Origin of the sequence: Burkholderia sp. 28_3 (genome assembly GCF_003253915.1) — a bacterium.
Classification (GTDB): domain Bacteria; phylum Pseudomonadota; class Gammaproteobacteria; order Burkholderiales; family Burkholderiaceae; genus Burkholderia; species Burkholderia cenocepacia.
Genome location: NZ_QKZF01000001.1, coordinates 57,672 through 282,655, shown reverse-complemented (window position 1 = coordinate 282,655; position 224,984 = coordinate 57,672). Strand labels below are relative to the sequence as shown.

Sequence of the window (224,984 nt, the reverse complement as noted above, 5' to 3'; positions counted from 1 at the left end):
GATCATCCCCGCGAACAGCGACGAATGGCACAACAACCCGAACGCGAGCGCGCCGCCGAGAAATTCGGCGAGATCGGTCGCCATCGCGGCGATCTCGGAAGCCATCCACATGCCCCACACGACCGGCACCGGGAAACGGTCGCGGCACAGTTCGGCGAGATTGCGGCCGGTCACGATGCCGAGCTTCGCCGACATCGCCTGGAACAGCATCGCGATCGCGTTCGCGGCCAGCACGACCCACAGCAGCCGGTAGCCGTACGCGGCGCCGGCCTGGATGTTGGTCGCGAAGTTGCCGGGGTCCATGTAGCCGATCGACGCGATCACGGCCGGGCCGACGAACGGCAGCAGCGCGGCGACGCCGGTGCGGCGCCCTTCCAGCGCGGCGCGCGCCGCGCCGTCGGTGTGCTCGGTGGACAGGCCCGGCAGCGCAAGGCCGCCGGCAGGTTTGCTCGGGACGGGAAGCATGGTGGAGTTTCCGTTCGAATGACGCAGACTGATTCGGGAGCGGGCACCGTGGCCGGCATGCCGCCTGCCGGCCGCGGCGCTGTGCGAAGACCGCGTTACAGCGGCACGACGTCGGGACGATTGCGCGGAAACTGCGCGATCACGTCCGGCGCGACGTTCAGGTGCGCTTCGACGAGCTTCGGCGGCGTATGCGCGAGCCAGTCGGACAACGACACCTCCGCATAGCGGTCGGTCTTGAAGATCTCGAGGAACACGAGGTCGGTCTGGCCGGTGTTCTGCACGTAGTGCCCGAGGCTCTTCTTCACATAGCCGACGTCGCCCGCGCGGAAATCGGCCGTCTGCGCCTTCGGCCCCGTGTCGAACACCGTCATCCGCGCCTCGCCCTGCAGGTAGTACTGCCATTCGTCGGCGTTCGGGTGCCAGTGCAGTTCGCGCATGCCGCCCGGATGCACGGTGACGAGTGCCGCCGCGACGGTCGTCGACACGTTGAAGTTGGTGCTGTCCGCGATCCGCACCTCGCCGCCGCGCGTCTTTTTGACCGGCTTCATGTCGCCGAGCGAAAAGATGAACGGATGCGGCGGCGCACCGGCCGATGCGGCGGATGCGCGCTGCGCGTCCGCGAGCGGGCCCGGTTCGTCGCCCTGGAAGATCCACAGGTTGTCGAGCGGCACGTTCCTGAACGCGTCGGCCGGCACGCCGAAGTTGAGCGCGAGCACGTCGGGCGGCGTATGCGCGATCCAGTCGGTCAGCAACAGCGTGTTGAATTCCGAGGCGCGGCCGTTATCGAACGCGAGCAGGAATTCGGCGCCGTCGCTGCCCAGGCCCTGCAGCGAATGCGGCAGACCGGGCGGGAAATACCAGAGATCGCCGGTCTTGACGTCCTGCACCGACGGCCGCCCGAGTTCGTCGAGCACCGTGATCCGGCAACGGCCGTCGAGCATGATGGCCCACTCGGCCTGCTGGTGCCAGTGCATCTCGCGAATGCCGCCGCGCGTCAGCCGCATGTTGACGCCGGAAATGGTTTCGGAAATCGCAAAATCGTCCTGCGTCACTTCGCGCGCCCATCCGCCATTTTGAATGCGTTTATGAGCATTATTGAAAGACGCCCAGAATAACGGCATCCCGTTGATATCAGTGGCCGGCGGATCCTGAAAAGACGGGAATTGATTGGCAATGGCCGGATTTTGTGGCCCCGGGTCGGTCAGGCTCTGGCGGTTACGGGCATTCACCGCGCCTTCCGGCGGACTGTCCGGATTACCGAACGAGGCGGCCTTGGCCGATACCGCGATGCCCGCGGCGGCGATGGCGCCGGCCGTACCGGCCAGCATCTTGCGTCGAGAAAGATTCGTCATGATTTCCTCTTCATCCCTGCAATCGAGAGAATTTCCATTACGGAACACTTGCTATTTCTTCGAATTACCGAAAATCAAACATCCCGTGACGCAAGTTAAATACAAAGCCACCTGAAAATTAAATGAATTATTAACCTGAATTAATGACTTAATCTGATCGGCTTTAATTTTGTAATTATTGCGATGCAGCAGGGGATGAATGGCGAGGAAAAGAAATCGATATGCGCACCGCGCGATGGCGGCCCACTGCCATCGATTCAGGTGGCCTGCGCGCCACCCGGAACGGAAAAATACGGATGCGCCGGCTTTCACCTGCCCGGCCGGGACCGGGCCCGCGTCACTCCCGCGGCATGTCGGCGAGTCGCTGCGCGGCGAAGCGCAATCCGCCGAGAATGCGTTCGGCGATCCTTGCCGGAAACCCGGCCGGCAGCGCCGCGCCGACCGATTCGATCACATGTGGCGTCATTGCAATGAGTCGTTCGACGATCGGTGTCGCGATATCGCCAAGCAGGCAATGCTCCGCCATCGCAGTGAAGTGCCGGCGCGTGATGTCGCGCATCGCATAGTGCTTGCGCTTGCCGTGCACGGCCATCGCGAGCTTCGCCTTGTGCCACGACCACTGGTTCGCGCCATCCCCTTCGACCGGCCAGATCGACATCACGTCGTAGAGCGGCGTCAGACGGAAGCGGCCGCCCGGCAGCAGGCGCAGGCTGAAGTTCTTCGCATGTCCGTCCGGTGCGGCAAGCATCCAGAACACCACCAATGCGGTGAACAGCGTGTCGAGGTCGGCCTGCGCCGTTTCCGACCGGCGCAGGATGCCGGCCAGATCGGGCACGCCGGGGCCGCCCTGCGATTCGTATTTCAGATGCGGCGGCACGCCGAGCGCTTGGCAGAAATCCTCTTGCGGCAAGCGCAACAGCCAGCCGCCGTCACGATGCAGCGCGCGATCGAAGCGCGCGACCGACAGCACCTTGTGTTCGCCGAAACGCACGATGTCGGCATCCGCCGTCGGCAGGCCGAACGCGCGCAGGATCGCGAGGCACAGCCACTCGTTTTCGACGGAAGTCGTCAGATCCGCACGCTTGTTGCCGACCAGCCCGAGCGGCAACTTGAGGATATGCGTGGTCGGCGTCGCGCCATGCGGACGCATCCATCGCCCGTCGTGAAACAGCAGCGCGGTCTTTTCCTGCGCGCCGGCCAGCGACAGGCGGAAGTCGTCGTCGTCCTGCGCACCGCCCGCCGCCCCGCTCGCCTGATCGAGCACATGCGCCACGTCGTCGTCGGACAACGGCATACCGTCGATCCGGTCATGGCCGGCCGGGGTTTCATCCTCGCCGAGCAACTGCACCGCGCCGACGCAGTCCCGGCCAAGCGCGGCGAGCAGATCGAACGGCTCGGTCGTCGCCGTGCCGAACCGCGACGCAAGCCGGCGCCGAATGGCGTCGCTGTCGGGCAGCAGATTATCGAAGTAGTGATTGACGCGCTCGCCGCGCAACGGCGCATCACCGACGCCGAACGGCAGCGACAGCGACAGCGGGCGGCCTGCATCCGACTGTTTCCAGCCGGCGTCGTACAGCAGCTCCATGTCGCCGCGCGCGGGAATCCGCCAGATTCCGACCCGCACGCCATTGGCCCAGATCGATAGCGCGCGGCTGTGCGATTTGCGTCCCACCGATTACCACTCGACGTTGGCAGCGTCGCGCCCGTCCTTCGTGCGGATGCTGAGCTCGAGACCGTACAGCGCGGTCAGTTCGAGCAACTGCTTGAGCGACAGGCTTTCGGTGCGGAGCGTTTCCAGCGACGACAGGCGCGATTGGCCGACGCCGATGCGCGCCGCCGCTTCGGCTTGCGTCAGCCCCTTGGCCTGACGCGCGGACGACAGGATTTCGCCCAGTTGAGCAGGGGTATTGACGATGAGATTCACGGCTGGAGTCCTGTATGCGATCCATGCAGTATATCTCTGACAGGCATAAACGCAAATTATCTCTGATAGAGATAAACGTAAAATATTCCTGTCAGAAATATTTCCACCCGCCAGTGCGTAGCTCCCCCAGTCGTTGCACGCACGCCCAGCCCGCTATCGCTCACCGCCACCTGATAGTTTTTATCCGCTGGCGTGAATGATTTTGGCTTTGTCAGATAGATGACATCAAATCACTAAATGACAACGATCTAACAGCTCGATGACCTGCGCCTTCGCCCATACCGTCGAATCCCGCTTTGCCGAGCTGACGCCGACCGCGAAGCGCATCGCGAGCTACATGCTCGCGAACCTCGATCGGCTCGGGCTCGAAACCGCCGACCAGATCGCGCAGCAGACCGGCACCAGCGGCATTTCGGTCGGACGTTTCCTGCGCAGCGTCGGTTACCGGAATCTCGACGACCTGAAGCGCGAACTGCGCGGCGGCGGCGATCGCCCGTGGATGATCACCGACCGGCTCGACGAATACCGCCGCATCGCCGGCACGCCATCGGCCGAACGCAACGGCGGCAACGGCAGCGCCGGCAGCGCCGGCACGCTGGCGTCGTCGCTCGAACGCGAGCTCGACGCGATCCGCCACGTGTACCGCCTGGCCGAAGGCCCGGTGTTCGCGCAGGTCGCCGACCGGATCGCGCATGCCGACGCGGTGTTCATCCTCGGCATCCAGTCGACCCGCGGCATCAGCAACGCATTCAGCAGCTACCTCGAATACCTGCGCCCGCGCGTGTTCTATTCCGACGGCCAGTCGGGCTCGTACGTCGATTCGCTGAACTCCGAATTCGAGCATCCGTACTGCGTCGTCACCGATACGCGCGCGTATTCGCGCAGCGCGCGCCGCTATTGCCAGGCGGCCGCCGAACGCGGGCAGCCATTCGCGCTGGTGACCGACCTGTCGTGCCCGTGGGCGCGCGAATGGCCGGCCGATCTGCTGCAGGTGAAGACCGACGTCGGCCAGTTCTGGGATTCGCTCGCGCCGCTCACCTGCCTGTTCAACCTGCTGATCACGGCCGTGGTCGATCGCCTCGGCCCCGCGATCGACCGGCGCGTCGCGCGCAACCGCGAACTGCAGCGCACGTTCGACCAGTTTGAATCCTGAGCGAGCCCACCCTGCCGATGAACGATCACCGCCTCGTCGAAATCACGCCCGCCACGCATCGCGTCGAGATCGATCTCGTCTACGCGACCGACCGCAACCTGACCGGCAAGCCGATCTACCGCAACGCGCACTGCCTGCTGCTCGAGCCCGCCGAAGCCGCATTGCGCCGCGCGGTGGAGGTCGCCGCGCAGGCCGGCGTCACGCTGCGCCTCTACGACGCCTACCGGCCGCCGCAGGCGCAGCAGGTGCTGTGGGATTTCCTGCCCGATCCGAACTTCGTCGCCGACCTCGGCCGCGGCTCGAATCACAGCCGCGGCACCGCGCTCGACCTGACGCTCATCGGCGCGAACGGCGCGCCGCTCGACATGGGCACCGGCTTCGACGAGATGGTCGCCGCATCGGGCCACTTTCACGCGGGGCTGCCCGAGCACGTGCAACGCAACCGCCTGCTGCTGCTCGGCGTGATGCATGCGGCCGGCTTCGCGCACATCGACAGCGAATGGTGGCACTACGAACTGCCCGGCTCGCGCGCGTTGCCGCAGATCGACAATGCGGCGAGCGGCCCGTGGCGCCTGATGTAACGACGATCCACGCCTCCTTTTTCATGCACGTCCACGTTCAACGACTCAAACGACAGATGGAGAAGCGCACATGACATTCCCGACCTCCCGGCTCGTCGCGGCGCTGGCCGCCGCGTCCGTATTCGCCGCCGTTCCGCTTGCCGCCGCGCATGCGGAAACGCCGAAGGACATGTTCGTGATGGCCACGCTGCTCGACGAATTCACGACGCTCGATCCGGGCGAGATCTACGAGCTGGTGCCGGAGGAATACGTCGCGAACACGTACGACCGGCTCGTGCGCGTCGACCTGCGCGATCCGTCGAAATTCAACGGCGACGTCGCGCAGTCATGGACCGTGAGCCCCGACGGCCTGACCTATACGTTCAAGCTGCGCACCGGCCTGAAGTTCCACTCGGGCAACCCGCTGACGGCCGACGACGTCGCGTGGTCGATCCAGCGCGCGGTGCTGCTCGACAAGGGGCCGGCCGCCGTGCTGACCGGCATCGGCCTCACGAAGGCGAACGTCGTCGCGAACGTGAAGAAGCTCGACGACGCGACGGTGTCGGTCACGACCGACCGCAAGTACGCGCCGACCTTCGTGCTGAACGTGCTCGGTTCGTGGCCCGCATCGGTGCTCGACAAGAAGTTGCTGCTGTCGCACCAGCAGGGCAACGACTTCGGCAACGGCTGGCTGAAAACCAACGAAGCGGGCTCCGGCGCCTACAGGCTGGTCAAGTGGACGGCCGGCGACAGCGTCGTGCTGCAGCGCTTCGACGGCTACCGGCTGCCGCTCGCGATGAAGCGCATCGTGCTGCGCCACGTGCCCGAAGCCGCGAGCCAGCGCCTGCTGCTGGAGAACGGCGACGTCGACGCGGCACGCGACCTGAGCCCCGACGATCTGGCGTCGGTCGTGAAGTCGGGCAAGGCGAAGGTAGCGGCCTCGCCGCAGGCGACGCTGCTGTATCTCGGCCTGAACACGAAGAACCCGACGCTCGCGAAACCCGACGTGCAGGAAGCGCTGAAATGGCTCGTCGACTATGCGGGGATCCAGGGCAACGTCGTGAAGACGACCTACAAGGTACACCAGACCTTCCTGCCCGAGGGCTTCCTCGGTGCGCTGAACACGAACCCGTACAAGCTCGACATCGCGAAGGCGAAGGCGCTGCTCGCGAAGGCCGGCGTGCCCGGCGGCTTTTCGGTGACGATGGACGTGCGCAACGACTATCCGTACACGGAGATCGCACAGGCCGTGCAGGCGAACTTCGCGCAGGCCGGCATCAAGGTGCAGCTGATCCCCGGCGACAACAAGCAGACGCTCGCGAAATACCGCGCGCGCCAGCACGACATCTACATCGGCGAATGGTCGGCCGACTACATCGATCCGCACAGCAACGCGCAGGGTTTTGCGTGGAATCCGGACAACACCGACAAGTCGAGCTATAAAATGCTGGCCTGGCGCAACAGTTGGGACATCCCGCAACTGACGAAGGAAACCGACACCGCGCTCGCCGAACCGACCGCCGCGAAACGCGCGCAACTGTATCAGGCGATGCAGAAGGAAGTGCTCGCACGCTCGCCGTTCGTGATCATGTTCGAGAAAGTCGCGCAGGTCGCGACGCGGCCCGGCGTGAGCGGGCTCGAAGTCGGGCCGATCAACGATCTGGTGTCGTACCGCAACCTGAAGAAGCAATAGGATTCGCCTCATGTCGACTCCCGCCTCCTCCCTCGAAGCACTGCGCACGCTGCCCGCGCGGCGCCCGGCCGTGCGCTGGGCACTGCGCGTGCTGCGCTGGGCGCTCACGCTCGCCGTCACGTTCGCGGGGCTGCTCGCGCTGACGTTCGTGATCGGCCGCAAGGTGCCGATCGATCCCGTGCTCGCGATCCTCGGCGATCGCGCGTCGGCCGAGGCGTACGCGGCCGAGCGCATCGCGCTCGGGCTCGACAAGCCGCTCGTCACGCAATTCCTGATCTATGCGCGCGACGTGCTGCACGGCAATCTCGGCGTGTCGCTGCTGACCGCGAACCCGGTGCTCGACGACATCAAGCGCGTGTTCCCGGCCACGCTCGAACTGGCGACCATCGCGACGCTGATCGGCATCGCGATCGGCGTGCCGCTCGGCGTCGCGGCCGCCGTGAAGCACAACCGCCCGATCGATCACATCGCGCGCTTCGTCGGGCTGATCGGCAATTCGGTCCCGGTGTTCTGGCTCGGGCTGATGGGGCTGCTGCTGTTCTATGCGCGGCTGCACTGGGTCGGCGGCCCCGGCCGGCTCGATCCCGTCTACGACGGCATGGTCGACCCGCGCACCGGCAGCCTGCTGCTCGACGCGGCGCTCGCGGGCGAGTGGGACGTCTTCCGCAACGCGGTGTCGCACATCGCGCTGCCGGCCGCGATCCTCGGCTACTACTCGGTCGCGTATCTCAGCCGCATGACGCGCTCGTTCATGCTCGACCAGCTGAACCAGGAATACATCGTCACCGCGCGCGCGAAGGGCCTGTCCGAGCGACGCGTGATCTGGCGGCATGCGTTCGGCAACATCGCGGTGCCGCTCCTGACCGTTATCGCGCTCACGTACAGCAACCTGCTGGAAGGCTCGGTGCTGACCGAGATCGTGTTCGCGTGGCCGGGGCTCGGCTCGTACCTGACCGGCGCGCTGCTGAACGCCGACATGAACGCGGTGCTCGGCGCGACGCTCGTGATCGGCGCGATGTTCATCACCGTCAACCTGCTGACCGACGCGCTGTACCGCGTGTTCGATCCGCGTGCGCGCTGAGGGCCGCTCCGACATGACCGCTTCCCCCCTGCTTCTTTCATCGTCCATGCCGAAGGTCGTCCAACCATGAGCGCCGAGCGTCTCTCCCTGCACGCGTGGCTGCTGTCCGACGCGCCCGCGTCGCGCTCGCAGGCCGCATTCGGCCTCGCGTACCGGCGCTGGCGCCGGTTCGCCACGAATCCGCTCAACCTGTTCGGGCTCGCGATCCTGGTCGCGCTGATCGCGGTCGCGATCGTCGGCCCGCTGATCATGCCGCACGATCCGCTGCGCCAGGTGCTGTCCGACCGGCTGCTGCCGCCCGGCTCGCCGTCGCACTGGTTCGGCACCGACCAGCTCGGCCGCGACATCCTCTCGCGGCTGATCGCCGGGTCGCGCCTGACGCTCGGCATCGCGCTGCTGGTCGTCGTGATCGTCGTGCCGATCGGCCTGCTGATCGGCACGACGGCCGGCTATTGCGGCGGCTTCGTCGACAGCGTGCTGATGCGCATCACCGACATCGCGCTCGCGTTTCCGAAGATCGTGCTCGCGCTCGCGTTCGCGGCCGCGCTCGGCCCCGGCGTGATCAACGCGGTCGTCGCGATCTCGATCACCGCGTGGCCCGCGTATGCGCGGCTCGCGCGCGCCGAAACGATCCGCATCGCGCAGGCCGACTACATCCACGCGGCGCGGCTGCAAGGCGCGTCGGGCCCGCGCATCCTGCTGCGCTACATCATGCCGCTGTGCATGTCGTCGGTGATCGTGCGCGCAACGCTCGACATGGCCGGCATCATCCTGACCGTCGCGGGCCTCGGCTTTCTCGGCCTCGGCGCGCAGCCGCCGAGCCCCGAGTGGGGCTTCATGGTCGCGTCGGGCCGCAACGTACTGCTCGACGCGTGGTGGGTCGCGACGCTGCCCGGCATCGCGATCCTGCTCGTGAGCCTCGCGTTCAACCTGCTCGGCGACGGGCTGCGCGACGTCTTCGATCCCCGCCATGGAGCGTGACATGCCGATGCATTCCACCGCCGCGCCGGCACCGCTCTGCGAGATCGACGGGCTGAAGATCGGTTTCCGCGGGCACGACGGCAGCGTCACCGACGCCGTGCGCGACCTGTCGCTGACGCTCGCGCCGGGCGAGCGGCTCGGCATCGTCGGCGAATCGGGCTCCGGCAAGTCGTTGACCGGCCGCGCGCTGCTCGGCCTGCTGCCCGACGCCGCGCGCTGGTCGGCGCGCACGATGCGCTTCGCGGGCCACGACCTGCTCGCGATGTCGCCGCGCGAGCGCCGGCGGCTGTGCGGCAGCCAGATGGGCATGATCCTGCAGGACCCGAAATATTCGCTGAACCCGGTGATGACGGTCGCGAAGCAGATGGGCGAGGCGTTCCGGCTGCACGAGCCGGGCCTGCGCGGCCGTGCGCTGCGCGAGCGGATCGTCGACGCGCTCGCGGCCGTGCAGATCCGCGACCCGGCGCGCGTCGCCGATGCGTATCCGCACGAGTTGTCGGGCGGCATGGGCCAGCGCGTGATGATCGCGATGATGGTGTCGACCGGCCCGCGCCTCTTGATCGCCGACGAGCCGACCTCCGCGCTCGACGTCGCGGTGTCGATGCAGGTGCTCGCGGTGCTCGACGCGATGATCGCGCGGCACGGCACGGGCCTGATGTTCATCAGCCACGACCTGCCGCTCGTGATGTCGTTCTGCGACCGCGTCGCGGTGATGTATGCGGGCCGCGTGGTCGAGACCTGCGCCGCGCGCGACCTGCGCGACGCCACGCATCCCTACACGCGCGGGCTGCTCGCGGCGAACCCGCCGCTCGCGGACCCGCCCGACGAACTGCCGGTGCTGCGGCGTGACCCGGCATGGCTCGAGCCCGCGCCGCCGGCCGCCGCGAGAACCGATCGACAGGAGGCCGCACGATGATCGACGTCGATCATGCATCGATCCGTTTCCCGACCCGCACGGGTCACGTCGACGCCGTGCGCGACGCGAGCTTCGCGGTGCGCGACGGCGAAGTGTTCGGGCTGGTCGGCGAATCGGGCTCCGGCAAGTCGACGCTGCTGCGGGCGCTGACGGGCCTCGTGCCGCTCGCGTCCGGCGGCCTGTCGATCGACGGCCGCCCGGTGGGCGGCACGCCCGATCGCGCGTTCCGCCGCCACGTGCAGATGGTGTTCCAGGATCCGTATGCATCGCTGCATCCGCGCTTCACCGTCGACCAGACGCTGCGCGAGCCGCTGTCGATCCACGCGATCGGCGATGCCGATGCGCGGATCGCCCACGCGCTGTCCGAAGTCGGCCTCGGCCCGGCGTTCCGCTTCCGCTATCCGCACCAGTTGTCCGGCGGCCAGCGGCAGCGCGTCGCGATCGCCCGCGCGCTGATCGTCGAGCCGCGCGTGCTGCTGCTCGACGAGCCGACGTCCGCGCTCGACGTGTCGGTGCAGGCCGAGATCCTGAACCTGTTGCGCCGCCTGCATCGCGAACGCAACCTGACGATGATCCTCGTCAGCCACAACCTCGCGGTGATCGGCTTCCTGTGCCAGCGCGTCGCGGTGATGCAGCACGGCGAGATCGTCGAGCAGCTGCGGATCGAGGACGTGCGCGCCGGACGGGTCGCTCGCGACTACACGCGCACGCTGCTGAATGCGACCGAAGGCTACCGCCGTCTCGACCCGGTGGTCGACGCGCCTGCCTCGTGACATCCGCCGGACGCGAACGCATGCGATACTGCGCACGCCACGCGCCGGCTTGCCGCCGCATGGAACCCTTGCGTACCGCACGGGTCAACTTCCTTTCGTCAACAGCTCAATCGCAATAGGGAGGCATTCATGCTGCAATTCATCGAAACCCTGGTCGTCGGGCTCATCGTCGGCCTCCTCGCCCGCGCGTTCAAGCCGGGCGACGACAAGATGGGCATCCTGATGACCATCGTGCTCGGCGTCGTCGGCTCACTGGTGGCCGGCTATGTCGGCCGCGCCGCCGGCTGGTATGCGCCGGGCCAGGGCGCCGGCTGGATCGCGTCGATCATCGGTGCGATCGTGCTGCTCGTCGTCGTGGGTGCGATCCGCAAGCGCACGAGCTGAACACCGCGCGCCCCGCACCAGCGCAAAACGGCCGCTCGATCACGAGCGGCCGTTTTGCTTTCCGGACGACGCTAACCGTTGCCGGCGCAACGGTTACCGCGATCGTTCGTCATGCGATCTTGTCCCATCCGGCGTTTCCCCACCTTGCGGATGCGCAGATCCGGCCTACATTGGTTGAAGCACTGCGCGGTCATTTGCTTATAACCTATATTTTCGTTTTTTGATTCAAGAGGTCCGATGGTTTTGCCGTTTACGCAGATAGCATCGCAGCGTTGACGGACTGCCACCCGAGCGGCCCCGCTGCGACGCGCTTCCTCTCTGGAGCCTGTCATGAAGCATCGCGTGTTCGCCTCGTTCGCCCTGGCTGCCTCGCTTCTGGCCTCGTCCTCGTCATTCGCCGCCGGCGCGTCCGGCATCATCTACTTTTCCGGCATGATCGTCGAGCCGCCCTGCTCGTTCGCGCTCGACACGGCCAACGCGGCCCGGGCACACGTGCGCCCCGACTGCCCGCGTCCGGCCGCCGGCCAGATCGCGTTCATCGACGCGGCGACCCAGCGCTCGCTGAAGACCGCGCTCTTTACGCAAGCCTCCCGCGCAATCGTTTTACCTGACCGTCCGGGCAACGACCATGCACCGATGATCGCCGTCGTGACCTACCAGTAAAGCCCGCCGCGGCGCCGCGCGTCAGTCGCGGTGACGCGCGATCCAGTCGCTGAACGCGCGGATCTTCTGCTGGCTGCCGAGGTTCTCGGGGTAGACGAAGAAGTAGCGTGCGCCCGTTTCGAGCACGATGTCGAACGGCCGTTCGAGCCGGCGTGCGCTCACGTCGTCGTCGACGAGCGTCACGTCGCCGATCGCGACGCCGAAGCCCTGCATCGCCGCGTTCGTCGCAAGATCGAGCGTGTCGAACGTCGGCCCGCGCGCGGGATCGACGCCGCGCTCGCCCGCATGGTCGAGCCATGCACGCCAGTCGCGGTGGTCACGCGTCGGGTGCAGCAGCGTGTGATGCGCGAGATCGCCGACCGCGCCGAGCGGCGACGTCTGCCGCAACTCGGGCGCGCAAACGGGTGTCAGCCGCTCGTCGAACAGCGGCAGCGCGACGACGCCCGGGCCCGGCGACGTCCCGTAGACGATCGCCGCGTCGAACGGCTCGCTCGAGAAATCGACGACGTGCTGCCACGTGGTCGTGATCTGCACGTGGAGATCGGGATGTTCGCCCTGGAAGCGCATGATGCGCGGCAGCATCCAGCGCATCACGCAGGTCGGCACCTTCAGCGCGAGATCGGTGCGCTGCCGCGTGAGCTTCATCGAGATGTCCTCGATCCGCGCGAAGCTCTCGTCGACCACCGGCAGCAACTGCTCGCCTTCGGCCGTCAGCGTGAGGCCCTTCGCATGCCGCCTGAACAGCGGAAAACCGTAATGCGCCTCGAGCGTCTGGATCTGGCGGCTCACCGCACCCTGCGTGATGCACAGCTGCTCGGCCGCGCGCGTGAAGCTGCGGTGGCGGGCCACCGTCGAGAAGATCTGCAGCGCGTGCAGGGGCGGAAGTCGGCGCATGGCGAACGGGAAACGGAAAACAGCGCGGAAGGACCGCGCGCCGACGCCGGCGCGCGCTGACCGACACGATAAGCCAAACGCCGGCTTTGCGCGAGACGCCGGGTACTCAGGCCGTCGCGGTGAGCGCGCCCGCCGCGATGCGCGCCGCCGAGGCGACGACGTCCGCGCGCGCCGCGGCATCGGCCTGCGGCTGCGTGAACGACACGGCCATCACGATCGGTGCGCGCGCCGGCGGCCACAGCACCGCGACGTCGGTCGTCGTGCCGAAGCCGCCGGTCCCGGCCTTGTCCGCGACGCGCCAGCCGGGCGGCACGCCCGCCGCGATGCCGGTCGCGCCGCGCGCGCCGCCGACCATCCACTCCGTCAGTTGCGCGCGCTGCGGTTCGCGCAGCGCGTCGCCGAGCAACAGCCGCTGCAGCGTGTCGACCATCGCGACCGGCGTCGACGTGTCGCGCTCGTCGCCGGGCGCGGCCTTGTTCAGTTCGGGTTCCCAGTGATCGAGGCGGAAGGTGGTGTCGCCGCTTTCGCGCGCGAACGCGGTGACGGCCTGCGGGCCGCCGAGCACGCCCATCAGCAGGTTGCCCGCGCCCTTGTCGCCCGACTGCAGCATTGCGGCGCACAGCTGCGCGATCGTCATGCCGGTGTCGACGTGGCTCTCCGTAATCGGCGAGCCGGACACGATTTCATAGCGGCGATACAGGATGCGACGCGGCGGCAGCGATGCGTCGAGCGAACCGCGCGCGAGCATCGCAGCGGCCGCCATCACCGCATACGTACCGCACAGCGGGAAGCGTTCGCGTGCGTGATGCGCGATGCGTACGCCGTTCGACGTATCGAGCGCGGCGACGCCGAGCCGCCCGTTCGAGGCCTTTTCGAGCGCGGCGAGTTCGGCTTGTGCGGTGTGGGCGCGCCCCTGGTCGGCGACCGGCGCGGACGTGCACGCGGCAACGAACGGCGCGGCAACGGCGGCAAGCAACAGCGAGCGGCGTGTCGGAGAGTGTTCCATGAATGAGGTCTGTTCTGTCGGAAACGGTGGCTCGAAGCAACGCGGCCGCGCATCCGCGACGCGCGACCGTTCACGCCGACGGCCGGCCCGCGACGGCATTCGCCGCGCATCCCCGAAAGACGCCCGTCGGCCCCGCGCGATGGCGGGATTCGCATGAACAGACCCTAGCGTAGCAGCGACCGCCGTCGCGTTCCAGCGAAACGGCCCCGCCTCACCCTTGCGACGAAGGCAGGTACGGCATCGGATTCACCGGCTTGCCGTCGCGTCGCACCTCGAACAGCAGCGCGACGCGCGAGTTGTCGAGATCGCCCATCTCGGCGATCGCATCGCCCTGATGCACGATGTCGCCCGTCTTCACGAGCAGCTTGCGGTTGTGCGCATAGGCGGTCAGGAAATCCGCGTTGTGCTGGACGATGATCAGGCTGCCGTAATCGTTCAGGCCGGTGCCCGCGTACATCACGCGGCCGTCGGCCGCGGCGCGAACCGGGTCGCCCGGCCGGCCGGCGATCTGGATGCCGCGGTTCTGGCCGGGCCGGAACCCGTCGACGATCTTGCCGGTTGCCGGCCACTTGAGCGCGACGCCGCCCGCATGGCGACGGGTTTCCTTGACGACCTGACGGTCGCTCGCGCTCGATGCGCCGGCCTGCGAAGTGGCTTGCGCGGTTGTCTGCGAATTGCCCTGACTACCCGCCGCGCCATTGCTCGCGACGGCCTGCGTGGCGGCCGCTCCCGCGGGCGGCAACGGCTGCTGCCTGACGATGCGCAGCACTTGCCCCCTGCGCAGCCTGCCGTTCGCGGAAGCGATGCCCGTCAGCGTGTCGCCGCGTTTCACGACGTACTTCTGCGCGACGAGAATCGGCGCGGGCGGCATCGCGGCGGCCGACGGTGCGGCAGGCGGGCTCGAATCAGCGGGCTTTACCGCCAGCGTGTCGCTCGGCGGAACGGACTGCGGACTTGCACAACCGGCCATGACGAGCACGGCGGCCAGGCCCGACAGCCACGCCGCCTTGCGGTGAATCTCGCGCGTTTTCATGGACGATCCGACTCCGGTTTGACAATTTTTCAAGCATCTCAAAAACGGAACGGCCGACGTGTAACCGGATGCAAACAATGATGACAAACGATCACGGACCGGATGCCGGCCGGCATTCGCTACCGGTAATACGGTCCGATCCGGAAAAACTTGATGGTGTTTTCGCAGAAAAACGGAAGAATTTTCGTCGCAAAAAACTATGGCTTATTTATTTCAATAGACGCGCACCGCGACGTTCATCGCCACCACGCGGCAAATTCGGCACCGGCCCACGCGACGCCGATGCACAGGAACAGCAGATGCAGCGCGATCTTGAACGACACGCCCCATGACGAATCGATCTGCATGACAGGCTCCCCGGTTGATGTGCGTCCATGATCGACCATCGATCGCGCCCCGAAAATGCGGAAGCGGCGAACCGGGTCTCAGGCCAGCCCTGAGACCGGCGCCGCGGTTCCTGCTAACTTATCGGCCATTCCCCACCCATCGCTCCGCCCATCATGCGCTTCGACCTGACCGACCTGCGGCTCTTCCTGAACATCTGCGAAGCCGGCACGATCACGAGCGGCGCCGAGCGGACACACATCACGCTGCAGGCCGCGAGCGAGCGCATTCGCGGAATGGAGGACGAGCTCGGCGTGCCGCTGCTGCACCGGACCAAGTCGGGCGCACAGGCCACCGATGCGGGCCGTGCGCTCGAACACCACGCGCGCACCGTGCTGCAGCAGATCGATCACATGCGCGGCGAACTGCAGCAATACGGCCAGGGACTGCGCGGCCATATCCGGCTGCTGTGCAACACCGCGTCGCTGAGCGAATACCTGCCCGACGCGCTGGCCGATTACCTGCCGCGCCATCCGAAGCTGTCGATCAGCGTCGAGGAGCGCTCGAGTCAGGAGATCGTCCATGCGATCCGCAACAAGACGGCCGAGGTCGGCATCGTCGCCGATTCGGTCGGACTCGGCGGGCTCGAGCAGAAGCCGTTCCGCGAAGACTGGCTGATCGTCGTCGTGCCGGTCGCGCATCCGCTCGCGTCGCGCGACAAGGTCGCGTTCGACGACATCGCCGGCGAGGACTTCATCGGCCTCACCGACGGCAGCGCGCTGCAGGTGCATCTCGCCGACCAGGCGCGTGCGCTCGGCAGGCGGATCCGCTATCGCGTGCAGTTGAAGAGCTTCGACGCGATCTGCCGCGTGATCGCGAGCGGCGTGGGCATCGGCATCGTGTCGCGGCATGCGGCCGAGCGCGCGATGCAGACGATGGACGTGCGGCTCGTCGAGTTGTCCGATCCGTGGAGCCACCGGAAACTGACGCTCTGCGCGCGATCGTTCGACGCGCTGCCGAAGTACACGCGCGAGTTCGTCGCGTTCCTGTCCGGCGACGCCCCGCCGCAATGACGCGCGTCGCGTTCGACCTGCCCCATCGACTGACGGAGACATGACCATGACCGACACCGATCTCGCCACCCGCTATCGCGCGTATATCGACTGCCTGAACCGGCAGGACTGGCCGTCGCTCGGCGAGTACGTGTCCGACGACGTGATCCACAACGACCGGCCGCTCGGCCTCGCCGGTTACCGCGCGATGCTGGAACAGGACTTCCGCGACATTCCCGATCTCCGCTTCGACATCCGGCTGCTCGCGTGCGAGCCGCCGCACGTCGCGTGCCGCCTTCGCTTCGCGTGTACGCCGACGGGAACGTTCATGGGGCTCGCCATCGACGGCCGCAAGGTCACGTTCGCCGAGAACGTGTTCTACGAATTTCACGAAGGCAAGATCCGCCAGGTGTGGTCGGTGATCGACAAGGCGGCGATCGAGCAGCAGCTGTAGCGCGGTCGAAACGGCGGGTCGGCGCGCACGGCGGGCGGTGGCTGACAGCCCGCCGTGGCAGGTCGAACGTACTTCGATTCTTATGGATAACGTTTTCTTTCAGAAGGCGTCGGAGACCCGCCTCCATCCGATGCGCTCGCCCGCCGCTTCAAAGCCCTTCGCGCGTGCAATGACAGCCCATACACGAAGAAAAATCCCCGATATTTTCGCGTAATTCCGATCTACCCTCCGCACCACTCCCTCCCGCCATTCGGGTTTCTACCGGCGCATCCGATGTGAAAGTTCATTGACATCGCGTCGATCGATGCCTAAATTTGGAAAACGTTTTCCATTACTGGAGCGCGACGCCGGTGACGGCCCGCGCAGGGGGAACGCTCGCGCGCTCGATTTGTGATTCAGGCCGTCCGTCTTCAGGGATCAGGGTTGCAAGGCGGAGGCCGGGTACGGGCATCGTGCGCCGCATCGGCTACATGTGCCCGGCCTTCACCACTATTCAAAACTGGAGACACCATGCATCCGCGCAGCAGATTCACGCTCGGCGCCGCGCTCGGCGCCCTTTCCGTCGTGTTCGTCAGCGCCTGCGGCGGCAACGACGTGACCGATACGCCGCAGCCACCTCCTTCGTCCAGCACGCCCGCGCTCGCGGCGAACTCGCTGCAGGCGCTCGTCTACGGCGCGCCCGACACCAGCGTGCCGGCCGGCACGAACATCCCGGTCACGATGATGGGCCAGATGCGCGCGCTGTTCGACCTGATCCGGAAATCGCCCGATTTCACGCAGGTCGTGATGGATCTCGGCGACGGCACGCCCGTCCACGTGCTCGACACGAATACCGGCGACAAATTCCTGCCCGGCAAGCTCGCGCTCGGCCTGTCGTACATCCTGATCGACATGAAGTCGAAGAACGACCCGCAATACGCAAGCTACCTCGCGACGTACCAGGCGATCACGACCGCGATGATGGCGCAGTCGGGCGGCAACTACACGTATGCGAACACGTCGTGGGGCGAGTACTACTACCTCGTCGCGCTGAACAACCTGAAGGCGCACGGGATGCTCAACGAAGTCTTCAGCGACGCGATGCTCGCGACGCTGCAGCAGCGGCTCACCTTCTGCGACATGTTCGGCCCCGATGCAAGCGGCAAGACCAGCACGTGCCCGGCCGCCGGCACGCCGATCGACATCGCGTCGCTCAACACCGCGCAGAACTACTATGCGGTGTCCTACGGCATTGCCGGGCTGCGCCAGAAGCTCGGCTGGAGCAGCCCGTCGTTCGCATCGAAGACCGACCCGGCGGTCGCGACGATGAACGCGCGCGACGCACTGCTGTACACGCTGACGAACCACATTCGCAACGACTCGTCGGGCGGGTTCTCCGACGAAGCATCGAACACGCACACGACCTACTACGACCAGGCGCGCTTCGACCGCTACAGCACGCTGCTGATCGGCGAAGTGGTCGAGCGCACGTTCGAGATGGGCAACGAAGCGAACCTCACGCCGGAGCTGAAGGGCTATCTGCGCAAATCGGTCGACCTGATCCTGCCGCAGCTGAACCCCGCCGGCCAGGGCTTCAACTACGGCCGCTCGATCGGCCCGTACGGCGATTCCGCGTTCATGGAGGTGCTGACGGCCGCGGCCAATGCCGGCGTGCTGACCGACCGGGAGAAACAGGTTGCGTACGCATTCATCTACCAGGCCGCGCATCGTTTCGACACGTACTGGTACGACCCGTCGCTGCCGACGCCGTCGGTGAACATGTGGGTCAAGGGTCGCGGCACCGACACGTATCGCGGCAAGCCGCGCGTGATGGGCGAGAACTTCAGCCTGTTGCACCAGTACCTGTACGTGAACGCGTGGTGGAACAAGCTCGGCTTCGGCGGCCAGGCGCCGATGGCCGATGCCGACTACCGCGCGTGGCTCGACGCGCTGCCGCGCTACACGCTCACCTGGTACAACCAGCCGGGCGATGCCGCGCATCCGTACAGCGCCGCGCTGCTCACAGTGCGCGACGGCCGTCGCGTGATCAACCTGAATCTCAGCCAGGCGCCCGACTACAACTCGTACACGCCGTATTACCCGGTGCCGTTCTCCGACAAGCTGATCTACGGCACGACCGACCTCGGCTATGCGCTGCTGGTGCCGCAGGTGGCGTACAACGCGAAGACCTACATTCCGGTCACGTACTACAGGAACCTGAACGTGCAGGAAAGCAACGGCCAGGTGATCGTGTCGTTCGATACGACGAAGTTCCGGCTCGCGTCGAAGAACGCCGCGTACACGACGGATCTCGACCTGCAGGTGCACACGGTGCTGACCTTCGCGCACGGCTCGGTCTCGCGCAGCGATACGCTGAGCTCGGGCACGCTCGCGGGCAACCTCGCGGTCGAGACGGATTTCACGTCGTTCGCGGATTTCGCGTCGACGCAGGCCAATGGCGACGGCGTGTCGGTGACGTACGCGAACAGCGCCGCGACCGGCTATGCGGCATCCGGGTTCGACACCTGCGCGCTGTCCGCCTTCGACACGGTGAACGGCGCGACGAATCCGTTGTCGACGACGCCGATCGGGCAACTGCATTCGAACTTCGCGTGCACGACGAAGCCGTTCGCACTCGGCGCAGGCGCGACCCGCACGGTCGGATGGACGCTGAAGTACGCCGATCCGGCGTGAGCGGGGCAAGCACCATCCCGTGACCGTTCCCGAAGCCGGTTGCCGAAACCGGCTTCGGGATCATTCAGCATCCGGGCGCGCGCTCACCACCACCCCGACCCCGCCATATACGCGCCGAGCGCGATCAGCCCGACGAAGAAGCAGCGCTTGAACGTCTTCTCGCTCATCACGCGCCGCGCATATTGCCCGCCGGCCATCCCCGCCAGCGCGGGCACGAGCGCGAGCGCCGACACGCCGAGATCGACCGTCTGCAGTGCGCCCGTCACGCGCAATTGCAGGCCGAGCACGATCGTCGACGCGGTAAACGACAGCCCGAGCGCCTGGATCAGATCGTCCTTCGACAACCGCAGCGCCTGCAGGTACGGCACCGCCGGTACGACGAACACGCCGGTCGCGGCCGTCACGACGCCCGTCAGGTAGCCGACCACGGCCGACAGCCATTTTTCGTGGCGCCCCGGCGCAGGCAGCCGCGCGGCCGCCAGCCCCCACAGCCCGTAAAGCACCAGCACCACGCCGAGCGCCGCGTGCGTCCACGTGCTGCCGGCCGCGAGCGCCGGCAACCCGCCCGTCAGCGTGCCGACCGTCAGGCCCGCGAGCAGCGGCCACAGCCGGCGCAGCAGCGCGCCGAACGACGGACCGAGCCACAACTGCCACACGTTGGTGATAAACGACGGCACGAGCAGCAGGCTCGCCGCGGCCGACGGCGGCATCGCGAGCGTCAGCAGCCCCATCGCGATCGTCGGCAGCCCGAGCCCGATCATGCCCTTCACCGCGCCGGCCAGCAGGAAGACCAGTACGATGATCGTCAGCGTATGAATTTGCATGGCAGGCATTCCGTCCGTCGAGTACGGCGCCGATGGTGCCTGCCCGCCATGCCGCCCGCCATCTGGTTTTGCCTGAGGCTGGCTCGGGCCCGCCCGCCGGGCCCCCCAGCCCGGCGATTCGACCCCGTGGATCACCCGCGGCCCTGCTCGCTGTCGAGGTGGGCCATCTGAGCGGCCGGATAACGCTCGCCGGCAGCCGCCCCGGCGGGAACCGCCGCTTCGATGCGGATGAGATCATTGACCGTTAGTTGCAATTCAGTCGCCAGCAAACCGTCCTGCAGTTGCGTGCGCTTGCGGGCGCCGACCAGCGGCACGATGTCGGTTCCGCGCGACAGCGCCCACGCGATCGCGACCTGCGCCGGATTGCTGCCTTTCTCGTCGGCGATCGCGCGTAGCGCGTCGACGAGCGCGAGGTTGTGCGCGAGGTTTTCGCCCTGGAAACGCGGGCTCGCCGCGCGGAAGTCGCGCTCGCCCTGCCGCGCCGCGGTCCAGCGGCCGCCCAGCAGCCCGCGCGACAGCACGCCGTAGGCCGTCACGCCAATGCCGAGCTCGCGGCATACGGGCAGGATCTCGGCCTCGATCCCGCGCGACAACAACGAGTATTCGATCTGCAGGTCGGCAATCGGCGCGACGGCCGCCGCGCGGCGGATCGTGTCCGCGCCGGCTTCCGACAGCCCGATATGGCGCACGTAGCCGGCCTTCACGAGATCGGCGATCGCGCCGACCGTTTCCTCGATCGGCACCGCCGGATCGACGCGGGCCGGGCGATAGATGTCGAGGTAGTCGGTGCCGAGCCGCTTCAGCGAGTACGCGACGAAGTTCCGGATTGCCGCGGGCCGCGCGTCGTAGCCGGCAAACCCGCCGGCCGGATCGCGCAATGCGCCGAATTTCACGCTGATCCGCACCTGGTCGCGCGTGCGGCCGCGCAGCGCGTCGCGAATCAGCATCTCGTTGTCGCCCATGCCGTAGAAGTCGCCGGTATCGAGCATCGTGATCCCGTGGTCGAGCGCCGCGTGCAGCGTCGCGATGCTTTCGTCGCGGTCGGCCGGCCCGTAGAAATCCGACATCCCCATGCAGCCGAGTGCGATCGCCGATACCTGCGGGCCCGTGCGGCCCAGTTGACGCCTGTCCATGTCCGTTTCCTTCAAATGGTGAGTGGATGAAACGGATTCTGGACGCGCGACGCCGCGCGATAAACGCGAAACGCTCCACCAAACCATTCGACGCTGATTAACAATGGAGCCTGGTTTCCTCCCGCCAAGGTTCTCGCCCGCATGGATCATCTGCAAGCAATGCGCATCTTCGCGCGCGTCGCCCATCTCGGCAGCTTCACGAAGGCGGCCGAGCAGCTCCAGTTGCCGCGCCCGACGGTCAGCAACGCCGTCCAGTATCTGGAAAAACACCTGAAGATCCGGCTGCTGCAACGCACGACGCGACGCGTCGCGCTGACCGCCGAGGGCGCGACCTACTACGAACGCTGCGTGCGGTTGCTGGCCGATCTCGACGACGCCGAAACGCTGTTCGAGGATGCCGGCGCGTCGCCGCGCGGCGTGATCCGCGTCGACCTGCCCGAACGGTTCGCGCTGAACCAGGTGATTCCGGCGCTGCCGGATTTCCACGCGCGCTACCCCGACCTGCGCGTCGCGATCAGCACGACCGACCGCTTCGTCGATCTCGTCGCGGACGGCATCGACTGCGCGGTGCGGGTCGGCGCGCTGTCCGACACGTCGCTCGTCGCGCGGCGCGTCGGCGAGATGGCCCAGATCAATTGCGCGTCGCCCGCCTATCTCGCGCGCCACGGCACGCCGCGCTCGCCGGACGATCTGCCGGACCACGTCGCGGTCGGCTATTTCTCGAGCCGCACGGGCCGCGAGCTGGACTGGGAATATGCGGACATGGATTCAGGCGAGATGCATACGGTGAAGATGCACAGCGTCGTGTCGGTCAACAGTTCGCAAGCGTATCTCGCGTGCTGCCTCGCGGGCCTCGGGCTGATCCAGGCGCCGCGCGACGGGCTCGCGCCGCTGCTCGCCGACGGCTCGCTGGTCGAGGTGCTGCCGGAATGGCGTGCCGGGCCGCTGCCCGTATCGGTGGTGTTTCCGACCGGCCGGCATCTCGCTCCGCGCGTGCGGATCTTCGTCGACTGGCTCGCGGAAACGCTCAGCGGCCTGCGCCGGGCGGACTGACGACGGTCGTGCCGGGAGCCGTGCGCCCCGGCACGACACCCGGTCAGAATTTGTGACGGATCGCGGCGCGCACCGAGAACTGGTTCGCCGATGCCGACGGGCCATCCGTCCCGACGACATAGCCGCCGTCGGCCGCCGTGCCCGTCTTGTCGCCGGCCACCTTCTGCCAAGCACCCTGCAGGTACACGTCGGTGCGCTTCGACAGGCTGTAGTCGGCCATCAGGCCGACCGTGTGGTACTTCGGCTTGAACGAGCCGGCCGCCGCATCGTACTTGCCGTCCGTGTACACGTACTGCGCGCCGAGATAGAAATCGGGCGTGAGCTGGTACTTGCCGTTGACCTCGAAATTCTGGAACTTCGTCGCGGTCAGCCCGAGGCCGGCGAACGTCGACGCCGGCAGGTAAACCGTCGATACCGGGTTCTTCACGTCGGTCTTCGTGTAGACGAAGCCGACCGTGGCCGGGCCGAACGTGTAGTTGACGCCGCCGCCGAAGATGCGCAGCCGGTCGGCGACGAAGTTCGCGTCGTCGGCCGCGATCGCGCCCGCGCTGCCGATGCCCGGGTTGTTCGCCTGCAGGTACGCGGCCGCGACCTGCAGCCCGGCCAGCGAATACTGCGCGCCGATGCTGTACTGGCGGTTGTTCGAGAAGCCCGTGCTGTTGCTGAAGCTGTACGTGCCGCCGAACGTCAGGCCGTTCCAGTCGGCGCTCGCGTACTTGACCGTGTTGTTGACGCGGAACGAGTTGTCCGTGTTGTCGTTGTCGAACGGGTGCGAGAACAGCGTGCCGCCCCAGTTGCCGTTCGCGGTCAGCGGTGCGAGATAGTCGACGACGGAATCGTACTGGCGGCCGAACGTCAGCGTACCGAAGCGCGATTCGGACAGCCCGACGAACGCCTGACGGCCGAACATGCGGCCGCCCTGGCCGAGCCGGCCGTTGTTCACGTCGAACCCGTTTTCCAGCGTGAAGATCGCCTTCAGCCCGCCGCCGAGATCCTCGCTGCCCTTCAGGCCCCACCGGCTGCCCTGCGCATACCCGCTCGCGAGCTGGTAATTCGTCTTTCCGACCCCATTGACGTTGACGTTGTTCGTGTAATTGAAGCCTTCGTCGATCAGGCCGTACAGCGTCACGCTGGTCTCGGCAAAGGCCGGCGCGGCGAAGGCAGCGAGCGCGGCGGCAAAAATGACGTGCTTCTTCATGACGGATCTCCGGAGCCGAGGGCCGGGCAGGCCGAGCGCCCGGCGAATGTTGGTCTGTTGTATGTGTGGCCCGCAGGGCGGACGACGCGGTGTGCGGCCGCGTGAGGACAAAATGGTGTCACGTCGGAAACCGTCCGTCCATCGGGTGCGGGTCGTCGCATGCAAAGCGTTGCGCTCGCCCAACTGCACCGTTGCGCGGACAGCCTGACCGGGCTTATCGGCAGCGGCAGGCCGGACCGCCATCCGCGTAAACCCGGCAGGCGTCGCTTCGATGGCACAATGCGCATCCGTTCGCCATTTCTTCACGAAGTCATGCTTCACCCCGATTCATGCGCGGCGCGTGCCGGCCGTGCACGCGGCCCGCGCCGGAAGGCGCTCCGATGACCGCGCCGGCCCGGGCCGGCCGCTACGCCGAGCTCGATTTCTTCCGCGGCCTCGTGCTGCTCGTCATCGTCGTCGACCACATCGGCGGCAGCATCCTGTCGCGCGTCACGTTGCACGCGTACGCGCTGTGCGACGCGGCCGAGGTGTTCGTGTTTCTCGGCGGCTTCGCGACCGCCATTGCGTACAACTCGCTCGCCGAGCGGCACGACGAGGCCGCCGCACGGCAGCGCTTCATCCGGCGGGCGTTCGAGATCTACCGCGCGTTCCTCGTGACGGCCGGCCTGATGCTGCTGATTACCGCCGCGCTGAATGCGTTCGCGATCGACGGCCCGAACATGCCGACCAACGATCTCGACGGGCTGCTGCACAAGCCGCTCGCCGCGCTGCGCGACATCCTGCTGTTCCGCCGCCAGCCGTACCTCGCGTCGGTGCTGCCGATGTACGCGTTCTTCGCGCTGCTCGTCCCGCTCGCGCTGCCGCTCGCCCGCACGCAGCCGTGGCTGATGCTCGCGTTCAGCGGATCGCTGTGGTACGCGGCGCCGCACGTCGCGCGCTTCTTGCCGACCGTCGAAGGCGCGCCGTGGGACTTCAACCCGTTCGCGTGGCAGTTCCTGTTCGTGCTCGGCGTGATCGCGCGCTGCCAGCCGGTCTACCAGACGCTCGCGCCCCGGCCGCAGGGCTGGCTGCTGACGGCCGCGTCGCTCGCGATCGTCGCGGCCGGCGCGTACTACCGGCTGCGCATCGAGCCGTTCCCGACCGATCCGTCGATCAAGCAGAACCTCGGCGCGCTGCGGCTCGTGAACTTCCTCGCGATCGCGTGGCTCGCCGCCAAGCTCGTGCACCTCGGCTGGATGAAGAAGGTCGCGCACGCGATGCCGTGGATCGGCACGATCGGCCGGCAGGGGCTGCTGTGCTTCGTCGCGGGCACCGGCATCTCGCTCGCGGTCGATTCGCTGCTCTACCAGGCGACCGAAGGCTATCTCGACGTGCCGCTCGGCCTGACCGCCGACGCCGTCGCGATGGGGCTGCTGTATCTCGTCGCCAAGCTCTACGGTCCGCTCGTCGCGCGGCTGCCGTTCCGTTCGCGGCCATGACGCGCCGCGCCGTCATGCGCCGCTGCTACGATAGCCGGCGCCTCTCCTGAAACGATTCGCCATGCGCCGACTCGCCCTTCCGTTCGCCCTCGCCCTGATCGCCGGCGCGATCGCCACCGCCCATGCCACGCCGCCGGCACCGGCGCCCGCGGCATCGCCCGCGCAGCCGCCGGCCGTCCAGACCGCGACGACCCCATCGACCGCGCAGGAGCCGTCCGTCAATCCGGGCAGCAGCGTCGTGCTGCGCACGTTCCGCTCGGCGTCGCTGAAGCGCGACTGGTCGTACACGGTCTACCTGCCGCCCGGCTACAACCCGGAAGGCGCGCGCTACCCGGTGATGTACCTGCTGCACGGCAACGCGGGCAACGCGAACGACTGGGTCACGCAGGGCCGGCTGCAGGCCACCGCCGACACGCTGATCGAGCGCCACGACATCCCGCCCGTCGTGATCGTGATGCCGCAGGGCGGCACCGACTGGTACGTCGACCGCAAGGAGAAGATGCAAAGCGCGTTCCTCAACGACCTGCTGCCGGAAGTCGAAGCGCACTTCGCGGTGTCGAACCAGCGCGCGGGCCGCGCGATCGGCGGCGTGTCGATGGGCGGCTTCGGCGCGCTGCGCTTCTCGCTGCTCGAACCGGGGCTGTTCTGCGGCGCGATGCTGCTGAGCCCCGCGATCTATGCGAACGAGCCGCCGCTCAATTCCGCCGCGCGCTACGTCGGCGTGTTCGGCGATCGGCAGTTCGATTCACGCGTGTGGCACGAGTTGAACTACCCGGCGCTGCTGCGCGGCTATTTCGCGCGCAGCTGGCGCGTGCCGATGTTCATCGCGGCCGGCGACGACGACCTGACGATCCAGGCGGAGTCGAGCGTGCTGTATACGCATTTGCGCCGCGCGCAGAATCCGGCCGAACTGCGCATCGTCGACGGCGGGCATACGTGGGACGTGTGGCGCGGGTTGCTCGGGCAGGGGTTGAGGTATGCGTTGGAGTGTGTGAAGTAAAACGGGGCTGAACGCGCCCGGGCACGGCGCCAGCACGTGCGCGATGCCGGCCGCCCCGCGTGCGTCACACCTCCGCCCCAATCGTCTTCGCCATCCTGAGCGCCAGCGCATACCCGGTCAGCGTCGGATTGACCACCGACGAACTCGGGTGCACCGCCGTGCTCGCGATGAACAGGTTCGGATGATCGTGCGTCCGGCAATCGCGGTCGACGACCGAATCGGCCGGATCGTTGCCCATGATCGTCGTGCCCATGATGTGAGAACTCGGCACCCACGCATGGATGTCGTTCACGATCTCCGTCGCACCGAACACCTGCTGGAAATCGCGGTAATCGTCGAGCACTTGCGACGCCGCACGCAACGAATAGTCGTACACGTCGTAGTCGGTGCGCGGCGTCGGCAGCCCGAGCGCATCCTTGCGATCGCCGAGCGTCACGCGGTTGCGCGGGTCGGGCAGGATCTCGACGTAGCTCGCGATCTTCAGATAGCGCGCCGCGTCGTGGCGAATCCGTGCATCGAGCGCGTCGCCGACGACACCTTGCGCGATCAGCCGCCGCGTGACGATCTCGTTCGGCACCGTGTTGTCGAGAAAATGCCGGATCGCGCCGTGTTCGCGACGAAACGCGCCGTCGCGCCGCGTGTTGATGCTGCCTTGCTGCGTCGGACCACGCCCGGCCCACAACGGTTCGCGCGCGAGCATCGCAATCGCGCGGCCGGTGTGTCCCATCATGTTGCGGCCCACCTGGCCCGACGTGTTCGCGACATCCGACATCAGCAGCAGCTTCGGAATCTCGACACCGTGCGCCGCGAGCACGAAGGTCCGCGCGGTCAGGCGCGTGCTGTTGCCATCCGGCGTCATGTAGTGGATCGCGGCGATCTTGCGATTCTCGCCGCGCTCGATCTTGTAGACGACCGCATTCGTCAGCAGCCGCGCGCCCTGCGCGACGGCGCGCAGCACCGGACGATCGCCGGAGAATTGCGCGCCGATCGGGCAGATCGGCGCGCAGTTGTTGTTGCCGGCGCAGGTCGGCCGGCCCTCGTAGGGCCGCGTCGCGCGCGCGTTGGGCTCGTCGACGAAACGATGACCGATCGTCGCGACCTTTTCCGCGACCTGCTGCGTCAGGTACGACCATGGCTGCTGACGCATCGGGTAAGGCTTCGAGCGCGGCGGGAACGGCGCGCCGCCCTGCCCGCTCTGGTCGTCGGTGTCCGAGCCCGACACGCCGATCTGTTCTTCCGCGAGCTGGTACCACGGCTCGAGCTCGTCATAACCGATCGGCCAGTCGCGCCCCTGCCCGTACAGGCTGTGCAGCCGGAAATCGTTCGGCAGCATGCGCCACGTCGCGCCACCCCAGTGCCACGTCGTACCGCCGACGAGCCGCAGGAACGACGGCTTCTGCAACACCGGGCCGACACTGTCGATGTAGCGATCCGAATAGCGGCCGGTGGACGACTTCGGCGCCCACGGCAGATCCGGATACGGGCCGTTGTAGTCCGACTTGTTGCCGTAGTTGCGGAACGCGCGAACGAGCTCGGCCCGCTTCACGTCCGGCCCCGCCTCGATCACGATGACGGACTTGCGCTGCTGCGTCAGCGACTGCGCCACGGCGCCGCCCAGGATGCCCGCGCCGATGACGATGACGTCCGCGTCATAGGAACTGCTCATGATTTCGATCCTCGTTCGAAGGCGGCTCAGCCGGCGTCGGTGGCCGGGCGTGCGGTCCAGTACTCGGGGCGCGCGCGGATGTAGGTTGGAATGACCGTGACGTCGGAGGTCGGCTCGAACATCAGCGCGGTTTCGTAGCCGACCATGCGCGCCTGCCCGCCGTGACCGACGCTGCCGGTGTAGAAGGCTTCGATGATGGCCAGCGCCGTCGCGCGCAATTCGGGGGCGGCGACGCCCAACGTGCGCACGAACGTATCGACCGGCTGCGTGCCCGTGCCGATCGCGACGGCCAGCGCGCGCAGCCGTGCGGGGAATTCGCGGTCCTGCTCGACGAGGCCGTCGTAGACCGACTGCACGTAGCGCGACGGCAGCGCCGAGCGGCGCGTCAGGTACGCGGCCACTCCGGCAAAGTCCCGCAGCGGCACGGCCTGCGGCGCGGTGGCCGCGCGCGCGATCAGCATGCCGGCCGGCAACGCGGCGGCAAGCGCCGCACCGGCCGACAGCTTCACGAGCCGGCGGCGCTGCGCATCCGGTGCGCCGCTCACATCGAAATCGTTCATCGCGTGCCTCTCCTGTCAGTGGGCGGGCGCCGTGCGAATCTTCGCGACCTCGGCCGCGCTCACGCGGGCCCGGCCGTTGCCGAATCGTTCGCTCAGGTAGTTCACCAGCGTCACCACTTCGTCATCGTCGAGTTCGGTCTGGAACGCCGGCATGAAATAGTGCGTGGCGCCGTTGTTCACGCTCGCGCCGTGCATGACGACCTGCAGCAGGTTCGACGCGGTGGCGGTGCCGACCGCGCTATTGGCGAACAGCGACGGGAAGAAGCCGTCCGTCGTGCCGGCGCCCGTCATCCCGTGGCAGCTCGCGCAATGATCGAGGTAGAGCGACGCACCGGCCGGCGTCTGCCCGCCCGCGGCGGCCGCGGCGCGGATCGCGAGGTAGTCGTCGGCGGGACGCCCCTGGGTCGAACGCGGTGCGGTATCGGCGCCCTTCGCGGCGGGCACGGTCGACAGATACACGGCGATCGCGTTCAGATCGCGTGCGCTCATCCGGCTGAAGCTGTGCTCGACCGCCTCCGCCATCGGGCCCGCGGCCTGCGCCTTGCCCGGGACGTTGCCGGTACGCAGGTACTGGACGATTTGCGCGGTCGTCCACGTGCCGATGCCCGCGTCGCGATCGCGCGTGATGTTGAACGCCTGCCAGCCGGCGAGCGGCGCGCCGGCGAGATAACCGACGCCGGTTTCGTCGTACGCCAGCTCCTGCATCCCGATCCCGCGCGGCGTATGGCAGGTGCCGCAGTGCGCGGCGCCCTGCACGAGGTAGGCGCCGCGATTCCACTCGGCGTCCCGCCCGGGTTTCGGCACGTACGCGCCTTCGCGCAGATACAGCGCGTTCCAGATCTTCAGCGGCCAGCGTACGGTCAGCGGCCACGGGAAATCCGGCGCGCGATTCGGCTGACGCACCGGCGAGACGCCCTGCATGAAATACGCGTACAGGTTCGCGATGTCGTCGTCGCTGAACTTCGTGTACGACGGGTACGGCATCGCCGGGTACAGGTTGCCGCCGTCGCGCCGCAGCCCCTTGCGCAGCACGTTCGCGAAGTCCTGCTCCGAGTAGCGGCCGATCCCCGTTTGCCGGTCCGGCGTGATGTTGGTCGAGTAGATGTTGCCCATCGGCAGCGGCATCGCGAGACCGCCCGCGAACGGCTGACCGCCCTGCACCGTATGGCACGCGACACAGTCGGCCGCGACGGCCAGCGCCTTGCCCGCGGCGACGCGATCGGCCGCCTGCCCGGCCGCCGACGCGGAGGTCGCGATGAGGAAAAGCACGACAAGGGCGGAAAGGCCGGGCAAACGCATGGAAATCGTTCCTGGAGGAATCCGGTGGAAAAAGCGGTTTCGGGCGCTTTTGCGATGCGGCCCTCTATTCATTCGAAGGCACCGACCGCTTGGCGTGGCCGCACTATATCATCTTCTGTATCGATACACTAAATCGATACAGACTTGCCATTCGGGTAATAATCAGCGAGTGCTCGACCAGCGCCGCAGGATCGATCGCGCTTTGCAAGCGTGCGCGAACCGGCGCGGCGGCGCATTTCGACTACATTGCCGAAGTGGCGATGACATCGGTCATCGCCGGCCTCCCCTTACTCGACCCGCAGGAAACCCAGCCATGTCTGTCTCGAAGAAATTCGCCGCCGTCACGGGCGCCGGCTCCGGCATCGGCCGCGCCGCGGCCCTCGCGCTTGCCCAGGCCGGCTTCACCGTTGCGCTGCTCGGGCGCACGGAGGCGTCGTTACGCGAAACGCAGCAGGACGCGATCCGCGCCGCCGGCGGCGACGCGCAGGTGTTTCCGGTCGACGTCACCGACGAAGCGTCGGTCGACCACGCGTTTGCACGGATCGCGCAACAATTCGGCCGGCTCGATGTCCTGTTCAACAATGCCGGCCGCAACGCCCCGGTCGTTTCCCTCGATGAATACGAGCTCGACGTGTGGAACAGCGTCGTCGCGACGAACCTGACCGGGGTGTTTCTGTGCGCGCGGGCCGCATGGCAGATGATGAAAGCGCAGACGCCGCAGGGCGGCCGAATCATCAACAACGGCTCGATCTCGGCGCACGCGCCGCGCCCCGACACGATCGCGTACACGGCCACCAAGCACGCGGTGACCGGGATCACGAAGTCGCTGGCGCTGGACGGCCGCCGGTACAACATCGCATGCGGCCAGATCGACATCGGCAACGCCGCGACGTCGCTCACGGAACGGATGACGCAAGGCGTCCCGCAAGCGGACGGCAGCCTGGCGCCCGAAGCGCGGATGGACGTCGCGCATGTCGCGAACGCGATCGTGCAGATGGCGAATCTGCCGCTCGACACCAACATCCTCAACATGACGATCATGGCGACGGCGATGCCGTTCGTCGGTCGCGGATAGCGGGCGCCGAGGTTGTACCGGGAGGCCTCGTCCACGAACGGATGCAATGCCTCCCGTCGCTCGATGCGCGTCACCGGTCGGGCCGGTGCAGCACGCCGCGCCGCGCGTGTTCCGTCAACGTATCTTCTTTTTCTCGCCGGTCGACGGCGGCTTACATACGACGAACCGACGACGGTCCTGCCCCTGAACGACATAGGCACGGCGCGGGTACGAAAGGATTGAGCGGCCCCGCAATAGAGCCGGATGGAATGCGAACGCGCGGCGTTACGCCCGCAGGATATCCTCGGCGACATGCTCGAACGGCACGCGCCCGTGGCGAAGTTCCACCGTTGCGTCGCTTTCGAAGCCGATATGGCCGTTGTTCAGCCCGCGATTCAGTTCGATGAAACCATCGATCGCGGCAGTCGAGAACGGGTTCATCGCGAGCACCCCGGCCCATGCGGACGGCTCGAGCGCCACCGGTCGCACCGGCCGATTCAGCACGCGCGCAAAGGCATCCGCGATGTCGGCCGGTGAATACGCGCTCGGCCCCGCCAGCCCGACCTTCCGGACACCGCTCCAGTCTTCCTGCAGCATTTCCGCCGCAACGCGGCCGATGTCTTCGGTCGCGACCATCGGGATCGCCCGTTCGACCGGCCCGAGCAGACTCGGCAGGATACCCTGCACGCGGACCGGCTCGACGACGCGCGCCCAGTTCTCCATGAAGTAGGCGGCCCGCAAGAACGCGACCGGTATGCCCAGTTCGGCCAACCGCTGCTCGGCCGTCCGGTTGGTCGCAATCACGCCGGTGCCGGCCGACCGGTCCGCGCCGACCGACGACAGCAACACGAGTTTCGGCAAGCCCGTCGCGCGAACCGCCGCGGCGACGGCACGCGCCGTCACGTCCGCGTGCTCGAACAGATTTTCCAGCGCATAGTTGGGCGGCTTGACCAGATATGCACCGCGCGCGCCGGCGAACGCCTGCATCAACGCAGCGGAATCGGCCAGATCGGCAACCACCACTTCCGCACCCAGCTCCGTCCAGCGCACCGCCTTCGCTCGATCGCGCACGACCACGCGAACCGGAACCCCTGCATCGATCAGCACCCGGGCGGCGACGGCCCCCGTGCGTCCTGTGACACCCGTGACAACGTACATGTGTTCTCCCAATAGCCGCTCCACCGGTTGGAGCGATGGTTTCGATGATGTACGCTGACCTCACATAACTCAAATGCATACCGATCATGTCAAACATGCACGAAGCGGATTTACGGTCCGTCGATCTCAACCTGCTCAAGCTGCTCGACGCATTGCTCAAGGAACGCAGCGTCACGCGTGCCGGCATGCGGCTCGGCCTGACCCAGCCCGCTGCGAGCCGCGCGTTGGGCCGGCTGCGCACGCTGCTTCACGATCGTGTCGTCGTGCGCACGCCGAAGGGGCTGGAATTCACGCCGCGCGCGGCATCGCTTGCGCAGCGCGTGTCGCGTGTACTGACGGAAGCGGCAGGCATCGTCGCGCCTGCGGTGTTCGACCCGGCCACCGCGCGCGGACTGTTCTCGATCGCGAGCCTCGATCACATGGCGTTGACGCTGATTCCGGATGTGAATGCGCGGCTGGAACGAAGCGCGCCGGGACTGGATCTCGATGTTCCGCCGTCACGCAGCAATAACGTCGAACTCGTGACGGATGGCACCGCAGGTATCGCGCTCGGCGTATTCGACGACGATACGTTGCCCGCCGGCATCTATCGTCGAAAGCTCTATGACGATAATCTGGTCTGCATCGTGCGGAACGGGCATCCAGCACTGTCGGCGCGGCTGACACCGAAGCGTTTCGCCGCGCTGTCGCACGTGCTGGTGACGATCGGCGGCCGGGGTGGAGAACTCGTCGACGCAGCGCTCGCGCGGCAAGGGCTGCACCGGCGGATTGCAATGCGGCTACCGCATTTCCTGGTGGCGCCGATGGTGGTCGCGAAGAGCGACATGACGCTAGTGCTGCCGCAACGGTTGGCGCGGCATGTCGCGTTGTCGATGCCGGTCACACTCGTGAAGTTGCCGGTCGAGGTGCCGTCTTTCTCGCCGTCGATGATCTGGCACGAACGCACACACGACGATCCCGCGCATGGTTGGCTGCGGCAGCAGATCGTGGAAGTTGCGCGGGAGATGGGGCGCTAGGTATGGCCAGCAGGCGTATGCGACGCATCGCGCTCGGCGCAACCCGCTTCTCTGTCACACATCCGGATCCGGAATCCGCGCCGACTGAATCACCACCAGCGTATCGCCCGCCTCGATCCGGCACGGCGGATCCTCGTAAAACGAATGAATCTTCCCGCAGCGGTCGAGCCCGACCACGATCGCGCCCGGCACGACGTTCGTCAGGCAGCCGATTTCATGCGGCAACGCCTCGCGCTCCAGCAGCGTCGCGCGCCCGCGCGTCGACAGCATGTCGTTCACGAACGGCACGATGTAGCGGCTATGGACCGCGTCCGCCAGCAACAGCGCGCCGATCTTCGTCGACGACACGATCACGTCCGCGCCGGCCTGCCGCAGTTGCCGCTGGTACAGGTTCTCCTGGATCCGCACGACGATCTTCGTATCGGGCGCGATGCTGCGCACCGACAGCGTCAACAGGATCGCGGTCGGATCGTCCGTCACCGAAATGATCACGGCCTTCGCCGCGCGCACCTGCGCCTGCTGCAGCAGATCCTCGTGCGCCGGATCGCCGAGCAATCCCGTCACGCCGAGCGACGTCGCCGCCTCGAGAGCCTGCTGCTGCGAATCGATCACGATGATCGTCGCCGGATCGACGCCGCTCTCCAGCAACTCGCGCACCGCGATCGACCCCGACAGGCCATAACCACACACGACGATGTGGTCGGACAGTTGCTTCTGCAGGCGTTTCATGCGGAATTCCTCGATGACGCGCTGGATCACGAACTGATACGCCGTGCCCAGGAAAATGAACCAGATGCCGATGCGGATCGGCACGATGAAGAACGCATCGAGCAGGCGCGCCCGCGCCGTGACGGGCACGATATCGCCATAGCCGACCGTCGCGACCGTAACCATCGTGAAGTACACGAGATCGGCCACGGTCATCGGCGTGCTCTTGGTCGAATCGCGCAGGCCGTCGCGATCGAGATACAGCACGAGGAACGCGAGCGTGCACAACAGCACGACCGCACCGAGGCGGAACAGCAGCGTGCGCCGCGGCGAGGTCGCCGGGCGCGTGAACAGCGTGCGCGCACGCGGCGCCTGCCACGGATTGCGGGCGCGGCGCAGGCGCATGCGCAAGGAGCGGCGCTGATCGGATGGCGTGGCCAACGGGGAATCTCCTGAAGGATGCGGGCTCGATTCTACGACGGGAACGCGTGCGCCCGGCCGTCACAGCATGCTGCGCGGCCGCACCATCGTGCCGTCGACGAAACGCCGTGCACGAAACGCCGAGAGGTCGAGCGACGGCGCGCCCGTGTCGATCCATTCGGCGAGCAGCCGGCCGACGATCGGCCCCATCGCGAAACCGTGACCGCAGAACCCCGTCGCGATCGCGAGCCCCGACGGCGTGCCGGGCGCATCGATCACCGGAATGCCGTCGGGCAGCACGTCGATCAGGCCGGCCCACGCCTCGACGATCTGCGCATCCTTCAACGCGGGAAAGATCGCCTTGAGCTTCGCGAGCGCACGCGGCGCATGCGCGCGATTCGGTTGCGGTTGCGGATCGCGCGGCTCGATCGCCCCGGTCGTGCCGTGGATGCGGGCGAGCACGTCGCGCCATGCGGATGCATTCAGGTGCAGCCGGAATTTGTCGCGCTGCGACCAGAACTCCGGCCAGAAGAGGCTCAATCCGCGCAGGTGGCCGAGCGTCAGATCGACGTCGACCTGCATGTCGTCGGCGAGATTGATCGCGCCGTTCTTGCGCTGCCGGATGCCGAGACCATGGCCCCACACGGTCGCCGCGGACACCGGCGCGACCACGTTGGTGCGCATGCAGGTGCCGCGCACGGCCTGCTGCGGCAGCCGGATGCCGACGCCGTCGAGCAGCCGGAAACTGGTCGCGCCGGCCGCGCAGATCACGCGCCGCGTGCGGATCGTGCCGCGTTCGGTCGCGACGCCGACGACCGCGCCGCCGGCCGTCTCGATCGCGGTGACGCCGCAGCCTTCGAAGAAACGCGCGCCGGCCTCGGTCGCGCGCGCCGCGAACGCGGCGGCCAGGCGGCGCGGCTCGGCCTGCCCGTCAGTCGCCGTATACAAGCCGCCGAGGGTACGCGCCTGCGTCGACAGCCCGTTCACGCGTTCGTCGATCTGGGCGCGCGTCAGCGTGCGCGTGTCGAGCCCGTGCTCGCGCGCGACGGCGAGCCATGCCTGGAACGACGCCCAGTCGTCTTCGTTGTCGGCCAGGTACAGGCAGCCGCCTTGCCGCCATTCGAGATCGAAGCCGAGTTGTTGCTCCAGGCCTTCCCAGATTCGCATGCCTGCCATCATCAGCGGCACTTCGGCGGATTCGCGCCCCTGCTGGCGCACGAAGCCCCACGCGCGCGTCGATTGCTGGCCGGCGATGCGCGACTTGTCGAGCACGACGGCTTTCAGGCCACGCAGGCCGAGGTAGTAAGCGGCCGCGCAGCCCATGATGCCGGCGCCGGCGATCACGACGTCGGCCTCGACCGGAAACGCCGTATCGGCGTGGCTCAATGCGTCGTGCAGCGGATAAGTGGTGGTCATTGTTTTCTGTCGGGTATCAATGCATGGCCGGCCAAGCTTATCGCGGCAACGTCGTCACATGAAGCGGGCGGCACGATCCGGACCCCGCCCCATCCCCACATCCAGGCCCGCCCGCCGACCGGCCCCGTTTTTTCGGCTTGACGATCCCGGTTCGGCACGAGATAAACTGTATATCCATACAGTGTCATCGCAGTAAAAATGATCCTTCCCCCATTCGATCCTCCCAAGCTGAACGACCTCACCGAATGGTGGACGCACTGCACCTACGCGGACGTGCAGCGCCTGATACTCGAAGTGCAGCACCTCCGCCTGACGCTGTGGGAATTGAAAGCCCACGTCGCGGACGCATCGCGCCGCATCCGCGTGCTCGATCCGGACATGCTCGCGCATGGGTCCGCGCTTCGGCGGCTCGGCTACCTGCTCGAAAAGGAAATCGAGCGCGCGAATCCGATCGGCCGCACGCGCGACGTGTATGCGCCGTTTTCGGACGAATGGCGTGCCCGCGCGGCACTGCGCAGCGCGTTGCGCGCGCAGCCCGAGCCGGCCGAGGCCGGCACGCTGCCGTGCACGATTCCGGAATTTCAGCGCATCACGTGGGCCGAGCTTCGCGATCGCTGGCGTCACCTGAGCGACAGGAAATCGAATCGGCAGAACGTCGAGCAACGGATGGTGCTCGAGATTGCGCGGCAGCGATCCGTGATCCTGGCGCGGGCGCGCAAGCTGGTCGACGCCGCGATCGCCGAAGCGGCGGCGGACGGCAAGCAACTGTTCGCGCTGGATCAGCTCAAACGGCTGCTGTCCGTCGAGCGGGAAGACGGCGAGCCGTTCCTGTACATGCCGGCGTAGCGCGAACGCGCGACCGATGCATGCCGGCTCGACGACGACATGTCGAACGCTCGATCAGCCACGCGGCGATTCAGCCGGAACTGCGGTCTGCGCGGGAGCAGCCGCTGCCCAAGCGCCGTCAGTGCGAATAGCGCGTTTGAGTGCCTGCCGCGCGGTCGAACGGCTGCAGCCTCGCAAGCTGCTCGATCGACATCGTGACGACTTCGAGCACATGCCGCGCGATTTCGTCGTCGGCCATGCCGGCGTCGACGTACTGCTCGATGCTCATCGTGCGGGGCGGATAGCTGCCGGTTTCGTCATCGACGATGTCGATCCGGGCCGTACGCCGCTCCGGCGACAGCACGACCTGGACAGTTTTGCCGTGAACGACGGTCTGCATGCACAAAGTGGACATTCGCAGTCTCCAATTGCGTTGCCTTCGGACGATCGATACCTCACAACAGGAGTCGTCAATCTACAAATTTCCGGACGCATTCGCAATATTCAGGCAGGAATTCCAGCCGTTCGGGGCGCCGCGCCGCCGGTCAACCGGAGGCCCGCATTGCACGGGCACACGCGGCACTACCTACGCATAGCGGCTCAACCACTCTTCGGAGAATTGTCTCGCGTACGCGACCGCTTCGGCTTCGGTATCGAATTCACCCAGCTTGCGGAACGCAGCCTCACGGCTGAAACCCACCTTCGTGACCTCGACCTGCGCGGCGTATTTGCCGGTCTCCGTCACGCGCGGCTCGCAGTTCATTTCGTATCCGCGCATCAAGAATTTCTTCTGCATCGGTTCAACACTTTTTTGAGACGGCGAAATCGTAGCATGCAGCTTCGTCGACTTCGCAAATGTATCCACGCCGGTTTCACTAGAAGAAACCGTCGATCGATCGCCCTGCCAGCGCCTCCGCCGGCCGTCGCGCGATATCCTGCAAAACGGGTCCGATACCTCGGTTCGGGCGAGCATGCGCCCTGCGTTGGTGCATCGCGCGGCGATTACCTGCCGCCTTGGGTGGAATCGCATCCCGGCCCACCGGAATCCGGACCGACCGGTGTCGAACGCACCGTCGCGCCCGCGCGCTCGGGCCGGTCGAGCGTAACTTCATGACACACCTTTCACACAAACGCACCTTTCACAACACTGAATGACGACCATTTTGCGGTAAAGTTATCTTTTCCGTGCGTGGCCGGTCGGCTCGCCATTGGACGTCATGAAGACTGTCCGCCGAGACTGCCGCAAGGCGTCGTTCTGAACGTCACGATCCGTTCCCGTAGCATGACCACTGAAGCAATCACCACGGATTCCCTCGCGGTTGCCGAGCGCGTGCGCGAGCTGATGACCCGCAACGGCATCGGCAAGCGCCAGCAGACCACCGAGCTGTGCCGCATCCTCGATCTGAGTTTCTCGCAAGGCCACCGCAAACTGCGCGGCAGCAGCCCCTGGACGCTCGCGCAGATCAAGAAAGTCGCCGAAGCGTACGGCGAACCCGCCGCCCAGTTGTTCGGCGCGCAAACGCTCGACCCCGGCATGGTCGGTGCCTATTCCCAGGAAGCCGTCCTGTATGCGGGCGTCGCCGAGATTCCGTGCACCGCCTGGATCGGCGCGCCGCTCGAAGCCGGCGCGCGCCCCGAGTTCGTCGCGTACGAACAGAACGGCCGCTGGCGCGTGCTGCGCCATACCGGTGTGCTGTACCAGAACGCATACGACGTGCACAAGATCGAGATCTACCCGCGCCGCGCGGAGAGCGACAAGCTCGTCGTCGCGGTGATCGACCCGGATCGCGTCAGCGCGACCGAGCTGTGCCGCTATCTCGAACGGCAAGGTTTCGCGACGGCCGCATTCGACGGTCTCGCGCCGTTCGTCGACGCGCTGCAGGGCCAGGCCTTCGACGCGGTCCTGACCGAATGGCTGTTCGACGACAGCACGGCCGCCACCGCGATCAAGGCCGTGCGCACGTCCGACAACCCGGGCGCGCCGATTTTCGTGCTGACGGGCGACCTGCTCACCGGCCGCGCGAGCGAAGCCGACATCAGCGAAGTGATCCGCGCATTCGACGTGGTGTGCTACGAAAAACCCGCGCGCATGGCGATCCTCAGCGCCGATCTCGCGAAGCGGCTCGCGCGCGGCTGACGTCCGCCGGGCCGGCCGCCCGTCGAATGGCCACCGCCCGCGCGGCACCGCGGGCATGAGCGGGTTCCTCAGTACAATAGCCGCACCCGTTCACGCCCACGCCGGCATCCGCCGCCCGACGCCATGGCCCGCCTCATCCCCGACGACTGGAAAAGCCTCGCCGCGACCGGCGCGGCCGAACGCGAGCGCGAAACGCTCGCCGCGCTCGAACACGCGCTGCCCGACGGCTACACCGTGTATCACGGCGTCCACTGGACGCGCGCCGACCAGGCGTTCTCGGTGTTCGGCGAAGCCGCGTTCGTCGTCGTGAGCCCGGCCGGCCGCGTGCTGCTGATCGAGCAGAAAGCCGGCTTCCTGCGCGAAACGCCGAAAGGGCTCGTGAAGGTCTACCTGCAGAAGGAGCGCAATGTCCCGATCCAGCTCGCGCGCACGCAGGAGACGCTGCACCGGCGCCTGACGGCCGCGCTCGGCGCGGGCGTCTACGGCGTCGAGGCGCTGCTGTACTGCCCCGACTACGCGATCCGAGACGCGTCGATCGCCGGCGTCGCGCCCGAGCGCATCGTCGATGCGTCGCGCAAGGCGCAGCTCGGGCAGGTGATCCTGCAGATCCTGCCCGAGGCCGACGAACCCTTTCCGAACGCGCCGAAGCTCCACCATTTCCTCGCGGACGAGCTCGCGCTCACGCCCGACACGAGCGCACTCGTCGGCCAGGCCGGCACGCTCGTCACCCGGCTGTCGGGCGGGCTCGCCGCCTGGGCGCGCCAGCTCGAATTCGCGCCGTTCCGGCTGCGCGTCACCGGCACCGCCGGCTCGGGCAAGACGCAGCTCGCGGTGCAGGTGATGCGCGATGCCGTCGCGGCCGGCAAACGGGTGCTGTACGTCTGCTTCAACCGGCCGCTCGCCGACTACATCACGCGCATCGCGCCGCCCGGCGCGAAGATCGCGAATTACCACCAGCTGTGCGACTGGGTCGCGCGCGACGGCGGCTACACGCCCGACTTCCAGGTGCCCGGCGAATTCGAACGACTTGAAGCGCGGTTCGCGGACGCGCCGATTCCCGAGTGCTGGCGCTTCGACGTGCTGATCGTCGACGAAGGGCAGGATTTCCATGCGCCGTGGGCCGCCGCGCTCGAGCGCCTGCTGGCGCCGGACGCCGCATGGTGGTGGCTGGAAGATCCGCTGCAGAACCTGTACATGCGCGAACCCGTCGCACTGCCCGGCTGGGTCACGCTGAAGGCACTCACGAATTACCGCAGCCCGCGCGACCTGCTCGAATTCGTGCGCGACGTCGTCGGCCGGGTCGAGCCGCTCGCGGCCGAACTGCGCTCGGGCAGCCCGTTCGACGGCTCCGATCCGTCGGTGTCGGCCTACGGGGACGATGGCGCGTCGGGCGACGCCTCGGCGCAAGCCTGCATCGACGCGACCAAGCGTGCGATCACGCACGCGTTGTCGCTCGGCTTCCGCAAGCAGGACATCGCGGTGCTGTCGTACCGCGGCCGCGAAGGCTCGGTGCTCGCGCCGCTCGACCAGCTCGGCCCGCACCGGATCAAGCGCTTCACCGGCAAGTACGACCTGTTCGGCAACCCCGAGTATCGCGACGGCGATGTGCTGCTCGATTCGATCTACCGTTTCAAGGGTCAGTCGGCGCCGTGCGTGATCCTCACCGAAGTCGACTTCGACACGCTCGACGCGCGTGCCGCGCGCAAGCTGTTCGTCGGTGCGACGCGCGCGACGATGAAGCTGCTGATCGTCGCGTCGTCGCGCGCGGCCGCGCAACTCGCAACGGGTTGACGCCGCGGGTCGACGCGGCCGGCGAGCGCCGGCCCGTCATCGCGCCGCCGTCATTTCGGTTCAGGCGACGCGGAACGCGCCGACCGCGCGACGCAGCCCATCCGCCTGTTCCTCGAGCGACGCGGCGGCCGCGGCCGCCTGCTCGACGAGCGCCGCGTTCTGCTGCGACACCTGATCCATCTGCGACACCGCGCGGTTCACCTGCTCGATCCCGTCGCGCTGCTCGCTCGACGCGGCCGCGATCTCCGTCATGATGCCCGTCACGCGGCCGATCGCCTGCTGGATGTCCTGCATCGTCGTGCCGGCCATGCCGACGAGCCGCGAGCCGGTCGCGACCCGTTCGACCGATTCGCCGATCAGCGTGCGGATTTCCTTCGCCGCGGACGCCGAGCGTTGCGCCAGCGTGCGCACCTCGCCCGCGACCACCGCGAAGCCGCGGCCCTGCTCGCCCGCGCGCGCGGCTTCCACCGCCGCATTCAGCGCGAGGATGTTGGTCTGGAACGCGATGCCTTCGATCGTGCCGATGATGTCGGCGACCTTCTGCGAGCTCTGGTCGATCTCGTTCATCGTGCCGATCACCTCGCCGACGACCGTCGCGCCGCGCGTCGCGATCTCGCTCGCGCTGTCCGCGCAGGCCTGCGCCTCGAGCGCGTGGTCGGCATTCTGCTTCACGGTCGCCGTCAGTTGCTCCATGCTCGCGGCCGTTTCCTGCAGCGCCGATGCTTGCTCTTCGGTGCGCTGCGACAGGTCGGTGTTGCCGGCCGCGATCTGGTGCGTCGCCGTCGAGATCGCTTCCGAACCCTGGCTGACCTGGCGCACCGTATCCGCGAGGCTGCGCTGCATGCCGGTCACGCCCTTGACCAGCTCGGCCATCTCGTCGCGCGACGACCAGCGCACTTCCGACGTGAGGTCGCCCTCCGACAGGCGGCGGAAATGCGACAGCAGACGATTCACCGGCTGCGTGATCGCGAAATGCAGGCCGATCGCGCAGCCGAGGCACGCGGCCAGCCCGAATGCGATCCCCGCGATCGCGCCCATCCGCATCCAGCCGTAATAGGTCTGCGCGGTGTCGTACACGTCCTTGCCGCGCGCGGCCTGGTACGCATCGAGCGCGTCGGTCGCCTGCGTGAGCGCGACCGACAACGGCGGCGCGACGGTCATCAGCAAGCGGTCGGCTTCGTCGCGCCGTCCTTCGCGGATCGCATCGATCATCGGCTTCAGCGCCTGCCCGATCAGCGCCTGGCGCGCGGCATCGAGGCGGCTCGCGAGCGGGCCTTCGTCGTCGCCGTGCGGCATCGCCGCGTAGCTGCGCCACGCCGTGTCAGCCTTCGCGAGATAGCCCTCGGCCTTCTTCACGAGTTCCGATACGTCCGGCGCTTCCGGATGCAGCAGCGCACGGTCGAGCGTGGTGCGCACGATCGTCAGGTTCAGGCTCGCCGCGGACAGCGCGGTCTTCGCGGCCAGTTGCCGCGTATAGGCCTCGTCGAGCGCACGATTCGAGCTCTGCATGCCCGCGAGGCCGATCAGCCCCGATACGACGAGCAGCACGGCGACGAGGCCGAGCGTGGAGAAAATCCGCGTACGGATCGAGAAACGGGAAAACAGGGCGTTCAGGTTCATGACGGCACGTGAGCGATGAAAAGTGCCGCGGCAATCGGTCCGCGGCACTCTGGATTACGGTTTGCCTGCAAGAAACTTGAGTCCGTCCCCGCTTTCCGGCTGACCGTGGTCAATTTTTCTTTCGGGCGGGCAATCTCCTGTTACGACTGCAACATATCGAGGCTGAGCAGAAATTGACTAGTCAATCATCCGTGGCTATATTTCGGTCCAGCTTTCCTGCCATGGCAGATATCTCGATGACAACCGACACCCTCCTCACTCCGCCGGCCGCCGACGCGGCCCGCCGCGACGCGCCGACCGGGCTGATCGTCGCCGCGCTGCTGCTCGTCATGCTGCTGTCCGCGCTCGACCAGACGATCGTGTCGACCGCGCTGCCGACGATCGTCGGCGAACTCGGCGGGCTCGACCAGTTGTCGTGGGTCGTCACCGCGTACCTGCTGTCGTCCACCGTCGTGCTGCCGCTGTACGGCAAGCTCGGCGACCTGTACGGCCGCAAGATCGTGCTGCAGGCCGCGATCGTGCTGTTTCTCGCCGGCTCGGCGCTGTGCGGCGTCGCGCAGGACATGACGCAACTGATCGGGCTGCGCGCGCTGCAGGGGCTCGGCGGCGGCGGCCTGATGGTCGTCACGATGGCCGCGATCGGCGATCTGGTCCCGCCCGATCGCCGGGCGCGCTACCAGGGGATGTTCGGCGGCGTCTACGGCCTCGCGACGATCGTCGGCCCGCTGCTCGGCGGCTTCCTGGTCGAGCACCTGTCATGGCGCTGGATCTTCACGATCAACCTGCCGCTCGGCCTGCTCGCGCTCGCGGTGATCGGCATGGCGTTCCGGCCGCACACCGCGCACGTGAAGCACCGGATCGACTACCTGGGCGCCACGTTCCTCGCGACCGCCCTCACCTGCGTGATCCTGTTCACGAGCGAAGGCGGCTCGCTGCTGCCGTGGACGTCGCCGCAGCTATGGATGACGCTCGTGCTCGGGCTCGTCGCGATCGGCGGCTTCATTTATGAAGAGCGCCTGGCGGCCGAGCCGATCATGCCGCTCGACCTGTTCCGTCACCGCACCTTCGTGCTGGTCAGCCTGATCGGCTTCGTGGTCGGCATCGCGCTGTTCGGCTCGGTCACGTTCATCCCGCTCTACCTGCAGGTCGTGAAGGGCTCGACGCCGTCGCAGGCCGGCATGCAGTTGCTGCCGATGATGGGCGGGATGCTCGTGACGTCGATCGTCAGCGGGCGGCTGATCTCGCGGCTCGGCTCGTACCGGATGTTCCCGATCGCCGGGACGCTGATCGGCGGCGTCGCGATGGCGCTGCTGTCGACGCTGACGCTCGATACGCCGCTGCACACGATGTACGCGTACATGGCGCTGCTCGGAATCGGGCTCGGGATGGTGATGCCCGTGCTGACGCTCGCCGTGCAGAACACGGTCGAATTCCGGCACATGGGGGTGGCGACGTCGGGTGCAACGCTGTTCCGCTCGATCGGCGGCTCGCTCGGCGTCGCCGCATTCGGCGCGCTGTTCTCGCATGGGCTGCAAGCGCGGATGAGGCACGCGCTGCCGGCCGGCATCGAGCTGCCGCCCGCGCTCGGCCCGGCCGCCGTGCACCAGCTGCCGAGCGCCGTGCGCGACGCGTATCTGCACGCGTTCGCCGGCTCGCTGCACGTCGTGTACCTGTCGGCCGCGACGGTGATCGCGATCGCGTTCGTGCTCGCGTGGTTCGTCGAAGATGCGCCGCTGCGCACGCACAACTGAGCGAGCGGCGGCTCGCGACACGACCGTCGGGTCGAGCCGCGTCGCGAGTCGCCCGCCCCGTCATCACGCCAACAGCACGACACCGCCCGTCGTCGCGCGCGACTCCAGCAACCGGTGCGCATCGGCCGCCTGTTCGAGCGGCAGGCGCGCGCCGATCTCGACGTGCATGCCGCCTGCCAGCCGGTCGAGTGTCGCCCGCGCGGCGTCCCGATACGCGCCGACGTCCCGCGCGATGAAACCGAGCACGCTCGGCCGCGCGAGCGCGATCGAACGGGCCGGGCCCAGCTCGTCGAGATCGAACGTCTGCCGCGTGCCGATCGCGGCCACCTGCCCGATGCTCGCGACCATCCCGAACGGACGAATCGCGCCGAGCGTGCGGGTCAGCACGTCGCCGCCGATTCCGTCGATCGCGTAATCGACGCCCGCACCGCCGCCGAAGGCACGCGCGGCCGCGACGAAATCCGCCTCGCGATAATCGACCACCGCTTCCGCGCCGTGCGCGCGCACCAGCGCGGCTTTCGCGGCCGATCCGACCGTGCCGATCACCCGTGCGCCGAACGCGCGCGCCCACTGCGTCGCCAGCAGCCCGACGCCGCCGGCCGCCGCATGCACGAGCACCGTGTCGCCGGCGCCGACCTGCCGCACGCGATGCAGCAGCATGTAGACGGTGATCCCCTTCAGCAGCCCGGCGGCGGCGGCTTCGTCGCTCAGCCCGTCTGGAATCGGCAGCACGCGCTCGGCCGGCATCGTGCGCAGGCTCGCATAGCTGCCGGTCGGCATGCCGGCATACGCGACGCGCTGACCGGGCACGAGCTCCGTCACGCCCGGCCCGACCGCGTCGATCACGCCGGCCGCCTCGACGCCGAGCGCGTCCGGCAGCGCGGGCAATGCATGCGCGCCGGTCCTGAAGTAGATATCGACGAAATTCACGCCGATCGCGGTCTGGCGAATCCGTACTTCGCCGGCGCCGGGCGGCGCGACGGGCGCATCGACGCGGCGCAGCACGCCGGCATCGCCGTAACGGTCGATCCCGATCCGGATGGCATTGGCGGTTTGGGTCATGACGTTCCTCGTTATCGAATGAAGTGACACGATCATCCCATCGTGCATAATCGAACGGAATTCACGTTGAACGCCCATCTACTGTGCAAAATTCGACCGATCGCGATCCTGTCCCCTCACCCGCACTGCCGATGAGCTGGGACGACATCCGCTACTTCCTGGCGGTGATGCGCGGCGGCAGCCTGTCGGCCGCCGCGCGGGCGCTGCAGGTCCAGCATTCGACGGTCGCGCGGCGCATCGACGCGCTGGAGTCGGCGCTCGGGATCCGGCTGTTCGACCGGCTGCCGCGCGGCTGGCCGCCAACCGACGAAGGGCTGCACCTCGCCGAGCACGCCGCGCGCCTCGAAGCCGACGCGCATGCGTTCGCGCGCGCCGCGCAAGGCGCGGCGGCGCTCGACGGCGTGGTGCGCGTATCGGCGTCGCCGGTGTTCGCGAGCCATTTCCTCGCGCCGCGCCTGGCTCGCGCGCAGCGCGCGTGGCCGGCGCTGCGGATCGACCTGATGGGCGAGATGCATGCGGCGAACCTGTATGCGCGCGAAGCCGACCTCGCGGTGCGGCTGTCGCGGCCGAGCAAGCCGGGGCTCGCCGCGCGCCGGCTCGGCACGATGCGCTTCGCGCTGTGCGCGGCGCCGGAATGGGCCGATGCGCCGCCCGACACCTGGCCCTTCATCGGCTACGACGACGCGCTCGCGCAAACGCCGCAGCAGCAATGGCTCGAACGCTTCGCGGCCGGGCGCCGCTTTGCGTTCATCGCCAACGACCTCGCCGCGCAGCATCGCGCGTGCGCGGCCGGGGCCGGCGTCGCGCTGCTGCCGCGGTTTCTCGTCGACGATCCGGCCGCGCATGCCGGCGCGCCGCTCGTCGAGCTGACGGCCGCGCCGCGTTGCGACATCGAGCGCGAAATCTGGCTCGTCGTTCACCCGGACGTGCGCCGGTCGCCGCGCGTGCAGCGCGTCGCCGACGCGATCGCCGATGCGGTGCATGCGGCGGACGGCCGGTTGTAAGCCGCCGAACTCGCAAACGGCTTTACCACGCGCGGCGGCGGCCGGCATAGTAGCGTTTTGATTCCGACCGCCCTGCCGCCATGTCCAACGCTCCCGCCTGCGTCGTGCGCGACGCGACCGATGCCGACCTCGAGGCGATCCACGCGATCTATGCGCATCACGTTCACCACAGCGTCGCGTCGTTCGAGGAAACGCCGCCCGACGTCGCCGAATTGCGCGCACGCCGCGACGCGGTGCTGAACCACGGGCTGCCGTATCTCGTCGCCGAATGCGACGGCCGCGTGGCCGGCTACGCGTACGCGACGCCGTACCGCACGCGCAGCGCGTACCGCTTCGCGATCGAGGATTCGATCTACATCGACGACGCGCAGCGCGGCCGCGGAATCGGCCGCGCGTTGCTCGCCGCGCTGATCGCGCGCTGCGAAGACGGCCCGTGGCGGCAGATGATCGCGGTGATCGCCGACGGCGGCACCGGCGGCTCGACGTCGCTGCATCGCGCGTTCGGCTTCGAACCGGCCGGCCAGCTGAAAGCGGTCGGCTTCAAGCACGGCCGCTGGATCGATACGGCGCTGCTGCAGCGCCCGCTCGGCGAAGGCGCGAACACGCGCCCCGCCTCGCCCGAGCCTGCCCCGGCGCGCTAGAATGGCCGCATGTCAAAACAGACTCATTCCACGCCCGACGAGGCCACGCCGGATTCCCGCAACGAGTACACGGTCGACGAGCTCGCGCGCGTGTCCGATACCACCGTGCGCAACGTCCGCGCCTACCAGGATCGCGGGCTGCTCGCGCCGCCGGAGAAACGCGGGCGCGTCGGCATCTACGACGACACGCACGTCGCGCGCCTGAAGCTGATCAACCATCTGCTCGCGCGCGGCTACACGCTGTCGAACATCCAGGACCTGATCAAGGCGATCGACGAAGGCCACGACCTGCGCTCGATCCTCGGCCTCGAAAACGCGATCGGCGGCCGCTGGTCGCACGAGTTGCCGAAAACCTACTCGCTCGCGCAACTCGCGCAGATGTTCGGCCCGCAGGCAACCACGCAACTGTCGCGCGTGACCGAGCTCGGGCTGCTCGAACGGCGCGGCCTGTCGTTCGTCGCGAAAAGCCCCGCGCTGCTCGAGGCCGCCGCCGCGATGACGAAGGAAGGGATTCCGCCGCGCGAACTGCTCGACGTGATCAGCGTCGCGCGGCCGCATTTCGACGCGATCGCGCGGCTGCTCGTCGATCTCGTCGTGAAGCGGCTCGACCGCTATGACGAAGGCACGCTGCCGCCCGCCACCGACGTGCCGGCGCTCGTCGACGCGATCTGGCGGCTGCGCCCGCTCGCGGCCGTGTTCGTCGAAGGCGAGACGAACCGCGCGCTCGAGAATGCGGCAAGTGCGTATCTGGGCGGCCGCGTCGCGACGATTCTCGACAAGAAACTCAGCGACGAAGCCGCGCGGCAGTCCGGTACGAGCGATACGCAGGGCGACGGCGACACCGCATAAGGCCTTCGCCGTCATGCATGCGTGGGCTTTTCGCGACAACGCGCGCGTGTCCGGCTGGAGGAAAGGCCAACGTCCATTGCAGGTGACGATAGCCGCCAGCATGGGCCGGCAAATGGCCAGCAGCCGCGCCCGCGCGCATTCCAGCCAGACGGCGCCACCGCGCTGCGTCCGTCATCGCAGGCTACGCTGCGAAACAGTTACAAGATAACGGTTGACGCGAGCCCCAGCGACGGTTAGTGTAGGCACCGAAGTCCAAGAAGTCCGATTGCTGTTCATCAATTGCTCGCTCCTCCTCAGCGGTATTCGTTGTCCTCTCCCTCCTTGACGCTTCACGCGCTCTTCCACAGAGCAAATTTCTCTATTTTTTCTCAAGGAATCTTCATGGATACCGGTATCGTCAAGTGGTTCAACGACAGCAAAGGCTTTGGCTTCATCACGCCGGACAACGGCGGCGACGATCTGTTCGCTCACTTCTCGGAAATTCGTGCCGACGGCTTCAAGACGCTGGCTGAAAACCAGAAAGTGAGCTTCGAAACGAAGCAAGGACCGAAGGGTCTGCAAGCGGCGAACATCAAGCCGCTGTAAAGTTTGAAGGGCCCGGCCTCCCACGACGGACGCCGGGTCGCAGCGACATCCCCACGGAGCTTCGTCTCCCCAAGTTGGCGCGATCGGCTTTTTAGCTGCATCTATTCAGTCAGCAGCTCGCCACGCGCTACACGTCTCGTTGCACTTCATCCCCCCTCTGGCCGCAACGCCTTATTTTCGCTTTCCGACTGCGTCTGATTCGGCTCGCAATGGCTTTGAATCGGCGTAACCGTGCGTATTTCGCACGGCACGCGCGCACTCGAACATCATTAAAATTAAAATGGACAACCAACGAATTCAGCAATACAACGGCTATGCCGTCCAACCCTCGGCGCATCGCCTGCCCGACGGGAGTTTTTCCTCCAACCTGCTGCTCGAACGCGCCGATAGCACGCACGGCGAAGGCCGCTACCAGTTCTATTCGCTCGATTACTTCGCGAGCGAGGCACAGGCGCTCGCGCATTCGGCACGCTGGGCGCGCCACTGGGTCGATACGCGCGGTTGAACGCCGCGCTACTTGCGAGATCCGCGCAGACGGTCATAAAAAACGGCGGGCAACTGCCCGCCGGCCTTCCGCATCACATGCCCGCTCACCTGCGTCACCGCGCCGCCACCTTCTTCTGCCGCCACAGACACAGCAGATCGCAAGCCACATGCGCGGCCGCGATCGCCGTGATGTCCGCGTGATCGTACGCCGGCGCCACCTCCACCACATCCGCCCCGACCAGATTCACCGCCCCGAGCCCCCGCACGATCGCCAGCGCCTGCGCGGACGAGAGCCCGCCGGCCACCGGCGTCCCCGTTCCCGGCGCGAACGCCGGATCGAGGCAGTCGATATCGAACGTCAGGTACGCAGGCCGCGCACCGACGATCGCGACGATTCGCTCGACCGCCGCCCGCGCACCCTGGTCATGCACCCACGCGGCATCGAGCCGCTCGATCCCGAGAAAGTCGTCGTTCCACGTGCGGATGCCGACCTGCACCGACGTCGCGGGATCGATCAGCCCTTCCTTCACCGCCTTGTAGAACATCGTCCCGTGATTGAGGCTGTCCGGATCGTCGTCGGCCCACGTATCGCAGTGCGCGTCGAAATGGATCAGCGACAGCGGCTTGCCGTAGCGCTCCGCGTGCGCGACCAGCAGCGGATAGGTGATGTAGTGATCGCCGCCGAGCGTCAGCATCTTCGCGCCCGAACGCAGGATCGCGCGCGCATGCTCGACGATCGCCGGCTTGATCGACAACGGGTTGTGCGCGTTGAACCAGCAGTCGCCGTAGTCGACGGCCGCGAGGTCGTCGAACGGGTTGAAGCCCCACGGATACGGATTGAGCTCCGCGAGCTGCACGCTTGCCGCGCGAATCGCGGCCGGCCCGAGCCGTGCACCGGAACGATAGGTCGTCGCGAGATCGAGCGGCACGCCGGAGATCGCGACGTCGATGCCGTCGAGCACGCGCGAGTAATTGCGGCGCATGAACGACAGCACGCCCGCATAGGTGTTTTCGATCGAGGAACCGTACGGCGTCGTGCGACGGATCGCGCCGTCGCCGTGAAGAAGTTCGGTCATGGTCGGACCTGTTTTCGTGGGGTGCCGGCGCCGGCCCGCGCGCTCTGAGGGCGCGGGCCGGGCACGGCATGGATTCATCGGCACGCACCGGCTCGCGCATCCGGTCGCGCGGCCAGGCGGGACATCGACAGCGACAGCGGCAATACCGCGGCGATCATAGCAAGCCGAATCGACGCCGTTGCCCCGGTTCGGCCGGGGCAACGCGCGGAAAAATCCGGCGGCGGCACCGCCGCCCGTCGCGGTCGTTTCCTAGAAGGATTCGCCGGTTTTCGCGCGCCCGTTCTTCCGGATAATGGCCGACAGCCGCGCCCTCGACGGCGCGGCGTCCACCGCAGACAACTACAAACCGGAGACACCCGCCTTGATCGCCACGCTTCCCGCCCCCTACCGCCGGCTGTGGCCGCTCGCCATCGCCGCGGCGCTGCTGTACGGCCTGTCGCTCGCCGTCGCGCCCTATCCGGGCCAGGCCGCCGCGAAAGCTGCGATGGGCATCCTGCTGCTCACGGCAGGCAGCACCTGCGGCGCGCCGCGCGAACGCGCGTGGCTGTGCGCGGCGCTCGCGACCGCCGTGCTCGGCGACGTGCTGCTCGCGCTGCCCGACTGGCCGTTGTCGTTCGTTCTCGGCCTCGGCGCATTCCTGCTCACGCACGTGTGCTACTGCGCGATCTTCTTCCGGTGGCGCGCGCGGCCGCACGGCTGGCGCATCGTCGCGCTCGTCGGGCTGTGGATGGCCGCGCCGGCGTTCTACGCGGCATTCTTCCCGCACCTCGGCGAGTTGCTGGCGCCGGTCGCCATCTACATGCTCGTGCTGTGCGCGATGGCGAGCTTCGCGCTCGCCGCCCGCACGCGCGGCCCGCTGGTCGCGATCGGCAGCCTGATCTTCGTCGGCTCCGACACGCTGATCGGCGTCGGCCGGTTCCTCGGCGGCTTTCCGGGCATCGACTATCTGATCTGGGGCCTCTATGCGCTCGCGCAGGTCACGATCGTGGCCGGGGTTTTCCATGAGACGGCCACCCGATCGATCCGTCCCTGATACCGTTTCAAACGGACCGTCGCGCGCCGGTGGTCCCGTTTCTTCCCTGTCTCGCCCTGCCGGCGGCCTTTTCCGCTCATCCCGCATTGCGGAAACCCGACCGTTCCAAACCCCGCTCAGCCTTTTCCCGTCTGGCTTCCGGCCCTTAGAGCGCCGCTTCTAGCCTCTTGCGGTTTCCGGGTTCACCCACTATCGTTACATCAAACAATGTAACATTCAAAAATGAGCCAAATCGGAGACACCCGGATGAATGCTCGCACGTTGCCTTTCGGTCCACCCGGCCATGACGGCCCGGACGAAACCATCGACATCGCCATCATCGGCACCGGCTTCGCCGGTCTCGGGATGGCGATCCGCCTGAAACAGACGGGCGTGACCGACTTCGTCGTCCTCGAGAAGGCCGCCTCGGTCGGCGGCACGTGGCGCGACAATCATTACCCCGGGTGTGCATGCGACGTGCAATCGCACGTCTATTCGTTCTCGTTCGCGCCGAACCCGCGCTGGACGCGCATGTTCGCGCCGCAGCCGGAAATCCGCGCGTATCTCGAAGACTGCGTGCAGCGCTTCGGCGTCGGCCCGCACCTGCGGCTGAATCACGAGTTGCAGCGCGCCGAATACGACGAAGCCGCGCAACGCTGGCGCCTCACGTTCGCGAACGGCAAGCGGCTGTCCGCGCGCGTGCTGGTGTCGGGCATGGGCGGCCTGTCGCGCGCCGCGCTGCCGGCGATTCCCGGCGTCGAAACCTTCCAGGGCCGCGCGTTCCATTCGCAGCAGTGGGATCACGACTACCCGCTCGAAGGCAAGCGTGTCGCGGTGATCGGCACCGGCGCGAGCGCGATCCAGTTCGTCCCGCAGATCGCGCCGCGCGTGAAAGCACTCGCGCTGTTCCAGCGCACGCCGCCGTGGATCATGCCGAAGCCGGACCGCAACCTGACCGGCTTCGAGAAATGGCTGTTCCGCACGCTGCCGTTCACGCAGAAGATCGTGCGCAGCGGCATCTACTGGATGCTCGAATCGCGCGTGCTCGGCTTCGCGATCCATCCGTCGCTGATGAAGAACGTGCAGAAGCTCGCGCTGCGGCACATCCGCAAGCAGATTCCCGATCCGGAGTTGCGCAAGACCGTCACGCCGAACTACACGCTCGGCTGCAAGCGCGTGCTGATCTCGAACGACTATTACCCGGCGCTGTCGCGCAAGAACGTCGACGTGATCACGACCGGCATCGACCATATCGAAGCCGACGCGGTCGTGACGATCGACGGCAAGCGTCATGAAGTCGACTGCCTGATCTACGGCACCGGCTTCCAGGTCGCCGATCCGTACCCGCGCGGCGCGATCATCGGCCGCGGCGGCCTCGACATCGTCGACGCGTGGCGCGACGGCGCGCACGCGTACCTCGGCTCGACGCTGCCCGGCTATCCGAACTTCTTCATGATCGTCGGCCCGAACACCGGCCTCGGCCACAACTCGATGGTGTTCATGATCGAGTCGCAGATCGAATACATCCTCGGCGCGCTGCAGGCGATGCGCCGCGAGCGCGCGGACGCGATCGAGGTGCGCCCGCTCGTCGAGGCGCAGTTCAACAGCGACCTGCAGGGCAAGCTGAAGAAGGCGATCTGGTCGACGGGCGGCTGCAAGAGCTGGTATCTCGATCCGCGCACCGGCAAGAACACGACGCTGTGGCCAGGCTTCACGTGGCGCTTCCGCCAGGCGACCGCGCGTTTCTCGATCGCCGATTACCACGCGTATCGCGCGCCGCAACACGACACGACCGCGCGGCCCGCCGCCGCGCCGGCCGCTTCCGCTTCCACGTCCGCCGAAGCGGCCTGAGCCAGACAAGGAGCCAACGACATGAGAGATTTCGCCAACAAGGTGGCCGCGATCACGGGAGCCGGCTCGGGCATGGGCCGCGCGCTCGCGATCCAGCTCGCGCAGGCCGGCTGCCACGTGTCGCTCGCCGACAAGAACGGCGTCGGCCTCGCGGAAACCGAACGGATCGTCCGCGCGATCGCGCCGAACGTGCGCGTGTCGACGCGCGTGCTCGACGTCGGCGATCGCGACGCGATGTTCGCGTGGGCCGACGACACCGCGAAGGAGCACGGCAAGGTCAACCTGATTTTCAACAATGCGGGCGTCGCGCTGTCGAGCACGATCGAAGGGATGGAATACAGCGATCTCGAGTGGATCGTGAACATCAACTTCTGGGGCGTCGTGCACGGCACGAAGGCGTTCCTGCCGCACCTGAAGGCATCGGGCGACGGCCACGTGATCAACACGTCGAGCATCTTCGGGATCTTCGCGCAGCCGGGCATGAGCGGCTACAACGCGACCAAGTTCGCGGTACGCGGCTTCACCGAATCGCTGCGCCAGGAACTCGACATGATGAAGTGCGGCGTGTCGGCCACCTGCGTGCATCCGGGCGGCATCCGCACGAACATCGCGCAGTCGAGCCGCGTCGCGAAGAACATGGTCGGCTTCATCGTCGAGAGCGAACAGCAAGGCAAGGACAGCTTCGAGAAGTTCTTCATCACGACCGCCGACGACGCCGCGCGCACGATCCTCGCCGGCGTGCGCAAGAACAAGCGCCGCGTGCTGATCGGCCGCGACGCGAAGGGCGCGGACTGGATGGCGCGCGTGCTGCCGGCCGCGTACCAGGCGCTCGTCGTACTCGCGACGCGCCGCGAGGCGGCGAAAGCCCGCCGTGCCGCGCGCGGCGCGCCGGCGCCGGCGCCCGCCCCGCTGCACGCGACCTACAACAACGCAGGCAATCAGGGAGGTGAACAATCATGACGACCCCGAACATGATGCCCGTGCGGCGCGACATCCGTTTCGCGCTGCCGCCCGAACGCGCGAAGGACTGGCACGTGCAGGGCGTGCCGGTCACGCACTTCATGAACGCGCTGTCGCTGCTGTTCCCGGCCGGCGAACGCTTCTTCATGGATTCGGTGCGCAACTACCGCGACCGGATCGAGGATCCCGAGTTGAAGAAGCAGGTGCTCGGCTTCATCGGCCAGGAAGCGATGCACACGCGCGAGCACATCGAATACAACGATCTGCTGCAATCGTCGGGGCTGCCCGCGCACAAGCTCGACAAGCGCCTGTGGACCATCCTCGGCTGGTTCAAGAAGGTGCTGCCGCACTCGATGCAGCTGGCGATCACGATCGCGCTCGAGCACTACACGGCGATCCTCGCGAACCAGTTGCTGTCGGGCCACGAGCACCGGATCGACGGCTCGGTCGAGGGCTACCAGCAGATGTGGATGTGGCACGCGATGGAGGAAACCGAGCACAAGGCGGTGTCCTACGACGTGTGGCGCACCGTGATGAAGCCGGGCCTCGGCAGCTACCTGCTGCGCACCGGCACGATGCTGACGACGACGGTGTTCTTCTGGGCCATCGTGTTCGACTTCCACGTACGCCTGATGCGCGCGCACCGTCGCGAACACGGCAAGTTCGGCGGCATGTGGCGCCTCGTGAAGTATCTGTACAGCCCGAAGCACGGCGTGTTTCCGAGCATCGCGCGCGAATGGCTCGACTACTTCCGCCCGGGTTTCCACCCGTGGGATCACGACAACCATCAGTACCTGCAGGAGCTCGACACGCTGCTCGACAACATCGACGCGACCAACGCGCGCTACGCGGCGCAAGCCGCCCCGCGCCGCGTGCCGCTGCACCCGGTGCCGCAGGCATGACGCCATGGCGCGCGCTCACGAGATGCTGACCGTCCAGTCCGGCGACGTGAAACTCGCCGTCTACGTAAGCGGGTCGCGGCGCGCGCCGCCGCTGATCCTCGTGCACGGCTATCCCGACTCGGCGGCCGTGTGGGCGCCGGTCCGCGCGCAGCTCGCGAAGCGCTACCGCGTGATCGCGTACGACGTGCGCGGCGCCGGCGCATCCGATGCGCCGCGCCGCCGGGCCGATTACACGCTCGACCGGCTCGCCGGCGACCTGAAGGCGGTAGCCGACGCGACCTGCGGCGGCCGGCCGTTCCACCTCGTCGGCCACGACTGGGGCTCGATCCAGTGCTGGGAGGCCGTGACCGACCCCGCGTTCCGCGGCCGCATCGCGTCGTACACGTCGATCTCGGGCCCGTGCCTCGATCACGTGTTCCGCGCGAAGCTGCGGCTCAAGCAGAGCCTGAAGTCGTGGTACATCGGGTTCTTCCTTCTGCCGCTCGTGCCATCGCTGGTATGGCGGCTCGGCGGCGCCGCGCTGTGGCCGCGCTGGCTCCAGCTCACCGAACGCGTGCGCGCCGAGCGCGATCCCGTGCAACTGAAGAACGCGCTGAACGGGATGCAGATGTACCGCGCGAACTTCATCGCGCGGGCCCGCCAGCCGCGTGAGCGGTATGCGCAGGCGCCGGTGCAGATCCTGGTGCCGGTGCGCGACCGCTACGTGACGCCCGAGATGTCGGTCGACCTCGACCGCTGGCTCGGCGACCACGTGCGCGAGGAAATCGACGGCACGCACTGGATCGTACTGCGCCATCCGGACCTGATCGCGTCGCGGATCGACCGTTTCGCGTCCGCGCAGGAGCGACCGGCGGCGACGAACGCCGCGGTTCAGCGCGCCGTCGGCGGCGCCGGCAGGCGTTTGAACAGCGTCTCGTAATCGACGACGAGCCCGTCGTCGTCGATGTCCATCTCGGCCGTGAAATTCCGGAAGATCCCTTCGTAGCGGTAGCGCCGGCCCGGTTCGACGCACGCGTAAGCCTGCTTGACCGGCGCGACCGTCAGGTCCGGCGTCGAGATGTACGCGACGTCGATCGGCCGCCGCTCGCCGCGCGCGAGCCCGAGGCGGCCGATCGGCAGCGAATTGGTGAACGGCGTCGCGGCGATGTCGATGTCGATGCAACCGTCGAGCGCCGGCAACGGGCGGCCCGCGCCGTCGCGCCAGTGGCCGGTGCCGTCGCCGCGCAACGCCAGCGTGCCGCCGCCCATCACCTTGAGCACCGCATAAGTCACGCGCCATTGCGCATCGCACTCGACGCGATACGCGAGCCCGTATGCGCGACCGTACCGCTGGCCGACCACCGCGCTTTCGACGACGATCGCGCCGCCGCTGCGGTCGAACGTCAGATGTTCGACCCCGTCGCCTTCGAGCGACGCCCACCGCACCTCGCGCATCGTTCCACCTCCCTGTTTCCCCATTGCGGGGCATCGTCGCACAAATCCTGACTATCCAGAATTCCCTATTCCGGTGCATGGGATTGTGTCCTATGCTCGCGGCTCGTCCTGTTCCGCCGCCATCATGCCTACCGCCCGCCCCGTCCCGCCGTCGATCGACCTGCGCATCCTGCTGCGCGGCATCGGGCAGATCGTGCTGCAGGCGCATGCGCTCACCGGCGCGCTGCTGCTCGCCGCGCTGGCGCTGACCGACCTGCGGCTCGCGTGCGCCGCGCTGGTCGGCTCGGCCGCCGCCAGCATGACGGCCGTGCTGACGGGCGCCGACCGCCGCGACGTCGGACAGGGCCTGCACGGCTTCAACGGCGCGCTGGCCGCGCTGATCGCCGTGCTGTTCGCGCCCCATCCGCTCGCCGCCGTCGCGCTGGCGCCGCTGGTCGCGATCGGCGCGGCGCTCGTGCAACGCGCGATGCGGGTGCCGCTCGCCCGCTGGCGCCAGTGCCCGTATTCGGGCCCGTGCCTGGCCGTCACCGCGCTGTGGCTGCCGCTTGTCGCAGTGCAGCATGCGGACGCCGCGGCCGCCGGCCCGGTGCTGACGCTCGCGTCCGCCGCCGACGCGCTGCTGTCGGGCCTCGCCCAGACCACCTTCGCGCAAGGCGCGTGGGCCGGCGCGCTGATCGTCGCCGGCCTCGCCGTCGCATCGCGCCGCGCGGCCGCGTTCGCGCTCGGCGGCGCGGTCGTGTCGACCGTGCTGCTGGCCGCGCTGGGCGCAAGCGGCGCGCTGTTCGCCGACGGCCTGCTCGGCTTCAACGGCGCCCTCGCCGCGCTCGCGCTGATGCCGCGCGGCCCGCGTGCGGCGCTCGCGGCGGCCGCGCTCGCCGCGCTGATCCAGTGGCTCGCGATGCGCGCGGGCATCCCCGCGTTCACGGCCCCGTTCGCGCTCGCGTCATGGGTGACCGTCGCTGTCGCGCGCCGCTTTACCCTCGGAGAACCCGATGTCGTCATTCGCACACCGTCCTGATGCCGTGAAGCCCGGCGGCCCGATCTCGGACGCCGAACGCAAGCTGCGGGTCGACCTCGCCGCCGCGTACCGGCTCGTCGCGCTGAACGGCTGGGACGACCTGATCTACACGCATCTGTCCGCGACCGTTCCGGGCGAACCCGGCCACTTCCTGATCAACCCGTTCGGCCTCACGTTCGACGAGGTTCGCGCGTCGAACCTCGTGAAGATCGACCTCGCCGGCCACCGGATCGGCGACAGCGAGCACACGGTCAACGTGACCGGCTTCGCGCTGCATGCGGCCGTGCACGCGGCGCGCGCCGACGCCGTCTGCGTGATGCACCTGCACAATACGGCCGGCATCGCCGTATCGATCCAGCGCGACGGGCTGCTGCCCGCATCGCAGCACGCGTTGCGTTTTCATGGCGACCTCGCGTACCACGACTACGAAGCGCTCGCGTTCTCGCCGGCCGAAGGCGCGCGGCTGACCGCGAGCCTCGGCGCGAAATCCGCGATGCTGCTGCGCAATCACGGCACGCTGACGGTCGGCCGCACCGTCGCCGAAGCGTACGTGCTGATGGATACGCTGATCAAGGCGTGCGACATCCAGGTTCGCGCGCAGGCCGGCGGCGGGCCGCTCGTGCTGCCGGAACCGGCCGTCGCCGCGCGCACCGCCGAACAACTGCGCGACGGCGGCGCGATCGAAGGCGAACTGGAATGGCCGGCGCTGCTGCGCCGCCTCGACCGGATCGATCCGTCGTATCGCGACTGACGCCGCATCCGCACCCGACCGAATCGTTCATCGTCAATCGTTCAACCTCAACCGGAGCATTTGCCATGCCGACTTTCAATATCCAGCTGTTCGAAGGCCGCACCGTCGACCAGAAGCGCGCCTTCGTCGAAGCGATCACGCGCGTCACGTGCGAGACGCTCGGCTGCGCGCCGGGCTCGGTCGACATCATCCTGACCGACGTGAAGAAGGAGAACTGGGCGACGGCCGGCAAGCTGTGGAGCGACGAGCGCTGAGCGCCGAAGGCGGCGTCGCGCCGGCGTCGCCCGCCCTGCGCTGAACCCTGCACCGCGGCGTCCGCGACGGGCGCCGCAGGCCCGCTCCACCGCCCGCCGCCGTTGTGCGCCCGCACATCGCTTTGTCACGCAATCGGCGCATAATGCCGGACAGACGCAGCAACCAATGGCCACCCGACGAGGAGACCGCCATGGAAGCGAAGAACGAGGAAGTCGTCGCACACCTGCTCTCCGACGTCGTCGAATTCGCGCGCGCTCGGCTGCCCGAAGCCACGTTCCGGATCGTCGAACCCTTCCTGCGTCATTACTACGATTTCGTCGATGCCGACGATCTGCAGAACCGCAGCATCGCCGACCTGTACGGCGCCGCGATGGCGCACTGGCAGACCGCCCAGAAATTCGTGCCCGGCAGCGAACGCCTGCGCGTGTACAACCCGATCCTCGAACAGCACGGCTGGCATTCCGACCACACGGTGATCGAGATCGTCAACGACGACATGCCGTTCCTCGTCGACTCGGTGACGATGGCCGTCAACCGTCTCGGGCTCGCGCTGCATTCGGCGCTGCATCCGGTGTTCCGCATCTGGCGCGGCGCCGGCGGCGGCATCGAGCGGGTCGACGCGGGCGGCGCGACATCCGGCGACGGCCAGTCGCAACTCGCGTCGTTCATCCATTTCGAAGTCGACCGCTGCGGCGACGCCGCGTTGCTCGACACGCTGCGCGAGGACATCGCGCGCGTGCTCGGCGACGTGCGCGCGTCGGTCGAGGACTGGCCGAAGATCGTCGACATCGTGCGCGCGACCATCAAGGAGATGAAGGCGCGCGAATCGACCGCGGAGGACATCGAGGCGCGCGCGTTCCTTGAATGGATGGCCGCCGATCACTTCACGTTCCTCGGCCAGCGCGACTACGCGCTCGTATCGGACGGCACGGGCTTCGGGCTGCGCGGCATCGAGGGCTCGGGCTTCGGCATCCTGCGCGAAGCGCTGCGCACGTCCGGCGCGCCCGACGTGACGCCGCTGCCGCAGGCCGCCGCCGACATCATCACCGGCGCGTGGCCGATCTTCCTGACCAAGGCGAATTCGCGCGCGACGGTGCACCGGCCCGGCTATCTCGACTACGTCGGCGTGAAACTCGTCGGCGCCGACGGCAAGGTCGTCGGCGAGCGCCGCTTCATCGGGCTCTACACGTCGACCGCGTACATGGTGTCGACGGCCGAGATCCCGATCGTGCGCCGCAAGTGCGCGAACATCCTGCGGCGCGCGGGCTTCCTGCCGAAGGGACATCTCGGCAAATCGCTCGTGACGGTGCTCGAAACCTATCCGCGCGACGAACTGTTCCAGGCCGACGAAGACCAGCTCTACGACATCGCGCTCGGCATCCTGCGCCTGCAGGAACACCAGCGCACGCGCCTGTTCGTGCGCCGCGACCGGTTCGACCGCTTCGTGTCGTGCCTCGTGTTCGTGCCGCGCGACAAGTACAACACCGACCTGCGCCGCCGCATCGCGAAGCTGCTGGTCGACGCGTACAACGGCGTGAACGTCGAATTCACGCCGCTGCTGTCGGAATCGGCGATCGCACGGATTCATTTCGTCGTGCATGCCGAACCCGGCACGATGCCCGACGTCGACACGCGCGAACTCGAAACGCGGCTCGTGCAGGTCACGCGCCGCTGGCAGGACGATCTCGCCGACGCGCTGCTCGACGCATTCGGCGAAGAGCAAGGCAACCGCCTGCTGCAGCGCTATGCCGAGTCGTTCCCGGCCGGCTATCGCGACGACTATCCGGCGCGCACGGCCGTGCGCGACATCGAGCTGATCGAGCGCGTGAAGGATTCGGGCCAGCTCGCGATGAACCTGTACCGGCCGATCGAGGCCGAGCCGCGCGCGTTCCGCTTCAAGGTGTATCGCGCGGGCGACCCGATCGCGCTGTCGCGCAGCCTGCCGATGCTCGAACACCTCGGCGTGCGCGTCGACGAGGAGCGGCCATACCGGATCCAGACGCAGGATGCCGCGCATGCATGGGTACACGATTTCGGCCTCGAGCTCGCCGACGATACCGAGTTCGACATCGAGCGCGTGAAAGGCCTGTTCGAGGATGCGTTCGACCGGATCTGGAGCGGCCGGATCGAGAACGACGACTTCAACCGCCTCGTGCTGCGCGCGCACCTGAGCGCCCGCGAAGTGACGATCCTGCGCGCGTATGCGAAATATCTGCGGCAGGTCGGCTCGACCTTCAGCGACGCGTATATCGAGCGCGCGCTGACCGGCAACCCGGCGATCGCGCGGCAACTCGTCGAGCTGTTCGTGCTGCGCTTCGACCCGCGGATCGGCGACACGCGCGACGTGCAGGCCGAACGGCTGCTGAAGGCGATCGAAGGCGCGCTCGACCAGGTGCCGAACCTCGACGAGGACCGCATCCTGCGCCAGTTCCTCGGCGTGATCAACGCGACCGAACGCACGAACTACTTCCTCGCCGACGCGAACGGCGAATCGAAGCCGTACCTGTCGTTCAAGTTCAACCCGGCGAAGGTGCCCGGCCTGCCCGAACCGAAGCCGATGTTCGAGATCTGGGTGTATTCGCCGCGCGTCGAGGGCGTGCACCTGCGCGGCGGGCGCGTCGCGCGCGGCGGCCTGCGCTGGTCGGATCGCCGCGAGGATTTCCGCACCGAGGTGCTCGGGCTGATGAAGGCACAGATGGTGAAGAACGTCGTGATCGTGCCGGTCGGCTCGAAAGGCGGCTTCGTCGTGAAGAACCCGCCGCCGCAGAGCGATCGCGAGGCATGGATGCGCGAAGGCATCGCGTGCTACCAGACATTCCTGCGCGGGCTGCTCGACCTGACCGACAACCTCGCCGGCACCGCGATCGTGCCGCCGCCCGACGTGGTGCGCCACGACCCCGACGATCCGTATCTCGTCGTCGCCGCCGACAAGGGCACGGCCACCTTCTCCGACTACGCGAACGCGATCTCGCACGAATACGGCTTCTGGCTCGACGACGCGTTCGCGTCCGGCGGCTCGGTCGGCTACGACCACAAGAAGATGGCGATCACCGCGCGCGGCGCGTGGGAATCGGTGAAACGGCACTTCCGCGAGATGGGCATCGACACGCAGACGACCGACTTCACCGTGGTCGGCGTCGGCGACATGTCGGGCGACGTGTTCGGCAACGGGATGCTGCTGTCGCCGCATATCCGGCTCGTCGCCGCGTTCGATCACCGGCACATTTTCCTCGACCCGAACCCCGACCCGGCGACGAGCTTCGCGGAGCGCCAGCGCATGTTCGCGCTCGAGCGCTCGAGCTGGGCCGACTACGATACGTCGGTGATTTCGGCGGGCGGCGGCGTGTATCCGCGCACCGCGAAGACGATCCCGCTGTCGCCGGCGGTACAGGCCGCGCTCGGCATCGACGCGCACGCGCTGCCGCCGACCGAATTGATCCGCGCGATCCTGCAGGCGCCGGTCGACCTGCTGTACAACGGCGGCATCGGCACCTACGTGAAGGCGGCGCGCGAAACCCACGCGCAGGTCGGCGACCGCGCGAACGACGCGGTGCGCGTGAACGGCGCGGACCTGCGCTGCAAGGTCGTCGGCGAAGGTGGCAATCTCGGCTGCACGCAGTTCGGCCGCATCGAGTTCGCGCAGCGCGGCGGCCGCATCAACACTGATGCGATCGACAACTCGGCCGGCGTCGATTGTTCGGATCACGAAGTCAACATCAAGATCCTGCTCGGGCTCGTCGTGTCCGACGGCGAGATGACCGAGAAGCAGCGCAACGCACTGCTCGCCGAGATGACCGACGAAGTCGGACTGCTGGTGCTGCGCGACAACTACTACCAGACGCAGGCGCTGTCGATCGCGGGCCGCTATGCGGTCGAGCTGCTCGACGCCGAGGCGCGCCTGATGCGCTGGCTCGAACGCGCGGGCCGCCTGAATCGCGTGATCGAATTCCTGCCGACCGACGACGAAGTCGCCGAGCGGCAGGCCGCGAAGCTCGGCCTCACGTCGCCGGAGCGCGCGGTGCTGCTCGCGTACAGCAAGATGTGGCTCTACGATGCGCTGCTCGAGTCCGACGTGCCCGAGGATCCGCTGGTGGCCGCGATGCTCGTCGACTACTTCCCGAAGCCGCTGCAACAGCGCTTCAGCGAGCCGATGCGCCGCCATCCGCTGCGCCGCGAGATTCTCGCGACGCATCTGACCAACGCGCTCGTGAACCGTGTCGGCTGCGCATTCGTGCACCGGCTGATGGAGGAAACCGACGCGAAGCCGGGCGACATCGTCCGCGCGTGCATCATGGCGCGCGACGTGTTCGATCTCGATGCGGTATGGCGCGACATCGACGCGCTCGACAACCGCGTCGCCGACGACGTGCAGGCGCGCATGTTCGTCGACGTCGCGCGGCTGCTGGAGCGCGCGGCGCTGTGGTTCCTGCGGCATCTGCAGTCGGGCGCGGTGGCCGACGGCGGCGTCGCCGAGCTGATCGCGCGCTGTCGCGACGCGGCGGCGCGGCTCGCCCCGCAACTGCCGTCGCTGCTGCCGGCCGACGATCTCGATGCGTTGTCCGAGCGGCAGCGCGTGCTGGTCGACGCCGGCGTCGACAGCGCGCTCGCGGTACGCGTCGCGAGCGGCGACATCTCGGCCGCGCTGCTCGACATCGCCGAAGTGGCGGCGACCTGCAACCGCAGCCTCGAACTCGTCGCCGGTGTCTATTTCTCGCTCGGCACGCTGCTCAATTACGGGTGGATCGGCGAACGCGCGGCGAACCTGCCGACGCCGACGCACTGGGACATGCTCGCGCGCGCCGCCGCACTCGCGGAAGTCGCGCGGCTCAAGCGCACGCTCGCGACGAGCGCGCTCGCGGAGTCGCCGGATTCGACCACGCCGGAGACGATCGTCGGCGCGTGGCGCGCGCGCCGCGAAGCCGCGCTGGTGCGCTACGAACACCTGCTCGCGGATCTGCGCGCGTCCGGCGGCGCGAGCCTCGCGGTGCTGCTCGTGGTCGTGCGGGAGATGGCCGTGCTCGAACGCGCGTGACGAGTGTGACGGACGCGACGGGTCAGACCGTCGCGACCAGCAGCTCTTCCGCGCGGTTCGGCGGCCGCAGACCGTCGGTGCGCTCGGCGAAGTAACGGCGCGTCAGCTCGGCGGCCGACACGTGTTCGGCCTTCGCGAAGCCGGCCTCCCGTGCGAGCGCCTGGATCTGGTCCGGCATGAAGAAGCTGATGAACGGCGTGCCGCTCGCCCGCGCGCCCTTCGCGGCCATTTCCATCCCCGGGCGCACGTCCGGATCCGCGTTCTCCAGCGGCAGCAGGAACGTCATCGCGAACGTCGAGCCCGGCGCGAGCGACGCGACTTCGCGCAGCGCGGCCGCATTCGCTTCGCGCGTCAGGTACATGCTGACGCCGGTGGATACGACGACCGCCGGCTTGCCGGCATCGAAGCCCGCACCGACGAGCGCGTCGCGCCACGACTGCTTCGCCTCGAAATCCACCGGCACGAAGCGCAGCCAGTCGGGCACGCCGAAGCCGAGCTCGACCAGGCGGCGCTGCTTCCAGCGCTGCGGCGCCGGCTGGTCGACTTCGAACACGGTCACGCGCGACGCCATGTCCGGCCGACGCTGCACGAAGCTGTCGAGCCCCGCGCCGAGGATCACGTACTGGCGCACGCCGCGCGCGGCCTGCTCGGCCACGAGATCCTCGATGAAGCGCGCCCGCGCGACGATCGACGCGCGAAACGGCCGCGTGAACTGCGGATCCATGTCGCCGCGCTGCTGCCAGCCGGGTGCCGGCGCGAGCAATTGCAACCCGATTTCGTCCGTGAGCACATGCGGCGGCGCGTCGAGCTCGACGTGCAGCGCGCGCCACAGCGCGACGCGCGCGGCCGTGCTGTCGGGCGCGTCGTCTTCGCGGATAGCCGTCATGTCGACCTCACGCGCCCTGCTTGCCCGGCGCCTGCAGGCGCCACACCCGGCCGTCCGGATCGCACACCGTCATGTCGCGCGTGCCCCAGTGCGTGTCCTCGAACGGCGTGACGACCTCGACGATCGGCTGCGGCTGCACCGCCTGCTCGTCGGCCACCTTGAGCACGACCTGCATGTCGGGCGTTTCGCTCGGTGGCACTTCGGCGATGAACAAGAATGGACCGTCGCCGCTGCGCAACTGGCCCGAATTGTGGTCGGTTTCGAACTCCAGCCTGAAGCCCAGCGCCTGAAAGAACTTCGCCGACTTGCCCCAGTTGTGGGTGGTGAGATACACGGCTTCGATCCGCTCGGATGACATGTCATTCCTCCTTGTTGGACGGTTCCGCGCCGGACGGCGGCGCGGCCAGGTACGCGCGCAACGCGTCGGCCACCAGCGCGGACAGCGATTGCTCCGTTTCGATGGCGCGATGCTTGACCTGCCGGATCAGGCCGAGCGGCAGGTACACGTTGAATTGCTTCACTTCTTCGTCGGTCATGGATACTAGTATGCTAGCAATCTAGCAAAAGTCAACTGAGGGTGATCGCGGGATGGTCGCGGCCCGCGTGCGGGCCGCCGTCGGATGTCGGGTGTTCGCGTTACCGCGCGGGGCGCGCCGCGAGTCGCGCGAACAGCGCGTCGAGATCGAATCCCGCCGTATTGATGCCGATCGTGTCGCGCAGGCACGCGGCCCAGTCGGCAGCATTGTCGAACGTGACCGTGCGCCCGGCCCCCGCCGCGTCGCGCAACGTCAGCGCGGTGTTGAGCAGCGCCGCGCGGCCGTCCGGCAGCACGCGGCAAGCGATCAGGTCGTTCACGAAGATCGATTCGGGATAGGTCGACGTGAACCAGTTCGCGGCGTCGTAATCGATCCATTCGGCCGGCTTCAGCGAGAAGCGGTAGGTCGTCTGCCAGCCGTCGGGGATTTCGAACTGCATGTCGAATTCGCCGTCGACCGGCGCGTCGATCACGCGAAACGCGCCGTGCGGCGTCAGTTGCCGCTCGCCCGGCACGAAGCGCAGCGGCGCGGTCAGCGTCGCGCTGCCGAAGCCGATGTCCGCGAGCCACGCGGCCCCGTCGAGGTCGATGCGCAGCAACATGTGCGTCTGCGCGGTGACGATCTCGGGCGGCCGCATCCAGCGCACGCGCGCGATCAGCGGCGTGACGCGAAAACCGATCGTCGTGAGCGCGGTGTAGAACAGCTTGTTGAGTTCGAAGCAGTAGCCGCCGCGGCGGCGTTCGACCACCTTGTCGACGATCGCGGGCAGGTCGAGCGCGACGCGCGCGCCGGTCAGCGGATTGAGGTTTTCGAACGGAATCTCCTGCGGGTGCAGCAGATGCAGCCGGCGCAGCACGTCCAGCGTCGGCGCGGCCGGGCCGTCGTAGCCGATGCGGGAGAAATAGCGCGAGAGGTCGAACGAGTCAGTCATGAACCGGCACCGATAAAAGGGACCCGCCACGATAGCATCGCGCGCAATCCCCATGTTGTGCGGGGCGATTGTTCGTGGTCGACGCGCGCGATGCGGGCCGCGCATCGCGCGCACATCCGCGCCACGTTGACGTTACGGCAGCAGCTTCAGCGCGGACGACGCGACCGACGGCACCGAAATGCCCTGGCTCGTCGCGAACTGGACGGCCTGGCCGAGCGTCGCGGCCAGCGACTGCAACTGGCCCGGCGCGCTTTGCGCGATATACGACGCGGCCTGCATGTTCTGCGGATTCAGGCCCGACTGCAGCAACGACGCGGCGCTCGTCGAACCGAGATTGCCGAGCCCCGACTGCAGTTGCGAATACTGCGTGAGCCCCTGCCCGAGCGACGCGAGCCCGTTGCTGAACGCCTGCTTGTCGATCGGGCCGTGCGTGGCGCCGCCGCTCGCGAACGCCTGGCCGAGCGCCTGCGACACCGATTGCTGCGCGCCGCCCATCTGCGACAGCGTGGCCGGCGACAGCGCATCGGCACCGGACAACTGACTCGCGGCCTGCTGCGCCTGCCCGGCCGCCCCCGTCAGACCCATCGCCGATGCGAGCGACGACTGGCCGTTCAGCACCTGCTGGTTCGCCCCGACATAGGCCTGCAGCAATTGCGCGACACCGCCCTGCGCAGGCGCCGCCTGCTGCTGCCCGCCGCCGAGCAGCGACGCGCCGAGCGACTGCAGGTCGAGCTGCGCGTGCGCGGCGCCGCTCACCAGGATGCCGAACGCGATGCCTGCCGAGGCCAGATGCCGGCCCGTCGCGCGAATGTGCTTCATGTGTGTTCCTCGTGCCCGAATTGTCGAGGCGATATTGTCGAAGCGCGTCGCGCGCCGCCGCAACGACTGAAACACATCGAAACGAAATCCGGCGGCGGCGCCGCTTGCAATTCGGCGACCGACGGGCCCCGTCACGCAGATTCGCGCGCGTTTGCCGAGCGATGTCGTGCGCGCATCGCGATTCGTTCTCCGGCTGCATCAATGGCGGATGTCGGGTCCGGCGGGCGCCCGCGAACGTCGCGTCGAGCGATGCAAAACGAAACGGGCAGCTCGTCGCCGCCCGCTCCGTCACCCCGGCAACTGGCTACCGGTTGCCCGCCTGCCGCGGCATCACGCGGCCATCCACGCCGGCACGCGCCGGGCCACCCAGTCGGCCGCCCGCTCGTAGCCGCGCGCAAGCTGCAGCACGGCGAGATCGGCGCGCGGACGCCCGATCAGTTGCATCCCCATCGGCAACCCCGCGTCGTTGAAGCCGACCGGCACGTTGATCACCGGGCAGCCGGCCAGCGTCCACGGCACGACCGTTTCCATCCAGCGGTGATAGGTGTCCATCGCGCGGCCCGCGATCTCCTTCGGCCAGCGCTGGTCGACGTCGAACGGGAACACCTGCGCGGTCGGCGCCGCGATGAAGTCGTAGCGATCGAAGAAGCTCAGCACCGCCTGATGCCACGCGGTCCGTTCGACGCTCGCATCGAACACCGCCGCGCCCTGCAGCGCGAGCAGCCCTTCGACCTCGTAGATCGCCTCGGGCTTCAGCAGCGCACGGCGCGCCGGGTCGCGATAGTGCGCGAGCAGCCCGCCGCCCGACAGCAGGTGCCGGTGCGCGAGCCACAGACGCCAGATCCGGTCGGGTGCGAACGCCGGCAGCGCGGCATCGACGTCGCAGCCGATCTCGCGCAGCGTCGCCAGCCCGTGCTCGCACTGCGCGAGCACGCCGGCCTCGGTCGCGAGGTAACCGTTCCAGTCGCCGACCCACGCGATGCGCTTGCCGCGCAGGTCCGCGTCGAGCGGCTGCGCGAACACCGCCGGATCGTCCGCGAGCGACAGCGGATCGTTGCGGTCGTAGCCGGCCTGGATCGCGAGCAGTTGCGCGACGTCGCCGACGGTGCGACCCATCGGCCCTTCGATGCCGAGCTGCTGCATGAACACGTCGACGCCCGGCCAGCGCGGCACGCGGCCCTGCGACGGGCGAAAGCCGTAGATGTTGCAGAACGCGGCCGGGTTGCGCAGCGACCCGCCGAAATCGCTGCCGTCCGCAACCGGCAGCATCCGCGACGCGAGCGCCGCCGCCGTGCCGCCGCTGCTGCCGCCCGCGCTCTTCGTCAGGTCGTACGGGTTGCGCGTCGCGCCGTAGACTTCGTTGAACGTATGCGAACCGAGCCCGAACTCGGGCGTATTGGTCTTGCCGATGAAGATCGCGCCGGCCGCGCGCATCCGCGCGACGCCGACGGAATCGGCCTGCGGTACGTTCTCGCGGAAGATCGGCGAGCCGTAGGTCGTGCGCAGCCCCTTCGTCATCGCCAGATCCTTCGGCGCCTGCGGCATCCCGTGCAGCCAGCCGCGATACTCGCCGCGCGCCAGCTCCGCGTCCTTTTCCGCGGCTTCCGCCAGCAGCGCATCGCGATCGCGCAGCGCGACGATCGCGTTGATCGCGCCGTTCACGCGCTCGATGTGATCGAGATACGCACGCATCGTCTCGACGCACGACACCGCCTTGCTGCGGATCGCCGACGCGAGCTCGCCGGCCGACAGGCGTACGACCGGATCGACGGAAATGGAAGCGGGAGCGAGAAACTTCGGGGCGCCGTGCGGCATGCGGGGTCTCCTGGGAAGCGGTAGCGGATGGCGCGCCGCCGGGCGGCGGCCGACGCTCTACTCTACGCGACGCGCCCCGGGCGACCTCCGATATTTTGCGGCGCAATTCATTGCGGATCCGACTGAATCGCGCTCGCGCGAACGGCCGGCGACGACCGGGCGGAACGGGCGACGCCGCTCGCTGCCGTTTATGCGCATAAACTTAAATTTCTTATATTTTTAATCGGTGCGTCACGGGACCGCGCGCGTTAACGACATTTTTATGCGGCCGGCCGATCTCTTTAGATCGCTTCGTGCGGCCGCACGCTACGCTGGAAGCACTTCGTTTCCGGGTTCATCGTCCATGCTCAAGCTGCTGGTTCCGGTCGGTCATTCACCGCGCTCGCTTCAGGCCGTCCGGCACGCGACGTTTCTGTATCGCGAGCGCTGCGCATCGGAGGTCGTGCTGATCAACGTGCAGGCGCCGCTGGAATCGACGCGGCTCGAGGCCTATCACCCGCTGTCGCGGTTGCGCGCGATCGAGACGCAATTCGCGACCGACGATCTCGCGATGGCCGAGCGGATCCTGCGCGATGCGGACGTGAAGTTCAGCGTCGTGATGAAGGTCGGGCCGGTGGCCGACACGATCGCGGCCACGGCGGCCGAGACCGGGTGCGACGAGATCGTCGTGGCCGGGCCGCGACGCGATCCGCTGCACGCGTTGATGTCGGTGTTTCGGCGCAGCGTGATGGCGCGGCTGGTGCGGATTTCGAATGTGCCGGTGACGGCGGTGCAATGACGGAAACGGCGCGTCATGCGTGCGCATCGTGCGCACGCTGTCGCGCGGCGCTCAATCGATGACCTTGCGCCAGAACACGAAATAGGCGGCCGCGGAAGACGCCAGCAGCAGGATGGCCCACATCGGGGCAAGACTGATCAGGACGGAAGAGACGTTCAACATTTTGGTTTCCTCACTATTTCGACAGCGATATTCGACACCTGCGTGCTTGCCGGACCCGATGCGTCGACCCCGCATCGCATGCCGTCAAATCATGCATTCATGCTATCGCTTCGAACGGCCGTGCGACCGCCGCCGCCCGCCCGCACCCTGACATTCGTCAAACTCCCGCGCATTGGCCGCTCGTCGGACCGCGACCGAAAAACGGGACAGGATCGTCCCGCTCCGCCAGCGCTTTCAGCAGACGTTTACCGGGGGAAGCCCCAAGTGCTTCGTCGAACGTGTCCGCGTTACGCTTGAGCGACGAGGAGACGAACCATGAGACGAGCCGTACATATCGCCGTTTTTGCATTGCTGGCCTATCTCATCGGCGATCGCGCGATCCTGCACGCGCAGGGCCGCGACGCCAGCCCGCTCGCGTGCGAGCAAGGCGCCGCGCAGGTCAAGGCCGACGCGCTCGGTCGCGGCTTCGGCGAAGCCGCCGCCGGTAGCCAGAGCGAGGCGTTCATGTCGGGCTGCCTGGTGACGGGACGCAGCGATCAGGACGTCGCGATGGCGGCCCGCTGACGCGCCGCATCCGGCGGCGAGCGGGCCGCGCCCGAAGTCGCGGGCGCCGGTTCGCGCTGCCTGCCCCACTGTCCCGATACGGACGTTGCCGTCCGCCCTCCCTGCCCCCTTTACGCCCGACATGACCGATCCGAACACCGCGTTGATCCAGCGCTTCTACACGGCCTTCCAGCAGCGCGACATCGACGCGATGCTCGCGTGCTATGCCGACGACATCGTGTTCAGCGATCCCGCGTTCGGCGAGCTGCGTGGCGAGCTCGCACGCGACATGTGGCGGATGCTGGTCGCGCGGGCGCAGGAATTCTCGCTGACGTTCGGCGAAGTCGCCGCGGACGACCAGGCCGGGCGCGCGAAATGGCGCGCGGACTACCGGTTCGCCGCGACCGGACGGAGGGTGGTCAACCGGATCGACGCGCGTTTCCGGTTTCGCGACGGACGCATCGTCGAGCATCGCGACCATTTCGACCTGTGGCGCTGGGCGCGTCAGGCGCTCGGGATGAAGGGCGCGCTGCTCGGCTGGACGCCTTTCATGCAGCGCGAGATCCGCGCGCAGGCACGGAAAAATCTCGACGCGTATCGCGCCAAGCGGAAATAGGCCACGCCCCGCGGCCGCTTCGCTACGGCTTCATCGTCGCGTTGATCAGGTCGTAGGCCATGTCCGGCACCACGCCGTCCGGGTTCGACAGGCCGTTCTGGCGATACCAGCTTTCATCGGCCTCCGGATGCGGGCCGGCAAGGCCGACGCGTCCTTTGCCGTAGCGGTACGTGGCGGCGGCGATGTCCTTGTTCGGGTAGATCGCCAGCACGATCCCGCCGGAGCCGATCGGCGCGACCGGGAGCCTCGCGCCGTCCTGATAATAGATCCAGCGCTTTTTCCCGCGCCAGACGACCGGCGTCACCGTGTCCGCGATGCCGTGAAGCGTCGAGCCCGGCCGGTCGACCTCGGAGTCGATATCGCCGGCAACCAGCCCGAACCCCTGCGCGCCGGCCAGGTAGGCGCCCATGCAGAGCCCCAGGTATCGGCCGCCGTTCGCCACGTAATGCCGCACGGCCCTGATTGCAGGCCGGCCGATGCTGGCGGCCGCGCCGGGAATGTCCTGCCCGCCGCCGGGCTGCACATAGAGCGCCGCACCGGCCAGCGCCGCGGGCGTGATCTTGAGCCGTTCCGCCGGCCCCACGTAGATCACCCGGAACCGGTAGTCCGATTCCCGCAGGCGTCTGGCGATGGTTTCGGGGCACCCGTCGCACGCGGCAGGCCCGCGATAGACCAGCGCGACCGGCCGGCTCGCCGCGTCGCGCGCTTCGTCGCCGGGCGCGGCCGCGTGAACGGCCGGCGACGCGACGAGCGTCGCCATCAGGAAAATCGCGTCTCTGGAGCGCATGTCGTGGATCGCCGGAGTCAAGGAAATCGCCGCCGCCCGGGTCGAATCGACAGGGGCGCGGCGACTTCCGCCTCCAGTTCCGAAACCCGATTGCAAGCTGCGTGACGGCAAGCGTAGCGGCCCGAACGCGCCCGGTGTGTACCGTTTCCTGCGGGCTTGTGCAGATATGTGCGGCACCGGCGGCCTGAGCCGACACCCTGCACTCGCCCGCCCGACCGCGCCCGACAAGGCCGCCTCCCGCCATGCAACCCCGCCTTCCGTGTTTCGCATTGCCAACTCTTATATAAGACATAAGACATTTGACGTTGCACACCATTGAGATTAGAATCCCGCTCAAAGCAGTGCCTGGAATAGCCCCGGAGTGCCGGCAAGGCCTTCCCCTCAAACGCAATATCAGCAGGTCTCCCCATGCTTGAAAACTTTCGTGCTCACGTGGCCGCCCGCGCCGCGCTCGGTATTCCTCCCCTGCCGCTGACGGCTCAGCAGACCGCCGAACTGGTCGAATTGCTGACGAACCCGCCCGCCGGCGAAGAGCAGACGCTGCTCGAGCTGATCACCCATCGCGTGCCCGCCGGCGTCGACGAAGCCGCCCGCGTGAAGGCCGGCTTCCTGGCCGCCGTGGCCAAGGGCGAGACCGCCTGCCCGCTGATCTCGCGTGCGCACGCGACCGAGCTGCTCGGCACGATGCTCGGCGGCTACAACATCCAGCCGCTGATCGAGCTGCTGTCCGACGAGGCCGTCGCCGCGGTCGCCGCCGACGCGCTGAAGAAAACCCTGCTGATGTTCGACCAGTTCCACGACGTGAAGGAACTCGCCGACAAGGGCAACGCGCACGCGAAAGCGGTGCTGCAGAGCTGGGCCGATGCCGAATGGTTCACGAGCCGTCCGGAAGTGCCGGAAAGCCTGACCATCACCGTATTCAAGGTCACGGGCGAAACCAACACCGACGACCTGTCGCCGGCGCCGGACGCCACCACCCGCCCGGACATCCCGATGCACGCGCTCGCGATGCTGAAGAACGCGCGCCCGGGCATCACGCCGGAAGAAGACGGCAAGCGCGGCCCGGTCAAGTTCATCGAATCGCTGAAGGAAAAGGGCCACCTGGTCGCCTACGTCGGCGACGTGGTCGGCACCGGCTCCTCGCGCAAGTCGGCCACCAACTCGGTGCTGTGGTTCACCGGCGAAGACATTCCGTTCGTCCCGAACAAGCGCTTCGGCGGCGTGTGCCTCGGCGGCAAGATCGCCCCGATCTTCTACAACACGATGGAAGACGCCGGCGCGCTGCCGATCGAGCTCGACGTGTCGCAGATGGAAATGGGCGACGTGGTCGAACTGCGCCCGTACGAAGGCAAGGCGCTGAAGGACGGCAAGGTCATCGCCGAATTCCAGGTCAAGTCCGACGTGCTGTTCGACGAAGTGCGCGCCGGCGGCCGCATTCCGCTGATCATCGGCCGCGGCCTGACCGCGAAGGCGCGCGAAGCGCTCGGTCTCGCGCCGTCGACGCTGTTCCGCCTGCCGCACCAGCCGGCCGACAGCGGCAAGGGCTTCTCGCTCGCGCAGAAGATGGTCGGCCGCGCGTGCGGTCTGCCGGAAGGCCAGGGCGTGCGCCCGGGCACGTACTGCGAACCGAAGATGACCTCGGTCGGCTCGCAGGACACCACGGGCCCGATGACCCGCGACGAACTGAAGGACCTCGCGTGCCTCGGCTTCTCGGCCGATCTCGTGATGCAGTCGTTCTGCCACACCGCCGCGTATCCGAAGCCGGTCGACGTGAAGACGCACCAGACGCTGCCGAACTTCATCAGCACGCGCGGCGGCATCGCGCTGCGCCCGGGCGACGGCGTGATCCACTCGTGGCTGAACCGCATGCTGCTGCCCGACACCGTCGGCACCGGCGGCGATTCGCACACGCGCTTCCCGATCGGCATCAGCTTCCCCGCAGGCTCGGGCCTGGTCGCGTTCGCGGCCGCTACCGGCACGATGCCGCTGGACATGCCGGAATCGGTGCTGGTCCGCTTCAAGGGCAAGATGCAGCCGGGCGTCACGCTGCGTGACCTCGTCAACGCGATTCCGCTGTACGCGATCAAGCAAGGCATGCTGACGGTCGCCAAGCAGGGCAAGAAGAACATCTTCTCGGGCCGCATTCTCGAAATCGAAGGCCTGCCCGACCTGAAGGTCGAGCAAGCGTTCGAGCTGTCGGATGCGTCCGCCGAGCGTTCGGCTGCCGGTTGCACGGTGCGCCTGAACAAGGAACCGATCATCGAGTACCTGAACAGCAACATCACGCTGCTCAAGTGGATGATCGCGCAGGGCTACCAGGATCCGCGCAGCCTGCAGCGCCGCATCGCGGCGATGGAACAGTGGCTGGCCGATCCGCAACTGCTGTCGCCGGATGCCGACGCCGAATACGCGGCCGTCATCGAGATCGACCTCGCCGACATCCATGAGCCGATCGTCGCCTGCCCGAACGACCCGGACGACGTGAAGACGCTGTCCGACGTCGCCGGTGCGAAGATCGACGAAGTGTTCATCGGCTCGTGCATGACCAACATCGGTCACTTCCGCGCCGCGTCGAAGCTGCTCGAAGGCAAGCGCGACATTCCGGTCAAGCTGTGGGTCGCGCCGCCGACCAAGATGGACCAGAAGCAATTGACCGAAGAAGGCCACTACGGTGTGTTCGGCACGGCCGGCGCCCGCACCGAAATGCCGGGCTGCTCGCTGTGCATGGGCAACCAGGCACAGGTGCGCGAAGGCGCGACGGTCATGTCGACGTCGACCCGCAACTTCCCGAACCGCCTCGGCAAGAACACGAACGTGTACCTCGGCTCGGCGGAACTGGCGGCGATCTGCTCGCGTCTGGGCAAGATCCCGACCAAGGAAGAGTACATGGCCGACATGGGCGTGCTCACCGCCAACGGCGACAAAATCTACCAGTACATGAACTTCGACCAGATCGAAGACTTCAAGGAAGTGGCCGACACCGTGCAGATGTAAGCACGCAGTCGGGCTGCGACGGGAAGTCGACGTCGCAGCGCACCGAAAGGCGCCGCGGGCCGAATGGCCGCGGCGCTTTTTTTATGCGTCGGCGAACGGACGCGCCCGCGCGGTCAGTCGAGCAGCGCGTGCAGCCGCTCGACCACGTCGAACGGCAGGCCTTCGTCATAGCCGTCCGCTTCGTCGAGATCGACGTACTCGCGGCCGTCGGTCGGCTGCAGCATCAGTGCCGGCACGGGCCGCACGACCGGTACGTCCGGATAATCGTTCGGCCCCGCGCCATCGAAGTCGTGCGGATCGAACCAGATTCCGTGATCGGCGTAATAGCCTTCCGCGTAACGTTGCTCGATCTCGCGCAGCAACCGGAACGTATCCCGTTGATACGACGCGGCGTTTTCGTCCGCATACTGCACGAACCACGCGGCGCCGAGATTCCAGTAGATCGATCAGCAACGCGGTCGCGCGATCGACGTTGCGGTTGTCCAGCAGCCAGCGCAACGCGCGGCCGTTGCCGTCGTAATTGGAGCGTGCGGCGAACCGGTGCCACTGCTCGGGCGTCGCGCCTTCGAGCCAGGTCCGGACGATGTCCCACATTTTCTGTTCGATTTCGGTGTCGTCCATGGAGTGCGTCTTGCGGAATGAGCGGTAACGGGAAGTGCTTCGATGACCGGCGATTCTAGCGCCGCTTCGCGATACTCATGCGGCGTCGCCGCCCGGCTCGCGACGGATCACCAGTTCGTTGAAGCCGGTGCCCGCATCGGGCTCGCGCGAGAAGCGATGCGCGGGCAGCAGCGCGAGCAGGATCTCGGCCGTCGTGCGCACCACGCAACCACTCGCGACATGGCCGCCGGTCACGCGGCCGTCCGCATCCGAGACCGACATGTGCAGATGCGCGCCGTCCGGCGACACCGAACCGGCCAGCGTCAGGATTTCGAGGTCGCCGCGCAGCGCGGTCGGCTGGTCGACGCCGGCGAAGCGCAACTGCGCAACGCTCAGGCTGCCGATACCCTGGATCACGAAGGCCGCGTGCGCTTCATGCTGGTGTAGCGCTGCCTCGATGGCGCCGCGCAGATCGTCGCCGGGGGAAAGACGCAATGGACGGGCTTGCATGGTCGAGAACCTGTGGGTCGATCGTGGTATCGATCAAGCGTACGTTCGCCGCGTGAATCCGGCAAGTCATCCGCTCGCGATACTCCCCGCGCGTCGGTGTCTTCCCGGCGTCGTTTCATCCGCTACCGTTCGGCTCTGCGCCTCCGCATACGGACCCCTGCCGCCTGGTTTCGCACCAGCCGCAGCGCATCGGTTCGTTTCCGTACGAACGCACATGCGTCCGTATGAAAACCGACCCTAACGTATGCAAGAATCGCTTCCTCGAGGCAATCCCTGCTTTATCGCCCTCTTTCACCGAACGCCCCGTCGAATGCCCAAATGCCAGAATACGTATGAGCGGTTCCACACCCCAAGCGACGACATCGCCGCGCGGGAAGTCGCGGCGATGAGCGATGAGGAGCGTGCGCGCGCCAAGTCGGTGGGGAGCGTGCATGTCCGAAGCTGGCTCGCCATTCTGATGATGCCGGTCGCAGTCGGGCCTGCGATCCCGATGCTCGCGTATTTGCTGGGTATGCTTGCATACCGCGGAACGGTCGATCGGGCCTTCGATATGGATCGTGCGGTTGGCGAAACAGCCGTCACCGTCATATGGGTCACGGCGCTCTTCATCGCAGCGTGGATCGGCCTGAACTGGTGCGTCGCGACGTACGGCACCCGACAGCGGTACTGGCGTGAAATGCCGTCCAACGGGCATGTCGAATTGGAGCGCCATACGCTATGCTCGGCAATCGTCGTGTGGTCGGACGACTACGATCCGGAACCCCTCTACGTCGAGGAATGGATCGACGGCAAGCTCAAATCCAGCATGACCCGAGTCAGGCAGTGGATCCTGGCCCGAACGTCCGCCGGTCATTGGCTGGTGCTGGATCATCGAATTGCGGCAGACGGTCGGGGCGCGCCGCCAACGTTCCCCTCGGAGACGAAACGATTGATCCCGCGGCGAGAATTGGCAATAGCATTTGCGCCACGCACCCATATCCGCATCGGATTGAGATGGAGTGGACCCGCGGCGCCATTGACCGTGACGTCCTACCTGCTGTCTCACGCCGAATGTGAGCGCCTGGCTGCGGCGGCTCATCACTATGCTTTTTTTCCGCCGGATCAATATGGCGTCGTCGGTCCCGCCGATGCAGACTGGGTCGGGGAACTCGCCGCCAAGGCACTGGAGCGCGAAGTGCCTGTCGACGTGGCGGCCGGGCGAGCGTTGACGTGATCGTCGCGGGTCGTTTCTACGACGACTGCGGCCGCCACCACGCGAAGGCGGCCGGCGAACAGTCTGGACAGTACGCCAATTGGCGGCGACTGCATAATGACGGGGTTCAGCTCAAGGTCTTGTGCATGGTTTTCCGCCGCCCCAACCCGAATTCCTTTCGATGACACCGATTCCGAACCGACGATCCCGCCTGCGCGGCGGCCTGCTTGGCCTGCTGATCGGCGACGCGCTCGGCGTGCCGTACGAATTCCACGACGCCGCGTCGATTCCGCCTCCCGCCGCGATCGACATGACACCGCCGCCGGGCTTCGCGCGCGCGCACGACGGCGTGCCGCCCGGCACCTGGAGCGACGACGGTGCGCAGGCGCTCGCGCTGCTCGACGCGCTGCTGCGCGAGCACGCCCTGAATCTCGACACGTTCGCCGGCAACCTGCTGGACTGGTTTCATCGCGGCGCGTTCACGCCGGACGGCCGCGTATTCGACGTCGGCCTGCAGACGCAGCGTGCGTTCCACGCGCTGGCGGCCGGCGCCGCGCCCGCGGCAGCCGGGCCCGGCGACGAGCGCGACAACGGCAACGGCTCGCTGATGCGCTGCTTTCCCGTCGTGATGGTCGCGGCGTCGCGCGACGACGCGATCCGGCTCGCGCGCAAGCAGAGCGTCGTCACGCACGGCCACGTGCGTTCGCAGCTTTGCTGCGCGCTCTATTGCCTGACGGCGCTGGGCATCGTCGACGGCCAGTCGGCTCCCGACGCGGTGCGCACGGCCGAGGACGAACTGCTCGCGCGCCACGAAGGCACGGCCGATGAAATCGAACTGAAGATCGTGCTCGACGGCCGCTTCGACGCACCGCAAGGATCGGGCTATGTGGTCGACAGCTTCTGGTCGGCGATCCATTGCCTGCTGTCGACGGACAGCTACGAGGATTGCGTGAAGCGCGCGATCGCGCTCGGCAACGACACGGATACGACCGCGGCAATCGCCGGCAGCCTCGCCGGCGTGGTGTACGGCGAACGGGCGTTGCCCGCTCGATGGGTTGCGACGCTGCGCGGAAAAGACAAGGTCGAGGGCTGGCTCGCGAAGCTGTGAATACCGCTGTCGATCGCCCGTGAATCGAAGATGGCGGGCCGATCCGGGCCGCCCCGAACAACCGCATCAACCTGAGAGGATGCTCCGATGCTGCGTGCCATCAATCCCCCCGGCGCCACGATTCCCGGCATTTCGCAAGCGATACTCGTCGAAGGTGGTCAACCGCTGTATTTGTCCGGCCATGTTCCGTTCGATGCCGAGGGCGCGGTTGTCGGCGCCGATCATGCAACGCAGCTCGATCAGGTGTTCAGGAACATCGCCGATACGCTTCGCACCGCGGGTGTCGGCTTCGAATCCGTCGCGCGTCTGACGATCTATGTCCGCGATTTCGATTCGAGCCTGTTGCCGCAGATTCGCGAGGTGCGCGACCGCTGGGTCAACACCGCGTGCCCGCCCGCAAGCGCGCTCGTCGGCGTGGCATCGTTGTTCCGCCCGGAGGTACTGGTCGAAGTGGACGCGTTCGCGATCGTTCCTGCCGCGAAATAACCGGCCGCCGCATCAGCCTCGGCCGCGATCGCTCGCCAGCAACCCGTACAGCGCACTGTCCGACACTTCGTCGCCGACGATCCAGCGTTCGCGCAGCAGCCCTTCCCGCACGAAACCGAGCCGTTCAAGCAACCCGGCCGACGCGACGTTGCGCGGATCGATATCCGCCTCGATCCGGTTCAGCCGCAGCGCGCCGAAGGCATGATCGATCATCGCCGACGCCGCTTCGCACATGTATCCGCCGCGCCAGAACGCGCGCCGCAGGCTGAAGCCGATCTCGGCTCGCCGGCACTGCTCGTTCGCATGGAACAGCACGCATTCGCCGAGCGCTTCGCCGGTTTCCCGCAGTTCGAGCACGCAGACCAGGCTCTCCCCGCTCGCGGACGTCTGCACGTTGCGCGCGACGCGCGCCTCGGCCTGCTCGATCTGCGTCATCGGCGAGAACGAGAAGTAGCGCATCGCTTCCGGATCGGACCAGATCTCGAAGAAAGTCGGCGCGTCTGCTTCGCGAAGCGGGCGCAGCACGAGTCGAGCGGTATGCAGCGTGACGGGTTCGAACAGGGGCATGGCAATCGTCTGACGAAATCGGGACCGTGAATTAGAACACGCGCGCCACGCGCCAACAATCGCGCGTACGCTCGGCACCCTGCACGCCCCCGCGAGGCGCCCCCGAAACAAAGAGGCCCGGGAGCATCGCCCGGGCCTCTCGGTTCACCTCATCCACCGCTGCGCAATGCGCTTACGCCTCGAGCGCCTCCAGCACCTTCCCCTTCGTCTCGATCCCGACGAAGTGCACGGTCAGCGCCGCGATCAGCGGCACGACGCCGATCAGGTAGAACGCCGGTGCGAGATTCCCGCCGATGATCGCGTGCGGCACGACCATCGGCGCGACGAACGACGCGATCTTCAGCCACGCGCTGCCGAGCCCGCAGCCCGACGCGCGGATGCTCGTCGGATACTGCTCCGGCGTGTAGACGTACGCGGTAATGAAGCCCGACGCCATCAGCCCGAGCGACAGCGAGCAGAAGATCGCGACCACGTACACCGACGACGCGTGATAGATGCCGGCGAGCGCCAGCGACAGCGCGCACAGCACGAACGACCACACGATCACCGGCTTGCGGCCGAGCTTGTCGACCAGCAGCGCGGACGCGAGCGACCCGAGCACGCCCATCACCGAGCCGATCACCGCCAGATTCAGCGCGAGCTGCAGCGGTGCGTGATAGAAGTTCTTGTAGATCGTCGGCAGCCACGTCGACAGCCCGTACTGGATGAATCCGCAGGTCGCCCACAACGTCGCCACCGCGAGCGTGCGCTTGCGATACGCGGCGCTGAACAGGTCGCTCATCCTGCGTTTCGGATGCTGGCGCACCAGTTCGTCGAACGCGGCCACCTGCGTGACGGGCGGCAGCTCGCCGCGCACCGATCCTTCGAACACGCCAACCGCACGCCCGGCTTCCGCGAGCCGCCCGCGCGACGCGAGCCAGCGCGGCGATTCCGGCACGAGGTGCGTGAGCACGAGCGACAGGATCAGCGGCAGCCCGCCGACGAAGTACATGATCTCCCAGCCGAAGCGCGGCACGAGCCACGCGCCGAGCGCCATCGACACGAGCAGGCCGATCGGGAACACGATCTCGTACAGCAGCACGAAGCGGCCGCGGCCATGTGCGCGCGTGATCTCGTTGATGTACGTCGCGGCGACCGGCAACTCGCCGCCGAGCCCGAGCCCCTGCAGGATCCGCAGCAGCACGAACACCTCGAAGGTCGGCGCGAAGCCGCACGCGATACTCGTGATGCCGATCACGGCCGAACTCCACGCGATCGCCTTCACGCGGCCGTGCTTTTCCGCGAGCGCGGGAAACAGGAACGCGCCGATCAGCTGGCCGATCGCGCCGGACGCGATCAGCATGCCGATCTGCGTCGGCGACAGCCCCCATTTGTGAATCAGCAACGGCAGCGTCGCCGCGATCGTGATCACGTCGAAGCCGTCGAAGAACGTCGCGGTGCCGATCAGCACGCGTGCGCGGATCTGCATCGAGTTGGCCGGAAGCCGCTCGAGCCGCGCGATGATCGCGCCGGGCGTGGAGGCGGCAGCTTCCATCGTGGCCCTGCCGGCCACGACGTTGTCGAAAGTGCTCATGCGGGGTGTCTCCTGGATCTCTTTCCGGTGGGCCGGTCAGGCAAGCGCTTGGGTCGTGTCTGCCAGGGCTTCCGTATCCACTGCCCGGCCCTGGTTCATCCACTTGCGCGCGAGTTTCAGCTCACGCGCGTTGTTCACGGCGATGACACCTCTCACATGTCCGTCGCCGACAAAAAACAGCGTCGCACGACGCGCGGCGAGATCGCCGCGCACGACGAGCTGCGCATCGGCCGGCAGATCGCCCAGGATCTGCAGGTTCACGTCGTACTGATCGGACCAGAACCACGGAATCTCCGCGTACGGTGCGCGCACGCCGAGCACGGCCTTCGCCGCCGCGATCGCCTGGTTCTGCGCGTTGGCCCACGATTCGAGCCGCACGCGCCGCTTCAGCCAGCCGTTGTGATGGTTCGCGACGTCGCCGCACGCGAAGATCGCCGGGTCGCTCGTCGCGCCGTATTCGTCGACGACGATGCCGTCGTCGACCGCGAGCCCCGCGTCGCTCGCGAGCGATGCGTTGAGCGCGAGGCCGATGCCGGCCACCGCGAAATCGGCGTCGATCGTCGTACCGTCGGCGAGCGTCGCGCGCACCTTCGACGCGTCGTCCGGCCGCGGGTCGAGCGACGCGAGCGCGGCGCCCGTCCGCACGTCGACGCCGTTCGAACGATGCAGGTCGAGCAGGAAGTCGGACACGATCTGCGGCACCGAGCGGCCACACAGGCGCGGCGCGCCTTCGACGACCACGGCTTCGACGCCGAGCTTGCGCGCGGTCGCCGCGACTTCGAGGCCGATCCAGCCACCGCCGATCACGAGCACGCGCCGGCTCGCGCGCAGCTTCTCGCCGAGTGCGGCCGCTTCGTCGAGCGTGCGCAGGTAATGCAGGTTCGGCGTGTTGACGAGCGCATCGGGCAAGCGACGCGACGTACCGCCGGTCGCGATCACGAGCCGGTCGTATTCGATCTCGCGGCCGCTTTCGGTTTTCACCACGCGGCGTGCACGGTCGATGGAGGCCGCACGTTCCGGCTGCCATGCTTCGACGTTCAGCGCGTCGAATTCGTCGGGACGCACGACGCGCACGGTTTCGATATCCGCGTCGCCGGCCAGCACGGCCTTCGACAGCGGCGGGCGCTCGTACGGCAGATGCGGCTCGTCGGCGATCATCACGAGGCGGCCTGCGTATCCTTCGGCGCGCAACGTCTTCAACACCCAGCCGGCGGCCTGGCCGCCGCCGATCACGACGACCGTGGCCGGCGCGGCCGCTTCCCGCGCGTTCGTTTCGCTCATGATTTGCGCTCCGTCATGAACTTGCCTTCCGGCGCCTTCGCGTTCTTCTGCCGGCGCGTATTGCCGTCGAGGCCGCCGTCGACGGCCCATTCGGCGAACACGGTCGGGCCCGGCTCGAATTCGCGCGGCTGCCATTCGGGCGTCAGCACGTCTTCGTCCGCGTAATACTCGATCAGGCCGCCGGCCGGGTTCTGGAAGTACCAGAAGTACGCGGACGACACCGGATGGCGCCCCGGGCCGAGCTGCGTTTCCCAGCCGCAGCGGTCGATGTGCATGCCGCCGCCGAACACTTCGTGGATGTCGCGCACGGTGAACGCGACGTGGTTCAGGCCGCGTTTTCCGTTCGGCAGCGCGAGCAGGAACAGGTCGTGATGGCCGCCGTGCGGCGCGCAGCGCATGAATGCGCCGCGGCCCGGATAACGGTCCGACGTCTCGAAGCCGAGCAGTTCGTGATAGAACTTTTCCTGCGCGTCGAGGCAGTTCGTGAAGAACACGACGTGCCCGACCTCGACCGGCTCCGCGCGCGCATAGACCGGGCTCGGCTGGTCGACGCGCAGCGTCTGGCCCCACACGTTCGACGGCGAGCCCGCGATGTCGAGTGCGCGCTTGCGCGTGACTTCGACGCGAATCGCCATCCCGTTCGGATCGATGCAGCCGACCGCATCGTCCAGTGCGTAATAGCCGGGTTGGCCGGCGAGCTTCGTGCGCAGCGCGTCGAGTTCGGCCTGCGTCGCGACGCCCCACGTGACTTCGCGCAGCGTCGGACCGGCCTCGAACGCCGGCGGCAGCGCCGGATCGTCGGCCTTGACGGCCAGCACGGTGCAGCCGTTCAGCGTTTCGAAGCGGGCGCGCGTGTCGTCGTGCGCGACTTCCTTCATCCCCCAGTCGGCGAAAAAGCGCCGGCAGGTGGCGAGGTCGTCGACACCGTACGTGATCTGCTCGATTCCCAAGATGCTCATTGCGTCATTCCCCTTCGCTCAGTTCGCCCACGGCAGCGGCGCGTCGTTCAAGCCCCAGTAGAGGCTCTTCTGCTGCATGTATTCGCGGATGCCGAGACGCCCCTTCTCGCGCCCCATCCCGCTCTCCTTCCAGCCCGAGAACGGCGTGGAGATCGAGAACAGCTTGTACGTGTTGATCCAGACGGTGCCCGTCTCGAGCGCCCGCGCGATGCGCCATGCGCGCTTGTAGTCGCGCGTCCAGATGCCGGCCGCGAGGCCGAACACGCTGTCGTTCGCCTGCGCGATCAGCGATGCTTCGTCGTCGAACGGCATCGCGACCAGCACCGGCCCGAAGATTTCCTCCTGGCAGATGCGCGCGCTGTTCGGCAAGCCTTCGAGAATCGTCGGTTGATAGAAGAAGCCGTTCTCGCGCCCGTCGCCCGCCGGCCGCTCGCCGCCGCACAGCAGGCGGCCGCCTTCTTCCAGCCCGAGCGCGACGTAGCGTTCGACCGACTCGCGATGCTTCGCGGTGATCAGCGGGCCCATCTGCGTGTCGGGCCGCGTCGGGTCGCCCACGCGCAGCTTGCGGGCGCCCGCCACCAGGCGCTGCATGAATGCGTCGTACACCGCGCGCTGCACGAACAGCCGCGAACCGGCGATGCAGGCTTCGCCCGACGAGCTGAAGATGCCATACAGCACGCCGTTGACCGCGTGATCGAGATCGGCGTCGTCGCACACGATCGTCGGCGACTTGCCGCCGAGTTCGAGCGACACCGGCATCAGCTTCTCGGCCGCGATGCGCGCGATGCCGCGACCAACCTCGGTGCCGCCGGTAAACGACACCTTCTTCACCAGCGGATGACGCACGAGCACGTCGCCGATCACCGAGCCCTTGCCCGGCAGCACGCTCAGCACGCCCTTCGGCACGCCGGCTTCCTCGCAGATGCGCGCCAGCGCGAGCGATACGAGCGGCGTGACCTCGGCCGGCTTGAGCACCACCGCGTTGCCGCCGGCCAGCGCGGGGGCGAGTTTCTGCGCGTCGGACGCGATCGGCGAATTCCACGGCGTGATCGCGGCGATCACGCCGATCGGCTCGTACACGCTCATCGTCAGGTAGTCGCCGCGCGACGGCGTCAGTTCTTCGTCGAGCGTCTCGAGGCAGGCCGCGAAATAGCGGAACGTGTTCGCGGCGCTGGCCACCAGCACGCGCGTCTCGCCGATCGGCTTGCCGTTGTCGCGGCGCTGCAGGTTCGCGAGCGCTTCGTGGCGCTGCATGATCAGGTCGGCGATGCGGTACAGCACCTGCGCGCGCAGATGCGGCTTCAGCCCGGCCCAGTCGGCGCGACGCCATGCGGCGTCGGCCGCCACGACGGCGTCGGCCGCGTCTTCCGCGTTCGCCGTCGACACCTCCATGTTCACCGACTGGTCGGCCGGATAGATGCTCGTGTAAGGCGCGCCACGGCCGCGCCGCCACTCGCCGCCGATCAGGATGTTGCCGTCGGGTACGAGGCGCGTATCGAAAGGAGTCATGTCACAAGTCCCACAAATCTGTCTCTGCACGTCCGCCCTCGCCGTGGCGCGGGCGGACGCTCGATGGTCCGGTCAGATCACGCAGCGGGCCGCGCGGTTGCGCAGCGCGCGAATCGCGCTGTACGCCGTCAGCGCGGACGTCTTCGGGTTGTCGGGCAGCGGCTTGCCGCTCATTTCCAGCGACATCTCGCCGAACGCGCCGCGTGCGGTGATGCGATGCACGTTGCGCGCCACCGCCGGATCGGCGATCAGGCGCACGTGCGTCGCGTCGAGACCGAGGCCCGCGAGCGCGACCGTCGCCGCGACGTTCGCGTTCTTCGGATACAGCCGCGCGGCGTCGCGTGCAGTGCCTTCGAAGATCACCTTTTCTCCGGTCATCGCGCGCAGGTCGCACAATTCCTCGGCCGGCGTGCCGAGCCAGCCGAGCGGCGGCTTGCGGCCGACGTACAGCACTTCGTCGAGGCCGCCCTGCTTCGCGGACGCCAGCGCGTCGATGCCGCCGATCGCACCCGACAACAGCGTCACCGTCGTGCCGCCTTCGTCGGCGGCCTGCGACAGCACGTCGAGCAGCGCGAGATCGGACAGCGCGCCGATCGATGCGACCGCGCAGTCGGTGCCGGCCTTCAGCAACGGCACGACGTGATCGACGAGCGCGCTGTGGCCCGCGCATTCGAGCGCGAACTCGGGGCGGCGGGCCAGCGCGTCGACCGACGACACGACCTCCACCGCGTCGCCGAGCTCGCCCTGCACCGCCGCGCGCTGGTGTGCCGGCACGATCACGTGCGCGACGCGCAGCGACGCATCGTGCTCGACCGCGTGGTACACGGCCGCGCCGATCGCGCCGAAGCCGATCATCGCGACGTCGACGGGCGCGTGCGCGCGCTTCTGGCCGTTATGCATACTGGCGCTCCGTCGGCGCTTCCGTCTTCACCGGCGGCCCCGCGAAGTTCGACGCGAACGAACCGACCGACAGCATGTCGACCTCGACCATCACCGGCCCTTCCTTCGCCATCCCTTCGCGCACGATCGCTTCGGCCTGGTCGAGCGACGTGATCCGGTAGTGCGTGAGGCCGAAGCTCGCGCAGAACTGCGCGAAATCGGGCTGGTGCAGCTGCACGAAGCAACGGCGGCCGCCGTAGTGCGCGTCCTGGATGTTGCGGATCACGCCGTAGCACTGGTCGTTCATCAGCACGATCATCACGTTCGCGTTTTCCTGCACGGCCGTCACGAGCTCGCCGACGTTGACCATCAGGCCGCCGTCGCCGACGAGGCAGACCGTCTTCGCCGCCGTGCCCGCAAGCGCCGCGCCGATGCCCATCTGGATACCCTGGCCGATGCCGCCGCCGAGCGCATGCACGCCCGAGCGCGGCTCGAAGATCTTCAGCAGGCGGTTGCCCCACGTGCTGTTCGAGATCGTCACGTCGCGCACCCAGTTGTAGTCGCGGCCCACCACGCCCTGCAGCGTGTCGACGAGCTTCTTGTACGGCCCGAGGCCCTTCGACACGTCGGCCACCGCTTCCTCGCGGGCCGCCGCGAGATCGGCCGCGAACCGCGGATCGACCGACAGGCGGCCTTCGAGGCGATCGGCCAGTTCGGCCAGCACGCGCTTCGAATCGCCGTGCACGAACAGCGCGTTGCGATAGCCGCGGTTGTCGGCGAGCGCATCGGCATCGACGCGGAACAGCGGCTGCGGCAGCGCGAGCTTGTACTTCAGCGTTTCGTTGCCGCGCAGGCGCGAGCCGACCACGACGAGCGCGTCGCAGGTCTTGTAGAACGCCTCGACGGACGCATGCACGTTGAACGCGCCGAGCGTCGCCGGATGATCTTCCGGCAGCACGCCGCGGCCCTGCACGCTCGTCACGACGCCGAAGCCGAGCTTCACGAGGCGTTCGACTTCCTCGCGTGCATGGCGTGCCCCGCCGCCGAGCCACAGCAGCGGGCGGCGCTTGGCCGCGAGCGCGTCGGCGAGCTTCGCGACGCGGGCGGTGTCGTGCTCGCGCACCGCGACGTGGGCGGGCGCGAGGTCTTCCGGCCATTCGATTTCGGCCGCCTGGATGTCGATCGGAATCTCGACCGACACGGGGCCCGTCGGCGCGGTCTGCGCGATGCGCACGGCTTCGCGGATCGTCGGCAGCACGGTTTCGACGGTGCGCACGCGGAACGCGGCCTTCGAGATCGAGTCGAGCATCGACAATTGGTCGGGCGCTTCGTGGATGTACGCGAGATCCTGGTCGAGATACGGTGTCTCGATCTGCCCGGTCACGTGCAGCAGCGCGGTGCCGGCCGTCAGCGCCTCGACCATCGCGCCGGCCGCGTTGCCGGCCGCCGTGCCCGTGCTCGTGAATGCGACGCCGAGGCCGCCCGACACGCGGGCCAGCCCGTCGGCCATGTTCAGCGCACCCGCTTCGCCGCGCGCACCGACATACCGGATGTTGCCGCGCGAATTGATCGCGTCGAGGATCGGCATGTTGTGGATCGAGATGACACCGAATGCGGTTTTCACGCCGCACTGCTCGAGAAAGGCGGCAATCAGCTCGCCAACCGTGGTTTTTTTAGACATGGCGTGCAAAGCCTCCAGAAACGTCGATATGGCTGCCCGTCGTGTAGGACGACAGATGCGTTGCGAGATAAAAAAGTGCCCAGGCCGCCTCGTCAGGCTTGCCGAAGCGGTTCAGCGGAATGTTCTTCTTGCGGGCGAGCGCGCCCGTCCAGTCCTCCCAGCTTTCGCCGGGCTGCGCCTGCGTGTCATAGCGGCGGCGCCACTGCCCCGACTCGACGATGCCGATCAGGATCGAGTTCACGCGGATGCGCTGCGGCGCCAGTTCAGTCGCGAGCGACTTCACGAGACTCAGCACGCCGGCACGCGCCGACGACGTCGCGACCATGTGCGGCTCCGGCTGCAGCGCGAGCAGCGAGTTCACGCAGGTGATCGTCGGCGCAGCCGCATCGCGCAGCAGCGGCAGGAATGCGCGCGTCGGGCGGATGATGCTGAAGTACTTCAGTTCGAGTTCTTCGCGCCAAGCGTCGTCGGTCGTGTCGGCAAAGGTCGAGACGCGGCCCTGGCCGGCGTTGTTGACCAGCATGTCGGCGCGGCCGAAACGCGCGGATACCGCTTGCGCGAACGCGGTCACGTCGGCTTCGTCGAGCACGTTGCAGCGCGTGGCCAGCAGTCGTGCATCCGCATACTTGCCGCGCAGCATCGTCTCGGCGCGTGCAAGGCGTTCGTCGTCGCGGCCGCAGATCGCGACCGACGCGCCTGCCTGCAGAAACCGTTCGGCTGTCGCGAGTCCGATGCCGGACGAACCGCCCGTCACCACCGCCACTTGCCCGCTCAGATCGATCTGGATCATCGGAGTCCTAAAGCTTTGAGAAACGTGTGCTCGTCATCCGAGCGGTAATTCAGCCGCCGCGACAGTTCCGCCGCCGCGCGCTGCACCTTGTCGATCAGCCCGTCCGCGATCAGCGCCGCGTCGATCTCCGGACGCGGCACCGTCACCGTGATGCAAGCGACGATCTTCTGCGTCTCGTTGCGCACCGGCGCCGTGACGACCGAGATCCCGCGCTCGAACGACGAATTGCTGACGCCGTAGCCGCGCAGCGCATCCTCGCGGATCACTTCGTACAGCGCGTCGACCGTTTCCGGCGTCGCGCTCGTCATCCGGTTCAGCACGCCTTCCGGATACAGCGCATGCAGTTCCTTCAGCGACAGGTCGCCCATCAGCACGTGGCCGTGCGTCGTCGCATGCGCGGGCAGCCGGGTGCCGACGTTCACGCGGATCGAACTGAACACCGGCGACTGGCTCTGCGCCTTCGCGACGAACACCACGTCGCGGCCGTCGCGGATCACGATGTGCGTCGTGAAGCCGGTCGCATCGCGCAGGCTTTCGATCACCGGCAGGCCGAGATCGGTCAGCTCCAGCGAGCTCAGGTATTCGAAGCCGAGCCGAAGCACGGCGATGCCGAGCTTGTAGTTGCGATCCTTGTCCGCGCGTTCGAGAAAGCCGAGCGATTCGAGCGTCTGCAGCAGACGGAACACCGTCGTGCGCGGAATGCCGAGCCGCTTCGACAGTTCAGGCGCGCCGAGCACGGGCTCGCGCGGCGAGAATTCGGCGAGAATCCGCAACCCGCGTTCGAGGCCCGGCACCACGTAGCTGGCTTCGGCCTTCGCGTTTTCGGATTCGTTTTGTTGCAGCGGTTCGCTCATTTATGCCTCCCGCGAACCAAGGTGAGCGTGGGGGGACTTCATGCCAGCCCCCACTGCGTATCGCACTGCCGGCAGAACGAGTCGATCAGCGCGGAATACGCGGCCGGCGCTTCCACATAGCCGGCGTGCCCTGCCTGCGGAATCACCTGCAGCCCGACGTGCGCGGCCGCGGCGATCCGCTCGCACGCGGCGGGCGGCGTGATCGCGTCGTTCGCGCCGACGGCCACGGCCGTGCGGCCCCGGAAGCCGGCGAGATCGGCCGCGAGATCGGCGTTCGCGAGCAGATGCGTGGCCTGCGCATAGCCGGCCGGCACGATGCGCGCCATGTTCCAGCGCACCCATGCCTTCGCCTCCTCGTTCGCGAAACCGGACAGCATGTTGCCGCTGCGCTGCTCGGCGAGCCCGGCCGGGCCGAGTTCCGCGAGCATCGCGAGCCGCGCGTCGCGGCGCGCTTCGCGGGTCTCGGCCGGTGCGCTGCCGTAGCCGCCCGCGGGCGACACCAGCAGCAGGCCGGCGATCCGCGCGGGCGTCACGCGGGCGAGGCCGCCCGCGATGATCGCGCCGAGCGAATGGCCGACCAGGACGCAGCGTTCGATGCCGAGTGCCTCGAGCCACGCGTTCAGCGCTGCCGCGTAATCGGCGGCGGCCGGCGACGCGCCGTGCACGGGCGTCGACACGCCGTATCCGGGCGCATCCCACGCGAGCACGCGCCGCGACGCGCCCAGCGTGTCGAGCTGACGGACCCACGACGCGGCGCCCGAGCCGATCCCGTGCAGCAGCACGACGGGCAGCGCGCGGCCCGCATGCTGCGCGCCGGCCTCGCGATAACCGATCGTGCCCGCCGCGCCGGCCGCGCAACGCTGCTCGGGAAACTGCCCGAGCAGCGCGGCGAACGCCGCGGTGCGGTCGCGTTCACGTTTGTCGATGACACTCATTGCTTCACCCGCTCCGTCTCAACGCTTGATCTTCGCGAGCGGCGAATCGGGCGGATACGTCGGCGTGATCGGCTTCGACGAACCGAGCATCACGCACATCAGCGCATCTTCCTCGCCGATGTTGATTTCCGTGCGATACACGCCCGGCGGCACCGAGATCAGGTCGCGCTCGCCGAGGATCGCTTCCCACGTCTCGCCGTCGCGCTCGCAGATCACCTTCATCTTGCCGCGCAGCACGAAGAAGATTTCCTCGACGTCGATATGGATGTGGCTCGGCCCGATGTTGCCGGCCGGGATGACCATCGTCGAGAACGTGAAGTTGCCGGCCGGCACCGTGTTGACGTCTTTCGCGACGCCCGTGCCGCCCGTGCCGACATAGCGCATCTGCGCACGGCGGTACTTCGGGTCGTAATCGGCCTGGAACTTCAGCGCGTCCCAGTCGTAGCGCCGCGTCGCATAGCGCGCGACGCGCCCTTCCATCCAGTCGTTGAAGCTTGCGCCTTCCGGCTGGTCCCACGACTTGCGTTCGAGATCGGCGTCCGCCATCGTCCTCTCCTTCATTCCGAGTGAAAACTGCAATTCAGTTCATTACGAAGCCGCCGTTGACCGGCAGCAGTTGGCCCGTCACGAAGCGCGCGCCGTCCGACAGCAGGAACAGCACCGGGCCCGTCACGTCGTCGGGCACCTGCGCGCGTGTCAGCGCACGGCCCTGCAGGTAGAACGCATGGCGTTCCGCCGGCACGTACGCGGTCGCCTCGACTTCGGTCAGCCCCGGCGCGATCGCGTTGACCGTCACGCCGTGCGCGCCGAACTCGCGCGCCTGCGCATGCGTCATCGCGATCACCGCGCCCTTGCTCGCGACGTACGCGAGCAGCTTCGGCGCGCCCCACAGCGCGGTGTCCGACGCAAGATTCACGATCGCGCCGCGACCCGACCGCGCGAGGTGCGGCAGCGCCGCGTTGCTGACGAGCCATACGCCGCGCACGTTCACGTTCATCACGGCGTCCCACGTCGACACGTCGAGCTCCGTCGACAGCTTGCCGCCCGAGTTCGTGATCGCCGCGTTGTTGATCAGCGCGTCGAGGCCGCCGAGCGCCGCCGCGCCCTGCGCGACGAATGCGTCGATGCTGGCCGGATCGGCGAGGTCGAGTGCGAAGAAATGCGCGGTGTGGCCGGCTTGCGCGAGCTGCGCGGCCAGCGCGCGGCCCTCTTGCGCGAGCACGTCGCCGAACGCGACCTGCGCGCCCGCTTCGACCAGCGCCTTCACGAAGGCGGCGCCGAGACCGCGCGCGCCGCCCGTGACGAGCACGCGGCGACCGGGCAGCGCGACGATCGGAGCGAGCTCAGCCATTCGCGGGCTCCGCGGCGGCATGCGCCGCACGATGCGCGTCGAGCGCGGACAGGTGTTCCTGCGCACGCTGGCGCAGCATCCGGCGCACACGCGTGATGCCGACGTCGTGCTGGTACAGGTATTCGTGATCGCGCGCATGCGGCGCGAGGCTTTCGAGGACGTAGCGATCCTGCTCGAGCACGTCCCAGTGCAGACCCTCGAGGCGGTTGCGGTACATGAAGCGCCACACGTCGCGCTGCCAGCCGCTGACCTTGCGGGTACGCCAGAAATAGACCTGGCAGTGGTCGCCGTCGACCGGCGTCGCGAAGCCGATGATCCCGAAGTTGCCGCCGGGGCCGAACTTCTGCTTGTACGGAATCGCGAGACGCATCCACAGGCAGCCCGTTTCGCCGAGCTCGACCCAGTCGAAGTTCACGTCGCGCTGGCCGATCTTCTCGAACATCAGCCCCGTTTCGGTCTTGCGCACGCGCATGTCGGCCTGCTTGTCGCCTTCGGCCATCGAGTGCGACGTGGCGTGCAGATACGCGCCGTGCATCGGGTCCATCACGTTGTCGATCGCGTACTGGTAATTGCACTTCCAGTTCGATACGCACAGGAAGTGGCCATACTCTTCGGCGACCAGTTCTTCCGGCAGGTTCAGCGGCGCCGGCTCGCCGTGCGCTTCGTCGCCGAACCACAGGAAGATCGCGCCGGCCTTCTCTTCGACCGGATACGACTTCACGCACTTCGTGCCTTCGAGCGGACAGTTCGACACCGCCGGCACGCGATTGACCGTGCCGCCGCCGTCGACTTCGATGCCGTGATACCAGCACGCGATGTTGCCGCCGAGGTTCCAGCCGAGCGACAGGCGCGCGCCGCGGTGCGGGCAACGGTCTTCCAGTGCGTGGACCTTGCCGTCGTGATCGCGCCACAGCACGATCTGCTCGGACAGGCGCGTGAGGCCGACCGGTGCATTCGACACCTGCCAGCTCGGTGCGACGGGATACCAGTAGTTCTTGATGCCGCGGTCGAGATAGTCACGGACCGGGTCGTGTTGGGCTTCGTGTTGGTCGGGGGACGTCATCAGTGTGCTCCGGATTCGGTTGTCGTCGGGTCGGTGGTCACGCGGCGCGCGCGCTCATTCCGCCAGCGCGGCCATTTCGGCGCGAAAGCGCGCCGCGGTCCACGCGGTGCCGTCCGGCGCGCGGAAGCCGATGCGGTTCAGGCCCGCGACGACATCGTCCAGCTCGGTCGCGCCGCTCTCGAACACGCGTTCGAGCGCATCGCCGAGGTCGTTCTCGTACTGCGTGGGTGCGGCCTTGCGGTTCTGCCAGACCTGGTTCTCGACCTGGCCGGGGATTTCGATCTGCCCCTTGCCCGCGATGTTGTTCGGCTGCGGCGCCACCCACGGCTTCAGGAAGGGATTGAAGTTGACGGTCGCTTCTTTCATGTCATTCCACCTTGATCTGGATTTCCTCGCCGGCGAGGCGCACCGCGTACTGCTTCAGCGCGCGCCCGCCCGGCCCCTTCAGGCATTCGCCCGTCTTGATGTCGAACACGGCCTCGTGCAGCGGGCATTCGACCGTGCCTTCGTCGACGAACCCCTGCGTCAGCAGCGCGTACGCATGCGGGCACACGTTCTCGAGCGCATACACGTCGTCGCCGACGCGGTAGATCCCGATTTCCACGCCGTCGGTCCGCTTGAACTCGATCGGCGTGTCTTCCGACAGCGCGCCGGCGTGACCGGCGCAAATCCATTGTTCAGACATCTCACACCCTTCCTTCTGATCGACTCTCGGTTTGTTCCGATTTGTTCCATATCCGGAACAACAGTTTATGGATGGTGATTATAGGAGCGACTTTCCACGAGTAAAACAAAAAGCTGCATGTCCTAGGGAAAACACCGACCGTCAGGTCGACGCACCCTTTCGCCTACCTGATCGAATGTAATTTTTTGTTATTCGACGGGGATTTATCGGCTTTTTCGAGACATCTCGCCGGGTTGCCTGGCGTCGGCACCGCGCCCATCCGTCCCGAAAAATTTATTTTTGATCCGGCGCTCAGCGCCTCTATACTCCATTCCATCAGAGGCACACTGTTCCTTATATGGAACATACGAATGCCCATGCGGCGATGAACATGCGCGACGGCCGGCCGTCCCCGCGCAGGCCGTCACGACACGTATTCATCAGGTTGGAGAGTCAGGAGACAAAATGGTCAAGCATGCGGTAGCAGCGGCAGTCATCGGAATGGGCGCCGCGTCGGGCGCGTGGGCGCAGAGCAGCGTGGTGCTGTACGGCAGCATGGACGCGGGGATCGCGTACGTGAACAACGTCGGCGGCCACGCGAAGTGGGCGATGATCCAGGGCAATACGCAGCCCGACCGGTGGGGCCTGAAGGGCAAGGAAGATCTCGGCGGCGGGCTGTCCGCGATCTTCCAGCTGGAAAACGGCTTCTATACGAACAACGGCCAGTTCGCGACCGCGAACACGATCTGGAACCGCGCGGCGTTCGTCGGCCTGAGTTCGGAGCGCTACGGCACGCTGACGCTCGGCCGCCAGACGCCGCTGACGTTCGACTATCTCGATCCGCTCAGCACGGCGTACCTCGCGATGAGCTGGTTTGCGTTCCACCCGGGCAACATCGACGGGCTCGCCGCGACCGGCAACGTGCCGTACAACAATTCGGTCAAGTACCGTTCACCGACCTTCGCGGGCTTCTCGGCCGCGGCGACGCTCGCGCTCGGCAACACGACGAACTTCTCGACCGGCAAATCGGTCGGCGTCGCGCTGAACTACGTGAACGGGCCGTTCAAGGCGTCGGCCGTCTACTCGAACGAGCACGACCGCGCGATCCTGATCAGCCAGACGGGCATCACATCGTTCCAGGGGCAGAACACCGCGAATGGTTACCTTGCGAACAAGGTCGAGAACATCGGCGCGGGCGCGTCGTACCAGATCGGCGACTTCCTCGTGCACGGCCTCTACACGCGCGTGAAGATGCAGTCGAACGGGTTTTCCGACACGTTCCAGAGCTACGACGCGGGTGTGAACTACCGCAGCAGCGCGTTCAACACGATCGCGGGCGGCGCAGCGACCACGACGCTGGCCGGCCGCCGCTGGACGCAGGTCGAACTCGGCGACATCTACGCGTTGTCGAAGCGCACGCAGCTGTATGCGAACGTGCTTTATGAACACGGTTCGGGCGGTGCGAAGGCCGCGTTCTTCACGGCCGGCGTGTCGAGCACCGCGAACCAGGTGATCGTGCTGACCGGCATCCATCACTCGTTCTGAGCAGGTTTGCGCGCCGCACGTGCGGTGCCGGAAAACGACGAGAGCGGCCCGCGGGCCGCTCTCGTCGTTTGCGATGCCGCGCGCCGCGGCCGGATCGATGCACGAGCGTCAGAACATCGCGACCTTGTGGCGCGCATGCGCGAACGTCGGGTCGCTTTCGAGCGGACGATAGTTCAGCCGTTGCGACAAGTCGACCGCCGCACCGCACACAGCTTCGACGAGCCGCTCCTTCTCGCCGGCCTCGCCGATCTCCGAGCGCGGCACCGTCGCGGTGATCGCCGCGACGATCGAGCCCGAATGATCGCGCACCGGCGCGGTCACGGCCGAAATGCCGCTCTCGAACGCTGCCTCGCTGACCGCATAGCCGAGCCGCGCGTAATGACGCACGCGTTCGTACAGCTCGTCGACGGTGCCCGGCGTGCGCTCGGTGAACTGTTCGAGCTTCTTTTCCGGATAGAGCTGCCGCAGCGCGTCGCGCGTCAGGTCGCCCATCAGCACGTGGCCGTGCACGGTCGCATGCGCGGGCAGGCGCGTGCCGACGTGCACCTTCACCGAACCGAACATCGACGCATTGCTCTGCGCCTTCGCGACGAACACCACGTCACGCTGGTCGCGGATCAGCAGGTGCGTCGACAGGCCGGTCGAATCGCGCAACCGCTCGAGCACGGGCGTGCCGAGATCGGTCAGTTCGAGCGAATTCAGGTATTCGAAGCCGAGCCGCAGCACGCCGACGCCGAGCCGGAAATAGCGGTCGCCGTTCACGCGTTCGAGGAAACCGAGCGCTTCGAGCGTCTGCAGCAGGCGGAACGTGGTCGTACGCGGAATGCCGATGCGCTTCGACAGTTCGGGCGCACCGAGCACCGGCTCGCGCGCGGAGAATTCGGCGAGGATCCGCAGCCCGCGTTCGAGCCCCGGCACCAGATAGGACGAAGCGCCGCCCGACGACTCGTCGTCGCCAGGCACCGCCGGATCGGGTGCATCGCTCATCGTTGTCTTGACCATGTGGACATGGACGGAAGGAAGTCGGTCACGAAACGGGTCATCGATCGTCGTGGATATTCGGTCATGCTACCTCAGTGCGCGCCTGGGCTCGCACCGGCGCGCGGCGCCGCGCTGCAGCATGCGCGGCCACGCCGCCATGACGCGTCATTCAAGGTCGAGAGGATAGCAGCGTTGGACGGCGCGACGCCATGCGGAAATCGCCGAACGGCGGGAAGGCGGCCGCGCGGCGCGCCCGGGCAACGGTGGCCGGAGCGGGAGACGGGATGCCGCCCCGCCTACAGGCGCGACAGATGGACGCGAATGGTCGTGCGATCGTACGTAAAACCGCCGGCCGGATCCGGCTGCAGCGCCCGCGCAAGGTCGACCGGATTCATCCATCCGGCGCCCAGCAGCCCGCCGTTGATCGCGCGAATCCGGGTGCCGCCGACCGCAATCGCCGCATGAAAGACATTGCCGCCGCGCGCGAAGCCGACCGCGGTGCCCGCCGGAATGCTCGCGCGCCCGTCCCACTGATCGCCGGTTTCGAAGTTGAACCGCGTCCTCCACGATTGACCGGCCGTATCGAGCAGCGCATCGGGCGCGATCAGCGCGTCGGCACGCAGCAGATAGCGGACATAGGCCGCGGCGTCGTAGCAGACGCCGCGGGATACGTATTCGTCGATGTTCGCCATCCCGAACATCAGCGCTTGCGCGTGTTTTTGCCGTTCGGCGATGCCGGATTGGGCGACATGCCCGCCTAACTGGGTCAACTGCACGGATAGCTCCTTTCAGGGAAGCGGGACGTCGTCGTCCCGCCGGTGCGATAACTTCATATCTTATTACGATATGGCTCGGCATTTTCCAGACGCGCTCGCACCATGCGTGGTTCGCATTGACTCGGATGCCGCGAGTCCGCGTGCAGGCTTGCGCCACGCATGCCGCATCGTCGGCGCGATGCCCGAGCATCGAACGGCACGGATCATTTGGCGCGACGAACGCCGGCAGACGATCGCCTCGCACAGCGAAAAACGAAAACGGAAAACGGTCGGGAAAGCACCGTCCGGAAACGGACGGCACAGAGGAAGACGATCCCCGCGCGGGATCGCCGCGACGGCGTCAGGCCGTCACGGCGTCGTCATATTCGGCGCGGGCAAGCTGGCCGGCGGCGTATGCCTCGGCTTCGCCGCGAAAGCCTTCGCGGCTGAACGCCACGACTTTCACGCCGACGCCGGTCGCCCGCTTCACCGTCAGCGCCCATTGCCATCCGCCGTCTTGCTCGAAGACGTGCAGCGAGGGTTCGAAGGAAGGGTCGAGTACGGTCACGCGTTTTGCTCCTGCCCCGTTGCGCGCTGCATCGGCAGCGCACGGAGACATGTCGAAAGGGGCGCGCCGGTCTGCCGACGCGTTTCTACCATTCCACAGTCTAGTCAATAATTGTTGCGACGCACCATCAGAGGTTTCACTCACCTATCGGAACCGGGCGGTCGATCGAATCCATCTGTAAGCCTTGCGGAACGGGCCTGAGCGCCACGTCGGGCCGCCACGCCTTGCGTTCGTGCGGCAACGTGCCGCACGCGCGGCCAATTGCTTGCATCGGCCTTTCGTGGATCACCGAAACGGGGCGCGATCTATTCGGCCGCCATCGACACGCGCCGGAACGTCAGGTTGATGCGTTCGCCCTGCACGCCCGGCGCCTTCGGCACGCGATGCTGCCATTCGGCCTGCGTGCGGCCGCGCATCACGAGCAGGCTGCCATGCACGAGGCGGTACGTGTGCGTGGCGCCAGTCGTGCGATGGCGAAGATCGAACATCCGCATCGCGCCGAGGCTCACGGACGCGATCACCGGCGCGTCGCCGAGTTCGGGTTCGTTGTCCGCGTGCCAGCCGAGGCTGTCCAGCCCGTTGCGATAGCGATTGAGCAGCACGCTGTTGAAACGCACGCCGCACGTCGCCTCGACTGCATGCTTGAGCGCAAGCACGCCCGGCATCCATGGCTGCGGCACGTTGCGGATGCCCGAATAGACGTACACGGCATCCGGTTCGCCCTGCCACGCGGTGAGCCGCGGCAACGGAATGCGTCCGCGCGGCGTGCGGATCGTGTCCTGCCGCCACGCGACCTCGTCGATCAGCGTGGCCAACGCGCGGTCGGCTTCGGGCGGCGCAAGCCAGTCCGGGTACCAGTCCACGTCTGGCGCGGGCGTATCAGCGAAAAGATCGGGCGTCGACATGTCGGCAGGAACGGGCGAGGAACGAACGAGGCATGCCTGCATACTAGCCAACGGCGCCGCGCGCCGCCATGCGCCGTCATTCGACGTGGAAAGAAAAGAACGCGGCCGCGCCCCGCGGTGCACGCGTCTCGCCTCGCGGCCCTCCGCTAGCCGCGCGTCAGCCGGATCAGCGTGATCTCGGACGGCACGCCGAAGCGGTTCGGCGGCCCCCAGTAGCCAGTGCCGCGGCTCGTATACAGCCACATGTCGCCGAAGCGGTTCAGCCCGCCGATCACCGGCTGCTGCAACCGTACGAACGGCGGCCACGGCAGGAACTGGCCGCCATGCGTGTGCCCCGACAACTGCACGGTAAAGCCCGCGCGGTTCGCCGCCTCCGCGCTGCGCGGCTGGTGCGCGAGCAGGATCTTCGTGCCGACGTCGCGCGGCGCACCCGCCAGCGCCTGCGCGGGGTCGCTGCGATGCGCGGGATCGAAGCCGCCCGCCGTGAAGTCGGTCACGCCCGCCAGCACCGCGCGCGCGCCGCCGCGCTCGATCAGCACGTGTTCGTTCAGCAGCACCGTCAGCCCGATACGGCGAAATTCGTCGATCCACGCATGCGCGCCTGCGTAGTACTCGTGGTTGCCCGTCACGAGGAAGGTGCCGTGCCGCGAGCGCATCTGGCCGAGCGGCGCCGTGTGTTCGCGCAGGCGCTTGACGGAGCCGTCCACCACATCGCCCGTCACGGCCACCAGGTCGGCGTCGAGCGCATTGACCGCGCGCACGATCCGTTCGATATAAGGCCGCTTGATCGTCGGCCCGACGTGAATGTCGGACAGTTGCACGATCGTCAGCCCGTCCAGCGCGGCCGGCAGCCCGGCAATCGGAATCGACACGCGCTTGACCGCCGCCGTGCGGCGCGCGCCGACGAACCCGATCGCGGTCACGAGCACCGCGGCCGCCAGCACGCCGAGCGCCGTGTCGGGCGCGGCGCCGCTCCATGCGCCGTCATGTCCGAGATGGCGCCACGCGAGCACGCCGAGCAGCACGATGTCGCGCACGAACGTCAGCACCAGCAGCGACGAGAAGAAGCCCATCGCGAGCGCGCCGGCCCAGCCGACCAGCGTCGCGGCCCAGCCTTCGTCGAAGCGGCGCGAGAACATGCCGACCGGGATCAACACGACGAAACTCGCCAGCACGAGCGCCGCGATCGTCCGTGCGAGCGGCGACGCGAACGCATCGGGAATGATGCGCATCCCGACATACAGATGGAACAGCACGCCGATTGCAATGAACCGGACAAAGAAACTTCGCATGAAACGTTCACCTTCGTTGCACGACCGCTTCCACGACCTGCGTCGCACGGGCCGCGATGCCCGGTGCGGCGCGTCGCGCCCTACGCACGATGGTACACAGATCCCGGTCGCGACGACGGGTCGCGCCTCACGGTGCCGCGCCGTGCGGCTTCGCGCGATAATCGGCCATCCTCCCGCTGCCAGATCCATGCGCTTCGATCTCGTCGACCTCAAACTTTTCACGCACATCGCGGAAGCGAACAGCCTGACGCGCGGCGCCGAACGCGCGCACCTGTCGGTGCCGGCCGCCAGCACGCGCATCAAGCACCTCGAGGAACAGGTCGGCGTGAAGCTGCTGAGCCGCACGAGCCAGGGCGTCACGCTGACCGCGCCGGGCGAGACGCTGCTCGCGCATGCGCGCCGCGTGCTGCGCCAGCTCGAGCAGTTGACCGGCGACCTGCAGGAATATGCATCGGGCGTGAAAGGCCACGTGCGCGTGTTCGCGAACACCACGGCGATGAGCGAGTTCCTGCCGGGCGTGCTGCGCCACTATCTCGTCGACCATCCGGACGTGACGATCGACATGCAGGAGCGGCTGAGTCCCGACATCGTGCGCGCGGTGCAGGAAGGCATGATCGACATCGGCATCGTCGCCGGCGACGTGCGCACCGACGGGCTGCAGGCGATGCCGTACCGGCGCGACCGCCTCGTGCTCGCGACCGCGCTCGGGCATCCGCTCGCCGGCCTGGCATCGACGCCGTTCGTCGCGACGCTCGACCACGACTTCATCGGCCTGCCCGAAGCGAGCGCGATCCACGCGTTCCTGAAACGCGCGGCCGCCGACGTGCAGCGCACGCTGCGCTGGCGCATCCAGGTCAGCAACTTCGAGACCGCGTGCCGGATGATCGAGGCGAACGTCGGCGTCGGCGTGCTGCCCGAAGGCACCGCGCGCCGTCATGCGAAGACGATGGCGCTGCGTCTCGTCGCGCTCGAAGACGACTGGGCCGAGCGCCAGTTGCAGATCTGCGTCGCCGATCTCGATGCGCTGCCGCGCTTCGCGCGCGATCTCGTCGACCTGCTCGTCGAGGACGCGCGCGGTCAGCCCGACTGAGCGGATTCGCATGCGTTCGACGGGCAATCGGCGTGTTACGCGCCGATTCCGCTGCGTCGGCATCGCAAATTCCGCTGCGTGATGTCGTCTGACGATCCTTTACAGTCCGTTAGCAACCCTACGCGAGCTTGGGCTGGCAAAATCGCGGCGTTCCGGCCGTCGCTGCCGACACGCGCGGCCGGACCGTCCGGCATGACCGACGGCGCGGCCACCGCCGGCCTCGGCCCATGCCGCAAACGCGTGCCGGATCGCTGGCGGTCCGCATCGCGCTGATTTATGATCGGCTCCGTATCCTGGAATCGTCGTCGCGGCCCGGCCGGTCGCGACGATCCGCATTGCGCCGCGCCCGGCATCCACCCCCAACGTCGAGCTCGTCACCCCATGAGAAAAACAACGCCGCGCGCGCCCCTGCGCATCGCCGCCGTCCTGGCGCCCGCCCTGCCGCTCGCGGGCTGCGCATCGCGCGGCGCACCGTCCTACGTGCTGTTCGGCGCGTACTTCCCGCTGTGGCTCGTCAGCGCGATCGTCGGCATCGTCGGCGCGATCGTCGCGCACCGCGTGTTCGTCGCGACCGGCTGGGCCGCGACGGTGCCTTACCAGCTCGCCGTCTGCACCGCGATCGGGCTCGTGATCGCCGTGATCGTCTGGCTCACCGGCACGGGGCCGTTCGCATGAAGGCCGCCGGCATCGCCCGCCCCTCCGTCAAAGGCCGCGTGATCGCGCTCGCGATCGTCGCGCTCGGCATCGCGGCGCTCGCGTACGCGTACCACCGCACGACGGCCTACCCGTCCACCGACGACGCGTCGATCGACGCCGACGTCGTGCACGTCGCGTCGCCGGTCGGCGGCCGCATCGTGCAGCTCGCCGTGCATGAAAACCAGCGCGTCGCGAAAGGCGACCTGCTGTACGTGATCGATCCCGTGCCGTACCGGCTGACCGTCGCGCAGGCGCAGGCCGATCTCGAACTCGCGCGCGCGTCGCTCGACACGCGCCGCCGTTCGCTGATCGGCGAGCGCTCGAATGCGTCCGTCGCCGCCGAGCAGGTCAAGCGCGCGACGCAGAACCACGATCTCGCGACGCGCGACGTGAACCGGCTCGCGCCGCTCGCCGCGCAGGGCTACGTCAGCGCGCAGCAGTTCGATCAGGCGAAGGTGCGCCAGCGCGACGCGGCCGTGTCGCTCGCGCAGGCGCAGGAGCAGCAGCGCGCGTCCGCGCAGACGATCGGCGACGACGCCGACGCGATCGCGACGCTGCATGCGCGCGAAGCCGCGCTGGCCCGCGCGCAGCATGCGCTCGACGATACGGTCGTACGCGCGCCGCACGACGGGCTCGTGACGGGCCTGAGCGTGCTTCCCGGCGAAACCCTCGCGCCGAACCAGTCGATCTTCACGCTGATCGACGCGAGCGAATGGTTCGCGGTCGGCAATTTCCGCGAGACGTCGCTGAACCGCATCGCGGTCGGCGACTGCGCGACCGTCTATTCGATGATCGACCGCGACCGCCCGATGACCGGCAAGGTCGTCGGCATCGGCGCCGGCATTGCGGACAGCGACCGCATCAACCTGCCGCGCTCGCTGCCGATCGTGCAGCGCTCGGTGAACTGGGTGCACGTCGCGCAGCGCTTCCCGGTGCGCGTGAAGCTCGACGAACCCGACGGCAAGCTCGTGCGTGTCGGCGCGAGCGCGATCGTCGAGGTCCGGCATGGCTCGGCCTGCCGCTGACGTCCGCTCGCCGGGCCCGCGCGAAGTCCTGCGGCTGCTCGCGCCGTTTCCGGGACGCGCGGCCATGGCCGTGCGCGTCGCGCTGATCTGCGCGCTCGTCGTGCTCGTGACGAGCGGGTACGGCACGCCCGAAGCCGCGATTTCCGCGTACGTCGTGTTCTTCCTGAACCGCGCCGATCGCGTGACGAGCGCCGTGCTCGCGGTCGCGATGCTGTTGCTCGTCACGATCGTGATCGCGCTCGTGATCGGCGTCGCGATCTTCAGCATCGAGTATTCGGTGCTGCGCGTCGCGTGCATGGCCGTGCTGTCGGTCGGGCTGCTCTACCTGACGTCCGCCAGCAAGCTGCGCCCCGTCGGCGCGATCCTCGCGATGATCGTCGGTTTCGGGCTCGACCAGCTGGGCCTCGCGCCGGTCGGCGAAGCCGCGACGCGCGCGCTGCTCTATGCCTGGCTGATGGTCGCGATCCCGGTCGGCGTCGCGATCGTCGTCAACCTGCTGATCGCGCCGTCGCCGCGCAAGCTCGCGCACACGCAGCTCGCGAAGCGGCTGCGGCTCGCCGCGCGGCGGCTGCGCGGCGACGACGACGCGCGCGCCGGGTTCGACGCCAGCCTGCGCGAAAGCGACAAGCCATTGCTCACGTGGCTCAAGCTGTCGAAGCTCGAAGGCTCGTCGTCGGGCGCGGATGTCGTCGCGTTGCGGCAGGCCGTCGCGTCGAGCACCGCGCTGCTCGTGGCGGTGGCGCTCGCGGATCGCGAACCGCAGGCGCGGCTGCCCGACCCGTTCGCCACGCCGATCGCGACGACGCTCGACGAGATGGCCGCGATCCTCGAACGGGGCGGCTATCCGGTCGACGTGACGCTCGCGCTGCCAGCCGCCGATGCGCTGCCGCCGCTCGCACGCGTCGTCGCGACGGACCTGCACACCGCGATCACGCGGTTCGCGGAACCGCCCGCGATCGACACGGCGGCCGCGCCGGCCGATACCGCCGACGCGCGCGCCGCCGGCCAACCGGCCGCACCCGCGGCACCGCCCGCGCCGCACGGCGGCTTCTTCCTGCCGGACGCACGCACCAATCCCGACCATATCCGCTATGCGCTGAAGACGACGGTCGCGGCGATGTTCTGCTACCTGCTGTACTCGCAACTCGACTGGTCGGGCATCCATACCTGCTTCATCACCTGCTACATGGTGTCGCTCGGCTCGACGGCCGAAACGGTCGAGAAGCTCACGCTGCGCATCGCCGGCTGCATCGTCGGCGCGCTGATCGGCACCGCCGCGCTCGTCTTCGTCGTCCCGTCGCTGTCGTCGATCGGCGAACTGATGGCGCTCGTCTTCGTCGGCGCGTGGCTGTCCGCGTGGGTCGCGTTCGGATCGCCGCGCATCGCGTACGCGGGCTTCCAGGTCGCGTTCGCGTTCTTCCTGTGCGTGATCCAGGGCGCGGGCCCCGGCTTCGACCTGACGCTCGCGCGCGATCGCACGATCGGCATCCTGCTCGGCAACGTGGTCGTGTATCTCGTGTTCACGCGCATCTGGCCGGTCAGCATCGGCAAGCAGATCGACACGGCGCTCGCGGCGCTGCTCGACCAGTGGCGGCGCGTGACGCAGATCGCGCAGCCGGCCGAACGACGCGCGCTGGCCGCCGACGCGTTCGCCCGTCACGGCGCGATCTCGCAGGAGCTCGGCCTGATCCACTACGAACCGTCGTGGGTGCGGCCGGCCGCGACGTGGCTGGCCACGCGGCGACGCGCGCTCGCGGAACTCGGCGCGCTCGAAGGCCCGCTGTTCCTGCTCGCCGAACGCAAGCCGGGCGACGCGGCGATCGGCGCGCAACTCTCGCGCGTCACTGCCCCGGGCGACGACGAAACGACGCCCCGCACGCCTGCCCCGGCGCCATCGTCGAGCGCCGCCGCCCCCGCCGACCCCGCGCGCGACGCGCTGCTGAACCTGATCGACACGCGGCTCGCGCGGATCGCCGACGCCGCCCGTCAAGCCACACCGAAGGAGCCTGCCCCTCATGCGCGTACCTGAACCACCGGCCGCCTCGATCGCCGCCGCCGCGCTCGCGACCGCCGTCGCGCTGGCCGGCTGCGCGACGTCGTCGATCGATCTGGCGCCGGCGGCGCCCGACCGCCCGTGGCAGCCGCAAATGTCGGCCGCGGGCGACATCGTGGCGGCGCCACCGCGCGCATCCACGCAAGGTGCGCACGACTACACGCTGCCTGCGTCGCCGGCGCTCGCGTCGGTGTCGGCGCCGGCCGCGCTCGATGCCGCGCACGCGTACACGCTGCCCGAGCTGATCGATCTCGCCGAATCGGCGAACCCGCTGACCCGCATCGCCTGGAACGACGCGCGCAACGCGGCGCTCGCGGTCGGCCTCGCCAAGTCCGCCTATCTGCCGCGCCTGTCCGCGACGGCAATGGGCGCGTACCAGGCGAACCACGGCTCGACGTCGACGATCCTCGGCGATTCGTCGAGCAACACCACCGTGCACGGCACGATTTCGGCGCTGTCGCTGCAATGGCTGCTGTTCGATTTCGGCGGCCGCGCGGCGCGCGTCGAAGCGGCCGAACAGGCATCGATCGCGTCGAACGTCGCGTTCACGGCCGTGCACCAGCAGGTGATCCACGACGTGACCGTCTCGTACTACCGCTACGAAGCCGCCCGCGCGCGCGCGCTGAGCGCGCAACAGGGCCTCGCGAACGCGGACGCGATCCTCGCGGCGTCCCGCGCGCGGCTCAAGCACGGCGTCGGCACGGTCGTCGAGCTCGCGCAGGCGACGCAGAACCGCGCGCAGGCGAACCTCGCGCTCGTGCAGGCGAACGGCGCCGAGAGCGACGGCTACCTCGCGCTCGTCTCCGCGCTCGGCATCTCGCCGCTGTCGAAGCCGACGATCGCCGCGCTGCCGAAGCGGCCGCTGCCGCCCGCGCTCGGCTCGTCGGTCGACGCGATCGTGTCGGACGCGATCGCACGCCGGCCCGACCTGCAGGGCGCGTTCGCGGTCGAAAAGGCCAATCGCGCGAAGATCAAGGCCGCGGAAGCCGCGTTCATGCCGAAGATCTTCCTGTCCGCGTCGACGTCGTATGCGAGCGGCGGCACGGCCATCTCCGCGCTGCCCGCGATCGGCGACCAGGCGCCGACCGTCAACCTGAACGGCAGCCGCTACGGCGGCGGCGTGTTCCTCGGCGTGACGATTCCGCTGTACGACGGCGGCCTGCGCTCGGCCGTGCTGATGCAGGCGCGCAACGACGCGCAAAGCGCGTCCGCGCGCCTCACGCGGACCAAGGAGGAAGCGGTGCGCCAGGTCGTCGCCGCGCAGAACGCGGTGCAGACGAGCCTGGCGTCGCACGACGCCGCGAAGGCGCTCGTCGATGCCGCGCAAACCAGCTACGACGCGGCGCTGACCGCGTACCGGAACGGCGTCGGCTCGGTCACCGACGCGACGATCGCGCAAAGCCAGTTGCTCGCCGCGCGCAACGCGGAAGTCGACAGCTATGCCGGCGCATTGTCGGCCGCCGCCGCGCTCGCGCTCGCGACGGGCACGATCGGCGCGGCGCAGTAGCGCCGCCGCCAGGCGGTTGACGCAGGCGCGCGCCGCCCACTAGAATGCCGCCCATTCTTCCTTCAGGAACCATCGTGGACAGTTGCAGCACTCCGTTGCGTGCGCCGCTTGCCGCCTGAACGCCTGTCCGCCGCAGTTCTCCTGCCACGGCTCGCGTTCCGCGAGCCGCACGCTCATCCCGTTTCACACTGAATGACGCATTCGCGCGGTACAGTACCGCGCGATGACGGCTATCGCCGCGTCGCGTTCGGCCTTGCGCCGCGGCGACGCGCGCCGGCATGCGCTTCTTGCACGGCAGGACAACCATGACTTTCGATTTCGCACTCCGTCTTTTCACCGCGTTCGCCTGCGGCGTCGCCATCGGCCTTGAGCGCCAGATGCGCCAGCGCACGGCCGGCCTGCGCACCATCACGCTCGTCGCGAGCGGCGCATGCCTGTTCGTCACGCTCGGCGTGCTGACCGGCAACGGCGTCGCGGGCGTCACGCAGATCGCCGCGTACGTCGTGTCGGGCGTCGGCTTTCTCGGCGGCGGCGTGATCATGCGCGACAAGGGTTCGATCCAGGGCATCAACACGGCCGCGACGCTGTGGTGCTCGGCCGCCGTCGGCGTGCTGGCCGGCTCCGGTCACTACGTGCCCGCGCTCGCCGGCACGGGTGTCGTGCTGCTCACCAATACGGTGCTGCGCGGCGTCAGCCAGGCCATCAACGCGACGCCCGTCTCGAACGCCGACCTCGTGCGCGAATACCAGATCACCGTGATTTGCCTCGCCGCCGACGAAGTGCACATCCGCACGCTGCTGTCGAACGCGATGTATGCGAAGCCGCTGTCGTTCCAGAGCCTCACGAGCGAGGACGTGCCCGACCAGCCGGACCGGCTGAAGGTGACCGCGACGCTGAAGCTGCATCCGAAGGATCAGCAGAAGCTCGAGCAGATCGCGAGCCGGATGAGCATGGAGAAAAGCATTTCCAGCGTGAGCTGGACCGCGAAGGAAGCGGAGCCGATGATGGAGTGAGCCGCGTGGCGGCCGCCGCATCCGGCGCCGCCGTTGCGTTGCGTTGCGTCAGGGTGCTTCGATGAGCCCGGCCGAGATCGCCTTGACGACCGCCTGGACCTTGTTGGTCGCGCCGAGCTTCTCGAGGATGTTGTTCACGTGGAAGTTGACCGTCCGCTCCGAGATGCTGAGGATCTGGCCGATTTCGCACGCGGTCTTGCCCTCGGCCGTCCAGCACAGCACCTCGCGCTCGCGCGCGGTCAGCGTGACGCCCGCCGCCGGCGACAGCTTCGGCACCATGAAGCGGCTCATCAGCGAATGCGACAGGTTTGCGAGCCAGTTGGTCTGCAGCGTCAGCATGTTGATCTCGGCCGGCGTCAGCCGGTCGGCATGGCGGGCGATGCTCAGCAGCCCGAACGCGCCGCGCGCCGCCCAGCTCGACTGCGCGACGCCCACCGACAATCCGAAATCGCGCGCGTCCTGCCACAGCGGGCACGGGTCGATCCGGTCGACGTCCGGCCACACGATCATGTTGGTGCTGAGCGCGCCGTCACGAACCGTCGAATCGATCTCGATGTAGTTCTGCGCCTGGTAGTGCGCCATCCAGCCGTCCGGATAGGTATCGAAGATGGCGACGGCCGGCTTCGAAACGGGCAGCGGTACGCGAATGCCGTAACAGCAGTATTCGAATCCGAGCCGCTTGGAATAGGCGGCGATCCGCTGGAAGAGCTGCTGCTCGTCCTCCGCGGCGCTGAATTGTTGGTAGGCATCCTGCCAGCGCAGTTCCATTCTTTCTCCGACAACGTCACGCTGTCATACTTGTCAGGTTTCAGTACCCGTTCGAGGCTGATACATTCCGCGCATGACTTCACCCTTGCTGCACCCTGTCCCCGGCCCGTCCCCGGACGGCTACGTACGCCTGTCAGAAGGCGCACTGGCCGCACTCGTGCTCGACCATGTCGCGAGCGGCCTCGATCCGTCGCTGCTGGCCGAACTGCGCGACAACGCGATCGACGCCCGCCTCGCCGGCTATACCGAATGGCATCGCACGGCCGGTGCCGGCGTCGCCTACGTGACGGTCGGCTGGGACTGGTACCTCGAACGCGCGACGGGCACGTTCGTGATCGCGGGCGGCGACGTTCGCAGCAACGTGATGGCCATCGACGCCAAGGGCGCCGACATCGGCATGTTGCGCACGGCCGCCGCGCTCGCCGCACGGCTCGCCGCCCTCGACTGGCCCGCCGCGGTCGCGTCGGCCCTGCTCGGGCACAACGACGCCTATCATGCCGGTCCGACGCTCCAGTGACAACCGGCCGCGCATTCCTCTGACGATTTTGCAAGACTGGCGCTCTTTATAAGCAAAAGCGGCGCGGTTTTCAATCCCGTTGATCAAGAAACCGTTACCACGTCCCGAATGGCGTCTTTACGCCGTCACCCTGTAAGAGTTACCAGTTACAGGCTCCTCGTGCCGCGCGCTGTAATGCACGCATACAAAAGCACAGATCCGAGGACATCCATGCAGATCTTCGTTCACGAGGAAGGGCGGTTGCCACACGAACTCGCGGCGGATCTCGGGCGCTATCGGCGCCGCGTGTTCGTCGAGCAGCTCGGTTGGGCGCTCCCGTCGGCGAACGAAAGTTTCGAGCGTGACCAGTTCGATCGCGACGATACCGTCTACGTGTTCGCGCGAAACGCCGACGGCGACATGTGCGGATGTGCGCGCCTGCTGCCGACGACGCGCCCGTATCTGCTGAAGTCGCTGTTCGCCGACCTGGTCGCCGAGGACATGCCGCTGCCGCAATCGGCCGCCGTCTGGGAATTGTCGCGATTCGCGGCGACCGACGACGAAGGCGGCCCGGGCAACGCCGAATGGGCCGTGCGGCCGATGCTCGCGGCCGTCGTCGAATGCGCGGCCCAGCTCGGGGCGCGGCAGTTGATCGGCGTGACGTTCGCGAGCATGGAGCGGCTGTTCCGCCGGATCGGCATACACGCGCACCGCGCAGGCCCGCCGAAGCAGGTAGATGGGCGTCTGGTGGTCGCGTGCTGGATCGACATCGATCCGCAAACGTTTGCTGCACTAGGAATCGAGCCGGGGCAGGCCGCCCGGCAAGCTATCGCCGCCTGAGCCGGAACGCGCGTTTCCGTCCGGGGCGGCATCGTAACGAAGGAGAACCAACGTGGACCAGTCTCAGGTCTTTCGCGCGATGATGCCCGGGTTGACGAGCGCCAGCGGCGCCCGCGTCACGGTCGCCTATCCGTCGTTTCCCAGGCCGTTGCCGCTCGTGCGGCTCGACCGCCGCGGGCTCGTGTTTCGTGCCGCCGGCGCCGCACCGCTCGTGTGCGGGCTGCCGCGCCCGGCAACCCTGCTGGTCGCGGACGAGCCGCTGTGCTCGCTGCGCCTCGTGATCCGCGACATCGCCGCGACCGGCGACGGCCGCCACGACCTGACGATGCAGCCGTCCGGCGCCGCCGGTGACGAATTGCTGTGGCATGCGTTGCGCGATCGCGAGCCGTACCGGCGAATTCGGCACCCGCTCGCGCCGGTCGATCTGCCCGTTCCCATCGACGGCGAACCGCATGCGGCGGTCGGCGAAACCGCGGCGCGCCCGTCGCGCAGCGCGGCTTTCCGCCTGCCCTGCCACAGCGACGCGCTGTTCTTCGCGGACTGGCTCGAATATCACTTCGATGAACTGCGCGCGTTGTCGCAACAGCACGGGCCGCAACTGCAGCTCAATCAGCTCGAACGACAGGTTGACGATGACGAGGTCGGCGTGCGTTTCGTCTACGACATCGACGGGCATGCGACGCGACACGCATTGACCGACTGTGCGCGCGAGGCATGTGCATGGATCGAGACGGAGATGCGCAGCAAATACGCGCTGCCCGTCGCGCAAGAGCGGTTCGGCGCGTTTGCCGCGCATGCGCGGGCCGGCGGCATGTGAGTGCGGCCGTGCCGCGGGCCGCCACCAGGCGGGTTGCGCGGCGGCAAGTTGTGCCGATACAACGAGCGCTTGCAAACGTCCGGGTTTTCCCTTAAATTTACGTCTGTCTCCTCCATGTCTCCAAACATGGATTCAGCCCGCTCCAGCAGCGGGCTTTTTTATTGCCTGAACAGTTTGCGGGGCCACATCACCTCCTGCGCGCGACTAGCCCGCCGGACCCAAGGTGGCCGGGCGTAGCCAGTAGTAACGCACCGCAAATATCAGCGCGACCGTGACGACCAGGATCAGCAGCAGGTACAACCAGCCCTTTCTGGTCGTCGGCAGGTCCGTCAGGGCACCGACTTCGCCCGTCAGCGCCGCCAACGCGACCATCGCCAGGCCGGCCAGCACCAACGTCCCCTTTGCCACCCATCCGAACGCGGCCTCCAGCCCGGCTGCCCATCGCGACTGGCGGTAAGGTCCGGCAACCGGCCGGCGCAGATCGGGCTTACCCATTCGTCAGTTCCCTACCGGCATGCGCGTGCCCGCACGTCGTGCGGCAAGCGCCGCCGATCGCATGAATGCGAAGGTCTTGTTGATGGGTAGCCGCTGCGATGCGGAGTGCGCACACTCGATCGAAATGCGTCATGTTTTCTTTCGCGAGACGAGGCTCAGCACAATTCGATTCGTTTGGCCGGGCCGAATCGATATCGTTCGATACAGCCAGTATCGCCCGAAACACGATCCGCTCGCCTCGCCCAATCGCGATCGGCCGGCTTATCATTGACCGGCCAGCCACTTCCCGTCGAGGTCATCTTGCACGCCCATCTGCGCATTGCCCGCCCGGTCAACAACCTCGCCCGCACCGAACGCATGTATCGCGACGGCCTCGATCTGTCGGTACTGGCGCGCTTCGACGATCACGACGGCTTTTCCGGCGTAATGCTCGGCCGCGAAGGCCTCGACTATCACTTCGAGTTCACACACTGCCCCGACCATCCGATCGCACCATCGCCGACGCCCGAGGATTTGATCGTGTTCTACCTGCCCGATCGGCCGGAATGGGAAGCCGCCTGCGAGCGCGCGACCGCACACGGCTTCATGCCCGTGACGTCGCTCAATCCGTACTGGGAAATTTCCGGCCAGACCTTCGAGGATGCAGACGGTTACCGGATCGTGTTGCAGAACGGTACGTGGCGCTGATGGGCTGACGTGCGTGAGCCGTTACACGGCGGGGTGGTTGCCGCCGGTGATAGCACATCCGCACTCGCCGGTCGCCAACGATGCAGCGTCAGACGTTCGATATCGATTCGATGGCGTGATCGTTACGGGGGTACGGAAGGACGACTGTGGACTCAATGCAGATGACGCCACAAGCGCGGCACTGGAACGCATGAGGGGAAGGAAGTCGCGATCGTCGCTAGTACCAGCGACGATCGGAAGAATTGCTGACGAGAAACGAGCGCTAGCGCCGCCCGCTCGGGTTACTCGTTTTCCTCGAAGTAATGCCCGAACTTCGTCTGCTTCGTGCGGATATAACGCTCGTTTTCCTCACGCACGGGCACCGCAAGCGCCACGCGTTCGCAGACAGGAATGCCATGCTTCACGAGCGTGTCGAATTTCTTCGGATTGTTGCTCATCAGCCGCACCGACGTCACACCGAGGATGCGCAGGATCGCAGCGGCCGAGTCGTACTCGCGGGCGTCGTCGGGCAGGCCGAGATCGAGGTTCGCCTCGACGGTGTCGCGCCCCTGCTCCTGCAACGCATACGCGCGGATCTTGTTGCTCAGGCCGATGCCGCGGCCTTCATGGCCGCGCAGATACAGCAACACGCCGCGGTCTTCGGCCGCGATGTAACGCAATGCGAGATCGAGTTGCTCGCCGCAGTCGCAGCGGTACGAGCCGAACACGTCACCGGTCAGGCATTCGGAATGCAGCCGGGTCAGCACGGACTGCTCGCCCGTCACGTCGCCCATCACGAGCGCGAGATGTTCGGCATCGCTGCCCGATACGCGAAACGCGTATGACGTGAACGTACCGTAGCGCGTAGGCAGCGACGCCGTGGCGACGAGCGTCACGCACTCGTCGGCCTGGCCATTGCCCGGCGTGGGCAAACCTGAATCTGTCATAAGTAGTTGATTTCGTGGAGTTTCTTCAGCCTGTCGCGTAAGTTGTCGCGTAAGTACAACAAAACAGACCTCTATCCCGCGAGTTTACCGCACTGCTCCCCGGCAGGTACTTTACTTCCCCACGCTCCGCAGGATGCCGCGCGCCACTTCCCGAATCTCTTCCGGGCGGGCATGAACCGGACTCCACCGGGTCCGCGCGCCCTGCTTCACGACGCTCGCTGCAAGGTCGATTAGAGCCTGTCTGATCGCTGGGTGTACCGGCGCATTGAGCACGCTTGGTGCGCGCCGCGCCAGCTCGGTCACGATGGCAAGGTCGCGTTGCAGGATCGAAACGATGTGCGCCACAAGGTCCGGCCGCTCGCGTGTGGAGCGCTTAATCTGATCAATGGGGATTGCGCGTAGCGCGATAGGCGCGAGCGCGTCAGGGCTCATGTAGTCGGGCTTCATAGGCCGAACAGTTTACCGTGTTGAAGTATCTGGCTTTGCTGTCATCAGAAGTTGGGTTGTTGCACGGTCGCATCGTCCGTGCCCTACTATCGTCTTGTTACGACAGGTTCTCGGCAAGCGGCGTCATAGTTCAACCTGCGTCTGAGTATTTCGGGACCAGCAATAAGCAGACTGTCTGCAACATTTGTCGCTGCGAGTTCAGCTAGGAAATTCGGCCTTTCCGGCCATTTCACCCATCCATTTTGAAGGTCTTCTATATAAATGTCTGGCGCAGAAATTCTCGTGAATTGCTCACCCATCCTCTCATTCAACTCAAAGAAATATGGATTTATCGTCGGAAGATAAACGTAGGACGAGTAATCGAAATCACCATCCTCACCAAATACATCCGGCAGTCTATTGCACATTCTACCAACCATTTGGGAAAGCACATCACCCGGAGGTGTTCTGTACCATTCAGACGGATTTCCTGTTGGGCGAGGAATATTGCTTCCGGCACACTTCCACGTCACGTATTCTTCAATTGAATTTATTTCACCATGAAATACGTCCGGAATGTGAAAGGCAGCAAAGATGGTATAATAGGGATTAGTCGTCGTCTCCCACGCGCGGGACCACAGCGGCCGCGTTGTATTACCTATTTTCGTCTGGGTTAGGTCACGGGCATCATAGCAAAGATATATCCAACCCCTCGCCCGTGGACTCGGACCGCCTAGATGCGATGGATTATTGATGTCGAGATAGAGAGCCATGCTTTTCGTGTAGAGTCCAGCAACGCGTCAATTGTACCCACTTGGCAGGAACATCGGTACATTCGATTACGACTGCTGCGAGCGACGGCTAAAATCTGCACGACGCACTATGAAGCTGGCCCCGCGCCCTATATGGATTGCGGGGCCTTTTTGCATCACATACCGAACTGCCACCGCTCCACACAGCCGCCATTCTGATCAAGGGTTTTCGCTTTGTTACTCGGCAACGAACGCCCCCCGATCTTTCGGTTTGAATACCGAATCTGTAAGGAACTCCGCTACGGTTTCCTCGTCTGCGAAGTGTGGCGTGATGATAGTGCAAACGATCGCACCAGTACTGTCATGAATGAAGAACTCAGCGAGGCCCCCTTCTCCTTCACCACGCGCGATTTGATAAACGGCCTTTACTTTTTTGCCGACCTGATACGACATAGAGAATCTCCGGGTATGAAAAGCCGTTCTTACCGTGAGGCAAGAGCGGCAAAGCAGCCTTGTGCATTAGCACGTGTGGCCGGGGAAAGTTGAGGCACGGGTGTACAGCGAACTCAGTCTACAGTCGCGCATCAATTCCAATCGAACAAATAGGAATTGTTTTCCAGACTTATTCAGGCGTTCGCTCCTTTATTCCAAAACCCGCCATCGCGCAAGCCGCTTATTACAATAAATTATAACGGAATCGGCATTTACTGTCGGACAAACGCAAATTTCATCTTAAGGCCAGTAAATAGCTGGCAAGAGGAAATCTCACGATTCCTTCAATCTGATTATGCGAGCGCAAGCTCGAAGCCTGCATATGGGAATCCGGTGCGGGGCGTACTGTCCGCGTAGTAAAGCAATGGGCCGCACTTGGGGCCGCTGACAAGAAAACCGAATAGATAAAGTGACCGTAGGCAGTAGGGCTGTAGGTATCCACGGTGGTGCAATCCCAATGGGGTGAGATTATTTCAACTCCCGTACATGCTTTTATCGAGGCCGCGCGTAATGGATGGCCTATAGGGACACAGGAAGTAGTGCAACGTAGCTGACAGTAAGTCGGTATCGCCTCACCGGCCTGTGTAAGAATCCATTGTCGAAAGACGGGTGAAGTCACATTCAGACAACTGTATGTGTAAAAGACAATCACCAAAGCTACTCTTATTCCAAGTCTACTCAAAGATACCCGTATAGGGTCTTTGTTTTAGGATGAGGAAGGGAGTCGCTTTGGGGTGAAGTACCACACACACGAGCACAGCGAGTGCAGACGCCTTTACAAGATAATGAATACATCCCTATCTCAAGACTGCTTTCTCCCTTGTTCTCTACATCGTGTGGGTTTTGTTTTAATCAACAATTGGTGTCGCGTAGCGAGCTCCGGGCAAGCGTAGCACCGGCCGTTTGCCTACATGCTCATCACATTCAAGTTTATTTAACCTCATTGAGTAACGACTTAATTCATCCCCCTCATTAACTATCCAGCCTATAGGCTCCAAAATGAACAACGATCTAATCATATCTTTCTCAGCCGCAGCCCGTGCAGCTTCGAAGGCGCAAACATCGGCTGAAGACTTGAAGCATGTAGACGAATGCTATCGACTCCGTGACCATAGCCTCTTGGACGAATTCGAATATTTGTGCGATCACGTCATCGATAGTTCGATGGAACGTGCGCGAGACTTGGCAAAGAACGAAATACCTACCAACCAACCCCGCTTGGATTGATCCAGCGGGGTTTTTTGTTTTATGAAACTGTATTCGTTGTGAATGCCGTCCTGCTGGCGGTGGTTTTGTGTCAATCTACCAGCGCAACACCTATGATTCTCGCCTACCTCCTTGATGCGCTAAATGCAATTAAGAATTCATCCAACTCATCCCTCGACATAAATTCATTAAAAATGCCAGCCTCTTCGGCATCCATCACCCACTTGAAATTTACATCATTAATGAATTTCCGCCAATCAGATATGAGCATCCAATCACGAACAAGCCCGTATATCGTCGGGGAGTAGCTAATTTTTCTTGCCGCCTCTGCGTAGCCACTCGGAATAATGACCCTTAGCGATTCCAAATCAGTTACCCCGAACTCTCGTAGTTCGTCAATCAAATCACTCAGAGGCACGCGTTTGCGACTAGCGCGCGAAATTTCCATATTATTCTCATTTGCCCAATTTTCACAAAACTGCGCCAGGCTGATTGAATCGATTGGGGACTTGAAATCATGCCTCTCCCCCTTTTCCCTCAACGACTCACTATACGCATCGATCTGTGCCGACAGTTGATCTAAACCTTTATCTGCAATCTCAAGCATGCCGGCATACAAATATAGTTGCCGCTCCATTTCCCGAGGAAGCTTCCCTGAAAACTTGTAGTTTCTATCGTGAGCCAATTCCGCCCATGCGTGTTGAAGCAGTGTTCTTACTTGGAATTCGAACTTTAGTCCGGACAGTCCTTCGAACTCAGGGAGCCTGCCGCGTTCTGTGCCGATATCACACACAAAATGAACTGAACGATACCCCGTTTGATTCACCTGCAAGACGGCATCTTTATTCAGTGAATTAGCACGATCAACTTCGAACGACTCCGAAATTATATTTGACACTCTATCAACATCGGATTCCAAGAATACTATCACCCTAACGCCAGTAAGGTCCGTCATCTGCTCACGAGGATTTTCATATCCCTTTCTTTTTATTTTTTCCAGCGCCCCAGTCTTATCCTTGGTTCGGCCGGATATAGTGAGATAATCGACTCCTTTGTTTTCAAGCAAGCTTCGCACGAGTGCCGAAATAACGTCAGTCAATCGTTTGTGGCGCTGCAATGCCTCATCAAGCCACTCCCCGTGCCGGTCCTCTTGGGAGGGCTGCAATAATGCCTTTGCCTCTGCAAGCGCCTCACCCGTAGTCTTTTTCACAGTCATATAATGATGTATATAGAGTTAAAATCAACTAACAACTGACCCATAATAACGATAATCTCTGCGACCAAATATTACATCGACCCACATTCGCCGTTGCTCTACTCGTCGAGCAGCGACCTGTTTCTAAGTGTGTTTTCGTGGGCGTTGCTTACCGCGCCTGTGTTTATCACACGAAGATATTCATCTTGATCTTTCAAAATTTCGTCTCGCAACAGACCACGCTCATGCAGCGACACGTAGAGAGCAGCCGCGTACGCCTGACAGTTAATCGAGCGCTCAGGATTAAACGCAATGTCAGAGAATGCGCGGTAAGTCAAAACAATCTTGGCGAGTTCTGGTTGCCTATGCAGAGCGTTGATGTAAAGCCAGTCATAAAAAGCGGTTCGAGGTTGGAGCGGCCAGTCTGTGCCGTACCACTGAAACCTAATCAATCGGCCAAACTGTGTAAGGCGTGGATCGCGCTTCGCATCGATTGACTTGGCATTGAGAAGGTCTTTAAATGGACCTCCGCGCTCAAATACCTTGCTCGCTTGATAGGCGCACTCAAGACTGTATTCTCGGCGCGGCGTTCTTATCATCAGATTGAATGCGCTCAACTTGACGCCGTAATCGTCCTTGGACTTGCTGGATATTTCTAACACTTTATCGACGTGCAGTCGTTCCTTCGCCACCTGATGAAGTGACTCGATTGACTTCTGAGCTTGGCTTTTTGCCATGCCGGGAAACCAATGGAATTCGAAAAGCTCCGTAGACACGAGCAACGGGCCACTTAGGGACGGAACGAATATCGGGCGTGTAGCCATGTCTATGCCTGCTGTTGCTGCCAGTGAGCGAAGTCCTTGCGGTAACTATAAAACGCTTTGACGCTCCACACTTTGAGGTCAGGATGCAGTGCTTCAATCCGATCCTTCATTTTTTTGTCCTCCACAGCAACACCCATGATGTACTTTCTCGGAACACCTTCTAGCATCAATACTTCGGCCTGTGGATTGGTCGGGAGGTAGTCCATCAATCGTAGGTCCGCACGGACTATATCGTCAAAATCGTCATACATCGCCTGAAACGCATCTAATCCAGTCCGCTGATCGATAGGGACATTTGAAACTCGATTTGATGCCGCATTCGTTGTACAGAATGCACACGGCAACTCCCAAAGTACAGAGGGATGGATGACCACTACAACCCATTCTTCCAGCTCATTGCCCTTCTGCTTTCGATAGCGATAGAACATCCTATAGTTGGGTAATCCTATTGAAACGCATACGGCATCGGTACCATCGAGCCTATGCTCGTCATTCACTACCCCCGAGATTTTCCGCCCGTCCAACTCGTCAAGACATACGAGCCCGTGTCTGAGAATGGATGCGAGGTTGGAAAGTCTAGTGAAATGCACCAAATACTTAATACCTCTTTCCTTTGCATACTCTTTTATAGTTCTTGCCACCATGAGGCCCCCGTGCATATCTGGTCTGAATTTTTTTGCCTTCAGTACCTAATATACCTCAGTTGACAAACTTTCTACTCGAGAATCGCGTTCTACAGCGCTCACACAGGTTCTGCCGTCATTTCGTCTGCCGGGTATAGCTGAAGCATGGCGCGCGCTGCCTCGACATTTGGCGACGTCAGCCACTCTTCCCAATCATCCGGCCGCAGAATCACGACTGACCGTTTCTCGTCGGCGGGTTTGTGCATCCTCGACATGACAGGATGGCCGTCTGCGTTGACCGTAATCATTGTCATCACATGGCGGGGCTTACCTTCCGCATCTTTCAGCGTGCACCATATGCCGGCAACGCACATCGTCGGACGCTCGATAACGCCAATCTTTTGCCATTCGCATGGTCCGAGTATCCACTTCCCCGTGGCGTCTTGCCGCGCATCTGGATAGGACGACTCGACCACATACCAAGCTGGAATCAAGCAGCGGCCACCCGATCGCCACGTTGGCCTATACTAAAGGGGACTTCCCGAGGTTGTCGCCCCGGACGTTCATCGTACTGCGCATGATCGGCGGCTTACGCCCTTGTTTGCTTCGCCTTCTCTACGTTCGCCTTCTGAAGCGCGCGCGACCAAAGCACGAACGCGTTATAAAATCAATGAGATACATACTTTCACACGATGAAAATACATACTCGAATCTCCCCTCAAAGGCTAAAAACCGCTCTTGTCTGCGGGCGGCACGCGGCCGGAAATATATCGGGAAAACATCTTCAAAACCTATCCACTTGAATACAGCGGTCAGTTCCGTGTGATGGTGCAAGTTTCGCTACGTCATAGCTTGACTGACCTGACACATCGTGTGCTGACGCCCGTCATAGCGCAATCAAAAGCGACGAAGCCCGCGCTCCGCGGGCCTCTCGGTCGGACGTGTAGCTCGGCTTCAGTCCACGTTTTCGCTTCCGAGGAACGGACCTATCCCAAACTTGGAGGCAAGCTGCGCCGCCTTCATGATGGTTACGTGCGTCGTCCCGTACTCCTTGGCTAACCCCCTAGCCGTAGCACCAGCGTCCAGCCTCGACCGAATCTCTCGCTTCTGCTCAGGCGTGAATCGCTCGGGCCTGCCTCCTACCCGTCCCTCAGCCCGCGCCCGCTCCAACCCTGCATGCGTCCGCTCGACTATCAAGTCGCGCTCGAACTGGGCGAACGCAGCGAACATGCGCAGGATGAGGTCGCCTGCTGCACTCGTCACCTCTTGTACCGGCAAGTCCAGCACGACTACCCGGACGCCCAATGCCCGCAGCGCCTGTACCGTGCTATCAACGTCCGCAGCATTCCGGCCCAACCGGTCTAGCTTTGCCACTACCAGCGTATCGCCCGCCTCCAGCTTCTCCACCAGTTTGTGGAACACTGGGCGCTCCATCGCAGGCACGGTGCCGCTAATAGTCTCGGCATGCACACGGCGAGGCTCGACCTCATACCCGGCCTGCTTCGCGGCAATTTGCTGATTCGTCGTGTCCTGATCCTGTGTCGATACTCGGCTGTAGAGGAAAACGCGGGACATGCTCGGCTCCGGTTATAAAACGTGGATAGAATCATCTCACGGATAGAAACCTAATCCAAGGCGTTTCTTACCATTCATTCGGGCGCGTGTTGCGTGGATACTTAACGAACGTTTTTCTACCGTCGTGTACGTCAGCGCCGAAAAGAAAAGCCTACGGACGGCGACACGACCGCCCTCCTCAATCTGGTTGAGTTTGCACTCGATTAGACTTAGGTTCTTGACGCAGCCCCAACAAGACGCACCGCACGTCGGCCCAGACGGCCACGCGATCTCTGACTGCTCGCGTCTGTCGGTTGACTGTCGGGTTTCTGTCGTGTTGCGTCGGCGCTTCGCTCCCCATACTTCGTTACATCGATCAACACGATGGAGCTACGAAATGAACGGTACCGGCAATTCTCAACAAAGCCGCTTGCTCACGCCGGCCGAACTGGCCGCGTGCATCAAGTTGTTCCGGGAGACACGGCAATGGTCGCAAGAACAATTGGCGGCAATTTCGGGGCTGAGCGTGCGCACAGTCCAGCGTGTCGAGCAAGGTTTGTCCGCCAGTCTCGACACCCGCCGCGCGCTCGCCAGCGCATTCGAGTTCGAGGACATCGACGCGCTCAACAAGCCGTTCACGATTCCATCCGAAGACGAATTTCAGGCGGCGAAGGAAAAATTTGACCGAGAGCACGTCACATTGACGGCACTTCCGCTCACCACGGGAAAGCAGTTGGCGAAGCTCGCGGAGACCTGCCAGATGGACTTGTCTGAACCGGCTTTCGACTTGACCCGCGAAGCGGATGAAACCTTTGCCATGCTTGTAGACTATTTCCGAGATTACCGGGATTGCTTCGATGCTTTCAGCGAAACTCAAAAATTCGATGTGTACGACGAGCTGCAATCCCACATTGACGCGCTCAAGACATTCGGTGTCTCGCTACGCTATGCAGAACGGAAGATGCACGTAAAGTGGGGATCAGACGAGAACAGTAAGCCGATGCCCGTCAACGTCCTTTATGTAGTCGGCTTCCCGCTCGGCAAGGAGCCGGAGCAATTTGCAACACCGAGGTCCGGTGGCATTGGCTTGTAGGCGACCATGCCTTCCATTCCAGAGCGGGGCCACGTGGCGCGGTTACAGCGAGGCCCCGCTTGGGATCATTGAAAAAAAAGATATCGATTCGCCATCAAGTCTGAGTAAATGATCCATTCGCAAGCCAATGCCCGTGCGCCGCACCCGCTGCCACTCGTCATGGAGTCAGAGGAACTGTATGAACGTCAACTTGATTTCCGCCTTGCCCGTATTTCTTGGCGCACTCGCATCCGGCCTATTTGCCCTTGTGGGCGTCATCGTAACGTCAGCACTTGCACAACGACGAGAGCATGAATCGGACTGGCGCCAAACCAAGATTGAACACTACCAAGAGTACGTCACAGCCCTATCGAATATCATTTCTGGACGCTCCACTACGGTCGCACAGGAGCGTTACGCCGACGCCGTAAATGCACTAGCGCTCGTGGCGTCGCCCAACGTATTGGACGCAGTCCATGCATTCCAGAAGGAAATTTCTTATCGGAATACGGAACGGAGCGACGCCCGTCACGATGCTCTCCTGAGTGCGGTCATGCAAGCAATGCGCGTTGATGTCCAGCCGAAGCGCTTTCAAGATACACATCGTGCATTTCATTTTCTTGCACCTCCACCCGCGCCTGGCCCAAAGCAAGATGTCCACGTGTCACGAAAGGTGTGACGCGGCAAACGAAACATGAGCAAACCTAAGCCGGAGTGGCACTCACAACGTACAGGCGTCGCCATAACCATCGGACGCTCATCCAGACGCGGCCACGAACAAACGAGGTCAGCGCACTGATGCTTCTATCCAGAATTCAACAAGATTTGTTCGAGTTCACGAAACGCGACCCGGATGACTTCGCTGGTTTGGTGGAGTTCTGGTATCGCGCGAACAGTGACGCCTTATCTGCGGTGCTAACCGCCCATCGTGGGCTAAATCTCATTCTGAACGTGAGGTCGTTCAGCAATTTCGAATCGCTCGCGAAACGCCTCTTCTTGATTGCAGACACGCTGATACTTCGTGACGCGCGAAGTTGGGCTGCTGACAGTGCCGGTTATCGAGACATGCCCGTCCCAACCGGGGAGTATCGCCCTGGATTTCTGCCTGATGCACTGAATGAACTTCGCGAGCTTCGACCGTCGCCGCTGGCATTACACTACCGCCCCAATCTTTACTGGACCAGCGACGAAAAAACCTTAAACAACGGGCTGCATATCGCGTATGCAGGGTCAGCCTATCATCCAATCCCTTCCGAGGTCATCGACTGGATCGGCGGTCCCGGAGGCAACTACATGCGAACCGGGCAAGTCGTCTATGCGCCCTTTATTCCTCCACTGGAAATAGAGCTTGAGTTTTTGAAGCATGACATCGACCTACCCGGTCATTTCGGCGCGGCATCGCTCTTTCATCAGCGCCACGATTGGCTTTCTGACAGCCATATCTATGCACTGCTTTCGCTGGACGTGCCATTTCTGGACGGACTCGACATAGCTACCTTGTCAGCCGTCAAACAAGACAACCGTGATGCCTTCAGTACATTCAGCCGTAGCCTGACCGATGCTGTAATCGGCATCAAGTCAGCGGTTGGTACCGAAGCGTTTGTACGCGAGGTTCGAAATATTCAACGGAATCAGATCGACGCCGCGCTCAACGACGTGGAAAAGGCAGTTCATCGGATCAATCAATCACGTGCCCTACGAAAGATGGGCATCCTGACCGGCTTGGTCGGACTCAATGCCGCAGCTCTTATCGGTGCTCCCGACACGACACTTGTTACCGGGCTTGCGTCTGGTACAGCCGCGATGATCGCAGAGCGGGTGGCACGACTCAAAGAGCGCGGAGAGTTGATGGACAAGAAAGGCTACTTCCTGTGGACGCTCAAAAACGCTATCACACATTAAGCGACATGACCGGCGGCAACGCAACAGGCAACGATGCCGCCGCACACTTTCAAACGCATAGATCGTCACTCAGTGCGGTGCAGCGACCTTCCAGCCCTGTCATCGGCAGCCTCGAGCCGATGTCTTGAGTTTTTGCCCATCGTCTTGCAAACGGGACAACACACGTCTCCATTCTCATTTGCTTCTCGCTCAGCGACCAGTGCTAGGCCCCCGTGCCCCAAGAACCTCCGTCGATCACGGACATCAATCGCCCGACCTGCTTCGCTTTTTCGACGACGCTTCAACCAATTCAAACGCATCGTTGATCAATTTTTCGAATGCTTCCTGCTGCGCTGGCGACAGTCGCTCTAACCGCTCCTGAATTCGAATTGCGCGGTCAAGTGCACCTGTCCCGCTGGCTCCTAACAAGTCGGCGAGACGACAGTCGAGCTTTTCGGCGATCCCTGCTAGTCGTTCGAGATTCGGAATCAAGGTCCCTCGTTCGATTCGCGAGAGGGAAGATTGCTCGATCTGGATGAGTTCGGACAACTTTTCCTGAGTCATTCCAAGCGCCTTCCGGCGAGCGGAAATGGCGTCGCCAATGGACTTCGCAAGTTGTGCAGCGTTGCTCAAGACAGATGTCCTCCCCGGTAGTCGGGGAAGTGTCTGTTCTCCGCACCGCAGCGTGAAGGGCGTCACCACACATATTATTCCTTATAGAGTATATTATGTGCTGCAGCGAATTCCCAAGCGGCACTTCGGAGCCGCGGGCACATCGTGGCCGGTTCCGGCAAAAAACTCGTGCCTTTGATGGCCGGAACCTTCTTTCGTCGGCGCCCCCCCTGTCGGCGCTTTTTATTCCAGCGAGCAGCGGCGAGCACCGCTGCCCAAAAAACCAACCTTTCGGGGCTAAACCATGCATCGAAATTCCGCAGCGACAATCGCCAAGCTGGCGGCCGCAACTGTCGCATGCATCACGTTCACATCCGCACAAGCACAAACTATCCCGCCCGCCTGCCAGCAATTTCTCACGGCATTTCAAGCGTGTGGAGCTGCCTATGTTCACCTGACGGAACTGAAGGACCCTGCGCAAACACCGAAGGCTAAACATGATATGGATACCGCGATCACCGGTATGACCAGCGAAATGCGAGCAGGAGTCCGCAAGATCGGCGCGCAAGCCGTCGCGGAACGCTGCGCATCGCCGGAAATGAAAGGAAAGTTGGTTCAGTCCATCGCTGGGATCATCACGTTGTTGGGCTTCGGCGGCGGCATGACTCCGGAGTGCGACGAAGCGTATTCGGCCATTCGTTGAGCGTCCGTACCCTGAACCCCACACGTCAAACAAACATGTTCGAAATTCAATCGTGGGCCGGACGACCGTCGCAGTGGACAAACGGACCTCTCTTTTTAGGCTGCTTTCTGCTGGCTGCAACGTGCAGCTTCGTCGCGCTCGGAGTCGACAGATTCCGCATCATTGCGTTGGCATTGACCGCTATCCCGATCCTACGTGTGGCGCTCGCGTATCTGGATATCCGTTGCCGCTCTTACACGCTGACCAATCAGCGTTTTCAGTACAGCTTCGGCATCCTGTCCCGGCGCTTCCATGAAGTCGAGTTGTACCGGATAAAAGACGTTGTGCTCGATCAGCCGTTTCTCCTGCGCCTCTTCGGCCTGTCCAACATCCTTGTCGTTGGCTTTGACGTGGTGAAGCCGATCGTGAAAATTCAAGCCGTTCGCGACGGTGAGAAGGTTCGGGAAGCGTTTCGCACGCTTGTCGAAGCGCGTCGTGATGCCAAATCTGTTCGCGTCAGTGAAGTTGGGTGATCAAATGAAAAAATCTCTCGTTGTCTCGTTCCTCGCCGCATCGGCATTTTCCATCGCTGCACATGCAGCCACGCCGACGAAGGCTGATCCGGTGAAGCAGTGTTTCGACCACGCTCAAGATCAGGAACAGCAAGCGCGCTGCTACGATGCCGCGATCGCAGTGCAAAAGAAACGGTTGAACGCGGCCTACAACAAGCTGATAGCGCACCGCAAGGCGGCGAATGATTCGGCGGGCATCGCAGCGCTGAACCAGATGCAGAAGGACTGGATCAAATCCCGCGATGGCACGGTCAACTATCTGAACAACCATGTGGCCGGAAGCGCTTCGGCAGTGTTCGCCGTCAGCAACGATTTCATGCTCGACGCGGTGACGAAACAAGCGAACCTGCTCGAAACTATCCGCGACATGGAAGGCGGCGAGTAAAAAAGCGACGGCGCTCAGAGTAACGGTAGATCAGGGAGCCGCGCTACGTGGCGTCGTACTGGTTCAATGAAGAAGCCCTTTGGATGTTCGTCCAAAGGGCTTTTTTCTGCTCGACCGGTTAGTGTCTGCGGATGCGCTCTATTAGCTCGACTTGGTAGAATCTCCATCGATTCATCCGAACAATATTGAGAGAGGCCGACGCGCTACGCGCTGGCGCCACATATTCGAGGGGCACACGCATGTTGCGAAAAGTCGCAGTTGTCGGGGATACGTTGTCGAGCGGCGGAAACGTCCTGCCACATGGCGGACCACCAATCACCATGTCGGGGCATCAGATCGCGTTGATCGGTGGCCCGGCATTTTGCGCCGCCTGCAAGGCAACAGGCGTCATCGCGAAGGCAGGCGGGCCGTATCGCATGAGCATGTCCGGCGAATGCGCGCTCGATCAAGATATCGTGCTGTGCGGCTGCCCGAAGCCACCGAAGATCATCGCCGGACTTGGCGGCGAATCGTGGTGCGACGACATGATCGAGGGGCACGGCAAGGTGATATCGAGCCTAACCGCCACAGGCGGCGTTGCATCAGTCAAGAAAGGTGCATTCGATGAGCAGGTGAAGGCGACCGAACATGAGGTCGAAGGATTGCCCTACTACATCGAAACTGCTGACGGCCGCGTACACTTCGGCCGCTTGGACGCGAGCGGGACATTGCCACGCGTCTATACCGGGGACGATGCCGGCTCCTATACCGTTCATTGGGGCGACGATGCAATCGCCAAGCACCTAGGGGAATGATCGATGCCACACACGAAACCGACAAAGATCGACACGAACAAGCAAGCAGGTTCGCAGAAAGAAGTCCCCGTGAAGGCGATCACGTTCAAAGAGCTGTGGGACGCCTACCCTTCCGGCAATCCATACGACAATCCGGACTACGACAATCAGTGCGCTATCCGCCTGAGCGTGACATTGCATCGCGTCGGTGTTGGCATGAAGTCGTTTTCTCAGAAAACGGTTAAGCCTATGTCCGGATCACCGACCATCGGTCGAATCCTCCTAGACAACAAGCCGACCGCGACACGCGCGGACGAACTCGGAGAATGGTTGCAACTTCAACCCTTCGCCGGACTGCCGAAGGCAGAGAACATCACCGGTCAGGATTGGGAATCGAAGGTGAAGGGGCGCACCGGAATTATTCAGTTTTCGCGCTACTGGTCGCGCGATGGTGAAGCCGCTGCGAACGCCAGCGGCGGACACATCGACCTGTGGAATGGGTCGCGTCTGACCGTGAGCAGCGCCCCTGACGCGGTAGCGACATTTAGCCGGGTGCTCGGCTTTCAAGAGTTCTTGCCGGGCACGCACCTTGGATGGTCAGACCTCCGGAACTCGAAGCAAATCCTTTTTTGGGAAATCAAATAATGCGGCGTCTACTGGGAACGATCGGATTCGGGATTGTCGGACTAGTCAGCATAATTTCATGGTCTGCGGTCGATTCTCGCCTATGCACGGTCATCAAGGATTGGTGTACGCCACCGGCGGGAACTTGTGGCGGAGGCGTTGATGCCTGTCGCGCAACGATGGGTTCGACTATCGAGTTGTTCGTGTACCTGTTCGGGCCGCCGATCCTGTTCGCTGCGCTTGGCTTCTTCTTGTTCGCGCGGCGGCGATCGGCACATATCGTAGTCGCCTACCTCGTCGGTGCCGTGGTCGCACAATGGGCGCTATGGTTCCTCGCAGTGCGCATTCTGCACATTTGACGCACCGCACTTTTTCAGGCCCGTTGGCATGGTAAACAATCACCGCCCTCATGGCAGAACACCCGCGAGATGGGAGGCCGACCTTCTCAAGCTTCGTGCTTTCGAAATGGTTTTAGTCCTCTTCTACATGGAGGATCTAAAAAAATTGATACTCGCCGCGATCGAGTTTACCGATAAATTAAATGACGTAAACCGACTTGACGATGGAGAGCCGAAAACCAAGGAACCGAAGGAAAGTAAGAAGATTAAACTTGCCCGCGCCGTGTTGGTATCCGAAGGGGTCATCAATCAAGTCGAGAGTGAAGAACTCAGAAGCCTTCTGGACTATCGCAATACTATTGGGCATGAGATTCATAAGTTAACGGTGGATGTTGGGGCTTATTCTGACCTAACAAGACGCGACCCTAAGTCGCTTAAACCAATTCCAACATACGATTATTCCGCTGCCAAGCGCGCCAAACAACTCAGACAGACGATAATTGCAGGGATGACAGGAAAATTCACCTTGTCGTTGTCCATGAGCGCCTTGGCTTTCGAAGCGGCAGAAAAGACCTACACGACTGAGATTAAGCGATTGAAGGCGCGAGTAAACAAAGGAATCGACAAAGCCAACATCGTAATTTCGGAAACAAATCGCGTCATAGAATCTATTCCGAATTCAGTAAAAGAATCGATCCAATTCGATCATCCGTGGGCCATTAATCAAAACGGAACCCTGAACAAGCTGGGTGCAAGCTGTGTTTTCCGTCTCTTTGATGCGCAAGCAACGCCTTTAGCAGCCGCCTACATGATGAGAATCTCCCTTCGTTCCGCTAATCTCTGGTTCAAGAAATGGCAGACAGCCCGCATTGTTTGACGAGGGCGCGCACTCCAAAAACAAAAAACCGTCCGGCCGCTTATCCGGACGATGTTTCAGAGTATCGCAATGCGATTAATTCTGTCCTGCCCTTCTTTCGTCAAGTGACCATAGTTTCTGTCGATGTGCTTGACCGAAGTTCCTGTAAATTTCGCCACGTCAAGTATCGGCACGCCTTTCGTTAAAAGCTCTGTAATGAATGTGTGTCTCGCGAAGTACAGAACAGCATCCGGAAGTTCGGCCTTTTCTCTCGCCTTAACAAACCGGCTGTGCCATGCGTCAACTGTCCACTTTTTGTGATGGTCAGTGAGGAACACGTATGCATCCCTCCCCCTGTCCTTCGATTGGGAATCAAACAATTCTCGGGCCTTTGTTGAGAGCGTTATCGTTCGCGATTTTGTTTTGCTCGGACGCAGGATGAGTGTTCCGGAGTGCGCATTGTAGTCCGAAACGCGTGCCTTAACGAGTTCTCCTGGACGGCATCCAAGTAGCATGAGCGCAGTTGCGAATAGGCGCAAATCTTCTGGCATGCAGTTAAGTAGATGATTGCGCTGCTCGACGGTCAGGAAACCATCGCGGCCCATATCGACCTTTTCGAAGTACTTCACGACCTTCCACTGCAAGTCACTATCAACCCACTTGTTGTCGCGCGCGAAGTTCAGCGCGGCTTTGAGGCTCTTTAGATTGCGGTTAGCAGAGTCGCGCGCCTTCCGAAGATCGTCCTCCCCTTCCACACCTTTCGTTTGATTGCGGTGCCATCCTGTGATCTGTTTCGACTCCAACAGGGCAAGCATGGTCTTCCCTATCGGCTTGCCGTACACCAAGCGCTCAAATCGATTGGACGCATCGTAAGCGCTCCTTTTCCCTTTCCGGTTCTCCAAGTCCTCAACGTACTTCCGGCAGGCGTCCTCGACCGTAACTGGCGTTGTCGGATCGTCTGCCCGCTTTCCAGTGCCTTTGACGACAGCATCGGCCCATTGCTCAACCGCCTTTCGAGCTTCGTCAAATTCGGGTTGACCTTCGAGGGTTGTGTGGTGATAGCGGCCCGAGGAATAGAGCCTGCCGACCCACGATCCTACGCCTGTCGAAGACGTTCGGAAGCCGATGTGCAGCCCACGCCGCAAGGCATCCCAATAAGGCTCGTTCTGATGCTTCAGCTTAGCTCGCGCGGTCTTTGACCGGATGTTTTCCTTCGCCATTCTTTCCGCCGATGATGAGTGTTCGTCATCATCTTATCGCATCGCGTAACTTTCGCGTAACTTCGACTTTTTTAGACCACTTCCGCGAAAACTCCGACAGGAGCCAAGGTCTGTAAATTTACCATGCAAATCAATGACTTAAAAATACGAAAAGCAGGATATGAATGTTCCTATGAAACTTTCGTTTTGCCCGGCGTGGGCGATTGGGGACGCGAAGACATCATGAGTTCAATCGAAACGTTCAGGAATGTAGGAGTTGTGTGGATGGTGCGTGACGGGAGTTTACCGCTAATCTGGAAACGTCACGCGACTGCCGCCGCCCGCCCGGCTATACTGGGCTCACCGGGTGACGCGCATCACGCCCCGCCTGCCCTGCATCGACCTGCACACGGAGAAAGCGAATGAGCACGACTGTCGCGCAAATTCTCAAGGCCAAGCCGGATTCGGGCCGCACCATCTACACCGTCACGAAGAGCGACTTCGTCTACGACGCCATCAAGCTGATGGCCGAAAAGGGCATTGGCGCGCTGCTGGTCGTCGACGGCGACGACATCGCGGGCATCGTCACCGAGCGCGACTACGCGCGCAAGGTCGTCCTGCAGGACCGCTCGTCGAAAGCCACCCGCGTCGAGGAAATCATGACGGCAAAGGTGCGCTACGTCGAACCGTCACAATCCACCGACGAGTGCATGGCGCTGATGACCGAGCACCGGATGCGCCACCTGCCCGTGCTCGACGGCGGCAAGCTGGTCGGTCTCATCTCGATCGGCGACCTCGTGAAGAGCGTGATCGCCGATCAGCAGTTCACGATCAGCCAGCTCGAACACTATATCCACGGCACGCCCACCGTCACGTCCGCCTGATCCGGCCCAGCAAAAAAGGCCCAAACGCGTCAGCGTCTGGGCGGAAAGCCGCCGGCATGCGGCGACGGAGGTTCTGCTCCTGCGGGCGAACGACGCGCGCAACGGGCGCGCGTCTCGTCAATTCAGCGGTGCGCTCGGGCAGGACCGGGGACGTTCAATCAGTTACCGAAGTAGACCGAGTTCACCGGATTCGGCGCTTCCCGCGTCACGCGACGGCCGGCTTGCGCGGCCCCCGTGGCCACGGCACCGTAACCGCTCGTGTCGGCTTGCGCGAGCATCGGCTGGTTCGGCTGGATACGCTGCTCGGCGGCCTGAATGTTGCTCGGATATTGCGAATCGCTCGCCAGCGGCTTGTAGCCGTTCTGCTCCAGTTGCACGAGTTCGGCCTTGACCTGAGCGCGGGTCAATCCCTGCTCGGACTGCGCGAACGATGCAATCGGAGCGGCAAGGACGGATGCGGCGATAGCTGCGTAGATGATCGACTTCATGATTTACCTCCGGAATATGTTCTCTTTTGACGTCGCCTCGGCAGGACTGTCTGAAGCGATTGAATTCAGTGTAGTGCGCGCCATTCCAAGGGGAAACCCTTAGTTTGAATATACAGCGTTGCATTTTTGGAAAAAATCGCACACTGTTTCCAGACAGGGTCGTTGCAACTTGCTTCATCTACACAACAATCGCTGACGAAAGGCCAACAGCCGGATCACCTGTCCGGAAGGTTGTGTTGTAGAATCGTAAGGTTCTATTCGCCAGTCGATATTCCATCCACCATGTACGCGCTCACGCCCCTTTCGGTTTCGCCGTCCGGCCCGGCCGGCGTGCGCGCGCGTGCCGGCCAGCCGGCACACCCCCTCGCTCGACGCACGGCCCAGGCGCCGCTCGCCCCTGCCCGGCGCCTGATCTGACCGCTCGGTCTCCACCCGGAGCCAGGTTAGACAGGCTCCGGGCGATCCTCATAGGCACGCCACGCCTGCCCCTGCCGATCATTTGGAGAACTGCCATGAAACAACGCCTTTACCAGCTGACCGAACTCGACGTCGCTCGCCTCGAAAAGCACGCCGAGCACAATCCGCGCTTCCAGACGATGCTCGACACGCTGCTCGAACGCGCCGATATCGTTCAGCCCGACGCCATCAAGGCAAACGTCGTCACGATGAACTCGCAGATCACGCTGCTCGACGAAGCGACCCAGGAACAGGCCACCTGGACGATCGTTTATCCGGACGCCGCCAACCTCGAACTCGGCCGCCTGAACGTCTTCTCGCCCGTCGGCATGGCGCTGCTGGGCACGCAACGCGGCCAGATGGTCAAGGTGATGCAGCCGAGCGGCGCCGAAAAGCTGATGAAGGTCGCCGCGATCGTGTTCCAGCCGGAAGCCAACGGCGAATACACGCGCTGAGCCGCCGGTCGACCAGCGCCGCGCGATACGGGCGCAAAACGGAAAAAGCGAGGCACCGGCCTCGCTTTTTTGCATTCGGACGATCCGGATTGCCGCCATCGTGTTCAACAGACGAAAAAAAGGCGCCCGAAGGCGCCTTTTTTGATGCTGCGAAGCGGGTTACCCCGCCCGTCACGCTTAGAAGCGGTGACGCAGACCAACCGTTGCTGCGGTTTGGTTGATCGACGAGCTCGGAGCCGTCGACAGGTCGCCGTTGTAGATCGACGCGCCGCCAGCGTTCTTCGAAGCACGTTGGTACACAGCTTGTGCGTAGACGTCCGTGCGCTTCGACAGTGCGTAATCAGCTTGCAGACCGAACTGGTTCCAGTGTGCGCTCGAACCATCAACCTTCGCGTTCGTGTACGTGTAAGCAGCACCCAGGCCGAGAGCCGGCGTCAGGTTGTACTTTGCGTTGACTTCGTAGTTGTCAGCGCGCAGCGACGGAACGCCTGCAGCGCGGTTGTCGATACGCGATTGCGTCCATGCAGCGCCGACTTGTGCCGGGCCGAATGCGTAGCCAGCAGCAGCACCGTACGTACGGACACGGCCTTGTGCAGCGATGTTCGTCGCGCCGTTGGCGTTGGTACCGTCACCCAGGTTTGCTTGCGAGTATGCTGCACCCAGCTTCAGGCCTTGGAACTGGTACGACAGGCCGCCGCTGTATGCACGGTTGTTGCCGAAGTTCTGGTTGTTCGAGAACGAGTACGTGCCGCCGAATTGCAGGCCAGCGTAGTTAGCGCTCGTGTACTTGATCGAGTTGTTCAGCGCGACATCACCGTTCGTGCTCAGGCGGTCGTTGTTCAGCGGGTGAGCGAAGTACGTGCCGCCCCACGAACCCGTTGCCGTCAGCGGCGCCAGGTAGTCTTGCGTTGCGTCGTATTGCTTACCCAGCGTGACCGTGCCGTACTGGCTCGACAGGCCGACGAATGCTTGACGGTTGAACATGCCACCGTTGTTGCCCAGACGGCCGTTACCGATGTTGAAGCCGCTTTCCAACGTGAAGATTGCCTTCAGGCCGCCACCGAGGTCTTCCGAACCACGCAGGCCGAAACGGCTCTGGTCGATACCCGAGCCCATCGACCACAGCGACTTGCTGGCGACGTTGCTTTGGTAGGTGATGCCTGCGTCCAGCACGCCGTACAGCGTGACGCTGCTTTGCGCGTGAGCGACGGTAGCGAACGATGCTGCAGCTGCTGCAACGATCAGAGTCTTGTTCATTCGTGGAGCTCCCTTCTAAAAAGAGGCAGGTCTCGCGACCTTGTTCATAAACGGTCTGCAACCGCCCGGGAGCGCCATCGGTACTGCTGGCGGCGCCCGGATAGTTGCCCGTTTGGGAACCGTGAGTTTAGGGGTGTACCCTAGGGGAGCGATCCGCAAATAAAGAAATAAGCTTTTCCAGAACTAGAAATAATGAAAGTGGGGCCGCGTCATAAGTATTTGTTTTAACGTCTATTTTTGACTTCTTGACGACGGCTTTTTGGAGGCTTTCATCGCATCATTCTTTCATGTCATCGTCTTGACGGTTGCATAGAAACAACAAGCGGATTCGGTTCGGCACCCCGAAAACGGTAATTTTTACCCAATTCAATCTCAAATATTGGCCATCCCGCATCTAAAACGTCCGCGTCGCCCCCTAAACAGGGAGCGGCGCCTGCGCCACGGCGAGATCCGTGAGCCATCGGAAAGCAAAACAGGCGGCTCGCCCCCGCCGTGACACGCGGTAACAGCCTTAACCGCCCGCGTAACCCGGCGCGTGGGCCGGCAGGCTAATGTAAGGCGGCCTCGAATACCGAACAGGAACCGCCATGAATCGACGCTCGTTGCTGCGCGCCATCGGATTGACTGCCGCCTTCGTCGGCACCGGCTGGCTGCGCGCCGCCTCGGCCCAGCCCGCCCCGCCCGTGTATCGCCCCTCCGGTCCGAACCGCGTACCCGGCGGGCCGCCCTATGCGGATTGGCCGAGCTTCGCACCGCCGGCGGCACGCCACGATCGTCGCCCGCCGCCGCCGCGGCCGCACGGCTATATATGGACGGACGGCTACTGGCGCTGGCAGCGCGGTCGCTATATATGGGTGTCCGGTCGCTGGGTCGCACGGCGCCCCGGGCGCCGCTGGGTGCCCGGCTACTGGCGCCGCCAAGGGCCGGTTTGGATCTACGTCGACGGTTCGTGGCGGTAAGCAGCGGCTCGATACCGGCCGATGAAGCGCCCGGGCCGGACGGCGCGCGAGAACCGCCGCCGCTCGCGCCACGGAATCAGTCGCCACGGCAAGGGTGCCAAATCAACCTATCGTCGGGCTATCCATTCCGACGCCATCCTTCGGATAACGAAGTCACGCGATGGCGATGCGAATGCATCCGCACATGCTTCAACCCGTCGAGCTCGCCTGCCGCGCACCGCCAGTCAACGAACCGATGCACGCAGCGCACTCAACGCCCGCCGCCTTCCTGCTCGCACGCTCGACGGCGCGCCGCGCAGATCGCGCGATGATGTTCGTCGGCCCACCGGATCATCGCCTGCATCGGCGTCAGGAACGAACGCCCGAGGTCGGTCAACGCATATTCGACACGCGGCGGCACTTCGGCGAACAGCGTGCGGCTGACGAAACCGTCGTGTTCGAGCCGCTTCAGCGTGCGCGACAGCATCTGGTTCGACACATCGCCGATCGTACGGCCGAGTTCGTTGAAGCGCATCGTTCCGCCCGCCAGCGCCTCGAATACGAGCAGGCTCCACTGGTCGCCGATGCGGTCGAGCACATCGCGGATCGGGCATGGCTGATCGAGTTCGACGGATTCGTCGGCGGACGGAAGCGGCATGACGGCATTCTCTTTCAAGGGCGATGCGCGGTCACCGCGGCGTGACCTGTTCACACCGCGATGACTTCTTGTGACGGGTTCGCGGCAACTGTACCATTCGATCGGCCGACAGCCGCCCGGATTCGCCAGTTCAACGAAGCATGACGATGCCCCGCGGCGTCGCAATACCGGCAGCGGCAACGTGGTCTCGTCGGCGCGCCGTTGATGCCGATACGGCGTGCACGTCGCGCCCCGCCCGCACCGACCGCCGATCGTCGCGCGCCGCGCAAAGCCGCCGTCTCGCTCGCGCATCCCTCCACGAACCGTCAGACAAGGAAAACGCTACATGTCATCGTTCCGCTCCCCCGCTCGCGCCGTTGCCGCATTCGTTCTGCTGGCCGCATCATCGGCGGCCGCGCTGGCTGCCGGCCCGGCCACGCGCGACCTGGCCGCGGAGGAAGCCAACCGCCAGTTGGTGCTGACGTTCTACGACCGCTTCTTCAACCGGCACGAAGCAGTCGAAGCCGCCGCCGTCGTCGCGGACGACTACAAACAGCACAACCCGCACGTGCCGGACGGCAAGCAGCCGTTCGTGTCGTACTTCGTCGGCGCGTTCCAGAAGAACCCGGCTTCGCGCGCGCGCATCGTCCGCAGCGCGGCCGACGGCGATCTCGTCTACCTGCACGTGCATGCGACCGAGCGGCCGGGCGATCGCGGCGAAGCGGTGGTCGACATCTTCCGCGTGAAGGACGGCAAGATCGTCGAACACTGGGACGTGATCCAGCCGGTACCCGAAACGTCCGCGAACCGGAACACGATGTTCTGATTGTCCTGATGCACGAGGCCGGCCCGCGGCACGCCGCGACCGGCATCGCATCGCGCTCACCGGAGCGTCGGCCGGCCGCCGGGCAAGCGCGGATGCCCCGCGGCGGCGAACTCCCCTACAATCGTGCTTCGCCGCCGCGCCGGCCTCCGTCTCGCATGATCGCAATGCCGGCCACCGTGCCGCCGCACGCGACGCACGGCCTGCACGCGCGGCCGTTCGCGAAGACGGTGTCAACGATGAGCCCCGCCCATATTTCCCTGAGCAACGCCGGCGACCTGGTCGCCAGCCTCGGCAGTCCGCAGTTTCCCGCCCGGCTCTGGGCGTGGCTGCGCGAAACCGTCGACCCGCAGTCCCATTACAGCGTCGCGACGCGTTACCGTCGCGACGCGCCATCGCACTCGGTCGACGGCGTCGACGTGCTGTTCTTCGCCGGCGGCGACGATCCGGACGGCACGCGCCACGCGCTCGATCTGTATACACAGGGCGACTGGCGCTCCGACACGCTGCTTCCGCACATCGAGCGCGCGACCGATTCGCAGCTCGTGTTCTCGTGCAACGAGGAAATCGACACGGCGACCGAGTACGGCCGCCAGTTCGCGCTCGGCGAGCTCGGCGAAGACTGCACGCTGCTCGGCAGCGAACGCGACTACGTCTATGCGTTCTCGCTGTTCCGCCGGCGCGGCCAGCCGTCCTATACGCTGGCCGAACTGGCACTGCTGCGTCAGCTCGGCGATTTCGTGCTGCCGCTGCTGATCCAGCATGCGCGGCTCGCCCGCCTGACGCCGCGCTCGGACGACGGCGCGCTGCTGCAGCGCTTCGAACAGCGCCTGGCGCGCAGCGGCGCGACGCTGTCGCAGCGCGAACGGCTCGTGTGCCGCGCGGTGCTGCAGGGCCAGCCTGTTCCGCGGATCGCCGACACGCTCGCGCTCAAGCCGAGCAGCGTACGCACCTATCTCGGCCGTGCGCTCGCGAAACTCGGCGTCGCGAACCGGGCCGGGCTCTTCGCGTGGTGCGTCGAGGAAGAAGCAACGCCGGAAGACCGCGGCAACTAGCCGCCACCGCTACGTCGTGACTTCTACCGTCCTCCCTTGTCGCGCGTTGTCCTCAAAACGATGACAGACAGCCGCCGCTCCCGCTCCTAGTATCTGTCTCCACCGACGACAGGAACTCGTCGGATGCCACGGAGACACGCAATGCCGAATACCGAAGGGACGCCGGCCCACGCGGCCGCGTGCACGTCGACCGCCGCTGTACCGATACGCGCTCGTCGGCGAACCCGGCATGACGCTCCGGTAGCCGTGGTCGGCCTTCATCCCCGCGCAGCCCCACCTCTGCCGCGCGGCGCCGGGACATAACGCCCCGCATCCCATTCCAACCCGACCGGGTTCATGCGACCGGACGAGCCACACGGCCCGCCCGTCGGACGCGTGCGCCCGTCGACACGCCCCCATCCGGAGGAGACACATGCAACACGCCGATACCGTCTATCTGAACGGCCTGCTTTACACGGGCGACGCGCAGCGCCGCTTCGCGCAGGCCCTTGCGACGAAGGACGGCAAGATCGTCGCGGTCGGCCGCGACGACGACATCCGCCCGCTGGCCGGCCCCGCGACGCGCACGGTCGACCTCGCCGGCCGGCTGATGCTGCCCGGCTTCATCGACGGTCACGTTCATCCGCTCGAAGGCCATCAGATCCTCGGCGACTTCGACCTGTCCGGCATCAACGATCCGGACACGATCGTGCAACGCATCCGCGCATGCGCCGATGCGACGCCGAACGAGCCGTGGGTCTATCTCGGCGGCGCGAACCTCGCCGCGTTCGGCGCGTATCCGACCCGCGAACGGCTCGACCGGGTCGTGCCCGACCGGCCGCTGCTCGTGGTCGGCTTCGACGTGCACAGCGGCTGCCTCAACACGAAAGGGCTCGAAGCGGCCGGCATCCGCACCGATACGCCCGATCCGTCCGGCGGCGTGATCGAGCGCGATGCGTCGGGCGCGCCGACCGGCGTCGTGCATGAAGCGGCGTTCTACCGCGTCTGCCCGATCATTCCGCAACTGAGCCCGGCCGGCTACCCGAAGTCGCTCGCGAAAGCCCATGCGATGGCGCACGGCTACGGCATCACCGGCTGGTTCGACGCACGCGTCGAGGAGGCGGAACTCAAGGCTTACGCCGACGCGCAGCGCGCCGGCACGCTGAAGGCCTACATGAGCGCGGGCCTCTATGCGAACCCGCGCCGCGATCCGCGCGAGCAGGTCGAACGCTTCGTCGCGTGGCGCCGTCAGTACGAGCGCGACAACCTGCGCCTGCATACGGTGAAGATCTTCGTCGACGGCGTGCCCGAATCGAAAACCGCCGCGCTGCTCGAGCCGTACGCCGGCACCGACGACTGCGGCCTCGCGCTGTGGAGCCAGGACGCACTGAACGAAATCTGCCTGCTCGCCGATACGGCCGGCTTCGACCTGCACTTCCACACGCTCGCCGACCGCGCGGTGCGCATGACGCTCGACGCGCTCGAAACCGTCCAGCGCCGCAACGGGATGCGCGACCGGCGCGCGCAGCTCGCGCACCTGCAACTCGTCGATCCGGCCGACATGAGCCGCTTCAACCGGCTCGGCGCGATCGCGAGCGTGCAGACGCTGTGGACCGCCGCCCGCGAGGAGCAGCAACAGCTCTACCGCGACCTGCTCGGCGCCGAGCGCACTGCGCGCAACTATCCGTTCCGCAGCCTGCGCAACGCGGGGGCGATGCTCGCGGCCGGTTCGGACTGGTCGGTCAGCACGATGGACCCGATGCAGATCATCCAGACGGGCGTCACGCACCTGCTGATCGACCAGCCGGACAGCCCGCCGTGGAATCCGCACGAACGGCTCGACCTGCTCACGATGCTCGAGGCCTATACGGTCAACACCGCGTATGCGCTGCGCTTCGACGACTGCACGGGCTCGCTCGAAGCGGGCAAGGACGCGAGCTTCGCGATCCTCGACCGCAATCCGTTCGCGCACCCGGTCGAGACGTTCGCGCAGGCCCGCGTGATCGAAACGTGCTTCCGCGGCGAAGTCGTGTACGCCGCGCCGGGCTGGGCCGAGTGACGCGCGAACCGGCCGCCGTCACGCGACGCCGAGCGCCAGCACCTGCTCGGTCGTCAGCACGTCGCCGAACGTGTCCGACAGCGCGGCCAGCGTCGCACGATGGAGCTCGCGGTGCGGCACCGTGCCGCCGTCCGCGACGTCGAGGTCGCGCGTCGCACAGGCATCGTCGACGACGATCACCGCATAGCCCAGCGGCACTGCATCGCGTGCCGCGCCGGCCACGCACGCATGCGTCATCAGGCCGGTGACGATCAGCGTGTCGATGCCGGCCGCCTTGAGCCGCGCATCGAGATCCGTCGTCGGGAAGACGCTCACCGACGTTTTCTTCACGACGGCGTGATGCGGCGCCGGCTGCAGGTCCGCATGAAAACGGAAGCCGTCGCTGCCGTCGGCGAAGATCGGGCTGTCGGCCGTATCGACGTGCTGGACGTGGAACACCGGAATGCCCGCGCGATCGGCGAACGCGATCACGCGCTGCGTATTGCCCAGCGCGCGCGGCCCGTCCGGAATCGGCAGGCGGCCGCTGAAGTATTCGTTCTGGAAATCGATCACCAGCAGCGCGGTGCGGGCGGCGGCGATCGACGTCGGCGCGCTCGCGCCGGCCAGGGTACGGATGGTCGGATGTTGCATGACATGCTCTCTCGGTGGGTACGTTGACGAAACGGCGCGCCGGCCCGGCCGGCGCCGCCGCACGCGGCCCGGAACCTCTCCGGCCGCGACGCGCCAGTGTCGGGCCGCGCGGCGCGATGCGACAGCGGCGCGCGGGACAACCTCCGACAGGATCGGGCCAACGTACGTGTGAGCAATTTACGAGAGCGCGGCCGTTCGCGCGCCCGGCCGCGTGCGGCCGTACGCGACCATCATCGCGAAGCTGAGCAGGAAACCCGCGCCGCCGATCAGCAGCAGTCCGATTTCGCCGAATACGGGCAGCAGGTTCGTCAGCGCGCCCGTCACGACCCACGCGACCGCCATCACCGAGCCCGCGACGCCGAGCGCCCAGCCCTGCCGATCGTCGCTGACGGCATCGGAAAACGCCGTATACATCGTCGTGTACGCAACCATGTCGAAGCAGCCGACGACCATCGCGAGCGCCCACAGCACCGGTTCGTGCGGAAACAGCGCGGACAGGATCTGGCCAAGGCCGGCCACGAGCAGGCCCGTCTTCGCGATATCGATCACGCGCCACACGCGCAACATCAACCGCACGACACACAGCAGCCCGAACACGAAACAGATGCCGATCACGCCGCTGAACAGCCCGAGCCGCGCGCTCGTATAGCCGAATTTCGCCTGCAACAGCAGCATGATGGTCTGCAGGTAGAGTCCGTAGCCGACCTGCATCAGGAAGAACACCACCGACAGGAACGCGACGTTGCGCTGTCGCGCGGCCTCCCAGATGATCCGCAGCGGCAGCAATGGATCGATGCGCGTATCGCCGCGCGGCGCGGCGGAATCGCGATACGACGCCCAGGTCCAGCCCGCGCAGATCAGCGACAGCGCGGCGACCAGCACGAACGGCGTGCCGTAGTCGAACAGCGGCGAGATCGTCCGGTCGGACGTGACGCCGCCGAGCACCGGGCCGACGATCACGCCCGCGCTGAACGCGAGCGACATGATGCTCATGTTGTACGCCTTCGTGTCGGGTGTGCTGAGATCGGTGATGGCCGCCTGCGCGATGCCCTGGCAGCCGGCCATCAGGCCCGTGAGCCCACGGCCGACCAGCAGCAGCGCGATGCTGGCCCGCCACGCGCCGGCCGCCATCAGCGCGTAGCCGGCCGCGAGGCCGAGCACGCACAGCAGCAGGATCCGGCGGCGGCCATAGCGATCGGACAGCTCGCCCATCAGCGACGAGCCGAAGAACATGCACAGCGGGTAGATCCCGTAGCCGAGGCCGAGATAGAAATTGCGCGCATGCGCGCCGGCGTCGGCCGGCAGGATGCCCGCGTGCGGATCGCTGAAGATCGCGGACATCATCGGATAGACGAGCCCGAACCCCATCGCGTCGAGCGCGATGGCGAGCAGGCAGGGGCCGAGCAGGGTGTAGTCGAGCCGGGACATGGCGACCTTCTGGACAGAGTGGACGATCGCCCAAGCGTAATGACGCGGCGGCCGCCGCGGTAGATGGCCGGCCGCGATGCTCATCATCGGCTCGCCCGATACCCCGCCTGTGGCCCGCGCCGATGGATCGTGGCCCTATCTGGCGTCGCTGATGGCGCTGCCCGACCCGGACGCCGAGATCGAGTCGATCGCGCTGTTCGAGGACGAGATGTCCTTCCCCGCGTCGGTCGATTCGCCGTATGCGCAACGCGATGCGATCGATCTCCACGCATGCGGCGACGAACCGTTCGTGTCGCTCGGCGAAGGCTTCGCGACGCACCACGGCTTCACGGAGGCGTTCCGCCCGGCCGGTGTCGCGCCGAACGTCGTAATGCGCGTGGGCAACATCTTCTCGCTGATCAACCTCGTGTCGGGCGGCGTCGGCTGCTCGCTGCTGCCGGATCGCGCTCGCGACCGCTCGCCGGACCGACGATCCGCCAGACGATCGGCCTGTGCTTCCTGCATCGTCGCGAGCGCGACCCGAACCTGCTCGCGCTCGCGACCGTGTGCCGGCTGACGGTCAACGGGCCGAACGCGCGGTAACGCGTCGAGCGCATTGCCCGCCTTTCAGCTCGCGCACGCGTTGCGTCGGGGCGCCGCATCGCACGACGCTGCGTGCGCCTACTCGTCCGTTTGGATGGCACGAAACACGCGCTTTGTTGCGATCATGGCCGTCATGCATCGCACGGCACGCACCGGTGCGTCCGCCACGGAGACGACATGCACGACCCCGCCCTCGGCCCCATCGACCAGATCGGCTACGTAGTCGCCGACCTCGACCGCAGCATCGCGCGCTGGCGCGCCCGCCACGAGGTCGGCCCGTGGACCGTGTTCCGCAACGTGCGGCTCGACGGCTGCCATCTCGGCGAACCGGTGACGGTCACGATGGACGTCGGGCTCGCGTATCGCGGCGATCTACAGATCGAACTGATACACGTGACGAACGACACGCCGTCGCCGTATCGCGACGCGCACGGGCAGCCGCTCGTCGGCCTGCATCACGTCGCGTGGGTCGTCGACGATCTCGATGCGGCGGTCGCACGGCTCGCCGCCCGCGGCCTGCGCGTCGTGTTCGATGCGCACAACGCGGCCACACGCGTCGCGTATCTCGACGACGCCGACGATCCCGGCGTGCGCATCGAAGTGATCGAAGGCGCCGGCATGCGCGACCTGATCGCGCACGGCATCGCCGAAGCCCGTGCGTGGCGCGGTGGCGATCCGGTCCGCAGCGTGGACGCGGCGGCCGCGTCCACGCGAGCCGCGCACGCCCTCTTTCACTCACAGGAGCAAGTACGATGAAACGACTCGAAGGCAAGGTGGCGCTGATCACGGGCGGCGCCCGCGGCCAGGGCGAAGCGGAAGCGCGCCGGTTCGTCGCCGAAGGCGCACGCGTGGTGATCGCCGACGTGCTGGACGACGCCGGCCGGCGCGTCGCGGCCGAACTCGGCGATGCCGCACGCTTCCAGCATCTCGACGTGACGAACGAAGCCGACTGGCACGCCGCCGTTCAGGCCACGCTCGCGCAGTTCGGCCGGCTGGACATTCTCGTGAACAACGCGGCGATCCTGAAGCTCGTGCCGATCGAAGCGTGCTCGCTCGATGACTACCGCAAGGTGATCGACGTGAACCAGGTCGGCTGCTGGCTCGGGATGAAGTCGGCACTGGCCGCGCTGAAGGATGCGGGCGGCGGGTCGATCGTCAACGTGTCGTCGACGGCCGGGATGGAAGGCGTCGCGGGCGGCAGCGCCTACGTGTCGAGCAAGTTCGCGGTGCGCGGGATGACGAAGGCCGCCGCGCTCGAATTCGGCCGCTACGGCATTCGCGTGAACTCGGTGCATCCGGGCGGCATCGATACGGTGATGGCGCGCCCGCCCGAGTTCGCGGATTTCGATCCGTCGTCGATCTACAGCGGCCTGCCGATCGCGCGCATCGGCAAGCCCGACGAAGTGGCCAGCCTCGTGCTGTTCCTCGCGTCCGACGAATCCACGTATTGCACGGGCTCGGAATTCATCGTCGACGGCGGGCTGCTCGCGGGCAGCACGTTCCACTGACACAACGCGGCGCTTCGCCACAAACGTCAACCCAAACGACAACGCCGCCGGCGGCTGAGCCCGCACGGCGGCGTTGTCATTTCCGGATCAGGTGCAATCCGCCGGCCAGCAATCAGTATCCCTTCGGCTGGATCGCCGGTGCGCCGACCTCGCGCGCCCTCCCCTTGCCGCCGCGCACGAAACGGCGCCCGTGCGGGCCGTACACGCCGTCCGGTTCCGGATACAGCGTCAGCAGCGCGAAGTACAGCATCCCGCCCACTGCAAGCGACAGCGGCACGCTCAGGTCGAGCCCGCCCGCGAGGTTGCCGAGCGGCCCGACGAACTGGCCCGGCAGGTTCACGAACGCGAGCCCGACGAACGCGGCCGGCAGCCACGCGCCCATCGCGCGCACGTTCCAGCCGTGCGTGAACCAGTAGTGGCCACCGCGCAGCCCGCGATTGAACACCTGCAGATCGTCGGCGAGATAGTAACCGCGGCGGGTCACGTAGCCGATCACCATGATCGCCATCCACGGGCAGCTGAACGTGTCGATCAGCGTCGAGAACGTCGCGACGCTTTCGACGAGGTTGAACCAGAAACGCCCGACGAAGATGAACGCGATCGCGATCGTGCCGATCAGCAGCGTCGCGCGCACACGGTTCAGGACCCGCGGGAACATGCTCGATACGTCGAGGCCCGTGCCGTACAGCGCGGTCGTGCCGGTCGACATCCCGCCGATGATCGCGATCAGGCACATCGGCAGCAGGAACCAGCGCGGCGAAATCGCGAGCAATCCGCCGACGTAGTCGTTCGACGCGATGAACGCGGGCGCCTTCGACGCGATGATCGTCGCGGTCGCGAGGCCGAAGAAGAACGGCACGAAGGTCGCGATCTGCGCGGCGAACACCGCCCCCATCACGCGACGCTTCGGTGTGTGCTGCGGAATGTAGCGCGCCCAGTCGCCCAGCGTCGACGCGAACGACACCGGGTTGCTCAGCGCGACCAGCACCGCGCCGACGAACGCGGCCCAGAAGCCCGCGCTGCCCTGTTGCAGCGTACCCGCGTAGCGCATGTCGAACAGGCCGGCGAACGCGAACAGGCCCGCGACGAACAGCACGCTCGCGGCCCACACGGCGATCTTGTTGACCCACAGCATGAAGCGGAAGCCGTAGATGCAGACGATCAGCACGAGCACCGCGAACACCAGGTACGCGGCGCCGAGCGTGAAGCCGTTGACCGGCACGCCGGCCAGGTTGTGCGCACCGCCGACGAGCGCGTCGCCCGAGCTCCACACCGCGAGCGAGAAGAACGCGATCGACGTGAGCAGCGCGAGGAACGAGCCGACGATCCGGCCGTGGATGCCGAAATGCGCGCCGGACGACACCGGGTCGCTGGTGCCGTTGCGCGGGCCGAACAGGCTCATCGGCGCGAGGATGCAGGTGCCGGCGAGCACGCCGAGCACGATCGCGCAGACGCCCGCCTTGAACGACAGGCCGACCAGCACGGGAAAGCTGCCGAGCACCGATGTGGAAAACGTATTGCAGCCGCCGAACAGCAACCGGAACAGATCGATCGGCCGCGCATAGCGCGATGCATCGGGAATGCGCTCGAAACCGAACGACTCGACCTGCGTAATCCTGCCTTCACTCATTTTGTCTCCAGCTCCTCGTGCGTCGGTACGGCCCGGGGCTGCGGCCATACGACACATCGTCATCGATTCGCGGCCACTCTAAACCGGATCGGGCCGCGCAAATATCACGCATTCGAGACGTTTACGACGAAGGAGAACAATGTTTTCCCGGCGGCCAAGCGGCCGGCGCCCGCGCCGTCCATCCGGCGCGGGCGATGCGACGTCAGTGCGCCGCCTCGGCCGCCGGCGCGCGGCATGCGATCAGGCCCCGTTGCACGGCCGGCCGCGCGGCGATCTCGGCGAGCCAGCGCTCGACGTGCGGGAAGCCGGTCACGTCGAGATCGAGCTCGGCCGCCGTGCGCAGCCACGGGAACGCGGCGATATCGGCGATCGAATACCGCGACGACGCGAGATACGCCGATTCCGACAGGCGGCCGTTCACGACCCCGTAGAGCCGCAGCGCCTCCTTCCGGTAGCGGTCGATCGCTTCCGCATTGACCGTCTTCGATGCATGCAGGAACCACCACAGCTGGCCGAGCATCGGCCCGATCCCGCCGATCTGGAAATGCAGCCATTGCTGGACCGCCGTGCGCTCGGCCAGCGTGTCAGGCTGCAGGCAGCCGGTCTTGGCGGCGAGATAGCCGAGGATCGCGCCGGATTCGAATACGGCGAGCCCCGTGTCGTGGTCGACGATGGCCGGGATCTTGCCGTTCGGATTGATCGCGAGATACGCCGGGCTGCGCTGCTCGCCGGCGGACAGGTCCACCAGCACGCGATCGTGCGCGAGCCCGGCCTCTTCCAGGTAGATCGCGATCTTGTGCCCGTTCGGCGTGTCGGCCGTATAGAACGTGAGGGAGTGCGTCGAGGTCATGTCGGTCCTTGTCATCGGGTTATCGTTGCAACTACAATCGTTGCAATTGCAATCCTATGCCGGAATCGATGACGCCGGCGCCATGCCAGTACTCGAAGGAGGGACATGCAGACTGCGCGATCCGGTCCGCCCGTGCGGACGCCCGATACCCGTCGCGCCGCGGCGGCCTGCCTCGAACGGCTGACCACGCGGCGGCTCGTGCCGCCAGGCGCGGCGGTCTCGCCGCTCGGCGCGATGCGGGCAGCCGCCGAGTGTCTCGAACGCGATGCGGCGACGTCGAAGCGCGTGTGGATCGTCCGCGCCGATGCGCGCGAGCCGGTTTCCGGCACGCATGCGCATCGCCACATCAGTGCGTGGCCGCTGCGGTTTCTCGATCCGGGCAAGCGCTTCGAGCGGCCGCTGTTGTACCTGCTGCATGCGCGCGCGATCGACCGGTTGCGGCTCGCGTCGATCGAAACCGTTGATCGCGGGATCTTCGTGAACGACGCGGAAACGGCCGCATCGTCATGGCCGAAGGGCGTGACGCCCGACGTCCCGCACTGGCTCGCCGCGAACGCCGCGTGCACGCCGTACGATCCGGCGTCGGGACACGAAGCGATCGCGATCCTGCGCCACGCGCTGCGCACGCTGTACGTCGCCGGCCAGCCTGGCTTCGTCTATCTCGCGAGCCATGACGACTGCGAGCCCGATGCGAAGCCGCTGTCGGCGTCGGCCGCCCGCGACGCGTTCAACGGCATGGTGCGGGCCGGCCGGCGTGCCGCCGCCGGCGCCGCAGCGCATATCCGGCTGTGCGGCGCGGGCAGCACGCTCGCGCAGGTCAGGGAAGCGGCCGACCTGCTGCACGACGAATGGCGAATCGACTCGACGATCTGGAGCTGCCCGAGCTATACGCAGCTCGCGCGCGACGGTCGCGCGGCCGAACGCTGGAACCTGCTGCATCCGCATGACGCCCCGCGCGTTCCGCACGTGCGGGCCTGCCTCGGCGAAGGCGGCACGCCGGTGCTCGCGGTGACCGGCTATGCACGGCACATTGCCGCGCAGATCGGTGCGTTCGTGCCGGCCCGCTTCACGGCGCTCGGCGCGGATTCGGCCGGGCCCGGCGCACGCGCGCCGACCGCGCGCTGGATCGTCGCGGTCGCGCTGCGCCTGCTGGCCGACGATGGCCGCGTGCCGGCCGACTGGGCCGCGCAGGCGATGCGCGGCCATGCGCGCGGCTGATGCGCGCCGGACGCCGTTACTTCGCGTCGGCCGCCGCGTCGCGCGCGGCGGCGGTCGCGCGATCGAGCGCGGCGGCCATCGTCGCCTGCTCCTTGCCCGTGAACTGGTCGAGAAACAGCTCCGCGACCGTCGACTGGTACACCTTCCACATCTTCTTGCGCAGCGTCCGCCCCTTGTCGGTGATGCTCGCAAACGCCGCGCGGCCATCGTCGGCCGACCGCGCGCGCGTGACGAGCCCGTCCTGTTCCAGCCGATCGACGAGCCGCGTGAGGTTGTAGCGCTCGATCGCGAGCACGTCGGCGAGTTCGTGCATGCGGCGCGTGCCGTCGGGCCCGCTTTCGAGCCCCCACAGCGCGTCGTACCACGCGTACGCGGGCAGGCCGGCCGCCGCAAGGCGGCGCTCGATCTCGCGAATCATCGTCCGGTGCGCGCGGACGAACGAGAACCACAGATCGGGTTCGGGTGCGCTCATGTCAGGTCGTTCCTTTTGTTGAATTGCAGTTGCAATTAAATTTTACCTCGATAACAATGCCCGTCATACGATTGCAATTGCAACTACTTGCCCGCCAACCGGCGGGCGTTTCGTCGCGCGACGCGGCGCCACGACCGTCGCTGCGCGCTGCCTGATGCTTCTGGAGACATTGCATGACCGCACCTCTCGCGTTACCCGACATCGATCCGCAGGAAACCCGCGAATGGCTCGATGCGCTCGAATCCGTGATCGCGCTCGAAGGCCGTCCGCGCGCGCACTATCTGCTCGACCAGCTCGCCGATCTCGACGCGGCCCGGCATGGCGACCTGCACGGCCGCGTGACGACCGCGTACGTGAACACCGTGCCGCGCGAGCGGCAGCCGGCCTACCCGGGCGATCTCGCGCTCGAGCGGCGGCTGAACGCGATGATTCGCTGGAACGCGATGGTGATGGTGCTGCGCGCCGGCCGGCATTCGAACGTCGGCGGCCACATCGCGACCTACCAGTCGGCGGCCGTGCTGTACGACGTCGGCTTCGACCACTTCTTCCGCGGCCGCACCGATACGTTCGACGGAGACATGGTCTACATCCAGGGCCACTCGGCGCCCGGCATCTATGGCCGCGCATACCTGGAAGGCCGCATCACCGACGCGCAGCTCGACCATTTCCGCCGCGAGACCGGCCGCGAAGCCGGCCGCGACGGACTGTCGTCGTATCCGCATCCGCGCCTGATGCCCGATTTCTGGCAGTTCCCGACCGTGTCGATGGGGCTCGGGCCGCTCACGGCCGCGTATCAGGCGCGTTTCATGCGCTACCTCGAATATCGCGGGCTGAAGGCGCATCAGGGCCGCAAGGTGTGGGCGTTTCTCGGCGACGGCGAAATGGACCAGCCCGAATCGCTCGCGGCGATCTCGCTGGCCGGGCGCGAGCGGCTCGACAACCTGATCTTCGTCGTCAACTGCAACCTGCAGCGCCTCGACGGCCCGGTGCGCGGCAACGGCAAGGTCATTCAGGAACTCGAGGGCACGTTCCGCGCGGCCGGCTGGAACGTCGTCAAGGTGATCTGGGGCGGCGGCTGGGATCGCCTGCTCGAACGCGACACGACGGGCCTGCTGCGCCAGCGCATGATGGAATGCGTGGACGGCGACTACCAGACCTTCAAGTCGCAAAGCGGCGCCTACGTGCGCGAGCATTTCTTCGGCAAGTACCCCGAACTGCTCGATCTGGTCGCCGACCTGTCCGACGACGACATCTGGAAACTGGCGCGCGGCGGCCACGATCCGGAGAAGGTGCATGCGGCCTATGCGCAGGCGATGCGCGCCGACGGCCGGCCGACCGTCGTGCTCGCGAAGACGGTCAAGGGCTTCGGGATGGGCGAAGCCGGCGAAGGCCAGAACGTGAACCATCAGTTGAAGAAGATGAGCGCGGATGCGGTACGTGCATTCCGCGACCGCTTCGCGCTGCCGGTCAGCGACGCGCAGCTCGACGCGCTGCCTTACCTGAAGCCGGAACCGGGCAGTGCCGAGGCACGCTATTTCGCGGAACGCCGCGCCGCGCTCGGCGGCCACGTGCCGGCCCGCTTCCACGCGGTCGCGCCGCTGCCGACGCCGCCGCTCGCCGCATTCGACGCGCAACTGAAAGACACCGGAGAGCGCGGCTTGTCGACGACGATGGCGTTCGTGCGCATCCTCGGCACGCTGCTGAAGGACCCACAGCTCGGCAAGCTGGTCGTGCCGATCGTGCCGGACGAGTCGCGCACGTTCGGGATGGAGGGCCTGTTCCGCCAGATCGGCATCCATTCGCATCTCGGCCAGCTCTATACGCCGCAGGACGCGGGTCAGCTCAGCTACTACAAGGAAGCGAAGGACGGGCAGATCCTGCAGGAAGGGATCAACGAATCGGGCGCGATCGCGTCGTGGATCGCGGCCGGCACCGCGTACAGCAACCACGGGTTGCCGGCGATCCCGTTCTACATCTTCTATTCGATGTTCGGGCTGCAGCGGGTCGGCGATCTCGCGTGGGCCGCCGGCGACGCGCGCACGCGCGGCTTCCTGCTCGGCGCGACGTCGGGCCGCACGACATTGATGGGCGAAGGGCTGCAGCACAACGACGGACACAGCCACGTGCTGTCGTCGGTGATTCCGAACTGCGTGTCGTACGACCCGACCTATGCGTACGAACTCGCGGTGATCGTGCGCGACGGGTTGCGGCGGATGTTCGCGGAGCAGGAGGACGTCTACTACTACATCACGCTGCTCAACGAGAACTATCCGCATCCGGCGCTGCCCGACGGTGCGGAAACCGGCATCCTGAAGGGGCTCTACCTGCTGCGCGACGGCCCGCCGCACGCGGCCGACGCGCCGCGCGTGCAGTTGATGGGCAGCGGCGCGATCCTGCGCGAAACGCTTGCCGCGAGCGACCTGCTCGCGCAGGACTTCGGCGTGTCGAGCGACGTCTGGAGCGCGACGAGCCTGACCGAGCTGCGCCGCGACGGGCTCGCCGCGGAACGCTGGAACCTGCTGCATCCGGACGCGGCGCCGCGCGTGCCGTACGTGCAGCAATGCCTCGACGGCCGCGCGGGGCCGGTGGTCGTCGCGACCGACTACATGAAGATCGTCGGCGACCAGATCCGGGCGTTCGTCGACGGTCGCCGCTTCGTGTCGCTCGGCACCGACGGCTTCGGCCGCTCGGATACGCGCGAGGCGCTGCGCACGTTCTTCGAGGTCGACCGGCACTTCATCGTGATCGCCGCACTGAAGGCGCTCGCCGACGACGGCATGATCGAACGGGCTCGCGTCGGCGAAGCGATCCGGCGTTACGGCATCGATATCGACAAGGTCGATCCGGCCACCGTGTAGTCATGCGGCGCGCGGCAGGCTGCATCGCATCGGCCTGCCGCGCCGCCGGCGCTACTGCCCCGACCGCGCGAGCGGACCGGGCGCGCCCTGCCCCGTGCCCGACGGCCAGCCGCCCGCGAGCGCCTTGTACAGCGCGACCGTCGATGCCGCGCTGCGCATCCGCCCGTCGGCCGCGGCGTCCTGCGCCTGCAGCAGCGTCCGCTGCGCGTCCAGCACTTCGTAGTAGTCGATCGCGCCGGCCGAGAACCGGGCCTGCGCGAGCTGCGCGGCGCGCGCGCTGTCGTCGGCCGCGCGCACGAGGTGCGCGGTCTCGTCGCGCGTGCGGGCGACACGCAGCAGCGCGTTCTCGGTTTCCTCCAGCGCGCCGAGCACGGTCTGCCGGTACTGCGCAAGCTGGCCGGCCGCTTCCGCGTCGCTCGCGGCGATCCGTGCGCGCACGCGGCCGACGTCGAGGAACGACCAGTCGATGCCGAGCGCGATCAGGTTCGTGTCGCTGCCCGCGCGAAAGAACCCGTAGCTGCTCGTCGCGCTGCCGAGCAGCCCCGACAGCGTAAAGCGCGGGAACAGGTCGGCGGTCGCGACGCCGACGCGCGCGGTCGCCGCATGCAGCCGCGCCTCGGCGGCCGCGACATCGGGCCGGCGGCGCAGCAGCTCGCCCGGCGTGCCGGGATCGATGTCGGCCGCGAGCGCCGGCAGCAGCACCGGCGTGCCGGTCGACGCGGCCGTCCCCGGCAGGTCGAACCGGCCGATCAGCGCATCCGGCGTCTGCCCGGTCAGCACCGCGAGCCGATGCTCGTCGACGCCGATCGCGGCTTCGTACACGGCGATCCGCGAGGTCGTCGATTCGTACTGCGCACGCGCGCGCGCCGCATCCAGTTCGGAGCCGCGTCCCGCGCCGACGCGCGCATTGATCAGCGCGAGCGTCTGCTTCTGGTTGTCGGCGTTCTCGCGGGCGATCCGCAAGCGCTCCTGCGAGCCGCGCAGATCGACGTACGTGCTCGCGACCTCGCCCGCGATCGCGACGCGCACCGCGCGCACGTCGGCCGCGCTGGCCGCCGTTTCCGCGCGCTGCGACTCGATCGAGCGGCGCACCCGGCCGAACAGGTCGAGTTCCCACGCGGCATTGATGCCGACGCTCGACGTCGGCGCATCTCGCTGGCTGCGCGGCGCACCGAACGCCTGGTCCTTGCTCATCAACCGATGGCCGATCTGGCCGCTCGCGGTAATCGTCGGATAGCGGTCGAACGTGGCCTGCGACAGCAGCGCATTCGATGCGTCGTAGCGCGATACGGCGACCTGCAGGTCCTGATTCGCGGCGAGCGCGGCATCGATCAACTGCGTCAGCGTCGGATCGCCGAACCCGCGCCAGAACGTGGCATCGGCGGCAGCCGACGCGTCGGGCGGCGTCTCGGGCGCCGTATCGGCCGGCGCCGCATCGTGCTGCGTCGCCGGGTGGGCGTCGCGCGCGAACCGCGCGGCGGTGGCGGTGTCGGGCCGTTTGAAATCGGGGCCCACCGCGCATGCGGCGAGCGTCACCGACATCGCGAGCGCGGAAAGACGGAACGCGGCGCTCATCGGTTTTCTCCTTCGAGGGTGCCGTGCTGTTCGCTCCAGACGGCCGGCGTGCCGCCCGCGAGCTTGCGGATCGCCACATAGAACACGGGCGTCAGGAACAGCCCGAACAGCGTGACGCCCAGCATCCCGGCGAACACGGTGATGCCGGTGGCCGCCCGCACCTCGCTGCCCGCGCCGCTGCCGATCAGCAGCGGCACCGAGCCCGCGATGAACGCGACCGACGTCATCACGATCGGACGCAGCCGCAGCTTGCACGCCTCGAGCGCGGCTTCGACCACGCCCTTGCCCTGGATCTCGAGTTCGCGCGCGAATTCGACGATCAGGATCGCGTTCTTGCACGCAAGCCCCATCAGCACGACCAGGCCGACCTGCACGAACACGTTGTTGTCGCCGCCGGACAGCCACACGCCGAACAGCGCCGCGCACATGCACACGGGCACGATCAGGATCACCGCGAGCGGCAGCGTCCAGCTCTCGTACAACGACGCAAGCACCAGGAACACCAGCATCACCGCGAGCGGGAACACGACGATCGCCGCGTTGCTCTGCGTGACCTGCTGATAGCTGAGGTCGGTCCATTCGAGCGTGATGCCCGGCGGCAGCACCTCCTTCGCGATCTGCTGCAGCTTCGCGATCGCCTGCGACGACGACATCATCTTCGGATCGGCGTCGCCGATCAGGTCGGCGGCCGGATAGCCGTTGTAGCGGACCACCGGGTCGGGGCCGTACGCGGGCCCGACCGTCACCATCGAGCCGATCGGCACCATCTCGCCCTTCGCGTTGCGCGTGCGCAGGTTCGCGATGTCGGCGGCCGTCTGCCGGTGGCCGGCGTCCGCCTGCGCCATCACGCGATACACGCGGCCGAACACGTTGAAGTCGTTCACGTACATCGAGCCGAGATACACCTGCAACGTATTGAACAGATCGGTCAGCGCGACGCCCTGCGCCTTCGCCTTCAGCCGGTCGACCTTCACCTCGAGCTGCGGAATGTTCGCCTGGTACGAGCTGACGGGATAGCTCATCCCCGGCGTCTTCGCGACCGCGGCCTGGAACGCGCCGAGCGCCTTCTGCAATTCGCCGTAGCCAAGCCCGCCGCGATCCTCCAGGTACAGCGAGTAGCCGGAGCCGTTGCCGAGGCCCTGGATCGGCGGCGGCATCAGCGCATAGGTGATGCCGCCGTCGATCGCCGCGAAGCGCGCGTTCAGGTCCGCGTTGATCTGCGCGGCGCTGCGGTGACGCTGGTCGAACGGCTTCAGGATCACGTACGAGTTCGTGATGTTCGGCGTGTTCACGCCCTGCAGCGCGTTCAGCCCCGCGAACGCCGGCACCATCTCGACGCCGTCGGTGCCGAGCGCGATCTTCGTCATCTGCTCGGTCACCGCGCTGGTGCGCGCGAGCGATGCGCCTTCCGGCAGCTTCGCGCCCGCGAACAGGTAAAGCTTGTCCTGCACCGGGATGAAGCCGCCCGGCACCGCGTTGAACAGCAGCGCGGTGGCCGCGAGGAGCGCCGCATAGACGGCGAACACCACGCCGCGCCGCTTCAGCGTGCGCCCGACGACGCCGTGGTAGCGGTTGGAACTGCGCTCGAAGAAGCGGTTGAACGGATGAAACAGCCAGCCGAATGCGCGATCGAGCCCGCGCGTCAACGCATCCTTCGGCGCGCCGTGCGGACGCAGCAGCTTCGCCGCGAGCGCGGGCGACAGCGTCAGCGAGTTGATCGCGGAGATCACCGTCGAGATCGCGATCGTCACCGCGAACTGCTTGTAGAACTGGCCGGTGACGCCCGACATGAATGCCATCGGCACGAACACCGCGCACAGCACGAGCGCGATCGCGACGATCGGCCCCGACACCTCGCGCATCGCCTGGTGCGCGGCATCGCGCGGGCTCAACCCCTGCGCGATGTTGCGCTCGACGTTCTCGACGACCACGATCGCATCGTCGACGACGATGCCGATCGCGAGCACGAGCCCGAACAGCGTGAGCGTATTGATCGAATAGCCGAGCAGGTAGAGCCACGCGAACGTGCCGACCACCGACACCGGCACCGCGACGAGCGGAATGATCGACGCGCGCCAGGTCTGCAGGAACAGGATCACGACGAGCACGACCAGCACCACGGCCTCGATCAGCGTGTGCTGCACCGCGCGGATCGATTCGCGCACGAACACCGTCGGGTCCCACACGGGGCGGTACGCGACGCCGGGCGGGAAGCGCTTCGACAGCTCGTCGAGCTTCGCGTACACGGCCTTCGCGACGTCCAGCGCATTCGCGCCCGGCGACAGGAAGATGCCGACCACGGCTGAATGCTTGTCGTTGAAATACGAGCGCAGCGTGTAGTCGCCCGCGCCGAGCTCGATGCGCGCGACGTCGGACAGTTTCACCACCTGGCCGTCGTCGCCGTTGCGCAGCACGATGTCGCCGAATTCCTGCACCGTGCGCAGGCGGCCGCGCACGTTGATCGACACGAGGAAGTCGTTTTTCTTCGGCGACGGCTCCGCGCCGAGCTGGCCGGCCGACACCTGCACGTTCTGCTCGCGCACGGCCGCGATCACGTCGCTCGCGGTCAACCCGCGCGACGCGAGCCGGTTCGGGTCGAGCCACAGCCGCATCGCGTAGTCGCCGGAGCCGTACACGCCGACGTCGCCGATGCCGGTGAGCCGCGACAGTTCGTCCTTCACGTGCAGCGTCAGGTAGTTGCGCAGGTACAGCGAATCGCGGCTGTTGTCCGGCGAATAGAGGCTCACGTACATCAGCGGCGTGGGCGACTGCTTCTGCGTGGTCACGCCGTACTGCCGCACCTCGTCGGGCAGGCGCGACAGCGCCTGGCTCACGCGGTTCTGCACGCGCACGGCGGCCGTGTCGGGATCGACGCCCTGCAGGAACGTGACGACGACCTGCAGGCTGCCGTCCGACCCGGCGACCGACTTCATGTACATGATGCCTTCGACGCCGTTGATCGCCTCTTCCAGCGGTTCGGCGACCGACTCGGCGATTTCCTTCGGGTTCGCGCCGGGGTACGTGGCACGCACGACGACGCTCGGCGGCACGACTTCCGGATATTCGCCGGCCGGCAGCATCGGAATCGAGATCAGGCCGAGCGCGAAGATGACGATCGACAGCACGACCGCGAAGATCGGCCGGTCGATGAAGAAACGGGAGAAATCCATCGTCTCGCTCCCGTCATTGCGCGGCAGGCGCGCCGGCATCGGCGAGCGCCTGCGTGGCGCTGCCCGCGTCGGCGCGCGCGGGCAGCGCCTTCGGCTTGACCTGCGCGCCCGGATAGTAGATGCGCTGCACGCCGTCGACCACCACTCGGTCGCCCGACTGCAGCCCCTTCTCGACGATCCGCTCGCCGTCGAGCTCGCGGCCGATCGTCACGTCACGGCGCAACGCCTTGTCGCCGGGGCCGATCACGTAGACGTACTTGCGGTCCTGGTCGGTCAGCACGGCCTTGTCGTCGACCAGCAATGCATCCTGGTCGCGGCCGCTGACGAGCTGCACGCGCGCATACAGGCCCGGCGTAAACGTATGGTCCGCATTCGGCAGCCGCACGCGGGCGCGGATCGTGCCGGTTTGCGGATCGAGCCGGTTGTCGAGGAAATCGACGGTGCCCGCATGCGGAAAGCCCGTTTCGTTCGCGAGGCCGACGCGCACCGGATCGGCGCCGATCGCGCGATGCTTCGGATCGGCGCGCCGCGCGTTGTAGCGCAGGTAGCTTTGCTCGTCGCAATCGAAATACACGTAGACGGGGTCCTGCGACACGACGGTCGTCAGCAGCGTGTCGTCCGCGCGTGCGAGGTTGCCGACGGTCGCGACCGCGCGGCCGACACGGCCCGCGATCGGCGCGCGCACTTCGGTGAAGCCGAGATTGAGCTTCGCGTCGGCCACGGCCGCATCGGCCGCCTGCAGATCGGCGCGCGCCTGCTCGGCGGCGGCGCGCGCGTTGTCGAGTTCTTCCTGCGACGTCGCATGCGCATCGATCAGCGTCTGCACGCGCTTGAGCTGCACGTTCGCGAGGCTCGCGGCCGCACGCGCGCGCTGCTGCTGCGCATTCGCACGATCGAGCGCGATCCGGTACGGCCGCGGATCGATCTCGAACAGCAGCGCGCCCTGCGCGACCACATCGCCCTCCTTGTACGCGACGCGCTGCAGATAGCCGCTGACGCGCGGCCGCAGTTCGACCGCGTCGACCGCTTCGACGCGCCCGTTGAATTCGTCCGCGAGGCGGATGGTGCGTGGCGCAACGGTGGCGACGCCGACTTCGGGAAGGGGATGAGCCGACGATGTGCCTTTGCCGTCGTGACAGCCCGACAACGCCAGCAACAGGGCGCAAGCCGCGCCCAAAGGCGACGTCCTGCGTAGGGAAAAGGAGAGCATGATGCCTCGCGACGGGTTAAACTGCCGCGTAGCATAAAAGTTGAAGTTAACTTCAAGTCAAGCTTTCCCGGAGGGCGTCATGGGTATCCAGGAAACCCCGCAATGGCCGCTGATGTCGATCCGCGAAGTGGCCGCGCGCAGCGGCGTGCCGGCGTCGACGCTGCGTTTCTACGAGACGCGCGGGTTGATCAAGTCGCACCGCAACGGCTCGAGCCATCGCCACTATTCGCGCGCGGTGCTGCGGCTGATCGCGTTCATCGTGTTCGCGCAGAAGATCGGCTATTCGCTCGACGAAATCGCCGAGCAACTCGTCAGCCTGCCCGAGGACACCGCGCCGAGCAACAAGGACTGGCAGCGGCTGTCGCGCGGCTGGAAGCAGCGCGTCGCGAGCCGGATCGAGGAGCTGCAGCGACTCTACATCAACCTCGACGAATGCATCGGCTGCGGCTGCCTGTCGCTGAAACGCTGCAAGCTGACCAACCCGGAAGACCGCGCGGGCCGCAACGGGCCCGGCGCGCGGCGCTGGCTCGGCGACAAGCCGCCGACCGATTGCGAATGACGCGCCGGCCGGGCACGCGCTGCATCACCCGACGCGCCAGCCGCCGTTCACCGCGATCGTCGCGCCCGTGACGAACGACGCGCGCGGCCCGGCGAGCCACGCGACCGCGTCCGCGATGTCGTCCGGCTGCCCCGCGCGGCCGACCGGCGTCTGCTCGCGGATCGTCGCCGCGATGGCCGGCGCGACCCCGCCGTCGCCGAAGAAACGCGTATCCGCGATATAGCCGGGCGCGACCGTATTGACCGTCGCGCCGCGCGGCCCGAGTTCGCGTGCCAGCGCGACGGTGAAGCCTTCGACGCCGGCCTTCGCGGCCGCATACGCAAGGCCGCCCGGCAACAGGCTGCCGGCGCGCGCCGCGATCGAGCCGATGTTGACGATGCGCGCCGCGTACTCGGCCAGGTGCGGCAGCACGGCCATCGTCGTCAGGAACAGGCTTTTCAGGTTCGCGTCGAGCACCGCGTCCCAGACGGACTCGGCCTCGGCCGCTTCGGTATCCGCGCCGACGCGCCCGGTCAGCCCCGCGTTGTTGACCAGTACGTCGATGCGCGGCCAGCGCGCGACGATCGCAGCGACCGCCGCTTCCGCTTCGCGCCGCACGCCGAGGTCGCCGGCCTGCCCGATCGCCGCGCCGCCGAGACGCGCGACGGCCGCCGCCAGCCGCGCCCCGTCGCGCCCGACGATCGCGACGCGATACCCGTCCTGCACCAGCCGGTGCGCGATCGCGAAGCCGATCCCGCTCGACCCGCCCGTGACGATCGCCGTTCGCTGCTGTTCATTGCCCGTCATGACCTGCCCTCCCGAATCTCGATGGTGAATGACAACCCCATTCTCGGTAACGCAGGGTGATAGGTAAAATACGAATTCGATGATCTACTGATACATGGAAGGTATCGCATGATCGATCTGCGCCAATTCCGGCAATTCATCGCGGTCGCCGAAACGCTCAGTTTCCGGCGCGCGGCCGAGCGGCTGCACATGGCCCAGCCGCCGCTCAGCGCGGCGATCCGCAAGCTCGAGGACGAAGTGGGCGTCGCGTTGCTCGAACGCGACAACCGCGGCTCGCGGCTCACGCCGGCCGGCGAAGCCTTCCTGCTCGAAGCGCGGCGCACGCTCGAACAGGCCGAGCGCGCGGTGGCCGTGGCGCGCCGCGCGGGCGCCGGCCTCGGCGGCACGCTGCGGCTGCGCTTCGTCGACAGCACCGTCAACGCGCTGTTGCCGCTGATCCTGCGGGCATTCCAGGCATGGCATCCGAACGTCGATTTCCAGCTCGAGGAAGGCACGACCGCCGAGCAGGTGCTCGCGCTGCGTCAGGACCGCACCGACGCCGGCCTCGTCGTGCTGCCGGTGGCCGATGCCGGCGACGTGCACGTCGAGCCGCTGCTGCGCGACCGGATGGTCGCCGCGCTGCCCGACGGCCACCGGCTCGCGCGCCGCCGCCGCGTCGCGCTGGCCGAGCTGGCGGACGAACCGTGGGTCATGTTCGCCGCGCACCACGGGCCCGGCATGCATGCGCTGATCGTGACGGCGTGCGCGCAGGCGGGCTTCGCGCCGCGCGTGGTCCAGCAGCCGCGCCAGATGCAGACGACGGCCGGGCTCGTCGCGGGCGGCATCGGCGTCGCGCTGATGCCGCGCCTGTTCGTGCCGATGCAGCCGCAAGGCATTACGTTCTGCGAACTGAAGGATGCGGGCAGCCCGCTCGCATACGAACTGGCGCTCGCGTACCGCACGCCGTCGCCGCTCGTCGACGCGCTGCGCGAGAGCGCGCGCAACGCGGTGCGCGAACTCGGGCTGGTCGCCGCGACGTGACCGCGCGCGTCGCGCGCGGCGCTCAGTCGCCGATGAGGTTGAACGCGACGCCGAGCACGGCCTGCCGGAACGCCTCCGGCCGCGTCGGCAACGACGTGAACTCCAGCATCATGTGGCTGTACGACACCGTCGTGCCGATCGCGCTCGCGATCATGAAGAACAGCACGTTCGGATCGACCTGCCGGATCGTGCCGGCCTCGACCGCATCCGCCAGCAGCGGAAACATCGCATCGTGATACGGGCGCACGATCCGCTCCTGCAGTCGATCGAGCCGCCCGCCTTCCTCCGTCGCCGCGGTCGAGAAGAACATGCCGATATCCGGCTCCGCGAATTCGTGATCGACGCACAGCTCGAGCGCGCGCCGCACGCGGTCGCGATGCGGCAGCGGCGACGTGCGCAACGCACGCAGCGCGTCGAACATCGGTTCGGCCAGTTCGACGATCTGCTCGACGACGGCCAGCCACAACGTTTCCTTCGTACCGAAGTGATGGGCGATCAACGCCGCATCGATGCCCAGCTCGCGCGCGACTTCGCGCACGCTCGTCGCGTCGTAGCCGCGCTTCGCGAACGTGCGGCGCGCGGCCCGCAATATCACGTCCGGGCCGACGGACGCATCCGCCAGCGGCCGTCCGCGCGTACGCCGCTTCGACGGTGCGCGCTCAGTGACTTCTGCCACGTTTTTCCTGCTCCTTGAACGATTCGAATGCCCGTGCTCGGTCCCCGGTTTCACGTACCGGAAGCGGGCGGCCTGCCCCGCTCCGTTGACACGCGGAGCCGGGAAGCGCTAGGATCATACCTTATTCATCACGTGATGATTTATCCATGACAACCCCTACACGCATCGTCATCGTCGGCGGCGGGATCGCCGGGCTGCAGCTCGCGACCCGCCTGGGCGAGCGTCTCGGCCGCTCCGGGCGGGCGCAGATCACGGTCGTCGATCGCAGTCCGACGCACATCTGGAAGCCGATGCTGCACACGATCGCGGCCGGCACGCGCGACGTCCAGCAGCAGCAGGTGATCTTCCTCGCCCATGCCCGCGACCACGGCTACACGTACCAGCCCGGCGAACTGAAGGGGCTCGATCGCGCACGCCGCCGCGTGCAGCTCGGCGAGATCCGCTCGCAGGACAGCGGCGTCGTGATCGACGCACGCGAACTCGAATACGACGTGCTGATCCTCGCGCTCGGCAGCCAGGCCAACGATTTCGGCGTGCCCGGCGTGCGCGAGCACTGCTACTTCATCGACAGCCAGCAGCAGGCCGAGACCTTCAACGAAGCGTTGCGGATGCGCGTGTTCCGCAGCATCGCGCGCGACGAGCCGTTTCGCGTCGCGATCGTCGGCGCGGGGGCGACGGGCGTGGAACTCGCGGCGGAGTTGAGCCGCTTGCTGGAAGTCGCGCAGGCCTATGGCGACGACACGGTGCGCGAGCGACTGCAACTCACGCTGCTCGAAAGCGGCCCGCGCATCCTCAACGCGTTTCCGCCGAGGATTTCCGCGTCGGCCCAGCGGCGGCTCGAACAGATCGGTTTTCGCGTACTCACGTCGACGCGCGTCACGTCCGCCGACGCGAACGGTTTCCACTACGGCGACGGTTCGTTCGCCGAAGCGGACCTGATGGTGTGGGCGGCCGGCGTGAAGGCGCCCGATTTCATGCAGGCGCTGGGCGGGCTCGACACGAACCGCGCGAACCAGATCGTCGTCGGCCCCACGCTGCAGGCGACCGGCGACGAGCGCGTGTTCGCGATCGGCGATTGCGGCAGCCTGCTGCCCGACGGCCACGAACGGCCGCTGCCGCCGACCGCGCAGGTCGCGACGCAGCAGGCCGAGCATCTCGCGAAGCATCTGCCCGCGTGGCTCGACGGCACGCCGATTCCGCCGTTCGCGTTCCACGATTTCGGCGCGCTGGTGTCGATCAGCGACTACGACGCGTTCGGCACGCTCGGGCAGTTCGGATTCTTCCGCGGCGGCTTCATCCAGGGCCGCTTCGCGCAGTTCAGCCACCTGATGCTCTACCGGCGGCACCAGCAGGCGCTGCACGGTTTCTCCAAGGCGACCCTGCTGTGGATCGCCGAACGGATCAACGGCTGGGTGCAGCCGCGCATCCGCCTGTCGTGATGCCGCGTGTCGCGGCACCGCGCAACGTTTCGAGGAACAGAGACATGAACAATCGTGTAGCGCCCTGGCTCATGACCGTCGCCGCAATCGGCAGCTTCGACATGCCGTCCGTTTCGTGGAGCGGGCCGCGACGGCGCAGCGTCACGCGTGACCGGCTGCCGTCGTGGGACGCGACGAGCAAGCCGACCATCAGCGTGCTCGAACGGCCCACGCCCGACACCGTGATGATTTCGTGGTGCGATGCATGCACCGGACATTACGGCTACCAGAAGTGGCGCCTGTTCACGACGCGCAAGCGCGGCGTGTGCGCGCTGTCGGGGCGCGCGATCGAGATCGGCGACAGCGTCTACGCGCCGCAACTGCTCGGCTCGACGCCGGGCAACGCCGCCGCGATGGTGCTCGCGGCGTGCATCGACGAAGCGCTCGCGGCCTGACCGTCAGGTCGACGTGGCCTGACCGGCGCCATAGGCCGGGTCGCCGTTCTGCCGTTCGAGTTCGGCATCGAGATGCGCGGCATGCGCGTGCGCTTCGGACTCCGACATCAGCTCGCCTTCCCACTTCGCGACCACCGCGCTGGCGATCGAGTTGCCCACCGCATTGGTGGCCGAGCGGCCCATGTCGAGGAACGTGTCGACACCGAGAATCAGCAGCAGCCCGGCTTCCGGGATGTTGAACTGGTGCAGCGTCGCCGCGATCACGACGAGCGACGCGCGCGGCACGCCGGCCATCCCCTTCGACGTCAGCATCAGGATCAGCAGCATCGTGACCTGCGTGCCGAGCGACAGGTGGATGTCGTACGCCTGCGCGATGAACAGCGTCGCGAACGTGCAGTACATCATCGAGCCGTCGAGGTTGAACGAATAGCCCATCGGCATCACGAAGCTCGAGATCTTGCGGCGCACGCCGAACCGGTCGAGCGCGTCGAGGATCTTCGGATACGCGGCTTCCGAGCTCGCGGTCGCGAACGACAGCATGAACGCTTCCTTGATCAGCACGAGCAGCTTGAACACGCGGCGACCGAGGAACAGCAGCCCGGCCGTGACGAGCGTGGCCCACAGCAGCACGAGGCTCGCGTAGAAGTCGCCCATGAACACCGCGAACTTCAGCAGGATCGACAACCCGTTGATCGCGACGGTCGACGCCATCGCGGCCATCACCGCGAGCGGCGCGAGCTTCATCACGTAGCCGGTGATCTTCAGCATCACGTGCGCGAGCTGGTCGATCGCGGCGACCAGGATCTTGCCGCGCTCGCCGAGTGCGGCGAGCGCGACGCCGAAGAACATCGAGAACACGACGATCTGCAGGATCTCGTTGTTCGCCATCGCCTCGGCGATCGACTTCGGCACCATGTGGCCGACGAAATCCTTCAGCGTGAACTTGGACGTCGCGAGATGCGCGGACGCGCCGATGTCCGGCAGCGGCAGCCCGAGGTTCTCGCCGGGCCGCAGCAGGTTCGCCATCAGCAGCCCCAGCAGCAACGAGATCAGCGACGCGGTGACGAACCAGCCGAGCGCCTTCACGAACACGCGCCCGACCGACGACGCATCGCCCATGTGCGCGATGCCGACGACGAGCGTCGAGAACACCAGCGGGCCGATCACCATCTTGATCAGCCGCAGGAACACGTCGGACACGAGCGAGATGTAGCCGGCGATTTCCGCGGCCGATTGCTTGTCGGGAAGCTGCGTGTAGATCAGGTAGCCGACCAGGATGCCGGCTGCCATCGCGATCAGGATCCACCCTGCTGCAGACATTCGTTTGTTCATGACGGGATTCGCCGCATGGCGATGGAGTTGACGGAAGAAAGCTGCGCGCGCCGTGCCTCGGTGCGCACCGGGCGCGCCGCTGCGGCTGCCGGATGCCCGCTGACGGACACGCTTGCCGCCGCACCGGCATTCGCGGCAACGCGAACGCCGGCGGCAGCGATTCAACTTGAAACGATCGCGTCAGTAGCCGATCGCCGAGCCGGCCGGACGGCGCGGGTCGTTGTAGCCGTAGATGAAGCCGACGCGCACGTTGCCGGACACCGACGAATCGTTCCCGGAACTCTGGCGGCTCGCCGCTTCGGTGCCCGGCAGGCCGACCATGATCAGCTCGGCGGCGCCCCACGGCGTCTGCTCGACCATCTTGTAGCCCATGTTGCGCAGGATCGCGAGCGTGTCCGGCGACAGGCCGTAGGTTTCGTAATAGACCGCGTCGGGCAGCCACTGGTGATGGATGCGCGGCGCGGCGACCGCGTCCTGCGGCGTCATCCCGTAGTCGATCACGTTCAGCACGGTCTGCAGCGTGATCGTGATGATGCGCGAGCCGCCGGGCGAACCGACCACCATGAACACCTTGCCGTCCTTCTTCACGATGGTCGGCGCCATCGACGACAGCGGACGCTTGCCCGGCGCGATCGAGTTGCGCGTGCCCTGCACGAGGCCGAACAGGTTCTGCGCGCCGACTTTCACGGTGAAGTCGTCCATCTCGTCGTTCAGGAAGAAGCCCGTGCCCGGCGCGATGACCACGGCGCCGAAGCGGCCGTTGACCGTGTAGGTCGTCGACACCGCATTGCCGTCGTGGTCGACGATCGAGTAATGCGTCGTTTCCGGCTTCTCGTGCACGCCGACACCGGGCTGCACGTCGACCGACGGCGTCGCCGTATCGGCATGGATGCTCTTGCGGATCTGCGCCGCGTACTCCTTGCTCGTCAGCTTCGCGATCGGGTTGTCGATGAAGTCCGGATCGCCGAGCAGCGTGTTGCGATCTTCGTACGCATGGCGCATCGCCTCGGTCATGTAGTGCACCGCCGCGGCCGAGTGGTAGCCGAGCTTGCGCAGGTCATATCCTTCGAGGATGTTCAGCGTCTCGCACATCGTCACGCCGCCCGAGCTCGGCGGCGGCGCCGACACGAACTCGTAGCCGCGATACGTGCATGTCAGCGGCGCCATGTCCTGCGCGCGATAGGACGCGAAATCGGCCGCCGTGATCACGCCGCCGCCGCGCTTGGCCGCCGCTTCCACGATCTTCGGGATCTCGCCGTGATAGAACGCGTCGGGCCCCTGCTCCGCGATGCGCTCGAGCGTGCGCGCCAGATCCTTCTGCACCAGGCGATCGCCCGGCTGCAGCGCCGTGCCGTCCGGGCGCAGGAAGATGCGCGCGGCTTCCGGATCCTTCCTGAAGCGCTCGACCGTCGTGTCGAGGATGTCGGTATCGCCGCGCGTCAGCACGAAGCCGTCGCGCGCGAGCCGGATCGCCGGCGCCATCACCTGCCGGCGCGTCAGCTTCCCGTATTTGCGCTGCGCGAGATCGAGGCCGGCCACCGTGCCCGGCACGCCGACCGCACGGTAGCCGTACAGGCTCTGGTCCGGAATCACGTTGCCCGCCGCATCGAGATACATGTTCGCGGACGCCGCGGCCGGCGCGGTCTCGCGGAAATTGATGAAGCGGTCGCGACCGTCGGCCAGGTGGATCGTCATGAAGCCGCCGCCGCCGATGTTGCCGCAGCACGAGTTGGTCACGGCCTGCGCATAGCCGACGGCCACTGCCGCGTCCACCGCATTGCCGCCTGCCTTCAGGATGTCGACGCCGATCTGCGACGCGAAGTGCTGCGACGACACGACCATGCCGTTCTTCGCTTCGACCGCCGGGTCCGACGCGGCGAACGCGCACACGCTCATCGCCGACAACAGGGTGAGTACTACGAGCCGCCTCATGACGGAATCCTCCAGACGAATAAACCGGGCCATGCCGGGATACGTCGACCGCGCAACTGGTTGGTCGACGCTGCCGATTCGACATGTAATAAACAATACATTTCAGCGAGGCCGCGATCATATCATTCGCTTTTTTGTACCAAAACCTAGGGTAACCACTGAATTTAAAGCGAAACATCCGAGATGCATCGGGTGAAGCATGTTTGATTTATTACATATATGAACATATCGTCGGGGCAGGTGATGCGTCCCTCTAATTTGAAACCGCACGCGGCCTGCCGCCCCGCGATCGGCTAACATGCGTGCAGTTGCCGGCAGACGCCCGTCTGCCGTTTCATTGGGTCATTCAATTCAGATAGAGAGCCGGAGTGCCGATGGGGACGAGCATCAGGGCGTTGCTGTTATCCCAAATGGATAGCTTCACGCCGTCGGAACAGAAGGTCGCGCAGGCGTTGCTGGATCGCTATCCCAGTCTGGGGCTGGGCCCCATCGCGCAGGTTGCGAAGCAGGCGGAAGTCAGCGACCCGACCGTGTTCCGCTTCGTCGTCCGGATCGGTTTTCCGAACTACTCGTCGTTCCAGCAGGCGCTGCACGACGAGATCGACACCGCGATGAATTCGCCGCTCGCGCGGATGGATGCGTTCCACTCGGAAACGGGCATGCGCGACAGTCACGCGGCGATTTTCCAGCGGCTGTCCGAATCGCTCGCGACGACGATCGACGGGCTCGACGCGGCCGCGTTCGACGCAGCCGTGGCGGTGCTGGCCGATCCGGACGTGCGCGTCTTCTGCGGCGGCGGGCGCTATACGGCGCCGCTTGCGTCGCTGTTCTCGTTCACGCTGGCCTATGCGCGGCCGCACGTGCAGTACGTCGAGCCGAACGTGAATCTCGCGTCCGTCGCGCTGGCCGACATGGGGCGCAACGACGTACTCGTGATCTTCGATTTTCGCCGTTACCAGAAGGACAGCATCCGCTTCGCGCAGGCCGCGCACCAACTCGGCGCGCGAATCCTGCTGATCACCGACGAATGGCGCTCGCCGATCGGCGAGTTCGCGGAGATCGTGCTGCGCATCCAGGGCCGCCCTTTCGCGATGCTGCAGACCAACGTGCCCGCGCTGGCGCTCGCCGAAGCGCTGGTGATCGGCGTGACGAACCGGCTGCCGGAACTGGCGCGGCAGCGGATGGAGAAGATCGAGCAGCTCAATGCGGGCGGGATCGAGTGGGATATGAGCCGGCGGGATTTGCCGGAGTGACGACGCGTCGCCCTCCGCCTGCAGGGATCAGCTCTCGACATCCTCCAGACTGAACACTTCCGTCTTGTCGTTATACGAAAAGACCTCCCCATACCGCCCCCAGTCGATCACCGCATCGAGCGTTTCCTCCGCCGCCTCGTCGGACAGAAAATCCTCCAGCTCCTGCTCGAAGCGCACGCGCGGCGCGCGATGACCCGGACGCTCGTTCAGCACCTTCCTGATCCGCGCCGCGAGCGGCACGTGCTTCAGCAGGTGATCGGCGAACATCAGCTTGCGCTCCTGCGTGCCGAATTCGGCGAACACGCGGGCGGGCGGCGTCAGGAACACGTCGCCTTCGCGCACGTCCGCGAAGCCGAGGTGCTGCAGCACTTCCGCGATCGGGAACAGTTCGTCGACCTCCAGATGCAGCGAGCGTGCGATTTCCGGCATGTCGGCGCGGCCATGGTACGGCGCCATCGCGAGCGTTTCGATCAGGCCGGCCATCAGGTTGGTCGACACGCGCGGCATCCAGCTACCCAGCTCGAGCCCCTTCTTCGTCGCCTCGCCGGTCTGGCGCGCGGTCATCTTCGCGTAGATGTCGTCGACGAGCTTGCGGAAATCGGCATCGAGCCGGTTACGCGGATGCTTGAACGGCACCTTGATCTCGGCGATCACGCGGCCCGGATTCGACGACAGCACGAGAATCCGGTCGCACATGAACACCGCTTCCTCGATGTTGTGCGTGACGATCAGCACCGACTTGATCGGCATCCGGCCTTGCGTCCACAGATCGAGCAGATCGGTGCGCAGCGTTTCAGCCGTCAGCACATCGAGCGCGGAAAACGGCTCGTCCATCAGCAGAATGGTCGGGTCGACGACGAGCGCGCGCGCAAAACCGACGCGCTGGCGCATCCCGCCCGACAGCTCGCGCGGATACGCGTTCTCGAAACCGTCGAGACCGATCAGGTCGATCGCGGCGAGCGCACGTTCGCGCCGCTCGCGCGCGCCGACGCCGAGCGCCTCCAGCCCGGCTTCCACGTTCTGCAACACGGTCAGCCACGGGAACAGCGCGAAGGTCTGGAACACCATCGCGACGCCTTCGGCCGGGCCGCGCAGCGGCTGGCCGAGGTAGGTCACTTCGCCGCCGGTCGGCTCGATCAGGCCGGCGATGATGCGCAACAGCGTCGATTTCCCCGAGCCCGAGCGGCCGAGCAGGCCGACGATCTCGCCTTCGCGCAGCGACAGGTTCGCGTCGTCGAGCACGAGCAGCTCGCCCTGCGTCTTGTTGAAGCCGCGGTTCACGTGCTCGACACGCAGGATTTCTTCACCGAGCCGCGGCGGCTGCAGCGGCTGGGACGTCTTGACGGGGGCGTTGATAACGGTCGAATTTTGCATCGCGCTTACTCTCAATCGAGACGGAGCCGGGATTCCGCATAGGCGTACATCGGACGCCACAGCAGGCGGTTGAACAAGGTAACGAACAGGGACATCACGGCGATGCCAAGGATGATCTTCGGGAAATCGCCGGCGGCGGTCGTTTGCGCGATATACGAGCCCAGGCCGTGCGCGACGACCTTCGTATCGCCCCATTGCACGAATTCGGACACGATGCTCGCGTTCCAAGCGCCGCCCGACGCGGTGATCGCGCCGGTCACGTAGTACGGGAAGATGCCGGGCAGCATCGCCTGGCGCCACCACTGCCAGCCGCGGATGCGGAAATTCTTCGTCGCTTCCTTGTAGTCGTTCGGATAGGACATCGCGCCGGCGATCACGTTGAACAGGATGTACCACTGCGTGCCGAGCACGATCAGCGGCGACAGCCAGATGTCCGCGTTCAGGTGGAAATGGACGATGACGATCACGAACACCGGGAACAGCAGGTTCGCCGGAAACGCGGCGAGGAATTGCGCGAGCGGCTGGATCTTCTCGGCGAGCTTCGGGCGCAGCCCGATCAGCACGCCGAGCGGCACCCAGATCACCGACGCGATCGCGATCAGCACCAGCACGCGCAGCAGCGTGATCAGCCCGAGCACGAGCACGTGGCCCACCTCGCCCATCGTCACGCCGGTCGCGACGAAACTGACGACGCGCCACACGACGTACAGCGTCAGCGCGATCACGAACGCGCCCCACACGATGTCGCCGATGCGCGACGAACGGCGCGACGATGCGCCGCGCACGCGCGTACCCGCCAGCAACGGCACGCGCAGCGGAATCCGCGCGGCCTGCGACAGCAGCCAGCCGGCCGGCACGAGCAACTGATGGATCAGGTGCGTGCGACGCATCATGTCGAGCAGCCACGATTGCGGCGCATCGCCCGACGCGGTGTTCTCCATCCGGAACTTGTCGGCCCACGCGACGAGCGGACGGAACAGGAACTGGTCGTACGCGAGGATCACGACCGACATCGCGACGATCACCCAGCCGACCGCGCCGAGATTCTTGTCCGCGATCGCCTGCGCGAGATACGCACCGATGCCCGGCAGCGTGATCGTCTGGTTGCCGACGGTGATCGCCTCGGATGCGACGACGAAGAACCAGCCGCCCGACATCGACATCATCATGTTCCAGATCAGGCCCGGCATCGAGAACGGCACCTCGAGCTTCCAGAAGCGCTGCCACGGCGTCAGGTGAAAGCCGCGCGACACTTCGCTCAGGTCGCGCGGCACCGTGCGCAGCGACTGGTAGAAGCTGAACGTCATGTTCCACGCCTGGCTCGTGAAGATCGCGAAGATCGCGGCCAGCTCGGCGCCGAGCACGCGGCCCGGAAACAGCGCGAGGAAGAACGTGACGGTAAACGAGATGTAGCCGAGCACCGGCACCGACTGCAGGATGTCGAGGATCGGGATCAGCACCATGCCCGCGCGGCGGCTCTTGGCCGCGAGCGTGCCATAGACGAGCGTGAACACGAGCGACGCGATCATCGCGGCGAGCATCCGCAGCGTGGTGCGCAGCGCGTATTCGGGCAGGTTCGACGGATCGAGCGAGATCTTCTGCGTCTGCAGTACGCCGATCGGCGCCATCGTCTCGTGAAAACCGACGATCGCCATCGCCAGCACGCAAATGATCAGCGGAAACGCGACCGCATCCCAGCGGTTGGGCAGCACGCGCCACGCCGACGCGTTGGCAGTGCGATTCGGATCGAAGAAACGGATATCCATCGGTAGCGTCTTGTGTGGAATTGAAAATCGATGGGGTCGGCCGCCTGTCGCGCAGCCGGGCGTCGCACTCGCGGTGCGAATCAGAACAGCCCGTGCAGTGCCCGGTATGAGGTGGCCGGCAACGCGAACGGCCGCACCGCACCGTCCTTGACGAAACGAAGACCGGCACCGGGATGAATGCCGACACCGACGATGCCGCAGGCAACGATCAGAAAAAGCGGCGCGAGGCCGAGGGCGCGTGTGCGGTGAGCGACCGCACCGCCCGTTTCCGTTGCCGCGAGGTTCGGCATGAAGGGCTCCGGAGAGGGGTTCGGAGTGGGAGGCTATCGGGCGGCCGTGACGCAAATGTGACGTGTCACTTACAGGACATTGACGGCTCATCCGGGCGGAATCGTGCATCGCCCCGTCGGCTGTCAATGCGAGTGTTCAACCTCGTAACGGGCGGGAATAAATCCGCCGCTTCGCCGGTATCGCACGCGAATGCGCCGGCTTATTCCAGGACGATCCGGCCGTCCGGTTTCGTCACACGAATGCGAGGCTCACATGTCTTCATCGCCCCCCACCCGCCCGTCGCGCCGCAAGGCCCTGCAATGCATGGCCTTCGGCGGCCTCGGTACGCTGTTCACGTTGTCGGGCGGCATCCTCACGCCGTTCGACCTCGCGCTTGCGCAAGCCGGCGATGCGCGCCCGGCCGACGCGGGCCGGCCGCTGTTCGTGCAGATCAGCGATACGCACATCGGCTTCAACAAGGACGCGAATCCGGACGTGTCGGCCACGCTGAAGCAGACGATCGACCTCGTCAACGGGATGCCCGCGCTGCCGGCGCTGACGATCCACACCGGCGACATCACGCACCTGTCCAAACCCGAGGAATTCGATCACGCGTCGCAGTTGCTGTCCGCGCTGCGCGTGACGGAACTGCATACGGTGCCCGGCGAACACGACGTCACCGACGGGTCGGGCGCCGAATATTTCGGCCGGTTCGGCAAGGCGTCGGACAACCGCGGCTATTACAGCTTCGACCACGCGGGCGTGCACTTCATCGGCCTCGTCAACGTGATGCACTTCAAGCCGAACGGGCTCGGCAGCTTCGGCGACGAGCAGCTCGCGTGGCTCGCGCAAGACCTGAAAGGCCGCTCGTCGAGCACGCCGATCGTCGTGTTCTCGCACATGCCGATGTGGACCATCTACGAACCGTGGGGCTGGGGCACCGGCGACGCGCCGCAGACGATGGCATTGCTGCGCCGCTTCGGCTCGGTCACCGTCCTGAACGGGCACATCCATCAGATCGTGTCGAAGGTCGAGGGCAACGTGACGTTCCACACCGCCCGCTCGACCGCGTTCCCGCAGCCGACGGCCGGCAACGGCCCGGGCCCCGTGCCGCTCACGGTGCCGCACGACCGGCTGCCGTCGATGCTCGGCGTGACGACCGTCGAGTTTGCCGGCCATCCGGTCGCGTCGTCGCTGCACGATGCGACGCTCGCGTGATTGATATAAGGAGAACGACATGATCCGCTTCCAACGCCACCGAATCGTCGCCGTGCTGATCCTGTGCGGCGCCGCTGCCGGCACGCCGCCCGCCGCGTTCGCGCAGGGCCCGAACGGCCCGCTCGTGACGATCCGCAATTTCATGTTTTCGCCGATGTCGACCACGATCAAGGCCGGCACGACCATCACGTGGAAGAACCTCGACGCGGAGCCGCATACCGTCGTCAACGACGCCGGCATCTTTCATTCGAAGGCGCTCGACCAGGACGAGACGTATTCGTTCCGCTTCGACAAGCCGGGTGTCTACAAGGTGTTCTGCGGTATTCATCCGTACATGAAGGAGACGATCACCGTCGAATGACGCGGCCCGCCACGCACCGCGGGCGAACGACGGGCGGCCGCCTACAATGACTGTCGTCCCCTTCGCCCGCGAGGCAGACGGAGCCGTCCATGCCAAGGATCGATCTCGGTACCGTGCCCGAACGCCGCGGCAGCGGCTATCCGCGGCCGTTCGATGCGCCGTGCGCGCAGCGCATCCGCCAGCGTCTCGGCGACGCCGGCGGCCTGCGCGATTTCGGCGTCAACCTGATGCGCGTGCCGCCAGGCGGCTGGTCGTCGCAGCGCCACTGGCATTCCGACGAGGACGAATTCGTCTACGTGCTCGCAGGCGAGCTCGTGATGATCAAGGACGGTGGTGAAACCGTGCTGCGCGCGGGCGACTGCGCGGCGTTTCCGAAAAATTCGGGTAACGGCCATCATCTGATCAACCGATCGGATGCGGTCGCCGTCTATCTCGAGGTCGGCTCGCGCTCGCCGGACGACGTGATCACGTGCCCGGACATCGACATGATGAGCCCGAGCCGCGACGGCCGGTTTCTGCACAAGGACGGCACGCCGTACCCGGACGCGTGACACCTGCGCGTCGGTCACGCCCGCCGGGCCCGCAGGCGCGCGCGGCCGGCCGGGGTCACCGCCACTTCCGCCACGCCGCCAGGTGTATGACGCCGGACCACGTAGCCGCGCGCGCAGGCTTCCTCCCACACCGGCAGGCGCGGGCACGACGTGCGCCACGCATCGATCACCTCATCGTACGGCCGCGCGGCGGGCCCGATCCATTCGAGCAGGTCGTCGATCAACGGCTCGAGCGACGCCGCTTCGCGCTCGGACGCCTTCGGGTGGACTACGTGGATCGGCTGCGCATCCGGCTTGCGAAAGCTCGGCAGCGCACACAGCGTGTCGAAATGATCGTCGAGGATCGTGATGTCCATGGGGCGCTCCTGTGAACACCGTCATCCTGAACCGCGAGCGCCGAACCGGGAAATGAATTTAACGTGCGGATTCCTGCATTTTTCTGATCGATCTGTTTCCGTCGCTCACGCGCGTCGCATGCAGGCTCACTGCCCCGCCGCGCGCAGCGCCGGCGCGGTGCCGGCAACGACCGGACACGATCGAGGCAGCGCGTGCCCGAACAACACGGCCAGCCCGCAAGCGGACGTGAACATGCCGAGGCCGTCGTGCCCGACACCCGGCACTTCGACCACCTGCTGCGCGAGATCGTCCGGATGCCGCTTCTTCAGGTAATCGAAATACGCGAGCCCGCGCGCCAGCCGGTATGGCCCCTGCGCCATCGCCGCGCACGAGCGGTCGATGAAATGCGTGGTTGGATTCGTGTCCGCCTGCCCGAGCAGGTACACGACATGGCGTGCGACGTAGCGCGTTTCGAGATCGCGCACGTCCTGCGACGCGACATAAGGCGGCGCCGATCTCAACCCGTACTTCCATTCGGTCGCGCGCGGACAGGCGCCGCCGGCAAGCGCGTCGGCATTCGGCCGTTCATCGTCGAAATACAGGTAGCTCGACGGATTCGCGACCACGTAACGCACGGCAATGCCGGCACGCGCCAGTGCGTCGCCTTCGCGCCCGGCCACCGCATAACGCTGCAGCAACTGTGCACCGGCGGAATGACCGATCACGACGACCGTCGACAACGACGGGTACAGGCCGCGATCGGCGAAATGCGCGAGCAATGCGTCGAGCGCCGCGAACGAGCTGACCGGGCCCGGCTCGCGCGCCGGTTCGCCGCCTTTCCATCCTTCCTGCGTCCACGCGAGCGTCGATGCGGACAACGAAAAGGCGCGCGCGTCGGCACGGGTCAGGAACTGCGGTGCGACCACCATCGTGCCCGCGCCGGCCGCCCCGGCCTTTTCGACGACCTTGCGCCCCGATGCGTAATACGCGTCGGCGTTACGGAGCGTGCCGTGAATCACGATGAACACGCGCGTGACGTCGGGTGCGGCCTGGTCGAGCGGACGGTCCGCGTAGACGGGCAGCTCCGCGCGGTCCTGCGGCGTGTCGACGGCCAAGCGCTGGTCGGCGACGGCCTTGACCGGCGCTTCGAGACGTTCGCGCTGCGTGGGCGTGGCGGCTTCGGCCTGCGCGCCGCCCGGCATGCCGACGGCGGCGACCGCGAGCGGAACGGCGAACGACAGGGCTCGGGCGAGCGGCAACGCACGCAAGCGTCGGAGGCGGGCAAAGGCGACGGAAATGGCGGACATGGCGGCGGCTCGGGTGGCGAATATGACTTGAACGGCGATGGTCGCAGAATCCGTCGCGCGCTGCCGGCCCGTTGCCGAAAACGGGTCAGCCGGCCGGCTGCGCACCCGGTTCGGCGTCGGCGCACGCTTCGCCCGCTCGACGCTGCAGCTGCTGCACGATGCCGAGCAGTTCGCCGATATGCGTCGCTACCGCCTGCTTGCCGGCGCGCGCCCACGCGTCGAACGACGTCATCCCGCTCACCGCGCCGACGAACGGCACGCCGGCCCGCTCGGCCGCCTGCGCGTCCACTGCATGGTCGCCGACGTAGATCGCGGCGGCGGCGGGCAAGCCGAGCCGCGCCAGTGCCTGCACGAGCCCTTCCGGGTCCGGCTTGTGGCGTTGCACGTCCTCCCCGCCGATCAACACGTCGACCATCGATTGCAAGCCGTTGCGTTCGAGAATCGCGTCGATCCGGTAGCGAAACTTCGACGACACGATCGCGACGGCAAGCCCTTGCTCGCGCAACGCCGCGAGCAGCGGCGGCACTTCGGGATAGATGCGGGTGCCGGGCACCATGATCTCGTCGGCGCGCGCGACGAAGTGCCGCGCGAACGCATCGGCCCGCGCCGCCACGGTCTCGCCCGTCAACAAACGGAACATGTCCGGCAGCGGCAGTCCGATCACGGCGCCGATCTGCGCGGGTGTCGGGCCGGCGGCGTCGAGTTGATCCAGCGCGTACCGGGTGCATTCGATGATCGCGGCGGACGAATCCGCCAGCGTCAGGTCGAAATCGAATATGACGGCCCGAACCGACATGAAAGAACTCCGTAAGCAAAGCGCGATGCCACGTATGTTACGCGCGCGGCGGGATGAGATCGCCGACGAGATGGACCTGAAACCGGGCGGCCGCGTTGAAGGCGCGTCGCCCGGCATTGATCCGCCCCCAAGATCGTCGCACGCTATCAACCCCATTGCCGGTAGTGCTTACAAACATATCGTCAAAACACGATATATGATTCGCCCATCGACGATACCCGTCTGCCTGACCGAAACACCCAGCCTTTCCATGCCGACCGAACTCGACATCGACGCGATCCTGAAAGCGCTCTCGAACCCCGTGCGCCGGGAGATCCTCGTCTGGCTGAAAACGCCCGGCGAGCATTTCCCGCAGCAGACGCTGCCGTACGAACACGGCGTCTGCGCGGGCCAGATCGACGCGCGCTGCGGGCTGTCGCAGTCGACCGTCTCCGCGCACCTCGCGACGTTGCAGCGCGCGGGGCTCGTGACGTCGACGCGGATCGGCCAATGGGCGTTCTTCCAGCGCAACGAGGCCGTCATCGACGCATTTCACGACGCCCTGCGCCGCGAACTCTAGCCAACGGCCGAACCGGCCATGCGGGGCGCCATCGCACACGACGCGACGGCTTCCCGCCTTTCGTGAAGAGGTTATCTGCCATGCCCACGCTGTTCGATCCCGTTACCCTCGGCGACCTGACCCTGCCGAACCGCATCGTGATGGCGCCGCTCACCCGCTCCCGTGCGGGCGCGACGCGTGTGCCGAACGCGCTGATGGCGCGCTACTACGCCGAGCGCGCATCGGCCGGCCTGATCATTACCGAAGCGACGTCGGTCACGCCGCAAGGCGTCGGCTATGCCGACACGCCGGGCATCTGGTCCGACGAACAGGTCGAAGGCTGGAAGCAGATCACGCAGGCCGTGCATGCGGCCGGCGGGCGCATCGTGCTGCAACTCTGGCACGTCGGCCGGATCTCCGATCCGATGTTCCTGAACGGCGACCTGCCGGTCGCGCCGAGCGCGATCGCCGCGGGAGGCCACGTGAGCCTCGTGCGTCCGCCGCGCCCGTTCGTGACGCCGCGCGCTCTCGAACTCGACGAAATTCCGGGCATCGTCGCCGCGTACCGCAAGGGCGCCGAGAATGCGAAGGCAGCGGGCTTCGACGGCGTGGAAATTCACGGCGCGAACGGCTACCTGCTCGATCAGTTCCTGCAGGACAGCACCAATCGCCGCACCGATGCGTACGGCGGCCCGATCGAGAATCGCGCGCGCCTGCTGCTCGAAGTGGTCGACGCGGCGATCGACGTTTGGGGCGCCGGCCGGGTCGGCGTGCATCTCGCACCGCGCGGCGACGCGCATACGATGGGCGATTCCGATCCGGCGGCCACGTTCGGTTACGTCGCGCGCGAACTCGGTCGCCGCAAGATCGCGTTCATCTTCACGCGCGAATCGTATTCGGGCGACCAGTTGAGCCCGCGCCTGAAGGAAGCATTCGGCGGCCCGCTGATCGCGAACGAGCAGTTCACACTCGACACCGCGCAGGCCGCGCTCGCGAACGGCAGCGCCGACGCGATCGCCTGGGGCAAGCTGTTCATCGCGAACCCGGACCTGCCGCGCCGCCTCGAAATCGGCGCGCCGCTCAACAAGCCGGTGCCGGAGACGTTCTACGCGGAAGGCGAAACGGGCTACACCGACTACCCTGCGCTGAGCGACGCGGCCTGACGGTAGGACGGCGCGGGTTCAGGCGCGCACGTCGGCACGCATGAACACGCGCTGCGTTTCGTCGAGACCGAGCGCGACGTGGTGCGCGCGGATCGCGCGCAGCGCGTCGTCGAGAGATGCGTCGTCGATGATGTGGAAACCGAGGCGCGCGTAATAAGGGGCGTTCCACGGCGCGTCGCGGAACGTCGACAGCACGACCTCGACGATGCCGTCTTGCGCGGCGCGCGCCATGATCCGCTCGATCAGGCGCGCGCCGATCCGCTGCCCCGCATGCGACGGCGCGACATCCAGTTCCTCCAGATACAGCCGCTGCGCATCGAGCAGCCGGTAGAACGCGAACCCGACGCACGTGCCTTGCGAATCGACCGCGACGTACGCGCGACCGTCGTCGATCCGCATGAGCACGGCAGCCGCATCGGTCGGCTCGCCGTCGGCGATGTCGGCCATGCCGACCTCGCGAAACCGCTGCGCGGCGGCCACTTCCACGGCGGCCATCGCGGCCGCGTCTTCCCGCGTGGCGGGGCGAATCAGGATCGATGCAGGCATGACGGCAATTCGGGCAGGCAGTCCGGGACGGCCGTCACTATAATCGAAACCTCATACGTATCGTTTCGAACGCCCGATCCACGGGGTTCGCCGGCTGCGGTACCCCCGGCGACCCGCCGCCCGCTAACAGCGAAACGCCTTGCGCCAGACGCCCTGCTCCGGCGTGTGAGCGTTGCATTCGATCAGCGCGCGCACCAGCGCCCAGTCGTCGTCATCGCAGAAATCGAGCAGCATCGCGCCGTACGGGCCGCGCTGTTCGCGCAAGCGCACCGCCAGTCGCGCATGAATGCCCGGCACGCGGCCATCTCCATGTGCGACCACCGACGGATTCGCGCCCATCCCCGTTCCGCTGCAGAAATTGAGCGCCCAGCGGCCGCTGTCCGGCAGCGGCAGATGCGTCAGCAACGCGTCGATCGCATGCCACTTCCATGCGATCGATGCGGCCACCGGCACGCGATACTCGTCCTGGATCACGAACGCACCGTCCGGATGGTCGATCGTGAACGTCGCGTTGTCGGACCACGCGGTCAGGTCGATGCCGAGCGGCCGGCCGCTGCGAAAGCGCCGCAACAGCACGACCGCGCCGCGCACGTCGCCGAGCGTCGGCAGCGTGCCGCCGGCATGCCAGCGCAGCCGCGGATGCCGCGCGCGATGCGCGTCGAACGTCGCATCGAAACCGCGCGTGCACGCATGCGCAGGCCATTCGTCCTTCACCGACATCACGATGCATTCGCGCGGATGCGCATCGAGAAAGCGCGTACAGGTTGCCAGCACGTCGTCGAACGTCATGCCGAGCGCGATGCCGCCGTGATGGATGTCGAACGCATCGCGCACGTGCCGGCAGCGGATGTCGAGCAGCCGCACGCCATGCGCGAGCTGCGCCTCGAGCGGCGCGCGCTGCGTGCGCACGAGCAAATCGTCGACCGTATACGCACAGGTGTCATGGCTGCCCGGTAGGGTCAGCGTATGCAGCGGCCGCGCGTCGTCGAGCGCCGACATCCAGTCGGCAGGCGGCACGCACGTATCGTGGCTCGAAGGGATCATGAATCGATGAATGACAAGGAAAGAAAACCGTGGGTCACGGCGTCGGATGTCGCGGCGCGGGCCGGCGTCTCACGCTCCGCAGTGTCGCGCGCGTTCTCGCCGACGGCAAGCATCGCGCCGCAAACACGCGAACGCGTGATGGTCGCCGCGCGGGCGCTGGGCTACCAGGTCAACCTGATCGCGCGCGACATGATCACGCAGCGCAGCAGCATGATCGGCGTCGTGACGGCCGGATTCGAGAACCCGTTTCGCGCGCGGCTGCTGTCGGACCTGATGGCCACGCTCGGGCAGCGCGCGCTCACGCCGCTCGTGACCAATGCGGAAGACCCGCGCCAGATCCGGCAATCGCTCGAACAACTGCTCAGCTACCGGATCGCGGGCCTCGTGATGACGTCCGCGTCGCCGCCGCTGTCGGTCGCGCAGCAGTATCTCGAACACCGGATTCCGGTCGTGATGATCAACCGCGAAGCGAACCTGCCGGGCGCGGACGTGGTCGTCAGCGACAACGCGGCGGGCGCGGTCCACGCCGCGCAGCGGCTCGTGCGGGCCGGCGCGCGCCGGCTCGCGTTCGTCGGGCCGCGCGGCACGAGCTACAGCGCGCGGTCGCGCGCCGCGGCGTTCGAACAGGCGCTCGCGCAACGCGACGCATTCGACGCGACGCTCGTCCGCGTGCTCGACACGCCGTCCGACACCCACGCCAGCGGGATCGACGCGGCGCGGCAACTGTTCGCGACGGGCGAGCGGCCCGACGGCGTGTTCTGCTCGTCCGACCTGCTCGCGCTCGGCGTGATCGACGTCGCACGCCGAGAATTCGGCTTGCGCGTACCGGACGATCTGCGCGTGATCGGCTTCGACGACATCCCCGCCGCCGAGTACGACGCCTATCGGCTGACGACGCTGCGGCAGGACACGCGCGGCCTCGCCCTCGCGGCGATCGACCTGCTCGCGGACCGGCTGCAGACGTTCGACGGCCCGTCGCGCACGCGCGTCGTGCCGGTCACGCAGGTGGTGCGAAACAGCTGCGCGTGACGACGCAGGACCGGGCGCGGTCACCCCGCGCGTCACTTCAATCCGCCCGCGAACCCGCGCAACAGGTAGCGCTGCACGTAACCGGCCACGGCGAGCGTGGGCAGCGACGCCATCAGCCCCGCGCTCATCAGGTCGCCCCAGTCGATCCCGTTCTCCGTCACGTAGCCGGCGATCGCGAGCGGCAGCGTGAAGCGGCTCGGCGTCGACACGAACAGCAGCGCGATCAGGAATTCGTTCCAGGCCGCGATGAACACGAAGATCGCGGTCGCGATCAGCCCCGGCGCGCACAGCGGCAGCACGATCTGCACGAGCCGCCGCGCGAGCCCCGCGCCGTCGATGCACGCCGCCTCTTCGTACTCGATCGGGACGTCGCGCACGAACGCGAGCAGCATCCAGATCGCCATCGGCAATGCATAGATCTGATACGCGAGCATCAGGCCGAGCGTCGAATCGAGCAGGTGCAGCCGCTTCGCGAGCGCGAACAGCGGCACCGCGATCGTGATCGGCGGCATCAGCTTCAACGCCAGCACGAGCACCAGGAACAGCAGGTCGAGCCGCGCCGGAAACCGCAGCCGCACGAGCGCATACGCGGCCGGAAACGCGAGCGCCAGTGCGAGCAGCGTCGTGCCGAAGCCGACCAGCAGCGAATTGAACAGCGGCGCGCCGATACCGTTCGACCACACCGACGCAAAATGCTCGACGGTCGGCGCGGCCGGCCAGATCCGCAACGGATGATCGAGGCGTTCGAGCGTCGGCATGAAGGCCGCGCCGGCCATCCACAGGCACGGCAGCAGCAACAGTGCGAGCGCGACGATGCGCAGCGCCCACGGCACCGTTTGACCGAATGCGGCGCCCGTTCGGGCGCGCGGGATACCCGTCGATCGCGTCGTCATGCGCGCCGCTTGCGAACCGTCTGCCATACGTACCCCGAGACCAGCAGCGCGGACGCCGCGAGCATCAGCACCGACGCGGCACTCGCCGGCCCGACGTTGAAGAAGCGGAAGCCCGTGTCGTAGATATAGGTCGACAGCGTCTGCGTCGCGTTGCCGGGGCCGCCGCCCGTCAGCGCATAGACCTTGTCGAACAGCTTGAACGTGTCGATCGAGCGCAGCAGCAGCGCGAGGACGATCTGCGGCGCGGCGAGCGGCAGCGTGATGTCGCGCAGGCACTGCCACTCGCTCGCGCCGTCGGTGCGCGCGGCTTCGTACAGTTCCGGCGGAATCGACTGCAGCCCGGCCAGCACGATCAGGAACGCCATCGGCGTCCACTGCCAGACGTCGACGAGCGCGAGCGACCACAGCGCGAGATGCGGATCGGACAGCCAGCGCACGCCTTCGATGCCGAACGCCGCGAGCAGCGCATTGAGGAAGCCGTCGAAGTTCAGCCAGTTGCGCCAGATCGCCGAGCACACGAGCGTGGACAGCATCATCGGCAGGATCGCGAGCGGCAACGCGATGCGCCGGCCCGGAAACGCGCGCACGAACAACAGCGCGAGACCGAAGCCGAGCGCGACTTCGGCGAGCGACGCGACGATCGTGAAGCGCAACGTGTTGCCGAAGCCGGCCGCGAACGCGTCGTCGCCGAGCACCGCGCGATAGTTCGCGAGCCCCGCGAACGCGCGGCGGCCGGCCGAGTAGTCGACCCGGCAGAACGAGTCGATCAGCACCTGCGCGACCGGATACAGCGCGAGCGCGGCGAGCACCAACAGCGCGGGCCCGAGCAGCGCGACGAACGGCAGGCTGCGGCCGAACGCTTTCATGCGTGAGCTCCGGCCAGCGGATCGACGTGAGCCGTCACTTGCCGGCCGCGGCCGTCGCCTGCGCGATCTTCTGCTGCGCCTGGCGCAGCGCGGCGTCGGGCGCGGCCTGCCCCGTCAGCGCGAGCTGCAACTGATCGCCGAGAATGCTCTCGACCTGCTGCCAGTCCTTCACACGCGGCCGCGCGCGGCCGGCCTCGAGCGCCTTCAGTTGATCCGGATACCAGCGGTACTGGCGCACCAGCGCCGGATCGTTGAACACGCTGCGGCGGGTCGGCGGAATGCCGATGCCGGCGAGGCGCGTCTGCGTGTCGCGCGCGGTGAGGTACGCGAGAAAATCCTGCGCGAGCTTCGCGTGCGGCGCGTCCTTCGGAATGCCCATCTGCCAGATGCCGAGCATCGGCGCCGGGCCCGCGGTCTGCCCCGGCGGCGGCTGCAGCGCGATCTGCCCGACCACGCGCGACTGCTTCGCGTCGTCGAGCGCCGGCACCCACGCCGGCCACACCTCGATCGACTGCGCGGCCGTGCCGCGTTGCAGCGCGTCGCGCACTTCCGCCGCGCCGTACACGTCGACGTCCTTCGGCGCGAACGCCTTCAGCGCGAGGAACGTCTTCAGCGCGGCCTGCGCTTCGCGCGAATCGATCGTCACGTTGCCGGCGTGGTCGAACACGTCGCCGCCATACGCCCACAGGATCGGCAGGAAGCCCGTGACGACCGGGTTGCCCTTCGTGCCGCGGAACACGACACCCGACACGCTCTTGTCCGCGCCGCCGACGGTCTGGGCGATCTTCAGCACGTCGTCCCAGTTGCGCGGCGGTTGCAGCTTGTACTTCGCGAGCAGGTCCTTGCGGTACGCGAACATCTCGACGTTGCCGACGATCGGCAGCGCGTACAGCGCACCGGCCGCATTGCGGCCGAGCGCGACGGCGGACGGCACGAGATCGGCGTCCGCGAGCGCCGCGGGCAGCGGCTTCAGCCAGCCGTTGCCGATGAATTCCGGCGCCCACGTGTCGTCCATCATCACGAGGTCGTACGCGCCGGTGCCTTCGCGCATCGACAGCTTGAGCTTCTGGTACAGGTTCGCGTTCGGCAGCTTGAGCAGCTCGATCTCGGTGCCCGGATGCAGCTTGTTGAAGCCGGCGACGGCGTCGGCCAGCCCCTTTCCGTAGATGTCGTCGCGGCCCGCGATGACGAGATCCGCCGCGAAGGCGTGCGTGGCGGCAACGGATAGCGCAACGGCGGCGGACAGCGCGCGCAGGCGGCTCAGCAGGGTCATGTGGTCTCTCTCGATCGGCGTATGGAGCGGAACAATCATGCGTTGCACACGTGTGCAACGCCGGCGACGGGTCAAGTCGCCTGGAGCGTCGCCATTGTTCACGCAGACCGTGAAGGTATTGTGGCAAGCCGCAAGCCGGGCAACCTGACGCGCGGATGCCGTCGATCCGGGTCCATTCAGTCAAGCATACGGACGATTTTTTTCAAGCAAGGCTTTCCATCGATCGCCCGATGCCGCCCCATGCCCGTGAAGACCGCACGGCGGCACGCGACCGGCGTGCCACCGCCCGCCGTTCGAGGTCAAAAGTTCCCACGAATCCCTGCCATCACCGCCAGCTGCCGGCACGAATTGCTGTTCGCGAGCACCGGAATCTGCGCATAGTTGACCGCGTTGCCGCCCGCGTCGGTGCCGAGCCCCGTGCCGCTCGCGACCTGGCCGATCGCGACCGCATACAACGCGGTGCGCTTCGACAGGCTGTAGTTCGCGCCGACGTTCACCTGGTGGAACCGCGTCGTGCCGCGCCCGTCCGTATGCGCGGCGTTGAAGATGTACGCGACGCCGCCTTGCAGCGCCGGCGTGAACATGTATGTGACGTTCAGCTCGCCGATGTCGAACGTGAACGCCTGCGTGCGCGGCTGCGCGTCGGTCGAGAAATAGCGGCTGTCGCCGAGCCGCGTGTGCGTGTAGGTCAGCGCGACCGTCGCCGCGCCGAGCGTGACCGACCCGCCTGCGCCGAACGCGCGCATCGAGCCGGCATCCTGCAGCAGGCAGTACATCGCGCCCCGGTTGCTGCACGCGAAATCGCCGATATAGCCGCTCGCGCCGCCGAGCGCCGCGTCGAGCGGCTGGTGCAGGTCGAGGTAGCCGACCGAGAACGCCACCGGCGCCCGCGTGTACGTCGCGGCCACCGCATAGCCGCGTTTCGCGGAAAAATCGCCGGCCTGCCCGCCGAAGCTGAACGTGCCGCCGAACGTGAAGCCGTTGAAATCGGCGCTGGTGAACTTCACCGCGTTGTTGAAGTTGAACGCGGCATTCAGGTTGTCGACGTCGCCGAGATGCGAGCCGTACGGCGTCGCCCAGTTGTTGCTCGATACGTACGCGCCGAGCATGTCGGTGTACGAGTCGTACTGGCGGCCGAGGCCGAGCGTGCCGATTCCGTCCTGGCGCAGCCCGACCCATGCCTGCCGGCTGAATGCGGTGCCGCCCTGCAGCGCCTGCCCGTTCGCGGACAGGAACTGCTGCTCGAGTGTAAACACCGCGTTGAGGCCGCCGCCGAGCGGCTCGGCGCCCTGGAAGCCGAAGCGGGACGGCACGAGGTTGCCGCCGCCCATCTGCCAGGCATGGCCGCCGCCCGTGCTGCCGTCGGCGCGTGTGAACTACTGGTTCGTCGAATAGATGATGCCGGTGTCCACGGTGCCGTACAGCGTCACGCTCCCCGAAGTCTGCGCGTGTGCGTGCAGGCAGCCCAGCATGGCCGCGGCTGCGGTCAGTCGTCGTCCGTTCTTCATGTCCCGCCCCTCTGTGATCATCGATTCGCAGTGCGAACCGATGGTGTTTTCGATATGGGTGACAGGACTTTATCCAGCGAAAATTCCGGACCTCTATCGCAAATCGGCAAACGGTGGGGGGGTGCGACCCGCGATGACGCCGGACGGCGCCGTCGCGATGCGCGTGCGTCATTCGGGACGCGTGGTCTGGGAAGGCAGCTCGCCGAACAGGTCGCGATACTCGCGCGCGAAATAGCCGAGGTGCGTGAAACCCCAGCTCGCGGCGGCTTCGCCGACGCCGAGTTGCTGCGCCGACGTCGTGCGCAGCAGGCGACGCACCGCGTTCAGCCGGATCGTGCGCAGGTAGCCGACCGGCGTGACGTCGGCCACGCGCTGGAAGCTCGTTTGCAGCGTGCGGCGGCTGCAGCGCAGCGCGCGACACAGTTCGAGCACGGTGACGGGTTCTTCGGGCCGGTCGCGCAGATGCTTCTCGCAGCGGCTGACGATATCGCTGTAGGTGGCGTGCGTGATGTCGCGGCGCTCGACGCCGATACCCTGTTCGAGCGCATCGAGGAACATGCCGAGCATCGCGTCGCGAAACATCTTGCGGGTCGCCGCGTATTCGAGGCAGCCCGGGTTGCGCTGGGCCTCGTCGATCAGCGCCGACAGCCGCACGCCGAGCGCGACGCCCTGCGCGTCGGACAGCCGCGTCACGTGCCGCAGCCGGCGCGCGCCGGCCGCGCCGAATTCGGCTTCGCACAGCTCGTCGACCATGTCGGACGCCGCGCTGATCCCGACGAGCCCCATCCCTTCCGGCGTGTGGAATTCGAAATCCTCGCCGGCGCGCAGCGCGAGCAGCGCATAGCCGTCGACCGGCTGGCCCTGGAACGTGCCCGCGAGCGGCACGGACAGCGGCACCGCGAGCGACGTGCGCGCGACCGGTGCGAGCCCGGTTTGCGCGACGCGCCGGTTGGTCGTTTCGCGGAAGAAGTGGAAATCGTCGTACAGCACCTGCGTGACGGTGCCCTTGAAGCGGCCCGGCGTCATCTGACGGTAAACCTGATGCCAGCCCGCGATCGCGAGCCCGTGATCGTGCACGTCTTCGTGTGAGCGTGACTGGAACAGCATCGGCATCTCCGGTAAAACCCTGATTCCTGGATGCGGCCGCCGGGTTTGCGCGGCACGCATCGCCACAGCTTACCCTCGCAAAATCCCGTGTAGTGCGGTTTCGAACGCAAGACAGGCCGCCGACAGCGCGGCGGCCTGCTCGTCGATCAGCCTGACGTAGCGGCGAAACGACGGCATCCGGTTCACGATCTCGCTACCGCCGAACGGCACGATCGCGAGCGTCCAGCGGCCGTCGCGGGCAACGCCGCCGTGTGCGTCGATGACGCAGTCGGTCAGGTGCAGCGGCCGCAGCGCGTCGGCCAGCGACGGCTCGGCGAGCAGCGCGGCCAGCGTGTCGATGAAGACCCGGTCGCATCCGGGTCCGGGCACCGCATCGACGCCCGTGCGTCGCAGCCAGCCGGTCTGCCGCACGCGCGCGCGGCCCCGCGCGGCCGGGCCGTTGGCGGCTACCGTCACCTTCACGCTGACCGTATGCATCAGGAACTGGCGCTCGACGCGCTCGTCGACGCTCACATGCACGCCGTTCGGCAGCCGCGCCGTGGCGCCGCCCACATCCGTATCGCGCACGGCCCGCAGGTCGGCGAGCACGCGCGCGGCGATCGCGCCGGGCCGATGGCCGGGCGGCGGCGCATCGGGCGCCGCGCGCCGCGGGGCAAGCGCGGCCTTCACGACGCGACGTGCTCGTTGCGCAGCACGTCCTCGACCGGCACCGGCCTGAACGGATGCCGGCGCTGCACGACGAGCGTCCAGAACAGCGCGTACAGCGCGGTGAGCCCGAGCATCGCGCCGAACGGCACGTAGATGTCGCGCGGGTTCATGCCGGGCGGCGTGATGTACCAGATCGCGAGCACGATGCCGACGCTCGACACGATCTGCGGCAGCGGGAACAGCGGCGAACGGTACGGCCGCGGCAGGTCCGGGCGGCGGATGCGCAGCATCACGACCGACGCGGTGACGAGCAGGTACGCGGTGCCCCACGCGCAGGTCGCGGCGAGCACGAGATGCAGGATGCTGTCGAGATTGCCGTTGATCAGCCACGCATGGACGATCGGCACGATCGCCGCCGCGACGATGCCGACCACCGGCGTCTTGAAACGCGGATGCAGGTACGCGAAGCAGCGCGGCAACGCGCCGTCGATCGCCATCCCGTACAGGATGCGCGGCAGCCCGGCCATCAGCGTGTTGATCGTCGCGGCGCCCGCGCACAGGAACGCGATGCCGAACCACACGCGGCCGAACGGCCCGAGCACCTGCAGCGCGAACGCGGGAATCGCGCCCGGCGTGTCGAGCAGGTGCGTGAGGCCGTCGGGGCTCACCGGCACGTTCGCGACCTGGCGGCGGATCGCCGCGCCGTACAGGAACATGCAGATCGCGACGCCGACGAGGCCGAGCGCCATCGCGCGCGGAATCGTACGGCCCGGCGCCTTCATTTCCGGCGCGAGCGGCGTGACGAACTCGCAGCCGACGAACATGAACATCGCCATCCCGACCAGCGACAGCACGGCCGGAATCGACGTGCCGACTTCCGAGCCGCCGAACCAGCCGTCGAGATGCACGGCCGGCGCGGCCGCGAGCCCGAGGATCCCGAAGATCATCAGCGACAGCCACATGCCGGCCGTCAGCACGATCTCGAGCTTGCTGAACACCTTGATGCCGATGATGTTGGTGATCGCGAACGTGACCACGAGGCCGACGCCGACGAGCCACGAGCTGTTGTGCTGCTCGAACGCGGCGTTCAGCGATTCGAAATTCACGAGCGCCATGATGCCGCTCAGGATCGTCTCCGCCGTGCCGGCGAACACGTGCACGAGGAAATACGCGGAAATCGTGCCGGTGATCGCCCAGAAGCGGCCGAGCCCGCACGACAGGTAATCGTAAACCGAGCCGGCCGTCGGCAGCATCGCGGCGGCTTCCGAGAACGTGGTGGCCTGCGCCTGCATCATCACGAACGCGATGATCATCGCGACCGCGAACGCCCAGCCGCCCATCCCGAAGCCCGACGTCGCGGTGAGGATCACCGGGCTCGCCATGATGAGCCCGACGGCGCTCGCCAGCGCGGTCGGAAAACCGACCGCCCCCGCCTTCAACGCGGTGCCGCCGCCCGCTTCAGCCGGCGAGCCGCCAGGCGTATCGCCCGCGGCGCCGGTCACTCCTGACCATCCCGACATCGTTGTCTCCTTCGTAGGTTGGCCCGAACCGGCGCTTCGTCAGCGGCCGGGGGCCAGATGCTCTGCGGTCGGCCCCGGTCGGCGCTTCAGCGCTTCGATCCCGGGCCCCTGTCGATCACGGCGTGATCCGATGTCGAAAAAATACGCAGGCAAAATAATCCGGTCATAGCGCAAATCGGCAAACCCGCGACGGCGTTCCCCCCTTCCGCCGCGGATTGGCCGTCGTGCGATCACGCCGTTACGCGAACGGCACGGCCTCGAAGCCGGCCGCGAGCGCGTCGACGATCCGGTCGAGCTGTTCGCGCTGGATCACGAGCGGCGGCGACAGGATGATCTTCGTGCCGACCGGGCGCACCAGCACGCCGTTCTCGCGCGCGACTTCCGCGACCGCGTTCGCATAGCCCGACAGCGGATCGATCGGCTCGCGCGTGTCCTTGTTCGCGACGAGGTCGAGCGCGAGCATCAGCCCCTTGCCGCGCACCTCGCCGACCGCCGCGAAGCGCTCCGCGAACGGCTGCAGCGCTTCGAGCAGATACGCACCCTGCTTCGCCGCATTTGCCGGCAGGTCCTCCTTCACGACGATGTCGAGGCTCGCGATCGCGGCCGCGCATGCGACCGGATGGCCGGCGTACGTGTAGCCGTGCATGATCGCCCCGCCGAAATCGGCATTCGCGGCGAACGCATCCTCGATCCGCGCGTTCACGACCGTCGCGCCGAGCGGCACGTAGCCCGACGAAATGCCCTTCGCCAGACACATGATGTCCGGGCGCACGCCCCAGCCGCGACTGCCGAACAGGCAGCCGCTGCGGCCGAAGCCGGTCACCACTTCGTCGGCGATCAGCAGCACGCCGTAGCGGTCGCACACCTCGCGCACCAGCGGCCAGTAGTTGGCCGGCGGCACGATCACGCCGCCCGCGCCCTGAATCGGCTCCGCGATGAACGCGGCGACCGTATCGGGGCTCTGGAACTGAATCTCGCGCTCCAGCATTTCCGCGCAGATCCGGCCGAGTTCCTCCGGGTCCTGCGTGAACGGGTTGCGGTACAGCCATGGCGTCTCGACGTGGAAGCAGCCGGGCAGGTTCGGTTCGTAGTTGCGGCGGAACACCGTGTTGCCGTTCACCGACGCGCCGCCGAAGTGCGTGCCGTGATAACCCTGTTTCAGCGAGATGAACTTCGTGCGATCGGCCTGGCCGCGCACCTTCCAGTACTGGCGCGCGATCTTCAGCGCGGTCTCGATCGAATCGGAGCCGCCCGAGCTGTACAGCACGCGGCGCATCCCTTCCGGTTCGAGCAGGTCGATCACCTTCTTTGACAACTCCTCGGCGCGCGGATGCGAAATGCCGTCGAACAGCTGGAAGTATTCGAGTTCGTCGAGCTGGCGCACGATCGCGTCCTTCACTTCCTGGCGGTTGTGACCGACGTTCACGTTCCACAGGCCCGCGACGCCGTCGACGAGCTTGCGCCCCGCCTCGTCGAACACGTAGCAGCCGTCGCCGCGCACGATGCGGATCGGCTTGCGCTGTTTCATCTCGTTCGGGTGCAGCATCGGGTGCCAGAATTTCGCTTCGTTGTAGCTCATTGCAGTCTCCACTGTCGGATCGTTGAATCGGGTTCGTTCGGGTTCGAGCGTCGCGCGTCAGTGCGCGATGCAGACGGATTTGGTTTCGGTGAAGCCTTCGATCGCGTACTGGCCGAATTCGCGACCGATGCCCGATTGCTTGTAGCCGCCAAACGGCATCGACGGATCGAGCGGAATATGGCAGTTCACCCACACCGTGCCGGCCTCGATCTGCGGCACGAGGTTCATCACACGTTTCAGGTCGTTGCTCCAGACGCTCGCGGCGAGGCCGTACGGCGACGCGTTCGCGAGGCGCACCGCGTCGGCCGCGTGGTCGAACGGCACGACCACGATCACCGGGCCGAACACCTCGTCGCGCACGATCGCGCTGTCCGGATGCGGATCGGCGATCACGGCCGGCTTCACGTAATAGCCGGGCAGATCGTCGGCCGGCGTGCCGCCCGCGAGGAACGTGAGGCCCGCGCGGCGCGCGCCTTCGATGTGCTGGACGACCTTGTCGCGATGGTGCGCGGACACGAGCGGGTTGATCTGCGCGGTGGTGTCGAGGCCCGCGCCGAGCTTCATCGACCGCGCGACGCCCGCGAGGCCGTCCGCGAGTTGCGCGAACTTGCTGCGATGCACATAGATGCGCGACGCGGCCGCGCACACCTGCCCCTGGTTGAAGAACGCGCCGGCGGCGACGCCGTCGAGCGCCTGCGCGACGTCGACGTCGTCGAGCATCACGATCGGGTTCTTGCCGCCGAGCTCCAGCGAGAAGCGCGTCATGTTCTGCACGGCCGCCGCGCCGACCAGCTTGCCGGTCGCGGTCGAGCCCGTGAACGAGATCTTCGCGATCGACGGGTGGCTGGCGAGCGCCGCGCCGCAGACGCGGCCGCCCGTGACGACGTTGAACACGCCGGGCGGCACGCCGGCCTCGCGCGCGAGCTCGGCGAGGCGCAACGCGGTGAGCGGCGTTTCCGGCGACGGCTTCAGCACGATCGTGCAGCCGGCCGCGAGGGCGGGAACCAGCTTCCACACCGCGATCATCAGCGGGAAATTCCACGGCACGATCGCGGCGACCACGCCGACCGGCTCCTTGCGCGTATAGGCCGTATAGCGCGCGCCAGGCGGAAACGGGATCGACACGTCGAGCGTCTGGCCGGTGATCTTGGTCGCCCAGCCGGCCATGTAGCGCACGTATTCGACGCTCGCGCCGACTTCGATCGCACGCGACACGTGAATCGACTTGCCCTGGTTCAGCGTTTCGAGCTGCGCGAGCGTTTCGGCGTCGGCTTCGATCAGGTCCGCGAGTTTCAGCAGGATGCGTTCGCGGTCGGCCGGCCGCAGCCCGCTCCACACGCGCGCGTCGAACGCGTGTCTGGCGCTGGCGACCGCGCGGTCGACGTCGTGTGCGTCGGCGTCCGCGACGGTGGCGAGCCGCTCACCCGTCGCGGGGTCGTACACGTCGAGCCGCGCGGCCGCGTGCGCGGGCTGCATGGCGCCGTCGATGAAGAGGCCGAAATCGCGCGCAACGAAGGTGCGCACGGTGTCGCTGACGGCGACGAAGTTCGTGTTGCTCATGGGCGTCTCGTTGATTGTCGTGGCTGGACCGCGTGCGGGCGAGGCACGCGGGCGTCGGACCACTGTATCGACGAGGGATCACGCCCGGTGAGCGCAAATTGGCAGCGCGTGGCGCGCGGTAGCGGTTCGAGCCCGCGACGCGGCCCGCGGGCGACGTGCGCGATCCGCCGGGGGCTGCCGTGGTTTGGATGCCGGACCGGGGTCCGGTCATTGAATCGTCAATTTCTGAAACCGTGCGCCATCGACGCGAGGAAGTCGTAGGCCTGGTAGTCCAGCCAATACACGCCGAGCGCAAGCGGGATCAGGAAGTACAGCGAGTCGTAGGTTCCGCTTCTGACCGTCCTGACGATGAAGATCGGCAGCGCGACGCTCAACGCGATGACCAAAATCGAAGCGGCAATGATCGCGACGTCCATGTTCCCGGCCCTTTTCTTGAATTGTTATCGATACGACGAGCGCGCATGGTACTGCACGATCTCGCGGGCCAGCTTGCAAAACGATTACAGGAACAGCGCGCCGACCAGCTCCGTGCGATTCGACACGCCGAGCTTGCGGTACATGCGCATCAGGTGGGTCTTGATCGTCGGTTGCCCGAGCGCGAGATCGCGCGCGATTTCCTTGTTCGAGCAACCGTCGCGCACGAGCCGCGCGATCTGCTCCTCGCGGTAGGTCAGCCGTTCCTCGCAACCGATCCGGTGGATCCCGCGCCGGGCGCGCAGCAGCGGGCTCAGCGCGGCTTCGGCGACAGGCTGCAGCCGCGCGAGTGCGTCGATCTCGCCGGGTGCGAAGCGTCCTGCCGTACCGTTGCCGTTGCGATTCGCGTCGCCCATGCCGAAGCGCAGCAGCGAAAACGCGCCGACCGTGCGGCCCGCGTCGCGCAGCCAGATCTCGACGACGTCGGCCACGTCGTGCCGCCGCAGAAAACGGGTCCAGTACGCGGATGCATCACGTCGCTCGTCCGGCAATTGGGACGCGAGCGTGACGACCGCGCGGTCGCCCGCCGCGCAGCGCGACGGGTGCAGCGGATCGAGCATCCGGTAGCGGGCGACATAGGTGCGGTGCATCGATTCCGGCATCCCGAACAGCTCGAAATCGGCCGGTTCGCCGCTCTGGTCGAGCCGGTAGAACACGATCGCCGACGGGCTCGCGAACGCATCGAACGCGTCCACGCACGCGCGCAGCGCGCGTGGCCAGTCGGCGGGAGCGTGGTCGGCGGGAACGGATGAGGTCGGCATCGGAAATCGGCTGGGTGGCGAACGCGTCGAATTTCAACGTCCGGGCCAGCCTACCGGCGCCGAAAAGCGCCGGTGAGCACAAATCGGCAAATCGTCCCGGGCCGGCCAGGTGGCTGGTTCAACCGGTTCAGCCGGGACGATGCCGGCGCGCGACGGTGCGCGCGCCTGGCTTCAGCGTGCGTTCGCGGCGAACGTGTCGCAGGCGCTCACCTCGCCCGACTCCATCCCGCGCCGCAGCCAGTACACGCGCTGCTCGCTGGTGCCGTGCGTGAAGCTTTCGGGCACGACGTAGCCCTGCCCTTGCTGCTGCAGCCGGTCGTCGCCGATCGCCGCGGCGGCCTTCAGTCCCTGCTCGAAATCGCCGGGTTCCATCAGCCGCTGGTTCGCGCGCTGTGCGTTGTTCGCCCACACGCCGGCAAAGCAGTCGGCCTGCAGCTCCATCCGCACCGACAGCGCATTCGCGCGCGCCTGGCTCGAGCGCCGGCGCGCGGCGTCGACCTTGTCGGCAATACCGAGCAGGTTCTGCACGTGATGGCCGACTTCGTGTGCGATCACGTAGGCCTGCGCAAAGTCGCCGCCGGCGCCGAAACGCTTGCGCAGTTCGTCGTAGAAGCCGAGATCGATGTACACGTTGCGGTCGCCCGGGCAGTAGAACGGCCCCATCGCGGTCTGGCCGGTGCCGCACGCGGTCGGCGTCGAGTTCGTGAACATCACGAGCTTCGGCGGTTCGTACTGCGCATGCAGCTGCGTGTTGAACACGCCCGTCCACGTGCGTTCGATGTTGCCGAGCACCTTGCGCGTGAACACCGCGCCGGCGTCGTTCGCCGGTGCGCCCTGGTGCTGGGTCGGCGCGGGCTGCGCCTGCTGCTGGCGGCCCTGCAGCGCCGACGCACCTTCGAGCACGACGCGCGGGTCGATTCCGAAGAAATACGAGGCAGCCAGCGCGATCACGATCGTGCCGATGCCGATCGTCGCGCGCCCGCCGCCGAACCCGCCGGCGCCGCGTCGATCCTCGACGTTCGTGCTTTCCCTTTCGTCGTCCAGCCTCATTGCCGGCCCCTCCCTGTTCTTTTGTCGATGGTCCGATCGCGCCAGCGCGCAACCGGGCGATACGCCGTGGCGACACGCTCCGTCGGCAGACGCGATACCTGCGCATCGGACGCCCGCTCGCGCCGATCCGGCCGGCCGCGCCATTGCCGGCCGCGCCCCTGCCGGCCGCGCCATTCGTACGACGGAATCGGCGGCCGACGCGCCGCCCGTCGCTGCCCGCCCGCGCTATTTTGCCGGGCTTTCGTGGCTTATCGCAAAAATGTGGAGGATAGAGCGATTCGGCGTCGGACATCGTCAGCCTTTGCAAAATGGGCCAAGGCCACCGTGCCCGCCACGCCGGCCGTTCGGACGACCCGCGTTCATCCTTTCGGTGGATACCGGCGCGCGCCGGCGCCGCCTAAAGTGGCCGGAACGCCCCCTTTCCGGAGAACGACATGACGCACCCGCCCCCCCGCACGATCGCCATTACCGGCGCCGGCACCGGCATCGGCGCCGCCTGCGCGCGCCGCTTCGCCCGCCGCGGCGACCGCGTCGTGCTGATCGGGCGCCGCCAGGCGCCGCTCGACGCGCTGGCTGCCGAAACGGGGGGCCTCGCGCTGGCCGGCGACGCCGCGAGCGCCGCCGACTGGGCCGGCTTCCTGCCGCGCATCGCCGCACGCTTCGGCCGCGTCGATGCGCTTGTCGCCTGCGCGGGCGGCCACGGCATCGGCCGTGCGGACGAAACCGACGACGCGCAGTGGCGCGCTGCGATGCATGCGAACCTCGACACCGCATTCGTCAGCGCGCGCGCGTGCCTGCCCGACCTGATCGCGCAGCGCGGCAATATCGTGCTGGTCGCGTCGATCGCGGCGCTCGCGGCCGGGCCCGGCGTATGCGGCTACACGGTCGGCAAGCACGCGCTGCTCGGCCTGGCGCGATCGCTCGCGCGCGACTACGGTCCGCACGGCGTGCGGGCGAACGCCGTCTGCCCGGGCTGGGTCCGCACGCCGATGGCCGACGCGGAAATGGAGCCGCTGATGGCCGCGCACGGCGATTCGCTCGACGGTGCGTACGCCCGCGTCAGCGCCGACGTGCCGCTGCGGCGCGCGGCCGATCCCGACGAGATCGCGGCCGTCTGCGCGTTCCTGGCGTCGCCGGACGCGTCGTTCGTGACCGGCGCGACGCTCGTCGCGGACGGCGGCGCGATGGTCGTCGACGTGCCGACGCTCGCGTTCGACCGGCTTTGACGCCACCCGAACCTGCGGCGCGTGCGTGCGCGCTTCCGAATCCGTTAACATCGTCCCGATCCGCCGCCTGGCGCGGCACCGCCTCACCGTTCGGAATTCGATGAACATCCGGTTTCTGGAAACCTTCGTCTGGCTCGCGAAGCTGGAAAACTTCCGGCTCACGGCCGAGAAACTGCATACGACGCAGGCTGCCGTGTCGAGCCGCATCGCATCGCTCGAGGAAGCGTTCGACGTGCGCCTGTTCGACCGCAACACGCGCTCGGCCACGCTCACGCCGGCGGGCCGGCGCATGCTGGCCTACGCGGAGCGGATCGTGCGGCTCGATGGGGAAATGCGGCGCGACATCGACGCGGCCAGCGATGCGGGCCTGATCCGGATAGGCGTGATCGAATCGATCGTGCACAGCTGGTTTCCCGCGCTGATGGCGCAACTGCGCGAGCGCTATCCGCGCCTCGACGTCGAGATCACGAGCGACACGACGCTGCATCTGATTCGCCTGCTCAGCACCGACGGCGTCGACCTGATCCTGCAGACCGACCCGGTGCCGGGCCCGGACTTCACGAACCTGCCGCTGTGCGAATTCCCGGTGCGCTGGGCCGCGAGCCCGCGCCTCGGGCTCGGCGGCCAGCCGCTCGACGTCGCGCGGCTGGCCGGTTTTCCGATCATCAGCTTCTCGCGCCATTCGGGGCCGCACGCGACGATCGAGCGGCTGTTCGCGGCGGTCGAACGGCCGGCCAGCATCAACTGCATCACGTCGGTCGCGGCGATGATCCGCCTCGTCGCCGACGGCTTCGGCGTGGCCGCGCTGCCGCCGGCGATCATCGGGCGCGAGCTGCACGAAGGTACGCTCGAACTGCTCGACGTCGCGCCCGAATTCCCGCCGCTGCCGCTCGTCGCGACTTACCGCAGCCAAGGGCTGCCGGTCGCCGCGCGCATCGCGGAACTCGCGAGCGAAGTGGCGCGCGCGATGGCGGCTGCCGGGAATCTCGCGAAGCCGGCCGCCGCCGAGCGCATCGACGCAACGCTCGTCGATGCAACGCCCGCGCGCAAGGCGACCACGACAAAGACGAACGCACCGACGACAACGAAGCGCACGACGAAGGGGGCCCCGCCTGCCGCGCCCGCCGCAAAACGACGCCCACGCCGCTCATAAGAAAACCTGTTCACCGCGAATTTGTTTTCTTGTTGGACGGGCGCGACCCGTCTTCGGGACACTGCAGTTCCTGCCCCACCGCGTCACGAGGAACCCCGCAATGACCCGCCTTTCCCTTCCGCACGGCCAGCTTTGCGTCTGGACGGATATCGACCCCGCGCACGAAGCCGATTTCAACGCGTGGTACGACCGCGAGCACATGCAGGAGCGTGTCGCGATTCCCGGCTTCACGCATGCGCGACGGTTTCGTGCGACCGACGGCGGCCCGCGCCGATACCTCGCGCTGTACGTGACGGACGCGCTCGACGTGTTCCGCGGCGATGCGTACCGGCGCGCGTTCACGCAGCAGACCGCGTGGTCGCTCGCGAACTTCGAGCGCATGACAGGTACGCAGCGGCGCGTCGGCGAGCTGACGATCGAGGCCGGCGACGGTGAAGGCGCGCATCTCGCGCTGTTCGTGCTGCCCCCCGATCGCATCGACGTGCCGCACCTGCGCGCGCGCTTCGACGCCGCGCTGCAGGAACCCGGCATCCATGCCGCACGGCTTTTCCGCACGTCACCGGACCTGTCCGCACCGATCGGCGCCGCTGCCGCCGCCCGCCCGGCCGCCGATGCGCTGGTGCTGATCGAAGGCAGCGACGCAACGGCCACGCGCCGCGTCGCCGCCACGCTCGCCGGACACGACGACGTGCGCACCTTCGACCTGCTGTGGCGCGCCGCCGCGCCGCTGCCCGTCCAGCGATGCGACGTCGGAACCGAAACGGCCGCCGCCGCGACCGCTGCCGCCCTGCCTGCCTGAACGCTCGACGCCGCCGCCCACGCCGGCCCGCGCTTCATCCCGTCATCCGTCACGACCTGCCCGATACCATGAGCACTCTCGTCCAGCCCGCCGCCCACGCGCCCCGCCGTGTCCGCAACAGCCGACTCGCGACCGCGAGCATGATCGGCACGTCGCTCGAGTGGTACGACTTCACGATCTACAACACGCTCGCCGCGCTCGTTTTCAACCATCTGTTCTTCCCGTCGGTCGATCCGCTGGCCGGCACGATCCTCGCGTTCTCGACCTATGCGGTCGGCTACGTGTCGCGCCCGCTCGGCGGCTTCGTATTCGGCAACCTCGGCGACCGCATCGGCCGCCGCGCGGTGCTGATGCTCACGCTCGTGCTGATGGGCGTGACGACCGCGCTGATGGGCGCGCTGCCGACCTACGCGCAGGCCGGCATCCTGAGCCCGATCCTGCTCGTCGCGCTGCGCTTCGTGCAGGGCGTCGCGCTCGGCGGCGAATGGGCCGGCGCGGTATTGCTGTCGGTCGAGCACGGCGACCAGAAACGGCGCGGGCTGTCCGCGTCGTGGACGCAGATCGGCCCGTCGTTCGGCACGCTGCTCGGCACCGGCTGCATCGCGCTCGTCACGCTGTCGACCACGTCCGACACCTTCCTGTCGTGGGGCTGGCGCGTACCGTTCGCGGCCAGCGCGCTGCTCGTCGTGTTCGGCTTCTGGCTGCGGCGCGGCGTCGACGAAACGCCGCAGTTCGAGCAGCTCGCCGAATCGCATGCGACCGCCGACGTGCCTGTCGCCGACGTGCTGAAGTACCACTGGAAGCGCCTGCTGATCGCGGGCGGCTCGCGCATCGGTTCGGACGTGCTGTATGCGCTGATCGTCGTGTTCACGCTCACCTATGTGACGACCGTGCTGCACCTGTCGCGCCCGGTCGCGCTGACGGCCGTGATGATCGGCACGGCCTGCAATGCGCTCGCGGTGCCGTTCTTCGGCGCGTTGTCGGACCGCTTCGGCCGCCGGCCCGTGTATCTCGCCGGCGCGCTCGCCGGCATCGTGTGGGCGTTCGTGTTCTTCGCGCTGCTCGATTCCGCGCGCCCCGCGGCGATCGTCGCGGCCGTCGCGATCGGCCTCGTGATCCATGCGGTGATGTACGGCCCGCAGGGCGCGTTCGTGACCGAACAGTTCCCGACGCGCGTGCGCTACGCGGGCTCGTCGCTCGCGTACACGCTCGCCGGCATCGTCGGCGGCGGCTTCGCGCCGCTCGTGATCGCCGCGCTGTTCCGGCAGACGGGCACGACGACGGCCGTGTCGCTGTACGTCACCGCCGCGCTCGTCGTCACGTCGATCGCGCTCGTCGCCGCGCGCGAGACCGCGCACCGGCCGCTCGACGACTGAGCGCCGCCACCCGCCGACCATTCATTCGCACTTCAAACGGATAGCCGCATGCCAACCCTGTCGTTCAACGTGATTTCCCTGCACCCCGCGCCGGCCGCCGTCGACGTCGACGTCGAACGCGTCGTGATCGCCGGCTGGGCCGGCCGCGACCCGGCCGCGATCCAGGCGCACATCGACGAACTCGCGGCGCTCGGCGTCGCGCCGCCGTCGACCACGCCGTGCTTCTATCGCGTGTCGTCCGCGCTGCTCACGCAGGCGCCGTCGATCGGCGTGCTCGGCGCGCGCTCGGGCGGCGAGATCGAATGCGTGCTGGTCGACAGCCCGGCCGGCACGCTGGTCACGGTCGGCTCCGATCACACGGATCGCGAAGTCGAAGCGTACGGCGTCGCCGTGTCGAAGCAGGTGTGTGCGAAGCCGCTCGGCCGTGACGCGTGGCGTTATGCGGATGTCGCCGATCACTGGGATGCGCTCGAGATGCGTTCGTGGCTGATTGCGCGCGATGGCGAACGGGTGGCGTACCAGCACGGCGCGGTCAGCGGCCTGCTCGCGCCCGACGTGCTGTGGCAGCGTTTCGACGACCGCCGCACGATGCCCGCGCGCTGCGCGATGTATGGCGGGACCGTCGCCGTGCACGGCGCGATCGCGGCGATGGACGACGGCGACGCATTCGAGATGGAGCTGCACGATCCGGTGCTCGGGCGCAGTCTCACGCATCGCTATGCGGTCGAGGTGTTGCCGGTCGTGGCTTGACGGGAACGGGAAACTGCACGGCATACGGAGGCGACGGCGTTCAGTCGCCGTGCCAGCCCTACCGGTACGGCTGAAAGCAGTGATAGTCCGGAAAGTTGAACTGCGAGTTGTCGCAATACAGCACGCCGGCCAGATCCGTACACCCGCTCAATGCGAACATGATTGCGCCCGCAACCGACGCTTTCCATCCGAAATGCACCATCTCGCCCCCGTTTTCGCCCTATCGGTGTTGACCGACATGATGCGCATCCGACGCACGCGGGTATGTGGAGAATTGTGGTCCGGGGGCTTCATCGGTTCGCCGTGGTGCGTTTCCATGCCCGGGCGCTGCCCGTGCTACCCACCGTTGCTCACCCGAGACACCCGAGCCCCGCCAGCGTCGCCTCCACCGCCGTATCAAGCGGCGTCACCGGCTCGCGGCCGAGCACCGCGGTCACGCGCGCGTTGTCCATCCGGATCGGTTCGCGCCACAGGTAACGCATCTCGAGCAATTCGCGCAGTGTCGTGACGAACGGCGCGGCCGCCCACACGAGCCACCACGGGAAATCGCGCAGCGCCGGCCGCATGCCGTGCCGCTGCGCGACGCGTTGCACGGCCTGCGCCATCTGCAGGCCGTCTTCATCCCAATGCCCGCCCAGATGAAAGCGCGCGAACGGCTCCAGCATCTCGCGCCGCTCGATCAGCTCGACCATCACGCGCGCCACGTCCGGCACATACGACCATTGGTGACCGACGCCGCGGCCCGGCACGCTGATGGCCGCGACGGGCCGCCCCGGCTTGATCAACCCCTGCGAAAACCAGCTGTTGCCGAGCTGCGGCCCGAAAAAATCGCCGGCGCGCACGACGATCGCCCGCACGCCGTGCACACTGGCGTCCTGCAGCCGCCGCTCCAGTTCGACGCGGATCGCGCCCTTGCGGGTCGCCGGATGCTGCGGCGCGTCTTCCCGCAGCACCGGAAACGCATCGGCGCCGAAGTTGTAGACCGTGCCCGGCAGCACGACGGTCGCCTGCGCGGCCCGGGCCGCCGCGATCGTGTTGTCGATCATCGGCAGCACCTGCGTGGCCCAGTTCCGGTATCCGGGCGGGTTCACCGCATGCACGATCACGCTGCAGCCGCGTGCGGCGCGCACCACCGCGTCGCGATCCAGCGCGTCGCCGCGCACCCAGGCAATGCCGTCGCGCTCCGCGATTTCGGCATCGAGCCCGCGCTTGAGCGCGCGCACCTGCCAACCCGCATCGCGCAACTGCCGCGCGACTTCCCCGCCAATCCCGCCGCTCGCGCCGAGCACGAGTGCCAGCCGTTGCGTCCCGCCTGCGTCCGTCGTCATTGCCGCCCTCCTTGAATGGAACCGTCACGACACGCATTCTGGCGCGCCGATCACCATCAAGGAATTGCTGAACCCAGCAGATCAGCTATACATTTATGTATGACCACCGATCTGAACTGGGAACGCTACCGCACCTTCCTCGCGGTGCTGACGGAAGGCTCGCTGTCCGGCGCAGCGCGGGCCCTCGGCATCACCCAGCCGACGGCCGGCCGCCATGTCGCGGCGCTCGAGGCCGCATTCGGCCAGACGCTGTTCACGCGCTCGCCATCGGGCCTGCTGCCGACCGAAGCCGCGCTCGCGCTGCGCGGCCATGCGGAGGCGTTGCGCAGCGCTGCGGCCGCGTTCGAGCGCGCGGCGGCCAGCCACGGCGCCGGCGTGCGCGGCATCGTGCGGATCTCGGCCAGCGACGTGATCGCCGTCGAGGTGCTGCCGCCGATGCTCGCGCAATTGCGGCGCGACCATCCGGGGCTCGTGATCGAACTGGTGCCGACCGACCGCGTCCAGGACGTGCTCAAGCGCGAGGCCGACATCGCGGTCCGGATGGCGCCGCCTGCTCAGGACGCGCTCGTCGCGCGTCGCGTCGGCGCAATCGAGGTCGGGCTGTATGCGCGCGACGATTACCTGGCGCACCACGGCGCGCCGGCGACAACCGACGCGCTCGCGCATCACGCGCTGATCGGCTTCGATACGGTCACGCCGTTCATCCGCTCGGCGGGGCGCGGCATGCCGCTGTGGAAACGCGACGCGTTCGCGCTGCGCACCGACAGCAACCTCGCGCAACTCGCGATGATCCGCGCCGGCTACGGGATCGGCTTCTGCCAGACGGCGCTCGCGAAACGCGACGCGCGACTCGTGCGCGTGCTGCCGAACGGGCCCGCGATTCGGCTGGAAACCTGGGTCGTGATGCATGAGGACTTGCGGGCGAGCCCGCGCTGTCGGGCCGTGTTCGATGCGCTGGCCAACGGGCTGCGTGCGTATGCGGACGGCGAAGGCGCCGAGTAGAAAGCGGCGTGCGTGAATCCGCGGGCCGCGCTATTCGTAGATTTTGCCGGCGAACAGGATGTCCGCGATGCGCCGCCACGGGTTGTCGGGCACATCGTAGAAACGCAGCCCTTCTTCGGACGCCTCCGCCCAGTCGATCATCGCTTCCAGGTACTCGCCGATCGACCGGTTTTCCCAGCCGAGCGCCGCGCGGGCGTACGGCGACAGCGGCGCGTCGGCCTCGAGTTGCCGCTCCGTGTGCCAGTCATGGCCGAGCACGCGCAGGAAGTGGATCAGCGTACGCTCGTCGACCACGCGCTCCAGCGCGTGCTGCAGCTTCGCGGCCATCTGGTTCTTCAGTTCGTCGTCGTTCATGCCTGTGGCCCCCTGGCGCGCCGCTTGGTGACGCGCCGCCGCGTGTCGCGCGGCATGGTTTTACATCAGCAGTTGACGCGACAGCACCTCGCGCGCCTGGGTGACGGTCTCGCGTTCGCCCGGCAGCGGCGGCGTCAGCGAAAACACCGCGTCGGGCAGCGGCGGCAGCCGGTATTTCGTGCCGAGCCGCATCAGGCCGTCGCCGATCGCCGACGCGCACAGGCAACCGACCCCGAGCCCCGCCGCGAGCATCGACTGCAACCCGGCGACGCCCGACGCGCTATGCACGAGCACGTACGGCGTGTGCTGCTCGTCGAGCGAGCGCACCGCGACCTGATGCATCATGCAGTCGTCCGGCAGCAGCACCAGCGGCAGCGGCTCCGGCAACTGCTCGGCGAGCTTGGGCGACGCGACCCACGACAGCGGTTCGCGCCGCAGCACCCAGCGCGTGTCGGCCGACGCCGGCCGGAACGGCCCGCTCGACATGTTCATCACGACGCCGAGATCGATCTGCCCGCGTGCGTGCGCCGCCTCGATCTCCACGCTCTTCATCGCGCTCACGTGCAGGCTCAGTTGCGGATAGCACTCGCGCAGCCGCGCCAGCATGCCGGCCACTTCATTCGTCCGGTAATAGTCGGTGATCGCGACGCGCAGCTCGCCCTTGATCGCCTGTCCGCGCAGCTCGTCGAACGCGGCCTCGTTCAGCGCGACGATGCGCCGCGCGTGCTGCAGCAGCCGCGAGCCGGCGGGCGTCGGTTCGACGCCGCGCTTGCTGCGCACGAACAGCGGTACGCCGGCGCGCGATTCGAGCTTGCGCACCTGCTCGCTGACCGTCGATTGCGACAGATGCAGCAGCGGCGCGGCGGCCGTCAGGCTGCCGGCGTCCGCGACCGCCGCGAACGTGCGCAACTGGTCCAGATCGAAACCGCGCATCGTCATTCCTTATCCATCGATTAACCCGATGGATGCTACCACTCTTTCCCGCTTTTCCGAACCATGAGCGATCCCCAGAATACGGGGTCAACGGCCTGAATCCGTCGATCGACTATCAGGCCCTCATTTTTTGGATCCTGCTTTCATGACGAACAACACCCTCGCTCCCTGCGCGCCGGCCGGCGCGGCTGCCGCGGCGACGCCGCGCAGCCACCGCGGCTGGGCGCTCGTGGTCCTGCTGGTCGGCGCCATTCTGCCGCCGCTCGACTACTTCATCGTGAACCTCGCGCTGCCGGCCATTCGCGACGGCATCGGCGCGCGCCAGACCGAGCTGCAGCTCGTCGTGTCGGCCTATGCGTGCGCGAACGCGGTCGTCCAGATCACCGGCGGGCGTCTCGGCGACCTGTACGGACGCAAGCGGATGTTCATGATCGGCATGGCCGGCTTCGTGCTCGCGTCGACGCTGTGCGGGCTCGCCGGCAACGGCACGGTGCTGGTCGGCGGCCGCGTGCTGCAAGGCCTGTTCGCCGCGATCCTCGCGCCGCAGGTGCTCGCGACGATCCGCAGCGTGTTCAGCCCGCAGGAGCAAGTGCGCGTGATGGGCTTCTACGGGTTCGCGTTCGGCCTCGCGGCCGTGATCGGCCAACTCGGCGGCGGCGCACTGATCAGCCTGCATCCGTTCGGGCTCGGCTGGCGCGCGATCTTTCTCGTCAATCTGCCGATCGGCATCCTGGCGCTGCTCGGCAGCTGGCGCTTCATCCCGGAAAACCGCCCGCCGCGCGGCCAGCGCATCGACGTGCCGGGCACGGTGCTGATGTCGCTGTTCCTGCTGATGCTCGTGTACCCGCTCACGCACGGTCGAGAAGCCGGCTGGCCGCTGTGGATGATCGCGTGCGGGGTCGGCGCGCTGCCGATGCTCGGCGCGTTGCTGGCAGTGGAAGCGCGCCGGCTCGCGCGCGGCCACGATCCGCTGCTCGACGTGCGCCTGTTCCGCAACCCGGTCGTCGCGCTCGGGCTCCTGCTCGCGTTCCTGTTCTACACGCTGAGCGCGTTCTTCCTGAGCTACGGGATCTATCTGCAGGGCTGCCTGAACTGGTCGCCGCTCGCGTCCGGGTTCGCGATCCTGCCGCTCGGGCTCGGCTTCCTCGCGAGCCCGCTGCTGATGCCGCGCCTCGTCGCCCGGTTCGGAGGCTATCGCGTGCTCACGCTCGGCTTCGCGATGCTCGCGGCGGGCGTCGCGATCGCCGCCGCGCTCGCCCGCGACGGCGCGCCGGGCCCCGGCTTCTACGCGGGCATCGCGGCGATCGGCGTCGGGCAAGGGCTCGTGCTGCCGTCGGTCGTGCGGATCGTGCTCGCGGAAGTCGATGCGGCCCGCGCGGGGGTCGCGTCGGGGATGGTCAGCGCGATGCTGCAGATCGGCGCGGCCGTCGGCGCCGCGACGATCGGCGGCGTGTTCTTCGCGCGGCTCGGCGTGCATCCGGTCGCGCTCGATTACGTGCAGGGATTCAGGGCGTCGATGTTCACGCTGACGGTCGTGTTGCTGGCCTGCATCGCGCTGTCGATGGCGCTCGGCCCGCTGCATCGGCGGCTGCATGCGGATGCGTGACGCACGACACGCGACGGAATCCGCACCGTCAGTGGAGGCGCGTGACACGGACACGGCGCATGCGCGGCGCGGCGAGACGGCTCGTCGGCCTCCGGTTCACCGGTGAGGCTCGCGCTGCGCCTGCCGCGCCTCCCATTCGGCCAGCTCGACGCGATAGCGCGCGAGCGCTTCGTCGTACAGGTCGAAGACGCACGGCGAGCAGCCGCTGTTGCAGCAGTCTTCCAGTTCGGGTTGGACAGGCGGGGTCGGACGGGGATCGTCGACGGATGGATCTCCGGAAACTTGGTTCGGCACGGCGTGGTCCGGTAAGGTGGAGTGGTCAGTATAGGGCGATCCGGGCCGCCGCCGCTTTCGGCAGGGCGGGCGGATCGACGATGAACGCGTCCATCATGGTGCGATCGTCGGGCGCCGCATGCCGCTGCGTTCGTCCTGTTTCCGTTCCATAGGAGCTGCGCGATGCCCGAAGCCGTGAATCCCCCGGAAGTCTGGGCGCCGTTCGGCGCGTTCTCGATGGCCATGATCCAGGGCGACGGCCGGATCGTGCATCTGAAGGGGCAAGTCGCGCTCGACCGCGACGGGCAGGTGGTCGGCGCCGGCGACATGCGCGCGCAGGTTCGCCAGACACTCGGCAACCTCCGCGACGTGCTGGCCGCACTGGGCGGGCAGATGCGCGACGTGATCTCGCTCGTCCATTACGCGACCGACATCGACGCATTCATGCAGGCCGGCGACATCCGCAGCACGTACTTCGCCGCCCCCTATCCGGTGACGACAACCGTCCAGGTCGAGCGTCTCTACCATCCCGACCTGCTGATCGAGATCGCGGCCATCGCCGAGATTCCGCGGGCGCGGTTCCGTCGTCCCGAGACGGCTGCCTGAAACGCATCGGGCTCGCATGAAAGCGCGCGCCGGTCGCGGCATTCCCGGCCGGCGCGCGCACTTGCTTGCAGCCCGCCGGCTTACTTCGCCGGCGCGCCCGGCTTCATGGCCGTCGGCTTGTCGGCCAGCGGCTGCCATGCCGCGCCGAGCGAATACCAGTCGACGCGGCGCGTGAGCGTCATGATGCCGGCGAGAATCGCGAACAGCAGCAGCGAGCCGAGCATCAGCGCATTGTCCTCCGACAGCAGCAGCCCGTAGAGCGCCGCGCACAGCATCGCGAGCAGCGCGGTGAACGTCGCGCCGCGCTTCACGCTGTGCAGCACGAACGACAGGTAGAAGCCGAGCAGCCCGATGCAGGCGCCGCTCGCCGCGAGATACGCATAGCCGAACGCAATGTGTTCGGACAGGCTCAGCAGCAGCAGGAAGAACAGCGCGAGCGACAGGCCGACCAGCGTGTACTGGATCGGGTGAATGCGCAGCCGCTTCACGAGCTCGTACATGAAGAAGCTCGCGAACGTCAGCATCACGAACAGCGCACCGTATTTCGTCGCGCGCTCCGCCTGCAGATAGACGTTCACGGGTTCGATCACCGACACCGACGCCATCTCGATCCCGCCGTCGCCGTTGCCATTGCCGGACGCCACCTGCTCGCGCGCCTTCGTGTTGAACGACGTTACGTGCCAGTTGCTGACGAAGCCGCGCGCGTCGATCGTGCGCTCGGCCGGCAGGAACTCGCCGCCGAAGCTCGGATGCGGCCACGTCGATTTCAGCGAGAAGTCGTTCTGGTCGCCCACCGGCGCGAACGCGACCGATTCCGCGCCGGCCAGCGGCAGGCCGATGCTGAACGGCACGACCGTCGCCCCGGCGTTTGCCTCCGCCAGCGCCGCGAGATCGACGTTCGCATGCACGCCCTGGCGCAGGCTCTCGAGCCGCGTGCCCTGCTCAACGTCGATCCGCTTGCCGCCGATGCGCAGGTCGGGCTGCGCCTTCAGCCCGCGCAGGTCGCCGATGCCGAGCGCGACGACCGCGCTGTCGATCTTGAAGCTCACGTGGCCGTCGGCCTGCGGCAGCTTCTTCAGGTCCGGCAGCGGCAGCGTGCCCGTCATCCGGCTGTCGAGCCCGTACACGAGCGCCTTGTGGATGCCGCGATAGCGCGTGCTGACCGACAGCGTGCCGTCGACGTTCAGCGTCTTCGGGAACACGAGCAGCCGTTTCGCCTCGCTTTTCAGGACGGTTTTCGCCTTGCCGCCGGCCCGCACGTCGTCGCTCGCGCGCGTGACTTCCGTGTAATGGACGACGAGCACCGGCCCCGTCACCGTCTGCGGCCCCGCATAGCTCGCCCAGATGCTCTGCAGCGCGCTCTGCCGATAGTCGGCGCGTTCCCGCACGATGCTCTGGACCATCTGCAGCGGGATCAGGATCGCCAGCGCGAGCAACGCGGTGATCATGGACTTGAACAACAGGACTCGATTCATTGCTGGGAGGTACCGGAGTGGAAGGTACGGTCAGCATGAGCGGCCCCGGTGAAGGGCGATTGAAGCCGGCGTGAAGCGAATGTGTGGCGGGCGTGAAGCGCGGTCAGCCCGCCCACGGCAGCGTGAGCGTCGCGCACGCGCCGCCTTCCGCGCGGTTCGCGAGCGCGACCTGGCCGCGGTGCAGCATCGCGACTTCGCGGACGAAACACAGCCCGAGGCCCGTGCTGCGATCCTGCCCGTCGGGGCGCGGCAGCGAATAGAAGCGTTCGAACACGCGCGCGAGCGCATAGTCGGGCACGCCGGGGCCGTCGTCGGCGACGCGCACGACCGCGACGTGCGCCCTGCCCGCCGGCTGCCGTTCGAGCGCGATCCGGATCGTGCTGCCCCGCGGCGCGAAATCCAGCGCGTTGTCGAGCAGGTTGCCGAGCGCCTGCCGCAGCAGGAACGGATCGCCGTCGACGACCGCCGGCTCGGCCGCGTCGTTCGCATCGATCCGCAGGCTCACGCCGCGCTGCCGCGCGCGCGGCTCGATATCGTCGACGAGCTGTTCGAGCACCGGCCGCAGCGCGACCGGCTCGTGCACCGACAGGCGCTGCTTCTGCTCGACCTCGGCCAGCGCGAGCAGCTTGCGGATCATCTGTTCGAGGCGGCCGGCCTGGCGGCGGATGTTCTCGGTGAAGCGCCGGCGGTTCGCGACCGGCATGTCTTCCTGCAACAGCTCGGCCGCGCCGCTGATCGCGGCCAGCGGGCTCTTCATCTCGTGCGTGAGCGTGTGGATGTAGGTTTCGACGTACTGCCGGTCCTCCAGCCGCTGATGCATGCTTTCCACCGCGCGCCCGAGCTCGGCCAGCTCGTTCGCGCCCTGCAGCGGCATCGACGCGCGCTCGCCGGCCGCGATCGCGCGCGCATAGCGCTGCAGGCGCCGCAGCCCGAGCACCAGCCACCACGTGCACGCGGCGCCGATCAGGATCGCGCCGCCCATCAGCAACGCGCCGTACAACATGATCTTGCGCTGGCTGCGCGCGATGAACGGCGCGACCGTCTGGTTCGGTTTCGCGATCGTCAGCACGCCGATGATCTCGTCGCCGCGCCGGATCGGCGCGGCGACGTGCATCACGGTACTGCTGTCGTCGTTCGGATCGCTGCGCGTGCTGCGCGCGCCGTATTCGCCGCGCAGCGTCCGGTACACGTCGTTCCAGCGCGAATAATCCTGCCCGACCGCGCTGCCGGACGAGTCGTAGCGGACGATGCCGTGCGCGTCGGTGATGTAGAGGCGGTAGCCGATCGCGTTCTTCTGGATGCCCCACACGTTCGCGCTGACCGGCCGCTCGTGCAGTTTCCCGAGTTGCTGCGCGAAGGCGCCGTCGGCGATATGGCCGTTCGCCATGTCGTCGGCGGCCAGCGTCGCCAGCACCTGCGCGGTGTCGACGAGCGTGTCCTCCATCGCTTCGCGCACGCCGGGCTTCACCTCCTGCACGAACACGCGCAGCGTGATCAGCGCGGCCAGACCGACGATCAGGAAAAAACCGAAGAAGATGCGCAGGCCGATATGCATGGGTGGTGCCGGTCGTTACGGTTGCAGCGAATAACCCATCCCGCGATGCGTGCGGATCGGGTCGCGCTCGGGATCGATCGCGCGCAGCTTGGCGCGCAGCGTCTTGATGTGCGTGTCGACCGTGCGGTCGGCCGAGTCGAGCGCCTCGTGCCAGACGAGATCCATCAACTGTTCGCGCGAGTAGATGCGCCCCGGATGCCGGACCAGCAGCGCCAGCAGCCCGAATTCGTAGCGCGTGAGGTCCAGCGCGTGGCCGAGCCACGACACGCGCGCGCCGTCGGTGTCGAGCGTGAAGCCGGACGCGACCGGTGCCGGCGCATCGGCCGGCGCGGTTGCGGGTGTCGGTTCCGGCGCGGCCGTCCGGTGGAAGCGGCGCAGGATCACGCGCACCCGCGCCGCCAGCTCGCGCGGCGAAAACGGCTTGACGACGTAGTCGTCAGCGCCGATCTCGAGCCCGACGATCCGGTCGATCTCGTCGTGCCGCGCGGTCAGGAAGATCACCGGAACATCGGTGAACGTGCGCAGCCGCCGGCATACCTCGAAGCCGCTGAGGTCCGGCAGGCCGACGTCGAGCACCACGAGATCGACACGCGTGCCGCGCAGGCGGTCGAGCGCCGCCTGCCCGAGCGTGCAGTGGACGGTCTGCATGCCGTCGGTGCTGAGGGCGTAGACGATCGTATCCGCGATCGCCTGTTCGTCTTCGACGATCAGGATGGTGGGCTGAGTCATGGGTTCGGGTCGCGCAATCCGGTGCGACATTGTACGCACGCCCGGACCCGACGAGCCCGCCCTCGGCGCACTACGCCACGCGGCCGCTCACCGGAATCGACGCACCGGTGATCGCCTGCGCGTCGGCCGACAGCAGGAAGCCGATCGTCGCCGCGAGCTGTTCGGGCCGGACCCAGCGCGAGAAGTCGGCGTCGGGCATGTCCTTGCGGTTCGGCGGCGTGTCGATGATGCTCGGCAACAGCGCGTTCACGGTCACGCCGCGATCGAGCAACTCGGCCGCCAACGCCTCGGTGAGCCGCGCGACGCCGGCCTTCGCGGCCGCATACGCGCCCATCCCCGCGCCGGCCTTGAACGCCGCGCCCGCGCCGATGTTGACGATGCGGCCGGCCTGGCTCGCGATCAGGTACGGCAGCGCGGCCTTCGACGCGTTCAGCGCCGTCTTCACGTTCAGTTCGTACATGCGATCCCACGTGGCGGCATCGCCGTCGGCGATCGTCTGCCACACGAATGCGCCGGCGATGTTCAAGAGCGCGTCGACCCGGCCGAATTCGCGGTTGACCGTTTCGAGCGCCTGCGCGGCGGCCTGCGGGTCGACGAGATCGATGCCGCCGATGCGCAGCGCATCGGCCGGCACGCCGGGCAGCGCCTGCGCCGCCGGGGCCGCGCCGCGGCCGATCAGCGCGACGCGCGCGCCGCGCGCGCCGAGCCACGCGGCCGTCGCGACGCCCAGATGACCGAAGCCGCCGGTGATCGCGACTGCCTTGCCGTTCAGGTCGTGTTCCATCGATGTGTTCTCCTGGATCGAGGGTGATGGGATGAAATGCCGACAGCGTAGCGCCGTTCACGCGTTCGTGCGAACGGGATGACGGTGGGCAGCGCAGTTCCGCTGTCGTTTCGCCGTGGTTATCGGGCGCCAAGCGCGGTTGGCGGCATCGCGAGATGGATCGCGATCCATGCGGCGCGGGGCGCCGCGACGTCGCGGGCGCGGCTCGACGAGCGCGCGGTCGCACGGCCGGGCATAATGCGCGATGCCCGCCAGGCGTGGCGCGCGGCACGACAGTCGGACCAGCGTGGCCCGCCCGACGGCCTGCGCCACTGCGGACGCGCATCCCGAACCTCAACCCGTCCATCCCATGCAAGTACTCGTCATCGGAACCGGCAAGCTCGCCAACGAGTTGCTCGGCTCGCACCGGCTCGACCCGGCCACCTGTCGCGTGATGCCGTGGTCGGACGCCACGCGAACCGACGCCCGGTCGATCGTCGTCCATGCCGGTTCCGGCCGCGAACTCGCCGCGGCGATCGCGTTCTGCCAGGCCACCGCATCGCCGCTCGTCGAGTTGTCGACCGGCTCCGACCTCGAAACCGGGACGTACGGCTTTCCGGTCGTGCTGTGTCCGAACACGAACATCCTGATGCTCAAGTTCATGAGCATGCTGGAAACCAGCGGCCACCTGTTCCGCGACTGCGACATCAGCGTGACCGAGTCGCATCAGGCCGGCAAGACGTCCGTCCCCGGCACGGCCGTCGGCATCGCCGAGTCGCTCGGCGTGCGGCCGGCAGACATTCGCTCCGTACGCGACCCGGCCGTGCAGCGCGGCGAATTCGGCATCCGCGACGATCAGCTCGGCCGCCATGCGCTTCACCGGATACGCATCGACGACGGCGCATGCAGCCTGCAGTTCGAATCGCGCGTGTCCGGCGATACGCCCTATGCGGATGGCGTATCGCGCATCGTCGAGGCCGTCCGCCGGCACGATCTCGAGCATCGTCGCTATTCGATCGTCGAGTTCATCCGCAACGGCTGGCTGTAGTCGCGGCGGGCGCGTGTAGCGCGGCCCTCCATGGCGTGGGTCGCACGCCTACGCCGACACGGCCTCGACGCTTCCCCCCTCGCGGGCTTGCCGCTACCCGTCCGCCAGCACCGCCCCGCTTTCCGGCAACGTCGCTCCGCCGTCGACGACGATCGTCTGCCCGGTGATGTACGCCGCGTCGGCCGACGCGAGAAACAGCATCGCGTTCGCAATGTCCTCCGGCTCGCCCATTCGTGCCAGCGGAATGTCGCGTGCGATCTGCGCCGCGACCGATGCGTCGCCGAGATTGCCAGCCGCCGGCGTGCGGATCATCCCCGGCTCGACGCCGTTGACCGTCACGTGGCGGCGCGCCAGTTCCAGCGCCGCTGCCCGAATGAAGCCGTTCACGCCGGCCTTCGACGCCGCGTAATGCGCGAGCCCCGGATAGACGACGCGCGGCCCGGTCACCGACGACGTGACGAGCAGTCGCCCGGCCCCCGCGCGCTCGAATGCCGGCAACGCGGCCTGCGCGAGCCAGAACAGCGCCGACAGGTTGACCGACAGCGTCCGGTCGAGCGTCGGCGCGTCGATCTGCTCGAACGGCGTCAGCGGAAAATACGCGGCATTGTGGACGACGACATCGAGCCGGCCGCCGTCGCGCTCGACTGCCGCCACGAGCGCATCCAGTTCGTCCCGGCTCGCGGCGTCGACCTGATACGCGCGTGCCTCGCCGCCCGCGCTGACCAGCGCCTCGGCCTGCGCGGCGGCTGCTTCGCCGTTCAGGTCGGCCACCGCGACGAATGCGTCGGATTCCGCGAAACGGCGCGCGATCGCCGCGCCGATCCCTTGCGCAGCGCCCGTGACGAGCACGACGCGTCCGCCGAAATCCGCACGCAGGCGGCCGCTGCCCAGCACGGCAGTCATCGTTGCGCCTCGCCGCCGAGCGGATGCACGGTTTCGTTCAGCACCTGCGCATAAGCGCCGATCTGGAAATTCGACAGCGTGCCGAAATCGCCGCCCTGGTAGCCGAAGATCTTGCCGTCGGTCTTGCGCTGCGCGAGGTCGATCAGCACGACGCCGAGCGTCGGCACCACCTTTTCGCGCCACACGAACAGATACAGCTCATCGGCCATCTTGAAGTAATGACAGCGGTCGACGTCGGCCAGCCCGCCTTCCACGCCCTGCAGGCACTGCCACGCGTAGAAGTTCTCGTTCAGGTAGATATGCTCGTAGCATTCGGTCGGGCTGTAGCGGTACATCGTCCGCTTGCCGATCAGCTCGCGCGTGGGCGCATGCAGCGGCCCCGGCCGGGCGTGGCCGCCGAGCGTGCCGTGCCGGAATTGCGCGTCGACGGCCGTCAGCGGCAGCCCGCGCGCGACGCGCGTGAACGCATCGATGCGCGTGTCGGCTTCCGTCGGCAGCGTACCGACGACCGACGTCCACACGCCGTTGTCGAGATCGATCACGAGGCTGACCGACGTCGCGCGGGCAGTGGTATCGATGTAGTCGACGAAGTACAGACCGTCGCGCAGCCGCGTCACGCGGCACGGCGCGCGGCCGCCCGTATCGGTCGCCGCATCGCGCCACTGCAACGCGCCCGGCTCGAACGTATGGACGCGCCATGCGCCCGATGCGTCTTCGAGCGCCAGCGTCCGCCCGACGAGCGCGTCGACGGGCGCGAGGGTGTTCGCCTCCGGCGCGAAGCCGTCCGCGAGCGCGCCCACCTGAATGAATACCGGATCCTGTCGTTCCACCTGCCGTCTCCCGCGCAGCTTCAGGCCCGGCGGGCCGTGTACGCTGCCGATGTGCACATGGTGCGGGCTGCGCGCGCCGCGCGGTATCCGCCAAAAGGATGAAGGGCGCACGGCGCCGGAACGCGCTAAAGTGCACGTGATCCGCGCCGCGACCGGCGCGAGGAGCGCACATGCACCGTGTCACCCACTACCGACGCACCGGCGAAGGCATCGAGGCGATCAGCCTCGAATCCGATCGCGCGTTTCCGCGCCACGCGCACGACGAATTCGGGGTGGGCGTGATCGTCAGCGGTGCGCACCGGTCGTGGAGCGGCCGCGGGCAAGTCGACGCGCTGGCCGGCGACGCGATCATGGTCAACCCGGGCGAAATGCACGACGGCTCGCCGCTCGAGGCCGGCACCGGCCGTCGCTGGCGGATGCTGTACCTCGCGCCGGCGCTGATCGCGGGCGTCGCGGCGGAAGAAGGCCTCGGCGGCGTCGAGCTTGCGCACCCGGCCGTGCGCGACGCGCGGCTCGCGGCCGCCGTCGGCCGGCTGCATGCACGCATCGTCGCAGGCGAAACCCAGCCGCTCGCTCGCGACGAAGCGCTCGTGATGCTCGTCGCAGGGTTGCTCGCCCGGCACGCCAACCGCACGCTGCCGGCGGCCGGTGTCGCGCCGGCGGTCCGCGTCGCCCGGGAGCGGCTCGACGCAGCGCCGGCCGTACCCGTATCGCTTGCCGAGCTGGCGGACCTGAGCGGCGTGAGCCGCTTCCAGTTGCTGCGCGGCTTTGCGCGCGAGCTCGGCATCACGCCGCACGCCTATCTGGTTCAGTCGCGCACGCGGCTGGCGCGCGCGTTACTGGTCGGCGGCCTGCCGATCGCCGATGCCGCGGCCGAGGCCGGCTTCGCCGATCAGAGCCACCTGACGCGCGCGTTCGCGCGCCAGTTCGGGATCACGCCGGGGCGGTTCACGCAGGCGGGTCAATAGCGCTGTCGGTGCGCGGTGCGCGGACCGCCGCGCGCATTGCATTCGACGGCGGTTGCCGCCTAGACGTCAGCCGTGACCTCTTGCGTCGGTGCATGTCGACGGCGCACCACATTCGACGCCCGCCCCGCTGCAATTTCGTTCAAGACGCCCCCCACCGCCGTACGCGACGATGCGGCGCATGAAGACACGACTGATCGGCTATCTCTATCTCGCCGCCGCGATGGCGGGCGTCGGCAGCACCGTCATCGCGAGCCGTCTCGCGGCCGGCGGCCTGCCGCCGTTCGCGGCCACCGCGCTGCGTTTCCTGATCGCGACGCCGCTGCTGTTCGCGCTGATGCGTGCGCAGCGCATGCGCTGGCCGCGCATTGCCGCACGCGACGCCGTGCTGCTCGTCATCCAGGCCGCGGCGGGCGGCGTCGGCTATACGGTGCTGCTGATCAGCGGCACGAAACTGTCGTCGCCGCTCGATGCCGGCGTGATGCTCGGCACGCTGCCGGCCATGTCGACGCTGATCGCGGCCGTCGTGCTGCGCGAGCGGCAGACGCCGCGCGACTGGCTGGCCGCCGCGCTCGCCACGGCCGGCGTGCTGTTCGTCACGTTCGCGCCGGGCCACGCGATGCCGTCGCTCCAGACGCTTGCCGGCGATTCGCTGGTGCTGGCGGCCGTCGCCTGCGAAGCGGTCTTCATCCTGCTCAACCGGCGGCTTGCCGCGCCGTTGCCGCCGCTGGCGCTTTCCACCGCGATGTCGGGCCTCGGCTTCGTGCTCGCACTCGTGCCGGCCGCGTTCGAATGGCGCGCGGTGGCGAGCGGCTGGACCGTCGGCGCCGTGTCGGCGATCGTCTACTACGCGTTGATTCCGACCGTGCTCGGCTACCTGTGCTGGTATGCGGGCTCGGCGCGCACGAGCGGCACCGAGGCCGCCCTGTTCACGGCGGTCGCGCCGGTTTCGGCCGTGCTGTTCGCGGTCGCGTTGTTCGGCGAAACGCTGACCGGCACGCGTGTCGCGGGCATCGCGCTCGTCGTCGCCGGCATGCTCGTCGGCGCGACGCGGCGGCGCGAGCCGCCCGTCGAATCACCCGCCACGCTCGCCGCGCGGACCGCCACCGATTGACTCGCGTTCCTTGGTCCCGCCGAAAACGATGGCGGCGCCTTCCCGTCGCACCGCCTTCGACCGCCGCCTTCCGGCCATGCAGCCAACGACTGTAGGAATGTGTCCGCGCCCCGCAAAACCGTTGCGCACGACTGCGCAAGATGCAATATTCGCGTGGCCGGACCCTTTGACAACCATCGAACAACAATCCGCCAGATCAAGCAATGAACAGGAAGGAAGCCAAAACAAGAATCGCGGTGCTGCTGTCCGCGGGAACGAGGAAGGCCGACGCACTGGCCGAGCTGTCCGGACAGGGGCTCAAGGATCGCGTGCTCGCGCATCTGATCGCGTCGCGCCCGGACCCCGAACGCTGCCGCAAGAACAAGGTGCACATCCGGATCCTGATCGCGCTCGGCATCGCGCAGCTGGTCATCAGCCTGATGCTCGCGTACTACTTCTTCGCGTCCGGCGCCGGCGGCGTGCTGGTCACCGTGTTCCTCGCGTTGACCGTGCCGCTGTCGCTGCTGTTCATCTGGGGTTTTGCGACCCATCGTGTCGGCGCGTATCACGCGTTCATTCTGCTGTCGCTGCTGCAGGTACCGAAGACCGTCGCCGATCTCGGGCGCGATCCGTCGGCCGCGCTGCCGAGCCTTGCGATCACGGTCGTGCTGGTCGGCTACGTATGGTTCGTCCGCAACCGGGTGTTCCCCGACTACGGCTGGTTCACGCCGCGCAAGGTCGACGGCCGCTACGCATTCGTCGAGCGCGCCTGACGCCGCCGGCGTCGAGTCGGGCGCAAAAAAAGGCGCCGCGCCTCCCCGCAACCGCGGGAAGGCCGGCGCCTTCTGCATGCCGGAACCGGTCGGCTTACTTGGCCTTTTCAGCCGAATCGCTGATCGCCTGGCCGCCCTTCGAAATGTCCTGGCCCACGCCGGCGACCGTATTGCACCCGGCGAGCGCCGCCGTCACCACCAGCAGCATTGCAGCAATCGTACGCGTCATTCTCATTCTCCTTCGAATCAACATGCCCGATCGGGCGAATCGTGTGCGGCTGGCGCCCGGCACGCTGCCGGACACGGGGCCTGACCTGATTATACGGAGACGCACGCCGCGCGCCAGTATGGCCCCGCCGAGTGTCATGCGCGCCACACCCCGCTTGCACGCAGATTTTTCTTGACTTCATTGCGCCAGGAACTAATATACGCACCGCGTATATTTTCCGCCCAGGAGCCGCCGATGACCGTTCCCCAGCAAGCCTTCCTCCGCGACGCGATGCGCCGCCTCAACATGACCCGCGAGGCGTTCGCGAATCGCATCGGCGTCAGCCGGCGCGCGCTGGATACCTGGCTACTTCCCGACGATTCGCAGGAATCGCGCGGGATGCCCGAGATCGTCGAGCGCTTCGTGTCGGAGATCGTCGAGCGCTCGGCGCCGGATGGCGAGAACTATACGCAAAGCGTAGACAAACAAGGGCTCGCGAAGCAGTTCCTGTTCGAAGGCAAGCCGCAATTGATCTCGGTCGACCAGTTCTCGCGGGATTCGGTCGAGGCGCTGTTCCGCGTGGCCGACGTCATGCAGCCGATCGCGCGACGCCACAAGATTTCGCGCGTGCTCGAAGGCGCCGTGCTCGGCAACCTGTTCTTCGAGGCCAGCACGCGTACACGCGTGTCGTTCGGCGCGGCCTTCTGCCGGCTCGGCGGCTCGGTGTGCGACACGACGGGCTTCACGTTCTCGTCGATGGCCAAGGGCGAATCGATCTACGACACGAGCCGCGTGATGGCCGGCTACGTCGACGCGCTCGTGATCCGCCATCCCGAAAAAGGCTCGGTGGCCGAATTCGCGCGCGCGACCAACCTGCCGGTGATCAACGGCGGCGACGGCCCCGGCGAGCACCCGAGCCAGGCGCTGCTCGACCTCTATACGATCCAGCGCGAGTTCTCGCGGCTCGGCAAGATCGTCGACGGCGCGCACATCGCGCTGGTCGGCGACCTGAAGTACGGCCGCACCGTGCACTCGCTCGTCAAGCTGCTCGCGCTGTACCGCGGGCTGAAGTTCACGCTCGTGTCGCCGCCGACGCTCGAGATGCCGACGTACATCGTCGAGCAGATCGCGACGAACGGCCACGTGGTCGAGCAGACGAACGACCTCGCGGCCGGGCTGCGCGGCGCGGATGTCGTCTACGCGACGCGAATTCAGAAGGAGCGCTTCACCGACGAGTCGTTCGAAGGCTACACGCCGGATTTCCAGATCAATCAGGCGCTCGTCGACTCGGTATGCAAGCCGGACACGCTGATCATGCACCCGCTGCCGCGCGACAGCCGGCCCGGCGCGAACGACCTGTCGGTCGACCTGAACCGCGACCCGCGTCTCGCGATCTTCCGGCAGACCGACAACGGCATTCCGGTGCGGATGGCGATCTTCGCGGTGCTGCTCGGTGTCGAGAATCTCGTCCAGCATTCGATGCGCGATGCGACGTGGCGTCCGCCGGCGTACCTCGGCCCGGAAGACGCGGTGTTTCACGGGATCGATTGACGCCACTGCGAAACGCTCGCGCCCTGCCGCCGTTGCGTCAGGGAACGAGCCTGATGGTTCGATTCAAAACGCGCCGCCACGCACGGCGCGTTTTGCATTTCGGCACGCCAAAAGAACCGGCGATCGCGAACCGGACGGCCCATGGATCGATGACGCGCGGCCCGAACGCCTGGAACGGCGCGACGTCGCGTGTGGCCACGATCGAGCCGTTTGCGATGTAGCCATCGGTGACCGCGATCGCATTGCCCGCGGCACGCGTCCGCGCGCAAAAGCTCGCGTACGCCCTGCTCGCCGCGTCGTCGAACGGCAGGATCCGACCGCGAAACAGCGGCAGCACACGCTGCCCGATACTCTGCTGCAGCCAATCCCGCCTGCGCCCTTCCGGCAATGCAGCCACGCCGAACCGCAATTCCGCGAGACTGATCGCCGCGAGATACAGCGTCTCGACGTTCTGCGCATCGAGCCACTCGATCACCGCCGCGTTCGGCTCACGCCGCAGCGGTTCGGGCATGACGTTCGTATCGACAGGGATCATTCAAAGCTCATCGGACCGGTTGGCATCTCGTCGCACAGCACGCCGATATCGACATCGCCCGCTTCCCGCCCGATTTCCGCGAGCAGCGTTCCGAGCTCGAGCCGCCCGCCTGGCAGAACGGCCTGCTCCGGATGTCGCGCACCTCCGCTTCCGTACTGCGCCCGTGTCGGGCCGCGCGGATCCGAAGCGCGCGGTGCACTTCATCGGGCAAATTTCGAACGGTGATCACCGGCATGACGCGCCCCTACTATCACTTTGCTGTCATGGCGAGCGTCGCGACACAGCCAATCCAATCCGACCTGCCGGTCCGTCATATCCGGCCATTCGGCCATGCTTGCGCCTCCTGGGCCGCCTCGCGACCACCCCGTCACATTCGTCAACAATTCCCCCACAAACGCGAACAAGAACGCTTCTCATTTAACGGGAAATTACATAGAATGCCGCCTGAAAACAAATCGTAATAATTCCCGCCGGCGTGCACATTTCCGCAGCGCACTGCCCCGGGGCCGCACCGCGAGGTCGAAGCGCACCATGAAGTCCCGTCCCGACGAGCTGAAGCTCGGCAAGTTCACCACCCTCTGCAGCGTGCTCGCCGCCAGCCCCGCGTTCGCCGACGGCACGCCGCCCGCGGCGCCCGCCAGCACCGAAGGCCATCTCGCGCCGATCGAGATCCAGGGCAAGACCGAGCACAGCTACAAGGCCGACTTTTCCGCTTCCGCGAAATTCACCGCGCCGCTCGTCGACACGCCGAAATCCGTCACCGTGATCCCGCAGGAACTGATCCAGAGCAGCGGCGCGGCGACGCTGACCGAAGCGCTGCGCACCGTGCCCGGCATCACGTTCGGCGCCGGCGAAGGCGGCAACCCGCTCGGCGACCGTCCGTTCATCCGCGGCTACGACACGCAGGGCAGCATGTTCGTCGACGGCATGCGCGACACGGGCGCCACCACGCGCGAGATCTTCAACACCGAGCGCGTCGAGATCACCAAGGGTTCCGACGGCGCGTACGGCGGCCGCGGCGGCGCCGGCGGCAGCATCAACCTGATCACGAAGGCCCCGCATCTCGGCACGACGGCCGCCGCGAGCGCGGGCCTCGGCACCGACCGCTATCGCCGCTTCACCGCCGACGGCAACTGGCAGTTCGCCGATCACGCCGCGTTCCGCCTGAACCTGATGAGCCACAACAACGACGTCGCCGGCCGCGACGCCGTCAACAACGAGCGCTGGGGCGTCGCGCCGTCGATCGCGTTCGGCCTCGGCACGTCGACGCGCGTGACCGCGAGCTACTACCACCTGCAAACGGACGACATGCCCGACGGCGGCATCCCGTACTTCTACACGACGTCGAACAAGCCCGCGAACGTCGACACGATCTATCCGGCGCCCGTCGATCGCCACAACTTCTACGGCCTGATCGACCGCGACTTCCGCAAGACCACGTCGGACATCAGCACGATCAAGATCGAGCACGACATCACGCCCAACCTCACGGTGCGCAACACCACGCGCTACACGGAATCGACGCAGGACTACATCTGGACGCAGCCGGACGACAGCCAGGGCAACGTGGTGAACGGCAAGGTCTGGCGCCGCAACAACAACCGCAACAGCTCGATCAACAGCCTCGCGAACCTGACCGAGCTGTTCGGCGAATTCCGCACGGGCCCGTTCAAGCACAGCTTCACGACCGGCATCGAACTGTCGCGCGAATGGGGCAAGCGCGATTCGTACACGGTCGCGACCGACAAGGGCACGATCTGCCAGAAAGGCATCGGCGCGCCGTCGGGCTACAACTGCACGAGCCTGTGGTCGCCGAACCCGAACGATCCGTGGGCCGGCTCGATCACGCGCAACAACGACTATGCGCATGCGCGCACCACGACGAAGTCGATCTACGGCTTCGACACGATCGAGATCACGCCGCGCTGGCAGGTCAACGCCGGCCTGCGCGTCGACGATTACTCGACCCGCTTCACCGATACCAAGGCGAATGGCGGCAAGACGTACACGCGCGACGACACGCTCTTCAACTGGCAGGCAGGCCTCGTGTTCAAGCCCGCGCAGAACGGCAGCATCTATGCGTCGTATGCGACGTCGTCGACGCCTGCCGGCATGCTGCTCGGCGAAGGCAGCGAAACGCAGTCGCTCACGCCGGGCCGCGGCGGCGTCGGCCCGAACGCCGATCAGCTTTCGCCGGAAAAGAACCGCAGCATCGAACTCGGCACGAAGTGGAACGTGCTGAACGACAAGCTGTCGCTGACGGCCGCGCTGTTCCAGATCGACACGACGAACGCACGCGTGACGCTGCCGAACAACCAGTACGCGATGGTCGGCAACAAACGCGTGCAGGGTCTCGAGCTCGGCCTCGCCGGCCAGATCACGAAGCAGTGGCAGGTGTTCGGCGGCTACACGTACATGAAGAGCGAACTGCGCGACAACGGCAAGGACACCGCGAACAACGGCAACCGCTTCCCGAATACGCCGAAGCACAGCCTCACGATGTGGTCGAACTACGACGTCACGCCGAAATTCACGGTCGGCGGCGGCGCGTTCTACATGTCGGAAGTGTTCGGCGATCCCGCGAACCTGCGCGCCGTACCGTCGTACTGGCGCTTCGACGCGATGGCGCAGTACCGGATCAATAAGAAGCTCGACCTGCAGCTGAACGTGAACAACCTGTTCAACCGCACCTACTTCGATCAGGCGTATCCGGCGCACTATGCGTCGATCGCGCCGGGCCGTTCGGCGTTCGTCACGCTGAACGCGCGCTACTGATCGATGGAGGCCGTATCGCTGAAGGCGCTCGCGTCGGTATCGCCGCGCGAGTTCGCCGACATCCTGGCCGGGCCGCCGGAGCGCGCCGCCGCGTGGGTCGCGGCGGCGGCCGAGCACGGCATCGTCGATGCGCAGGCCGTCTACGGGCAATACCTGCTCGACGGGCACGGCGTCGCACGCGATCCGGCCGCCGCGTTCAACTGGTTCCGGCACGCGGCGCGAGCCGGCCACCCGATGGCGATGAACATGCTCGGACGCTGCTACGAGTTCGGCTGGGGCACGGCCGCCTGCGCGCCGGTCGCCGTGTACTGGTACCGGCTGGCCGCGCAGGCGGGCCTCGACTGGGGCATGTACAACTACGCGACCGCACTCGCCCTCGGCAACGGCGTCGACGAGAACCGCACCGACGCGCTCGACTGGTTCCGCCGCGCGGCCGCGCTCGGCCATGCGAAATCGATCAACCTGATCGGCGGTTTCTACGAGGACGGATGGGTCGTCGCGGTCGACACCGACGCCGCGTTCGACCACTATCGCCGCGCGGCCGTCGCCGGCGACTTCCGCGGCCAGTTCAACTATGCGCGGCTGCTCGCCGAACGCGGGCGCGTCGACGAGGCGCTCGTCTGGCTCGCGCGGGTGCCGGCCACCGCGCCCCCCGCGTTCATCGCGAAAATGCGCGCGTATCTCGTGTCGTCGCCGCTCGATGCTTTTCGTTCGGCGGCCATGCAACTCGCGCCGCACGCAATGGAATCCGCATCATGATGCTTCACATCCCCGGCGTACTGACCCAAGCGCAAGTCGCGCAATGCCGCGAACTGCTCGATGCCGCCGAATGGGTCGACGGCAACGCAACGTCCGGCGCGCAGTCGGCGCTCGCGAAACGCAACCGGCAATTGCCGGAAGGCTCGCCGGTCGCACGCACCGTTGGCGACGCGATCCAGGATGCGCTCGCGCGCCATCCGCTGTTCTTTTCGGCGGCGCTGCCGCTCAAGGTGTTTCCGCCGCTGTTCAATCGTTATGAAGGCGGCGAGACATTCGGCACGCACGTCGACAACGCGATCCGGCTGCTGCGCGGCACGGATTTCCGCGTGCGCAGCGATCTGTCGGCGACGCTGTTCCTCGAGGAACCCGATGCGTACGACGGCGGCGAGCTGTGCGTCGAGGACACGTATGGCGTGCATCGCGCGAAGCTGCCGGCAGGCGACCTCGTGCTGTATCCGGCGTCGAGCCTGCATCACGTGACGCCGGTCACGCGCGGCGAGCGCGTGGCGTCGTTCTTCTGGATTCAGAGCATGGTGCGCGACGACGGCGATCGCACGCTGCTGTTTCAGCTCGATACGCAGATTCAGGCGCTTTCCGCGGAAAAAGGGGCGAAGGACCCGGTGGTCATTTCGCTCACCGGGATTTATCACAACCTGTTGAGGAAGTGGGCGGATGCGTAGCATGAGTCAGTCGCGCCGCGTCGAAAGACGGGTCCAAAACGATCTCGTCAAATGACCCTGCTCATATCGTGATGCCGCACACTCCCGTATCGAAATCCGAATTCAAGGCGCGCGCACTCGAATACTTCCGGCTCGTCGAAGTGTCGGGCAAAGGATTGATCGTCACCGACCACGGCAAACCAACGTTCGAGATTCGGCCGTATCGCTCGCGCGAAGCTCAGCCGTTGGACATATTGCGCGGTTCGGTCATGCGCTACGACAATCCTCTCGATCCGATTGCGAAAGAGGATTGGGAGACGTCGCGGTGATCGTGCTGGATACGCATGCATCGGTGTGGTGGGCAGTACGCGACTCGGCGCTCAGCTGACACCCGCGACGAAAAAATCCGCGCGTACGCGCACATCATGACGCTCTGGTAAGCGTCGCCGGCCCCGCCGGCCGAACCGAGGCGTATCTTCCACCAGACTCTGGCATATCGGCGATTCGTCTGACCAAAACGACCGCAGCCGCCGAACTCGACATCGGCTGCATACTCGATGCCACCGACCACCAATCATCCGGCGCCTGCTACACACATAACCCGTTCATCAGCCGCCCGGCCGCACGAAACCGCCAGTTCCTGATCGACGCACTGACCCGCGCCGGCCTCACGAATTACCCGTCCGAATGGTGGCATTGGTCATACGGCGACCGCTATTGGGCCGTCATGCAGAACGAATCGCACGCAATTTGCGGTCCTGTCGACGAAAGCCTGCTCGACGAAACGTCGCGATGACGGTTTTCCCGATCCGACACGCGTGACTCGGTAACATCCTCACTTGCCGATCCCCGCGGGCTCCCGCACAATCGCAGCACCTGTCTCCCTCCCCCCGCGCCGATGTCCTATGCGTCACTCGCCACCGGCGTCCTGCTCGCCGGCGGCCTTGGTCAACGCTTCGACCCGAGCGGCCTGCACAGCAAGCTGCTCGCCCGGCTTCCCGACGGCACGCCGGTGGCGGTCGCCGCCGCGCGCCGTCTCGCGGCCGCCACCGCCGACGTGATCGCCGTCGTGCGTCCCGGCGCCGAAAAGCTTGCGATTCTGCTGAATGAAGCCGGCTGTCAGGTCGTCTATGCCCCCGATGCGTTGCGCGGGATGGGCGCAAGCCTCGCGGCCGGCGTCCGCACCACGCCCGATTCGAACGGCTGGCTCGTCGCGCTCGGCGACATGCCGTGGATCGCCGCTTCCACCTACGAAACCGTCACCCGCGCGCTCGAAGCCGACAACGCGTCGATCGTCGCGCCCGCGCATCGCGGCGTGCGCGGCCATCCGGTCGGCTTCGCCGCGCACCATTTCGATGCGCTCGCCGCCCTCGACGGCGACACGGGCGCCCGTGCGCTGTTCGCCAGCGCGCCTGTGACCCTGCTCGATGTCGACGATCCCGGCATCCTGCGCGACGTCGATACGCCGGCGGATTTGCGCTGACTTCGATGGTACGGTTCTGCACGATCCCGCACGAACACCGTCAATGGACGAATTTCGCCGACGATCGTCCACCCGTCGCAAGAATCGCGCTGCAAACACGCGCCCGATTGGCTATAACGGAGACGAGGCGCATCCGCCGCGCCACCGCCGTCACGCACCGCGCGAGTTCTCCATGAGCGATCACACGACCCCGACGCCCGAGCCACCGGCCGACCCGAACCGCGATCCGGAAGACGATCCGTTCGCGTCGCCGCCCGGTCATCACGACAATCCGCAGCAACCGGACGGGCCGCCGAGCAAGGACCCGGTCTAGCCGCGCGCCGGCCGCGCCGCGACTTCAGTCCGCGACTTCCGTGACGCGATCTAGCGCGCCGTATACCCGCCGTCGATCGGCAGCGACACGCCGCTGATCATCGACGCCGCATCGCTCAGCAAAAACAGGATCGGTTCGACGACCTCCTCCGGCTCCGCGAACCGGCCGAGCGGAATCGCGGCCAGCATCGGCGCCCGCTTTTCCGGTTCGCTCCACGCGAACTGCGCCATCGGCGTGAGCGTGACGGTGGGGTTCACGCTGTTCACACGAATGCCGTGCGGCCCGAGTTCGATGCACAGCACGCGCGTGATCGCGTCCATCGCCGCCTTCGACGCGCAATAGCTCAAATGCGCGGGCAGCCCGACGAGCGCGGCCTGGCTCGACACGTTGACGATGCTGCCCCGTGCGTGCGCCGCGCCGCGTCCGTCGCGCTCGATCATCCTGCGCGCCACGGCCCGCGCGACGAGCGCCGCGCCGCGCGCATTGACGGCCATCACACGATCGAACTGCGCGGCGCCGACCTCGAGCGCCGGTTCGAGCGACGCGATCCCCGCGCAATTGACGAGGCCGTCGAACGCCTCGTACGCGGCGAGTGCGGCATCGATCGATTGCTCGTCACCGCCGACGTCCAGGCGCAACGTATCGCACGCAATCTCGCCGGCGAGCGTGTCGAGCGCGACCATGTCGCGCCCCGCCGCGACGACGCGCGCGCCCGCTTGCGCCAGCGCGACCGCGCAGGCGCGGCCGATTCCGCTCGACGCGCCCGTGACGAGCACCGTTGCCCCGCTGAAATCGAATCGTGTGTTCATGATGAGGTGCCCAGCCTGTGCATGATCGGCTTGAGTGCCGGATACAACGCCGTATAGAGCGAAAAACGCGCGTCGTACGTGTTCGCACGCTCGGCATCGGGCCGTGCGCGCTCGACGAGCGTGACCCAGCCGCCCTGCGCGTCATCGTCCGACACGAGCCCTGCGCCGACGCCCGCAAGCAGCGCGGCGCCCATCGCGGCTTCGACGTCCTGCTCGATCGTCCACACCGGAAAACCCGTCACGTCCGCGATGATCTGCATCCACAGCGCCGAATGCGCGGCGCCGCCGACGACGATCAACCGATCGTCCAGCGCCGCCGCGCCCCGGCGGCCGGCCTCGATGTTGTGGCGCAACGCGAACGCGACGCCTTCGAGCACCGCTCGATAAAGATGCGCACGCGTGTGCGCGAGACTCAGCCCGACGAACGCGCCGCTCGCCTTCGCATCCCACACCGGGCTGCGCTCGCCCATCAGATACGGCAGGAACAGCACGCCGTCGGCGCCGGCCGGCACACGCCCGGCCGCCTCCTCGAGCAGCACGTGCGGATCGCCGTGCGGCAGCAGGCGCGCCGCGTCGGTTTCCGCGTGGCAGAACTGGTCGCGAAACCACGCGACGGATGCGCCGGCCGCGATCGCACCGCCGAACACGTACAGGTCGCGCTGCCCGTTGAACACGTGCGGCATGCTGACGAGGCCGTGCCGCGCATCGACGTGCCGGTTCACGTAGCCCCAGCACATGCTGGTGCCGATCATCGCGACGTGCTGCCCGGTGCGCGTCGCGCCGGCGGCGAAGGTCGCCACCGCCGCATCGACGCCGCCCGCGACGACCGGCGTGCCGGCCGGCAGCCCGAGTTGCGCGGTCCATTGCGACAGCAGGCCGCCGACGACGTCCGTCGAATCGACCAGCCGCTCGGGCATCATCGTCGCCGGAATGCCGAGCATGTCGAGCGCGTCGTCGGACCACTCGCGGCGCGCGACGTCGTACACGCCGCCGATATTGCCGGCCGAACTGTGATCGACCGCGACTTCACCGGTCAGCAGATAGATCACATACGCGTTCGGCGGCAGGAAATAGCGCACGTTCGCCCACACGTCCGGCCGCTGGTCGCGCAGCCACAGCATCTTGGTGAAGCCGTAGTAGCTGTCGACGCCGTTGCCGGTGATCACGCGCAGCCGCTCGACGTTCACGTGTTCGTCGACCCAGTCGACTTGCGCGGTCGCGCGCCGGTCCATCCAGATCAGGCACGGATGCAGCGGCCGCATGTCGCTGTCGACCGGGATGCCCGAGCCGCCGTACAGGCTGCTCACGCACACCGCCCGGATCGCGTCGGCCGGCACGCCCTGCGCGCGCGCGTCGCTCACGCAGCCGCCGATGCAGTCGAGCACCGCGTCGAACCACACCTGCGGCCACTGCTCGGCCCACAGCGGGCGCGGCGTATCGGGCTGGTAGCCGGCCGAGCGCCGCGCGACGATCGTGCCGTGCCGGTCGACCAGCAGCGCCTTGGTGCTCTGCGTGCCGATGTCGACGCCTATGACGTATTCCATGATGTCTCCGGTGAGGCGCACGCCGGCCGTCAGCGGGCCGGCTTCAGCAGCACCTTGATCGATTCGGGCGATTTCGCGACGCGGATCGCGTCGTCCCAGTCCTCGAGCGCGAAACCGTGCGTGACGATGCCTTTCGACGTGACGAGCCCGCGCGCGAGCAGGTCGATCGCGACCGGATAGCAGTATGGCCCGAGGTGCGCGCCGCGTACGTCGAGCTCCTTGCGGTCGCCGATGATCGACCAGTCGACGGTCGCATCCTCGCCGAACACGCTGAACTCGACGAAGCGGCCGAGCTTGCGGATCAGGTCGAGCCCCTGGTTCACGCCGACCGGCGCGCCGGTCGTCTCGATGTACACGTCGCAGCCATAGCCGTCGGTGAGCGCGCGGACGATCTCGCGCGCGTCGTCGCGCTTCGGGTTGATCGTCACGTCGGCGCCATACTGCCGCGCGAGCTCGAGCCGTTCGTCGATCAGGTCGATCACGACGAGCTTCTTCGGCGTCTTCAGGTGCGCGACCTGCGTCATCATCAGCCCGAGCGGGCCCGCGCCCGCGATCACGACGACGTCGTCGAGCTGCACGTCGCCGCGGTTCACTGTGTGGATCGCGCACGACAGCGGCTCGATGATCGCCGCATCCTCGAGCGATACGCCGAGCGGAATCCTGTGGACGATCGCGGTCGGCGGAATGCGCATGTACTCGGCCATCCCGCCGTCGGCCACCTCGCGCTGAAAGCCGAAGATGTTGTGCACTTCGCACATCCAGTACTGGCCCGACTTGCAGTAGCGGCACTTGCCGCACGGCACGATCTGCTCGGCGATCACGCGGTCGCCCAGCGCGACGCCGAAATGCTCGGCCGCGCCGTCGCCGAGCGCTTCGACGTAGCCGAAGAATTCATGGCCGGGAATCACCGGCGCCTTCACCCACGGGCTGGGGCCGCCCCAGAACATCTTGGCGCCGGTGTAGCACTTGCAGTCGCTCGCGCAGATCCCGCACGCGGCGATGCGGATCACGAGCTCGTTCACGCCGGGATTCGGCTTCGCGACCTGTTCGACGCGATAGTCCTCGGGGCCGTGGCAGACGACCGCGGTCATGCGCGGCTGGGCTTCGGGTGTCGTCATGAGTTGTCTCTTTCCTGAGTGATTCGGATAACCGATGATTTTTTCATTACCGCGATCGTTCGCGGCTGATGTAGATCGCGAGCAGGATGATTCCACCCTTGATCACGTTCTGCACATACGGGTTCACGCCGATCATGTTGAGCCCGTTGTTGAGCACGCCGAGCAGCAGCGCGCCGACCAGCGTGCCGAGGATCGCGCCGCGCCCGCCGGAGATCGACGTGCCACCCATCACGACCGCCGCGATCGCGTCGAGCTCGAAACCCACACCCGCGTTCGGCTGCCCGCTCATCAGGCGCCCGGTCAGCACGATCGCGGCGAGCGCCGACGTGACGCCGGCCAGCGTGTAGACGATCAGTTTCACGCGCGCGACCCGCACGCCGGTGAGCCGCGTCGCCTGCTCGTTACCGCCGATCGCGTACACGTAGCGGCCGAACGGCATCCGGTCGAGCAGCAGCCACGCGATCGCATAGACCACCAGCATGATCAGCACCGGCGCCTGGATGCCGAGCACCTTGCCGCTGCCGAAGAACGCGACCCAGTCGGGCAGCCCGTCGATCGGATAGCCGCCCGTGTAGATCAGCGCGAGGCCGCGCGCGATGCCCATCGTCGCGAGCGTGACGATGATCGGCGGCATTCCCGCGAACGCGACGAACACGCCGTTCAGGAAGCCGAAGCCGAGGCCGACCGCGATGCCGATCGCCAGCGCGGCGACCGCGTTGACGCCCGCGACCATCAACCCGGCCGCGAGCGTGCCCGACAACGCCATCACCGAGCCGACCGACAGGTCGATCCCGCCCGTCAGGATCACGCAGGTCATGCCAACCGCGATGATCGCGTTGATCGACACCTGGCGCAGCACGTTCTCGAGGTTCGCGGCGGACAGGAAGCTCGGGCTCGCGATCATCATCGCGATGCACACGACGATCAGGCCGACGAGCGGATAGAACAGCGTCGAGCGGCGCAGCTGCGCCCACATCGCGCGCGGCGGCGGCGCGTCGCCGGCGGTGGCCGCGAGCGTCGTGGAAGGCGTGGAAGAAGAGTCAGGCAGGTTCATGGGTCGCTCCTCGCGTGCCGGCCGTGGCATAGGTCATGACCGTGTCGGGATCGATCTCGTCGCCGGCGAGCGTCGCCTCGATGCGGCCCTGCCGGAACACGGCGACGCGATCGCACATGCCGACGATTTCCGGCAACTCGGACGAGATCATGATGATGGCGTAGCCGCGCGCGGTGAGTTCGCGCATCAGCCCGTAGATTTCGGCTTTCGCGCCGACGTCGATGCCGCGCGTCGGCTCGTCGAAGATCAGCACCGACGTGTGATGGTTCAGCCAGCGCGCGATCACGACCTTCTGCTGGTTGCCGCCGGACAGCGTCGCGACCTCGGTGTGGATCGACGGCGCCTTCACGCCGACGCGCCGCATCACGTCGTGCGTGGTGCGCGCCTCGCCGCGCCGGTCGATCAGCCAGCGCATCGACCGGTACTTGCCGAGGTTGTTCAGCGAGATGTTGTCGCGAATCGAGAACGACGTGACGAGCCCTTCCGTCTTGCGGCTTTCCGGCAGGATGCCGATGCCCGCGCGCAGCGCGTCGGCCGGATCGGCGAGCTTCGCCGCCGCGCCGCGTACGCGCAACTCCTTGCGATGCGCACGCGTCGCGCCGATCACCGCGAGCGCGGTTTCCGTGCGGCCCGAGCCGACCAGGCCGGCAAAGCCGAGGATCTCGCCGGCCCGCAGCGCGAAGCGGTTCACCGGGCCGTCGCGCTCGATCTGCAGCGCGTCGACCTCGAGCACGGCCGGCGCGTCGGCCGGCAGCGCAGGTTTCGGCGGAAAGCTGCTTTCGATCCGGCGGCCGACCATCATCCGCACCAGTTGCTCGACGTCGGTGCGCGCGACCTCGGTCGTCGCGACGTACTGGCCGTCACGCAGCACCGTGATGCGGTCGCACACCGCGAAGATCTCGTCGAGGTGATGCGAGATGAAGATCATCGCGACGCCCTGCCGCTTCAGCTCGCGCATGATCGCGAACAGGTGTTCGGCCTCGGCCGGCGTCAGCGTGGCGGTCGGTTCGTCGAGGATCAGGATGCGCGCGTCGAGCGACAGCGCCTTGCCGATCTCGACGAACTGCTGCTGCGCGACCGACAGCGTGCGGATCGGCGCGTCGAGATCGATCGCCACGCCCAGGCGCGCGAAGATGGCCGCGGCCGCCGCGCGCATCCGCTTGCGGTCGCGCGCGCCCCAGCGGTTGCGCAGCTCGCGGCCGAGGAACAGGTTGTCGACGGCATCGAGGTGCGGAATCAGGCTGAATTCCTGGAATACGATGCCGACGCCGGCCGCGACCGCGTCGTGATAGTCCGCGAAATGGCGCGCGGCGCCGTCGATCTCGATCGTGCCGGCATCCGGCTGGTGGATGCCGCACAGGATCTTCATCAGCGTCGACTTGCCCGCGCCGTTCTCGCCGAGCAGCGCATGGATCTCGCCGCGCGCGATCTGCAGATCGATGTCGGACAGCGCCTTCACGCCGGGAAAGCTTTTCGTGATGTGGCTGAGCCTGAGTATCGTGTCCATCGGCTTCTCCGTGCGAAGGGCGTCGGCCGCGCCGCCGCCCTTCGCGTCGCGTCGCACGTCGTTCACCAGCTGAAACCCTTCGCGTTGCCGCGATCGACGACCTTCACGTCGACGGGAATCGCCTTCGGCACCGTCGCGCCCCACTTGCGCGCAATCGCGATGCCGAGCGCGATGCGCACCTGGTCGGCCGGAAACTGCGCGGTCGTCTCGATGAACTTCGAGTTCGGCTTCTGGATCGCGGCGATCGCCTCGGGCGCGCCGTCGACGCTCGTCAGCTTGATGTCCTTGCCGGAGCCCTCGATCGCGGCGAGCGCGCCCATCGAGCCGCCGTCGTTCACGCTGAAGAGGCCCTTCAGGTTCGGATGCGCGGAGATCATGTTCTCGGTGACCGACAGCGCGGTCGCACGCTCCTGCTTGCCGTTCTGCGTGTCGACGAGCTTCACGTTCGGAAATTTCGCGAGCCCGGCCTTGCAGCCGCGCACGCGCTCGAGAATCGGCACGACCGGAATGCCGTCGAGGATCGCGACCTCGCCGCTGCCGCCGATCGCCTTCGCGAGGTATTCGCACGACATCACGCCCGCGTCGTAATTCTTCGAGCCGACGAACGAATCGACCGGGCCGTTCGCGTTCGCATCGACCGCCACGACGACCGCGCCGGCCTTCTTCGCCTGCGTGATCGCCGACTGGATGCCGGTCGAATCGGTCGGGTTCACGAGCAGGATGTCGATCTTCTTCTGCAGCATGTCCTCGACGTCGCTCACCTGCTTGCTGACGTCGTGATGCGCGTCGGTGACGACGACCTGCGCGCCGATCGATGCGGCCGCGTCGTTCAGCGCCTTCTGCATCGTCACGAAATACGGGTTGTTCAGTTCCTGGAACGTCATGCCGATCCGCAGCGGCGCGGCATGCGCGGCGGCGGGCAACAGGGCCGCGACGGCGAGCGCGGCAACGGCCGCCAGGCGGGCGGCGCGACGGGGGGATGAAGCGGGCGATGCGTGCGTCATGACGGTGTCTCCTGAATTGTGTGCAGCTTTTTCGTGGGTGAATGCGCCCCTCGCGACGTGAACGGCGCGATCGGCGGGGTGAAACGGTTAGGAAAACTCAGGCGAGCAACGGCCCGGCGATCATCCGGGCTGCGGCACGAGCTCCGGGGCGCCGGGCGTCAGCACGCGCGGCGGCAGCGGATTGCCGGTCGGCGCCGCATGCAGCGCCAGCTCGCGGCTGCGCGCGTTCAGGCGCTGCAGCGCGCGGAATTCGGACGGCGCCATCCCCTTCACCGCGCGGAACTGGCGGTTGAAGTTCGACACGTTGTTGAAGCCGGCCTGGAAGCAGATATCGGTGATGCTCGCGTCGTCGGCAAGCAGCATCTGGCACGCGGATTCGATCCGCAGACGATTCACGTACTGGACGAACGGCATGCCGGTGTGGCGATGGAACGCGCGCGAGAACGCGCTGACGCTCTGCCCGGTCAGTTGCGCGAGATCGGATTCGCGCAGCTCGGACGCGAGGTTCTTGCCGATATACGACAGCGCATGACTGAGCCGCGTCGGCGTGACGTCGGCCTGGTCGTACGCGGGGCTCGCGAGCAACGTGCGTTCGGCCGCGCCGCACAGCCGTTCGAGGATCGTCATGAACAGCGCGATGCGGCGCATCCCGCGCGCGGTCAGCAACGCATCGAACAGCGGGGCGATCGCGGCGCTCGTCGCCGCGTCGAAGCCGACCCCGCGCCGCGCATCGTCGAGCAGCGCCTGCGCGTCGCGGCATTCGGGGAACGCGTCCATGCAGCGGCGCACGAACGACGGATCGAACTGGATCACGAGATTGCGGCGCTCGACGGTTTCGCCTTCGGCCATGTCGCTGACCCAGTTGTGCGGCAGGTTCGGACCGAGCAGCACAAGATGGCCGGGGCCGAACGAACCGATGTGATCGCCGACGAAATACTTGCCGTGCGTCGCGACGATCAGGTGCAGCTCGAATTCGGGATGGAAATGCCAGCGGATCGTGCGATACGGATAGCCATGCGACCAGACCTTGAACGACTCGTCGCGTCGCACTTCGACCACTTCGAGATCGGGGTGCATCATGTTGGCGTCTCCATTCCCATGGTTCGCTGGCCGGCCTGTTCGGCGGTGCGCGCATCGCCGCGTGTCTCGCGCGGCGATGCGACCGGTCGCATGGGAAGCAATGTAGGTCGATCG

At 66.8% G+C, this 224,984-nt stretch carries 219 protein-coding genes and 6 pseudogenes (1 of these 225 only partly in view); 105 read left to right on the top strand and 120 right to left on the bottom strand.

What is annotated here, in order from left to right; genetic code table 11:
* The 4 genes from DFS13_RS01355 to DFS13_RS01340 form a co-directional block, all read right to left on the bottom strand.
* A protein-coding gene (locus DFS13_RS01355; RefSeq protein WP_048988039.1) for an Nramp family divalent metal transporter crosses the window boundary here: on the bottom strand, positions 1-465 show its start. The gene continues 843 nt to the left of window position 1, outside the view; the window shows 465 of its 1,308 coding nt (coding positions 1-465); its start codon is at positions 463-465; its stop codon lies off the left edge, out of view.
* 95 nt (positions 466-560) lie between these two features.
* Positions 561-1,817 carry an oxalate decarboxylase family bicupin gene (locus DFS13_RS01350; protein ID WP_034202214.1) on the bottom strand — a complete coding sequence of 419 codons (1,257 nt, stop codon included), beginning with the start codon at positions 1,815-1,817 and terminating at the stop codon, positions 561-563.
* A gap of 337 nt (positions 1,818-2,154) precedes the next feature.
* Positions 2,155-3,489, bottom strand: a complete 1,335-nt coding sequence (locus DFS13_RS01345) for a type II toxin-antitoxin system HipA family toxin (protein ID WP_111441314.1) — start codon at positions 3,487-3,489, stop codon at positions 2,155-2,157.
* A gap of 3 nt (positions 3,490-3,492) precedes the next feature.
* Positions 3,493-3,741, bottom strand: a complete 249-nt coding sequence (locus tag DFS13_RS01340) for a helix-turn-helix transcriptional regulator (protein ID WP_006483523.1) — start codon at positions 3,739-3,741, stop codon at positions 3,493-3,495.
* 259 nt (positions 3,742-4,000) lie between these two features.
* Here DFS13_RS01340 and sapR point away from each other — a divergent pair, with 259 nt between their 5' ends.
* The 9 genes from sapR (at position 4,001) to DFS13_RS01295 (ending at position 11,945) form a co-directional block, all read left to right on the top strand.
* Positions 4,001-4,894, top strand: a complete 894-nt coding sequence (gene sapR / locus DFS13_RS01335) for a sap1 transcriptional regulator SapR (protein ID WP_006496988.1) — start codon at positions 4,001-4,003, stop codon at positions 4,892-4,894.
* 17 nt (positions 4,895-4,911) lie between these two features.
* A complete protein-coding gene (gene ddpX, locus DFS13_RS01330; protein WP_006496987.1) occupies positions 4,912-5,475 on the top strand; it encodes a D-alanyl-D-alanine dipeptidase in 564 nt (187 codons plus the stop codon).
* Between the two features lie 70 nt (positions 5,476-5,545).
* A complete protein-coding gene (locus DFS13_RS01325; RefSeq protein ID WP_006483531.1) occupies positions 5,546-7,147 on the top strand; it encodes an ABC transporter substrate-binding protein in 1,602 nt (533 codons plus the stop codon).
* Between the two features lie 10 nt (positions 7,148-7,157).
* On the top strand, positions 7,158-8,228 hold the full coding sequence (locus DFS13_RS01320) for an ABC transporter permease (RefSeq protein ID WP_006483536.1): 1,071 nt from the start codon (positions 7,158-7,160) through the stop codon (positions 8,226-8,228).
* 66 nt (positions 8,229-8,294) lie between these two features.
* Complete coding sequence (gene nikC, locus DFS13_RS01315; RefSeq protein WP_006483535.1) at positions 8,295-9,209, top strand: nickel transporter permease; 915 nt, start codon at positions 8,295-8,297, stop codon at positions 9,207-9,209.
* Position 9,210: 1 nt separating this feature from the next.
* A complete protein-coding gene (locus DFS13_RS01310; RefSeq protein WP_006483526.1) occupies positions 9,211-10,125 on the top strand; it encodes an ABC transporter ATP-binding protein in 915 nt (304 codons plus the stop codon).
* The gene (locus DFS13_RS01305; protein ID WP_006483529.1) at positions 10,122-10,898 is read left to right on the top strand and encodes an ABC transporter ATP-binding protein; all 777 of its coding nucleotides are present in this window, start codon (positions 10,122-10,124) and stop codon (positions 10,896-10,898) included. Before DFS13_RS01310 ends, DFS13_RS01305 begins: the two co-directional genes overlap by 4 nt.
* 129 nt (positions 10,899-11,027) lie before the next feature.
* Positions 11,028-11,282 (top strand): GlsB/YeaQ/YmgE family stress response membrane protein, encoded by a 255-nt coding sequence (locus DFS13_RS01300; RefSeq protein WP_006483522.1) that lies wholly within the window; start codon positions 11,028-11,030, stop codon positions 11,280-11,282.
* A gap of 330 nt (positions 11,283-11,612) precedes the next feature.
* Positions 11,613-11,945, top strand: coding sequence for a type 1 fimbrial protein (locus tag DFS13_RS01295; protein ID WP_111441313.1), 333 nt, complete (start codon positions 11,613-11,615; stop codon positions 11,943-11,945).
* Between the two features lie 21 nt (positions 11,946-11,966).
* Here the strand turns inward: DFS13_RS01295 and DFS13_RS01290 are convergent, their stop codons facing one another.
* The 3 genes from DFS13_RS01290 to DFS13_RS01280 form a co-directional block, all read right to left on the bottom strand.
* Positions 11,967-12,839 (bottom strand): LysR substrate-binding domain-containing protein, encoded by an 873-nt coding sequence (locus DFS13_RS01290; protein ID WP_006496977.1) that lies wholly within the window; start codon positions 12,837-12,839, stop codon positions 11,967-11,969.
* 106 nt (positions 12,840-12,945) lie between these two features.
* A complete protein-coding gene (bla, locus tag DFS13_RS01285; RefSeq protein ID WP_111441312.1) occupies positions 12,946-13,845 on the bottom strand; it encodes a class A beta-lactamase in 900 nt (299 codons plus the stop codon).
* 211 nt (positions 13,846-14,056) lie between these two features.
* Positions 14,057-14,878, bottom strand: coding sequence for a peptidoglycan DD-metalloendopeptidase family protein (locus tag DFS13_RS01280; protein ID WP_111441311.1), 822 nt, complete (start codon positions 14,876-14,878; stop codon positions 14,057-14,059).
* A gap of 500 nt (positions 14,879-15,378) precedes the next feature.
* Here DFS13_RS01280 and DFS13_RS01275 point away from each other — a divergent pair, with 500 nt between their 5' ends.
* From DFS13_RS01275 to DFS13_RS01265, 3 genes are all read left to right on the top strand, one after another.
* Complete coding sequence (locus tag DFS13_RS01275; RefSeq protein WP_006496975.1) at positions 15,379-16,275, top strand: LysR substrate-binding domain-containing protein; 897 nt, start codon at positions 15,379-15,381, stop codon at positions 16,273-16,275.
* Positions 16,276-16,321: 46 nt separating this feature from the next.
* Positions 16,322-16,708: an ester cyclase gene (locus DFS13_RS01270; RefSeq protein ID WP_111441310.1), complete on the top strand. Its 387-nt coding sequence runs from the start codon at positions 16,322-16,324 to the stop codon at positions 16,706-16,708.
* Positions 16,709-17,218: 510 nt separating this feature from the next.
* Positions 17,219-19,381 (top strand): hypothetical protein, encoded by a 2,163-nt coding sequence (locus DFS13_RS01265; RefSeq protein WP_111441309.1) that lies wholly within the window; start codon positions 17,219-17,221, stop codon positions 19,379-19,381.
* An 83-nt stretch (positions 19,382-19,464) separates the two neighbouring features.
* On the opposite strand, the gene DFS13_RS01260 is transcribed toward DFS13_RS01265, so the two are convergent.
* Together DFS13_RS01260 and DFS13_RS01255 are read right to left on the bottom strand one after the other, a co-directional pair.
* Entirely contained in the window at positions 19,465-20,205 is a 741-nt protein-coding gene (locus tag DFS13_RS01260; RefSeq protein ID WP_006496972.1) for a sulfite exporter TauE/SafE family protein, read from the bottom strand.
* Between the two features lie 131 nt (positions 20,206-20,336).
* On the bottom strand, positions 20,337-21,338 hold the full coding sequence (locus DFS13_RS01255) for an aldo/keto reductase (RefSeq protein ID WP_048988024.1): 1,002 nt from the start codon (positions 21,336-21,338) through the stop codon (positions 20,337-20,339).
* Positions 21,339-21,479: 141 nt separating this feature from the next.
* Between DFS13_RS01255 and DFS13_RS01250 the strand changes: the two genes are divergently transcribed.
* Positions 21,480-22,391 (top strand): LysR family transcriptional regulator, encoded by a 912-nt coding sequence (locus tag DFS13_RS01250; protein ID WP_111441308.1) that lies wholly within the window; start codon positions 21,480-21,482, stop codon positions 22,389-22,391.
* Positions 22,392-22,434: 43 nt separating this feature from the next.
* On the opposite strand, the gene DFS13_RS01245 is transcribed toward DFS13_RS01250, so the two are convergent.
* Positions 22,435-23,589 (bottom strand): porin, encoded by a 1,155-nt coding sequence (locus DFS13_RS01245; protein ID WP_006489833.1) that lies wholly within the window; start codon positions 23,587-23,589, stop codon positions 22,435-22,437.
* 380 nt (positions 23,590-23,969) lie between these two features.
* On the opposite strand from DFS13_RS01245, the gene DFS13_RS01235 reads away from it, so the two are divergent.
* Positions 23,970-25,067 carry an OpgC domain-containing protein gene (locus tag DFS13_RS01235; RefSeq protein ID WP_006489829.1) on the top strand — a complete coding sequence of 366 codons (1,098 nt, stop codon included), beginning with the start codon at positions 23,970-23,972 and terminating at the stop codon, positions 25,065-25,067.
* Between the two features lie 61 nt (positions 25,068-25,128).
* Positions 25,129-26,067, top strand: a complete 939-nt coding sequence (locus tag DFS13_RS01230; RefSeq protein ID WP_006489813.1) for an esterase family protein — start codon at positions 25,129-25,131, stop codon at positions 26,065-26,067.
* A 64-nt stretch (positions 26,068-26,131) separates the two neighbouring features.
* Here DFS13_RS01230 and DFS13_RS01225 read toward each other — a convergent pair whose 3' ends face one another.
* From DFS13_RS01225 to DFS13_RS01215, 3 genes are read right to left on the bottom strand one after another with little or no spacing between them, the layout of a single operon-like run.
* Positions 26,132-27,733 carry a GMC family oxidoreductase gene (locus tag DFS13_RS01225; protein WP_006489815.1) on the bottom strand — a complete coding sequence of 534 codons (1,602 nt, stop codon included), beginning with the start codon at positions 27,731-27,733 and terminating at the stop codon, positions 26,132-26,134.
* Positions 27,734-27,759: 26 nt separating this feature from the next.
* Positions 27,760-28,293: a sugar dehydrogenase complex small subunit gene (locus tag DFS13_RS01220; protein ID WP_006489799.1), complete on the bottom strand. Its 534-nt coding sequence runs from the start codon at positions 28,291-28,293 to the stop codon at positions 27,760-27,762.
* 15 nt (positions 28,294-28,308) lie between these two features.
* Positions 28,309-29,592 (bottom strand): c-type cytochrome, encoded by a 1,284-nt coding sequence (locus tag DFS13_RS01215; RefSeq protein WP_111441307.1) that lies wholly within the window; start codon positions 29,590-29,592, stop codon positions 28,309-28,311.
* A gap of 313 nt (positions 29,593-29,905) precedes the next feature.
* Between DFS13_RS01215 and DFS13_RS01210 the strand changes: the two genes are divergently transcribed.
* Entirely contained in the window at positions 29,906-30,667 is a 762-nt protein-coding gene (locus tag DFS13_RS01210) for an SDR family oxidoreductase (RefSeq protein WP_111441306.1), read from the top strand.
* A 264-nt stretch (positions 30,668-30,931) separates the two neighbouring features.
* On the opposite strand, the gene DFS13_RS01205 is transcribed toward DFS13_RS01210, so the two are convergent.
* Positions 30,932-31,804, bottom strand: a complete 873-nt coding sequence (locus DFS13_RS01205; RefSeq protein WP_012493389.1) for an NmrA family NAD(P)-binding protein — start codon at positions 31,802-31,804, stop codon at positions 30,932-30,934.
* 86 nt (positions 31,805-31,890) lie between these two features.
* Here DFS13_RS01205 and DFS13_RS01200 point away from each other — a divergent pair, with 86 nt between their 5' ends.
* The gene (locus DFS13_RS01200) at positions 31,891-32,820 is read left to right on the top strand and encodes a LysR family transcriptional regulator (protein WP_226244752.1); all 930 of its coding nucleotides are present in this window, start codon (positions 31,891-31,893) and stop codon (positions 32,818-32,820) included.
* A 54-nt stretch (positions 32,821-32,874) separates the two neighbouring features.
* On the opposite strand, the gene DFS13_RS01195 is transcribed toward DFS13_RS01200, so the two are convergent.
* Together DFS13_RS01195 and DFS13_RS01190 are read right to left on the bottom strand one after the other, a co-directional pair.
* On the bottom strand, positions 32,875-33,969 hold the full coding sequence (locus DFS13_RS01195) for a TrkA family potassium uptake protein (RefSeq protein ID WP_012493390.1): 1,095 nt from the start codon (positions 33,967-33,969) through the stop codon (positions 32,875-32,877).
* 60 nt (positions 33,970-34,029) lie between these two features.
* On the bottom strand, positions 34,030-35,364 hold the full coding sequence (locus DFS13_RS01190; protein ID WP_111441305.1) for an FAD-binding oxidoreductase: 1,335 nt from the start codon (positions 35,362-35,364) through the stop codon (positions 34,030-34,032).
* Positions 35,365-35,562: 198 nt separating this feature from the next.
* On the opposite strand from DFS13_RS01190, the gene DFS13_RS01180 reads away from it, so the two are divergent.
* Complete coding sequence (locus tag DFS13_RS01180; RefSeq protein WP_006485969.1) at positions 35,563-36,210, top strand: hypothetical protein; 648 nt, start codon at positions 35,563-35,565, stop codon at positions 36,208-36,210.
* 118 nt (positions 36,211-36,328) lie between these two features.
* Here DFS13_RS01180 and DFS13_RS01175 read toward each other — a convergent pair whose 3' ends face one another.
* Complete coding sequence (locus DFS13_RS01175) at positions 36,329-36,604, bottom strand: hypothetical protein (RefSeq protein WP_012493391.1); 276 nt, start codon at positions 36,602-36,604, stop codon at positions 36,329-36,331.
* A 171-nt stretch (positions 36,605-36,775) separates the two neighbouring features.
* A complete protein-coding gene (locus DFS13_RS41130) occupies positions 36,776-36,985 on the bottom strand; it encodes a hypothetical protein (RefSeq protein WP_011547465.1) in 210 nt (69 codons plus the stop codon).
* A 486-nt stretch (positions 36,986-37,471) separates the two neighbouring features.
* Between DFS13_RS41130 and DFS13_RS01165 the strand changes: the two genes are divergently transcribed.
* The gene (locus DFS13_RS01165; RefSeq protein ID WP_006485970.1) at positions 37,472-38,326 is read left to right on the top strand and encodes a helix-turn-helix domain-containing protein; all 855 of its coding nucleotides are present in this window, start codon (positions 37,472-37,474) and stop codon (positions 38,324-38,326) included.
* A gap of 123 nt (positions 38,327-38,449) precedes the next feature.
* Positions 38,450-40,117, top strand: a complete 1,668-nt coding sequence (locus tag DFS13_RS01160) for an ATP-binding domain-containing protein (RefSeq protein ID WP_111441304.1) — start codon at positions 38,450-38,452, stop codon at positions 40,115-40,117.
* Between the two features lie 60 nt (positions 40,118-40,177).
* Here DFS13_RS01160 and DFS13_RS01155 read toward each other — a convergent pair whose 3' ends face one another.
* The gene (locus tag DFS13_RS01155; protein WP_006496958.1) at positions 40,178-41,737 is read right to left on the bottom strand and encodes a methyl-accepting chemotaxis protein; all 1,560 of its coding nucleotides are present in this window, start codon (positions 41,735-41,737) and stop codon (positions 40,178-40,180) included.
* 236 nt (positions 41,738-41,973) lie between these two features.
* Between DFS13_RS01155 and DFS13_RS01150 the strand changes: the two genes are divergently transcribed.
* Positions 41,974-43,488, top strand: coding sequence for an MDR family MFS transporter (locus DFS13_RS01150; RefSeq protein WP_111441303.1), 1,515 nt, complete (start codon positions 41,974-41,976; stop codon positions 43,486-43,488).
* Positions 43,489-43,551: 63 nt separating this feature from the next.
* Here DFS13_RS01150 and DFS13_RS01145 read toward each other — a convergent pair whose 3' ends face one another.
* A complete protein-coding gene (locus DFS13_RS01145) occupies positions 43,552-44,550 on the bottom strand; it encodes a quinone oxidoreductase (protein WP_111441302.1) in 999 nt (332 codons plus the stop codon).
* Between the two features lie 131 nt (positions 44,551-44,681).
* Here DFS13_RS01145 and DFS13_RS01140 point away from each other — a divergent pair, with 131 nt between their 5' ends.
* From DFS13_RS01140 to DFS13_RS01120, 5 genes are all read left to right on the top strand, one after another.
* Positions 44,682-45,554, top strand: coding sequence for a LysR family transcriptional regulator (locus tag DFS13_RS01140; RefSeq protein WP_105866438.1), 873 nt, complete (start codon positions 44,682-44,684; stop codon positions 45,552-45,554).
* A gap of 80 nt (positions 45,555-45,634) precedes the next feature.
* Positions 45,635-46,195: a GNAT family N-acetyltransferase gene (locus DFS13_RS01135; RefSeq protein WP_006485973.1), complete on the top strand. Its 561-nt coding sequence runs from the start codon at positions 45,635-45,637 to the stop codon at positions 46,193-46,195.
* A 9-nt stretch (positions 46,196-46,204) separates the two neighbouring features.
* A complete protein-coding gene (locus tag DFS13_RS01130) occupies positions 46,205-47,044 on the top strand; it encodes a MerR family transcriptional regulator (RefSeq protein ID WP_006485961.1) in 840 nt (279 codons plus the stop codon).
* Between the two features lie 381 nt (positions 47,045-47,425).
* The gene (locus DFS13_RS01125; protein ID WP_006485974.1) at positions 47,426-47,629 is read left to right on the top strand and encodes a cold-shock protein; all 204 of its coding nucleotides are present in this window, start codon (positions 47,426-47,428) and stop codon (positions 47,627-47,629) included.
* A gap of 280 nt (positions 47,630-47,909) precedes the next feature.
* The gene (locus DFS13_RS01120; RefSeq protein WP_006485967.1) at positions 47,910-48,134 is read left to right on the top strand and encodes a hypothetical protein; all 225 of its coding nucleotides are present in this window, start codon (positions 47,910-47,912) and stop codon (positions 48,132-48,134) included.
* Positions 48,135-48,228: 94 nt separating this feature from the next.
* On the opposite strand, the gene speB is transcribed toward DFS13_RS01120, so the two are convergent.
* Positions 48,229-49,191, bottom strand: coding sequence for an agmatinase (gene speB, locus DFS13_RS01115; protein ID WP_111441301.1), 963 nt, complete (start codon positions 49,189-49,191; stop codon positions 48,229-48,231).
* 361 nt (positions 49,192-49,552) lie between these two features.
* Between speB and DFS13_RS01110 the strand changes: the two genes are divergently transcribed.
* The 5 genes from DFS13_RS01110 (at position 49,553) to DFS13_RS01090 (ending at position 54,835) form a co-directional block, all read left to right on the top strand.
* On the top strand, positions 49,553-50,224 hold the full coding sequence (locus DFS13_RS01110) for a lysoplasmalogenase (RefSeq protein ID WP_077189433.1): 672 nt from the start codon (positions 49,553-49,555) through the stop codon (positions 50,222-50,224).
* A gap of 246 nt (positions 50,225-50,470) precedes the next feature.
* Complete coding sequence (locus DFS13_RS01105; protein WP_077021196.1) at positions 50,471-52,054, top strand: NAD(P)/FAD-dependent oxidoreductase; 1,584 nt, start codon at positions 50,471-50,473, stop codon at positions 52,052-52,054.
* A 21-nt stretch (positions 52,055-52,075) separates the two neighbouring features.
* The gene (locus tag DFS13_RS01100) at positions 52,076-53,014 is read left to right on the top strand and encodes an SDR family oxidoreductase (protein ID WP_006496951.1); all 939 of its coding nucleotides are present in this window, start codon (positions 52,076-52,078) and stop codon (positions 53,012-53,014) included.
* Entirely contained in the window at positions 53,011-53,916 is a 906-nt protein-coding gene (locus tag DFS13_RS01095) for a metal-dependent hydrolase (protein ID WP_034202192.1), read from the top strand. The genes DFS13_RS01100 and DFS13_RS01095 overlap by 4 nt, the downstream gene beginning before the upstream one ends.
* Before the next feature lie 4 nt (positions 53,917-53,920).
* Positions 53,921-54,835: an alpha/beta fold hydrolase gene (locus DFS13_RS01090; RefSeq protein ID WP_111441300.1), complete on the top strand. Its 915-nt coding sequence runs from the start codon at positions 53,921-53,923 to the stop codon at positions 54,833-54,835.
* Here the strand turns inward: DFS13_RS01090 and DFS13_RS01085 are convergent.
* Positions 54,787-55,350: a putative glycolipid-binding domain-containing protein gene (locus tag DFS13_RS01085; RefSeq protein ID WP_111441299.1), complete on the bottom strand. Its 564-nt coding sequence runs from the start codon at positions 55,348-55,350 to the stop codon at positions 54,787-54,789. The genes DFS13_RS01090 and DFS13_RS01085 overlap by 49 nt on opposite strands.
* 124 nt (positions 55,351-55,474) lie before the next feature.
* On the opposite strand from DFS13_RS01085, the gene DFS13_RS01080 reads away from it, so the two are divergent.
* From DFS13_RS01080 to DFS13_RS01065, 4 genes are all read left to right on the top strand, one after another.
* On the top strand, positions 55,475-56,368 hold the full coding sequence (locus DFS13_RS01080; RefSeq protein WP_111441298.1) for an urea transporter: 894 nt from the start codon (positions 55,475-55,477) through the stop codon (positions 56,366-56,368).
* Positions 56,343-57,119, top strand: coding sequence for a class II aldolase/adducin family protein (locus DFS13_RS01075; protein WP_006496946.1), 777 nt, complete (start codon positions 56,343-56,345; stop codon positions 57,117-57,119). Before DFS13_RS01080 ends, DFS13_RS01075 begins: the two co-directional genes overlap by 26 nt.
* The gene (locus tag DFS13_RS01070) at positions 57,065-57,373 is read left to right on the top strand and encodes a 4-oxalocrotonate tautomerase (RefSeq protein ID WP_258171101.1); all 309 of its coding nucleotides are present in this window, start codon (positions 57,065-57,067) and stop codon (positions 57,371-57,373) included. The genes DFS13_RS01075 and DFS13_RS01070 overlap by 55 nt, the downstream gene beginning before the upstream one ends.
* A 191-nt stretch (positions 57,374-57,564) precedes the next feature.
* Positions 57,565-62,406, top strand: coding sequence for an NAD-glutamate dehydrogenase (locus DFS13_RS01065; RefSeq protein ID WP_109342563.1), 4,842 nt, complete (start codon positions 57,565-57,567; stop codon positions 62,404-62,406).
* Positions 62,407-62,428: 22 nt separating this feature from the next.
* Here the strand turns inward: DFS13_RS01065 and DFS13_RS01060 are convergent, their stop codons facing one another.
* From DFS13_RS01060 to DFS13_RS01035, 6 genes are all read right to left on the bottom strand, one after another.
* The gene (locus DFS13_RS01060; RefSeq protein WP_006487235.1) at positions 62,429-63,292 is read right to left on the bottom strand and encodes a class I SAM-dependent methyltransferase; all 864 of its coding nucleotides are present in this window, start codon (positions 63,290-63,292) and stop codon (positions 62,429-62,431) included.
* A gap of 7 nt (positions 63,293-63,299) precedes the next feature.
* Positions 63,300-63,650 (bottom strand): glyoxalase/bleomycin resistance/extradiol dioxygenase family protein, encoded by a 351-nt coding sequence (locus DFS13_RS01055; RefSeq protein ID WP_111441297.1) that lies wholly within the window; start codon positions 63,648-63,650, stop codon positions 63,300-63,302.
* A 1-nt stretch (position 63,651) separates the two neighbouring features.
* On the bottom strand, positions 63,652-63,828 hold the full coding sequence (locus DFS13_RS01050) for a ribbon-helix-helix protein, CopG family (RefSeq protein WP_006487211.1): 177 nt from the start codon (positions 63,826-63,828) through the stop codon (positions 63,652-63,654).
* A gap of 100 nt (positions 63,829-63,928) precedes the next feature.
* Positions 63,929-64,759 (bottom strand): arylamine N-acetyltransferase, encoded by an 831-nt coding sequence (locus DFS13_RS01045; RefSeq protein WP_111441296.1) that lies wholly within the window; start codon positions 64,757-64,759, stop codon positions 63,929-63,931.
* Between the two features lie 132 nt (positions 64,760-64,891).
* Positions 64,892-65,578, bottom strand: coding sequence for a hypothetical protein (locus DFS13_RS01040; RefSeq protein ID WP_012493397.1), 687 nt, complete (start codon positions 65,576-65,578; stop codon positions 64,892-64,894).
* A 330-nt stretch (positions 65,579-65,908) separates the two neighbouring features.
* Positions 65,909-67,393, bottom strand: coding sequence for an amidase (locus DFS13_RS01035; RefSeq protein ID WP_111441295.1), 1,485 nt, complete (start codon positions 67,391-67,393; stop codon positions 65,909-65,911).
* Between the two features lie 343 nt (positions 67,394-67,736).
* Between DFS13_RS01035 and DFS13_RS01030 the strand changes: the two genes are divergently transcribed.
* The 3 genes from DFS13_RS01030 to DFS13_RS01020 all read left to right on the top strand — a co-directional run bounded on the left by DFS13_RS01030 (position 67,737) and on the right by DFS13_RS01020 (position 69,492).
* Positions 67,737-68,171, top strand: a complete 435-nt coding sequence (locus DFS13_RS01030; protein WP_012493398.1) for a universal stress protein — start codon at positions 67,737-67,739, stop codon at positions 68,169-68,171.
* 477 nt (positions 68,172-68,648) lie between these two features.
* The gene (locus DFS13_RS01025) at positions 68,649-68,897 is read left to right on the top strand and encodes a hypothetical protein (protein WP_006487226.1); all 249 of its coding nucleotides are present in this window, start codon (positions 68,649-68,651) and stop codon (positions 68,895-68,897) included.
* A 121-nt stretch (positions 68,898-69,018) separates the two neighbouring features.
* Entirely contained in the window at positions 69,019-69,492 is a 474-nt protein-coding gene (locus DFS13_RS01020) for a nuclear transport factor 2 family protein (protein WP_111441294.1), read from the top strand.
* A 22-nt stretch (positions 69,493-69,514) separates the two neighbouring features.
* Here the strand turns inward: DFS13_RS01020 and DFS13_RS01015 are convergent, their stop codons facing one another.
* Entirely contained in the window at positions 69,515-70,300 is a 786-nt protein-coding gene (locus tag DFS13_RS01015; RefSeq protein WP_226244748.1) for a BPL-N domain-containing protein, read from the bottom strand.
* A 387-nt stretch (positions 70,301-70,687) separates the two neighbouring features.
* Here DFS13_RS01015 and acnB point away from each other — a divergent pair, with 387 nt between their 5' ends.
* Complete coding sequence (gene acnB / locus DFS13_RS01010; RefSeq protein WP_034202186.1) at positions 70,688-73,273, top strand: bifunctional aconitate hydratase 2/2-methylisocitrate dehydratase; 2,586 nt, start codon at positions 70,688-70,690, stop codon at positions 73,271-73,273.
* A gap of 113 nt (positions 73,274-73,386) precedes the next feature.
* Here acnB and DFS13_RS40710 read toward each other — a convergent pair whose 3' ends face one another.
* The 3 genes and pseudogenes from DFS13_RS40710 to DFS13_RS01000 form a co-directional block, all read right to left on the bottom strand.
* Positions 73,387-73,686 (bottom strand): hypothetical protein, encoded by a 300-nt coding sequence (locus tag DFS13_RS40710; protein WP_241308477.1) that lies wholly within the window; start codon positions 73,684-73,686, stop codon positions 73,387-73,389.
* Between the two features lie 85 nt (positions 73,687-73,771).
* A pseudogene (locus tag DFS13_RS40705) lies at positions 73,772-73,867 on the bottom strand (DUF4274 domain-containing protein); the annotation flags it as partial.
* 102 nt (positions 73,868-73,969) lie between these two features.
* Complete coding sequence (locus tag DFS13_RS01000; RefSeq protein ID WP_111441293.1) at positions 73,970-74,383, bottom strand: PPC domain-containing DNA-binding protein; 414 nt, start codon at positions 74,381-74,383, stop codon at positions 73,970-73,972.
* Between the two features lie 310 nt (positions 74,384-74,693).
* On the opposite strand from DFS13_RS01000, the gene DFS13_RS00995 reads away from it, so the two are divergent.
* The 3 genes from DFS13_RS00995 to DFS13_RS00985 all read left to right on the top strand — a co-directional run bounded on the left by DFS13_RS00995 (position 74,694) and on the right by DFS13_RS00985 (position 77,169).
* On the top strand, positions 74,694-75,596 hold the full coding sequence (locus DFS13_RS00995; RefSeq protein WP_062910416.1) for a hypothetical protein: 903 nt from the start codon (positions 74,694-74,696) through the stop codon (positions 75,594-75,596).
* A 160-nt stretch (positions 75,597-75,756) separates the two neighbouring features.
* Positions 75,757-76,683, top strand: a complete 927-nt coding sequence (locus tag DFS13_RS00990) for an ADP-ribosylglycohydrolase family protein (RefSeq protein WP_077175845.1) — start codon at positions 75,757-75,759, stop codon at positions 76,681-76,683.
* Positions 76,684-76,770: 87 nt separating this feature from the next.
* A complete protein-coding gene (locus DFS13_RS00985; RefSeq protein WP_034202185.1) occupies positions 76,771-77,169 on the top strand; it encodes a RidA family protein in 399 nt (132 codons plus the stop codon).
* A gap of 12 nt (positions 77,170-77,181) precedes the next feature.
* Here the strand turns inward: DFS13_RS00985 and DFS13_RS00980 are convergent, their stop codons facing one another.
* The 15 genes from DFS13_RS00980 to DFS13_RS00910 form a co-directional block, all read right to left on the bottom strand.
* Positions 77,182-77,736, bottom strand: a complete 555-nt coding sequence (locus tag DFS13_RS00980) for a GNAT family N-acetyltransferase (protein WP_006487190.1) — start codon at positions 77,734-77,736, stop codon at positions 77,182-77,184.
* Positions 77,737-77,908: 172 nt separating this feature from the next.
* Positions 77,909-79,309: an MFS transporter gene (locus DFS13_RS00975; protein ID WP_006487206.1), complete on the bottom strand. Its 1,401-nt coding sequence runs from the start codon at positions 79,307-79,309 to the stop codon at positions 77,909-77,911.
* Positions 79,310-79,345: 36 nt separating this feature from the next.
* Positions 79,346-80,590, bottom strand: a complete 1,245-nt coding sequence (locus tag DFS13_RS00970; protein ID WP_006487198.1) for an NAD(P)/FAD-dependent oxidoreductase — start codon at positions 80,588-80,590, stop codon at positions 79,346-79,348.
* The gene (locus DFS13_RS00965; RefSeq protein WP_111441292.1) at positions 80,587-81,549 is read right to left on the bottom strand and encodes a VOC family protein; all 963 of its coding nucleotides are present in this window, start codon (positions 81,547-81,549) and stop codon (positions 80,587-80,589) included. The genes DFS13_RS00970 and DFS13_RS00965 overlap by 4 nt, the downstream gene beginning before the upstream one ends.
* A gap of 18 nt (positions 81,550-81,567) precedes the next feature.
* On the bottom strand, positions 81,568-83,058 hold the full coding sequence (locus tag DFS13_RS00960) for an aldehyde dehydrogenase (RefSeq protein WP_006487205.1): 1,491 nt from the start codon (positions 83,056-83,058) through the stop codon (positions 81,568-81,570).
* Between the two features lie 72 nt (positions 83,059-83,130).
* Complete coding sequence (locus DFS13_RS00955) at positions 83,131-83,958, bottom strand: aspartate dehydrogenase (RefSeq protein WP_034202181.1); 828 nt, start codon at positions 83,956-83,958, stop codon at positions 83,131-83,133.
* Complete coding sequence (locus tag DFS13_RS00950; RefSeq protein WP_105865758.1) at positions 83,951-85,618, bottom strand: thiamine pyrophosphate-binding protein; 1,668 nt, start codon at positions 85,616-85,618, stop codon at positions 83,951-83,953. Before DFS13_RS00950 ends, DFS13_RS00955 begins: the two co-directional genes overlap by 8 nt.
* Positions 85,611-86,408, bottom strand: a complete 798-nt coding sequence (locus tag DFS13_RS00945; RefSeq protein ID WP_034202180.1) for an SDR family oxidoreductase — start codon at positions 86,406-86,408, stop codon at positions 85,611-85,613. The genes DFS13_RS00950 and DFS13_RS00945 overlap by 8 nt, the downstream gene beginning before the upstream one ends.
* On the bottom strand, positions 86,405-87,262 hold the full coding sequence (locus DFS13_RS00940) for an IclR family transcriptional regulator (RefSeq protein WP_006496928.1): 858 nt from the start codon (positions 87,260-87,262) through the stop codon (positions 86,405-86,407). The genes DFS13_RS00945 and DFS13_RS00940 overlap by 4 nt, the downstream gene beginning before the upstream one ends.
* 38 nt (positions 87,263-87,300) lie before the next feature.
* Positions 87,301-88,197: an alpha/beta fold hydrolase gene (locus DFS13_RS00935; protein ID WP_006496927.1), complete on the bottom strand. Its 897-nt coding sequence runs from the start codon at positions 88,195-88,197 to the stop codon at positions 87,301-87,303.
* A gap of 18 nt (positions 88,198-88,215) precedes the next feature.
* Entirely contained in the window at positions 88,216-88,743 is a 528-nt protein-coding gene (locus DFS13_RS00930; protein WP_006489904.1) for a cupin domain-containing protein, read from the bottom strand.
* Positions 88,744-88,777: 34 nt separating this feature from the next.
* Positions 88,778-89,548, bottom strand: coding sequence for an SDR family oxidoreductase (locus tag DFS13_RS00925; protein WP_006489881.1), 771 nt, complete (start codon positions 89,546-89,548; stop codon positions 88,778-88,780).
* Positions 89,541-90,611 (bottom strand): aromatic ring-hydroxylating dioxygenase subunit alpha, encoded by a 1,071-nt coding sequence (locus DFS13_RS00920; protein WP_006489909.1) that lies wholly within the window; start codon positions 90,609-90,611, stop codon positions 89,541-89,543. Before DFS13_RS00920 ends, DFS13_RS00925 begins: the two co-directional genes overlap by 8 nt.
* Before the next feature lie 54 nt (positions 90,612-90,665).
* On the bottom strand, positions 90,666-90,977 hold the full coding sequence (locus tag DFS13_RS00915; protein ID WP_006489911.1) for a recombinase-like helix-turn-helix domain-containing protein: 312 nt from the start codon (positions 90,975-90,977) through the stop codon (positions 90,666-90,668).
* A 1-nt stretch (position 90,978) separates the two neighbouring features.
* Positions 90,979-91,296, bottom strand: coding sequence for a non-heme iron oxygenase ferredoxin subunit (locus DFS13_RS00910; protein ID WP_006489883.1), 318 nt, complete (start codon positions 91,294-91,296; stop codon positions 90,979-90,981).
* 444 nt (positions 91,297-91,740) lie between these two features.
* Here DFS13_RS00910 and DFS13_RS00905 point away from each other — a divergent pair, with 444 nt between their 5' ends.
* On the top strand, positions 91,741-92,820 hold the full coding sequence (locus DFS13_RS00905) for a porin (RefSeq protein ID WP_006489902.1): 1,080 nt from the start codon (positions 91,741-91,743) through the stop codon (positions 92,818-92,820).
* Positions 92,821-92,928: 108 nt separating this feature from the next.
* Here DFS13_RS00905 and DFS13_RS00900 read toward each other — a convergent pair whose 3' ends face one another.
* From DFS13_RS00900 to DFS13_RS00880, 5 genes are all read right to left on the bottom strand, one after another.
* The gene (locus tag DFS13_RS00900; RefSeq protein ID WP_006489889.1) at positions 92,929-93,822 is read right to left on the bottom strand and encodes an IclR family transcriptional regulator; all 894 of its coding nucleotides are present in this window, start codon (positions 93,820-93,822) and stop codon (positions 92,929-92,931) included.
* A gap of 275 nt (positions 93,823-94,097) precedes the next feature.
* Positions 94,098-94,577: a type 6 secretion system effector deamidase TecA gene (tecA, locus tag DFS13_RS00895; RefSeq protein WP_006489887.1), complete on the bottom strand. Its 480-nt coding sequence runs from the start codon at positions 94,575-94,577 to the stop codon at positions 94,098-94,100.
* Between the two features lie 340 nt (positions 94,578-94,917).
* Complete coding sequence (locus DFS13_RS00890; protein ID WP_006489891.1) at positions 94,918-95,124, bottom strand: hypothetical protein; 207 nt, start codon at positions 95,122-95,124, stop codon at positions 94,918-94,920.
* Between the two features lie 305 nt (positions 95,125-95,429).
* Complete coding sequence (locus tag DFS13_RS00885) at positions 95,430-96,029, bottom strand: alpha-ketoglutarate-dependent dioxygenase AlkB (protein ID WP_080322525.1); 600 nt, start codon at positions 96,027-96,029, stop codon at positions 95,430-95,432.
* A 146-nt stretch (positions 96,030-96,175) separates the two neighbouring features.
* On the bottom strand, positions 96,176-97,321 hold the full coding sequence (locus tag DFS13_RS00880) for a metallophosphoesterase (protein WP_006489901.1): 1,146 nt from the start codon (positions 97,319-97,321) through the stop codon (positions 96,176-96,178).
* A gap of 187 nt (positions 97,322-97,508) precedes the next feature.
* Between DFS13_RS00880 and DFS13_RS00875 the strand changes: the two genes are divergently transcribed.
* The 6 genes from DFS13_RS00875 (at position 97,509) to DFS13_RS00845 (ending at position 104,705) form a co-directional block, all read left to right on the top strand.
* The gene (locus DFS13_RS00875; RefSeq protein WP_006489897.1) at positions 97,509-98,411 is read left to right on the top strand and encodes a LysR substrate-binding domain-containing protein; all 903 of its coding nucleotides are present in this window, start codon (positions 97,509-97,511) and stop codon (positions 98,409-98,411) included.
* Positions 98,412-98,792: 381 nt separating this feature from the next.
* Entirely contained in the window at positions 98,793-99,086 is a 294-nt protein-coding gene (locus DFS13_RS00870) for a hypothetical protein (RefSeq protein ID WP_006489906.1), read from the top strand.
* Positions 99,083-100,132 (top strand): multidrug transporter subunit MdtN, encoded by a 1,050-nt coding sequence (gene mdtN, locus DFS13_RS00865; protein WP_006489885.1) that lies wholly within the window; start codon positions 99,083-99,085, stop codon positions 100,130-100,132. The genes DFS13_RS00870 and mdtN overlap by 4 nt, the downstream gene beginning before the upstream one ends.
* Positions 100,113-102,161 carry an FUSC family protein gene (locus tag DFS13_RS00860; RefSeq protein WP_111441291.1) on the top strand — a complete coding sequence of 683 codons (2,049 nt, stop codon included), beginning with the start codon at positions 100,113-100,115 and terminating at the stop codon, positions 102,159-102,161. Before mdtN ends, DFS13_RS00860 begins: the two co-directional genes overlap by 20 nt.
* Complete coding sequence (locus DFS13_RS00855; protein ID WP_034202176.1) at positions 102,148-103,692, top strand: TolC family protein; 1,545 nt, start codon at positions 102,148-102,150, stop codon at positions 103,690-103,692. Before DFS13_RS00860 ends, DFS13_RS00855 begins: the two co-directional genes overlap by 14 nt.
* A gap of 305 nt (positions 103,693-103,997) precedes the next feature.
* The gene (locus DFS13_RS00845; protein WP_006483946.1) at positions 103,998-104,705 is read left to right on the top strand and encodes an MgtC/SapB family protein; all 708 of its coding nucleotides are present in this window, start codon (positions 103,998-104,000) and stop codon (positions 104,703-104,705) included.
* 48 nt (positions 104,706-104,753) lie between these two features.
* Here the strand turns inward: DFS13_RS00845 and DFS13_RS00840 are convergent, their stop codons facing one another.
* Positions 104,754-105,473: an autoinducer binding domain-containing protein gene (locus tag DFS13_RS00840; protein ID WP_006496918.1), complete on the bottom strand. Its 720-nt coding sequence runs from the start codon at positions 105,471-105,473 to the stop codon at positions 104,754-104,756.
* 73 nt (positions 105,474-105,546) lie between these two features.
* Here DFS13_RS00840 and DFS13_RS00835 point away from each other — a divergent pair, with 73 nt between their 5' ends.
* The 3 genes from DFS13_RS00835 to DFS13_RS00825 all read left to right on the top strand — a co-directional run bounded on the left by DFS13_RS00835 (position 105,547) and on the right by DFS13_RS00825 (position 107,626).
* Complete coding sequence (locus DFS13_RS00835) at positions 105,547-105,990, top strand: DUF4902 domain-containing protein (RefSeq protein ID WP_012493405.1); 444 nt, start codon at positions 105,547-105,549, stop codon at positions 105,988-105,990.
* 210 nt (positions 105,991-106,200) lie between these two features.
* Positions 106,201-106,809: an acyl-homoserine-lactone synthase gene (locus DFS13_RS00830; RefSeq protein ID WP_109342571.1), complete on the top strand. Its 609-nt coding sequence runs from the start codon at positions 106,201-106,203 to the stop codon at positions 106,807-106,809.
* Between the two features lie 52 nt (positions 106,810-106,861).
* Positions 106,862-107,626 carry a hypothetical protein gene (locus tag DFS13_RS00825; RefSeq protein WP_034202174.1) on the top strand — a complete coding sequence of 255 codons (765 nt, stop codon included), beginning with the start codon at positions 106,862-106,864 and terminating at the stop codon, positions 107,624-107,626.
* Between the two features lie 204 nt (positions 107,627-107,830).
* Here DFS13_RS00825 and DFS13_RS40700 read toward each other — a convergent pair whose 3' ends face one another.
* Positions 107,831-108,121, bottom strand: coding sequence for a hypothetical protein (locus DFS13_RS40700; RefSeq protein WP_012493406.1), 291 nt, complete (start codon positions 108,119-108,121; stop codon positions 107,831-107,833).
* A 300-nt stretch (positions 108,122-108,421) separates the two neighbouring features.
* Here DFS13_RS40700 and DFS13_RS00810 point away from each other — a divergent pair, with 300 nt between their 5' ends.
* Positions 108,422-108,808, top strand: a complete 387-nt coding sequence (locus DFS13_RS00810; protein ID WP_006496915.1) for a VOC family protein — start codon at positions 108,422-108,424, stop codon at positions 108,806-108,808.
* A gap of 281 nt (positions 108,809-109,089) precedes the next feature.
* Here the strand turns inward: DFS13_RS00810 and ribA are convergent, their stop codons facing one another.
* The 9 genes and pseudogenes from ribA to DFS13_RS00770 all read right to left on the bottom strand — a co-directional run bounded on the left by ribA (position 109,090) and on the right by DFS13_RS00770 (position 116,827).
* Positions 109,090-109,734 carry a GTP cyclohydrolase II gene (ribA, locus tag DFS13_RS00805; RefSeq protein WP_006483929.1) on the bottom strand — a complete coding sequence of 215 codons (645 nt, stop codon included), beginning with the start codon at positions 109,732-109,734 and terminating at the stop codon, positions 109,090-109,092.
* A 111-nt stretch (positions 109,735-109,845) separates the two neighbouring features.
* Entirely contained in the window at positions 109,846-110,181 is a 336-nt protein-coding gene (locus DFS13_RS00800) for a hypothetical protein (protein WP_111441290.1), read from the bottom strand.
* Between the two features lie 86 nt (positions 110,182-110,267).
* The gene (locus DFS13_RS39745; RefSeq protein ID WP_134163124.1) at positions 110,268-110,933 is read right to left on the bottom strand and encodes a hypothetical protein; all 666 of its coding nucleotides are present in this window, start codon (positions 110,931-110,933) and stop codon (positions 110,268-110,270) included.
* Between the two features lie 216 nt (positions 110,934-111,149).
* Entirely contained in the window at positions 111,150-111,365 is a 216-nt protein-coding gene (locus DFS13_RS00795; RefSeq protein WP_111441289.1) for a hypothetical protein, read from the bottom strand.
* Between the two features lie 1,369 nt (positions 111,366-112,734).
* Entirely contained in the window at positions 112,735-113,820 is a 1,086-nt protein-coding gene (locus tag DFS13_RS00790) for a GTP pyrophosphokinase family protein (protein WP_212234402.1), read from the bottom strand.
* 104 nt (positions 113,821-113,924) lie between these two features.
* Complete coding sequence (locus tag DFS13_RS00785; protein WP_111441287.1) at positions 113,925-114,629, bottom strand: DUF6977 family protein; 705 nt, start codon at positions 114,627-114,629, stop codon at positions 113,925-113,927.
* Between the two features lie 2 nt (positions 114,630-114,631).
* Positions 114,632-115,273, bottom strand: coding sequence for a DarT ssDNA thymidine ADP-ribosyltransferase family protein (locus DFS13_RS00780; protein WP_241308706.1), 642 nt, complete (start codon positions 115,271-115,273; stop codon positions 114,632-114,634).
* A gap of 98 nt (positions 115,274-115,371) precedes the next feature.
* Positions 115,372-115,904: pseudogene (locus DFS13_RS00775) on the bottom strand (SOS response-associated peptidase family protein).
* A gap of 302 nt (positions 115,905-116,206) precedes the next feature.
* Entirely contained in the window at positions 116,207-116,827 is a 621-nt protein-coding gene (locus DFS13_RS00770; RefSeq protein ID WP_111441285.1) for a recombinase family protein, read from the bottom strand.
* 376 nt (positions 116,828-117,203) lie between these two features.
* On the opposite strand from DFS13_RS00770, the gene DFS13_RS00765 reads away from it, so the two are divergent.
* From DFS13_RS00765 to DFS13_RS00760, 3 genes are all read left to right on the top strand, one after another.
* A complete protein-coding gene (locus DFS13_RS00765) occupies positions 117,204-117,899 on the top strand; it encodes a helix-turn-helix transcriptional regulator (protein ID WP_111441284.1) in 696 nt (231 codons plus the stop codon).
* Between the two features lie 178 nt (positions 117,900-118,077).
* The gene (locus tag DFS13_RS39740) at positions 118,078-118,557 is read left to right on the top strand and encodes a hypothetical protein (protein ID WP_134163125.1); all 480 of its coding nucleotides are present in this window, start codon (positions 118,078-118,080) and stop codon (positions 118,555-118,557) included.
* A gap of 119 nt (positions 118,558-118,676) precedes the next feature.
* Positions 118,677-119,780 (top strand): hypothetical protein, encoded by a 1,104-nt coding sequence (locus tag DFS13_RS00760; RefSeq protein WP_111441283.1) that lies wholly within the window; start codon positions 118,677-118,679, stop codon positions 119,778-119,780.
* Between the two features lie 243 nt (positions 119,781-120,023).
* Here DFS13_RS00760 and DFS13_RS00755 read toward each other — a convergent pair whose 3' ends face one another.
* Positions 120,024-120,392: a helix-turn-helix domain-containing protein gene (locus tag DFS13_RS00755; protein ID WP_134163126.1), complete on the bottom strand. Its 369-nt coding sequence runs from the start codon at positions 120,390-120,392 to the stop codon at positions 120,024-120,026.
* Between the two features lie 283 nt (positions 120,393-120,675).
* On the opposite strand from DFS13_RS00755, the gene DFS13_RS39735 reads away from it, so the two are divergent.
* The 7 genes from DFS13_RS39735 (at position 120,676) to DFS13_RS00720 (ending at position 124,622) form a co-directional block, all read left to right on the top strand.
* The gene (locus tag DFS13_RS39735; RefSeq protein WP_134163127.1) at positions 120,676-121,074 is read left to right on the top strand and encodes a hypothetical protein; all 399 of its coding nucleotides are present in this window, start codon (positions 120,676-120,678) and stop codon (positions 121,072-121,074) included.
* A 35-nt stretch (positions 121,075-121,109) separates the two neighbouring features.
* Positions 121,110-121,586, top strand: a complete 477-nt coding sequence (locus tag DFS13_RS00745) for a PH domain-containing protein (RefSeq protein WP_111441281.1) — start codon at positions 121,110-121,112, stop codon at positions 121,584-121,586.
* Between the two features lie 4 nt (positions 121,587-121,590).
* Positions 121,591-122,010 carry a lysozyme inhibitor LprI family protein gene (locus tag DFS13_RS00740; RefSeq protein ID WP_166677899.1) on the top strand — a complete coding sequence of 140 codons (420 nt, stop codon included), beginning with the start codon at positions 121,591-121,593 and terminating at the stop codon, positions 122,008-122,010.
* A gap of 239 nt (positions 122,011-122,249) precedes the next feature.
* On the top strand, positions 122,250-122,804 hold the full coding sequence (locus DFS13_RS00735) for a PAAR domain-containing protein (protein ID WP_111441279.1): 555 nt from the start codon (positions 122,250-122,252) through the stop codon (positions 122,802-122,804).
* 3 nt (positions 122,805-122,807) lie between these two features.
* Complete coding sequence (locus DFS13_RS00730) at positions 122,808-123,428, top strand: type VI secretion system amidase effector protein Tae4 (RefSeq protein ID WP_062910397.1); 621 nt, start codon at positions 122,808-122,810, stop codon at positions 123,426-123,428.
* Between the two features lie 158 nt (positions 123,429-123,586).
* Positions 123,587-123,766, top strand: a complete 180-nt coding sequence (locus DFS13_RS40695; protein ID WP_241308707.1) for a hypothetical protein — start codon at positions 123,587-123,589, stop codon at positions 123,764-123,766.
* Between the two features lie 28 nt (positions 123,767-123,794).
* Complete coding sequence (locus tag DFS13_RS00720; protein ID WP_111441277.1) at positions 123,795-124,622, top strand: hypothetical protein; 828 nt, start codon at positions 123,795-123,797, stop codon at positions 124,620-124,622.
* Between the two features lie 56 nt (positions 124,623-124,678).
* Here DFS13_RS00720 and DFS13_RS00715 read toward each other — a convergent pair whose 3' ends face one another.
* Entirely contained in the window at positions 124,679-125,821 is a 1,143-nt protein-coding gene (locus DFS13_RS00715) for a site-specific integrase (RefSeq protein ID WP_111441276.1), read from the bottom strand.
* A gap of 401 nt (positions 125,822-126,222) precedes the next feature.
* On the opposite strand from DFS13_RS00715, the gene DFS13_RS00710 reads away from it, so the two are divergent.
* The gene (locus DFS13_RS00710; RefSeq protein WP_006486040.1) at positions 126,223-126,684 is read left to right on the top strand and encodes a CBS domain-containing protein; all 462 of its coding nucleotides are present in this window, start codon (positions 126,223-126,225) and stop codon (positions 126,682-126,684) included.
* Between the two features lie 158 nt (positions 126,685-126,842).
* On the opposite strand, the gene DFS13_RS00705 is transcribed toward DFS13_RS00710, so the two are convergent.
* On the bottom strand, positions 126,843-127,172 hold the full coding sequence (locus DFS13_RS00705; RefSeq protein WP_006486030.1) for a DUF4148 domain-containing protein: 330 nt from the start codon (positions 127,170-127,172) through the stop codon (positions 126,843-126,845).
* 512 nt (positions 127,173-127,684) lie between these two features.
* On the opposite strand from DFS13_RS00705, the gene DFS13_RS00700 reads away from it, so the two are divergent.
* A complete protein-coding gene (locus tag DFS13_RS00700; RefSeq protein WP_006486027.1) occupies positions 127,685-128,083 on the top strand; it encodes a GreA/GreB family elongation factor in 399 nt (132 codons plus the stop codon).
* 177 nt (positions 128,084-128,260) lie between these two features.
* On the opposite strand, the gene DFS13_RS00695 is transcribed toward DFS13_RS00700, so the two are convergent.
* Positions 128,261-129,340: a porin gene (locus DFS13_RS00695; RefSeq protein WP_006486033.1), complete on the bottom strand. Its 1,080-nt coding sequence runs from the start codon at positions 129,338-129,340 to the stop codon at positions 128,261-128,263.
* Positions 129,341-129,927: 587 nt separating this feature from the next.
* On the opposite strand from DFS13_RS00695, the gene DFS13_RS00690 reads away from it, so the two are divergent.
* The gene (locus DFS13_RS00690) at positions 129,928-130,299 is read left to right on the top strand and encodes a YXWGXW repeat-containing protein (RefSeq protein WP_111441275.1); all 372 of its coding nucleotides are present in this window, start codon (positions 129,928-129,930) and stop codon (positions 130,297-130,299) included.
* A 250-nt stretch (positions 130,300-130,549) separates the two neighbouring features.
* On the opposite strand, the gene DFS13_RS00685 is transcribed toward DFS13_RS00690, so the two are convergent.
* Positions 130,550-130,936: a helix-turn-helix domain-containing protein gene (locus DFS13_RS00685; RefSeq protein ID WP_034202172.1), complete on the bottom strand. Its 387-nt coding sequence runs from the start codon at positions 130,934-130,936 to the stop codon at positions 130,550-130,552.
* Positions 130,937-131,261: 325 nt separating this feature from the next.
* Between DFS13_RS00685 and DFS13_RS00680 the strand changes: the two genes are divergently transcribed.
* The 3 genes from DFS13_RS00680 to DFS13_RS00670 all read left to right on the top strand — a co-directional run bounded on the left by DFS13_RS00680 (position 131,262) and on the right by DFS13_RS00670 (position 134,831).
* Positions 131,262-131,741: a nuclear transport factor 2 family protein gene (locus tag DFS13_RS00680; RefSeq protein ID WP_006496909.1), complete on the top strand. Its 480-nt coding sequence runs from the start codon at positions 131,262-131,264 to the stop codon at positions 131,739-131,741.
* 155 nt (positions 131,742-131,896) lie between these two features.
* Positions 131,897-132,793 (top strand): helix-turn-helix transcriptional regulator, encoded by an 897-nt coding sequence (locus DFS13_RS00675; protein ID WP_230391268.1) that lies wholly within the window; start codon positions 131,897-131,899, stop codon positions 132,791-132,793.
* 412 nt (positions 132,794-133,205) lie between these two features.
* Entirely contained in the window at positions 133,206-134,831 is a 1,626-nt protein-coding gene (locus DFS13_RS00670) for an amidohydrolase (RefSeq protein ID WP_034202171.1), read from the top strand.
* 18 nt (positions 134,832-134,849) lie between these two features.
* Here DFS13_RS00670 and DFS13_RS00665 read toward each other — a convergent pair whose 3' ends face one another.
* Positions 134,850-135,461, bottom strand: a complete 612-nt coding sequence (locus DFS13_RS00665; RefSeq protein ID WP_006492743.1) for a cysteine hydrolase family protein — start codon at positions 135,459-135,461, stop codon at positions 134,850-134,852.
* A gap of 177 nt (positions 135,462-135,638) precedes the next feature.
* Positions 135,639-136,889 (bottom strand): MFS transporter, encoded by a 1,251-nt coding sequence (locus DFS13_RS00660; protein ID WP_034202170.1) that lies wholly within the window; start codon positions 136,887-136,889, stop codon positions 135,639-135,641.
* A 142-nt stretch (positions 136,890-137,031) separates the two neighbouring features.
* On the opposite strand from DFS13_RS00660, the pseudogene DFS13_RS00655 reads away from it, so the two are divergent.
* The 3 genes and pseudogenes from DFS13_RS00655 to DFS13_RS00645 form a co-directional block, all read left to right on the top strand.
* Positions 137,032-137,471: pseudogene (locus DFS13_RS00655) on the top strand (LysR substrate-binding domain-containing protein); the annotation flags it as partial.
* Between the two features lie 177 nt (positions 137,472-137,648).
* A complete protein-coding gene (locus DFS13_RS00650; protein ID WP_034202169.1) occupies positions 137,649-138,227 on the top strand; it encodes a VOC family protein in 579 nt (192 codons plus the stop codon).
* Positions 138,224-138,979 (top strand): glucose 1-dehydrogenase, encoded by a 756-nt coding sequence (locus DFS13_RS00645; protein WP_034202168.1) that lies wholly within the window; start codon positions 138,224-138,226, stop codon positions 138,977-138,979. The genes DFS13_RS00650 and DFS13_RS00645 overlap by 4 nt, the downstream gene beginning before the upstream one ends.
* A gap of 112 nt (positions 138,980-139,091) precedes the next feature.
* Here the strand turns inward: DFS13_RS00645 and DFS13_RS00640 are convergent, their stop codons facing one another.
* Both DFS13_RS00640 and DFS13_RS00635 read right to left on the bottom strand, forming a co-directional pair.
* Positions 139,092-140,609, bottom strand: a complete 1,518-nt coding sequence (locus DFS13_RS00640) for a cytosine permease (protein WP_006496901.1) — start codon at positions 140,607-140,609, stop codon at positions 139,092-139,094.
* 202 nt (positions 140,610-140,811) lie between these two features.
* Positions 140,812-141,459, bottom strand: a complete 648-nt coding sequence (locus tag DFS13_RS00635) for a glutathione S-transferase family protein (protein WP_034202167.1) — start codon at positions 141,457-141,459, stop codon at positions 140,812-140,814.
* 105 nt (positions 141,460-141,564) lie between these two features.
* On the opposite strand from DFS13_RS00635, the gene DFS13_RS00630 reads away from it, so the two are divergent.
* The gene (locus tag DFS13_RS00630) at positions 141,565-142,677 is read left to right on the top strand and encodes a hypothetical protein (protein WP_006496897.1); all 1,113 of its coding nucleotides are present in this window, start codon (positions 141,565-141,567) and stop codon (positions 142,675-142,677) included.
* A gap of 16 nt (positions 142,678-142,693) precedes the next feature.
* Here DFS13_RS00630 and DFS13_RS00625 read toward each other — a convergent pair whose 3' ends face one another.
* Positions 142,694-143,149: a MarR family winged helix-turn-helix transcriptional regulator gene (locus DFS13_RS00625; RefSeq protein WP_006485425.1), complete on the bottom strand. Its 456-nt coding sequence runs from the start codon at positions 143,147-143,149 to the stop codon at positions 142,694-142,696.
* A gap of 173 nt (positions 143,150-143,322) precedes the next feature.
* Between DFS13_RS00625 and aceE the strand changes: the two genes are divergently transcribed.
* Entirely contained in the window at positions 143,323-146,007 is a 2,685-nt protein-coding gene (gene aceE / locus DFS13_RS00620) for a pyruvate dehydrogenase (acetyl-transferring), homodimeric type (RefSeq protein WP_034202166.1), read from the top strand.
* 51 nt (positions 146,008-146,058) lie between these two features.
* On the opposite strand, the gene DFS13_RS00615 is transcribed toward aceE, so the two are convergent.
* The 3 genes from DFS13_RS00615 to DFS13_RS00605 are packed head-to-tail and all read right to left on the bottom strand — an operon-like array spanning position 146,059 to position 151,962.
* Positions 146,059-147,582, bottom strand: a complete 1,524-nt coding sequence (locus DFS13_RS00615) for an efflux transporter outer membrane subunit (protein WP_034202165.1) — start codon at positions 147,580-147,582, stop codon at positions 146,059-146,061.
* Entirely contained in the window at positions 147,579-150,752 is a 3,174-nt protein-coding gene (locus DFS13_RS00610) for an efflux RND transporter permease subunit (RefSeq protein ID WP_034203328.1), read from the bottom strand. Before DFS13_RS00610 ends, DFS13_RS00615 begins: the two co-directional genes overlap by 4 nt.
* 13 nt (positions 150,753-150,765) lie before the next feature.
* Positions 150,766-151,962, bottom strand: coding sequence for an efflux RND transporter periplasmic adaptor subunit (locus DFS13_RS00605; RefSeq protein ID WP_034202164.1), 1,197 nt, complete (start codon positions 151,960-151,962; stop codon positions 150,766-150,768).
* A 79-nt stretch (positions 151,963-152,041) separates the two neighbouring features.
* Here DFS13_RS00605 and soxR point away from each other — a divergent pair, with 79 nt between their 5' ends.
* Positions 152,042-152,521 carry a redox-sensitive transcriptional activator SoxR gene (soxR, locus tag DFS13_RS00600; RefSeq protein WP_006485131.1) on the top strand — a complete coding sequence of 160 codons (480 nt, stop codon included), beginning with the start codon at positions 152,042-152,044 and terminating at the stop codon, positions 152,519-152,521.
* Positions 152,522-152,545: 24 nt separating this feature from the next.
* Here soxR and DFS13_RS00595 read toward each other — a convergent pair whose 3' ends face one another.
* Positions 152,546-153,307, bottom strand: coding sequence for an SDR family NAD(P)-dependent oxidoreductase (locus DFS13_RS00595; protein WP_034202163.1), 762 nt, complete (start codon positions 153,305-153,307; stop codon positions 152,546-152,548).
* Between the two features lie 108 nt (positions 153,308-153,415).
* On the opposite strand from DFS13_RS00595, the gene DFS13_RS00590 reads away from it, so the two are divergent.
* Complete coding sequence (locus DFS13_RS00590) at positions 153,416-154,327, top strand: LysR family transcriptional regulator (RefSeq protein WP_111441274.1); 912 nt, start codon at positions 153,416-153,418, stop codon at positions 154,325-154,327.
* Positions 154,328-154,349: 22 nt separating this feature from the next.
* On the opposite strand, the gene DFS13_RS00585 is transcribed toward DFS13_RS00590, so the two are convergent.
* Entirely contained in the window at positions 154,350-155,003 is a 654-nt protein-coding gene (locus tag DFS13_RS00585) for a TetR/AcrR family transcriptional regulator (protein ID WP_034202161.1), read from the bottom strand.
* A 146-nt stretch (positions 155,004-155,149) separates the two neighbouring features.
* Here DFS13_RS00585 and DFS13_RS00580 point away from each other — a divergent pair, with 146 nt between their 5' ends.
* Both DFS13_RS00580 and DFS13_RS00575 read left to right on the top strand, forming a co-directional pair.
* Positions 155,150-156,442: an NAD(P)/FAD-dependent oxidoreductase gene (locus DFS13_RS00580; protein ID WP_034202160.1), complete on the top strand. Its 1,293-nt coding sequence runs from the start codon at positions 155,150-155,152 to the stop codon at positions 156,440-156,442.
* Between the two features lie 44 nt (positions 156,443-156,486).
* Positions 156,487-156,876 carry a DUF3331 domain-containing protein gene (locus tag DFS13_RS00575; protein WP_034202159.1) on the top strand — a complete coding sequence of 130 codons (390 nt, stop codon included), beginning with the start codon at positions 156,487-156,489 and terminating at the stop codon, positions 156,874-156,876.
* Between the two features lie 3 nt (positions 156,877-156,879).
* Here the strand turns inward: DFS13_RS00575 and DFS13_RS00570 are convergent, their stop codons facing one another.
* Together DFS13_RS00570 and ggt are read right to left on the bottom strand one after the other, a co-directional pair.
* Entirely contained in the window at positions 156,880-158,208 is a 1,329-nt protein-coding gene (locus tag DFS13_RS00570) for a dicarboxylate/amino acid:cation symporter (RefSeq protein WP_034202158.1), read from the bottom strand.
* Between the two features lie 180 nt (positions 158,209-158,388).
* The gene (ggt, locus tag DFS13_RS00565; protein ID WP_006496886.1) at positions 158,389-160,140 is read right to left on the bottom strand and encodes a gamma-glutamyltransferase; all 1,752 of its coding nucleotides are present in this window, start codon (positions 160,138-160,140) and stop codon (positions 158,389-158,391) included.
* Between the two features lie 374 nt (positions 160,141-160,514).
* Here ggt and DFS13_RS00560 point away from each other — a divergent pair, with 374 nt between their 5' ends.
* Positions 160,515-161,393 (top strand): MurR/RpiR family transcriptional regulator, encoded by an 879-nt coding sequence (locus DFS13_RS00560; RefSeq protein ID WP_034202157.1) that lies wholly within the window; start codon positions 160,515-160,517, stop codon positions 161,391-161,393.
* A 27-nt stretch (positions 161,394-161,420) separates the two neighbouring features.
* Here DFS13_RS00560 and DFS13_RS00555 read toward each other — a convergent pair whose 3' ends face one another.
* The 3 genes from DFS13_RS00555 to DFS13_RS00545 all read right to left on the bottom strand — a co-directional run bounded on the left by DFS13_RS00555 (position 161,421) and on the right by DFS13_RS00545 (position 164,823).
* The gene (locus DFS13_RS00555) at positions 161,421-162,767 is read right to left on the bottom strand and encodes an AAA-associated domain-containing protein (protein WP_034202156.1); all 1,347 of its coding nucleotides are present in this window, start codon (positions 162,765-162,767) and stop codon (positions 161,421-161,423) included.
* Between the two features lie 11 nt (positions 162,768-162,778).
* Positions 162,779-164,533, bottom strand: a complete 1,755-nt coding sequence (locus DFS13_RS00550; RefSeq protein ID WP_034202155.1) for an ABC transporter permease subunit — start codon at positions 164,531-164,533, stop codon at positions 162,779-162,781.
* Positions 164,534-164,613: 80 nt separating this feature from the next.
* A complete protein-coding gene (locus DFS13_RS00545) occupies positions 164,614-164,823 on the bottom strand; it encodes a hypothetical protein (RefSeq protein WP_006484431.1) in 210 nt (69 codons plus the stop codon).
* 253 nt (positions 164,824-165,076) lie between these two features.
* On the opposite strand from DFS13_RS00545, the gene DFS13_RS00540 reads away from it, so the two are divergent.
* The 3 genes from DFS13_RS00540 to DFS13_RS00530 all read left to right on the top strand — a co-directional run bounded on the left by DFS13_RS00540 (position 165,077) and on the right by DFS13_RS00530 (position 166,933).
* Positions 165,077-166,021 (top strand): metallophosphoesterase, encoded by a 945-nt coding sequence (locus DFS13_RS00540; protein ID WP_034202154.1) that lies wholly within the window; start codon positions 165,077-165,079, stop codon positions 166,019-166,021.
* Positions 166,022-166,040: 19 nt separating this feature from the next.
* Positions 166,041-166,382: a cupredoxin family copper-binding protein gene (locus DFS13_RS00535; RefSeq protein ID WP_034202153.1), complete on the top strand. Its 342-nt coding sequence runs from the start codon at positions 166,041-166,043 to the stop codon at positions 166,380-166,382.
* Between the two features lie 89 nt (positions 166,383-166,471).
* A complete protein-coding gene (locus tag DFS13_RS00530) occupies positions 166,472-166,933 on the top strand; it encodes a cupin domain-containing protein (RefSeq protein WP_034202152.1) in 462 nt (153 codons plus the stop codon).
* A 14-nt stretch (positions 166,934-166,947) separates the two neighbouring features.
* Here DFS13_RS00530 and DFS13_RS00525 read toward each other — a convergent pair whose 3' ends face one another.
* From DFS13_RS00525 to DFS13_RS00515, 3 genes are all read right to left on the bottom strand, one after another.
* The gene (locus DFS13_RS00525; RefSeq protein ID WP_077175858.1) at positions 166,948-167,289 is read right to left on the bottom strand and encodes a 3-phosphoglycerate dehydrogenase; all 342 of its coding nucleotides are present in this window, start codon (positions 167,287-167,289) and stop codon (positions 166,948-166,950) included.
* 126 nt (positions 167,290-167,415) lie between these two features.
* Entirely contained in the window at positions 167,416-168,576 is a 1,161-nt protein-coding gene (locus DFS13_RS00520) for a hypothetical protein (protein WP_034202151.1), read from the bottom strand.
* Between the two features lie 85 nt (positions 168,577-168,661).
* A complete protein-coding gene (locus DFS13_RS00515) occupies positions 168,662-169,372 on the bottom strand; it encodes an HAD family hydrolase (RefSeq protein WP_034202150.1) in 711 nt (236 codons plus the stop codon).
* A 250-nt stretch (positions 169,373-169,622) separates the two neighbouring features.
* Between DFS13_RS00515 and DFS13_RS00510 the strand changes: the two genes are divergently transcribed.
* A complete protein-coding gene (locus tag DFS13_RS00510; RefSeq protein ID WP_006496873.1) occupies positions 169,623-169,931 on the top strand; it encodes a helix-turn-helix transcriptional regulator in 309 nt (102 codons plus the stop codon).
* 80 nt (positions 169,932-170,011) lie between these two features.
* The gene (locus DFS13_RS00505; protein ID WP_006484418.1) at positions 170,012-171,073 is read left to right on the top strand and encodes an alkene reductase; all 1,062 of its coding nucleotides are present in this window, start codon (positions 170,012-170,014) and stop codon (positions 171,071-171,073) included.
* A gap of 18 nt (positions 171,074-171,091) precedes the next feature.
* On the opposite strand, the gene DFS13_RS00500 is transcribed toward DFS13_RS00505, so the two are convergent.
* Complete coding sequence (locus tag DFS13_RS00500; protein ID WP_006484423.1) at positions 171,092-171,619, bottom strand: GNAT family N-acetyltransferase; 528 nt, start codon at positions 171,617-171,619, stop codon at positions 171,092-171,094.
* Positions 171,620-171,742: 123 nt separating this feature from the next.
* Positions 171,743-172,663, bottom strand: a complete 921-nt coding sequence (locus DFS13_RS00495) for a phosphatidylinositol-specific phospholipase C (protein WP_152889735.1) — start codon at positions 172,661-172,663, stop codon at positions 171,743-171,745.
* Between the two features lie 6 nt (positions 172,664-172,669).
* Here DFS13_RS00495 and DFS13_RS00490 point away from each other — a divergent pair, with 6 nt between their 5' ends.
* Positions 172,670-173,692, top strand: a complete 1,023-nt coding sequence (locus tag DFS13_RS00490) for a LacI family DNA-binding transcriptional regulator (protein WP_048988649.1) — start codon at positions 172,670-172,672, stop codon at positions 173,690-173,692.
* Positions 173,693-173,724: 32 nt separating this feature from the next.
* Here the strand turns inward: DFS13_RS00490 and DFS13_RS00485 are convergent, their stop codons facing one another.
* From DFS13_RS00485 to DFS13_RS00430, 12 genes and pseudogenes are all read right to left on the bottom strand, one after another.
* Positions 173,725-174,585 (bottom strand): carbohydrate ABC transporter permease, encoded by an 861-nt coding sequence (locus DFS13_RS00485; protein WP_048988648.1) that lies wholly within the window; start codon positions 174,583-174,585, stop codon positions 173,725-173,727.
* A complete protein-coding gene (locus tag DFS13_RS00480) occupies positions 174,582-175,451 on the bottom strand; it encodes a carbohydrate ABC transporter permease (RefSeq protein ID WP_111441273.1) in 870 nt (289 codons plus the stop codon). Before DFS13_RS00480 ends, DFS13_RS00485 begins: the two co-directional genes overlap by 4 nt.
* Positions 175,452-175,485: 34 nt before the next feature.
* On the bottom strand, positions 175,486-176,724 hold the full coding sequence (locus tag DFS13_RS00475) for an ABC transporter substrate-binding protein (RefSeq protein WP_006485597.1): 1,239 nt from the start codon (positions 176,722-176,724) through the stop codon (positions 175,486-175,488).
* Between the two features lie 299 nt (positions 176,725-177,023).
* A pseudogene (locus DFS13_RS00470) lies at positions 177,024-178,232 on the bottom strand (porin).
* Positions 178,233-178,400: 168 nt separating this feature from the next.
* Positions 178,401-179,339 carry a helix-turn-helix domain-containing protein gene (locus DFS13_RS00465; protein WP_006485599.1) on the bottom strand — a complete coding sequence of 313 codons (939 nt, stop codon included), beginning with the start codon at positions 179,337-179,339 and terminating at the stop codon, positions 178,401-178,403.
* A 69-nt stretch (positions 179,340-179,408) separates the two neighbouring features.
* The gene (locus DFS13_RS00460; protein WP_012493452.1) at positions 179,409-180,008 is read right to left on the bottom strand and encodes a DUF3156 family protein; all 600 of its coding nucleotides are present in this window, start codon (positions 180,006-180,008) and stop codon (positions 179,409-179,411) included.
* Positions 180,005-181,507: an APC family permease gene (locus DFS13_RS00455; RefSeq protein ID WP_111441272.1), complete on the bottom strand. Its 1,503-nt coding sequence runs from the start codon at positions 181,505-181,507 to the stop codon at positions 180,005-180,007. Before DFS13_RS00455 ends, DFS13_RS00460 begins: the two co-directional genes overlap by 4 nt.
* 238 nt (positions 181,508-181,745) lie before the next feature.
* Positions 181,746-183,086 carry an aspartate aminotransferase family protein gene (locus DFS13_RS00450; protein ID WP_006496862.1) on the bottom strand — a complete coding sequence of 447 codons (1,341 nt, stop codon included), beginning with the start codon at positions 183,084-183,086 and terminating at the stop codon, positions 181,746-181,748.
* A 57-nt stretch (positions 183,087-183,143) separates the two neighbouring features.
* The gene (locus DFS13_RS00445) at positions 183,144-184,646 is read right to left on the bottom strand and encodes an aldehyde dehydrogenase family protein (RefSeq protein WP_111441271.1); all 1,503 of its coding nucleotides are present in this window, start codon (positions 184,644-184,646) and stop codon (positions 183,144-183,146) included.
* A gap of 218 nt (positions 184,647-184,864) precedes the next feature.
* Entirely contained in the window at positions 184,865-185,062 is a 198-nt protein-coding gene (locus DFS13_RS00440) for a hypothetical protein (protein WP_006483979.1), read from the bottom strand.
* 84 nt (positions 185,063-185,146) lie between these two features.
* Positions 185,147-185,881 carry a LuxR C-terminal-related transcriptional regulator gene (locus DFS13_RS00435; protein WP_058903281.1) on the bottom strand — a complete coding sequence of 245 codons (735 nt, stop codon included), beginning with the start codon at positions 185,879-185,881 and terminating at the stop codon, positions 185,147-185,149.
* Positions 185,882-186,052: 171 nt separating this feature from the next.
* A complete protein-coding gene (locus DFS13_RS00430; RefSeq protein ID WP_006483975.1) occupies positions 186,053-186,931 on the bottom strand; it encodes a neutral zinc metallopeptidase in 879 nt (292 codons plus the stop codon).
* A gap of 434 nt (positions 186,932-187,365) precedes the next feature.
* Between DFS13_RS00430 and DFS13_RS00425 the strand changes: the two genes are divergently transcribed.
* The 5 genes from DFS13_RS00425 to DFS13_RS00405 all read left to right on the top strand — a co-directional run bounded on the left by DFS13_RS00425 (position 187,366) and on the right by DFS13_RS00405 (position 192,235).
* Positions 187,366-188,157 carry an SDR family NAD(P)-dependent oxidoreductase gene (locus DFS13_RS00425; protein WP_006496856.1) on the top strand — a complete coding sequence of 264 codons (792 nt, stop codon included), beginning with the start codon at positions 187,366-187,368 and terminating at the stop codon, positions 188,155-188,157.
* Between the two features lie 100 nt (positions 188,158-188,257).
* Positions 188,258-189,310 carry a LysR family transcriptional regulator gene (locus DFS13_RS00420; RefSeq protein ID WP_062885609.1) on the top strand — a complete coding sequence of 351 codons (1,053 nt, stop codon included), beginning with the start codon at positions 188,258-188,260 and terminating at the stop codon, positions 189,308-189,310.
* A gap of 100 nt (positions 189,311-189,410) precedes the next feature.
* Positions 189,411-190,109 carry a DUF4286 family protein gene (locus tag DFS13_RS00415; protein ID WP_058903282.1) on the top strand — a complete coding sequence of 233 codons (699 nt, stop codon included), beginning with the start codon at positions 189,411-189,413 and terminating at the stop codon, positions 190,107-190,109.
* Positions 190,110-190,165: 56 nt separating this feature from the next.
* Entirely contained in the window at positions 190,166-191,485 is a 1,320-nt protein-coding gene (locus DFS13_RS00410) for an MFS transporter (RefSeq protein WP_034178639.1), read from the top strand.
* Positions 191,486-191,533: 48 nt separating this feature from the next.
* On the top strand, positions 191,534-192,235 hold the full coding sequence (locus DFS13_RS00405; protein WP_111441270.1) for a DUF2848 domain-containing protein: 702 nt from the start codon (positions 191,534-191,536) through the stop codon (positions 192,233-192,235).
* A 350-nt stretch (positions 192,236-192,585) separates the two neighbouring features.
* Here DFS13_RS00405 and DFS13_RS00400 read toward each other — a convergent pair whose 3' ends face one another.
* Positions 192,586-193,563 carry an NAD-dependent epimerase/dehydratase family protein gene (locus DFS13_RS00400; RefSeq protein WP_006496847.1) on the bottom strand — a complete coding sequence of 326 codons (978 nt, stop codon included), beginning with the start codon at positions 193,561-193,563 and terminating at the stop codon, positions 192,586-192,588.
* Positions 193,564-193,662: 99 nt separating this feature from the next.
* On the opposite strand from DFS13_RS00400, the gene DFS13_RS00395 reads away from it, so the two are divergent.
* Positions 193,663-194,565: a LysR family transcriptional regulator gene (locus tag DFS13_RS00395; RefSeq protein WP_006492639.1), complete on the top strand. Its 903-nt coding sequence runs from the start codon at positions 193,663-193,665 to the stop codon at positions 194,563-194,565.
* 30 nt (positions 194,566-194,595) lie between these two features.
* Here DFS13_RS00395 and DFS13_RS00390 read toward each other — a convergent pair whose 3' ends face one another.
* Positions 194,596-194,919 carry a hypothetical protein gene (locus tag DFS13_RS00390; protein ID WP_006485664.1) on the bottom strand — a complete coding sequence of 108 codons (324 nt, stop codon included), beginning with the start codon at positions 194,917-194,919 and terminating at the stop codon, positions 194,596-194,598.
* A gap of 60 nt (positions 194,920-194,979) precedes the next feature.
* On the bottom strand, positions 194,980-195,852 hold the full coding sequence (locus DFS13_RS00385; RefSeq protein ID WP_034203325.1) for a LysR family transcriptional regulator: 873 nt from the start codon (positions 195,850-195,852) through the stop codon (positions 194,980-194,982).
* A gap of 145 nt (positions 195,853-195,997) precedes the next feature.
* Here DFS13_RS00385 and DFS13_RS00380 point away from each other — a divergent pair, with 145 nt between their 5' ends.
* On the top strand, positions 195,998-197,458 hold the full coding sequence (locus tag DFS13_RS00380) for an MFS transporter (protein ID WP_034202141.1): 1,461 nt from the start codon (positions 195,998-196,000) through the stop codon (positions 197,456-197,458).
* A gap of 96 nt (positions 197,459-197,554) precedes the next feature.
* On the opposite strand, the gene DFS13_RS00375 is transcribed toward DFS13_RS00380, so the two are convergent.
* Positions 197,555-197,752, bottom strand: coding sequence for an oxidoreductase-like domain-containing protein (locus DFS13_RS00375; RefSeq protein WP_006492647.1), 198 nt, complete (start codon positions 197,750-197,752; stop codon positions 197,555-197,557).
* A gap of 162 nt (positions 197,753-197,914) precedes the next feature.
* On the opposite strand from DFS13_RS00375, the gene DFS13_RS00370 reads away from it, so the two are divergent.
* Complete coding sequence (locus DFS13_RS00370; protein WP_034202139.1) at positions 197,915-198,337, top strand: RidA family protein; 423 nt, start codon at positions 197,915-197,917, stop codon at positions 198,335-198,337.
* An 80-nt stretch (positions 198,338-198,417) separates the two neighbouring features.
* Here the strand turns inward: DFS13_RS00370 and creD are convergent, their stop codons facing one another.
* The 4 genes from creD to DFS13_RS00350 all read right to left on the bottom strand — a co-directional run bounded on the left by creD (position 198,418) and on the right by DFS13_RS00350 (position 202,880).
* The gene (gene creD / locus DFS13_RS00365; RefSeq protein WP_111441269.1) at positions 198,418-199,812 is read right to left on the bottom strand and encodes a cell envelope integrity protein CreD; all 1,395 of its coding nucleotides are present in this window, start codon (positions 199,810-199,812) and stop codon (positions 198,418-198,420) included.
* A 103-nt stretch (positions 199,813-199,915) separates the two neighbouring features.
* Positions 199,916-201,367: a two-component system sensor histidine kinase CreC gene (creC, locus tag DFS13_RS00360; RefSeq protein WP_048985773.1), complete on the bottom strand. Its 1,452-nt coding sequence runs from the start codon at positions 201,365-201,367 to the stop codon at positions 199,916-199,918.
* Positions 201,368-201,382: 15 nt separating this feature from the next.
* Positions 201,383-202,096 (bottom strand): two-component system response regulator CreB, encoded by a 714-nt coding sequence (creB, locus tag DFS13_RS00355; RefSeq protein WP_048985774.1) that lies wholly within the window; start codon positions 202,094-202,096, stop codon positions 201,383-201,385.
* A gap of 70 nt (positions 202,097-202,166) precedes the next feature.
* A complete protein-coding gene (locus DFS13_RS00350; protein ID WP_012493456.1) occupies positions 202,167-202,880 on the bottom strand; it encodes an SDR family NAD(P)-dependent oxidoreductase in 714 nt (237 codons plus the stop codon).
* Positions 202,881-203,229: 349 nt separating this feature from the next.
* On the opposite strand from DFS13_RS00350, the gene DFS13_RS00345 reads away from it, so the two are divergent.
* Positions 203,230-203,907: a dihydrodipicolinate reductase C-terminal domain-containing protein gene (locus DFS13_RS00345; protein WP_006496184.1), complete on the top strand. Its 678-nt coding sequence runs from the start codon at positions 203,230-203,232 to the stop codon at positions 203,905-203,907.
* Between the two features lie 93 nt (positions 203,908-204,000).
* Here DFS13_RS00345 and DFS13_RS00340 read toward each other — a convergent pair whose 3' ends face one another.
* Both DFS13_RS00340 and DFS13_RS00335 read right to left on the bottom strand, forming a co-directional pair.
* The gene (locus tag DFS13_RS00340) at positions 204,001-204,810 is read right to left on the bottom strand and encodes an SDR family oxidoreductase (RefSeq protein WP_034202135.1); all 810 of its coding nucleotides are present in this window, start codon (positions 204,808-204,810) and stop codon (positions 204,001-204,003) included.
* On the bottom strand, positions 204,807-205,640 hold the full coding sequence (locus DFS13_RS00335) for a molybdenum cofactor biosynthesis F family protein (RefSeq protein WP_006493836.1): 834 nt from the start codon (positions 205,638-205,640) through the stop codon (positions 204,807-204,809). The genes DFS13_RS00340 and DFS13_RS00335 overlap by 4 nt, the downstream gene beginning before the upstream one ends.
* A gap of 170 nt (positions 205,641-205,810) precedes the next feature.
* Here DFS13_RS00335 and DFS13_RS00330 point away from each other — a divergent pair, with 170 nt between their 5' ends.
* The 3 genes from DFS13_RS00330 (at position 205,811) to DFS13_RS00320 (ending at position 208,471) form a co-directional block, all read left to right on the top strand.
* On the top strand, positions 205,811-206,608 hold the full coding sequence (locus DFS13_RS00330) for an AraC family transcriptional regulator (RefSeq protein ID WP_034202134.1): 798 nt from the start codon (positions 205,811-205,813) through the stop codon (positions 206,606-206,608).
* Between the two features lie 178 nt (positions 206,609-206,786).
* Complete coding sequence (locus DFS13_RS00325) at positions 206,787-207,719, top strand: DMT family transporter (protein ID WP_034202133.1); 933 nt, start codon at positions 206,787-206,789, stop codon at positions 207,717-207,719.
* A 203-nt stretch (positions 207,720-207,922) separates the two neighbouring features.
* The gene (locus DFS13_RS00320; RefSeq protein WP_006485834.1) at positions 207,923-208,471 is read left to right on the top strand and encodes a hypothetical protein; all 549 of its coding nucleotides are present in this window, start codon (positions 207,923-207,925) and stop codon (positions 208,469-208,471) included.
* 94 nt (positions 208,472-208,565) lie between these two features.
* On the opposite strand, the gene DFS13_RS00315 is transcribed toward DFS13_RS00320, so the two are convergent.
* On the bottom strand, positions 208,566-208,700 hold the full coding sequence (locus DFS13_RS00315) for an entericidin A/B family lipoprotein (protein ID WP_006485835.1): 135 nt from the start codon (positions 208,698-208,700) through the stop codon (positions 208,566-208,568).
* A 234-nt stretch (positions 208,701-208,934) separates the two neighbouring features.
* Between DFS13_RS00315 and DFS13_RS00310 the strand changes: the two genes are divergently transcribed.
* Complete coding sequence (locus DFS13_RS00310; protein WP_027805219.1) at positions 208,935-210,230, top strand: aspartate carbamoyltransferase; 1,296 nt, start codon at positions 208,935-208,937, stop codon at positions 210,228-210,230.
* Positions 210,231-210,366: 136 nt separating this feature from the next.
* Here the strand turns inward: DFS13_RS00310 and DFS13_RS00305 are convergent.
* Positions 210,367-210,765, bottom strand: a pseudogene (locus tag DFS13_RS00305) (type II toxin-antitoxin system VapC family toxin); the annotation flags it as partial.
* Positions 210,762-211,000: pseudogene (locus DFS13_RS40690) on the bottom strand (Arc family DNA-binding protein). The pseudogenes DFS13_RS00305 and DFS13_RS40690, both read right to left, overlap by 4 nt.
* 296 nt (positions 211,001-211,296) lie before the next feature.
* Here DFS13_RS40690 and DFS13_RS00295 point away from each other — a divergent pair.
* The 7 genes from DFS13_RS00295 to DFS13_RS40165 all read left to right on the top strand — a co-directional run bounded on the left by DFS13_RS00295 (position 211,297) and on the right by DFS13_RS40165 (position 216,754).
* On the top strand, positions 211,297-213,540 hold the full coding sequence (locus DFS13_RS00295; protein ID WP_006496178.1) for a TonB-dependent siderophore receptor: 2,244 nt from the start codon (positions 211,297-211,299) through the stop codon (positions 213,538-213,540).
* A 3-nt stretch (positions 213,541-213,543) separates the two neighbouring features.
* Positions 213,544-214,299 carry a tetratricopeptide repeat protein gene (locus DFS13_RS00290; protein WP_034202130.1) on the top strand — a complete coding sequence of 252 codons (756 nt, stop codon included), beginning with the start codon at positions 213,544-213,546 and terminating at the stop codon, positions 214,297-214,299.
* Positions 214,296-214,979: a Fe2+-dependent dioxygenase gene (locus DFS13_RS00285; RefSeq protein WP_034202129.1), complete on the top strand. Its 684-nt coding sequence runs from the start codon at positions 214,296-214,298 to the stop codon at positions 214,977-214,979. The genes DFS13_RS00290 and DFS13_RS00285 overlap by 4 nt, the downstream gene beginning before the upstream one ends.
* 68 nt (positions 214,980-215,047) lie before the next feature.
* Positions 215,048-215,287: a type II toxin-antitoxin system Phd/YefM family antitoxin gene (locus DFS13_RS00280; RefSeq protein ID WP_034202128.1), complete on the top strand. Its 240-nt coding sequence runs from the start codon at positions 215,048-215,050 to the stop codon at positions 215,285-215,287.
* Positions 215,288-215,391: 104 nt separating this feature from the next.
* The gene (locus DFS13_RS00275; protein WP_309251504.1) at positions 215,392-215,754 is read left to right on the top strand and encodes a M15 family metallopeptidase; all 363 of its coding nucleotides are present in this window, start codon (positions 215,392-215,394) and stop codon (positions 215,752-215,754) included.
* 102 nt (positions 215,755-215,856) lie between these two features.
* Positions 215,857-216,441 (top strand): NTP transferase domain-containing protein, encoded by a 585-nt coding sequence (locus DFS13_RS00270; protein ID WP_006496173.1) that lies wholly within the window; start codon positions 215,857-215,859, stop codon positions 216,439-216,441.
* 172 nt (positions 216,442-216,613) lie between these two features.
* A complete protein-coding gene (locus tag DFS13_RS40165; RefSeq protein ID WP_162838543.1) occupies positions 216,614-216,754 on the top strand; it encodes a hypothetical protein in 141 nt (46 codons plus the stop codon).
* Between the two features lie 50 nt (positions 216,755-216,804).
* Here the strand turns inward: DFS13_RS40165 and DFS13_RS00265 are convergent, their stop codons facing one another.
* The 7 genes from DFS13_RS00265 to DFS13_RS00235 all read right to left on the bottom strand — a co-directional run bounded on the left by DFS13_RS00265 (position 216,805) and on the right by DFS13_RS00235 (position 224,870).
* A complete protein-coding gene (locus DFS13_RS00265; RefSeq protein WP_006496171.1) occupies positions 216,805-217,563 on the bottom strand; it encodes an SDR family oxidoreductase in 759 nt (252 codons plus the stop codon).
* Positions 217,560-219,107 (bottom strand): FGGY-family carbohydrate kinase, encoded by a 1,548-nt coding sequence (locus DFS13_RS00260; protein WP_034202127.1) that lies wholly within the window; start codon positions 219,105-219,107, stop codon positions 217,560-217,562. The genes DFS13_RS00265 and DFS13_RS00260 overlap by 4 nt, the downstream gene beginning before the upstream one ends.
* 29 nt (positions 219,108-219,136) lie before the next feature.
* Positions 219,137-220,225: an erythritol/L-threitol dehydrogenase gene (locus DFS13_RS00255; RefSeq protein ID WP_006485836.1), complete on the bottom strand. Its 1,089-nt coding sequence runs from the start codon at positions 220,223-220,225 to the stop codon at positions 219,137-219,139.
* A 46-nt stretch (positions 220,226-220,271) separates the two neighbouring features.
* Complete coding sequence (locus DFS13_RS00250) at positions 220,272-221,279, bottom strand: ABC transporter permease (protein ID WP_006485854.1); 1,008 nt, start codon at positions 221,277-221,279, stop codon at positions 220,272-220,274.
* Positions 221,266-222,930 carry a sugar ABC transporter ATP-binding protein gene (locus DFS13_RS00245; RefSeq protein ID WP_375667164.1) on the bottom strand — a complete coding sequence of 555 codons (1,665 nt, stop codon included), beginning with the start codon at positions 222,928-222,930 and terminating at the stop codon, positions 221,266-221,268. Before DFS13_RS00245 ends, DFS13_RS00250 begins: the two co-directional genes overlap by 14 nt.
* Entirely contained in the window at positions 222,849-223,790 is a 942-nt protein-coding gene (locus DFS13_RS00240; protein WP_006485848.1) for a substrate-binding domain-containing protein, read from the bottom strand. Before DFS13_RS00240 ends, DFS13_RS00245 begins: the two co-directional genes overlap by 82 nt.
* Positions 223,791-223,910: 120 nt before the next feature.
* Positions 223,911-224,870 (bottom strand): AraC family transcriptional regulator, encoded by a 960-nt coding sequence (locus tag DFS13_RS00235; RefSeq protein ID WP_006485849.1) that lies wholly within the window; start codon positions 224,868-224,870, stop codon positions 223,911-223,913.
* Between the last annotated feature and the right edge of the window lie 114 nt (positions 224,871-224,984).

Excerpts from the sequence above, each read along its gene's own strand:
- DFS13_RS00595 (WP_034202163.1), bottom strand. The coding sequence starts at position 153,307 with ATGACGGGCAATGAACAGCAGCGAACGGCGATCGTCACGGGCGGGTCG.
- DFS13_RS00945 (WP_034202180.1), bottom strand. The coding sequence starts at position 86,408 with ATGATCCAGATCGATCTGAGCGGGCAAGTGGCGGTGGTGACGGGCGGT.
- DFS13_RS00900 (WP_006489889.1), bottom strand. The coding sequence starts at position 93,822 with ATGGTCAAGACAACGATGAGCGATGCACCCGATCCGGCGGTGCCTGGC.
- creC (WP_048985773.1), bottom strand. The coding sequence starts at position 201,367 with ATGCATATCGGCCTGCGCATCTTCTTCGGTTTTTTCCTGATCGTCGGT.
- DFS13_RS00270 (WP_006496173.1), top strand. The coding sequence starts at position 215,857 with ATGTCCTATGCGTCACTCGCCACCGGCGTCCTGCTCGCCGGCGGCCTT.
- DFS13_RS01320 (WP_006483536.1), top strand. The coding sequence starts at position 7,158 with ATGTCGACTCCCGCCTCCTCCCTCGAAGCACTGCGCACGCTGCCCGCG.
- DFS13_RS00715 (WP_111441276.1), bottom strand. The coding sequence starts at position 125,821 with ATGGCGAAGGAAAACATCCGGTCAAAGACCGCGCGAGCTAAGCTGAAG.
- DFS13_RS39740 (WP_134163125.1), top strand. The coding sequence starts at position 118,078 with ATGAACGTCAACTTGATTTCCGCCTTGCCCGTATTTCTTGGCGCACTC.
- DFS13_RS00555 (WP_034202156.1), bottom strand. The coding sequence starts at position 162,767 with ATGCAAAATTCGACCGTTATCAACGCCCCCGTCAAGACGTCCCAGCCG.
- speB (WP_111441301.1), bottom strand. The coding sequence starts at position 49,191 with ATGACCGAACTTCTTCACGGCGACGGCGCGATCCGTCGCACGACGCCG.
- DFS13_RS01105 (WP_077021196.1), top strand. The coding sequence starts at position 50,471 with ATGAATGCTCGCACGTTGCCTTTCGGTCCACCCGGCCATGACGGCCCG.
- DFS13_RS01305 (WP_006483529.1), top strand. The coding sequence starts at position 10,122 with ATGATCGACGTCGATCATGCATCGATCCGTTTCCCGACCCGCACGGGT.
- DFS13_RS00380 (WP_034202141.1), top strand. The coding sequence starts at position 195,998 with ATGACGAACAACACCCTCGCTCCCTGCGCGCCGGCCGGCGCGGCTGCC.
- DFS13_RS00265 (WP_006496171.1), bottom strand. The coding sequence starts at position 217,563 with ATGAACACACGATTCGATTTCAGCGGGGCAACGGTGCTCGTCACGGGC.
- DFS13_RS01090 (WP_111441300.1), top strand. The coding sequence starts at position 53,921 with ATGGCGCGCGCTCACGAGATGCTGACCGTCCAGTCCGGCGACGTGAAA.
- DFS13_RS00925 (WP_006489881.1), bottom strand. The coding sequence starts at position 89,548 with ATGGCTGAGCTCGCTCCGATCGTCGCGCTGCCCGGTCGCCGCGTGCTC.
- DFS13_RS00425 (WP_006496856.1), top strand. The coding sequence starts at position 187,366 with ATGACGCACCCGCCCCCCCGCACGATCGCCATTACCGGCGCCGGCACC.
- DFS13_RS00370 (WP_034202139.1), top strand. The coding sequence starts at position 197,915 with ATGCCCGAAGCCGTGAATCCCCCGGAAGTCTGGGCGCCGTTCGGCGCG.
- DFS13_RS01190 (WP_111441305.1), bottom strand. The coding sequence starts at position 35,364 with ATGACCACCACTTATCCGCTGCACGACGCATTGAGCCACGCCGATACG.
- DFS13_RS01175 (WP_012493391.1), bottom strand. The coding sequence starts at position 36,604 with ATGTCCACTTTGTGCATGCAGACCGTCGTTCACGGCAAAACTGTCCAG.
- DFS13_RS00860 (WP_111441291.1), top strand. The coding sequence starts at position 100,113 with ATGGCTCGGCCTGCCGCTGACGTCCGCTCGCCGGGCCCGCGCGAAGTC.
- DFS13_RS00985 (WP_034202185.1), top strand. The coding sequence starts at position 76,771 with ATGCTGCGTGCCATCAATCCCCCCGGCGCCACGATTCCCGGCATTTCG.
- sapR (WP_006496988.1), top strand. The coding sequence starts at position 4,001 with ATGACCTGCGCCTTCGCCCATACCGTCGAATCCCGCTTTGCCGAGCTG.
- DFS13_RS00980 (WP_006487190.1), bottom strand. The coding sequence starts at position 77,736 with ATGCCCCTGTTCGAACCCGTCACGCTGCATACCGCTCGACTCGTGCTG.
- DFS13_RS00510 (WP_006496873.1), top strand. The coding sequence starts at position 169,623 with ATGCCGACCGAACTCGACATCGACGCGATCCTGAAAGCGCTCTCGAAC.
- DFS13_RS01275 (WP_006496975.1), top strand. The coding sequence starts at position 15,379 with ATGCGCTTCGACCTGACCGACCTGCGGCTCTTCCTGAACATCTGCGAA.
- DFS13_RS00950 (WP_105865758.1), bottom strand. The coding sequence starts at position 85,618 with ATGTCTAAAAAAACCACGGTTGGCGAGCTGATTGCCGCCTTTCTCGAG.
- DFS13_RS00480 (WP_111441273.1), bottom strand. The coding sequence starts at position 175,451 with ATGAAAGCGTTCGGCCGCAGCCTGCCGTTCGTCGCGCTGCTCGGGCCC.
- DFS13_RS00505 (WP_006484418.1), top strand. The coding sequence starts at position 170,012 with ATGCCCACGCTGTTCGATCCCGTTACCCTCGGCGACCTGACCCTGCCG.
- DFS13_RS01120 (WP_006485967.1), top strand. The coding sequence starts at position 47,910 with ATGGACAACCAACGAATTCAGCAATACAACGGCTATGCCGTCCAACCC.
- DFS13_RS01270 (WP_111441310.1), top strand. The coding sequence starts at position 16,322 with ATGACCGACACCGATCTCGCCACCCGCTATCGCGCGTATATCGACTGC.
- DFS13_RS00670 (WP_034202171.1), top strand. The coding sequence starts at position 133,206 with ATGCAACACGCCGATACCGTCTATCTGAACGGCCTGCTTTACACGGGC.
- DFS13_RS00855 (WP_034202176.1), top strand. The coding sequence starts at position 102,148 with ATGCGCGTACCTGAACCACCGGCCGCCTCGATCGCCGCCGCCGCGCTC.
- DFS13_RS00385 (WP_034203325.1), bottom strand. The coding sequence starts at position 195,852 with ATGCGCGGTTTCGATCTGGACCAGTTGCGCACGTTCGCGGCGGTCGCG.
- DFS13_RS00350 (WP_012493456.1), bottom strand. The coding sequence starts at position 202,880 with ATGGAACACGACCTGAACGGCAAGGCAGTCGCGATCACCGGCGGCTTC.
- DFS13_RS00700 (WP_006486027.1), top strand. The coding sequence starts at position 127,685 with ATGAAACAACGCCTTTACCAGCTGACCGAACTCGACGTCGCTCGCCTC.
- DFS13_RS01295 (WP_111441313.1), top strand. The coding sequence starts at position 11,613 with ATGAAGCATCGCGTGTTCGCCTCGTTCGCCCTGGCTGCCTCGCTTCTG.
- DFS13_RS00780 (WP_241308706.1), bottom strand. The coding sequence starts at position 115,273 with ATGGTGGCAAGAACTATAAAAGAGTATGCAAAGGAAAGAGGTATTAAG.
- bla (WP_111441312.1), bottom strand. The coding sequence starts at position 13,845 with ATGGAACACTCTCCGACACGCCGCTCGCTGTTGCTTGCCGCCGTTGCC.
- DFS13_RS00250 (WP_006485854.1), bottom strand. The coding sequence starts at position 221,279 with ATGAACCTGCCTGACTCTTCTTCCACGCCTTCCACGACGCTCGCGGCC.
- DFS13_RS01225 (WP_006489815.1), bottom strand. The coding sequence starts at position 27,733 with ATGAGCAGTTCCTATGACGCGGACGTCATCGTCATCGGCGCGGGCATC.
- DFS13_RS00495 (WP_152889735.1), bottom strand. The coding sequence starts at position 172,663 with ATGATCCCTTCGAGCCACGATACGTGCGTGCCGCCTGCCGACTGGATG.
- DFS13_RS41130 (WP_011547465.1), bottom strand. The coding sequence starts at position 36,985 with ATGCAGAAGAAATTCTTGATGCGCGGATACGAAATGAACTGCGAGCCG.
- DFS13_RS39735 (WP_134163127.1), top strand. The coding sequence starts at position 120,676 with ATGCATCGAAATTCCGCAGCGACAATCGCCAAGCTGGCGGCCGCAACT.
- DFS13_RS00955 (WP_034202181.1), bottom strand. The coding sequence starts at position 83,958 with ATGCATAACGGCCAGAAGCGCGCGCACGCGCCCGTCGACGTCGCGATG.
- DFS13_RS01130 (WP_006485961.1), top strand. The coding sequence starts at position 46,205 with ATGTCAAAACAGACTCATTCCACGCCCGACGAGGCCACGCCGGATTCC.
- DFS13_RS00720 (WP_111441277.1), top strand. The coding sequence starts at position 123,795 with ATGGTAAACAATCACCGCCCTCATGGCAGAACACCCGCGAGATGGGAG.
- DFS13_RS00845 (WP_006483946.1), top strand. The coding sequence starts at position 103,998 with ATGACTTTCGATTTCGCACTCCGTCTTTTCACCGCGTTCGCCTGCGGC.
- soxR (WP_006485131.1), top strand. The coding sequence starts at position 152,042 with ATGGGTATCCAGGAAACCCCGCAATGGCCGCTGATGTCGATCCGCGAA.
- DFS13_RS01155 (WP_006496958.1), bottom strand. The coding sequence starts at position 41,737 with ATGAACCTGAACGCCCTGTTTTCCCGTTTCTCGATCCGTACGCGGATT.
- DFS13_RS00405 (WP_111441270.1), top strand. The coding sequence starts at position 191,534 with ATGCCAACCCTGTCGTTCAACGTGATTTCCCTGCACCCCGCGCCGGCC.
- DFS13_RS00915 (WP_006489911.1), bottom strand. The coding sequence starts at position 90,977 with ATGAAAGAAGCGACCGTCAACTTCAATCCCTTCCTGAAGCCGTGGGTG.
- DFS13_RS00465 (WP_006485599.1), bottom strand. The coding sequence starts at position 179,339 with ATGCTGTTCCAGTCACGCTCACACGAAGACGTGCACGATCACGGGCTC.
- DFS13_RS39745 (WP_134163124.1), bottom strand. The coding sequence starts at position 110,933 with ATGGCTCTCTATCTCGACATCAATAATCCATCGCATCTAGGCGGTCCG.
- DFS13_RS00310 (WP_027805219.1), top strand. The coding sequence starts at position 208,935 with ATGACCGTTCCCCAGCAAGCCTTCCTCCGCGACGCGATGCGCCGCCTC.
- DFS13_RS00525 (WP_077175858.1), bottom strand. The coding sequence starts at position 167,289 with ATGGACATCACGATCCTCGACGATCATTTCGACACGCTGTGTGCGCTG.
- DFS13_RS00430 (WP_006483975.1), bottom strand. The coding sequence starts at position 186,931 with ATGAGGCTGGACGACGAAAGGGAAAGCACGAACGTCGAGGATCGACGC.
- DFS13_RS00520 (WP_034202151.1), bottom strand. The coding sequence starts at position 168,576 with ATGTCCGCCATTTCCGTCGCCTTTGCCCGCCTCCGACGCTTGCGTGCG.
- DFS13_RS00745 (WP_111441281.1), top strand. The coding sequence starts at position 121,110 with ATGTTCGAAATTCAATCGTGGGCCGGACGACCGTCGCAGTGGACAAAC.
- DFS13_RS00685 (WP_034202172.1), bottom strand. The coding sequence starts at position 130,936 with ATGCCGCTTCCGTCCGCCGACGAATCCGTCGAACTCGATCAGCCATGC.
- DFS13_RS00630 (WP_006496897.1), top strand. The coding sequence starts at position 141,565 with ATGCAGACTGCGCGATCCGGTCCGCCCGTGCGGACGCCCGATACCCGT.
- DFS13_RS00490 (WP_048988649.1), top strand. The coding sequence starts at position 172,670 with ATGAATGACAAGGAAAGAAAACCGTGGGTCACGGCGTCGGATGTCGCG.
- DFS13_RS00910 (WP_006489883.1), bottom strand. The coding sequence starts at position 91,296 with ATGTCTGAACAATGGATTTGCGCCGGTCACGCCGGCGCGCTGTCGGAA.
- DFS13_RS01045 (WP_111441296.1), bottom strand. The coding sequence starts at position 64,759 with ATGACTGACTCGTTCGACCTCTCGCGCTATTTCTCCCGCATCGGCTAC.
- DFS13_RS00740 (WP_166677899.1), top strand. The coding sequence starts at position 121,591 with ATGAAAAAATCTCTCGTTGTCTCGTTCCTCGCCGCATCGGCATTTTCC.
- DFS13_RS01035 (WP_111441295.1), bottom strand. The coding sequence starts at position 67,393 with ATGCCGCACGGCGCCCCGAAGTTTCTCGCTCCCGCTTCCATTTCCGTC.
- DFS13_RS00795 (WP_111441289.1), bottom strand. The coding sequence starts at position 111,365 with ATGTCGTATCAGGTCGGCAAAAAAGTAAAGGCCGTTTATCAAATCGCG.
- DFS13_RS00440 (WP_006483979.1), bottom strand. The coding sequence starts at position 185,062 with ATGGACGTCGCGATCATTGCCGCTTCGATTTTGGTCATCGCGTTGAGC.
- DFS13_RS01265 (WP_111441309.1), top strand. The coding sequence starts at position 17,219 with ATGCATCCGCGCAGCAGATTCACGCTCGGCGCCGCGCTCGGCGCCCTT.
- DFS13_RS01125 (WP_006485974.1), top strand. The coding sequence starts at position 47,426 with ATGGATACCGGTATCGTCAAGTGGTTCAACGACAGCAAAGGCTTTGGC.
- DFS13_RS01140 (WP_105866438.1), top strand. The coding sequence starts at position 44,682 with ATGAGCTGGGACGACATCCGCTACTTCCTGGCGGTGATGCGCGGCGGC.
- DFS13_RS00785 (WP_111441287.1), bottom strand. The coding sequence starts at position 114,629 with ATGGCTACACGCCCGATATTCGTTCCGTCCCTAAGTGGCCCGTTGCTC.
- DFS13_RS01080 (WP_111441298.1), top strand. The coding sequence starts at position 55,475 with ATGCCTACCGCCCGCCCCGTCCCGCCGTCGATCGACCTGCGCATCCTG.
- creD (WP_111441269.1), bottom strand. The coding sequence starts at position 199,812 with ATGAATCGAGTCCTGTTGTTCAAGTCCATGATCACCGCGTTGCTCGCG.
- DFS13_RS00340 (WP_034202135.1), bottom strand. The coding sequence starts at position 204,810 with ATGACTGCCGTGCTGGGCAGCGGCCGCCTGCGTGCGGATTTCGGCGGA.
- DFS13_RS00580 (WP_034202160.1), top strand. The coding sequence starts at position 155,150 with ATGACAACCCCTACACGCATCGTCATCGTCGGCGGCGGGATCGCCGGG.
- DFS13_RS00995 (WP_062910416.1), top strand. The coding sequence starts at position 74,694 with ATGCCCAAATGCCAGAATACGTATGAGCGGTTCCACACCCCAAGCGAC.
- DFS13_RS01160 (WP_111441304.1), top strand. The coding sequence starts at position 38,450 with ATGGCCCGCCTCATCCCCGACGACTGGAAAAGCCTCGCCGCGACCGGC.
- creB (WP_048985774.1), bottom strand. The coding sequence starts at position 202,096 with ATGACTCAGCCCACCATCCTGATCGTCGAAGACGAACAGGCGATCGCG.
- DFS13_RS00905 (WP_006489902.1), top strand. The coding sequence starts at position 91,741 with ATGGTCAAGCATGCGGTAGCAGCGGCAGTCATCGGAATGGGCGCCGCG.
- DFS13_RS01310 (WP_006483526.1), top strand. The coding sequence starts at position 9,211 with ATGCCGATGCATTCCACCGCCGCGCCGGCACCGCTCTGCGAGATCGAC.
- DFS13_RS01230 (WP_006489813.1), top strand. The coding sequence starts at position 25,129 with ATGCGCCGACTCGCCCTTCCGTTCGCCCTCGCCCTGATCGCCGGCGCG.
- DFS13_RS00455 (WP_111441272.1), bottom strand. The coding sequence starts at position 181,507 with ATGTCGGGATGGTCAGGAGTGACCGGCGCCGCGGGCGATACGCCTGGC.
- DFS13_RS01040 (WP_012493397.1), bottom strand. The coding sequence starts at position 65,578 with ATGAAGCACATTCGCGCGACGGGCCGGCATCTGGCCTCGGCAGGCATC.
- DFS13_RS01245 (WP_006489833.1), bottom strand. The coding sequence starts at position 23,589 with ATGAAGAAGCACGTCATTTTTGCCGCCGCGCTCGCTGCCTTCGCCGCG.
- DFS13_RS00540 (WP_034202154.1), top strand. The coding sequence starts at position 165,077 with ATGTCTTCATCGCCCCCCACCCGCCCGTCGCGCCGCAAGGCCCTGCAA.
- DFS13_RS00255 (WP_006485836.1), bottom strand. The coding sequence starts at position 220,225 with ATGACGACACCCGAAGCCCAGCCGCGCATGACCGCGGTCGTCTGCCAC.
- DFS13_RS01070 (WP_258171101.1), top strand. The coding sequence starts at position 57,065 with ATGGCCGGCGCTGCTGCGCCGCCTCGACCGGATCGATCCGTCGTATCG.
- DFS13_RS00705 (WP_006486030.1), bottom strand. The coding sequence starts at position 127,172 with ATGAAGTCGATCATCTACGCAGCTATCGCCGCATCCGTCCTTGCCGCT.
- DFS13_RS00420 (WP_062885609.1), top strand. The coding sequence starts at position 188,258 with ATGAACATCCGGTTTCTGGAAACCTTCGTCTGGCTCGCGAAGCTGGAA.
- DFS13_RS00800 (WP_111441290.1), bottom strand. The coding sequence starts at position 110,181 with ATGAAGCCCGACTACATGAGCCCTGACGCGCTCGCGCCTATCGCGCTA.
- DFS13_RS00445 (WP_111441271.1), bottom strand. The coding sequence starts at position 184,646 with ATGAGCAACACGAACTTCGTCGCCGTCAGCGACACCGTGCGCACCTTC.
- DFS13_RS00760 (WP_111441283.1), top strand. The coding sequence starts at position 118,677 with ATGCTTCTATCCAGAATTCAACAAGATTTGTTCGAGTTCACGAAACGC.
- DFS13_RS00475 (WP_006485597.1), bottom strand. The coding sequence starts at position 176,724 with ATGACCCTGCTGAGCCGCCTGCGCGCGCTGTCCGCCGCCGTTGCGCTA.
- DFS13_RS01050 (WP_006487211.1), bottom strand. The coding sequence starts at position 63,828 with ATGACCGACGAAGAAGTGAAGCAATTCAACGTGTACCTGCCGCTCGGC.
- DFS13_RS00400 (WP_006496847.1), bottom strand. The coding sequence starts at position 193,563 with ATGACGACGGACGCAGGCGGGACGCAACGGCTGGCACTCGTGCTCGGC.
- DFS13_RS00635 (WP_034202167.1), bottom strand. The coding sequence starts at position 141,459 with ATGACCTCGACGCACTCCCTCACGTTCTATACGGCCGACACGCCGAAC.
- DFS13_RS00610 (WP_034203328.1), bottom strand. The coding sequence starts at position 150,752 with ATGGATTTCTCCCGTTTCTTCATCGACCGGCCGATCTTCGCGGTCGTG.
- ddpX (WP_006496987.1), top strand. The coding sequence starts at position 4,912 with ATGAACGATCACCGCCTCGTCGAAATCACGCCCGCCACGCATCGCGTC.
- DFS13_RS00875 (WP_006489897.1), top strand. The coding sequence starts at position 97,509 with ATGCGCTTCGATCTCGTCGACCTCAAACTTTTCACGCACATCGCGGAA.
- DFS13_RS01300 (WP_006483522.1), top strand. The coding sequence starts at position 11,028 with ATGCTGCAATTCATCGAAACCCTGGTCGTCGGGCTCATCGTCGGCCTC.
- DFS13_RS01255 (WP_048988024.1), bottom strand. The coding sequence starts at position 21,338 with ATGGACAGGCGTCAACTGGGCCGCACGGGCCCGCAGGTATCGGCGATC.
- DFS13_RS00920 (WP_006489909.1), bottom strand. The coding sequence starts at position 90,611 with ATGACGTCCCCCGACCAACACGAAGCCCAACACGACCCGGTCCGTGAC.
- nikC (WP_006483535.1), top strand. The coding sequence starts at position 8,295 with ATGAGCGCCGAGCGTCTCTCCCTGCACGCGTGGCTGCTGTCCGACGCG.
- DFS13_RS01085 (WP_111441299.1), bottom strand. The coding sequence starts at position 55,350 with ATGCGCGAGGTGCGGTGGGCGTCGCTCGAAGGCGACGGGGTCGAACAT.
- DFS13_RS01325 (WP_006483531.1), top strand. The coding sequence starts at position 5,546 with ATGACATTCCCGACCTCCCGGCTCGTCGCGGCGCTGGCCGCCGCGTCC.
- DFS13_RS00500 (WP_006484423.1), bottom strand. The coding sequence starts at position 171,619 with ATGCCTGCATCGATCCTGATTCGCCCCGCCACGCGGGAAGACGCGGCC.
- DFS13_RS01220 (WP_006489799.1), bottom strand. The coding sequence starts at position 28,293 with ATGAACGATTTCGATGTGAGCGGCGCACCGGATGCGCAGCGCCGCCGG.
- DFS13_RS00535 (WP_034202153.1), top strand. The coding sequence starts at position 166,041 with ATGATCCGCTTCCAACGCCACCGAATCGTCGCCGTGCTGATCCTGTGC.
- DFS13_RS00530 (WP_034202152.1), top strand. The coding sequence starts at position 166,472 with ATGCCAAGGATCGATCTCGGTACCGTGCCCGAACGCCGCGGCAGCGGC.
- DFS13_RS00765 (WP_111441284.1), top strand. The coding sequence starts at position 117,204 with ATGAACGGTACCGGCAATTCTCAACAAAGCCGCTTGCTCACGCCGGCC.
- DFS13_RS00975 (WP_006487206.1), bottom strand. The coding sequence starts at position 79,309 with ATGAGCACTTTCGACAACGTCGTGGCCGGCAGGGCCACGATGGAAGCT.
- ggt (WP_006496886.1), bottom strand. The coding sequence starts at position 160,140 with ATGAGGCGGCTCGTAGTACTCACCCTGTTGTCGGCGATGAGCGTGTGC.
- DFS13_RS00485 (WP_048988648.1), bottom strand. The coding sequence starts at position 174,585 with ATGACGACGCGATCGACGGGTATCCCGCGCGCCCGAACGGGCGCCGCA.
- DFS13_RS00545 (WP_006484431.1), bottom strand. The coding sequence starts at position 164,823 with ATGCCGAACCTCGCGGCAACGGAAACGGGCGGTGCGGTCGCTCACCGC.
- DFS13_RS00590 (WP_111441274.1), top strand. The coding sequence starts at position 153,416 with ATGATCGATCTGCGCCAATTCCGGCAATTCATCGCGGTCGCCGAAACG.
- DFS13_RS00325 (WP_034202133.1), top strand. The coding sequence starts at position 206,787 with ATGAAGACACGACTGATCGGCTATCTCTATCTCGCCGCCGCGATGGCG.
- DFS13_RS00880 (WP_006489901.1), bottom strand. The coding sequence starts at position 97,321 with ATGCGAAGTTTCTTTGTCCGGTTCATTGCAATCGGCGTGCTGTTCCAT.
- DFS13_RS01020 (WP_111441294.1), top strand. The coding sequence starts at position 69,019 with ATGACCGATCCGAACACCGCGTTGATCCAGCGCTTCTACACGGCCTTC.
- DFS13_RS00330 (WP_034202134.1), top strand. The coding sequence starts at position 205,811 with ATGCACCGTGTCACCCACTACCGACGCACCGGCGAAGGCATCGAGGCG.
- mdtN (WP_006489885.1), top strand. The coding sequence starts at position 99,083 with ATGAAGGCCGCCGGCATCGCCCGCCCCTCCGTCAAAGGCCGCGTGATC.
- DFS13_RS00960 (WP_006487205.1), bottom strand. The coding sequence starts at position 83,058 with ATGACTCCTTTCGATACGCGCCTCGTACCCGACGGCAACATCCTGATC.
- DFS13_RS00435 (WP_058903281.1), bottom strand. The coding sequence starts at position 185,881 with ATGCCGACCTCATCCGTTCCCGCCGACCACGCTCCCGCCGACTGGCCA.
- DFS13_RS00240 (WP_006485848.1), bottom strand. The coding sequence starts at position 223,790 with ATGACGCACGCATCGCCCGCTTCATCCCCCCGTCGCGCCGCCCGCCTG.
- DFS13_RS01210 (WP_111441306.1), top strand. The coding sequence starts at position 29,906 with ATGTCTGTCTCGAAGAAATTCGCCGCCGTCACGGGCGCCGGCTCCGGC.
- DFS13_RS01065 (WP_109342563.1), top strand. The coding sequence starts at position 57,565 with ATGGAAGCGAAGAACGAGGAAGTCGTCGCACACCTGCTCTCCGACGTC.
- DFS13_RS01280 (WP_111441311.1), bottom strand. The coding sequence starts at position 14,878 with ATGAAAACGCGCGAGATTCACCGCAAGGCGGCGTGGCTGTCGGGCCTG.
- DFS13_RS00645 (WP_034202168.1), top strand. The coding sequence starts at position 138,224 with ATGAAACGACTCGAAGGCAAGGTGGCGCTGATCACGGGCGGCGCCCGC.
- ribA (WP_006483929.1), bottom strand. The coding sequence starts at position 109,734 with ATGACAGATTCAGGTTTGCCCACGCCGGGCAATGGCCAGGCCGACGAG.
- DFS13_RS00320 (WP_006485834.1), top strand. The coding sequence starts at position 207,923 with ATGAACAGGAAGGAAGCCAAAACAAGAATCGCGGTGCTGCTGTCCGCG.
- acnB (WP_034202186.1), top strand. The coding sequence starts at position 70,688 with ATGCTTGAAAACTTTCGTGCTCACGTGGCCGCCCGCGCCGCGCTCGGT.
- DFS13_RS00710 (WP_006486040.1), top strand. The coding sequence starts at position 126,223 with ATGAGCACGACTGTCGCGCAAATTCTCAAGGCCAAGCCGGATTCGGGC.
- DFS13_RS01205 (WP_012493389.1), bottom strand. The coding sequence starts at position 31,804 with ATGTACGTTGTCACGGGTGTCACAGGACGCACGGGGGCCGTCGCCGCC.
- DFS13_RS00965 (WP_111441292.1), bottom strand. The coding sequence starts at position 81,549 with ATGAGCATCTTGGGAATCGAGCAGATCACGTACGGTGTCGACGACCTC.
- DFS13_RS00285 (WP_034202129.1), top strand. The coding sequence starts at position 214,296 with ATGATGCTTCACATCCCCGGCGTACTGACCCAAGCGCAAGTCGCGCAA.
- DFS13_RS00395 (WP_006492639.1), top strand. The coding sequence starts at position 193,663 with ATGACCACCGATCTGAACTGGGAACGCTACCGCACCTTCCTCGCGGTG.
- DFS13_RS00345 (WP_006496184.1), top strand. The coding sequence starts at position 203,230 with ATGCAAGTACTCGTCATCGGAACCGGCAAGCTCGCCAACGAGTTGCTC.
- DFS13_RS01150 (WP_111441303.1), top strand. The coding sequence starts at position 41,974 with ATGACAACCGACACCCTCCTCACTCCGCCGGCCGCCGACGCGGCCCGC.
- DFS13_RS01095 (WP_034202192.1), top strand. The coding sequence starts at position 53,011 with ATGACGACCCCGAACATGATGCCCGTGCGGCGCGACATCCGTTTCGCG.
- DFS13_RS40695 (WP_241308707.1), top strand. The coding sequence starts at position 123,587 with ATGGGTTCGACTATCGAGTTGTTCGTGTACCTGTTCGGGCCGCCGATC.
- DFS13_RS00930 (WP_006489904.1), bottom strand. The coding sequence starts at position 88,743 with ATGGCGGACGCCGATCTCGAACGCAAGTCGTGGGACCAGCCGGAAGGC.
- DFS13_RS01100 (WP_006496951.1), top strand. The coding sequence starts at position 52,076 with ATGAGAGATTTCGCCAACAAGGTGGCCGCGATCACGGGAGCCGGCTCG.
- DFS13_RS00290 (WP_034202130.1), top strand. The coding sequence starts at position 213,544 with ATGGAGGCCGTATCGCTGAAGGCGCTCGCGTCGGTATCGCCGCGCGAG.
- DFS13_RS01060 (WP_006487235.1), bottom strand. The coding sequence starts at position 63,292 with ATGACGGCTATCCGCGAAGACGACGCGCCCGACAGCACGGCCGCGCGC.
- aceE (WP_034202166.1), top strand. The coding sequence starts at position 143,323 with ATGACCGCACCTCTCGCGTTACCCGACATCGATCCGCAGGAAACCCGC.
- DFS13_RS01260 (WP_006496972.1), bottom strand. The coding sequence starts at position 20,205 with ATGCAAATTCATACGCTGACGATCATCGTACTGGTCTTCCTGCTGGCC.
- DFS13_RS01350 (WP_034202214.1), bottom strand. The coding sequence starts at position 1,817 with ATGACGAATCTTTCTCGACGCAAGATGCTGGCCGGTACGGCCGGCGCC.
- DFS13_RS00940 (WP_006496928.1), bottom strand. The coding sequence starts at position 87,262 with ATGAGCGAACCGCTGCAACAAAACGAATCCGAAAACGCGAAGGCCGAA.
- DFS13_RS00640 (WP_006496901.1), bottom strand. The coding sequence starts at position 140,609 with ATGAGTGAAGGCAGGATTACGCAGGTCGAGTCGTTCGGTTTCGAGCGC.
- DFS13_RS00570 (WP_034202158.1), bottom strand. The coding sequence starts at position 158,208 with ATGAACAAACGAATGTCTGCAGCAGGGTGGATCCTGATCGCGATGGCA.
- DFS13_RS00970 (WP_006487198.1), bottom strand. The coding sequence starts at position 80,590 with ATGAGCGAAACGAACGCGCGGGAAGCGGCCGCGCCGGCCACGGTCGTC.
- DFS13_RS01215 (WP_111441307.1), bottom strand. The coding sequence starts at position 29,592 with ATGCGTTTGCCCGGCCTTTCCGCCCTTGTCGTGCTTTTCCTCATCGCG.
- DFS13_RS00680 (WP_006496909.1), top strand. The coding sequence starts at position 131,262 with ATGTCATCGTTCCGCTCCCCCGCTCGCGCCGTTGCCGCATTCGTTCTG.
- DFS13_RS00550 (WP_034202155.1), bottom strand. The coding sequence starts at position 164,533 with ATGGATATCCGTTTCTTCGATCCGAATCGCACTGCCAACGCGTCGGCG.
- DFS13_RS00560 (WP_034202157.1), top strand. The coding sequence starts at position 160,515 with ATGGGGACGAGCATCAGGGCGTTGCTGTTATCCCAAATGGATAGCTTC.
- DFS13_RS00295 (WP_006496178.1), top strand. The coding sequence starts at position 211,297 with ATGAAGTCCCGTCCCGACGAGCTGAAGCTCGGCAAGTTCACCACCCTC.
- DFS13_RS00575 (WP_034202159.1), top strand. The coding sequence starts at position 156,487 with ATGAACAATCGTGTAGCGCCCTGGCTCATGACCGTCGCCGCAATCGGC.
- DFS13_RS00935 (WP_006496927.1), bottom strand. The coding sequence starts at position 88,197 with ATGAGTGTCATCGACAAACGTGAACGCGACCGCACCGCGGCGTTCGCC.
- DFS13_RS01235 (WP_006489829.1), top strand. The coding sequence starts at position 23,970 with ATGACCGCGCCGGCCCGGGCCGGCCGCTACGCCGAGCTCGATTTCTTC.
- DFS13_RS40700 (WP_012493406.1), bottom strand. The coding sequence starts at position 108,121 with ATGGGTAAGCCCGATCTGCGCCGGCCGGTTGCCGGACCTTACCGCCAG.
- DFS13_RS01030 (WP_012493398.1), top strand. The coding sequence starts at position 67,737 with ATGCTCAAGCTGCTGGTTCCGGTCGGTCATTCACCGCGCTCGCTTCAG.
- DFS13_RS00615 (WP_034202165.1), bottom strand. The coding sequence starts at position 147,582 with ATGAGCGCCGCGTTCCGTCTTTCCGCGCTCGCGATGTCGGTGACGCTC.
- DFS13_RS01075 (WP_006496946.1), top strand. The coding sequence starts at position 56,343 with ATGTCGTCATTCGCACACCGTCCTGATGCCGTGAAGCCCGGCGGCCCG.
- DFS13_RS01290 (WP_006496977.1), bottom strand. The coding sequence starts at position 12,839 with ATGCGCCGACTTCCGCCCCTGCACGCGCTGCAGATCTTCTCGACGGTG.
- DFS13_RS01165 (WP_006485970.1), top strand. The coding sequence starts at position 37,472 with ATGACCACTGAAGCAATCACCACGGATTCCCTCGCGGTTGCCGAGCGC.
- DFS13_RS00665 (WP_006492743.1), bottom strand. The coding sequence starts at position 135,461 with ATGCAACATCCGACCATCCGTACCCTGGCCGGCGCGAGCGCGCCGACG.
- DFS13_RS01055 (WP_111441297.1), bottom strand. The coding sequence starts at position 63,650 with ATGTCATCCGAGCGGATCGAAGCCGTGTATCTCACCACCCACAACTGG.
- DFS13_RS00650 (WP_034202169.1), top strand. The coding sequence starts at position 137,649 with ATGCACGACCCCGCCCTCGGCCCCATCGACCAGATCGGCTACGTAGTC.
- DFS13_RS00870 (WP_006489906.1), top strand. The coding sequence starts at position 98,793 with ATGAGAAAAACAACGCCGCGCGCGCCCCTGCGCATCGCCGCCGTCCTG.
- DFS13_RS00315 (WP_006485835.1), bottom strand. The coding sequence starts at position 208,700 with ATGACGCGTACGATTGCTGCAATGCTGCTGGTGGTGACGGCGGCGCTC.
- DFS13_RS00450 (WP_006496862.1), bottom strand. The coding sequence starts at position 183,086 with ATGAGCTACAACGAAGCGAAATTCTGGCACCCGATGCTGCACCCGAAC.
- DFS13_RS00260 (WP_034202127.1), bottom strand. The coding sequence starts at position 219,107 with ATGGAATACGTCATAGGCGTCGACATCGGCACGCAGAGCACCAAGGCG.
- DFS13_RS00840 (WP_006496918.1), bottom strand. The coding sequence starts at position 105,473 with ATGGAACTGCGCTGGCAGGATGCCTACCAACAATTCAGCGCCGCGGAG.
- DFS13_RS00660 (WP_034202170.1), bottom strand. The coding sequence starts at position 136,889 with ATGTCCCGGCTCGACTACACCCTGCTCGGCCCCTGCCTGCTCGCCATC.
- DFS13_RS00675 (WP_230391268.1), top strand. The coding sequence starts at position 131,897 with ATGATCGCAATGCCGGCCACCGTGCCGCCGCACGCGACGCACGGCCTG.
- DFS13_RS00830 (WP_109342571.1), top strand. The coding sequence starts at position 106,201 with ATGCAGATCTTCGTTCACGAGGAAGGGCGGTTGCCACACGAACTCGCG.
- DFS13_RS00415 (WP_058903282.1), top strand. The coding sequence starts at position 189,411 with ATGACCCGCCTTTCCCTTCCGCACGGCCAGCTTTGCGTCTGGACGGAT.
- DFS13_RS00390 (WP_006485664.1), bottom strand. The coding sequence starts at position 194,919 with ATGAACGACGACGAACTGAAGAACCAGATGGCCGCGAAGCTGCAGCAC.
- DFS13_RS00695 (WP_006486033.1), bottom strand. The coding sequence starts at position 129,340 with ATGAACAAGACTCTGATCGTTGCAGCAGCTGCAGCATCGTTCGCTACC.
- DFS13_RS01180 (WP_006485969.1), top strand. The coding sequence starts at position 35,563 with ATGATCCTTCCCCCATTCGATCCTCCCAAGCTGAACGACCTCACCGAA.
- DFS13_RS00885 (WP_080322525.1), bottom strand. The coding sequence starts at position 96,029 with ATGTCGACGCCCGATCTTTTCGCTGATACGCCCGCGCCAGACGTGGAC.
- DFS13_RS00770 (WP_111441285.1), bottom strand. The coding sequence starts at position 116,827 with ATGTCCCGCGTTTTCCTCTACAGCCGAGTATCGACACAGGATCAGGAC.
- DFS13_RS00625 (WP_006485425.1), bottom strand. The coding sequence starts at position 143,149 with ATGAGCGCACCCGAACCCGATCTGTGGTTCTCGTTCGTCCGCGCGCAC.
- DFS13_RS00735 (WP_111441279.1), top strand. The coding sequence starts at position 122,250 with ATGTTGCGAAAAGTCGCAGTTGTCGGGGATACGTTGTCGAGCGGCGGA.
- DFS13_RS00990 (WP_077175845.1), top strand. The coding sequence starts at position 75,757 with ATGACACCGATTCCGAACCGACGATCCCGCCTGCGCGGCGGCCTGCTT.
- DFS13_RS01145 (WP_111441302.1), bottom strand. The coding sequence starts at position 44,550 with ATGACCCAAACCGCCAATGCCATCCGGATCGGGATCGACCGTTACGGC.
- DFS13_RS00730 (WP_062910397.1), top strand. The coding sequence starts at position 122,808 with ATGCCACACACGAAACCGACAAAGATCGACACGAACAAGCAAGCAGGT.
- DFS13_RS01200 (WP_226244752.1), top strand. The coding sequence starts at position 31,891 with ATGTCAAACATGCACGAAGCGGATTTACGGTCCGTCGATCTCAACCTG.
- DFS13_RS00690 (WP_111441275.1), top strand. The coding sequence starts at position 129,928 with ATGAATCGACGCTCGTTGCTGCGCGCCATCGGATTGACTGCCGCCTTC.
- DFS13_RS01025 (WP_006487226.1), top strand. The coding sequence starts at position 68,649 with ATGAGACGAGCCGTACATATCGCCGTTTTTGCATTGCTGGCCTATCTC.
- DFS13_RS01135 (WP_006485973.1), top strand. The coding sequence starts at position 45,635 with ATGTCCAACGCTCCCGCCTGCGTCGTGCGCGACGCGACCGATGCCGAC.
- DFS13_RS00515 (WP_034202150.1), bottom strand. The coding sequence starts at position 169,372 with ATGTCGGTTCGGGCCGTCATATTCGATTTCGACCTGACGCTGGCGGAT.
- DFS13_RS01250 (WP_111441308.1), top strand. The coding sequence starts at position 21,480 with ATGGATCATCTGCAAGCAATGCGCATCTTCGCGCGCGTCGCCCATCTC.
- DFS13_RS01000 (WP_111441293.1), bottom strand. The coding sequence starts at position 74,383 with ATGCAAGCCCGTCCATTGCGTCTTTCCCCCGGCGACGATCTGCGCGGC.
- DFS13_RS00835 (WP_012493405.1), top strand. The coding sequence starts at position 105,547 with ATGACTTCACCCTTGCTGCACCCTGTCCCCGGCCCGTCCCCGGACGGC.
- DFS13_RS00235 (WP_006485849.1), bottom strand. The coding sequence starts at position 224,870 with ATGATGCACCCCGATCTCGAAGTGGTCGAAGTGCGACGCGACGAGTCG.
- DFS13_RS40165 (WP_162838543.1), top strand. The coding sequence starts at position 216,614 with ATGAGCGATCACACGACCCCGACGCCCGAGCCACCGGCCGACCCGAAC.
- DFS13_RS00605 (WP_034202164.1), bottom strand. The coding sequence starts at position 151,962 with ATGCTCTCCTTTTCCCTACGCAGGACGTCGCCTTTGGGCGCGGCTTGC.